Here is a 192,107-nt window from a genome sequence, read left to right on the forward strand (position 1 = left end):
TCGCTTCGTCGAACAGCGCCGTGGCATAGCTCAAAGAGCCGATGATATGGCCCTGGGCTTCGCTTAACTCCAGGGACAGATCAAACTTCGCCGATGTATTGACTTGGCCGCCGTCCTCCATGATCAAGTCGCCGACGACCGGTGCGCCGCCGCCTTCACTGCCCTGCCAGGTCAACATGGCCTGGAACACCGGGCTGTAGGCCATGCTGCGCACCGGTTTGACGATGTCGACCACTTGTTCGAACGGCAGGTCCTGATGCGCCTGCGCACCCAGCGTCCGGGCCTTGACCCGCGCCAGCAGGGTTTGCACCGTCGGTTCGCCCGAGGTATCGATGCGCAGCGCCAGCGTGTTGACGAACAGGCCGATCAGACCTTCCAGCTCCAGCTGGTTGCGGTTGGCCACCGGCGAGCCGATCACCACTTCATCCTGCCCGGACAAACGCGCCAACAAGACACCCCATGCCGCCAGCAGGCTCATGTACAACGAGGTGCCATGTCGTTGACTCAGGTCCTTGAGGCCCTGAGTCAGTGCCTTATCCAGTTGCAACGCCAGCACCGCGCCGGAGAAATCCTGTTGCGCCGGGCGTGGCCGGTCGGTCGGCAGGGTCAGTATGGCCGGCGCGCCGGCCAGGGTTTGCTGCCAATACAGGTTCTGCCTGTGCAACACCTCGCCACTCAACCAGCGGCGTTGCCAGACGGCGAAGTCGGCATATTGCAGCGTCAGCGGTGGCAATGGATCGGCGAGGCCCTGGCTGAAGGCGCCATACAACAGCACCATTTCGCGGCTCAGCACGCCCATCGACCAGCCGTCAGAGGCAATGTGGTGCAGGGTCAGCAACAACACCGAGTGCTCGTCGCCCATGCGTACCAGGCGTGCGCGCAGCAGCGGCCCGTTGACCAGGTCGAACGGTGTCGACGCTTCATATTCGGTCAACACCTGCAAGCGCTGCGCGGCATCGGCCTGCCCGCGCAGGTCATCCTGCTCCAGTACAAATGAACCTTCGACAGGTGTGATCCGCAGTTGCGGCTCATCGTTATCCATCACGAAGACACTGCGCAGCACCTCATGGCGACTGACAATCCGCGCCAGTGCACGCTCCAGCGCCAGGATATCCAGCGCGCCGCGCAGGCCCAGGCCGACCGGCATGTTGTAAGCCGCCCCGGCATTCTCCATTTGCGCCAGGAACCACAGGCGCTGCTGGGCAAAGGACAGCGGCAAGGACTCTTCTCGGGACACCGGTACAATCGGCGGCAGGCTGCTGCGCCCGGCCTTGGCCACCACCTGCGCCAGCGCGGTCAGTTGCGGATGGGCGAACAGGTCCGCGAGGTCCAGCTCCACCCCGAGGTGCAGGCGCACCTGGGAGATCAAGCGCATCGCCAGCAGCGAGTGCCCGCCCAGCTCAAAGAAATGATCCTCACGCCCGACCTGCTCGACCTTGAGCACTTGGCTCCAGATCTGCGCCAGGGCAATTTCCACTTCGCCCTGGGGCGCTTCGTAACCGCGACTGAGCACTGCATCCTGATCGGGAACCGGCAGGGCCTTGCGGTCGAGCTTGCCGTTGGCGGTCAGCGGCAGGCTGTCCAGGCGCACATACGCCGCCGGCACCATGTACTCCGGCAATTGCGCCTGCAACCAACTGCGCAGGGCCTGGCGGTCAAGGGCCTGGTGTTCGGTGAAATACGCCACCAGGCGCCCGTCACGGGCCAGCACCACGGTTTCGCTGACGTCCGGGTGCTCGGCCAGGCAGGTTTCGATTTCACCCAGTTCAATCCGCACACCGCGGATCTTCACCTGGTCGTCATTGCGCCCCAGGTAGTCCAGCGTGCCGTCTTCCAGCCAGCGCGCCAGGTCGCCGGTGCGATACAGGCGAGCCTGCGGGTCCTGGCTGAACGGGTCCTGCACAAAGCGTTCGGCGGTCAGTTCCGCACGGTTCAGGTAACCGCGCGCCACACCGGCCCCCCCGACGTACAGCTCACCGGCGACACCCTGCGGCACCGGTTTGAGGTGCTCGTCGAGCAGATAGACCTGGGTGTTGGCGATGGGTTTGCCAATGTGCAGGGCCTTGCCGGCCTCAATCAGGCCGCAGGTCGCGACCACCGTGGCTTCGGTCGGACCATAATTGTTGACCACATCGAAGCGCTGCGGCGTGCTGAACTGACGCAGGCGGTCGCCGCCGATCAGCAAGGTTTTCAGGGTCGGGTGTTGCAACTGCTGACTGAACGCGTACTCCGCCACCGGAGTCGGCAGGAAGCTCACGTGCAGCGGTTGCGCCAGCCACCAGCGCAACAGCGCGTCGATGTCTTCGCTGCCCTGCTTGGCGGGTGGCAGGTGCAACGTCGCCCCCACACACAGGGCCGGCCAGACTTCCCAGGCCATGGCATCGAAACCGAACCCGGCGACACTGGAAGTGTGCCCACCCGCGTGCAGGTCGAACGCCTGGCAATGCCAGTGCACCAGGTTCTCCAGGGTGCGGTGCTCGACCATCACGCCCTTGGGCAAGCCGGTGGAACCGGAGGTGTAGATCACATAAGCCAGGTTCGCCGGCGTCAGGCCCGCCACGCTCGGGTTGAGCGTCGGACGACGGTGCCACTGGTCGCTGTCCAGTTCGATCACCGGCCGTTCGGTGTGGCTCAGCAGCGAGCGCGTGCTCGATTGCGCCAGCACCAGCACCGGGTCGCAATCCTGCAACAGGTAGTTGATGCGCTCCTGCGGGTGCGCCGGATCGATCGGCACATACGCCGCACCGGCCTTGAGGATCGCCACCAGGCCGACCAGGGTTTCCAGGCTGCGGCGCGCGCAGATGGCCACCCGGTCATCCGGACGCACACCCTCTTCGAGCAGGCGGTGGGCCAACTGATTGGCGCGCTGATTAAGCTGGCGATAAGTGATGTGCTGGTCGTCCTGGCGCACGGCCGTGGCATCCGGCTGGCATTCGACCTGAGCCTCGAACAGGCGGTGGATAGTCTGCGCCTCGGGGTAATCGACGGCAGTGGCGTTGACGTCAACCAGCACGGCATCCCGTTCGGCGGCCGACAGCACCGAGAACTGACTCAACGGCTGGTGTGGCGTGTGCTCCAACGCGCTGACCAGGTGTGCCAGGGCCACCTGCATAAAGCCGCAAATCCGTTGCGCACCGATTTTCACCAGCGCCTGGGCGTTGAGCTGGAAGCCGGCGCCAAAATCATCGACGTTCAACACCAGCGGATAGTTGGTGCGCTCTTCCATGCTCACCGCCTGGATACCGTCCCACGCGGCGATATCCGCGCTAGAGGCCTCGACCGGCGCGCTGTGCCGGTAGTTGAGCAATGTATTGAACAGCGCCTGCGTCGCCGGCAGGCCGCTGCACTGTTGGGCCAGGGACAATGACGCGTGTTCATGGGCGAGCAATTGCGACAGCCGCTCATGCGTGACACGCACGGCCTCGCGGGCACCCTGCCCGCCGATGCTCACACGCAGCGGCAAGGTATTGATGAACAGGCCCAAGGCACGGCCGGCGCCTTCACCGCCTTGCAGGCGGCCGAGCAACACCGTGCCGAAGACCACATCGTCACGCCCCGCGACCTGCGCCAACACCTGGCCCCAGGCCAGGTGCACCAGGCTGGCGGCGCTGACGCCAAGCAAGCGCGCCTGCTCGCGCAAGCGCCCGCTCAGTTGGCTGTCGAGCATCAGGTGGGCTTCTTCGACACCGCTGCCATCGCCCTGCACATCGCGCAGGCCGAAGGCCAGGGTCGGTTCATCGATGTCGCCGAGCATGCCTTCGAAAAAGCGTTCGTGGGCCTGTCGATCCGCGCCCAGGCGCGACTGCGCCACATGGTTGCGATAAGGAATCGACGGCGCCAAGTTTTCGGTGTGGCCTTTCAGGCTGGCCTGGACTTCTTCGATCAGCACCTCAAGCGCGGTGTGGTCGAGCACCATGTGATGGAACAACAGGATGCCGACCCAGCGCTGATGGGCGCTGTCCTGCGCGTAGGCCAGGTGCATCAGCGGCGCACGGCTCAGGTCAAGACGGTAATGGCGTGGGTCGAACTGCTCGTGCAACTGCGTCAGCACGTCACCGTCCGCCGGGTCGATCACCACCTCTTCCAGCCCCAGGGTTGCCTGACGCCAAACCACCTGTACCGGATCCTCGAGCCCTTCCCAGGCGATGCTGCTGCGCAGGATGTCGTGCCGCTCGATCACGCTTTGCAGCGCTTTGGCGAACAGGTTCACCGGCTCAGGCCCGGTGAAGGTGAACAACATATGCAGCAGGTAGGCATCGCCTTGCGGCGCCGCCAGATGGTGGTAGAGCATGCCGTCCTGCAGCGGCGCCAGGCCGTAGATATCCTGCACATTGCGCACGCCGCCCGGCACGCTCGCGACGATGCGGTCGATAGCGGCCTGGTCTAGGTCGGCCAGGGGCAACAGGTCCGGGGTGATGCGCTGGCAGTCCGGCTCAATGCGGTTGGCCGGCACCTCCAGTGCCTGATGCCCGCCGACCGCCGCCGCCAGCGCCGCCAGGGTCGGCTGGCCGAACAGCACGCGCACATCGGCGCTCAAGTCCATCTGGCGCATGCGTTCGATCAATTTGACCGCCAGCAGCGAATGACCACCCAGTTCAAAGAAGTTGTCGTGGCGACCCACCCGCTCCACATCGAGCAACTCTTGCCAGAGCGCGGCAAGGGTCAGTTCCATCTCGCCTTCAGGGCACTCGTATTCGCGACGGGCCAGGGCATCGCCATCGGGGGCCGGCAAGGCCTTGCGGTCGAGTTTGCCGTTGGTGGTCAGCGGCAAGCGCTCAAGCAGGACGAACGCACTGGGCACCATGTAATCGGCCAGGGACACCAGCAACTGCGTACGCAGCTCGGCGGCCGACGGCTCAGCGCCCTCGGCGGCGATCACATAAGCCACCAGGCGCTTGTTACCGGGGGCGTCTTCACGGGCAATCACCACGGCTTCGCGCACGCCCTCACAGGCGGCCAGGCGGGCTTCGATCTCGCCCAGCTCGATACGGAAGCCACGGATTTTCACCTGGTCGTCGTTGCGGCCCAGGTAGTCAATGCTGCCGTCCGCCAGCCAGCGTCCCAGGTCACCGGTCTTGTACAGACGCGCCTGCGCACGACCGCTGAACGGGTCGGCGATAAACCGTTCGGCATTCAACTGCGGCCGGTTCAAGTAGCCACGGGCAACCCCCGCGCCCCCCACGTACAACTCGCCGACGACACCGACCGGCACCGGTTCGCGCTGGTCGTCGAGAATATACAGTTGCAAGTCCGGAATGCGCCCGCCAATCGGGCTGACGCCGACCCGCTGCGCATCCGCCGCTTCAAGGGCGCGATACGTCACATGCACGGTGGTTTCGGTGATGCCGTACATGTTCACCAGTTGCGTACCGGCGTTGCCTGGGCGTGCGTACCACGGCTTGAGAATCCCCGGTTCCAGGGCCTCACCACCGAATATCACCTGGCGCAGGGAATGCTTCAGCGCACTCTGGCCCTGGGCCGCAATCAACGAACGGAAGGCACTCGGCGTCTGGTTGAGGATGGTCACCCCGGCGCTGCACAACAGTGCATAACAGGCGTCCGGCGAACGGCTGGTGAGCTGCGGTACCACCAGCAACTGCCCACCGTGGATGAGCGCGCCCCAGATTTCCCAGACCGAAAAGTCAAACGCAAACGAGTGGAACAGTGCCCAGACATCCTGATCGTTGAAGTTGAACCAGCCCTCGGTGGCGCTGAACAGGCGTGCCACGTTGTGGTGCTCGACCATCACCCCCTTGGGCAGGCCGGTGGAGCCGGAGGTGTAGATCACGTACGCCAGGTTGGCCGAAGTCAGGCCCGGGACGTGGGGATTCTGAGTGGACTCCCCCTGGCAATCGCCGCCGTCCAGTTCGAGAACCGGCACCGACACCTCGGCCACCCGGGCACGGGTCGCCTGCTGCACCAGCACCGCCATCGGTGTGCTGTCTTGCAGGGTGTAGCTGATGCGTTCCTGCGGGTACGCAGGGTCAATCGGCACATAACCGGCGCCGGCCTTGAGGATGCCGAGCAGGCCGATGATCATGTCCAGCCCGCGCTCGACGCAGATCGCCACCCGATCATCCGGGCGCACGCCCAGGCTCAACAAGCGATGCGCCACCTGGTTGGCGCGGCGATTCAAGTCGCCGTAGCTCAGGCGCAGGTCTTCAAACAGCACCGCCGTAGCGTCAGGTCGTAAAGCCGCCTGCAGCTCGGCCTGGTGATGCAGCAATGCGGTATCGGCGAACAGGCTGTCGGTGGCGTTCCAGTGTTGCAACAATTGTTCGCGCTCGCCCGCCGGCAACATCGCCAACCCTTGCAGCGAAGCCTGCGGGGTCTGCTCCAGGGCTTGGACCAGGTTCTCCAGGACGCATTGCATGTAGCCGCACACTCGCCCCGCGCCAATCGAACCGTCGGCCATGACCGACAGGCTGAACGCCTCTCCCATGTCGTTGACCGACAGGGTCAGCGGGTAGTTGGTGCGCTCCTTGCTGTCGACCACGGCAATGCCTTCCCAGGCCGTCTGCGCTTGTGCCGAAACGTCCGCGCCGCCGAGCTGGCGATAGTTGAGCAGCGAACTGAACAACGGCGTCGACGCCGCCACTTGGCTGCAGCGTTGCGCAAGCACCAGCGAGGCGTGCTCATGACCGAGCAAGCCGGTCAGGCGCGCATGGGTACTCTTGACCATGGCGCGTACGCCGGCTTCAGCGAGGCTGACCCGCAGCGGCAAGGTGTTGATGAACATCCCCAGGGCACGGTCTGAGCCTTCACCGCCCTGCAAGCGCCCCAGCAACACGGTGCCGAACACCACATCCGTGCGCCCCGACACACCACCCAGCACCCGTGCCCACGCCAGGTGATACAGGCTGGCCGGCGTCACCCCCAACTGGCGGGACTGCGCGCGCAGGCGCTGGCTGAGGCGGTCATCGAGCATCAGGACGACCTCTTCGACACCGTGGCCCTCACCCTGCACGTCCTGCAGACCGAAAGGCAGGGTCGGTTCATCGATGTCCCCGAGCATCTCGCTGAAGAACGCCTCATGCTCTTCGCGACTCACGCCCTGGCGCGCCTGAGCCACATAATGACGGTACGGCACCGACGGTGGCAGCAGGGCCTCTTCGCCACGGGTATGGGCTTCGATTTCCGAGATGAGCATACGCAGCGACGTGGCGTCATCCACCAGATGGTGCAGCAGCAACACCGCGACCCAGCGCTGGTTGGGCGCATCCTCGCTGTAACCGATGCGCATCATGGGCGCCTGGCGAATATCCAGGCGGTGGTGACGCGGGTTGAGGCACTCGGTCAATTGCGTGGCGATATCCCCGGCGGCCGGGTCCAGGTGAATCTCATCCATCCCCAGTTGCGCCTCGCGCCAGACCACCTGTACCGGCTCGTCGAGGCGCTCCCAGACCACGGCGGTGCGCAGGATGTCATGTCGCGAAATCACGCCTTGCAGAGCCGCGGCAAAGCGTTGCAGGCGCTCGCGGCTGTCAAAGCTGAAGGTGATGTATTGCAGGTACGGATCGCCTTGGGCCGCCGCGAGGTGGTGGTACAAAATCCCCTCTTGCAGCGGCGCCAGGCTGTAGATTTCCTGGACGTTACACGCGCCGCCCGGCACGGTTGCGACGATGCGGTCGATAGCGACCTGATCCAGCGTGGCCAGGGGCAGCATTTCCGGGGTGATGTGCGCGCAGCCTTCTGGGACACGATTGGCGGGCACCACCACGTCCTTGCTCGCATCGGCCACGGCGGCCGCCAATGCGGCCAGCGTCGGCTGGCCGAACAGCACGCGCACATCGGCGCCCAGCCCGACCTGGCGCATGCGCTCAATCAGCTTGACCGCCAACAGCGAATGGCCGCCCAACTCGAAGAAGTGATCCTGGCGGCCCACGTGTTCAACACCGAGCAAATCCTGCCAGATCGCGGCAATCGTGGTTTCCACCTCGCCCTCGGGGGCTTCGAACTGGCGACGCGCCAAGGCGTCGGCATCCGGCGCCGGCAACGCCTTGCGGTCCAGCTTGCCGTTGGTGGTCAACGGGAACTGCGCCACCCGCACAAACGCAGCGGGCACCATGTAGTCAGCCAGGGACACCAGCAACTGCGCACGCAGCTCGGCGGCCGACGGATCGGCCCCCTCGGAGGCGATCACATAGGCCACCAGGCGCTTGTCTCCCGGCTCATCTTCGCGGGCGATCACCACCGCTTCGCGCACGCCTTCACAGGCGGCCAGGCGGGCTTCGATCTCGCCCAGCTCGATACGGAAACCACGGATCTTCACCTGGTCGTCGTTGCGCCCCAGGTAGTCAAGGCTGCCGTCCGCCTGCCAACGCGCCAGGTCACCGGTCTTGTACAGGCGCGCCTGCGCACGACCGCTGAACGGGTCGGCAATGAACCGCTCGGCATTCAACTGCGGCCGGTTCAAGTAGCCACGGGCAACCCCTGCGCCACCCACGTACAACTCGCCGACCACGCCCACCGGCACGGGTTCGTTCTGGTCGTCGAGCACATACAGTTGCAAGTCCGGAATGCGCCCGCCAATCGGACTGACGCCGACCAACTGCGCATCCGCCGCTTCGAGCGCACGATACGTAACATGCACGGTGGTTTCAGTGATGCCGTACATGTTCACCAGTTGCGTACCGGCGTTGCCTGGGCGTGCGTACCACGGCTTGAGAATCCCCGGTTCCAGGGCCTCGCCGCCGAAGATCACCTGGCGCAGGGAGTGCTTGAGTTCGCTCTGGCCCTGGGCCGCGATCAACGAACGGAAGGCACTCGGCGTCTGGTTGAGGATGGTCACCCCAGCGCTGCACAACAACGCATAACAGGCGTCCGGCGAACGGCTGGTCAATTGCGGCACCACCAGCAACTGCCCGCCATGCATCAGCGCGCCCCAGATTTCCCAGACCGAGAAGTCAAACGCAAACGAGTGGAACAATGCCCACACGTCTTGCTCATTGAAGTGGAACCAGCCCTCGGTGGCGCTGAACAGGCGCGCCACGTTGCGGTGTTCGATCATCACACCCTTGGGCAAACCGGTGGAACCGGAGGTGTAGATCACGTAGGCCAGGTGGGCCGAAGTCAGGCCCGGTACATCAGGATTCCGGGTGGATTCGGCCTGGCAATCGCCACCGTCCAGTTCGAGCACCGGCACCGACACCTCGGCCACCCGAGCACGGGTCGCCTGCTGCACCAGCACCGCTACCGGCGTGCTGTCCTGCAGGGTGTAACTGATACGTTCCTGAGGATACGCCGGATCGATCGGCACATAACCGGCCCCGGCCTTGAGGATGCCGAGCAGGCCGATGATCATGTCCAGCCCGCGCTCGACGCAGATCGCCACCCGGTCATCCGGGCGCACGCCCAGGCTCAGCAAGCGATGCGCCACCTGGTTGGCGCGGCGGTTCAAGTCGCCGTAGCTCAGGCGCCGGTCTTCAAACAGCACCGCCGTAGCGTCGGGTTCGGCCGCTGCCCGGGCTTCGACCTGCTGGTGGATCAAGGCGCTGTCGGTAAATACGCCATCGCCGCTGTTCCAGTGGTGCAACAAGTGCTGGCGCTCGGCTGTCGGCAGGATGCCCAGGGTTTGCAACGCCGCCTGCGGCGTGTGTTCCAGCGCGGCCACCTGGCTTTCCAGGGCGGCATGCAGATAATCCGCGATCCGCGCCGCGCCGATTCCGGCATCCGCAAGCACCGTGATATGAAAATCTTCACCCAGGTCGTCGAGGTTGACGGTCAGCGGGTAGTTGGTACGCTCTTCAGCGCCCAGCGCCTGGATGCCGGCCCACGCCGTCTGCGCCTCGGCACTGCCGCCGGTTGCACTGTGGCGGTAGTTGAGCATGGCACTGAACAGCGGCGTCGGCGTCGCCACGGCGCTGCAACGCTGAGCCAGGGCCAGCGAGGCGTGTTCATGCTGGAGCAATGCGGTCAACCGCTGGTGGGTCAGTTTCAGGCCGCTGCGCACGCTTTGCTCGCCCACGCTCACACGCAGCGGCAGGGTGTTGATGAACATCCCCAGGGCACGGTCAGAGCCCTCGCCCGCGTGCATCCGGCCCAGCAATACGGTGCCGAACACCACCTCCTGGCGGCCGGAGACTTTACCCAGTACCTGGGCCAGTGCCAGGTGCATCACGCTGGCCGCACTCACCCCCAACTGCCGGGCCTGCACGCGTAGCCGTTGGCTCAAGGCGTTATCCAGCATGCGATGGCTTTCTTCGATGCCATGACCGTCACCCTGCACGTCCTGCAGACCGAACGGCAGCGTAGGCTCATCGATGTCACTGAGCATCTCGCGAAAGAACGCTTCATGCTGCTGTTCACTGACGCCCAGGCGAGCCTGCGCCACATAGTTGCGATACGGTACCGGCTCGCCCAGGTGCTCGGTCTGCCCCAGCAGGAAGGCTTGCATTTCGTGCTGCACCACCTCCATTGCCGTATGGTCCAGGGCCATATGGTGAAACAACAGCACCGCCACCCAGCGCTGGTTCGGCGAGTCCAGCGCGAAGGCCACCCGCATCATCGGCGCCTGGCGGATATCCAGGCGGTAGTGACGCGCATCGAAGCGGCTGCGCAACTGGCCCAGCACATCGCCGTCGCGCGGGTCCAGATGCAGTTCTTCACTGATCAACGTGGCCTTGCGCAGTACCACTTGCATCGGTTCATCGAGGCTTTCCCAGACCACCGTGGTGCGCAGGATGTCGTGGCGCTTGATCACGTACTGCAACGCCTGGGTGAAGTGCTCCAGCCGCGCACGGCTGTCGAAGGCATACAGCGATTGCAGCAAATAGGGGTCGCCCTGCTCCGCCGTCAAATGGTGGTACAACATGCCTTCCTGCAGCGGCGCCAGCGGGTAGATGTCCTTGACGTTGGCCAGGCCGCCCGGCACGGCGTCGACAATCCGGTCAATGGTCGCCTGGTCCAGGGTCGTCAACGGCAGCATCTGCGGCGTAATGCGGTAGGCCGGGCTCAACCAGTCCCCCCCATTGCGCGCGATCAACTCCAGCAATTGCGCTTTGTGTCCGCGCAAGTGGTCGATCAACCCATCGTCGAGCCCCTCATCGTCGCCCAGGATGACGAGGTCATCCTCTTCACGTTGCAGGTGGATCGCGTGAGTCGAAAGAACTGCCATCAATTCGCTGAAGTGCATGGTGTGACCTGCTTAAGATTCGAAAACAGTGACGAGAAAGTCCGGTTTCAATTGCAACCTGAGCACCCGGCGTCAAACAGCAGCGTGCGGCCCGGCATGGGCTCGACGCTGTCGCCGTCAGGTTCAAAAAGTGATGGGTTGAATGCGTGCCCCAGGGCTTCCCACAGGGCTGGAAAACTAAAACATCCACGCAAAGGTGTATGTCATAGGAAGCAGGGACAACGTAGGGGTGACACGTGACTGTCAAAAACGCGCACGCCCGACAGACCGGCGCGGTTCACCCGCGTCGGTCTGCCAGGCGTGTGTCGATCAGATCCGACGTTTGCGCTCGAACGTGGGCACGCTCGATTGCGGCACGACCACATGCTCGACCTGCCCCACCGCCGCGGCCATTGCAGCCAGCGTCGGTTGAGCGAGCAACACGCGCAAGTCAGCGTCCATCCCTTGCTTGCGCATCTGCTCGACCAGGCTCACCGCCAACAATGAATGCCCACCCAACTCGAAGAAGTGGTCATGGCGCCCCACCTGCCCGACGTTGAGTACCTTCTCCCACAGTTGCGCCAGGGCCACTTCCGTCGGCCCCTGGGGTGCCTCGTAAACGCGGCTGAGCAACGCCTCCTGGTCCGGTGCCGGCAAGGCCTTGCGGTCGACCTTGCCGTTGCTGGTCAGCGGCAGGCTGTCCAGGCGCACATAGGCCGCCGGCACCATGTACTCCGGCAACTGCGCTTGCAGATAGGCGCGCAGCACTTCGATATCCAGCGCTTCACGTTCGGTGAAGTAGGCAACCAGACGCTTGTGCCCAGGCTCGTCCTGACGGGCGAGTACTACCGCGTCCCTGACCTGCGGGTGCTCACTCAGGCGCGTTTCGATCTCGCCCAGTTCAATGCGGAAACCGCGGATCTTCACCTGCTGGTCGTTACGCCCCTGATACTGCAAGGTACCGTCGGCACGCCAGGCTACCAGGTCGCCGGTGCGGTACATCAGCGCCCCGTCGCTGAACGGGTCGGCGAGGAATTTCTCCGCCGTCAGGTCAGCCCGGTTCAGGTAGCCCAGGGCAACCCCCTGGCCACCGATATACAACTCGCCGGTTACACCAACCGGCACCGGGTGTTGGCGAGCGTCGAGCACATAGGCACGGCTGTTGCCCACCGGACGACCAATCGGAATACTGCCCTCGTCTGCCCGCGTAATCTCATGGGTAGTCGAGAACGTCGTTGCCTCGGTCGGGCCGTAGCCGTTAAGCAGATGTTGCGGTGCTCCGTCCTTGAGGACCCGGGCAATCACGCTCGGATCGAGTACATCGCCACCGACAATCAAGTAACGCAGTTGCGGGAAGACCGGCAACAATCCTTCGGCGTACTGGTGGAACAAGCCGGCGGTCATCCACAACACGCTGACTGCTTGCTCCTGCAACAGCGCAGCAAAATCGGCTTGGGACAGCAGCGTGTCCTGATCGACCACCACTACTGCCCCACCATTGAGCAAAGGCGCCCAGACATCCAGGGTACTGGCGTCAAACGCCGGGTTCGAAGCAAATGCCACGCGGTCATGCTGATTGAAATCGGCATAGCCGTTATTGATCACCAGGCGTGTGATCGCCCGGTGCGGCACCAGCACGCCCTTCGGCGTACCCGTTGAGCCGGAGGTGTACATGATGTACGCCGCCGTCTCGGCGGATTGCTCCAGTGCCGGGTTGTGATCCGGCTCGATACTCAGATCCAGGCTGTCCAGGTCCAAGCGACGAGCCCCCTCCGGCACCTTGATCGAGGCCGCCGTCAGCAGCAGAGCCGCCCCGCTGTCCGAGATCATGAAGCCTTGACGGTCCAACGGCGCGTTGACGTCCAGCGGCACATACACCGCCGCACACTTGCTGATTGCCAGCTGGCTGATCAGCAGGTCCACCGAGCGTTCCAGCAGGATCGCCACGCGGTCACCGGGGGCTACCCCCAGGCCGATCAGATGATGGGCCAGGCGGTTGGCCCGTGCGTTCAGCCCGGCATAGCTGACCTGTTGCTGGCCGTGCGACGCCGCCAGGGCGTGCGGATGCGCTTGTACCCATGCCTCAAACACCTGATGCAGCGGTTGCAATTGCGGGTAGCCCCGCGCCGTATCGTTGAACGTCTGCAACAACTGCCGGCGCTCATCGCTGCTCAAGATCGACAGGCGATTGGCTGCCGAATGCGGCGCCTGTTCCAACTGCTCGACCAGCCCGGCCAACGTCGTGCACACGTAGCCCAAGACCCGCTGCGCACCCACTGAGCGCGGCGCCAGGACACTGACCCGGAAGTCCTCGCCCACGTCATCCACCGAGAGAATCAGCGGATAACTGTTGACCCCTTCGTTGGCGAGCATCTCGATGCCGTCCCAAGCGACGCGGCTGGCCTCACTGACGCTGGCCGAGGCATGACGGTAGTTGAGCAAGGCACTGAACAACGGTGCCGGCGCGGCCACGCCACTGCAACGTTGCGCCAACGTCAGCGACGCATGCTCGTGAGCCATCAACTGACTCAAGGCCGCATGGGTGTTCTTGACCGCCGCCGTCAGGCTTTCATCCTTCAGGCGCACGCGCAGCGGCAAGGTGTTGATGAACATCCCCAGCGAACGCTCGGCGCCGTCACCGGCCTGCAGGCGGCCGAGCAATACGGTGCCGAACACCACGTCATCACGGGCTGACACCGCGCCGATGACCTGGGCCCAGACCCAGTGATACAGCGTGGCGGCACTCACCCCCAACTGCCGTGCCTGGCGCCGCAGACGCTGGCTGAAGGCAGCGCCCAGCCAGTGATCGACCTCATCGGTGGCATCTCGCTCACTGTCGATGCGCTGCACGCCGAACGGCAGCGTCGGTTCGTCGACGTCGCCGAGCATCTCGCGGAAAAACGCTTCATGGGCGGCGCGGTCCTTGCCCTGGCGGGTCTGCGCCACATAGTTGCGGTACGGCACCGAAGCGCCCAGTTGCTGCTCGCGCCCGCTCATGTGCGCTTCGATTTCCGCCACCAGCACGCCCATGGAGGTCGCATCGTTGACCAGGTGGTGGAAGGACAGCATGCCGATCCAACGCTGATGCTGCGGGTCATGGGCAAACCCCAGGTGCATCATCGGTGCCTGGCGGATATCCATGCGGTGGCGGCCGAGGCTGAAGTGCTCACGCAACTGCGCCAGCACCTCACCCGCTTGTGGGACGAGTTCGTCCATCGCCAGCGGAGCCTCGCGCCAGACCACCTGCACCGGCACCTCCAGTTGCTCCCAGAACAGCCCGGTACGCAGGATGTCATGACGGCCGATCACGTGTTGCAGCGCCTGGGCGAACCGGTCCAGCCGCTGGCGGCTGTCGAACGCGAACAGCGCATGTTGCTGGTACGGGTCACCCTGTTCGGCGCTGATGTGGTGATACAACAGGCCCTCCTGCAACGGCGCCAAAGCATAGATGTCCTGCACGTTGGCCACTCCGCCCGGGACACTGGCGACAATCCGGTCAATGCTTGCCTGATCCAGCGTGGCCAGGGGCAGCAGGTCCGGAGTGATCCGGGTGCAACCGATGTCGATGCGATTGGCCGGTACCGCCACTTCGTTGCCGGCGCCCACCGCCGCCGCGAGGGCGGCCAGGGTCGGCTGGCTGAACAGCACGCGCACATCCGCCTGCAAGCCCGCCTGGCGCATACGTTCCACCAGGCCCACGGCCAGCAACGAGTGCCCGCCCAGCTCGAAGAAGTTGTCGTGGCGACCCACCTGTTCCAGTTTGAGCACCTCGGCCCAGATCTGCGCCAGGGTGGTTTCCACCTCGCCCTGCGGAGCTTCATAGCCGCGGCTGAGCATCGCGTCCTGATCCGGCTCCGGCAGTGCCTTGCGGTCCAGCTTGCCGTTGGCGGTCAGCGGCAGGTGGTCCAGGCGCACATAGGCGACCGGCACCATGTACTCCGGCAAGCACGCTTGCAAACCGCTGCGCAGGGTGTCGATATCCAGCGCCGCCTGTTCGGTGAAATACGCCACCAGGCGTCCGTCACGGGCCAGCACCACGGCTTCGCGGACGCCGGCCTGTTCGCTCAGGCGGGTTTCGATTTCACCCAGCTCGATACGCACGCCGCGGATTTTCACCTGATCATCGTTACGGCCCAGGTAATCGAGCGTACCGTCTTCCAACCAACGCGCAAGGTCGCCGGTGCGGTACATGCGCGCCTGCGGATCCGCACTGAAAGGATCCTTGAGGAAGCGCTCGGCGGTCATCTCTGGGCGGTTCAGGTAACCCCGGGCCACCCCGGCACCCGCCACGTACAACTCACCCGCGACTCCCAGGGGGACCGGCTGCTGGTATTCATCGAGCAGATACACCTGGGCATTGCTCACCGGCTTGCCGATATGCAGCACCTGCCCGGCGTCAACGCGCCCGGAGGTCGCCACCACCGTGGCTTCGGTCGGGCCGTAGTTGTTGATCAGGTTGAAACGCTGCGGCTTGTTGAACTGCCGCAAGCGGTCGCCACCGATCAACAGGGTCTTGAGCGTCGGGTGTTGCAGGTCCTGACTGATGGCATATTCGGCCACTGGGGTGGGCAGGAAGCTCACATCCAGCGGTTGCGCCAACCACCACTGCAGCAGCGCATCGATGTCTTCACCGCCCTCATGGGCCGGCGGCATATACAGGGTCGCCCCTACGCACAAGGCCGGCCAGACTTCCCAGGCCATGGCGTCGAAACCAAAACCGGCGACGCTCGACGTCTTGCCGCCGTGCCCCAGTTCAAACGTATCGCAGTGCCAGCTCACCAGGTTTTCCAAAGTGCGATGCTCCACCATCACGCCTTTGGGCAGGCCGGTAGAACCGGAGGTATAGATCACGTACGCCAGGTGTGCCTGGGTCAGGCCGGCAATCTGTGGGTTGCCTTTGGACGGGCCTTGCCACAGACGGCTGTCGAGTTCCAATACCGGCACGGTCAGGGTCGGCAGACGCTGCGCCAGCGCCGGCTGGATCAGCACGGCCACCGGTGCGCTGTCGCCGAGCAGGTAACTGAGGCGCTCGGCCGGGTGCGCCGCATCAATCGGCACATAGCACGCACCGGCCTTGAGAATGGCGACCAGGCCCACCAGCATTTCCAGGCTGCGCTGCGCACAGATCGCCACGCGATCGTCGGGTTGCACCCCGAGTTCGATCAACTGGTGCGCAAGTTGGTTGGCTTGGCGGTTCAGTTCGACGTAAGTCAGGCTTTGGCCCTGATACACCGCCGCCAGCGTATGCGGGTACAACTCGACCTGCTGCTCGAAGCGTTGGTGAATGGTCAGGCCGTGGGGATAGTCGACACGGGTGGCGTTGAAGCCTTCGAGCAACTGCCGACGCGCCTCGGCGGGCAGCACCGACAGGCTGTTCATCGCGGTGTGCGGGGCGTGTTCCAGCGCCTCGACCAGTTGCTCGACGACCCGGTTCACGTACTCGCAGAGGCGTTGCGCGCCAATCGATGCCAGCGCCAGTGCGCTCAGGCTGAAAGCCTCGCCCAAATCGTTGACGCTCAAGGTCAGTGGGTAGTTGGAACGCTCCCGCGCCTGTAACAACTCCATGCCTTGCCACGCACGACGCGACGCCTCGGTGATTTCAGCAGCATTGTCCGGCGTATGGCGGTAGTTGAACAACGCACTGAACAACGGCATGGACTGCGGCACAGCACTGCAACGCTGGACCTGGGCCAGTGAGGCCAGCTCATGGGCGAGCAAGCCCGACAGACGCGCATGGGTGGCCTTGACGGCCTCCTGCACGCCTTGGCCGCTGATATCGACGCGCAGCGGCAAGGTATTGATAAACATGCCCACCGCCCGGTCGGCGCCCTCACCGCCTTGCAAGCGGCCCATCATCACCGTGCCGAACACCACCCGCTCAGTGCTGGAAACCACCCCCAGCACACGTGCCCAGGCCAGGTGGAACAGGCTGGCCGGGCTGACGCCATTCTGGCGGGTCAGCGCGCGCAGGCGTCGGCTCAAGCCGGCGTCCAGGGTCAGGTCGACCTCTTCGATATCGTAGCCGTCATCGCGCACGTCCTGCTGTGCGAACGGCAGGGTCGGCTCCTCGATATCGCCGAGCATGTCGCGAAAGAACGCCTCGTGTTCCTGCTCGCGACTGGCCAGGCGCGTCTGCACCACGTAGTTGCGGTAAGGCACCGAGGCGATCAATTCATCGCCCTTGCCGAGCAGGAACGCTTCCATTTCCCGCCACACCACGTCCATCGCCATGTGGTCCATGATTGTGTGGTGGAACAGCAGCGTGGCGACAATGCGCTGGCCGGCCTCATCGTCGGCGTACACCAGTTGCATCAGTGGCGCCTGGGTCACGTTCAGACGATGGCGGCGCGGGTCAACGTGCGCCGCCAGTTGCGCGGCGATATCGCCGCCGCGCGGATCGAACTGCACCGCCCGGGTGACCATCCGTGCCTGGCGCCAGACCACCTGCACCGGCTGCTCCAGGCCCTCCCAGACAAACCCGGTACGCAGCACATCGTGGCGGTCGATAACCCGTTGCAAGGCTTCGGCAAACTGCTGCAGGCGCGCAAGATCGGCAAACGCGAACTGCCCCTGCTGCACGTACAGATCGCCCTGCTCGGCGCTGATGTGGTGGTAAAGAATGCCTTCCTGCAGTGGCGCCAGCGGGTAGATATCCTGCACGTTGGCCGCGCCGCCGACGACGGTGGCGACGATACGGTCGATGCTCGGCTGATCCAGGGTCAGCAGCGGCAGCAAGTCCGGCGTAATGTGCGTGCACCCGGCCGGGATGATGTTGGCCGGCACCTGGATCTCGCGCCCGCTGCCCACGGCCGCGGCGAGCGCCGCCAGGGTCGGTTGGTTGAACAGGACGCGCACATCGGCGTTGAGGCCGGCCTGGCGCATGCGTCCGATCAGGCTAACGGCGAGCAACGAGTGCCCGCCCAGTTCGAAGAAGTGGTCGTGGCGACCGACCTTGTCCACCTTCAGCACATCGGCCCAGAGCTGTGCCAGCAGGGTCTCGACCGCACCGCTGGGTGCTTCATAACCCCGTGCAATCACCGCTTCCATGCCCGGCTCCGGCAGCGCCCTGCGGTCCAGCTTGCCGTTGGGGCTCAGCGGCAGCGCCTCCAGCACCACATAGGCCTGCGGCACCATGTAGGTCGGCACAGACTGCTGCACATGCTCACGCAAGGCTTCGATATCGATCTGCGACTGCGCATCGCGCCGCGTGCAGTACGCCACCAGGCGCTCATCACGCACCAACACCACGGCCTCCTGCACAGAACTATGCGCCGCCAGGTGCGCTTCGATTTCACCCAATTCGATACGCAAACCACGCAACTTGACCTGATCGTCATTGCGTCGCACGTACTCCAGCGTGCCATCGGCCAGGTAACGCACCAGGTCGCCGGTCTTGTACAGGCGCCCGTTGCCGGTGAAGGGGTCCGCCAGGAAGCGCTCGGCCGTCAAGTCATCGCGGCCCAGATACCCACGCGCCACACCGGCACCGCCGATGTACAACTCGCCCACCACACCCAGCGCCACCGGTTCAAGGCGTGCGTCGAGCACATAGGCCCGGGCATTGGCGATGGGCTTGCCAATCGGCACCGACTCGACCGGCGCACTGCCGTCGCAGGTCCACGACGTGCTGTCGATGGTGGCTTCGGTCGGCCCATACAGGTTGACGATCCCGTGGCGGGTCAGCGCCCGGGCCTGCATTGCCAGTTGCGGCTCCAGCACTTCACCACCGCTGAACAGGTAACGGCAGCGCACGCCGCTGTCCGGCAGTTGCACCAGCAGGCGCAGCAGGCTTGGCACAAATTGCGCAACGCTGACCTGGTGTTCCACCAGGGTCTGCGCCATTTGCTCGACGTCCCTCGAGGCTTGCGCCGGCAACAGCACCAGGCGCGCGCCAATCGCCAACGGCGTCCAGATCTCCCAGACGGAGGCGTCGAAGGCCACCGAGGTACGTTGCAAGATCCGCTCGTTGGCATCAAAACCAAACGTGCGGGTCTGCCAGGTGATGTGGTTGACCAGCGAACCATGCTCCACCATCACCCCTTTCGGGCGGCCGGTGGAGCCGGAGGTAAAGATCACATAGGCCAGGTCATTCGGCCCGGCCACCGCGACCGGGTTGTGGCGTGGCTGTGCGGTCAACGACAGTGCGTCCAGGTCGACCTGTGCCACACCCGAATCCTCCAGCACCGTGCGGGTGGCTGCGTGGACCAGCACCGCCAGCGGCTGGCTGTCTTGCAGCGCCAGCGCCAGGCGTTGCGCGGGGTACTCGGGGTCGAGCGGCACATAGGCGGCACCCGACTTGAGGATGCCCAGCAGCCCGACAATCATCGCCAGGCTGCGCTCCATGCACAGGGCGACGCGTGCATCAGCCTGCACACCCAGGCTGCGCAAGTGATGCGCGACCTGGTTGGCCTGTTCGTTCAGTTCGCGATAGCTCAACGCCTGGTCGCCCAGCACCACCGCGACGGCATGTGGCGTGTGCAAGGCATGCGCCTCGATCATCTGCACCACGGTCAGATCCCGTGGGTAATCCGCATCGGTGGCGTTGAAATCCGAGAGCAACTGACGGGTCTGTGCTGGCGAGAGGATCGACAGTTGCTCCAACGCCCGTTGTGGCGCGTGCTCCAGAGCATCGACCAGCTGTTCAAGCAGGGTCACGAGGTAACCGCAGATCAGTTGCGGATCGACCGATGCAACCGTCAGTGCATCCAGGCTGAAGTCTTCGCCCAGGTCGTTGACGCTCAGGCTGACCGGGTAGTTGGTGCGCTCCTCGGACGTCAGGAAGCGCATGCCGCGCCATGCCTGCTCCATCTCGGCCGTCAGGCCGGCATGGGCGGCCGGGCTATGGCGATAGTTGAGCAGCGCACTGAACAGTGGGGTCGACTGCGCAACCCCACTGCAACGTTGTACCAGGGCCAGCGAGGCATGTTCATGCCCCAACAGGCCAGTCAGGCGTGCATGGGTCGCCTTGACGGCGGCCTGCACTCCCAAACCTTCGATATCGACCCGCAATGGCAGGGTGTTGATAAACATGCCCAGCGACCGGTCAGCGCCGTCCCCGCCCTGCATGCGGCCCATCAGGACGGTGCCGAACACCACCTGCCGCGAGTCGGACACGCTGCTCAGCACCTTCGCCCACGCCAGATGGAACACGCTCGCGGCGCTGACCCCCAGCAGCCGCGCCCGCGCCCTCAGGCGCCGGCTCAAATCGGCGTCCAGAGCCAGCGAGGCTTCACGGATGGCATGGCCTTCGCCTTGTACGTCCTGCAAACCGAACGGCAAGGTCGGCTCCTCGATATCGCCGAGCATGTCGCGGAAAAACGCTTCGTGCTCCTGCTCACTGAGCCCCAGGCGCGCCTGAGCCACATAGTTGCGATACGGGATCGGCGCCGCCAATGGCTCGGACAGCCCCAGCAGGCTGGCCTGCATTTCCTGGCTGACGACCTCCAGGGCCGTATGGTCCAGCGCCAGGTGATGGAACAACAGGATCGCCACGATCCGCTGGTTGGCGCGGTCTTCGGCGTACACCAGACGAACCAGCGGCGCCTGGCTGACCTCCAGGCGGTAATGCCGGGCATCAAAACGCTCATGCAGTTGGCTGAGAATATCGCCATCGGCCGGGTCCAGGTCCACTGCCTGTACCGGCAACTCGGCTTTGCGCCAGACGACCTGGGCGGGAATGGCCAGGTCTTCCCAGACCACGCCGGTGCGCAGGATGTCATGGCGCTCGATCACCGCCTGCAAGGCCTGGGCAAACGCCTGCAGACGCTCGATATCGTCGAATTCCAGCTGCGACTGCAGCAAGTACGGATCGCCCTGCTCCGCTGCGATGTGGTGGTACAGGATACCTTCCTGCAACGGTGCCAGGGCGTAGATATCCTGCACGTTGGCCACGCCGCCCGGCACGCTGGCGACGATGCGGTCTATCGCCGCCTGGTCCAGGTCCGCCAGGGGCAGCAGGTCCGGGGTGATGCGTACGCAATCGGGCGTGATCAGGTTGGCCGGTACGGCTACCTCACGCCCACTGCCCACCGCAGCCGCCAGCGCGGCCAGGGTCGGCTGGCTGAACAGCACGCGCACGTCGGCGCTGAGGTCGGCGCGGCGCATGCGTTCGATCAGGTTGACCGCCATCAGCGAATGGCCGCCCAGTTCAAAGAAGTTGTCGTGACGACCGACTTGCTCGATCTTGAGCACATCAGCCCAGATCTGCGCCAGTACGGTTTCCACCTCACCTTGTGGCGCTTCGTAGCCACGGCTGAGCAGTGCATCCTGGTCCGGTGCAGGCAGGGCCTTACGGTCGACCTTGCCATTGTTGGTCAGCGGCAGGCTGTCCAGGCGCACATAGGCGGCCGGCACCATGTAGTCAGGCAAATGGGCCAACAGGTAGTCACGCAGTGCTGTGATGTCGAGGTTTTCACGCTCGGTGAAATACGCTACCAGACGCTTGTGTCCCGGCTCGTCCTGACGAGCGAGTACAACCGCGTCCCTGACCTGCGGGTGCTCACTCAGGCGGGTTTCGATCTCGCCCAGTTCGATGCGGAAGCCACGGATCTTCACCTGCTGGTCATTACGGCCCTGATACTGCAAGGTGCCGTCGGCACGCCAGGCCACCAGGTCGCCGGTACGGTACATCAGCGCCCCGTCGCTAAACGGGTCGGCGAGGAATTTCTCCGCCGTCAGGTCAGCCCGGTTCAGGTAGCCCAGGGCAACGCCCTGGCCACCGATGTACAACTCGCCGGTCACACCAACCGGCACCGGTTGCTGGCGCGCATCGAGCACGTAGGCGCGGCTGTTGCCCACCGGACGACCAATCGGAATGCTGCCCTCGTCTGCCCGCGTAATCTCATGGGTGGTCGAGAAGGTAGTGGCTTCAGTCGGGCCGTAGCCGTTAAGCAGATGCTGGGGTGCACCGTCCTTGAGGACCCGAGCGATCACGTTCGGATCGAGCACATCGCCACCGACAATCAGGTAACGCAGTTGCGGGAAGACCGGCAACAATCCTTCGGCGTACTGGTGGAACAAGCCGGCGGTCATCCACAACACGCTGACTGCTTGTTCCTGCAACAGCGCGGCAAAGCCGGCCTGGGATAGCAATGTGTCCTGATCGACCACCACCACCGCGCCGCCATTGAGCAATGGCGCCCAGACATCCAGGGTACTGGCGTCAAACGCCGGGTTCGAAGCAAACGCCACCCGATCATGCTGATTGAAATCGGCATAGCCGTTGTTGATCACCAGGCGCGTGATGGCGCGGTGCGGCACCAGCACGCCTTTTGGCGTCCCCGTGGAGCCGGAGGTGTACATGATGTACGCCACCGTCTCGGCGGATTGCTCCAGTGCCGGGTTGTGATCAGGCTCAAGACTCAGATCCAGAGTATCCAGGTCCAGGCGACGAGCAACCTGCGGCGTCTCGATCGAGGCCGCCGTCAGCAGCAGAGCCGCCCCGCTGTCCGAGATCATGAAACCTTGACGGTCCAACGGCGCGTTGACATCCAGCGGCACATACACCGCCGCACATTTGCTGATTGCCAACTGGCTGACCAGCAGGTCCACGGAGCGTTCCAGCAAGATCGCCACGCGGTCGCCGGGCGCCACGCCTTGGCCGAGCAGGTGATGGGCCAACTGGTTGGCCCGTCGGTTCAATTGCGCATAACTCACGGCTTGCTCGCCATGCACCGCCGCCAGCGCCTGGGGAGCCGCCGCCGCATGGGCTTCGAACAGCGCGTGCAAGGTCAGCGTTTCGGGGTAGGCACGAGGAGCCGGGTTGAACTCGACCAGCACCTGGTGTACTTCGCTCGCCGGCAATACCGACAATTGCTCGAACGGCAGATCGGGGGATTGCTCCAGTGCCTGCACCAACTGCTCCACAACGGTGAGCAGGTAGTCACAGAGACGGCGCGCCTCCAGCGGCGAAACCACCAGTGCATTGAGATTGAATTGCTCGCCCAGGTCATCGACGCTCAAGGTGATCGGGTAGTTGGTGCGCTCTTCGGCGTGCAGGAAGTACATACCGTGCCATACCTGTTCGAGCGCGGCCATGTCCTCGACCACGCCAGTGTGCCGGTAGTTGAGCAAGGCGCTGAACAACGGCACGCTCGCCGGCACCCCGCTGCAACGCTGGGACAGCGCCAGTGAAGCATGCTCGTGCCCCAGTAACGCCGTCAGTCGCGCATGGGTTGCCTTGACGGCCGAGCGCACGCCCACTGCGTCGACATCGACTCGCAGCGGCAAGGTATTGATAAACATCCCCAGCCCACGGTCCGCCCCTTCACCGCCTTGCATGCGGCCGAGCAACACGGTGCCGAACACGACCTCGCGACGGCCCGACACGCTGCCCAACACCCGTGCCCAGGCCAGGTGAAACAGGCTGGCGGCGCTGACGCCGGTCTGGCGTGCCTGTTCGCGCAGGCGCAGGCTCAAGCCTTTATCAAGCAGGTGTGTGGCTTCGCCCACGCCATGCCCATCGCCCTGCACATCCTGCAGACCGAACGGCAAGGTCGGCTCATCGATATCGCTGAGCATCTCGCGGAAAAACCGCTCGTGCTCCGCATCAGTGCTGCCCAGACGTGCCTGCGCCACATAATTGCGGTAAGGCACCGCGTGCTTCAGCTGTTCGGCCTGACCCTGCAGCAACAGGTGCATTTCCTGTTGCACCACATCAAGGGCGGTATGGTCCATGATCAAGTGATGGAACATCAGCAACGCGACGATCCGCTGATTGGCCTCGTCACGGGCATAGACGATGCGCATCAACGGTGCCTGGGTCAGTTCCAGGCGATAGTGACGGGCATCGAAACGCTCACGCAGCTGGTTCACGACGTCATCGCCGTGCGGGTCGGCGGGCATTTCCTGCACCGCCAGCGCGGCCTTGCGCCACACCACTTGCACCGGGTTTTCCAGGCCTTGCCAGACGAGGCTGGTGCGCAGGATGTCATGGCGATCGATGACCGCCTGCAGCACCTCGATAAACACCTGGAAACGCTCCAGGCTGTCAAACCCATAACTCGATTGCAGCAAGTAGGGATCGCCGGTTTCGGCACGGATATGGTGGTACAACACGCCTTCCTGCAATGGCGCCAACGGGTAAATATCCTGCACATTCGCCGTGCCGCCCGGGATCTGGGCGACGATATGGTCGATGCTCGCCTGGTCCAGGGTCATCAGGGGTAGCAGGTCGGGAGTGATGCGTGCGCAGTCAGGCGTAATCCGGTTGGCTGGTACAACCACCTCACGCCCGGAGCCGACGGCAGCCGCCAACGCCGCAAGGGTGGGCTGGCGAAACAACACGCGTACATCGGCGCTGAGGTCGGCCTGGCGCATGCGTTCAATCAAATTGACCGCCAGCAGCGAATGGCCGCCCAGTTCAAAGAAGTTATCGTGACGCCCGACTTGCTCGACCTTGAGCACCTCCGCCCAGATCTGCGCCAACACGGTTTCCACTTCACCTTGTGGCGCTTCGTAGCCACGGCTCAGCAGGGCCTCCTGGTCCGGTGCAGGCAGGGACTTGCGGTCGACCTTGCCGTTGTTGGTCAGCGGCAGGCTGTCCAGGCGCACGTAGGCGGCCGGCACCATGTAGTCCGGCAACTGCGCTTGCAGATGCTCACGCAAGGATTGGATATCGACGTTTTCACGCTCGGTGAAGTACGCCACCAGGCGCTTGTGCCTCGGTTCGTCTTCACGAGCGAGTACCACCGCGTCCTTGACCTGCGGGTGCTCACTCAGGCGCGTTTCGATCTCGCCCAGTTCAATGCGGAAACCACGGATCTTCACCTGCTGGTCGTTACGCCCTTGATACTGCAAGGTGCCGTCGGCACGCCAGGCCACCAAGTCGCCGGTGCGGTACATCAGCGCCCCGTCGCTGAACGGGTCGGCGAGGAATTTCTCCGCCGTCAGGTCAGCCCGGTTCAGGTAGCCCAGGGCAACCCCCTGGCCACCGATGTACAACTCGCCGGTGACACCGACCGGCACCGGTTGTTGGCGAGCGTCGAGCACGTAGGCACGGCTGTTGCCCACCGGACGGCCAATCGGAATGCTGCCCTCGTCTGCACGAGTGATCTCATAGGTAGTCGAGAACGTCGTGGCTTCGGTCGGGCCGTAGCCGTTAAGCAGATGCTGGGGCGCGCCGTCCTTGAGGACCCGGGCAATCACGCTCGGATCGAGTACATCGCCACCGACAATCAGGTAACGCAGTTGCGGGAAAACCGGCAACAACCCTTCGGCGTACTGGTGGAACAAGCCGGCGGTCATCCACAACACGCTGACTGCTTGTTCCTGCAACAACGCCGCGAAATCAGTTTGGGACAACAATGTGTCCTGATCGACCACCACCACTGCCCCGCCATTGAGCAAAGGTGCCCAGACATCGAGGGTACTGGCGTCAAACGCCGGGTTCGAAGCAAACGCCACCCGATCCTGCTGATTGAAATCGGCATAGCCGTTGTTGATCACCAGGCGTGTGATCGCCCGATGCGGCACCAGCACGCCCTTCGGCGTACCGGTGGAGCCGGAGGTGTACATGATGTACGCCGCAGTCTCGGCGGATTGCTCCAGCGCCGGGTTGTGATCCGGCTCGAGAATCAGATCCAGGGTGTCCAGGTCCAGACGACGAGCCCCCTCCGGCACCTTGATCGAGGCTGCCGTCAGCAACAGAGCCGCCCCGCTGTCCGCAATCATGAAGCCTTGACGGTCCAACGGCGCGTTGACGTCCAACGGCACATACACCGCCGCACACTTGCTGATTGCCAGCTGGCTGACCAGCAGGTCCACGGAGCGTTCCAGCAGGATCGCCACGCTGGCACCCGGCGCCACACCCAGACCGATCAGGTGATGCGCCAGGCGGTTGGCCCGCAGATTCAGTTCGGCGTAGGTCGCCCGTTGCTCGGCATGCACGGCCGCCAATGCCGTCGGTTGTACGGCGGCAAGCGCTTCGAAAACCTCATGGACGGTGTGTGCCGCCGGGTATTCCCGTGCCGTGGTATTGAAGGTACTCAACACTTGCTCGCGTTCAGCCGCCGGCAGGATTGCCAGTGCCTGCAGCGCAGTCGTGGGGGCATGCTCCAGCGCGTGTACCAAGTGTTCCAGCGCCTGGTGCACAAAAGCGCACAGGCGTTGCGCACCGACTTGTGGCAGGGTCAACACCGTGAGACTGAAACCGTCGCCCCATTCATCAACGTTCAAAGTCAGCGGGTAGTTGGTGCGCTCCTCGCCGCCGAGCCCTACCATCCCTTGCCAGGCCTGGGCCTGCGCCACCCCGTCGCCGACACTGCTATGGCGATAGTTGAGCAGCGCACTGAACAACGGCAACGGCGCCAGCACCTGGCTGCAACGTTGCGCCAGGGCCAGCGCGGCATGTTCATGCCCCAACAGCGCGCTCAGGCGCGAGTGCGCCTGGCGCACACCGGCGCGAACGTCGCGACCATCCACATCGATGCGCAGCGGCAAGGTGTTGATGAAAATGCCCAGCGCCCGCTCCGCCCCTTCGCCACCGAGCATGCGCCCCATCAGCACCGTGCCGAAGACTACGTCTTGCTTACCGGTCACCCCGGCCAGCACTTGGGCCCAGGCCAAGTGAAACACGCTGGCGGCGCTGACCCCGAGGTGGCGCAACTGGCTACGCAGGCGCTGGTTCAACTCGGGGTCGATACGCAGGCTGGCCTCTTCGATCGCCTGGGCATCGCCTTGCACATCCTGCAAGCCAAAGGGCAACGTCGGCTCTTCGATGTCGCCCAACAGCTCGCGAAAGAACGCCTCATGCTCTTGTTCGCTGACACCCAGGCGGGCCTGGGCCACGTAATTGCGATACGGCACCGGCACCGGCAGCTCGGCTGTCGGGTCCAGCAAGTAGGCCTGCATTTCCTGGCTGACGACCTCCAGCGCGGTATGGTCCAGGGCAATGTGGTGGAACAGCAAAATCGCCGCCACCCGCTGATTGAGCGGGTCTTGGGCATACACCAGTTGCATCAGTGGCGCGCGAGCCAGGTCCACGCGGTGGTGACGGGCGCCAAAACGCTGCTCCAGCTGGGCCAGCACGTCCCCGTGGGCGGCGTCCACCGATACGCCTTGCACATCAAGCTCGGCCTTGCGCCAGACCACTTGCACCGGCGCTTGCAAACCCTCCAGCACGATGGCGGTACGCAGGATGTCATGACGATCGATCACCGCCTGCAGGGCCTGGACAAACGCTTGCAAACGCTGCGCGTCGGCAAAGCTGAAACGCGCCTGCAGCAAGTACGGGTCGCCCTGTTCGGCGCTGAGGTGATGGTAAAGGATGCCTTCCTGCAACGGTGCCAGCGGGTAGATATCCTGCACGTTGCCGACACCGCCCGGTACGCTGTCGACAATCCGATCAATGCTGCTCTGGTCCAACGTGATCAGCGGCAACAGGTCCGGGGTGATGCGTTGGCAATCCGCTTGAATACGGTTGGGCTCGACCGTCACTTCACGCCCCTGGCCGACGGCGGCGGCCAATGCCGCCAGGGTCGGCTGGCTGAACAGTACGCGTACATCGGCATTCAAACCGGCCTGGCGCATGCGACTGACCAACCCCACCGCGAGCAAAGAATGCCCGCCCAACTCGAAGAAGTGGTCATGCCGCCCCACGCGCTCGACCTTGAGCACCTCGGCCCAGATCTGCGCCAGGGTGCGTTCCACCTCGCCCTGCGGTGCCACATAGCTGCGGCTGAGCAGCGCGTCCTGGTCCGGTTCCGGCAGGGCCTTGCGGTCCAGCTTGCCGTTGGCGGTCAGCGGCATATGCTCCAGACGTACGTAGGCGGCCGGCACCATGTACTCCGGCAACTGCGCCTGCACAAAGCCGCGCAGGCTCTCGACATCCAACGCGTCATGCGCGGTGAAATAAGCGACCAGCCGTCCGTCACGGGCCAGCACCACCGCTTCACGCACCTGAGGATGGGCGGCCAGGCAGCTGTCGATCTCGCCCAGTTCGATACGTACACCGCGAATCTTCACCTGGTCGTCGTTACGCCCCAGGTATTCCAACGTGCCGTCCGCCAGCCAACGCACCAGGTCGCCGGTGCGGTACATCCGCGCCTGCGGGTCGGCACTGAACGGGTCCTTGAGGAAGCGTTCGGCGGTCATTTGTGCACGGTTCAAGTAACCCCGCGCCACCCCGGCACCCCCCACGTACAGCTCACCGGTCACGCCCAGCGGCACCGGCTTGAGTTGTGCATCCAGCACGTACGCCTGGGCATTGGCCACCGGCTTGCCGATGTGCAATGCCTGCCCTGCCGTGATCACGCCGGAGGTCGCCACTACGGTGGCCTCGGTCGGGCCATAGTTGTTGACCAGGGTAAAGCGTTGCGCCTGACTGAACTGGCGCAGACGGTCACCGCCGATCAGCAGGGTCTTGAGGGTCGGGTGTTGCAGGTTCTGGCTGAAGGCGTATTCGGCCACCGGCGTCGGCAGGAAGCTGACATCCAGCGGTTGCGCCTGCCACCAGGCCAGCAAGGCGTCGATGTCTTCGTTGCCCTGCGCCGCCGGCGGCAGATGCAGGGTCGCCCCTACGCACAGGGCCGGCCAGACTTCCCAGGCCATCGCATCGAAACCAAACCCGGCGACGCTGGAGGTATGGCTGCCGGCGTGCAGGTCGAACGCATCGCAATGCCAGTTGACCAGGTTTTCCACGGTCTGATGTTCGACCATTACGCCCTTGGGCAGACCGGTGGAACCGGAGGTATAAATCACATAGGCCAAGTGTGCCGGGGTCAGGCCGGCGACCTGTGGGTTGCCGCAGGCAGCACCGTGCAGCAGGCGGCTGTCGAGTTCCAGCACCGGCACCTGCAACGTCGGTAAACGCTGGGCCAGGTCCGGCTGCACCAGCACGGCAACCGGGGCACTGTCTTCGAGCAAGTAGCCGATGCGGTCCAGCGGGTGCGCCGGGTCGACGGGGACATACGCCGCACCGGCCTTGAGGATCGCCACCAGCCCGACCAGGGTGTCCAGGCTGCGCCGCGCGCAGATGGCCACGCGGTCGTCAGGCTGCACGCCCAGCTCGATCAGTTGAAAAGCCAGGTGGTTGGCCTGCTGGTTCAGCTCGGCATAAGACAGCGCCTGTCCGTCATACACCGCGGCGACCGCCTGCGGGTTGCGCTGCACGTGCTGTTCAATACGCTGGTGGAGCGTCAACCCACGTGGGTAGTCGATCTGGGTCTGGTTGAAGTCTTCAAGCACCTGTCGACGCTCAGCACTCGGCAGCACCGGCAGTTGATTGACCGCGAGCGTCGAGCCCTGCTCCAGCGCCTGCACCAGGTGTTCCAGGGCAACGTGCATGCGCTCGCAGAAACGTTGCGCGCCCAGCACCGGCAGCGCCTGCACGGTGAAAGAGAAGCCGTCCGCCAGTTCATCGACACTGAGCGTCAGCGGGTAATTGGTGCGCTTGCGCTCTTCCGTGTGGAAGAACTCGATGCCGCGCCAGGCCGTTTGGGCCTGTTCGGACGCGAGGTCATGCGCTTTATGACGATAGTTGAGCAAGGCACTGAACAACGGTTGCGGCGCGGCCACGCCGCTGCAGCGTTGGGCCAGCACCAGCGGCGCGTGCTCATGGCCAAGCAACGCCGTCAGCCGTGCATGGGTCGCCTTGAGCGCGGCCGGTGCGTCCTGCTCGCCGATGTCCACTCGCAGCGGCAAGGTATTGATCAGCATACCCAGCGCATGCTCGGCGCCTTCGCCGCTGTCCATACGCCCGAGAAATACCGTGCCGAAGACCACCCGCTCATTGCCGGTAACGGCCGCCAGCACCTGGCCCCACGCCAGATGACACAGGCTGGCCGTGCTGACCCCCTGCTGCCGCGCCTGGGCCCGCAGGCGCTGGCTCAACGTCGTCGGGATCGTCAGCGCGGCCTCTTGCAGCAAATGCCCATCACCTTGCACATCCGCCAGACCCAACGGCAGTGTCGGCGTGTCGACGTCGCCGAGCATCTCGTGGAAAAACGCTTCGTGCTGCTGCTCACTGACGCCCAGGCGCGCCTGCGCTACATAGTTGCGGTACGGCACCGGTTTGCCCAGTTGCGCAGCCTGGCCCAGCAAATAGTGCTGGATTTCATGCTGCACCACCGCCAACGCGGCGTGGTCGGACACGATGTGATGCAACATCATCAGGGCGAGCCAGCGCCCCGTCGCCGGGTCCTCGGCACACGCGATACGGATCAGCGGCGCCTGACTGAGATCCAGCCGGTAATGCTGATTGTCAAAACGCTGCTCCAGTTGCTGGCGGATATCGCCGACGGTCGGGTCCAGGGCGACTTCTTCGACCTGCAGGCGCGCCTGGCGCAAGACCACTTGCACAGGTTCGTCGAGCCCTTCCCACAACACCGCCGTGCGGAAGCTGTCGTGCCGGTCGACCACGTGCTGCAGGGCCTGGTTGAAATCGTCCAGGCATTGGCGGTTGTCCAGGCCGATCAGGCATTGCAAGACGTAAGGATCGCCCTGTGGCTCGGACAGGTGATGGAACAGCAGGCCCGATTGCAGCGGTGCCAGCGGGTAGATGTCCTGGATGTTGGGCGCGCCGCCGGGGATGCACGCGACGATGTGCTCGATAGTCGCCTGATCCAGCGTCATGAGCGTCAGCATGTCCGGGGTAATGCGCGTGCATTCGGCGGGGATGCGATTGGCCGGAATGGTGACTTGCCCGGCACGCTCTGCGCGGTACTCGCCGGCGTTGATCAAGGCGATCAACGCGGCCTTGTGTTCACGCAGCGCAGCCAGCACGCTGGGTTCCTTCAGCGCTTGCTTGTTGCCCTGCACCACGAGTTGCTCACCCTTGACTGCAAGTTGAACGTCTTTTTCTTTTAATGTCGCCAACAGTTCGAGAACACTCACAGGACCATCTCCATTCTTTCTGTAATTTCGGCGTATTCCCAGAGCGTGGGTTGCTCGAACAGCGCCTTGACGTTCGCATCGATGCCTTCCTGGCGGAGTCGCCCAATGAGGCTGACGGCCAATAACGAATGGCCGCCCAGTTCAAAAAAGTGGTCATGCCGACCGACTTGCTCAACGTTCAACAATTCGCCCCAGAGCCGGGCCAGGGCCATTTCCGTGTCGCTCACCGGCGCTTCATAGGCACGCACCCGCAGCGTCGCCAGGTCCGGCGCCGGCAGGGCCTTGCGGTCCAACTTGCCGTTGGGGCTCAGCGGCAATGCATCCAGATGCACGAACAGTTGCGGCACCATGTAGTCCGGCAATTGCGCCAGCAAATGCGTACGCAACGCCTCGGTCTCGGCCGGCGCGCCGGTGTAATAGGCCACCAGGCGCTTGTCGCCCGGCACGTCCTCACGGGCCAGCACCGTGGCTTCCTGGATATTCGGGAACTCGCCGAGGCGCGCCTGGATTTCCCCCAGTTCGATACGCAGGCCACGGATCTTCACCTGATCATCGTTACGCCCCAGGTACTCGATGTTGCCATCGGGCAGGAAGCGTCCAACGTCACCGGTGCGGTACATGCGTCCGGCGTTGAACGGGTCGTCGAGGAAGCGTTCGGCGGTCAGCTCCGGGCGGTTCAGGTAGCCACGGGCAACCTGCACGCCACCGATGAACAGCTCGCCACTGACACCCAGCGGCACCGGTTGCAGATGTTCGTCCAGCAGGTACATGCGCGTATTGGCGATCGGTTTGCCGATTGGCGTGTTATCCGGGGTGACCGGCCCTGCGCAATCCCACGCGGTGACGTCCACCGCCGCTTCGGTCGGCCCATAGAGGTTGAAGAGCGAGCTGGCCGGCAGTTGCTGCTTGAAGCGACGCACCACACTGCCAGGCAGTGCCTCACCGCTGCACATCACCCGCACCAGCCCGGCCGCCTGGCTGACATCGCCATGGGCGAGGAACACATCGAGCATGGAGGGCACGAAGTGCAGCGTGGTGACGCGCTCGGCCTGGATGATTTCGCATAGGTACTGCGGGTCCTTGTGCCCACCCGGGCGGGCCATGACCAGGCGAGCGCCGGTGAACAATGGCCAGAAGAATTCCCACACCGACACATCGAAGCTGAACGGGGTTTTCTGCAGCACCGTGTCGCTGGCGTCGAGGCCGTACTCTTCCTGCATCCACAACAGGCGGTTGACCACCGCGCTGTGCTCGTTGATCACCCCCTTGGGTTTACCGGTGGAGCCCGAGGTATAGATCACGTAAGCCTGGTGTTGCGGGGTCAACCCGGCAATCAGCGGATTGCTCGCCGACGCCTGTTGCCAGGTCTCCTGCTCCAGGTCCACCACCGGTACGCTGATTTCACCGAGCAGACCACGAGTCGCCTCTTGCACCAGCACCACGGCCGGCGCGCTGTCTTCGAGCATGTAGGTCAGGCGCTCCTGCGGATAAGCCGGGTCCAGCGGCACATAACCGCCACCGGCCTTGAGGATCGCCAGCAGGCCGATGACCATTTCGAGGCTGCGCTCGACGCAGATCGCCACGCGCGAATCCGGCTGTACACCCAGCTCGCGCAGGTGATGGGCCAGACGGTTGGCGCGCTCATTCAGCGCGCGATAGCTCAGCTGCCGGGTGTCAGACAACAGTGCAATGGCATCCGGCGTGCGTTGCACCTGGGCTTCAAACAGGCCGTGCAGGGTTTGTTGCAACGGGTAGTCGCGGGCCGTGTCGTTGAACGCCACCAGCAGCGTTTCGCGCTCCTCGGCCGGCAGCACCGACAATTGCTGCAAGGCCGTATGCGGTGCGGTCTCTAACGCTTGCACCAGGTTCTGCAAGGTGGTCTGCACATAATCCAGCACACGTTGGGCATCCACCGCGATGGCCTGTACGTTCAAGCGGAAACTGTCGCCTTGGTCATCGACGTTCAACGCCAACGGGTAGTTGGTGCGCTCCTCGCTGGCCAGGGTTTCGATGCCGACCCAGGCGTCACGGGTCTGGTGCATCACCCCATCGCTGGCGCTATGGCGATAGTTGAGCATCGCGCTGAACAACGGCGCCGGCGCGGCCACGCCACTGCAACGCTGGGCCAGGGACAGCGAGGCATGCTCGTGCCCCAGCAGCGCCGACAGCCGTGCATGGGTTGCACGCACGCCGTCTTGTGCGCTGTGCTGACCGAGGTCGACGCGCAGCGGCAAGGTGTTGATGAACATGCCCAATGCGCGGTCGGCGCCTTGGCCGCCCTGCATGCGCCCAACCAGTACCGTGCCGAACACCACATCCTGCTTGCCCGAAACCGCACCCAGCACCTGGGCGTAGGCCAGGTGGAACAGGCTGGCGACACTGACGCCCAGGGTACGCGCCGCCGCCCGCAGGCGCTGGCTGACATCTGCCGGCAGCACCTGCGTGACCTCGGCCACGGTGTTGCCGTCGCCCTGCACGTCCTGCATGCCGAAGGGCAAGGTCGGTTCGTCAACGTCACCGAGCATCTCGCGGAAGAAGCTTTCATGTTCCTGTTCAACGCCGCCCAAACGTGTCTGGGCCACGTAGTTGCGGTACGGCACCGGCGCGGCCAGCGGTTCGGTGGAACCCAACAGGCTGGCCGCCATTTCCCAACTGACCACCTCCAGCGCGGTGTGGTCCAATGCCGTGTGGTGGAACAACAGCACCGCCACTATCCGTTCGTTGAGTTCATCACGGGCATAGGCCAGGCGCATCAACGGCGCCTGGCTGACATCCAGGCGGTAATGCCGGGCATCAAAGCGTGCATGCAGCTGGCTCAGGATGTCGCCCTCGGCCGGGTCGAGCACCAGTTCCTGCACCGCCAGATCGGCCTTGCGCCACACCACTTGCGCGGGGGTGCTCAGGCCCTCCCAGACAATCCCGGTGCGCAGGATGTCGTGACGGTCAATCACGCCTTGCAAGGCGTGGGCAAAGCGCTGCAGACGCTCCACGCTGTCGAACGCCATTTGCGACTGCAACAGGTACGGGTCGCCCTGCTCCGCCGTGATGTGGTGGTACAGGATGCCTTCCTGCAACGGTGCCAGGGCGTAGATATCCTGCACGTTGGCCACGCCGCCCGGCACACTGGCGACGATGCGGTCGATCGCCACCTGGTCCAGGTTCGCCAGGGGCAGCAGGTCCGGGGTGATACGCACGCAATCGGGCGTGATCAGGTTGGCCGGTACGGCTACCTCACGCCCACTGCCCACCGCAGCGGCCAGCGCTGCCAAAGTCGGCTGGCTGAACAGCACGCGCACGTCGGCGCTGAGGTCGGCGCGGCGCATGCGTTCGATCAGGTTGACCGCCATCAGCGAGTGGCCGCCCAGTTCAAAGAAGTTATCGTGACGCCCGACTTGCTCGACCTTGAGCAGGTCGGCCCAGATCTGCGCCAGTGCGGTTTCCACTTCTCCTTGTGGCGCTTCGTAGCCACGGCTCAGCAGGGCTTCCTGGTCCGGTGCAGGCAGGGCCTTGCGGTCGACCTTGCCGTTGTTGGTCAGCGGCAGATGGTCCAGGCGCACGTAGGCGGCCGGCACCATGTAGTCCGGCAACTGCGCGTGCAGATGCTCACGCAAGGCTTGGATATCGACGTTTTCACGCTCGGTGAAATACGCCACCAGGCGCTTTTTCCCCGGTTCGTCCTCACGCGCGAGTACCACCGCGTCCTTGACCTGGGGGTGTTCACTCAGGCGCGTTTCGATCTCGCCCAGTTCGATACGGAAACCGCGGATCTTCACCTGCTGGTCGTTACGCCCCTGATACTGCAAGGTACCGTCGGCACGCCAGGCCACCAGGTCGCCGGTGCGGTACATCAGCGCCCCGTCGCTGAACGGGTCGGCGAGGAATTTCTCCGCCGTCAGGTCAGCCCGGTTCAGGTAGCCCAGGGCAACCCCCTGGCCACCGATGTACAACTCGCCGGTGACACCGACCGGCACCGGTTGTTGGCGAGCGTCGAGCACGTAGGCACGGCTGTTGCCCACCGGACGGCCAATCGGAATGCTGCCCTCGTCTGCACGAGTGATCTCATAGGTAGTCGAGAACGTCGTGGCTTCGGTCGGGCCGTAGCCGTTGAGCAGATGCTGGGGGGCGCCGTCCTTGAGGACCCGGGCAATCACGCTCGGATCGAGTACATCACCGCCGACGATCAGGTAACGCAACTGCGGGAAAACCGGCAACAACCCTTCGGCGTACTGGTGGAACAAGCCGGCGGTCATCCACAACACGCTTACCGCTTGCTCTTGCAACAGCGCAGCAAAATCAGCTTGGGACAGCAGCGTGTCCTGATCGACCACCACCACTGCCCCGCCATTGAGCAACGGCGCCCACACGTCCAGAGTACTGGCGTCAAACGCCGGGTTCGAAGCAAACGCCACGCGGTCCTGCTGATTGAAATCGGCATAGCCGTTATTGATCACCAGACGCGTGATCGCCCGGTGCGGCACCAGCACGCCCTTCGGCGTACCGGTGGAGCCGGAGGTGTACATGATGTACGCCGCCGTCTCGGCCGATTGCTCCAACGCCGGGTTGTGATCCGGCTCGTGACTCAGATCCAGAGTGTCCAGGTCCAAGCGACGAACGCTTTCCGGCCCCTTGATCGAGGCCGCCGTCAACACCAGCGCCGCACCGCTGTCCTCAATCATGAAGCCTTGACGGTCCAACGGCGCGTTGACATCCAGCGGCACATACACCGCCGCACACTTGCTGATTGCCAGCTGGCTGACCAGCAGGTCCACGGAGCGTTCCAGCAGGATCGCCACGCTGGCACCCGGCGCCACACCCAGACCGATCAGGTGATGCGCCAGGCGGTTGGCCCGTCCGTTCAGTTCGGTATAGCTGAGCTGTTGCTCGCCATGCACCGCCGCCACCGCCTGGGGAGCCGCCACCGCATGGGCTTCGAACAGCGCGTGCAAGGTGCAGGTGTGCGGGTAATCCCTGGCGGTGCCATTGAACGCCTGCAGCACCTGATGACGCTCAGCCGGCGGCAGTATCGACACACCGTTGAGGGGCGCCGATGGCGTATGGTCCAGCGCATCGATCAACTGTTCGATGACGGTATTGAAGTAAACACCGATTTTTTCCGCGTCCAGCGTGGCAACCGCCAATATGCTCAGGCTGAACTGCTCGCCCAGGTCGTTGACACTCACGCTCAGCGGGTAGTTGGTGCGCTCATGCACATCCATCACCGCAATGCCGCGCCAGGCATGCTGGTACTCGGCCTGCTCGGCCGCCGACGGCAGCGCACTGTGCCGGTAGTTGAGCAAGGCACTGAACAACGGCACGCTCGCCGGCACCGCGCTGCAACGTTGCGCCAGCGCCAGTGCGGCGTGCTCATGGCCGAGCAAGCCGCTCAGGCGGGCATGGGTGGCCTTGACCGCCGCCTGCACCGGCTGGTCATCGATATCGACGCGCAGCGGCAAGGTGTTGATAAACATGCCCAGCGCCCGGTCGGCGCCGTCTCCGCCCTGCATGCGGCCCATCATCACCGTGCCGAACACCACGCGGTCGGTCTGCGCGATAACACTCAGCACCCGCGCCCAGGCCAGGTGAAACACGCTCGCCGGGCTGACGCCCAGTTGCCGGGCATGTACACGCAGCCGGCGGCTCAGGCACGCGTCGAGGGTCAGTTCGGCTTCGTCGATGTCCGCCCCGTCATCCTCGACGCTCTGCAGGCCAAACGGCAGGGTCGGTTCCTCGATGTCCGCCAACATTTCGCGAAAGAACGCTTCATGCTGCTGCTCACTGACGCCCAGACGCGCCTGGGCGACGTAGTTGCGATAGGGCACCGTCGCTCCCAGGCGGTCGGCGTGATCCAGCAGATACGCCTGCATTTCATGCTGCACCACCTCGACAGCGGTGTGATCGAGCACCAAGTGATGGAAGACAAAGAACGCGACGATTGTCCCGCGTGCCGCATCATGGGCGTAGACCAGGCGCATCAGCGGTGCCTGGTTCAGGTCGAGACGGGCGTAGCGCGCCCGTACTTCGGCACGCAGTTGCTCGGCGACTGGCGTTGCGCCAGGGGCCGGCGTGAACGGCTCCACCGGCAATGGCGCATGGCGCAACACCACTTGCATCGGCTGCTCCAACCCTTCCCAGAGCACGGCGGTGCGCAGGATGTCGTGGCGTTCGACCACCTGTTGCAGGGCTTGGCAAAACGCCTGAAACCGCGCGCTATCCGCCAATTCGAATTGCGACGTGAGGACGTACGGGTCACGGTGCTCGGCCGACAAATGCAGGTAGAGAATGCCCTCCTGCAACGGCGCCAAGGGATAGATGTCTTGCACATTGGCCGCACCACCGGGCACCGCGGCGACGATCCGGTCGATGCTCGCCTGATCCAGTGTGGCCAGGGGAAGCAGGTCCGGGGTGATCCGGGTGCAGCCGGCCTCGATGCGATTGGCCGGTACCGCCACTTCGTGGCCGGCGCCCACCGCCGCCGCCAGGGCCGCCAGGGTCGGCTGGCTGAACAGCACGCGCACATCGGCGCTCAGGCCCGCCTGACGCATGCGTTCCACCAGGTTGACGGCCAGCAACGAATGCCCGCCCAGCTCGAAGAAGTGGTCATGCCGCCCCACCCGCTCGACCTTGAGCACATCGGCCCAGAGCTGCGCGAGGGTGGTTTCCACCTCGCCCTCCGGGGCTTCATAGCCTCGGCTGAGCAATGCTTCCAGCCCGGGCTCCGGCAGGGCCTTGCGGTCGAGCTTGCCGTTGGCGGTCAGCGGCAGGCTATCGAGCTGCACGTAGGCCACCGGTACCATGTATTCCGGCAACTGCACCTGGACAAAGCCACGCAGGCTCTCGGCGTCCAGCGCATCGTCGGCGGTGAAATAGGCGACCAGCCGCCCGTCACGGACCAACACCACCGCTTCACGGACCTGGGGATGGGCGGCCAGGCAACTGTCGATTTCGCCCAGTTCGATGCGTACGCCACGGATTTTCACCTGGTCATCGTTACGCCCCAGGTACTCCAGTGTGCCGTCCTCACGCCAGCGCACCAGGTCTCCCGTGCGGTACATGCGCGCTTGCGGGTCGCGGCTGAACGGGTCCTGAAGGAAGCGTTCGGCGCTCATCTCAGGGCGGTTCAGGTAACCCCGCGCTACCCCGGCACCGGCCACATACAGCTCGCCGGCCACTCCTTGCGGCAACAGTTGCCGTTGCGCATCGAGTACGTACACCTGCGCGTTGGCCACCGGTTTGCCGATGTGCAGGGGCTTGCCCGCTTCGATCAAGCCGGAGGTGGCGACGACCGTAGCTTCAGTCGGGCCGTAGTTGTTGACCAGCTTGAAGCGCCGAGGCGTGTGGAACTGACGCAGACGGTCACCGCCAATCAGCAAGGTCTTGAGCGTCGGGTGTTCCAGGTGCTGGCTGAAGGCGTACTCGGCCACCGGCGTCGGCAGGAAGCTCACATCCAGCGGCTGGGCGACCCACCATTGCAGCAGTGCGTCGATGTCTTCATGGGCTTGCTGCGCAGGCGGCAGGTGCAGGGTCGCCCCCGCGCACAAGGCCGGCCAGACTTCCCAGGCCATGGCATCAAAACCGAAACCGGCAACGCTGGACGTCTGGCTGCCAGCGTGCAGGTCGAAGGCATCGCAATGCCAGTTCACCAGGTTCTCCAGGGTCTGGTGTTCGACCATCACCCCTTTGGGCTGGCCGGTGGAACCGGAGGTGTAGATCACATAGGCCAGGTGCGTCGGGGTCAGGCCGGCCACGTGCGGGTTGTCGGCCGGCGTGGTGTGCCAGGCAGCCGAACTCAGATCGATGACCGCAACCGGCAGCCCGGTGACCAGGCCGGCGGTCGCCGCCTGCACCAGAACGGCCACGGGTGCGCTGTCTTGCAACAGGTAGGCAATACGCTCCTGGGGGTGCGCCGGGTCGACCGGCACGTAGGCCGCGCCAGCCTTGAGGATCGCCACCAGGCCCACCAGGGTTTCGACGCTGCGTCGAGCGCAGATCGCGACGCGATCGTCAGGGCCCACGCCCCGTTCGATCAAATGGCGGGCCAGTTGGTTGGCCTGCTCGTTGAGCTGTTGATAGCTCAGTTGCTGCGCGCCCTGGCGCACGGCCACCGCCTGGGGCAACGCCCGTACACGCGCCTCGAACCTGGCGTGAAGGGTCTGCCCACGCGGGTAATCCCTGGCCGTGTGATTAAAACCGACCAACTGAAGGCGCCGCTCTTCGGCGGGCACGATCGGCAAAGCCTGCATCGGCGTGGCGTGGCCCTGCTCCAGCGCCTCGACCAGGCTGTGCAGCGCGGTGAGCAGATAACCGAGGATGCGCGCCAACGGCATGCTGGCGACGCCTTGCAGTGTCAGGTTGAAATCTTCACCGACATCATCCACCGACAGCACCAGCGGATAGTTGCTGCGCCCCTCGCCGCCCAGCAGCTCGATACCGTCCCATTGCGGCCCGCTCGATGCCGACGCGTGGCTCTGGCGATAGTTGATCAAGGCACTGAACAACGGCGTAGGAGCGGCCACGCCGCTGCAACGCTGAGCCAGCGCCAGCGGCGCGTGCTCATGCCCCAACAGGCGCGTCAGGCGCACATGGGCGGCCTTGGCCGCGGCCTGTACGTCCAGTGCGCCCACATCCAGACGCAGCGGCAAGGTATTGATAAACAGCCCCAGCCCGCGCTCACTGCCCTCGGCACCGCCCATGCGCCCCATCAGCACGGTGCCGAACACGACATCGTCACGCCCGGAAATACGCCCCAGCACCTGGGCCCAGGCCAAATGATGCAGGCTGGCGACGCTCACCACCTGCTGCCGGGCATGGGTGCGCAGGCGTCGACTCAACTCGGCGTCGAGTCGATGCACCTGTTCGCCGACCTGCTCGTCGCCCTGCACATCCTGATGACCGAAAGGCAGGGTCGGCTCATCCAGATCGCCAAGCATGTCGCGAAAGAACCCTTCATGCTCCTGCTCGGTCGTGCCCAGGCGTGCCTGGGCCACATAGTTGCGGTATGGCACCGCCGCGCCGAGCTGTTCGGCATTGCCGTACAGACAGGCATGGATCTCCTGATACACCACCTGCATGGCCACATGGTCAATGGCGATGTGATGGAACAGCAACATCGCCACCCACCGCTGGTTGGCCGGGTCTTCGGCGAACACCACACGCAACAGCGGCGCCTGGCCCAGAGGCATATGCATCGAGCGGGTGTCGAAGCGTCGGTACAACTGCTCGGTGATCGGCCCTTCAGCCGGGTCGAGCAGCACCTCGTCGATCATCAGTTGCGACTCGCGCCAGACCACCTGCACCGGCTCATCCAGCCCCTCCCAGACAATGCTGGTGCGCAGGATGTCGTGACGGTTGACCACCTGCTGCAGGGCCTGGGCAAAAGCCTCCAGGCGCGGCCGCGTGGTGATCGCGAACTGTGAACGCATCAGGTAGAGGTCGCCTTGGCGCGCCGTGACGTGGTGGTAGAAAATCCCCTGCTGAAGCGCCGCCAGCGGGTAAATGTCCTGCACATTTGCGGTGCCGCCGGGCACCGTGGCGACGATACGGTCAATCGCCGGCTGGCTCAGGTTGACTAGCGGCAGCAGCGCCGGGGTGATCCGGGTGCAGTCGGGGCGGATGGCATTGGCCGGAACCTCGAGTTGCCCAGCGCGCTGCGCCGAGTAATCGCCGGCCTTGATCAAGGCGATCAGCGCGGCTTTATGCTCGCGCAGCGATGCCAGCACGCCCGGCTCGCTCAAGGCCAGCTTGTTGCCCTGCAACACGAGTTGATCGCCCTTGACGGACAGCTGCACATCCTTTTGCTTCAGTGTCGCCAACAGTTCGATAACACTCACAAGACCATCTCCATTCTTTCCGTAATTGCCGCGTACTCCCACAGCGTGGAGTGTTCGAACAGCGCCTTGACGTTGGCCTCGATGCCTTCCTGGCGTAAGCGCCCGATCAAGCTGACCGCCAGTAACGAATGCCCACCCAGCTCCAGGAAGTTGTCGTGGCGACCCACGCGCTCGACCTTCAACAACTCCGTCCAGAGCCGCGCCATGGCGGTTTCAATTTCGCCCTGAGGGGCTTCGTAGGCATGGGTGCGCAGCGCTCCCACGTCTGGCGCCGGCAGGGCCTTGCGATCAAGCTTGCCGTTGGGGCTCAGCGGCAGCGCGTCAAGGTGCACGAAGAGTTGCGGCACCATGTAGTCCGGCAATTGCTCCAACAGATGCGCACGCAGCGCCTCGGTGGCGGCCGGCACGCCGGTGTAATAGGCCACCAGGCGTTTGTCGCCCGGCACGTCCTCACGGGCCAGCACCGTGGCTTCCTGGAGATGCGGGAACTCGCCGAGGCGTGCCTGGATTTCCCCCAGTTCGATGCGTACGCCACGGATTTTCACCTGGTCATCGTTGCGGCCCAGGTACTCGATGTTGCCATCGGGCAAATACCGAGCAACGTCACCGGTACGGTAGATTCGCCCAGCACTGTAAGGGTCCTTGAGGAAACGCTCGGCGTTCAACTCGGGACGGTTCAGGTAGCCTCGGGCAACCTGCACGCCACCGATGAACAGCTCGCCACTGACACCCAGCGGCACCGGCTGCAAGTGCGCGTCGAGCACGTACATACGCACGTTGCCAATCGGCTTGCCGATCGGGGTGTTGTCCGGGGTAACGGCGCCGTTGCAATCCCACGCCGTGACCTCTACCGCCGCTTCGGTGGGGCCATAGTGGTTGAACAAGGCGCTGCCCGGCAGTTGCGCCTTGAAACGGCGCACCAGGCTGCCCGGCAAGGCCTCGCCGCTGCACATCACCCGTACCAGCCCGGCCGCCTGGCTGACATCGCCATGGGCCAGGAACACATCGAGCATCGAGGGCACAAAATGCACCGTGGTGATCCGTTCGGCCTGGATCACCTCACACAGGTAGGCCGGGTCTTTGTGCCCACCGGGGCGAGCCATGACCAGGCGCGCGCCGGTGAACAGCGGCCAGAAGAATTCCCACACCGACACGTCGAAGCTGAACGGGGTTTTCTGCAGGAGCGCATCCGAGCCGTCCAGGCGATAGGTGTCCTGCATGCACAGCAGGCGGTTGACCACCGGGCTGTGTTCGTTGATCACGCCCTTGGGCTTGCCGGTAGAACCTGAGGTGTAGATCACGTAGGCCTGATGCTGCGGGGACAATTGGGCAATCAGCGGGTCGTTTGCCGGTTGGTGCTGCCAAGTGACGTGCTCCAGGTCGACCACCGGCACGCCGACGTCACCGAGCAAGGCGCGGGTAGAGCCTTGTACCAGGACCACCGACGGCGCGCTGTCTTCCAGCATGTAGGCCAGGCGGTCCAGCGGATACGCCGGGTCCAGCGGCACGTACCCGCCGCCGGCCTTGAGGATCGCCAGCAGCCCGATGACCATCTCGACGCTGCGCTCAACACAGATGCCGACCCGCGACTCCAGTTCTACGCCCTGTTCGAGCAGATGATGGGCGAGACGGTTGGCATGTTGGTTCAGCTCACGATAGCTCAGGCGCCGGCCGTCCGCCTGCAGCGCAATCGCGTCCGGCGTGCGTTGCACCTGGGCTTCGAACAAGCCGTGAATCGTCTGTTGTACCGCCTGGTCCCGGGCGGTGTCGTTGAAGCGCTCCAGCAGGGTCTCACGCTCGGTTGCCGGGATCACCGAGAGGTGCCGCACGGCAGTGTGCGGCGCCGTCTCCAGCGCCTCCACCAATTGCTGCAAAGCAGTCTGCATGTAGGCTGCTACGCGCTGGGCATCCACGCCGCTGGTCTGTACGCCGAGCAGGAAGCCTTCGCCTTGGTCATCCACCGACAGCATGCACGGGTAGTTGGTGCGTTCACGAACTTCCAGCACCTGCGCGCCGGACCAATACTGCGGCCCTTCGCGCTCCAGCAACGGGCTGTGTCGGTAGTTGAGAATTGAACTGAACAGCGGCGACGAAGCCGGCACGGCGCTGCAGCGCTGCGCCACCACCAACGGTGCATGTTCATGCCCCAAGAGTGCCGAGAGCCGGGCGTGTACAGCGCGCACCGCGGCACGCACGCCTTGCTCATCGATGCTGACCCGCAGCGGCAAGGTGTTGATGAACATGCCCAGCGCCCGGTCAGCGCCGTCGCCACTTTGCATGCGCCCCAGCAACACGGTGCCGAACACCACATCATCCCGCCCGCTGACGCTGGCCAGCACCCGCGCCCAGGCCAGGTGGTGCAGGCTGGCCGCGCTGACACCCAAGTGGCGCGCCTGCGCCCGCAGGCGCCGGCACAGCCCAGCTTCGAGCTGGATCTTGGCTTCTTCAGCCGCGAGCCCGTCACCCTGCACTTCCTGCAGGCCGAACGGCAGCGTCGGCTCGTCGATGTCGCCAAGCATTTCGCGGAAGAACTGTTCGTGGTCGGCCTGACTGACGCCCAACAGCGCCTGCGCCACGTAATTGCGGTACGGCATTGCCGCGTCCAACTGCGCAAAACCGTCACTGCGGTAGGCAAGGACCTCCTCGCTGATCACATCCAACGCCGTGTGGTCCATGGCAATGTGGTGGAACAGCAACATCGCCAGCCAGCGCTGGTTGGCCTCATCGTGCACGTAGGCCAGGTGCAGCAGCGGCGCCTGGCTCAACTCCAGCCGCACCCGGCGCGGGTCGAAGTGCGCGTGCAATTGCTCCAGCATGGCGCCCCGGGCCGGATCGAAATGCAATTCTTCGAGGGGCAGCTCGGCGTGGCGCAGCACCACTTGCACCGGCTGTTGCAGGTCCTCCCAGTAGATCGCGGTACGCGTCATGTCATGCCGGTCAATCACGGCCTGCAGCGCCTGGATGAAGGTCTCGAGCTGCGCGCGACTGTCCAGGCTGAAGGTCGCCTGCAACAGGTAGGGGTCGCCCTGCTCGCTGGTGATGTGGTGGTACAAAATGCCCTGCTGCAACGGTGCCAGCGGGTAGATGTCCTGTACATTGCGCGCCCCGCCCGGCACCCGCGCGACGATACGGTCGAGGGTGTCCTGCCCGAGGTCGATCAGGCTCAGCATGTCGGCGCGGATGTGTGCGCAATCCGCCGGGATACCGTTGGCCGGCACCTGGATTTCACTGCCGCCCCCCACCGCTGCCGCGAGGGCCGCCAGTGTCGGCTGGCCGAACAGCACGCGCACGTCGGCGCTCAGGCCCTGTTGGCGCATGCGTTCGATGAGCTTGACCGCCAGCAGCGAGTGGCCACCCAGTTCGAAGAAGTTGTCTTGGCGCCCCACGCGGGTCACACCCAGCAGCTGGCTCCACAGTTCCGCCAGGGTGGTCTCGATGGCGGTGTGCGGGGCTTCATAATCACGGCTGGCGAACGCCTCGACATCCGGCACCGGCAAGGCGCGGCGGTCGAGCTTGCCGTTGGGCGACAGCGGCAGCGCGTCCAGATGCACATAGGCCGCAGGGATCATGTAGTCGGGCAGCAGCGCCTGCAGATGCTCGCGCAGCACGTCGACACCCGCAGGCTGCGCCTCGGCATGGGCGGTGAAATAGGCCACCAGGCGCTTGTCGCCGGGGCTGTCTTCGCGCACCAGCACCGCCGCATCGCGGATGCCCGGATGCTGGGCCAGGCGCGCTTCGATCTCGCCCAGTTCCACACGGAAACCGCGGATCTTGATCTGACCGTCGTTACGCCCCAGATAATCGATTTGACCGTCGGCCTGGTAGCGCCCCAAGTCACCGGTTTTATACAGGCGGCCGTGGGGCATGAAGGGGTCGGCCAGGAAGCGTTCGGCGGTCAGGTCATCGCGGTGCAAATAACCACGGGCCACGCAGGCGCCGCCAATGTAGATTTCACCGGCAACTCCCAACGGCACCGGTTGCAGGTGTTCGTCGAGCAGGTAGATCCGCGTATTGGCCACGGGCACGCCAATCGATGGCAGCACCGGCCAGGACCGCGCATCCCCCTCCAGGGTCAGGGCCGTGGTGACGTGGGATTCGGTCGGCCCATAGTGGTTGTGCAAGCGGCAGCCAGGCAGGCGCTGGAACAGCTCGCGCATCGGTTCGCTGATACGCAGTTGTTCACCGGCGGTGATCACATCCTGCAGCGCACAGGGCAAGCGCCCCAACTCGGGCGTCTCGGCCACGGCTTCGGCCAACGCCTGCAGGGCAATGCACGGCAGGTACAGGCGTTGCACGCGCTGCTCGCAGAGATGTCGGAACAGTGCGCGGAAATCCAGGCGCAAGTCACCCGGGATCAACGACAGCTCACCGCCTGCGCACAGGGTGCTGAAGACCTCCTGGAAGGCCACGTCAAAGCCCAATGCGGCAAACTGCAGGGTGCGCTGGGCCGGACGGCCATCGGCCAGGGTTTGCGCAATCTGCCACTGCATCAGGTTGACCAGCGGCCCGTGTGGCATGGCGACGCCCTTGGGCTGGCCGGTGGAGCCGGAGGTGTAGATCACGTAGGCCAGGGCCTCGGCATTCAGGCCCGCTACTTGCGGGTTGTGCGCGGGCTGCGCAGCGAGGCCGTCAACCGCATCCAGCAACAAGGTCGGCACGCTGCACGGGTGGAAACGTTGCGCCAGGCGCTGCTGGGTCAGCAAGGCCCTGGGTGCGCTGTCTTGCAGCATGTACCCCAGGCGTTCGTCCGGGTACGCCGGGTCCAAGGGCACATAACCCGCGCCGGCCTTGAGAATCGCCAGCAGGCCGGCGACCATTTCCAGGCTGCGCTCGGCGCAGATCGCCACACGGTCATTGGCGCCGATGCCGTCGGCGATCAGGCGGTGGGCAAGCCGGTTGGCCAGGGCGTTCAAATCGCCATAGCTGAGCGACTCGCCGGCATAGGTCACGGCGATCGCCTCCGGCTGGCGCTGCGCCTGTGCTTCGAACAGCGCGTGCACGGTTGCCGTGAGCGGATATTGGATATCGACGGCGTTGAAGTCGGCCAGCAGTACCTGACGCTCAGCGTCCGGCAGGATCGCGAGGCTATGCAACGCTTGATCCGGCTGGTGCTCCAGGGCGTCGGCGATGGCTTCGAGTACGCGGTGCATGTAGCCGCAGATGCGCTGCGGGTCGACGCCGGCCACGGCCTGCACGCTCAGGCCGAAGTCATCGCCGAGGTCGTCCACCGACAACATCAGCGGGAAGTTGGTGCGTTCTTCGCCGCCGACCATTTCCACCCCGCCCCAGACCAGGGCCTTGCCGGCATCTTCCGCCGATTGTGCGCCGACGGCGGCATGCCGGTAGTTGAGCAAGGCGCTGAACAGCGGTGTCGGTGCCGCCACGCCACTGCAACGTTGTGCCAGGGACAGCGGCGCATGTTCATGGCCAAGCAAGGCGGCCAGGCGCGCATGGGTGGTTTTCAGCGCACGTTCGACACCCTGGTCGCCCGCCTCAACGCGCAATGGCAAGGTATTGATGAACATACCGAAGGCACGGTCGGCGTCTTCGCCGCTGCTCAGGCGGCCCATCAACACGGTGCCGAACACCACGTCGCGGCGTGCGGCCAGATGCCCGACTACCTGACCCCAGGCCAAGTGGTACAGGCTGGCATTGCTCACGCCCAGGCGCCGGGCCTGGGTGCGCAAGCGCTGCCCGAGCAGCTTGGCCACCGGCACGCTGGCTTGGGTCACGCCCTGGCCATCGCCCTGCACATCCTGCAAGCCGAACGGCAAGCTCGGCTCGTCGACGTCGCCCAGCATCTCGCGGAAAAACGCCTCGTGGGCGGCCTGGCTGGTGCCCAGGCGGGTCTGCGCCACATAGTTGCGATACGGCACCGACGGCGCCAACCGATCACCGCGACCTTGCATCACGGCCTCGATTTCCTGGCCCAGCAGCGCCAGCGAGGTCGCGTCATCGATCAGGTGATGGAATTGCAGGACCGCAACACAGCCGCTACCCGGCAGGTCTTGGGCGATATGCAGGGCCATCATCGGCGCGCGGGTCAGGTCCATGCGCGTGTGACGTGGGTCAAAGCGCTCAGACAGTTGCGTGGCCACCGCTCCCTCTGCCGGATCGAACTGTACTTCCTGCACGGGCAGGCGTGCCTCGCGCCAGACCACTTGCACCGGCTCGTCGAGACCTTGCCAGGCCACCGAGGTGCGCAGGATATCGTGGCGATCGATGACCTGTTGCAGGGCCTCGACAAAGCTCTGCACCTGCTCGCGACTGGACATGCGCAACACCGCCTGCAACAGGTAGGGGTCGCCCTCGGTGCTGGCCTGGTGGTGGAACAGGATGCCTTCCTGCAACGGCACCAGCGCATAGATATCCTGTACGTTGGCGACACCGCCGGGGATGCCGGCGACCACGCGGTCGATCTGCTCCTGGGGCAAACGCGTCAGGGGCAACATGGCCGGAGTGATCCGCGTGCAATCGGCCGGGATCGCATTGGCAGGCACCTGTACCTGGTGTCGGCTGCCGGCGGCAGCGGCCAGCGCGACCAGGGTCGGCTGGCCGAACAGCACGCCCACATCCGCGTTCAGGCCAACCTGGCGCATGCGCTCGATCAGCTTGACCGCCAACAGCGAGTGGCCGCCCAACTCAAAGAACTGATCATGCCGCCCTACCTGCTCGACGCCCAAGAGTTCGCTCCAGAGGCGCGCCAGGGTGGTTTCAAGCTCACCTTGCGGCGGCGCGTACTCGCGTCGCGCAAAGGCTTCGGTATCCGGCGCCGGCAAAGCCTTGCGATCCAGCTTGCCATTGGTGGTCAGCGGCAAACTCTTCAACAGCACAAAGGCGCTGGGCACCATGTACTCGGCCAGGGACACGCGCAGCTGCGTGCGCAACTCGGCGGCCGATGGTTCAGCGCCGTCGGTGGCGATCACATAGGCCACCAGGCGCTGGTCTCCCGGCTCATCCTCGCGGGCGATCACCACCGCTTCGCGCACGCCTTCACAGGCGGCCAAGCGGGCCTCGATCTCACCCAGCTCGATACGGAAACCACGGATCTTCACCTGGTCGTCGTTACGCCCCAGGTAGTCGATGCTGCCGTCCGCCAGCCAACGACCCAGGTCGCCGGTACGGTACATACGTGCGCCCGCAGTGGTGGCAAACGGATCGTCAAGGAAGCGTTCGGCGTTCAATTGCGGCCGGTTCAAGTAACCACGGGCCACGCCCGCGCCACCCACGTACAACTCACCTTCCACGCCGTGCGGGACGGGCTGGCCCTGTGCATCGAGGATGTACAGGCGCAGGTCCGGTATGCGCCTGCCAATCGGGCTCGTGCCGACGCGCTCGGCGTCAGCGGCGGTCAGTGCGCGATAGGTCACATGCACGGTGGTTTCGGTGATGCCGTACATGTTCACCAGTTGCGTACCGGCGTTGCCTGGGCGTGCGTACCAGGGCTTGAGAATCCCCGGCTCCAGGGCTTCGCCGCCGAAGATCACCTGGCGCAGGGAGTGCTTGAGTTCGCTCTGGCCCTGGGCCGCAATCAATGAACGGAAGGCACTCGGCGTCTGGTTGAGGATGGTCACCCCGGCGTTGCACAACAGCGCATAGCAGGCGTCCGGCGAACGGCTGGTCAGCTGCGGCACCACCAGCAACTGCCCGCCATGCATCAGCGCGCCCCAGATTTCCCAGACCGAGAAGTCAAACGCAAACGAGTGGAACAGTGCCCACACGTCTTGCTCGTTGAAGCGGAACCAGCCCTCGGTGGCGCTGAACAGGCGCGCCACGTTGCAGTGTTCGATCATCACCCCCTTGGGCAAGCCGGTGGAGCCGGAGGTGTAGATCACGTACGCCAGGTTGGCCGAAGTCAGGCCCGGGACGTGGGGATTCTGAGTGGACTCACCCTGGCAATCGCCGCCGTCCAGTTCGAGCACCGGCACCGACACCTCGGCCACCCGGGCACGGGTCGCCTGCTGCACCAGCACCGCTACCGGCGTACTGTCTTGCAGGGTGTAGCTGATGCGTTCCTGCGGGTACGCCGGGTCAATCGGCACGTAACCGGCCCCGGCCTTGAGGATGCCGAGCAGGCCGACGATCATGTCCAGCCCGCGCTCGACGCAGATCGCCACCCGATCATCCGGGCGCACGCCCAGGCTCAGCAAGCGATGCGCCACCTGGTTGGCGCGGCGGTTCAAGTCGCCATAGCTCAAGTGTTGGCCGTCGAAAATCAGCGCTGTCGAATGGGGCCGCGCTGCCGCCTGCGCCTCAAACTGCCCATGGAGAGTGGCATGGCTGGGGTACGTGCCGACGTCGGCATTCCAATGCTGCATCAGCGCACGGTCGGCTTCGGTGGTCAACGAAAACTCAGCCACGGCCAGATCGGCATTCTCCAGGGCCTGCTCGAGCACGCGGGTAAAGCGCTCGGCCAGGGTCTCGATATCATCGGCGTTGAAATACGCTTCGTTATAAACGTAGTGCGCCCACGCCTTGTCCTTGTGATTACTCGCCCGCAGGTGAAACGCCAGAGGCATCTGCTCGTGGTTGTTGGTGACTTTGAGCAGGTGCCCGCCCTGCTCGGCGAACTGGTACAGGTGGTCGTCCTGTTCGTAAGACAGAGTCAGGTCGAACAGTTGGCCACCTTCGGTCCGAAGGTTCATGCCGCTCAAAGGGAAGCGTTGGTGGCGATAATCCTGCTTGAGTGCATCGCGTACCGCGCCGACCAGGGCGCTGAAGGTCAGCTCGCGACCGAGGCTGAAGCGCACGGCGCTGACCTGGGTAAACAGACCCAAGGTGGTTTTGAACTTGGCCGAGCGGTTGAGCAACGGCAAGCCCACCACCCATTCATCGCGCTGGCTCACACGCGTGAAGTAGACATACATGGCCGCCAGCAACACGTGGTAGGTCGAGGCCTGGCAGGCTTTCGCCAGCTCTCCCATACGATCGTGCAACACCACCGGGAACGGCCGCACATAGTGCCGGCCAGGGGCTTTGCCCTTGGCATGCTGGTTCTGATAACGCGGGGCAAACAGCGCTTCGGGCAGGGTCTGATACTTGTGCTGCCAGTATTCGCGATCCTTTGCATAACGTGCCGACTCGCGGTAACGCAGGTCGTCATCAATGAAGTCGACATAGGAGCTGGCCTGCATGTCAGGCTGTCGCGCCTCGGCCAGGTCGCTGTAGATGCCGCCCAGCGATTGCAGCATTTCACCGAAGGCCCAGCCGTCGAGAATGATGTGGTGGGCCTGGCTGGCGAAGTAGTAGTGCGCCTCCCCCAACTTGATCAGGAAAAAGCGAAACAGCGGCGCCTGGGTCAGCGAAAACGGACGGGCCATATGCTCGCCCATCCATACCAACGCGGCGCTGACAGGATCGGCGTGTTCAGAGAGGTCTAGCAGCGGAACCTCCACCGGCACAGTTGACGCGATACATTGCAGCGGCACGCCATCGGCATCGGTGGCTTCCAGCAGCGTGAGGCGCAGGGCGTCGTGCTTGGCCACCAGCAACTCGGCGGCGCGTTGCATCCGCTCGGCGTTGATCGGGCCGTTGAGCTCCAGGTAAGAGCCGATGTTGTACAGCGGCGATTCAGCCTGCGTGATCTGGTCCAGCCAGATGGCTTTCTGCGCGGCGGTCAGCGGGAATGTCTGCGGCAACTGCACGGGCGAATTCATGCGATCACCTGCGCGGTAAACCCTGCCACGGCAAGGTTGCTTGATAGGACTTTTTTCGCGACAAGGTCGCCCATGGCCACTGCAGAAAAACGTTTCATAAAAGCCTTCTCAGAGTTTTGTCAGTGCCACCTGGGTCACAGCGCAGCAGCGAGGGAAATTGAGGCAAAAATCGTTAAAAACGTCAGACCAATGGGCAACTCAATATGCCTATACGGCCTCGTACGCCGGATAAAAAAGCCGCCCACAGCGTGACCTGATAAGCGCATTGGCAAATTTAATCATCGGCGTTTTTGGCTGTATGTCACCCGAATCCCGGACAATCACGGGACACGGAAATATTTCGAAATTTCTCAATTATCTTTTTGATATTTAAGAATTTTTAAAAACAAAAAAGCACGACACCGCTAGTTATTAAAACTATAGGTGTCGTGCTTGGGGAAAGGCGTCGGCATCGCCTGGATCAGGCGCGACGGTCCTCGGCGACAAGGCTTACATCGGAGACGATATGGCCGTCGACCAACTTGACGATGCGGTCAGCCAATTGGAAGTATTGATCATCATGCGTAATGATCAGCACGGTCTTTCCGCGACGCTTGAGCTCCGGCAGCAACTCTTCATAGAAGAAGCGCTTGAACGGAGGATCCTGGTCCGCCGCCCACTCATCAAGGACATACACCGGGCGATCTTCCAGGTAGGCACACACCAGGGCCAGGCGTTTTTGCTGGCCGTAGGACAGCTCTTTGGTGGTGGAATACCCCAGCCCTTCGATCTTGATTTTTTCCGCCAGGCCCAGTGCGGCCAGGTACTTCTGCGCCTGGGCCGGATTGACCTCCTCGCCTTCAGGACCGATCAGGCGGTTGAACAGATGGAAGTCGCTGAATACCGCGGAAAACAGGTCACGGTAGTCACTGCGGGTTTCATCGTTGACGGCGACGCCGTCGAGCAATATCTGCCCGGCCTGGGGCACGTACAACCCGCATAGCGCCTTGACCAGGGTACTTTTGCCGCAACCGTTGCCGCCGATGATGTAGATCAACTCACCGCTGTTGATGGTCAGGTCGACCGGCCCCAGCGCGAAACCGTTCTCCGCGTCGGCGCCACGATAGTTCATCACCACCCCCTTGAGCGTGATCTGGCGCCAGTGCTTCTTGTGCTCCAGGCGCAGGACATTGGTGTTATCCGGCTCGTCCTGTTCGGCGTGGTGTTCGTTGATCAGGAAACCAAATTCGGCGAGACGGCTGACCGCAATCCGCCCTTGCGCCACGACCGGCATTGCACCGATCAGCAACCCCAGCGGTCCCAGGATATACATCACCGTCAACACGCTGCCGGTCATCACTTGACTGTCAGCCACCATCAGCAACGGCAACGCGAACACCAGGCTGCCGATCAGCAGTGACTGGGTGACCAGCCCCATGTTTTCCGCACCGAGGTACCACATATGCTCGATGAAATTGAAGCGCGCCACCCGCGTGGACGACTCCTTGATGGCAGAGCGGCCAAACCAGCGACGGCGAATGCCGTTGAGCTTCAACTCCTTGAGGCCGAAGACCAGCCCGTGCGTGTGTTCGTTGAAAGCGGTGAACTCATCACGCACGCGGCCGGTGAACTTTACGCCGCCGAGAAACAGGAAGACGTACAGAATCGCACCCACTGCCAACAACGCCAGGGTTAACGCAAACACCGTCCACGACAGGTAAGCCAGGTAAGCCAGGCCGCACATGAACACCGTGCATTCCACCAGGACCACGGGCATCACCAGCAGCGTCGCATTGAGCTGCGGAATATCGGTGGTCAGCAGCGTCAGCACATTGGGCGGGCCGCGCCGATCCACTTCTTCGAGGGGCGAAGAAAGGATTTTCTGGCACAACGCTATGCGCAGGCGCGTCATCAATTTCATGTTGGCGTACGCGGGAAACAAGGTCGCGCCGTTGCGAAACGCCAGCGCCACCACACTCAAACCGACAAACCAGTACAGCAAGTGCAACCGCGATCCCTGCTCGTAGATCGCCTGGTTGATCACGTTCACCACCGCGATCGCCGCCACGCCGCTGACGATGCCGGTGACCACTGAAAAGAAGGCCAGCCAGGGATGATTTTGCCAAAGCAGGCGCAAGACCGAGCCCGGCTTGGGCGGCTTCTCATGCTCTTTATTCATGGATTAACTCCTCAAATACACTCAAGACCGGGCAAGGCCCGTCAGGCAAACCGCTGCGACTGGCCAGGGTGCCGGAGCCGCAAGTGTACGGATTGCCCGGAATTCGGCTGTCCCCGAAAGCCTGTACAAAGCGTTGAGTGAGGCAAATCCATGAGGGGCAAGCGGCTGAGACCTGAATGTCCCCGCTTTCTATTACAGACCGTCGCGCAATGAGTGGGCCTAATACGGACCCGAGTTGAACCCTTCAGGAGTGAACGATGGCTGCACTGCTCGCTCACCAACAACTTATAAAAACGGCGCCATCAAGGATGATTGGACTATGGATCTGACCAGCAGTATTCGAAATGCGGACAGCCCACACTTCTATTTCATACTCGGCGAGTTGATCTCCAGTACTGACCAGGATCACTTCGCACTCAACATGCTCAAGCTGATCGACAAACTCTTGCCGGTCACGGCGTTGACGCTCAGCGAATGGACACTCGATAAGTCAAACGCTCAACTGACCGACATCAAGCCCTTGGGCAATGCCGGCGACCCCGCCGACTTCCCTGCGCCCGACGCAAGCCTTCCTGCCCATAACCCTCAATTGCTCAAGGAGGTGCTGGAGATGGAAGGCTCGCTGTTGATCCGTATGAACACGCGCGCCAAAGGTGCAGCCGGCAAGGGCACGCGCCGTGCGGCGCACCAGTGCACGCTGGCGTCACGCGACGGCAACCGGCGCTGCGTGGTGACCTTGTATCGGTCGCCCACGCACAAGGATTTTTCCTTGAGCGAATTGTCGCTGCTCAAGAACCTCTCCGAAGCCCTGCTGCCGCTGATTGAAAATTATGCCCAGTTCAGCCGCCAGAGCTCACTGCGAAAAATGGGCAGCTGGATGGCGACCCTGGTCACCCATCAGGAACCCACGCACATTCATCGCGAATTTCAAAAGCGCCTGACGTTGTGCGACATCACCCTATCGACCCGCGAACAGGAAGTTTGCCTGGGTTTGCTCAACGGCAAGACGGTGCCGGAAATAGCAGAAACGCTGCAGCTGAAAAATAGCTCTATCGAAACCTACCTCAAGCGTGCAACCGCAAAGCTTGGGGTCAGCGGCCGACATGGATTGACCCGATGGATGGTCGGCGCCTAGCGCAACTCAAGCAACGGGCGGCTACGCAGCCACCCGTGCCCCTTTTCAAATGAGGCTGGCTCATGAACAAGTTTGCTTTTTCTCTGGTAACGGTTGCAGTGGCACTGGGCGGCTGCTCGCTCATCCCCGATTACCAGCAACCGGCCGCGCCCGTGGCGCCACAGTATCCCCAAGGCCCGGCGTATGCCGCTGCCGCTGGGACGGTCAGCGAAGAAGCGGCCAGCCAGGGATGGCGCACACTGTTTCGCGACCCGGCCCTGCAGCAACTGATTCAGACCGCCCTGACCCAGAACCGCGACCTGCGTGTGGCCGCCCTGAATGTCGAAGCCTACCGCGCGCAGTACCAGATACAGCGCGCCGACCTGTTCCCGGCGATTTCCGCGGGCGTCGGCGGTACCCGCCAGCGTGTGCCGGCGAGCATTACCCGCACCGGCAAAGCGGCAATCACCTCCACCTATTCGGCGACGCTGGGGATGAGTGCGTACGAACTGGATTTCTTCGGTCGCGTACGCAGCCTCAGCGAGCAGGCGATGCAGGCTTACCTGGCCACCGAGCAAGCGCGCCGCAGCGCGGAACTGAGCCTGGTCGCCAGCGTCGCCAACGCCTACCTGACTTGGCGCGCCGACCAGGAGTTACTGGTGCTGACCCGCCAGACCCTGGCCTCCTACGAGGAAAGCCTGCGCCTGACCACCCGCAGCCTGGCGGTGGGGACCGCGTCGTCACTGGACGCCGCACAGGCGCAAACCAGTGTCGAGAACGCCCGCGCCAACCTGGCCCGCTACGAGCGTCAAGTGGCGCAGGACCGCAACAGCCTGACGCTGTTGATCGGCGGCGCACTGCCGCCATCCTTGCCGGCTCGACCGCTGGCCAGTGACTTGATCGCCCAGGTGCCTTCCGGCCTGCCGTCGGACCTGCTGCAGCGCCGGCCCGATATCCTGCAGGCCGAATACCAGCTCAAGTCCGCCAACGCCAATATCGGCGCGGCCCGTGCCGCTTTCTTCCCCAGCGTCAGCCTGACGGCGAATGCGGGCGCCTCCAGCTCCCAACTGTCCAGCCTGTTCAAGGGTGGCTCGGGCAGTTGGACGTTCCAGCCCCAGATCAACCTGCCGATCTTCAATGCCGGCAGCCTGCGCGCAAGCCTCGACTATTCCAAGCTGCAGAAAGACATCGGTATCGCACGGTATGAAAAAGCCATTCAGACGGCGTTCCAGGAAGTCTCCGATGGCTTGGCGGCCCGCCAGACCTATGACGATCAACTGAGCGCGCAACGCGACCTGGTGCGGGCGAACCAGACCTATTACGACCTCGCGCAACGTCGCTATAAAATCGGCGTGGACAGCAACCTGGTCTTTCTCGATGCACAGCGCTCGCTGTTTTCCTCGCAACAGACGCTGATCACCGACCGGTTGGCGCAACTGGTCGCCGAGGTCAACCTGTACACCGCCCTGGGCGGCGCCTGGGGAGAACCGACCCGCCTGGCCGTTGCCGAGACGCGCCCATGAGCACCTTCGAGCCCGGGCAATATGTACGCCTGCGCTCGGGGGGCAAGAGAATGCTGGTCAAACCAGCCCAGGACAGCACGCACCTGCCCAACACCACGCTGGTGCCCTGTGAATATCAAGAGAAAAAACGCACGGTCGTAGGGTTTTACATCGCCGCCAACCTCAAGTTGGCGGACGCGCCGCCGAAGGCGTCACGCGAGTGAGCACGTCGGCGCTCTGCATCAGCCCCAAGCTTGAGCTGACTTCAAATCACAACCGGACAGTTGTTGATTCATTCAAATTCTAAAGGATTGGAATATGAGCAAGATTGATTTTTCCTCAGTAAAGAAACTGGCGAACGATGCAGCGTCGTTGATGCCGTCAATCGCCGGCAAGAAAATCCTCATGGGGTTCTGGCACAACTGGCCGGCGGGTTCCAGTGACGGTTACCAGCAGGGGCAGTTCGCCAACCTCAACCTGGTGGACATCCCCAAGGAATACAACGTGGTGGCTGTGGCCTTCATGAAAGGCAACGGCATTCCCACGTTCAAGCCTTACAACCTGTCGGACGAAGAGTTTCGTCGCCAGGTCGGGGTGCTCAACAGTCAGGGCCGCGCCGTATTGATCTCCCTCGGCGGTGCCGATGCGCATATCGAGTTGCATGACGGTGACGAGCGACCGCTGGCCAGGGAAATCATCCGCCTGGTGGAAACTTATGGTTTTGATGGACTGGACATCGACCTTGAGCAGAAAGCCATTCACACCGCCAACAACAAGACCGTTTTGCCGGCTGCGCTGAAACTGGTGAAGGATCACTACGCGGGCGAAGGCAAACATTTCATTATCAGCATGGCACCGGAGTTCCCGTATCTCGTCACGACCGGGGCGTACGTCGCCTACATCCAGGCACTGGAGGGTTACTACGATTTCATCGCGCCGCAGTACTACAACCAAGGGGGCGACGGTGTGTGGGTCCAGGAAGTCAACGGCGGAAAGGGTGAGTGGATTGCCCAGAACAATGATGCGCTGAAAGAAGACTTCCTGTTTTATCTGACTGAAAGCCTGCTCACAGGCACTCGTGAATACATCAAGATTGCCGCCGACAAGTTCGTGATCGGCTTGCCTAGTAATGTCGATGCGGCGGCGACCGGGTACGTCATTGACCCCGCGGCGGTGAGCAATGCCTTCAAGCGCCTGGATGCGGCAGGGTTGTCGGTCAAGGGGCTGATGACCTGGTCGGTGAACTGGGATGACGGCCTCAACAAGCAGGGAACCCACTACAACTGGGAGTTCCGCAACCGTTACGCATCATTGATCCACGGCGACAGTGGCAATGAGCGGCCGTCGGCGCCGGGGAGCTTGTCTTCCCCAGCCCAGACGGAAGTCAGCGTGTCTTTGAACTGGAGCGCTGCCAGCGGTGTGCGCCCGATCGAGTTTTATACCTTGTATCGCAATGGCAGCCCGGTAGGCCAGACCGCCGCGTTGACCTTTACGGACAATGGCCTGACAGCGGATACCCAGTACAGCTATTTCGTCACCGCCACCGATAGCCAAGGCAACCAGTCGTTGCCGAGTGTCAGCCTGAACGTCAAGACCGCAGGTGGAATGACTGACCCGCAATACCCGGAGTGGCAACTGAATCATCACTATCGCAAGGACGATGGGGTGACGTATGAAGGCAATCGCTACGCGTGTATTCAGGAGCACACCTCCAATAGCGGTTGGGCCCCGAATGTTGCCTTTACCCTTTGGTCCAGGGTGGCGATTCAACGGCGGGCGTGATCCGCCGCAGACGATAACCAAGAGGACGCATTGCCGGCCGCATAAACAAAATGCCCGTACCTTTCGATACGGGCATTTTTGTTTATGTGCCTGGGCTGATTATCACGTGTGAAGCAATAAACCCTTCGTGGCTTTTTCCACGGCTTTTTTGGGCCCTCGAATACCGATCCCAACCAGGTTCAGATGCTGGGGGTCTTCTGCCAGAAATGCCTCACGGTTCGCCTGATCGTGGCCGGTTGAAAACATCGCAAAGACGTAGGGCACTATCGTGATATCCCGTGCCAGAGCTACGCGATGGGCAGTCTGGAGGCCCGCCAGATCGGCTTCGAATATCAGCATCGGCTGGCCCAGCATTTTTGCATAAAGGTGGCCATTCGCATCGGCATAGGCGTCGCCCATGGCTTCGGGAGCCGCCGACGCGATACCGGTTGCAAGAAATGCGACGACGTTCAAACGCTGCCAGATCTTCAAGTCGTTGCGCACGATGATCGCGACTTTGGTGTCGAACATTAGCGGCTCCAATACCGTTTTCATTGGGGGCGGGATTAGCCGGTATTATTCGCAGCAATGACGTCAGCGGCTAGAACGTTTGTGCATGCCCGCTGCGCGGCGCGCACCTCATAGGAGAAACCTGACGGTTGTTAGCTGAAACAACGTTCTTGCAACACGCTTTTCACCAGCGTGCGCGTCACCGACAAAACCTCTTCTACCTGCCTATCAAGCGCTGCTGGGGAGGCTGCGTCTTCCAGTTTGAGGACGCGCAGCGGGTGACCGCAGACTGATCCCAGCCAGGTGAGACGGGGTATCGGGCTGACTTCGACATCCAGTAAAAAGCAGCCCTTGGATACACCGCGCAGCAGTTGGCTGGCCTGACAGGGGGTTGCCGGCGCCGAGGCTGTCGGGTTGGAGCCCGATTGCAGCCAGTCGAGCATAAATGCCCTCGATTGCCGGACCGCCAGGTAGGCGACCTGATCCCAGTCGTCAATCGCCATGTGCAACGCGTCAATCAGGTATTTGGGCAAAGCGGCGCTGGTCACGATGACCACCCCGGTATCCGCCAGGGGTTCTTTCACCCAGATTGCAGACTGTGATATCGCATGCATGGTGGTACTCCCGGCAGGATTCTGGACGACTCCAGGCAGCGTTACGTTTAACCGTTACGGAACAGGAAGCTGTAGGCGTTCAGCGCCGGCACCCCGCCCAGGTGTGCGTAAAGCACTTTCGAGCCTTCGGGGAATTCACCGCGACGCACCATTTCAATCATGCCGTGCATCGATTTACCTTCGTACACCGGGTCTGTCAGCACCCCTTCAAGGCGGCCGCACAGGCGGATGGCCTCCAATGTGCCTTCGTTGGGCAAGCCATATTCGGGGTAGGCAAAACGCGTATCGAGCACCACATCCGCCTCGGTAATCTCTTGACCCAGCTCCACCAGCTCAGCGGTGTGTCGAGCGATACGCAGGATCTGTGCCTTGGTCTGTTCCGGCTTGGCCGAAGCATCAATACCAATCACTTTCCTGGAACGACCGTCGGCAGCGAAACCGACAACCATGCCCGCCTGCGTACTGCCGGTCACCGAGCAGACCACGATGTAGTCAAACTGGAAGCCCAGTTCTTTTTCCTGCTGCCGCACTTCTTCGGCAAAACCGACGAAGCCCAGGCCGCCGTAGGGGTGCTCGGAACAACCCGCCGGAATCGGAAAGGGTTTGCCACCCTGCTCCACGACATCACTCATGGCCTTTTCCCAACTTGGCCGAATGCCAATATCGAAGCCTGCTGCGTCAAGCCGCACGTCAGCGCCCATGATGCGCGACATCTCGATGTTGCCTACGCGGTCATACACTGCGTCGGAATAGTTCACCCAGTTTTCCTGCACCAGTACGCACTTCATGCCCAAGTGAGCTGCGACCGCAGCGACCTGGCGGGTCTGGTTCGACTGAATGCCACCGATGGACACCAGCGTATCGCAGCCTTGCTCGATCGCTTCGGGAATGAGGTATTCGAGCTTGCGCGTCTTGTTCCCACCAAAGGCCAGGCCGCTATTGCAGTCTTCACGTTTGGCATACAGCTCGACCTTGCCCCCCAGATGTTCACTCAGGCGCTTCAAGGGCGTGATGGGAGAAGGACCGAAGGTCAACGGATAACGTTTAAAACGATTCAGGTTCATGACTGTGCTCCTTGATAGTGGATATCCAAGCGCCAGGCCGAGAGAAAGAGGCCACATTCCGGGCTCTTTCAGGAGGGCTTCGATGAGTTAAATACTAAGAAGAATTCAGAAAATATGTGTTGCAAGTTTTTGCCATTTGGAAAAACATAATTTCCAGAAATTCACATCACACACACTTTTAATGTGTAAAACACGATATGAAAGCAACAAATAATCGCAACAAGCCGGGCGCTACAGCCCCAGAGCCGCAGCCACTGGATCGAACCGACCGCGCGATTCTCAAGGCCCTGCAACGAGATGCCTCCATCTCCAATGTGGCGCTTGCAGAGAAGGTGAAATTGAGTGCCCCGGCCTGCCTCAGGCGTGTCGAGCGGCTCAAGCAGGTCGGCCTGATCAAAGGCATCGTCGCACTGCTGGACAATGACGCGCTGGACGCGGGGATGGTGGTCTTGATCGGTGTCGTGCTGGACCGCTCCACACCGGAATCTTTCGCCGCCTTCGAGGCGGCCGCACAAAAAGTCTCCGGCTGCATGGAATGCCATGTGGTGACGGGAGAGTTCGACTACTTCATGTTGATACGGACCAAGGACAGCAACAGTTTCAACCGGCTCCACGCGGAGCAATTGCTTTACCTGCCCGGCGTTCGCCAGATTCGGTCATTCATGGGGCTGCGCCAGGTCCTGTCGACGACCCAGATTCCGTTTTGAGGCTTGAACCAGATTCGAAAGGCTGCGCGTTTTTCGTTGATCGGCGAGTTCCCGCCAGAGCCTGCCTGGAATCTGAGCAAAAAAAAGCCACTCGATTGAGTGGCTTTTTCTTTGTGTCTGGAGCGGGAAACGAGACTCGAACTCGCGACCCCGACCTTGGCAAGGTCGTGCTCTACCAACTGAGCTATTCCCGCTTGGTGTTGCGCATTCTATAGATTTATCAGAACCCGTCAACCTCTTGATTCAAAAAAGTTTATTTCTTTTCAACGGTAGTGCGCAGATGAGGCCAGGCAGCGCGCAAGTATTGGAGCATGGACCACAGGGTCAGGCCGGCCGCAATCAGCAGCAAGGCGTAGCCAATGAATACCCAGAACGAAAAGTCCGAAGGGTTGGCCAGCAGGATCACCAGGGCGAGCATTTGCGCGGCGGTTTTCCATTTACCCAGGTTCGATACGGCAACATGGGCGCGGGCGCCGATTTCGGCCATCCATTCGCGCAGGGCCGAAACGACGATCTCGCGACCGATGATCACCGCGGCCGGCAAGGTCAGCCACAGGTTACCGTGCTCCTGCACCAGCAGGACCAGGGCCACCGCGACCATGAGCTTGTCTGCCACCGGGTCGAGGAACGCGCCAAACGGCGTGCTCTGTTCCAGGCGGCGGGCCAGGTAGCCATCGAGCCAGTCGGTGGCGGCGGCAAAGGCAAATACCGAACTGGAGGCCGCATAGCTCCATTCGTAAGGTAAATAGAACAGCAAAATAAAAATTGGAATAAGCAGGACGCGTAGAACGGTGATCAGATTAGGGATATTCATCGGCACAACTGGCTACGAGGTGAGAAGGCATTCTATTCGCTGTGCAGATTCGCATAAATCAACTCAGCGAGCTTTTTACTGATACCGGGTGCTTTGGCTATTTCGTCAATGCTGGCACGGGACAGCTCCTGCAAGCCACCAAAATGTTTAAGCAGGTCGCGACGCCGTGTCGGGCCAACCCCCGCCACCCCTTCCAGGGTTGAGGTGCGCCGGGTTTTGCCACGCCGGGCGCGGTGACCGGTAATGGCAAAACGGTGGGCTTCGTCGCGAATCTGTTGAATCAGGTGCAATGCAGGTGAGTCGCCCTTCAAAGTGAACTCATGGGCGGCATCATTCAAGTACAACGTTTCGAAACCGGCCTTTCGCGTGGTGCCCTTGGCCACACCGAGCAGGATCAGATCGGGCACCGCCAGTTCGTTGAGCACGTCACGCGCCATGGACAACTGGCCCTTGCCGCCGTCCACCAGCAGAATGTCGGGCAGCTTGCCCTCGCCGTCCTTCAATTTGCTGAAGCGTCGTGTGAGCGCCTGATGCATCGCGGCGTAGTCATCGCCGGCGGTAACGCCTTCGATGTTGTAGCGCCGGTAATCGGATTTGATCGGGCCTTCCGGCCCGAACACCACACAGGAGGCCACGGTGGCCTCGCCGCTGGAGTGGCTGATGTCGTAGCACTCCAGGCGCTGCGGTGGCTCGTCCAGGTGCAGGACCTCTGCCAGGGCGTCAAAGCGTGCGGCAACGTGCTGTCGATTCGCCAGGCGTGCGCCCAGGGCCTGCTCGGCATTGGTCACGGCCAATTGCTGCCAGCGCGCCCGGGTGCCGCGTACCCGATGGCTGATATCCAGCTCACGACCACGCAGCTCGTGGATGGCCTCGATCAGCGTGGGAAAGTCTTCATGCACCACGTTGACGATCAGCTCCGACGGCAAGTCGCGCTCCGGACTGCTGACATAGTACTGGCCCAGGAACGCGGCCATGACTTCGGCGACGTCTTCGTCGATGCCGGTCTGCGGGAAGAAATTCTTGCTGCCCAGCACCCGCCCGCCCCGCACGCTGATCAGGTGCACACAAGCACCGCCCGGGTTGACGAAAGCGGCGATCACATCGACGTCACCGCTGCCACCTTCCATGCTTTGCTGGTCCTGGACGCGACGCAGCAGGGAGATCTGGTCACGCAGCTCAGCGGCGCGTTCGAAATCCAGGGTATTGGCGGCTTGCTCCATGGAAACCGAGAGCTCATCGGTGAGTGCATTACTGCGCCCCTCAAGGAACATGACGGAATGGCGAACATCCTCGGCATACTCCGCCGGCTCCACCAGGCCCACGCAGGGCGCCTTGCAGCGCTTGATCTGGTATTGCAGGCACGGCCGCGTGCGGTTCTTGTAGAAACTGTCTTCGCACTGACGCACAAAAAAGGTCTTTTGCAGCAAGCTCAGGCTTTCACGAATCGCACCGGCACTCGGGTACGGGCCGAAATACTTGCCCTTCTGCTTCTTCGCGCCCCGGTGAATACTCAGACGTGGGAAGGCGCCGTCAGATAAAAACACGTAGGGGTAGGATTTGTCGTCACGCAGCAGGATGTTATAGGGCGGACGCCATTCCTTGATCAGCGTCTGCTCAAGCAGCAGCGCTTCAGTCTCGTTGGCGGTAATGGTGGTTTCGACCTGGGCGATACGCGCCACCAGCGCAGCGGTTTTCGTCGCGAGACCGGTCTTGCGAAAGTAGCTCGCCAGGCGGTTCTTCAGGTTCTTGGCTTTACCGACATACAGCAGCCGCGCCTCGCTGTCGAACATGCGGTACACGCCGGGGCGGCCACTGCAGGTGGAGAGAAAGGCGCTCGGATCAAACGGTGTGGTCATGTCAGGCGCTGGCGTCCACCATGCCGTGGCGCACCGCGAGCAAGGTCAATTCAACATCACTGCTGATGGCAAGCTTCTCGAAGATACGATAGCGGTAGGTGTTGACGGTTTTTGGCGACAGGCACAGCTTATCGGAGATGGTCTGCACCTTCTGGCAACCCACGATCATCAAGGCGATCTGGATTTCCCGTTCCGAAAGTGCATCAAACGGCGAGTCACTGGTGGGCTGAAACGATTTGATCGCCAACTGCTGGGCGATCTGCGGGCTGATATACCGCTGGCCGGCAAACACCAGGCGAATGGCTTGCACCATCTCCGCCAGGCCCGCGCCCTTGGTCAGGTAGCCCGCCGCGCCTGCTTGAAGCAGGCGTGTTGGAAACGGGTCTTCCTCGCACACGGTCACCACCACGACTTTGATGTCCGGATGGCTGCGCAACAATTTGGTAGTGGCACCAAGACCGCCGATCCCGGGCATCTTGACGTCCATCAAAACCACATCGGGTTTCAACTCCCGGGCCTTGATCAGGGATTCCTCCCCCGATTCGGCCTGGCCGACTACTTGCAGGCCATCGATGTCAGCCAGCATTCGTGTAATGCCTGTACGAACGAGATCATGGTCATCGACTACTAGCACCCTAATCAAGCAGACACCTCGCGATATGGTCTTATAGGTTGCTGAACACCTTAGCAAAAAACCAAGGCGCAGACCTAGCTGCAAGCGTCATATATATAGAGTTTGGATACATAGCGGCCACACAGCGCGACGCGATTAGCGCAGTTTGCTGTGAGAACGGTCAGGATTTACGGGGGTGCGACCTGTTTTTTTCCTGTTCAACCCAACGCAGCGGTCAGGAAGGTGAGCGACAGACCCTTTCCATCCGCCAGAAGCAGCCTTCGTCACCGACGATACTCAAACCCATGCGCTGATAAAGCCGCCTGGCCGGGTTTGTCTTGAACACGGTCAGGCGCAGCAGACCCTGCTCGCGAGCCTTCAGCGCCATCTGCGCCAACACCCAACTGCCAGCACCTTGCCCGCGCGCACCGTCGAGCATATGCAACTCGCGGATGTACAACGCCGCGCTGTCACAACTCACGCTGATAAAACCCATGACACGCTCATCGCGGCAAACCAGCCAGTTTTCCCGACAGGCCCAGGCGGTATCAAAGCCATTATCCGACCATGACAAACCATACTGCAGGTAATAGTGGTTCATCGCCTCGTAGGTCAGGGTCCGGGCAAACAAGCGGTCCTGAGAGGTCGCTTCGCGCAGGTGAAACCCCATGAGGTTGCGCTCCTTCAACTCAAAGGTCGACTGCGTAGCCACTCCAGCCGCCGTCGGTGCGTTGGGCAACCAGGAGTGCATCGCCAACCCCCGGCGCGGCAGCCACCAGGCGCCCCTCGGCGTCCCAAATGGCACTGCGACCGGCGCAAGCCCAGCCGCCAGACGGGCCACCGTGGTTGGCCATTAACACCAGCAGGCCATGTTCAACAGCATAGCCCTGGAGCAAGGCACTGTCCGTCGCATAGCCGCCTTCGCTGATCAGCACGCCGGCGGCGTACACACTGGCGCCGGTTTGCGCGGCCTGGCGTGGATGGCTGGCGTGGGAGAAGTCAGCGCAAACCGCCAACGCAATCCGCTCGCTCCCGAACTCAAGCGCCCGGCCACCCTGCCCCGCGACAAATGCCACCTCTTCGCCTGGGTGCAGATGTTGCTTGGTGTAGACCGCCAATGAACCGTCTGCCGCCAAAACCAGTGCACCAATCGATACGCCCGCCTCTGGCGCCAGCCGGATCGGCATCCCGACCACCACCGTCAAGCGCAGTTCACGTGCGCTGTCGCGTAGCGGTGCCAGCACCCGATCGTGTGGATCAATCGCCAATGCCGCGGCCAAGGACGGCTCATACCCGGTCAACGACAACTCCGGAAATACCAGGCATTGCACACCACGCTCGGCTGCCGCCTGCATGAAGACCAGGTGCCGTTCGATATTGGCCGCGACATCACCCGCGATGGAAATCGATTGAGCCGCAGCAAGGGTCAAGGCATTCATGGTTACATCCAGGCAGTCATCAAGGTTCTGTGAGCATATCTCGGCCCATAGTCGTCAGTCCTCTCAGGCAATAGAAATTACTGATTGAATCCACCCGTGCGCCTCTAGTAAGCTCCTCCCATCTTTCGGAGACACACCATGTTGCAACTCACCCACACTCAGGTTTGCCCTGCTGCCAGCGCCCAGCGCTCGGTATCGGCTGCCCGTGTGAGCGGTTCGAGCGCAGCTGTAAGCTTTTATTTTGGGTATTGGTTTAGCCACTGGCGCGCCTGATACCTGAAATCGGCGCCCACTACTCAAGGGGTCGCCTACCAGAGAAATCTAAACCCCCGGTCGGCTCCCCGACCGGGGGTTTTGTTTTTTCAGGCCCCACTTATTTTCGGAACACTCAAGGAAATCACGACATGAACTACGCCACCTATTACCGCTACGACACCTGCACTGCCTGGCGATTTAGCAAGCTCCGTTCGGGACAGCCTGCCGCCTCCGATCGGTCACCTATTGGTGGCAAGCCAACACACGCAGCCAATACGGCCAATTGTCGAACACCCCAGTAGGGCAGAGCGCGCGGGAACAACCCGCCGCTTGCCCAGGAAGCCTTGAATATGAACTCCTCCGTCGCCGCTCTGCCCGTTTCGAACCTCAACAGCGCCAATGAAGCCCTGACTCAGCGTCTGCCCAGTTCCCTGGATTTAAAGCACCAGTTGCCTCTCAGCCCGTTCCTCGTTGAACAGATCCACGCCCATCGCCAAGCCGTGCGCGCCATTCTCAATGGCGAAGATTCACGCTTGCTGGTGATTGTCGGCCCGTGTTCGATCCACGACCCGGAATCGGCCATGGAGTACGCACGCAATCTGCAAAAGCTCGCCCGGGACGTCAGCGACCAGATGCTGCTGGTGATCCGCGCCTACGTCGAAAAACCGCGCACCACCATCGGCTGGAAAGGCCTGGCCTACGACCCACACCTGGACGGCAGCGATGACATGGCCACCGGCCTCAGTCTGTCCCGCGAACTGATGCGCGAAATGCTGCGCCTGGGCCTGCCGGTCGCTACCGAACTGCTGCAACCCATGGCTGCGGGCTACTTCGATGACCTGCTCAGCTGGGTCGCCATCGGTGCACGTACCACTGAATCGCAGATCCACCGCGAAATGGCCAGCGGCCTGGGTATGCCCGTGGGCTTCAAGAACGGCACCGACGGCGGCGTCGCGATTGCCTGTGATGCAATGCGCTCGGCGTCTCACCCACACCGCCATTTCGGCGTCGACAGCCAGGGCCATCCGGCGATCATCCAGACCCCCGGCAACCCCGACACGCACCTGGTGCTGCGCGGCGGTCATCGTGGGCCGAACTACGATGCGCAAAGCGTGGCGCAGGTGAAGCACGACCTGGCCAAATCCAAGGTGGCGGCGCGGATCATGGTTGACTGCAGCCATGCCAACAGTGGCAAAGACCCGCTGCGTCAACCCGCCGTATTCAACGACGTGCTGGAGCAGCGCTTGCAGGGCGATACCTCGCTGATCGGCATGATGCTCGAGAGCCATTTGTTCGAAGGCTGCCAACCGCTGAGCCCGGCCATGAAATACGGTGTGTCGGTGACGGATGGTTGCCTGGGTTGGGACGGCACCGAGCAGTTGTTGCGCAGCGCCGCCGAACGTCTGCGCCTGCATCGCAACGCCAGCTGACGCCTGCAGGAGCGAGCAAGTCTCAGCCCCTTTCACTCCCCCTGGACTCGGGCTGAGGCTGCGATTCGTGATTTGCAGTCAAGAGTCCTTTTCGGAGCAGGCGGTTTTTCCGAAGGAACGACGGGCGGATACTCGGCTTCGTTGTTTATCGCCCTTCAGGAGTTACCGATGTCTATTCCCCAACAACCTGTTCCGGCCTTCGGCCTCGGCACTTTCCGCCTGCAAGGCCAAGTGGTCATCGACTCCGTCAGCACCGGCCTGGAACTGGGTTACCGCGTCATCGATACCGCGCAGATCTACGAGAACGAAGCACAAGTCGGTCAAGCCATCACCGACAGTGGCGTGCCGCGTGATGAGCTGTTCATCACCAGCAAGATCTGGATCGCCAACTTCGCCGAAAGCCAGTTGATTCCAAGCCTCAAGGAAAGCCTGCGCAAACTGCAGACCGACTATCTGGACCTGACCCTGATTCATTGGCCATCGCCGGAAGACCAGGTGCCCGTCGCCCAATTCATGGAGCAGTTGCTGGAAGCCAAGCGCCTGGGCCTGACACGCCAGATCGGCATTTCCAATTTCACCATCGACCTGATGAAGCAGGCCATTGCCGCAGTGGGCGCAGAGAACATCGCGACCAACCAGATCGAACTCCACCCTTACCTGCAAAACCGCAAGGTGGTGGACTTCGCCACCGACCATGGCATCCAGATCACCTCGTACATGACCCTGGCCTACGGCGAAGTGTTGAACGACCCGGTAATCCAACAGATTGCCGAACGCCATCAGGCCACCCCGGCGCAAGTCACCCTGGCCTGGGCCATGCAGCTGGGCTACGCAGTGATCCCGTCGTCGACCAAGCGGGCCAACCTGGCAAGCAACCTCAAGGCCCTGCAACTGACCTTGAGCCCGGCCGATATGGCGCAGATTGCCGGCCTCGAACGTGGCCACCGCTTGACCAGCCCCAAGGGCATCGCACCGAAGTGGGACTAAACCCCGGCCACGGGGCGGCGGGATAACTCCCGCAGCCATGGCAACACCCGCAGCCCCTGGGGGGACGCGGGTGGATCGATGATGTCCATGAAGTGTTCAAGATTGACGTTGTCCGGCACACCCGGCAGGCGTACCAGCACCGTCGGCGTTGCACCGGCGAGCGCTCCCATGTCGAGCTGGTCGTAGACCAGCACATGGCGCACCTGTGGGTTTGGCCCGTCAGCACAGGCCGCCAGCCCCGCATTGATGATCAGCACATCGAAGGGCTCGGCCGGGATGGCCGTCAGGATCTGGACCTCTTCGAAGGTTTGCACCGGCACAATCCGGTGATACCCCAACTGGTTGAGCATTTTTTCGATGTACAGCCGTTGCAGGTGCTGTTCATCAGCAATCAGGATAGTCAGTGCTTTGTTCGGCATGGCAAGCCCCTGGGCTGGCAGTACTCGTCAGTGAGTGCCGACTATTTTCCAGACATACCTCGACGACAAAATCAGGCATGTTCCCCCTTCGCGTAGGAGTTCTCCCAAATCCACCGAATGGCCATCAACTGCGGTCAAGGCCGCTTGCAATACATGCTCAGGCCACGCTGCAAATCATCGATCGCGTCATCCAGCGCTTCAACCACTGGCCCCAACGCTTCGCGGTCGCGGCGCTCACAGACGGTCGCCAACGCTTCACACCCCTGGATCAGCGTGTGTGCCTTGACCATCCGCGCCCCACCCTTGGCACGATGGGCCAGGTCGTGCAGCCCGGCGAAATCGGCTTTGCGTTGCAGCGTCGACAACAGCGTGCGATCCGCCGCCAGACTGTCGAGCAGTGGCATCAGTAATTCTTCAAGGACATAGGGATCTCCACCCGTCAATGCGGCCAAGGTGCTCAAATCGAACGCGGCCACTTCTGGTTCGCAAAGGCTGGCAGTGAGGGGAGCCAACGCGCTCCGCAGATCCTCGAGCCCCGTGGGCTTGAACAGGCACCCGTCCATGCCGGCCTGCCGACAGCGCTCGGTTTCTTCGGGTTGCGCATTGGCGGTGAAACCCAGCAGCAGGCACGGCGTCAGGCCCTGTGCGCGCTCCTGTGCACGAATGTCCTGCGCCAACTGGTAGCCGTTCTTGAGCGGCATATTGCAGTCCGTGATAACCCCGTCGAAGTGCCCGGCCTGCCACTGCGCCAGCCCTTGAATTCCGTCTTCGGCCGTGGTGATTTGATGCCCCAGGAAATTCAACTGCCGGGCCAGCAGCAGGCGATTGGCCGGGTAGTCGTCCACCACCAGAATGCGCAGCGCCCGGGCCGACGGGGTCTGTACGCCCGCCGGCAGCGCCTGGGCCGGCAATGCAGCGGCCCGCGCCAGCCTCAACGTCACATCGACTCGAGTGCCCTGCCCCAGCACACTGCTCAGGTGCAACTGCCCCCCCATCATTTCACAGAGGCTGCGGCTGATGACCAGCCCGAGGCCAGACCCGCTGCGGGCCGACTGCTCACTGTTGCCGCCCTGGACAAAAGGGTTGAACAGCCGTTGTTGATCCTGGGCACTGATACCGACGCCCGTGTCCTGCACCCACAACTGCACGCTCAAATACTCGCCTTCATCAAGCACCTGGGCACCCAGCTTGACCTGGCCCTGCGGGGTGAACTTGATCGCGTTGCTCAGCAAATTGGAGATCACCTGTTTGAAGCGCAGCGGGTCGAGCATTACGATGCGCCCCTTCAGCGGGTCCAACTCAACCTGCAGCACCAACTCCTTGACCCGTGCCAGCCCCTCGAACACCCGCACCACCGAGGCCAGCAACTCATGCAGATTGGCCGGCTGCAATGCCAGTGACAAATGCCCCGACTCGATCCGCGCGATATCGAGGATATCGCCGATCAGCTCCAACATGCCGCGCGAAGCCACCGAGGCCACTTCCAGCGCATCACGGTCGGCCCGGCCCTGCTCGGCATTTTTCAGGGCCAGCTCGATCATGCCGATCACCGCGTTCATCGGCGTGCGGATTTCGTGGCTCATCGTCGCCAGAAATGTGGTCTTGGCCCGGTTGGCGGCGTCGGCATCATCCTTGGCCTCCTGCAATTGGCCCAGCAGCCGCTGACGCTCGCTCACATCCAGCCAGCCGGCGATCATGCCCACCACCTTCTCATCACGATCACGGTACGGCAGCATCCACTGGTAGATCGTCAGCACCTCTCCCGTGGGCACCTTGAGTATGCGGTCCTGAATCTGCGGCTCGCCGTCAGCCATCAACCGCAAGTAATCCTCATGGAAGGACCGGGCCTGCGGGGGATTGCCCGTGTCGGTTTCCACCACGGTCTTGCCGATCACGTCTTCGAGCTTGAAGCCAAACACATCCAGATAGGCGCTGTTGCAAGCCATCAAGCGCCCCTGCCGGTCACGCACATAAATCGGGTGCGGCGTACCGTCGATCAAGGCGCGCATGAAGATCATCTGATCACTCAACGCCCGCTCGGCCTGCACCCGCTTGCGGATCAAGCTGCGCAGATAAATGGCCCAGCCCAATGTGACCAGCAGCAACAGTGCCGCCAACCCGAAGCCTTGAATGATCGCGTTGCGGTGACGCAACCAGTAACTGTCCTCGATGATGATGTCGTTGCGCCAACGACCTATCAATTCATCCATTTCCTGAGGTGTGATACTCAGCAACGCCTTATCGAGGATCGAGTACAGCTCCAGCTGACTGCGATTGACGCCAAACGTGACGCGAGCCGGCTCGGAGCCAACCGTGCTGGATACCCGCAATCGGTCGCGGTAGTACCGTGCTATGAGGTAGCGCGCACTGATCAGCGAATTGACCGCGCCGTCCACTCCCCCATTGGCTACCAGCGCCATGGCTTGCTCCGGGTTCTCAACGTCGACAAATTCAACCCCCGGGAAATTCTGGGTGATCGCATCACGCAGGCCATTGCCGGGGATCAGCGCCAGGCGTTTGCCCACCATGTCTTCCAGGGTGAGCGGGCTGCGTTCGTCACTGCGCGTGACCAGCACAAAGGGATTGGTGAGATAGGGCCGACTGAACCGTATCTTCTCGGCACGCTCGACGCTGGGGGTGACCACCGCCAGCATGTCCGCCGCGCCCGTACTGACTTGATCGATCTGCTGCGGCATTGAAGTGCCCGAGACCACATCGAACTTCAAGCCGGTACGCAGGCTGATGCGCGACAACACTTCGGCGCTCAACCCTTCGAATTGCCCGTGCTCATCGAAAAACGACAATGGTACGAATTTGTCGAGCGTCGCGACCTTGACCCGCGGATGTTTCTGCAACCAGCGCTGTTCGCTGGCACTCAGGTGCAAGCGGCCGGTACCGACGATCCCGAGGTTGCCGGCGCTCCAACGACGCAGGATTTCCATCTGCTCGCTCGCCGGAATGACCGCCAGGGCGGTGTCCAGTATGGGCAGCAAACGGGTATTTTCACGGGTGACGGCAAAGGCAAAAGGGTTGACTTCCAGGGCAGAGAAGTCGGCCATGCGCACGTTATTCAGATGGTTGTGGTTGATCAGGTAACTGGTGCTGATGGCATCGCCCAGGTACACATCGGCGTTACCAAACGCCACCGCGCCGAGAGCTTCGACGGTCGAGGGAAACAGCTCCAACCGGGCACGGGGATAGAAGGCCTGCACCGCGGCGGGCTGCATATAGTGATAGAGCATCGCCACGCGTTTGCCGGCCAGGTCGTCACTCAGCGCCTGGCTGTCACCGGTGCGGGTCACCAACGTGGGCTGATCATTGGCATAGGAGCGGGACAGGCGCAACTGCGGGTCGGCCGCTTCATAACCATTGGCTGAGCCGAGGAAATCCACGCTGCCTTGTTTGAGCGCCTCAATGACCTCATCACGGGTATCGTAGCGCCGCACCTCAATGGGCATATTCAGGATCTGCCCGATCAAGGCGGCGTAATCGGCAGTGACCCCTTCAAGTTCGTCGTTGTTATTGGTCAAGTCAAAAGGCGCGTAATCCGGGGCGGACACGCCCATCACCAGGGTTCGCCGCTCGCGCAGCCAGCGCAGTTGAGCTTCATCCAGCACCACACTGGCTTGCTCCACCCGCGAATGCCCCAACAGCCGCAGCGTGCGCGGCTCATCGAGAGCGGCCGCGCACAGAGGCAACAGGCTCACCAGCCAGATCGCGGTAAACCTCAAAAACGTGGCGCGGGTCATTTCAGATCAGATGATTGCGTTGGGCAAACTTGGACAGATGCACCACCGATGACATATGCAACTTCTCTTTGAGTCGAGTCTTGTAGGTACTGACGGTCTTGTGGCTCAGCAACAGGTCTTCGGCGATATCCTTGTTGCCCAGGCCCTGGGCGAGTTTTTGCAGCACCATCAATTCGCGGTCTGACAGTGCCTCCACCATGGCCGCCTCCGTCACTTGCAAATCATCGCGACGCACCGAGCTGGTGGCGATACTGGGGAAGCAACTGTAACCGGACATGATCGCCTTGATCGCCTTTTGCAGTTCGTCCAGTTCACCGGTCTTGGCGACAAACCCCATGGCCCCGGCACGCATGCAGCGGGTGGAAAAAAACACCGCCAGGTACGACGTGAGCACCAGGATCTTGCACGGCAAGCCCAGCGACTTGATCCGGCTGATCACTTCCAGCCCACCCATCTTGGGCATTGCCAGGTCCATGATGATCAGGCTGGGACACTTCTCCCGCGCCAGTTGCATGGCATCCGCACCGTTGCCCGCCTCGTAGATCTCATCGAAACCTTCCAGCTTCAATAGATGCCTGACCGTGGCACGGATAAACGGGTGGTCTTCCGCGATTAACGCTGTGGCCATAAAACTCCCCTAAGTAGACACCCTTTCACATTACGTAGGGCCTCGGCACCTGTGAGAAATGACAGTCCCGACCGACGGTACTGCGCACATTCCAGGCAATCACCAGGCGCTGCCGGCCCCTTCAATTGAAAACACCACGAGCACGCGAAGCCGGACCAAAGGGCCCGTCAGCCGCAAGTGCGCAACCTTAACAACGTAATAACGCCCCATCTGAAAGGATAATCCTAATTGAGTGTAGGACTTTTCCGCGCACAACCCTGCCAATCCTTGGACCCGCCGGGTTTTCATAGGAGGCTCAGTCGGTGGTACTCGGGCTCCAAAAGGCCTGCACCACCAGAGTTGACATGGAAATACGCGTCACCAGCGCATCCAGTTCATCCCCATCGACCGACGTCGCGACCAGGGTTGCCTCGATTTCCACTTCCTCACTGCCGAACGGCCGCACGTCGACATCACTGGCTGGGTAATTGCAGCGCGCCAACTCGGCTTCCAGCAACACCATCACCGCCTGTTGCTGGCTGCGCCGCGCAATCACATAGAGAATATTGGTGACCTCTGCCGACACCACATCCAACGGCTGGCGGTTGATGTTATTGACGATCGGCCGCAGCAGCGTGTTGGCCGCCAGTATAAACAGGGTACCCAGCAGCGCTTCGAGAATCAGGTCGGCGCCGGCACAGGCCCCCACCGCCGCCGAGGCCCAGAGGGTAGCGGCGGTGTTGAGCCCACGCACATTGCCCTCTTCCCGCATGATCACGCCCGCCCCCAAAAAACCGATGCCCGACACCACGTACGCAACCACGCGCACCGCGCCTTCCGCACCTCCGAGGCGGTTGGCCATGTCGACGAAAATCGCCGCCCCCACGGCGACCAGCACGTTGGTACGCAGGCCTGCCGTACGCTGACGGTACTGGCGCTCAAAACCGATCAGGCCGCCCAGAATAAACGCCGCGGTGAGGCTGACCACAGTATCCACGAGGGAGTTGAGGTTGATGTTGTTGATTGCTTGCATAAGGATTCTTCCCTGCTCATTACCCGCCAGAATTACGGATGTGGAAACCCTTCACTACCGGGGCACGGCGTGTCGGCATCAACCCCATACCACAGGTGTGGCAACGGGGTGATGTCAAGGATCGAGCAGTACGCAGCGCCCATCATAAAAGGCAGGCGCATGCGTGGCATCCCGGCGTGAGCCAGGTGCTGATCAGCGTCATGAGAGGGATTCGGGCAGGTGCCAGGACTGGCCGCTGCCGGGATGCCGCTTCTCGCAATCCAAGGCGAGACAACGGCATTGCAAGAACGCGCGTTATCTTGCCAAGTAGGTGCCGATTACCGAAACCGGCCGACAACTGTCACTCGAACAAGTACCCACTGAGGGTCTCCGCTATTGATGAAAACGCGCGAAGCTTACGCCCCGTTTGCGCGGGAGTAAACCGTAGGAAAGTATCCGCATGGTGAATGAGACAATTCTTCAGGGTAAGTTCAGGCAGGCGATTTTCAGGGCGCGCCCGGACGATCCCTCGCCACCACCGCCAAGTAATCATCAACCTGCCCATTGGCCAACGCCTTGATCTGTATCGACACCCGGTTCACCCGGCGCCCCATCGCGATGCCCTCCCGGGTACGCACCTGCACATAACCCAGCCTGGGCCAGAAACGCTCGGCCTTGGTATTGCCGATGACTACCGTCAGCCGAAGCCATCGGGCCCCGCGCTTCACCGCCCATGCTTCAAGGTCTTCATGCAAGCGATGAGCGAAACCGGTGCCATGCATACGCTTATCGACCAACAGCAACCCGATATGCCACACACCGGCTGCCAGCAAGTCTGCGGCGATATTCACCACAGCGACCAGTTGGTCATCACTCCCCCGGTAACCCAGCCAGTACATCCGGCTGCAGCTCCAACCTGCGGGCAGACAGTCCTGCAACTCCTCGTGCGCCTCGGTCGGCGTCGCCGGTTCGCCATTCACGGCAATGAAGTAATCCGGCGCCCGCTCAAACAAGCGTTGCAACTGGGCTTCATCGCAACTGCCCAACTCACTTACCCGAACACCCTCGATAGAGCAGTCCGGTATCGCTTGAGCATCAACGTCCATGTCCATCCTCGTTCAATCATCCCGCGTGAGCACTTCCAGCAATTCAATTTCAAAGCGCAGATTGCTGTTGGGCTTGATATGCGCACCCATTGATCGCTCGCCATACGCCAAGTGCGCCGGCACGAACAACGTGCGCACACCGCCCACCTGCATGCCCATCAGGCCCTGGTCCCAGCCCTTGATCACCCGGCCCGTGCCGATCACACACTGGAACGGTTTGCCGCGCTCCCAGGACGAATCGAACACCGTGCCATCCTCCAGGGTGCCGGTGTATTGGGTGGTGATCAACGCGCCCTTGACGACGGCCTTGCCGGTGCCGGGGCGGATGTCGGTGATCTGAAGTTCGTCAGTGCTCATGGGAGGTCTCGTTGTCGGTGCAAAGGTTGGGGGTTTTCCCAGAATTGGTGGGGTTTGGCAAGTGGGCGGAACGGCCGGCTCAACGAGCGGCTCGTGACCAGGAAACCTCAAAAAGGCGCTGGGTCACGTTGGCGGTTTGCGGTTTCCCTACTAAAGAACACGATTTTCCCCAGCCAAAAATCACTCCCTGCTTATTCTCTTGTCCCAGTGACTGAAGACAACCTATGAACAGACAATCATCTGATCAGCGAACCTCACAATGACAATAGGCTCAAGCTTCAACTATCCGGCCGACATCGCCCACAAGCATCATCGAAAAAAGCGCTCTCCTAATGATAAATGGAGAGCCAGATTCCCTAACCCGCCAGACTTGTGCTTTGACTATCGCGCATTGGTAGAGCAAAAAAACGGTATCGCACAGGTCACGCAAAACCATCATAAAATCTGCATTGTTGGGGCAGGCATTACAGGTTTAACAACCGCGCGAGAACTACATCGGTGCGGCTTCACAAACATTACGCTCATTGAAAAGTCCCAGCGCATCGGCGGCAGGCATCTCACAGTCCTTGGGAGCAACAATAGCAATACCCTCGGCCGCCCGCCTTTTGAAATGGGCGCCATGAGAATGCCTTTTTTCAATACGTCCGATGAGCCCCCAAAAGACGGGCGCTCACTCATGGCTTATTATGCGAGCGTATTTGAATTGGTTCATTCAGACTTCCCTAACCCAGGCAGTCCTGCCGTTCGGTCAACTGGAATATACCTACGAGAAGGGAGCATAGATGGCCACATCGAGCCCACCCTGCTTATATGGAAAAACACCGATGGAAAAACAGTACCACCGGGTGAAACCCTAGGTGCTGTCTTCGCAAAATGGAAGATTTTCGCTGAACGCATGACCCTGCATGTATCGGAGCATTACGGCTGCGAACACTGGGATGATATGTGGGCTTCCATCGTCAAAAAATACGAAGGTATTTCATTTCGCGACCTGGTGAAAATGCCCGCTATTGATAGATGGCAGGCCAGCGATCCAGGCAATTTCGGCGGGCTGGGCATGACCGCGCAGGAGTCAGCTGTTTTCTACTCTATTGGAATCGGTGATGGCAGTTGGGGAGCCTTCTATGACGTTTGCTCAATTTACCCCCTACGCACTGCGATATTTGGGTTCAGCAGCCATCTGCAATTGATCCATGGACGCGTAAGCGCAGATGGAACCCCGGTAGCCTCGCCTTATTTGGACGCTACAGAAACTGTGGACTCCAGCGGACTTCACTTTAACAAACCCAAGTACGTAGGATTAGGCGCTCTCGCAGAATCTCTCTTATTCATAAAATCAGACGAGACCCAGGAATCATTGTATGAGCACCTGATGAAAAGTTCTTCCGGCTTGCTGACCAGCAGTTCAGTGACAAAACTGAAAAAACTTAAAAATGGTCAAATACGCGTTTACTATGACTGGAACGCCGCACATCCAGATGAGATGGAGAAGAAATTCATCGACGCTGACTCGGTTGTCATGACGCTCCCTTCGTGGCTGATAGAGACACAAATTCTTCTCGAAAACTTCGATCAGACAATGCTCCCATTCGAGATAGTGGCGGCCTACAAAGCCGCTCACTGGGAAACCAGTTGCAAAGTGTACGCTCCGCTTAAAAAGTCTTTTCTCTCACATAACAAAACCATTCCCCAAACCATTGTTACCGATAGCTTGGTCCACGACGTTTATACCTACCGCTACAACAAAAACAACACCTATAACTGCATACTGCTCAGCTACACATGGGAAGATGACGCTACAAAACTTTCGATATTCAGCGACAAGGAGCTTGTGAACAAATGCATAGAGGAACTGGACAGGATCCTTTTAAAATCAAGCAATATAAAACAAAAAATATCACCTTATATCGGCCGCGAACAAGCGGTAGTCCAACGCTGGATGAATAATAAAAACTCACTCGGTTGTGCAAAACTTTATCGTGCGGGCGCCTATTACGAGGCGGTGACCTTGATGAAATACAACAGAGAGTTTTCTTACACATCGGACCTTTATCTCTGCGGTGAATCCTTTTCTGTCGATGCCGGCTGGACTGAACCCTGTTTCAGAGGTGCGATTGATACGGTGATCCACATCTGCAACAAAACACAAGCGCTTTTTAATGGAGGTTTTAGCATTCAAGACTATCCAGCGTATAAAACGTAACTCAATCAACAGAAATAGACTACTACGCAGTAGGAACCATCCGACTTTCATTTAAACAAGTTGTCACCTCTTATAAACGCCCAACCATTTCCTGGTTGTATAACAATAAGAGGTCATCTTCATGAGCGAACCAATAAGCCCCGCCCGCGTAGCGGTCATCCAGCTTGACCCTCAAGTCGGTATCGACAACCGCGCCAACAACCTGCACCAAAGTCTTGCATTGGCAACCGAAGCCGTGAACGGCGGCGCCAACTTGATCGTACTGCCCGAACTTTCCAATTGTGGGTACTTCTTCAGCAGTCGCCAGGATGCCTTTGATCATGCCGAAACGGTACCGGACGGCGCCAGTGTACGGGCGTGGATTGATTTTGCCTGCAGGCACCAGGTGTATCTGGTTGCGGGCTTGAGCGAAATTGACGACACGCGTTTGTTCAATACAGCCGTCCTGTTAGGGCCCGACGGGTTTATCGGAAAATATCGCAAAGCTCATTTGTGGAACCTTGAAAAGCTCTGGTTTTCCCCCGGAGATACAGGTTTTCCGGTGTTTGAAACGCCCATCGGCCGCATCGGTTTGCTGATCTGCTGGGACATCTGGTTTCCAGAAGTACCGCGCATTCTCAGCCAGCAAGGCGCCGATATCATTTGCAGTCTGAATAATTGGGTTTGGACACCACCGCCATTATTCGACGACGCAGGCAAATGCATGGCCTCGTACCTGACGATGACCGCGGCCCATGTGAACAACGTATTTATCGCGGCTGCCAGCCGCATTGGTGAAGAGCGCGATGCCCGTTATCTCGGTTGCTCGCTGATTGCAGGAACCAATGGCTGGCCTATCGGCGCTGTCGCTTCGCCCAATCGCCAGGAAATCCTGTTCGCAGACATCGATATCACCAGTGCCCGAAGCGCGCCAATCTGGAACAGCCTCAATGACCTGCAACGCGACCGACGCACTGACCTCTACGATCAAATGCTCGGGTATTGCCAACACCCTGCCCTGCCACGCTGATCGGAGGGGCACCCATGGAAACGTTATTTACCAAGGCAACACTCGTCCGATCGAGAGCCGATACCACGGTCTTCATCCTGGGTTTGATAAGCGTATTGCTGGTGTTCTGGGTCACCCTGAGTCATCAAGGGTCTTGGCCGGGCTATGCCGAAATGACCGAAAGCCTGCCCCATCCCGCTGCCTGGCTGCGCTGGATACTCGGGGACATCAGTGAAGTTGCCTTCTACAAGCACGAGCTTGCTTCGCTCGGTTTGCTGAGTGGCGCCTACCTGGCTTGGTGGGCAAGCAAGCGCGGGAAAACCTGGCAAGGTTTTTCCATTTCCTATGGTACCGGGCTGTGGCCTTGGCTAGTCACCAGCTCACTGCTGGGGCTACTGCTGAGCAACTTGTTATGGGGGTGGAGCGTCAGTTCCGAGACATGGCAACCGACGTTTGCAGCATTCGTCTCATTGCCGGCGGCGATGGTGCTGATGTTCGGTGGAGGCTGGAAGGTTACGTTCAATGGTGCGTTATCAGGGGCACTGCTGGTTACGCCGATGTGTCTCTTGATCGTGAACTTTGTATGCACGCCACTGGGCTTACCGGTGGTGATCGGCAATGTGCTGGGCATGGCGACTGGGAGTGTCATCGCGTTCCTGCTTTGCCATCGTCTGCCTGCACTGGTGCGGTCGGACTACATCGCGCCCATCAGACCCATGCCGGCCAAGCCACCCACCTATGGCGTAGTGTGGAGCCTGCGCCGGGTGTTGGCGGACTTCTCTGAAGCCCCCTTTTTCGGAAATGAGCTGGCCAGCCTTGGGCTGCTGGCCGGGGTGCTACTGGCATACGCCCTTAACCCGCTCAGTCCGGCTTATGGGTCGGGCCTGGTGTTGCACATGATCGGCGCGCAGGCCCTGACATCCGCGCTGGGTGTGGTGATCTGGCGGCAACAATGGATCAAACGGGGCTGGTATCCAACCTACGTTCCGCTGGTATCGGTGGTGCCTGCGGCAGTATTGGCACACGGTGGCAGTTGGACGGTGATCGGCTCAAGTGCCTTACTGGGCGCACTGATTGCACCGCCCCTGGCCTGCGCAATGGCTGGGCGAATGCCCCCGCACTTTCATCCGTATATCGGCAATGTAATAGCGATGGCGCTAAGCACGCTGCTGGTGGTGCCGCTGGTGGGCTGGTTAGCCTGAGTCACTGAGGTTTTCCCACGCTGTACATTGAACAGCGTGGGAGCAGCCAAACATTTCGACCTCACAACCACCGCCAAAACCGACTCCAGAACCCCCGCCCCAAATCATCCTTGCACCCGGCATATTGCGCCGCATACATCTGCGAGCGTGCCTGCACCTTGCTCGCCACCGGTGGCAGCCAGGCTTTGGCGGCGTAGGTGCGTTGGCGGTAGCCGCCCCACCCTTCGTGGTAGTTCAGGTATTGGCCATAGGCGTCGTATTTGTAGACGCCATTGATGGTGTAGGTCTTGTCCATGTACCAGCCGACAAAGTCGATCGCGTCGTCGAAGTCCTGGCGGCTGGCGCCGCTGCGGCCGGTGCTTTTGCGGTAATCGTTCCACACCTCATCTTTGGCCTGCGCGTAGCCGGCGGCCGTGGAGACGCGGCCCCAGGGGATGATCCAGAGCAGATATTTACGCGGGGCCAAGGCGTCCTGCCGGAAGCCGGACTCCTGGTACATGATGGCGAACGGTACCTGGATCGGCACGCCCCAGCGCTTTTGCGTGACTTTGGCGGCGTCGTACCAGTCGTCCTTTTCGCGGAAGATGCCGCAGATATCATTGGGTGTGCGTGGCGGCGAGGTGCCGCAGGCCGCCAGCAGTGAGGTGAGTAACAACAGTCCGACGGCTTTGCCTGCGCTCAAGGGGCACCTTTGCGTGATACGCGTAAAAAGCCGGCATTTTACGCGTTCAGCGAAGCGGCGTCCTTGCCGCAAACAGCTTTACGCCAAAGGTACACGACGCGTTGTCAGTGCCAGGCGCCCTACCAGGAAACTCAAGGCAGCACCCAGCAACAGCATCGCCAGGGTGCTCCACGCTGCGCGGGACACTTGCTTGGCCGCCACTTCACCGGCCTCACGAGCCTTTTGCTCGGCCTGTTGCTTGAGCTCATCGACCTTCTGCACGGCTTGTTGATACGCCTGAGCATAATTGTCGACGATCTGGGTGGCCTCAGCCTTGCTCTTGCCGGTACGGGCCGCGACGATGTTGATCAGCGCGTCTTTATCCGCGGCATTCAAGGCAGGCTCGCCGGAGGCTTTGACCCGATCGAACCACTGCTTCAACGCATCGCCGGCCTGGGTCGGGTCCGTAGCGGCAGCCGTCGCCGATTGCTTGCCATCGGCCGTCGCCTGATCGGCTTTCTGCTCAACGTTGGCCGGGTCCAGTTCAGGTTTACCGCTTTGCTTGAGCAAAGTGTCGAGCTGACTTTGCAGGCTGTTCCAATCCAGGTGGATGCCCTGCTCGTCCAACTGCTGCTTGACGCTATCACTGATACCCGGCGCCACAGCGGCGATGCCACTGCCGGCAGCGGACAGGCCCTTGCCCACCACATTGCCCGCCGTACCCACAACGCCGGAGGCCAATGCCGCCAACAGCCAAGTGGTGAACAAGGTGGTCAAGGTCCAGGTGAGTACGCCATGCAAGCCACCGCGATCCGGTGCGGTACGCCCCGCCACAAACGCGCCAGCGGCAATTGCCAGCAGCGTGGAGACAAACAACCAGATACCTGCGCCCGTACCAAAACCCCGCAACGGGTTACCGGCCTCCATCGGGTCGATGGCACTGGCGCCGATGGCGGTGCCCAACACACTGAGCACCAGGTAACTCACCAGGGCAATTGCACTACCGGCCAGCACAGAGCTCCAGGACACGCGAAATGCAGAACGATGGGTTTCATAGACAGTGGTCATGTTCGATCCTTTGACAGTGATTGACCGTTTCAGTCTGGCGAGCGCGCTGTCCGGCGTCCTCGTTCAAATGCACCATGCCACCTGGTGCATTCGCACCCCCGCACGGGGAATTGCTCTGCACTATCCTGATGCCCGGATGTCGTACTTCCATGCGCCCAAAACCCAAGGAGATTCTATGACCCGGGACGTTCTTGCCAAAGAAACCAACCGTCGCCAACTGCAGCAGATCATTTCCGGGTTGTCCGACGGTGTGATTCTGGCCGAAGTCGACCAGACCATTCTCTGGGCCAACGAAGCCGCACTGCGCATGCACGGTGTGGAGTCAGTCGTAGCATTGGGCGCCAACACGCAGGAGTACGCGCAGCGCTTCGCCCTGCGTTATCGCAACAACCACCCCGTGCAACTGGAAAACTACCCCCTCGCTCGTGCAGCGGCGGGCGAAGAGTTCAGCGATGTGATGGTCGAAGTCACCCCCTGCGCAGAGGAGGAGAAAACCTGGGTACACCGCCTGCGCAGCCTGGTCATCACCGACTCACACGACGAACCCGAACTGCTGGTGCTGATCCTCAGCGACGCCACCGAATGGGCCAGCGCCGAGCAGCGCTTCGAAAAAACCTTCAATGCCAACCCGGCACCGGCGGTGATCTGCCGCTTGAGCGACCTGCGCTACATCAAGGTCAACCAGGGCTTTTTGGAGATGACCGGCTACAACCGCGATCAGGTCATCGGCAAATCCGTCTATGAACTGGACGTACTGGAGCAGGCCGAGCGCAAGGACCTGGCCATCCAGCGTCTGGGTGAAGGCTCGACCATCCCGCAGATGCAGGCCGAATTGCGGCTGCCTGAAGGGGGTAGCAAACTGGTGATCGTCGCCGGCCAGCCGCTGGACATGAACGAAGAAGACTGCATGCTCTTTTCGTTCATGGACCTGGAGCCACGACGCAAGGCGGAAATTGCCTTGCGCCAGAGTGAAGAGCGCTTCGCCAAGTCGTTCCGACTGACGCCCGTACCCACCCTGATGTGCAGCGCGGACAACCGCCAGGTCGTGGATATCAATGAAGCCTTCATGGATATCACCGGCTATACCAGTGAGGAATTGATCGGCAAAGCCATTGAGGAAATCGACTTTATCGACAACCCTCAGGCGAGTGAGCAACTGTTTGCCAACCTGGAAAAAGCCGGTCGGCTGGAAGGCCAGGACATCAAGGTGCGCAAGAAAGGCAATGAAGTGATCGACTGCGTGGCCTCCGCCGACACCGTGATCATCCAGGACGTGCCCTGCTACCTGCTGGTGCTGATGAACATTACCGAACGCAAGCGCACCGAGCTTGAACTCGTCGCGGCGATCGAGGAAGTGATGCAGGACGCGTCCTGGTTCAGCCAGACCCTGATCGAGAAACTTGCGAACGCCAAGAGCGTCAAGAGCCCCAATTCACCGAACGTGGCCTTTACCGACCTCACCGCTCGAGAGCGCGATGTGCTGGGTTTGATTTGCGAGGGGCTGGCCGACAAGGAGATCGCCTCACGCCTGAAACTGGCGCCCAATACCGTGCGTAACCATGTCGCCACGGTGTATTCCAAACTGGGGGTGCACAGCCGCAGTGGAGCCATCGTCTGGGCCCGTGAACGCGGGCTGTTCGCCGGTGAATTGCGCCTGAAAAACAAGCCATGAAAGTGCAAATGCACTAGTGCGACTAGTGCGAACTCACCTTATTGCGGCCCAGGCTAAGCCATAACCTTCAAGGCATCGTATTGATGCCATGAAGGAACCCGCATGTTTACCGTCTCTCAATTGCGAAACTGCATCGAAGAAGGCCTGTCGCCACTGACCTGCGAATTCACCCTGTGCCGGGACGCATCCCTGACTCTCAAGGTCTTCGACGCCGCAACGGGCCGGGTCGATCTGGTGGTCACCGGGATCAGCACCAACCGCCTACAGACCCCGCAAGAAGTCGCCAAGATGGTCGAAGAGCTGCGCTACGAGCTGGAAAGCAACAACGTGGGCAAGCTTACGCTGGATGATTTGCCTTCAACGACGCCCCAATGAAATAGAACACTCCACCGCCGACAATGAACGCCCCCAGCATGTAGAACAGGGTGTGGGCCGGCAGGTTGGCCAATACCAGCCCGCACAACACCGGCCCCAGCGCGGCGCCCAGGTTGGACAGGTTCTGCGCCCCGTAATACATGCCACGCAAGTGGTCCGGGGCGATCCGGTCGATAAACATGTACTCGGCCGGGAACACAATGATTTCCCCCACGGTAAATACCGCCATCGCCACTACCCACCACACCACGCTGGTGGCCAGCGCAAAGCCGATCAAGCCCAACATGAACATGCCCAAGCCGGCGACCAGCCACTGGCCCAGGTAGCGGTGCGAGATGCGCCGGCCGATCACGTACTGCAAGGCGATAACCCCCACGGCATTGGTGGTGAGCACGGCGCTGATCACGGTGTAGGTGTATTGCGCCGTCGTGGTGGTGACCAGGTACTGCGACAGCCAGGCGGTGAATTGGCCGAACACAACGGCGCTGAGTACGCCGCCCAGGGTAAAGCACACCAGGCGATGATCTCGCAGCAGCACACGGCCTACGGCCATGAACGGCACGGGTTTTTGCGTGGCATCGACGCTGGTCAGCGTGCGATCGCCCCAGCGCCAGTACAGCAGGAAAAACCCGACGCCCAACAGCGCCGACAGCAGAAACGGCAGGCTGATATCCAGCTTGGCCACTACCGCCCCGAACACCGGCTCGATCGCATAACCGATATTGGTCAGGGTGTACTTGATGGAAAACACTTCACTGCGCGCGTCTTCCGGCAACAGGCTGGCGAAGCCGGCTTTCACCGCAATATCGATCACGGCGTAGGCCAGGTTGATCAGGATCAGGCAGCTGTAGAACGCCCAGATATTCCCCGCGAGCACCGTGCCGATAAAGCCCAGTACAAACAGCGCGCTCAAGCCGAGCAGCAGGCGATAACTGTTGATGCGGTCGACCAGAAAGCCGCCGTAGACACTGAGCAGCGAGCCGACAATCAACGAACTGCCGATCACCAGGCCAACCTGGGAGATATCGAGGCCAAAGCGGCTGGTGAGGTAAATGACCAGGTAGGGAAAGGTGATTGCCTTGGCCAACGTCAGCATCAATGTGGCGGACAGCAACAGGTTAACCGTGCGGGGGTAGTTTCTTATTGTGGCAAGCATCCTGCTCTCTTTCTTTGAAGGTAACGCGGTCCGTCGGGCCGGTTACCTTAACGCAAGAGCAGGGTGTTACGGGAGGTCATTTTTTAACGGGCGTGATCTCGAGAATGGTGCCGTTGGTGGTCTTGAGCAACACGAATTTATCGCCGACCCGCGCCCACTGGCTGTCGGCTTCAGGCTGCTTGAGACCGTGTTTTTTCCAGTTGCTGATCGCCGATTCCTTGCGCATCAGGATATCCGGGGCACGGTCGCCTTCCTTCAAGTCACGGGCGTTGATGCTTGAAGGTTGCACGGTTTCCTGCGGAGTATCATTGGCTTGCACGACGAAGCTGGCAGTGGACAGGCCGGCGGTGAGCAGCAGGCAGGCAACGAGGGCTTTGGACTTCATGGGTACTCCTTCAATGAATGATGCGTACCCAGGTTACGACCGCCTACCGGTCTGAACATTCAACCGGCAATCGGCGATTATAGGTCCGCAGCGGGTGTGCCCTGATGAAACACCATCCGCCACTGCCCTTCCTCCTCCCGCCACACCGAACTGCGTAGCGAATCGCCCACGCCCTCCCGGTGGCAGCGATAGGTCACCAGCGCAACGCCCTTGCTCAGCAGGTTGAGCGCAAACTCAGTCATCCGGCGTTCGCAAAACACTTCATCCTGCAACCCGGCAATCACCTGAGCCTTGCTACCCCACACATGGCCGCTGGCACCAAATTCAACGAAATCATCCGCCAGCAACTGCGACAGCCGCGCCGCATTCAAACGGGTGGCACCGCCTTGCAGCTCCCGCTCCAACTGGAACAAAAGCGCTTCCAACGTCGTCCTCATTGCTCGCATGAAATAAATCCTGTAATTTTTCATGAAATTATTCGACATAAATTTCATGAACCAACAAGAAGAACTTGCCGCCCTGGCCGTCCTCATCCACGACCTGCGCAAGCACAAGAAACTTACCCTGGCCCAACTTGCGCAAAAAATCGAGCGTTCGGTGGGTTTTCTGTCCCAGGTCGAACGTGGCCTGTCGCGACCGACGGTGGCTGACCTGACCGCCATCAGCCATGCCCTCGACGTGCCCACCACCTACTTCTACAGCCTGCCCAAACCCAAGGCGGTGGACTGGGTCACCCGTCCCAACGAGCGGCGTACGGTGTATTACGCCAATGGCATCACCGACATTCTGGTTTCGCCCAGCATGAACGGCGCCTTCTCGATGCTCGACAGCCTGCTGGCACCCGGTGCCAACAGCGGCGAACAAACCATGAGCGACCGCGCCGAGCAGGCCGGCTTCGTGCTGGAGGGTGAATTGACGCTGTGGGTGGAGGGCGAAGCCGAGTCGGTCACCCTGGGCCCCGGCGACAGCTTCCACCTGGCCAGTTTCGCCCACTGTCGCTACGCCAACCTGACCGATCTGCCCGCCCGCGTACTGTGGGTTTACAACTAGGAGCTGCACCCGTGAAAAGCCATTGCTCGACGTTGCTGGCCGAAGTCCGGACCTTTCGCCAGAACCACCCCGACGTACGTTATGTCGACCTGATCGCCCTGGATATTCCCGGGCACTTCTACGGCAAACGCTACCCCGTGGAGATGCTGGAAAAGGTCGCCGCCGGCAGCCCCTTGAAGCTGCCGCAAAACGCCGTGCTGCTGGGGGTTCAGGGTGGGTTGTTCAAGATTGGTGATTACTGCTTCAACGACGGCGACCCGGATGCCAACCGCCGCCTGGTGCCGGGTACGCTCAAACCCGTGACCTGGGAAAAACAGCCACTGGGCCAAATGCTGATCACCTCCGACGGCACCGAAGCGCCCATCGAATTCGAACCCCGTGAAGTGCTGGCCAAAGTGCTGGAACGCCTGCAACACAAGGGCATCCACCCGGTAGTGGCGTTCGAACTGGAGTTCTATCTGTTCGACAAGCAACTCGACAACGGCCTGCCGCAATTTGCCCGCGACGCGCTGAGCGACGACGCCGATGACCAGCCCAACCTGCATATCGAACGCCTGTCGCGCTTCAGCGAGGTACTGGACGACATGGCACAGACCGCCAAGGACCAAGGCATCGACATCACAGTGATCACCGCCGAGCTCGGCCCCGGCCAGTTCGAGATCAACTTCGGCCATCTGGACGACGGCCTGCGCGCCGCCGACTGGGCCGCCCTGTTCTGCCGCAGCACCCGTGGCGTGGCGCTCAAGCACGGTTACCGCGCCAGTTTCATGGCCAAGCCCTATCTGCAATATCCCGGCAGTGGCATGCACGTCCATGTGAGCCTGTATGACGCGGCGGGCAACAACCTGCTGGCGGCGCACCAGCAACAACCGCTGCGCCATGCCGTGGCCGGTTGCCTGGAGTTGTTGCCGCACTGCATGCCGATTTTCTCGCCCAACCACAACGCCTTCCGCCGCCTGGGCGGTACGGTCAACGCGGCGACCCGCGCCAGTTGGGGTTTTGAGGACCGTGACGCCTGTGTGCGCATCCCCGAGTCCGACCCACGCAACCTGCGCATCGAACACCGCCTGGCCAGTGCCGATGCCAACCCGTATCTGGCGCTGGCCGCCATCCTCGCCGGTTTGGAGCATGGCCTTGAAACCAAACGCGAACCCATCGCACCGCTGAACGAAGACCGCACCAGCGGCGCCGACTTCCCCCTGGAAATGCTCGACGCCGTGCGTGCCATGCAGCACCAACCGGTATTGCGCGATAAGCTGGGCGGCGAATTCGTCGACGTGTATTGCGAAAACAAACGCCAGGATCACTTGGCCTTCCACCAAGAGATCGCGGCACGGGAATACCGCTGGTTTCTCTGAACCGCCCCTACCCTGCATGGACTCACCGATGACCGAACAAAGCGCCCCGGCCCTCAAGGAAATCTTCAACCTCGAACGCCTGCAACACATCGCCACCGAGATGACGGCGGTGTACCCGGATTTCGACGCCAAGGGCTTCCTCAAGCGCGCCAAGGCGGGGCTTGCCGAGTTGTCGGTGATGCAGCGCATGGCGCGGGTCAGTGAAAGCCTGCATGCGGTCATCCCACTGGATTACCCGCACACCCTCAAGCTGCTTTATGCGCTGGCCCCGCGCCTGAACAGCGGGTTCGTCAGCCTGTTCCTGCCGCACTACGTGGCCAGTTACGGGCGTGACGACTTCGAGCGCTCCATGGCCGCGCTCAAATACTTCACCACTTTTGGTTCGGCCGAATTCGCTATCCGCCAGTTCCTGCTGGACGACTTCGAACGCACCCTGGCGGTGATGCGAACCTGGTCGCTGGATGCCAATGAACACGTGCGTCGCCTCGCCAGCGAAGGTTCGCGCCCTCGCCTGCCCTGGTCCTTTCGCCTGGGTCAAGTACAAGCCAACCCCGAGCTGTGCGCGGTGATCCTCGACAACCTCAAGGCCGACAGCAGCCTGTACGTGCGCAAATCGGTGGCCAACCACCTCAACGACATCACCAAGGACCACCCGGACTGGGTGCTCACCCTGATCGAAGGCTGGTCCCTGGATAACCCGCACACCGCCTGGATCGCCCGTCACGCACTGCGCAGCCTGATCAAGCAAGGTAACAGCCGCGCGCTGACGATCATGGGCGCGGGCGCCAAAGCCGAGGTGAAGATTCATCACCTTTGCGTCACGCCGGCCGTGATCCGCCTGGGTGAACGCATCAACCTGTCTTTCAGCCTGGAATCCACCGCCGCCGCTGCGCAAAAGCTGGTGGTGGACTACGCCATCGATTACGTCAAAAGCGCCGGTCACAGCGCGGCCAAGGTGTTCAAGCTCAAGGCATTTACCCTCGGCGCAGGCGAGCATCACAACATCTGTCGTGAACAACATATCCGCGAGCTGACCACGCGCAAGCACTACCCCGGCAAACACGCGGTACATGTCTTGATCAATGGCGAAAAGCTTGCGAGCGCCGAATTCGAACTGCTGAAACCCTGACATAAATCATAGAAAAGGCTCTATCTCGGGCCTTACAGCCAATATATTGTCGAACAATCCTGGCCTTTATTGTTGCGATCCATTATCATTCGCCGCCTTCTCACTACCCATCGGGTAGTTGTTTCAATGTGTCACCCGAGGCGCCAATGTCCCGTTTGTACCGTTTTCCGTTTCACCGCCCGTTGCTTGCCCTCAGCCTGGGCCTCGCTGCCCAGTCCACCTACGCTGCGTTGCAACCCATGGCCGAAGCCCCGCTGGCCAGCGACACCGAACTGCACTGCCACTTCAACCGCGACGCCAGCACCGACTGCACCACCACCTACCACTACACCATCCTCAAGCCCAACGGCCGCGAAATGCTTTCGCGCATCGACTTCGATTACTCCGAAGGCGACACCTTTGAAGTGATCAGCGCGCAATCCACCCAACCCGGCGCGAAGCCGGTAGCACTGGGTGCCGCACAGATCGACACACGCACCGCGCCCAACCCGGACCAGGGTTTCAGCCGCGACAAGCAGACCTCCCTGGCCTTCCCCAACTTGCGCGTCGGTACACAGATCCGCCTGACCGTGCGCGAACACAACCCCGCGAAACCGCTGATGACCCAGTTTCACTACGCGCTCAAGTTCGGTCCCAGCGCCACACGGCGCGACCACTTCAAGGCACGCTTTACCGCCGAACGGCCGATCGAGTGGCGCAGCGAATTGTTCGAGGGTTTCAAGGTGACGCCCTCGGCCAACGGCAAGACTCTGGACGTAGTGCAAACAGCCCCCGCCTACCTGAACTACATCAACGAATCCGCCAACGCCGCCCTGTTGCGCATCCCGCGCCTGGAGGTGGGCAGCGCCCTGGATCGCCAGGCGTATTTCGGCGATTTCGCCCAACGCTACAATCAGATCCTTGGCGCCAGCCTGCCCACGCAAAGTGCCGCCGCCGTAGTCGCCGCACGCGGCCTGGCACCGGCCGAACAAGTCGCCGCACTGATGCAACACATCAACGACCACTACCGCTACCTGGGCGACTGGCGCGCCACCGAACGCGGCTACGTGCCGTTCAACCTGGCGGAAATCGAGCAGCATGGTTATGGCGACTGCAAAGACCTGGCGATTCTGCTGACCGCCATGCTCAAGGCCAGTGGCATCAAGGCCGAGACGGCCTGGGTCAGCCGTGGCGATGTGGTCGAGTCCTTGCTGATCCCCGGCACCCTCGCCCCGAACCACGCCATCGTGCGTGCCGAAGTGGATGACCAGGTGTGGTGGCTCGACCCGACCAACCCGGTGTTTGCGCCCGGCCAGGTGATGCCGGACATCCAGGACCGCTGGGTACTGGTCAACGATGCCCAGGGCCAGGTACGCGAAGAACACATCCCGCTGGAACGCCCCGAAACCACCCTGCTTCTGGATAAAAAAGTCCACTTCGACAAACAGGGCAACGGCGCGACCCAGGCCACCATCACCTTCAGCCGCCTGCCGCTGATGCAACTGAGCGTCGCCGACCGCCAGCAAGGCGCCACTGCCACCGACCAGAACATCTGCGCCAACTTCGGCAACGAGATCAGCGACTGCCACATCACCCGCGAGCCCACCGCCTTCGTCATGCACGATGGCTATACCGTCAAAGCCACCTTGAACGACCAGCATGCCCTGGAAAAACTGGCGAACGATTACGTCTACAGCGATGCATCCTTGAAAGAGCGCTGGGACAGCTTCATCAACTATCGCCGCCACGGACAACAGGCTGAACTGTACCTGGGCAACCCCGAAACCAATGACTACACCATCACCCTCAGCGGCGGGCAGATGGAAAAAGCCATCCCCGGATGCCAAGTGCGCTCGCCCTGGTACGACCTGGACCTCGACGGAACCCTCAAGGATGGCGAACTGCGCTACCACTACCGCTTGAGCCAGAAAAAGCGCTGGCTGACCCACGATGAGATTGCCAGCGAGGCGTTTGGCACGATGATTGAGAATGCGCGGGCGTGTGCCGAGCAGGTGCATCAGGTGGTGAAGCTTTAAGGTCACCCTGACGCAACACAGTCCAATTGTGGGAGGGGGCTTGCTCCCGATAGCAGCCGGTCAGTCAATACATCTGTGACTGAGCCACCGCTATCGGGAGCAAGCCCCCTCCCACATTTTTAATCCGGTTTATTCAGTCAGGCTCGTTGAGCAGCAACGCTTGCTCCCGTGCGCACAACTCCACGACGTAATCCCACAACACCCGCAACCGCACGGACTTGTGCAACTCCCGTCTTGAGCTGATCCAGTAACTGCGCTGAATACTCTCCCCCGGCAACAACGCCACCAGATCCGCATCCCCCGCCGCCATGAAGCACGGCAGTACCGCGATGCCCAACCCCGAACGCGCAGCCTGGTGCTGCGCAATCACGCTGGTGCTGTGGAAGACCACTTTAGGGTTTCGGCAGAAGCTGCTGAGGAATTTCAGTTCCTGGCTGAACAGCAGGTCATCCACGTAATCGATCCAGGAATGGGTGGCGAGGTCTTCACGCTTTTCGATCGGCGGGTGACGCTCCAGGTAGGCGCGGCTGGCGTAGACCGCGAGGCGGTAATCGGTGAGTTTGCGCGTGACGAGTTGGTCGACGCTGGGGCGTTCGAGGTGAATGCTGATTTCCGCTTCACGGTTGAGGATGCTGACGAAGCGCGGCACTGCCACCAATTCCACTTCCAGCCCTGGATACCGCTCGAATAACCCACCCATGCGGCCGGCGAGGAACATCACCCCCAATCCTTCGGCCACCCCCAGGCGGATCTTGCCCAGGGGCGCGGCTGAATGAGTGAGCTCGTCTTCGGCCAGCAATGCGACGTTTTCCATGGCCTCGGCATGCTTGAGCAACGCTTCGCCCGCGGGCGTCAGTTCGTAGCCCTGGGCGTGCTGCACGAACAGCGCCGTGCCGAGGCTTTTCTCGATGGCTTCGATATGCCGGGCGACGGTGGCGTGGGTGGTTTTCAAGCGTTGCGCGGCGGTGAGCAGGCGGCCACTGCGCTGCAACTCCAGAAAATACCGCAGGTCGTTCCAGTCGAACATATCGCCTCCGTTGCGCAAGTCCCATGCACGCTGTTTAAAAACGCACAGCAGCTGGGTAAAAACTAACATTTTTAAGACGAAAACTAACAACTAGGATGAAGCCAATAAGAAAAACAAGCGAGACCCGAGATGCCCAGTGCAACTGCTCAATACGATTACGTGATAGTGGGCGCCGGCCCGGCCGGCTGCCTGCTGGCCAATCGACTGTCGGCCAACCCCGCCCACCGTGTGCTGCTGCTCGAAGCCGGCGGCCGCGACAACTACCCCTGGATCCATATCCCCGTCGGCTACCTGTTCTGCATCGGTAACCCGCGCACCGACTGGTGCTTCAAGACCGAAGCCCAGGAGGGCCTGCAGGGCCGTGCGCTGAGCTATCCACGGGGCAAGGTGCTGGGCGGTTGCTCGTCCATCAACGGCATGATCTACATGCGCGGCCAGGCCAAGGACTACGACGGCTGGGCGGCGGCGGGCAATCCGGGTTGGGCCTGGAAAGATGTACTGCCGCTGTTCAAGCAGAGCGAAAACCATTTTGCCGGCAGCTCTGCATTTCACGGCGATGGCGGCGAGTGGCGCGTCGAACAACAGCGTCTGCACTGGCCGATCCTCGACGCATTCCGCGACGCGGCCGCGCAAAGCGGCATCGCAGCGCTCAACGATTTCAACCAGGGCGATAACGAAGGCTGCGGTTACTTCCAGGTCAACCAGAAGGCCGGCGTACGCTGGAACGCAGCGAAGGCGTTTCTCAAGCCGATTCGCCAGCGGCCCAACCTCACCGTGTTGACCGAGGTGGAAGTCGACCGCGTGTTGCTGGAAAACGGCCGGGCAACCACCGTCCTAGGCCGTCAGCATGGCCAGCAGGTCGGCTGGAAGGCGCGCCAGGAGATCGTGCTGTGCGCCGGTTCCGTGGGCTCCCCGGGCATTCTGCAGCGCTCTGGGATAGGTCCTTCCAACGTGCTCAAGCCATTGGGCATCAATGTGCTGCATGACCTGCCGGGGGTGGGCGGCAACCTGCAGGACCACCTGCAGTTGCGCCTGATCTACAAACTGGAAAACGCACGCACCCTGAACCAGATCGCAGGCTCGGTGTGGGGCAAGATGGGCATGGGCCTGCGCTACCTGTATGACCGCAGTGGCCCGTTGTCGATGGCGCCCAGCCAGCTCGGCGCGTTTGCCCGCTCCGGCCCCGAGCAGACTTCGGCCAACCTTGAATACCATGTGCAGCCGCTGTCCCTGGAGCGTTTTGGCGAGCCGTTGCACGGGTTCCCGGCCTTTACCGCCTCGGTCTGCGACCTGCGCCCACACAGCCGTGGCCGCATCGATATCCGTTCGGCCAACCCGGCAGATGCCCCATTGATCCGGCCCAACTACCTCAGCCATCCGGAAGACCTGCGAGTGGCCGCCGACGCGATCCGCCTGACTCGGCGGATTGTTGCAGCGCCGGCGCTGAGCCAGTTCAAGCCGGTGGAATACCTGCCTGGTGACGCACTGCAAACCGAAGAGCAACTGCACGAAGCCGCCGCGCGGATCGGCACCACGATCTTCCATCCAGTGGGCACCTGCCGCATGGGCGATGACAAGGACGCGGTGGTCGACGCGCAACTGCGGGTGCATGGCGTACCCGGCCTGCGCATCGCCGATGCGTCGATCATGCCGCGCATCACTTCCGGCAACACCTGCTCACCGACCTTGATGATCGCTGAGAAAGCGGCGCAGCTCATCTTGTCGCCCAATACTGTAGAAGCGAGCTTGCTCGCGAAGAACGTCAACGAAAACGCAGCGCATCCGGCTTAAAGAGGCAATGAATGAAGCAATAGCGGCGCCGCCCCCGGCGCCGACAGTGGAACAACAATAAATAATCACTGTGAGGGCTACCCGATGTCAGAACATGCTCAACCCCTGGGCTCGGTAATCGACGCGAGCACCAGCAACGACTCAAAGAAAGTCATCTTCGCCTCATCCCTGGGCACGGTGTTCGAGTGGTATGACTTTTTTCTCTACGGCGCCCTGGCGGCGGTAATCAGCAAACAGTTCTTTGCCGGGGTCAACGACACCACCGCGTTTATCTTCGCGTTGATGGCCTTTGCTGCCGGCTTTGTGGTGCGGCCGTTCGGCGCCCTGGTATTCGGCCGCCTGGGGGACATGATCGGGCGCAAATACACGTTCCTGGTCACCATCATCCTGATGGGCGTGGCGACCTTTTGCGTCGGCTTATTGCCCAACTACGCCAGCATCGGCATCGCCGCGCCGATCATCCTGATCGTACTGCGCATGCTGCAGGGCCTGGCACTGGGCGGTGAGTACGGCGGCGCGGCCACCTACGTGGCCGAACATGCCCCCACGGGCAAACGCGGTTTGCACACCAGCTGGATTCAGTCCACCGCCACCATTGGCCTGTTGTTGTCACTGCTGGTGGTGCTGGCCTGCCGTTACTTCACCGGCGACCAGTTTGAGGTGTGGGGCTGGCGCATCCCGTTCCTGTTCTCCATCGTGCTGCTGGGCATTTCCACCTGGATTCGCATGAGCCTGCATGAGTCGCCCGCGTTCCTCAAAATGAAAGAGGAAGGCAAGGCCAGCCGATCGCCGATCCGCGAATCCTTCGGCAAATGGGAAAACCTCAAGGTGGTGCTGATCGCCCTGTTCAGCATCAACGGCGGCCAGGCAGTGACCTTTTACGCGGCACAATTCTATGTCTTGTTCTTCCTCACCCAATTTTTGAAGATGGACCCGGCCCTGGCCAATATGCTGCTGATCATCAGTGTGGTGATTGGCGCGCCGTTCTTTATCCTGTTCGGCTGGCTGTCGGACAAGCTGGGCCGCAAACCGGTGTTGATGCTCGGCCTGCTGCTGGCGACCGTGCTGTACTTCCCGATCTTCAAGGGATTGGCCCATTACACCAACCCGGCGATGGACCAGGCCAGCCGCCAGGCACCGATCACCGTCTTGGCAGACCCTACCACCTGCACCTTCCAGTTCGATCCAGTGGGCAAGGCGCGTTTTGACAGCCCGTGCGACAAGGTCAAGACCTTCCTGGTCAAACAGGGCCTGCCTTACCACAGCGCCGCCGCCCCGACAGGCAGCCCGGTGCAGGTCAGCGTGGGCGATGTGCGCATCGACGGCTTCGACGAAGCCGCCCTGCGTGGCGCGGTGACCTTGGCCGGTTACCCGACATCGGCGGATGTGGCGCAGGTCAACAAGGTGATGGTGGTGGTGTTGATCGTGGCGCTGATCCTGATTGCCGCCATGTGCTACGGGCCGCTGGCGGCGTTGATGGTCGAGCTGTTCCCGACGCGGATCCGCTATACCTCGATGTCGCTGCCCTACCATATCGGTAACGGCTGGTTCGGTGGGTTCCTGCCGACAGTGTCGTTTGCACTGGTGGTGTACACCGGCGATATCTTCTACGGCTTGTGGTACCCGGTAGTGGTCACCGGGGTGAGCTTGATCGTGGGGTTGTTCTGCCTCAAGGAAACGCGGCATGTGGATATCGATAACAACTGATCCGCTCTGCTGATCCCTTGTGGGAGGGGGCTTGCTCCCGATAGCGGTCGCTCAGTCAATGCACTTGTGACTGAAGCACCTCCATCGCAAACAAGCCCCCCTCACATTTTGCTGTACATCCATACAGATAACAGTTGATCAAAACCCTCCAACTGCGCATCCTGCAAGGCATCAACCCGATCTGATGTGATGACCATGCGGCTGTACCTCTGTGAAAAACCCTCCCAGGCCAAAGATATCGCGGCCGTGCTCGGCGCCAGCCGGCGCGGCGACGGGTGCTGGCTGGGCAATGGGGTCACAGTCACCTGGTGCATCGGCCACCTGCTGGAAACCGCCCCGCCGGATGCCTACGACGCCAAATACAAACGCTGGGTACTGGCCGACCTGCCGATCGTCCCGCAGAAGTGGAAAATGCTGGTCAAGCCCAAGACCGCCAGCCAGTTCAAGGCGGTCAAGCGTCTGCTGGGGGAAGCCCAGGAGTTGGTGATTGCCACCGACGCCGACCGCGAGGGTGAAATGATCGCCCGTGAACTGGTAGAGCATTGCCGCTATCGCGGGCCCATCCAGCGGTTGTGGCTGTCGGCGCTGGATGACGCCTCCATTCGAAAGGCCCTGGCCGCACTCAAGCCTGGCGCTGAAACCTTCAGCCTGTATCACTCGGCCCTCGGCCGTTCACGCGCCGACTGGCTGATCGGTATGAACATGAGTCGCTTGTTCACCCTGCTCGGGCGCCAATCCGGCTATCAGGGCGTATTGCCGGTAGGCCGGGTACAGACGCCAACCTTGCGCCTGGTGGTGGACCGCGACCGCAGCATCGCCGACTTCGTGCCGGTGGCCTACTGGGCCATCGATGTCGACCTGCGCCACGAGCGCATGACCTTCACCGCCCAATGGCGTGCAGCCGAAGATGCCTGCGACGACCAGGGTCGTTGCCTCAACCCACAGCTGGCTCGGGAGGCGGCCGACGCCATGAGCCACGCCGCCACCGCGCGATTGATGAAGTTGCGTACCGAGCGCATGCGCGAGGTGGCCCCCCTGCCCTTCGACCTGGGCACCCTGCAGGAAATCTGCTCGAAGAAGCTCGGCCTCGGCGCCCAGGAAACCCTGGACATCGCCCAGTCGCTGTACGAAACCCACAAGGTCATCACCTACCCGCGCAGTGATTGCGGCTACCTGCCGCTGAGCCAGCATCACGAAGCGTCGAACATTCTTGCGGCACTGGCGCGGGCGGACGCGACGCTGAATGAACTGATGCCCCATGTCGATCCGCAGCGCCGCTCACGGGCCTGGAACGACGCCAAGGTCAGCGCGCACCACGGCATCATTCCCACGGGGGCCGGCAAGGATGTCACGCAACTGACCGGCAAACACCGCGCCGTTTACACCCTGGTTCGCGCGCGCTACCTGGCGCAGTTCCTGCCCAACCACGAGTACGATCGCACCCAGGCGGACTTTGACTGTGCAGGCCAGGCGTTGCGCGCCGTCGGTAAAGTGATCATCGAGCCGGGATGGAAGCGCGCCTTGCCCGAAGCGCTGGCGCCCGCCAAAGGCCGCGAGGCGCCGGCCCCGCAGGCTTTGCCGACATTGGTGCAAGGTCAGGACTGCAGCGTAGCCAAGGTCAACCTGAAAGACCTGTGGACCCAGCCCCCCAAACCCTTCACCGAAGGCGACCTGATCAAGGCGATGAAAAACGTCGCCAAGCTGGTGGAAGACCCGCTGCTCAAGCAAAAGCTCAAGGACACTACCGGTATCGGCACCGAAGCCACTCGCGCCGGGATCATCCAGGGGTTGTTGGACCGTGGGTACCTGGTGAAAAACGGCAAGGCGCTCTGCGCTACCCCGGCGGCATTCAGCCTGATCGACGCAGTGCCCCGCGCCATCGCCGACCCCGGCACTACCGCCATTTGGGAACAGGCGCTGGACATGGTGCAAAGCGGAGAAATGAGCCTGGAAGAATTCGTCGCCAAACAAGCGGCCTGGATGAGCAAGCAAGTGGCTCGCTGCAACGGCATGCGCATGACCATCACTGGCCCGGCAAGCCCTGGCGGCAAAAGTGCTCCCCCTTGGAAAAAGAAACGAAAAAGCGCACCCCGCAAGGCCGCTGCCGCCCCAAGGCGGGGGAAAAAGCCTGCAAACAGCGGGTAACCGTCAAAAAAATCCAGCGAATGACGCTTTTCGACAGGTTTAACGCCGCTTTGGACCTTGCGGCCCAGTGGCCCGTCTAGGATTCTGTAGGAGGACCCTGACTTCCTAACAACAACACCGGAGTGGCCGCCATGAAAACCGTTGCAGAAGTGCTTAAAGCCAAGGACCAGAAAAACCAGGACGTCCATACCATCCAACATGACCACACCGTATTTGAAGCCCTGGTTCGTATGTCGGAGAAAAACGTCGGGGCCTTGCCGGTGGTCAAGGAAGGCGTAGTGGTAGGGATCATCAGCGAACGGGATTACGCACGCAAAATCATGCTCAAGGGGCTATCGTCAGTCACGACTAAGGTCAGTGAGGTGATGAGTTCTCCGGTGATAACCGTCGACACTCACAAAAAGGTCGATGAGTGCATGAACATCATGACCGACGGCCACCTTCGTCACCTGCCCGTGGTCGAAAACGGCAAACTGCTGGGCCTGCTGTCCATCGGAGACCTGGTGAAGGAAGCCATCGCCAGCCAGGCTGACCTTATCAAGCAATTGGAGCAGTACATCCGCGGCGAATAGGGGAACCCATGCTGGATACGCTGGAACATCAGGAAGACCACCTCGACACCCTGCACCAGGCCATGACCGAACGGCGCTTTCTGGTACTGACCGGTGCAGGGATCAGCACGTCGTCGGGCATTCCCGATTATCGCGACAGCGAGGGCGTGCGCCGGGGCAAGGCGCCCATGATGTATCAGGAGTTCCTGGCCACCCCGCAGGCGCGGCGTCGTTACTGGGCTCGCGCCATGTTGGGCTGGCCACGGGTACGCATTGCGCAACCAAACAAGGCGCATCTGGCACTGGCCGCGTTGCAACGCCGCGAACAAATCAGCGGCTTGATCACGCAAAACGTCGACACGCTGCATGATCAGGCCGGCAGTCATGATGTGATCGAACTGCACGGCAGCCTGCACCGGGTGCTGTGCCTGGACTGCCAGCAGCGCAGCGAGCGCGATCTGATCCAACGGGTGATGGAAAGCCAGAACCCGTACCTGGCGGATGTCGATGCCGTACAAGCGCCCGACGGCGATACATTGCTCGACCCCGCCTTTGAAGAACGCTTCCAGGTCCCCCACTGCCCCCATTGCAAGGGGCAACGGTTGAAACCGGACGTGGTGTTTTTTGGCGAGAATGTCGCCCAAGCCACGGCAGCCAAGGCAATGGCTGCCGTGGCGCACGCCGAAGGCTTGCTGGTGGTGGGTTCCTCACTGATGGCCTATTCAGCGTTTCGCCTGTGCAAAGCGATGATCGAGCAAGGCAAGCCGGTGATTGCCATCAACCTGGGCAAGACCCGCGCAGACGACCTTTTACAGATGAAGATCGAAGCATCCTGCGAGCGGCTGCTACCCCTGCTGGCCGAACGACTGAAATGCCTGTAGTGAGCGGGCTTGCCCCGCGCTGGGTGGCGCAGCCGCCCCAAACCCAGTTACCTCGGCCTTTCTGAAACACCGCAGCATCCTTGTTGGGGTGGCTGCGCCACCCAGCGCGGGGCAAGCCCTAATGCCAGTCAGTTAAGGATTAACGCGGTCACTGTGGGAGGGGGCTTGCTCCCGATAGGCCGCGCAGCGGCCTCAAAAATGGGCCTGCTACGCAGTCCATCGGGAGCAAGCCCCCTCCCACAATTTATTCATCGCCCGCTTTATCGCTTAACTGACTGGCATTAGGGCAAGCCCGCTCACTACATAGCCACTTTTGACCTCGACCTGTCTTCCAATAAATGACGCTCAAGTCACGTTTTACGGCAGGCCCCCGTCCCTACAGCACTTTATGTAGTGCTTTAAAATAATCACTACATAACCGTTGACGTAACGTTTTTGTCCTTGCATGATCTAGACGTCTCCCGGATCGGGAGCGTCGGTAACCCGTGTTTTGAACAAGCTCGTCTGACCGCCGAGCTGTTTTTTCCGGATGTGCACTGCCCACAAGGCAGATTGATGAAGCTGACCGGCCCGCAAGGTTCGGTACAAGGAGCTCAAACGCTGCTTGTCTTCGTTATGAAACCATTGCGTAGCAGTTCATCAGCAAGACTACATGCATCAGGTTCAAGACCCTGCCCGTATTCGGCAGACAGTCGCTGACGCCCGGTTTTCGGAACCGGAGACAACTAACGTGAATCAACTGATAGATCGCCAACTGGTCAAGGGGCTTACACATGAATCTGAACAACCAACCAACTATCAATGAATTGGCTGAAATGTTCGCAGCGCAGAAAGACACACTCGACGACCATATCCTGTGGGTAGGTAAATCGGGCGAAGTGAAAATCGACTGCCTGGCGCCCCACACCGAAGAAGCCGAGTTCGACCGCAATAACCGTGAACTGGCGGCGCGCCTGAAGATGTACCGCCGCGGCCAGGGTTATGTCGGCAAGAAGGCTGCAGCTGATCGCAACTTTATCGAGCAGGTGTTCGACACACTTAACAATGCGTGGGCGTCTTTCAAAGACAACTCACAAGTTAAAGTGATCGACCGCTACTACTAACTGGCAAGTAGTACTCACCCTTGTATGGGAGCTGGCCAGCCAGCTCCCATATTTATAGTGGCCGTACTTAGAAAGTTGGAAACCTGCCCTTCCCCGCTTCATCCCTGAAGATATCAAACAATACCTGCGCCGCCGCCGAAAGTTCATGCCCCGGCTTGGTCAGCACGCCAATGGGCCTTTCGATCACCGGATCACTCAAGGTGATGCAGTGAGCGCCTGCCTCCTCCATCTGCCGCGCACATAACGCGGGGACCGCGCTGACGCCCAATCCACTGGCAACCATCTTGCCCACCGTGGCTAACTGATGGCTTTCCAGAGCCACCGGCAGCTTCATCTGCAGGGCGCCGAGGTGCTCCTCCAGCATGACCCGCACCGTGGATGGCCGTTGCAAGGTAATGAACGGTTGCGCCAACAGGGTTTTCCAGTCGATTTCGACGCGCTCGGCCAAGGGTGAATCGCCCGGCACCACCGCGATGAACCGGTCCAGGTACAGCGGCGTAAATGCCAGCGAAGAAGCCTCGGAGGGCTCGAACGCCACTCCCAATTCCACCTGCCGGTCGCGCACCATCTCCAGTACCTGCTCGTTGATCAGGTCGTGCACCGTCACGTTCACTTGAGGGTAACGTTCGCGGAATATCTTGAGAATCGGCGGTAACAGGTTGCCCGCGAACGATGGCATCGCCGCCACCGTCACGCGCCCGCGCTGCAAAGTGAAGCGCTGGCGTAGTTCATCCTCGGCATTGTCCCAGTCGGCGATCAGCCGACGCGCCAGCGGCAACAGCGATTCACCTTCAGGGGTGAGCGCGACGTTACGGGTATTGCGGCTGAACAAGCGTCCGCCCAATCCCTCTTCCAGGCCCTTGATGGTCAGGCTCAGCGCCGATTGGGAAAGGTGCAGACGCTCGCAGGCCGCGGCAAAACTCAGGCTCTGGGCCACGGCGAGAAAGGCACGCATCTGTTTAACGGTCATGAGGCGACTCCGAACGGCCAGGCGACTATGCTGTTTTTTAAATCAATCAACCTTAAAAAACAACTTAACAAATCAATGCTTCGGCGCAACACTCGGTTCATTGGCTGGCCCACAAACAATAAAAGAGGTGCGTATGGCAGGTTTCGATAAACGCGTGGCGTCCTATGAAGAAGCCCTGGCAGGCCTGGAAGACGGCATGACCGTGTTGTCCGGTGGTTTTGGCCTGTGTGGCATTCCGGAAAACCTGATTGCCGAGATCAAGCGCAAAGGCACCCGCAACCTGACCGTGGTTTCCAATAACTGCGGCGTGGATGGTTTTGGCCTGGGGGTGCTGTTGGAAGAAAAGCAGATCAGCAAGGTGATCGCCTCGTACGTCGGTGAAAACGCGCTGTTCGAGAAGCAGCTGCTAAGCGGCGAAATCGAAGTGATATTGACCCCCCAAGGCACCCTGGCGGAAAAAATGCGCGCCGGCGGCGCCGGCATTCCGGCCTTCTTCACCGCAACCGGTGTCGGCACTCCGGTTGCAGAAGGCAAGGAAACCCGCGAATTCAATGGTCGCCCCTACCTGATGGAAGAGTCCATCACCGGCGACTTCGCCATCGTCAAAGGCTGGAAAGCCGACCACTTCGGCAACGTCATTTATCGCCACACCGCTCAGAACTTCAACCCGCTGGCCGCTACTGCGGGCAAGATCACCGTGGTCGAAGTCGAGGAAATCGTCGAACCGGGCGAGCTGGACCCGGCGCAGATCCACACCCCTGGCATCTACGTCGACCGGATCATCTGCGGCACCTTCGAGAAGCGCATCGAACAGCGCACCGTCCGCAAATAATCCGCCTCCAGCCCAGACAATAAGAGGAAAAAAACATGGCTCTTACCCGCGAACAAATGGCTCAACGCGTCGCCCGCGAAATGCAGGACGGTTTCTACGTCAACCTCGGCATCGGCATTCCGACCCTGGTGGCCAACTACATTCCCGAAGGCATGGAAGTGATGCTGCAGTCGGAAAACGGTCTGCTGGGCATGGGCCCGTTTCCGACCGAAGACACCATCGATGCCGACATGATCAATGCCGGCAAGCAGACCGTGACCGCGCGTATCGGCGCCTCGATCTTCTCCTCCGCCGAGTCTTTCGCGATGATTCGCGGCGGCCATGTCGACCTGACCGTGCTCGGTGCGTTTGAAGTGGACGTGCAAGGCAACATCGCCTCGTGGATGATCCCCGGCAAGCTGGTCAAAGGCATGGGCGGCGCCATGGACCTGGTGGCCGGAGCGGAAAACATCATCGTGATCATGACCCACGCGTCCAAGGACGGTGAGTCCAAGCTGCTCAGCCAATGCAGCCTGCCGCTGACCGGCGCGAACTGCATCAAGCGTGTACTGACGGACCTGGCCTACCTGGAAATCGAAAATGGCGCTTTTGTCCTCAAGGAACGCGCACCTGGCGTCAGCGTCGAGGAGATTGTGAGCAAGACCGCCGGTAAACTGATTGTCCCGGACCACGTTCCAGAAATGCACTTCCAGTGAGGACAGATTCCATGCAAGACGTCGTGATTGTTGCTGCCACCCGCACCGCCGTGGGCAGCTTCCAGGGTTCACTGGCCAGCATTCCGGCACCGGAACTGGGCGCTGCCGTGATCCGCCGCCTGCTGGAGCAGACCGGCCTGGACCCGGCCCAGGTGGATGAAGTGATCCTCGGCCAGGTACTGACCGCAGGCTCCGGCCAGAACCCGGCGCGCCAGGCCTCGATCCTGGCCGGCTTGCCCCACGCGGTGCCCAGCCTGACGTTGAACAAGGTCTGCGGTTCGGGCCTCAAGGCCCTGCACCTGGGCGCCCAAGCCATCCGTTGCGGTGACGCCGAGGTGATCATTGCCGGTGGCATGGAGAACATGAGCCTGGCGCCGTACGTCTTGCCTGGCGCACGCACCGGTTTGCGCATGGGCCACGCCAAGATGATCGATAGCATGATCACCGATGGCCTGTGGGATGCGTTCAACGACTACCACATGGGTATCACCGCCGAAAACCTGGTGGACAAGTACGGCATCAGCCGTGAGGCCCAGGATAGCTTCGCCGCCGCCTCGCAACAAAAGGCCGTCGCCGCCATTGAGGCCGGGCGCTTTGTCGATGAGATCACCCCAGTCCTGATCCCCCAGCGCAAAGGCGACCCCGTCGCCTTCGCCGTGGATGAACAACCCCGCGCCGGCACCACCGCCGAATCCCTGGCCAAGCTCAAACCTGCGTTCAAGAAAGACGGCAGCGTCACCGCCGGCAACGCTTCCAGCCTCAATGACGGCGCCGCTGCCGTGCTGCTGATGAGCGCCGATAAAGCCCGCGCCCTCGGCCTGCCCGTATTGGCGCGCATTGCCAGCTACGCCAATGCCGGCGTCGACCCGGCCATCATGGGCATCGGCCCGGTCTCGGCGACACGCCGCTGCCTGGACAAAGCCGGTTGGAAACTGGGTGACCTGGACCTGATCGAAGCCAACGAGGCTTTCGCCGCGCAGTCTTTGGCGGTGGGTAAAGAGTTGGAGTGGGACGCTGACAAGGTCAACGTCAACGGCGGTGCCATTGCCATCGGCCATCCGATCGGTGCGTCCGGCTGCCGCGTGCTGGTCACCCTGCTGCATGAAATGATCAAGCGTGATGCCAAGAAAGGCTTGGCGACGCTGTGCATCGGTGGCGGCCAAGGCGTAGCCCTCGCCCTCGAACGCAACTGATTCAACGCGCACTACGGAAAAGGCCCGGTTCCACGCAAACCGGGCCTTTTCTTTTTTGCGGCCGCGTCAGAAAAACACCATCAACCTGTGGGAGGGTCGCATCACTATCAACCACACCATCCCCTCTGACGCTTTGCGTTAATCCGCCAGACCCGGTTTAATCGCCGTCCAATTCCCCTGTACACCCCAAGGAACTGCAATGCGCCATCTGGACGGCAAATCTCGCCCGTTTTTCATGCTGTTACTGGCCGGGCTGGTCTTGACCGGCTGTTCGCCCAAGGACCACCCCCGCGCCACGGTAATCAACGGCGAACAGGGTCGGGCCGGTGCGCAGTTGGCCTACGAACACGAGCTGACCCTGGCCCTGCCCGGCGCTCTGCTCGCACCACGCATGCAAGCCACCCGCGAAGCCTGTGAAACCGCGCGCTTTGGTGCCTGCAACATCCTGGGCATCACCGAAGATGGCGACGGCGGCGAGATCATCTTGCGCATAGCGCCTACCGGCGTGGAACCGATGGTCGCGATGGCGGCCGAAGGCGGCAAACTCGGCCAGCGCATCACCACCGCCGAGGACCTGGCCGACGCCGTCAATGACGTAAAGCGTCGCCAACAGCGTCTGCAAGCCCAGCAGCAGCGCCTGGATGATCTGGCCAAACGCAAGGACATCACCGTCAGCGACCTGATTGCACTGAGCAAGGAACAGGCGTCCATTGAGAACGAACTTCAGGAACTGGCCCAGCTCGCGGCCGGCCAACAGCGTCGCCTCGATACCAACCGCGTCACCCTCAACTTCCGCTCCAGCGACGGTGCGAACCAGCAATCGCGCTTCAGCCGAATGTTCAGCAACCTGGGCGACAACCTGGTGAACGGCACGGCGGACGCCATGGAGCGCGCCAGCTATGTATTGCCGTTTGTGATCCTGGCGTTCCCGGTGGTATGGCTGTGGGTGGGGTTGTGGCGTCGGTTTGTCAAACGACGCACTTGATCAACGCTTCATACAGCGCTGATATCGCTCGTCCACTCGCTGGGCGAACCACGCCGTGGTCAGGTTGCGCGTGATCTTCGGGCTTTTCAGTACGATGCCCGGCAGGATCGAGCGCGGCATCGGCTTGCCGGCAGCCTTGTCGGCCAGGGCGAACACGCGTTTGTAGAGCGTGGTGTCTTCAAAATCCAGCTGCTCGCCCTGCTCGAGCTGGCTGCGGATACTCGGGTTACGCATATCCAGTTTCGAACCCAGCGAACGCACCGCCAGCTCGGTGGAGCCCGGCAGTAATGAGCCGTAACGAATCAAGTCGCCATCCAACACCAGCTCGGTGCCGGTGACGCGGCTGACGGCAGCCTGGAATGCGGCGTTGCGGCTGGCATACCAACCGGCATTGAAGTCGGCAAAACGGTACAGCGGCTGGTCGTAGTTCACCGGGTAACCCAGCAAATGGGTAATGCCGAAATACATGCCGCCGCGTCGGGTGAAGACTTCCCGGCGAATCGTGCCATCCACCGCGTAGGGATAACCCCGCGCATGTTGCTGCGCAAAGTCGATGCTCACCTGCATCGGGCCGGCGGTGTGTACCGGGTTGAAGCCGCCGAACAGCGTATTTCCCAGCGGCACCATGCTGATGAAGTCGTCGAAGATCCCGCTCAGGTCCTTCTCCGTGCGTGCGGCGCTCAGGCGTTCGGCGTAGGACTTGCCGGTGGGCGAGCGCAACTGCAGCGTGGTGCGTATCACGAACGCCGGCACATGGACCTTGCCGGCCCGCCGCAGGATCTCATCCTGAGCGATCTTGCCCATGTTCGGCACCGCAGGGTCGACCTGGTAAGTGGACTCCTGCTCGGTGACCGCCAGCACCGCGCAGATGTTTTCGGTGCTGGGGTAGATCTTCTGGGTGTCGAAGGCGGTGTAGATATCCTGAGCCCAACCGCCGCGGTCCGGCACCGACGCCGGCAGCAGCCGCACAATCTGGGCCTTCACATCGGCCTCGCTGCGCTGCGGCTGTTGCGGGTTGCGCGTGGTGGAACAACCGGCCAGTACCAACGAGGTAGTGAGGCACAGGATCAGACGGCTTGAATACATGGGGCTTCCTTGAACGACGACGGGCCGGGCACTGCGGATATCGACAGGTAAGTCTAACTGGGGTTCGCCGACTTGTTGTACTCGCCAGTCACGACCGAACGTGACAGGATCGTTCATCGACCATTTGTACAAGGAGTTTGAATGCCATGCTCAGCGTGAACTTCCTCGTCACCTGCCTGATCGTCGTGCTGATCCCCGGTACCGGTGTGATCTTTACCGTCTCCACCGGCCTGACCTCGGGCAAACGTGCCAGTATCCTCGCCGCACTGGGATGTACCTGCGGGATCATTCCTCACTTGTTGGCGTCTATCCTTGGCTTATCCGCGCTGTTGCACACCAGTGCCTTGGCCTTCGAGGCGCTGAAGTTTGCCGGAGCGGCCTATCTGCTGTACCTGGCGTATGTCACGTGGCGCGACCGCTCGGCCTTCGCCATGAATGACACGCCAATTGTTTCAACGGCCAGTAGCTTGATGCTGCGCGGATTCTTGCTGAATATTCTCAATCCGAAACTGACGATTTTCTTCCTGGCCTTCCTGCCCCAGTTCGTGACGCCAGGCAGCACGGCACCGGCCTTGCAGATGATCGTGCTGAGCGGCGTATTCATGGCGATGACATTGGCGGTTTTTATCCTGTATGGCCTGTTGGCGAACCTATTTCGCCGCGCGGTGATCGAGTCCCCACAAGTGCAGAACTGGCTGCGTCGCAGTTTTGCAGCGGCCTTTGCGGGCTTGGGGTTGAACTTGGCGTTTGCGCAGCGTTAAAGGGCCACACGATCATGGAGGACAAAAACTACTGAAACGCCCTACTTCTGTTGACGAATAGGTCCGGCTTCTTTTCCTTACAAACCTCTCCAAAGTCCTTCGCCTGATCATTCAGTGCGAGGGACCGCCGATGTACTTCTCCGTAACCACCTTGCCCGATAGGGCTGCCTTTTGATCCCGGTGATTGCCAGGTTTGTCCTGGCCCCCATGGACGCCAAAACGCCGGACGTTGAACACGTCTTGCGTGATTTCAGAACCTGCCTGAATACCTTCGACGACTGGGCTGAAAGCTTTTGGAGCGGTTCGGCACTGGATCTTGAGCAGGTCTTCAAGGTCGGCGACGACGTCGCACTGACCGCTCCGGGTTCGTCCAAGGCGCCCAGCGCCACCGTTGCCATGTGCAAAGCCCAGGGTTCACTGACCCTGGTGCATATGTTCGAAAGCACGCAGTTCGTGCCCATCGGCAATACACCCGTGGCGCTGCAAGCCATTGCAGCAGATGGCAGCCCGGTGGGGCCGCCCATCCATGACACCATCGGCCCCAGCGGCATCCTTGAAGTCCAGGGCTGCACGCGTGATCAGCGTTATCAAGTCACATTCTATCCCGACGTATCCAAGGATCACGTCAAGGCGCTGTATGCGTCTTATCAATCGGTGATCGCGGGGCTCGAGACCCGCCTGCGCGAGGAATGGACGCAGACCTTCAACGCCCGGTGGAGCGACTTTTCAAAGGCCGCGCCTTTGGAACGCAGTGTGATGCAAAGTGTGGCGCTCTCAAGCGGAATCGCCCAAGCCCTCTACAACCTTTGGGACAACATCACGCAACTCTGTGACCTGCTGGCGGACATCAAGCCCAACAGCCAGAAACTGCTGCAGTACCTCTCCCAAACTGAACTTGATCAACTACTGAAACTGAGCAGCGAGGCCGTTGCACAGGGCTTGCTCGTGCTCAGCGACGAGCCACTGCTGTTCATTTACCTATCAGCCATGGTCGCCTGGATACGCATGCTGCCGCCGCCAGACATGTATGAGCTGCTGGGTGAAATCACGGGTGAAGTACTGATCAACCTGTTTCTGATCTGGGCCACCCGGGGCATGGGCGTGCAACTTCGGCTGGGAGCCCAGGTATTTGGGCATATCAAATCCGGGCGGGTGCGTGGCTGGCTGGAAACGCTGGCGAATCAGTTGGTGGGGCCACCTCTGGAGCCCCATGCCGAAGCGCTGAAACCGCTGTTGCTGAGCAGTGTGCCGACGCCGATCAAGACGGTGCCGGTTGGGCCGTTGAAAGCTGGCGATCATTTAGTTTCCAACCCCGTGACGGCAGTGCGAGACAAGGCGACGCAACGTACGGTACTGGTCAGGCAGGAGCCTGTCGACGATGTGCCGGCCTCGGGGAAAAACCTCAATGGGGAGGCTTCGGCATCGGCGGACAAGACCGCCTCCCATGGCTGCCCGGTGTCGATGGTCACTGGCGAGGAATTGCTGACGCTGACCGATGGCACGCTGGATGGCGTGTTGCCGTTTGAGTGGACGCGGCTGTATCGCACCAGTGCCGTGGAGGTGGATTGTGGGTTGGGGTTTGGCTGGAGTCATGCGCTGGCGCATCGGCTTTCGGTGTCAGGTGATTCGGTGGTGTGGACCGATCATGAAAACCGCTCTACTGAATTTCCACTGCCCACTGCGTCGCGACCCGCAATCACCAACAGTCTGGCCGAAGCGGCGATCTACCTGGGCGCTCTGCCCGATGAATTAGTGCTGGCCCAGGCGACGCGCTTCTACCACTTTTGCGACGGTGTGCTCACCGCCATCAGCGATGCGTACGACAACCGGCTGCGCATTGTGCGGGATCGTTCGGGGCGCATTGAACGCTTGGATAACGGCGTCGGCCGCTCGCTGTTCTTGCGCTATGAGCTTGGGCGCATTGTGGCGGTGGACTATCAGGTTCAACGCGCCAAAGGTCATGAAGCCTTCACCTGGATGACCGAACACAACGTTGTGTCCTACGCCTATGACGACGCAGGCCGACTGGTGTGTGCGACCAATGCCGTGGGTGAACGCGAGGTTTATCGCTACGACGATCAGCACGTCATCCTTGAACGGCAGTTGGCCGGTGGCGCGAGTTTCTACTGGGAATGGGAACGGTCCGGCAAGGCGGCGCGCTGTGTCCGGCACTGGGCCAGCTTTTCGCAGATGGACGCGCGTTATACCTGGGGTGACGACGGCCAGGTCACGGTGTTTAACGCCGACGGCAGCCAGGAAATCTACGTGCATGACCAGCGCGCACGGCTGGTACAGCGTATCGATCCGGACGGCGCCGAGCATTTCAAGTCCTACGACGACAAGGGCCGGCTGACGGTCGAGCAAGACCCGCTGGGCGCGGTGACGGCCTATCAGTACGACGATGCCGGACGCTTGGTGGCGGTGTTTCCGGGGGACGACGAACCAACCTCCTACGAGCATGACAACGGCTTCGTACGCGTGGTGCGACGGGGTCAGGCGGTCTGGAAATATGAGCGCAATGACCAGGGCGACGTGACGCGTCGGACGGATCCCGCCGGGCACATCACCGACTACAGCTACAACCCATCCGGGCAACTGACGGGCGTCTGGTATCCCGATCACAGCTGTCATCGGCTGGTCTGGAATGAGCGCGGCCAGTTGCTGGAGGAGCAACTGCCCAATGGCGCTCTCAAGCGTTATCGCTATGACGACGTTGGGCGGCAGGTGGCGCGTGAGGATGAGCACGGTGCGCTGACCCAGTACCAGTGGGACAGCGTGGGCCGCCTGGTTCGCGTGGTCTTGCCGGGCGGTGCGTGTCGGGAATACAGCTACAACCCCTACGGAAAAATCACCGCCGAACGCGACGAACTCGGCCACGTCACCCGTTACGAATACGCCGACGGCCTGCACCTGATCAGCCGCCGCCTCAATGCCGACGGCACCCAGGTCAAGTACCGCTACGACAACGTACGGTTGTTGCTCACCGCGATTGAAAACGAAGCCGGCGAAACCTATCAGCTTGATTACCACCCCAACGGCCTGATCCAGCAAGAAATCGGCTTTGACGGCCAGCGCACGGCGTATGCCTACGACCTCAACGGCAATCTGCTGGAAAAGACCGAACACGGTGACGATGGTAGTCAGCTGGTTACGCGGTATGAGCGCGACCACGCCGGGCGCCTCGTACGAAAAACCCTTGCCGATGGCGAAGTCGTTGAATACGCCTACGATCGCCAGGGCAACCTGCTCAGTGTCGACGACGGTCATTGGGCGCTGGCCTACGAATACGACGTCCAGAATCGCCTCACCGCCGAACACCAGGGCTGGGGCACCCTGCGCTACGGCTATGACGCCTGTGGTCAGTTAAAGCACCTGCGCCTGCCAGACAACAACCGTCTGGTGTTCAACCATGACAAAGGCGGTCACCTTTCCACGGTTGAACTCAACGGTGCGCTGCTCACCTCACACCTGTTTAAAAACGGTCGCGAACACCAACGCCAACAAGGCCAGTTGCTCAGCCACTACCACTACGACGACCAGCACCGCCTGCACGCCCACGCCATCACCCAGCAGGAACACATTCTTTACCAACGCCAATACGACTACGACAAAACCGGCAACCTCACCCGCCTGCTCGACACGCGCAAGGGCCAGCACGACTACCACTACGACCCCCTCGCCCGCCTGACCCGCGCCAACCACTCGCAAGACGTACAGGAACGCTTCGGCCACGACCCGGCGGGCAACCTGCTGATGCAGAACCGCCCTGGTCCGGACATCGTTGCGGGCAATCGCCTGATGATCCAGGGCGATCATCACTATGACTACGACGCCTTCGGCAACCTCATCCGCGAACGACGCGGCAAAGGCCAGCAACTCGTCACCGAATACCGCTACGACTGCCAACACCGTTTGATTGGCCTCACCACACCCAACGGGCAAACCGCCCACTATCGCTACGACCCATTTGGGCGGCGCATCAGCAAAACCGTGGATGACACAACCACGGAGTTTTTCTGGCAAGGCGACAAGCTGATTGCCGAGCATCATGCGGAGCGCCATCGCAGTTACCTCTACGAACCCGACAGCTTCCGCCCATTGGTTTTACTGGAAGGTTTTGGGCCAAAAGAAACAAAACCCTACTACTACCAACTCGACCACCTCGGCACCCCGCAGGAACTGACCGATAGCGAAGGCGAAATCGTCTGGTCCGCGCACTACCGCGCCTACGGCGAAATCGCCCGCCTTGATGTCGGCAAAATCGACAATCCGTTGCGGTTTCAAGGCCAGTATTTCGACGCGGAAAGCGGGCTGCACTACAACCGTCATCGCTACTACAATCCGGATATTGGTCGCTACCTGACGCCGGATCCGGTGAAGCTGGCGGGTGGGATCAATGCGTACCAGTACGTGCCGAATCCTACGGGGTGGGTGGATCCGCTGGGGTTGAGCACATGTCCTGGTGGGGATGGGTGCAAACCGAGAGGGGCTGTTGAAGACGCTGCAAGTAGCGCTAAGGTACATATAGGTGAACCTGGAGCACCATCTGCAAGCAAGCGGCCGACAGAATTCGCCAGCAAGCAAAAACTCAACGAGCATTACGAGAAACATGGACCTGAATTCGGTGTCGAGAACAGCCATGAATATCTACTCACTGCGCAACATGTTATAAACCAAGGCATACCGGTTCAATATTCGTACAAGGGTAAGCCAACGATCGGCTATGTTTTACTTATGGGAACAAATAGAAGAGGACAGGCTAAATTTGCATTTGCCGGAACGAATACAAATGGGGACATAACCACCCTGCATAGTAAAAGCGGAAAAGACTTCTGGAAAATGATAAATGGAGATGCCAATGACAAAACAATCAGACCCTACAACCAATAACTATAAAAAAGCCAAAGTATTGGCACTTAACGACCATGTGGAAGAAGATGTAACACTACTTATTGAGGGCACAGTTATAAATTGCTTTATCAGTTACAGCCCATATCAAATAATGATTGGAAATACTTATGACGTAGAGTTAACAATAAATCTCGCCGATGACTACCATATTGAAAGGGCCCAACCGAGGAATACCCTTGCCGAGTGGGCGGGGTGCGGATACTCATACTTTCTATATGGAGAGCTATGCAATGATTCACTCCATACCTTCACGACCCTAAATGACGAAGATTTGCACTATGACCACCCTGAGTGTAACGACCACTTTATCAAACTGAAAGTTGAGAGAATTGACGTTACCTTTCACTAGCATAGGCATATAAATCATAGATCTTCTAAGAGAAGAAATGATTTATTTAGGCTCACCTAAATTAGAACATCGCAGGTGTTCGGAGTTAAGCAAAACAAACAAACCAAACCTGTGTAGAGCAACTCCCCGCCACAGGCTTGCTGCTAAGCCAAGACTTTGAAAGCGTTTGTAAAACTTGGTGCGCAATCGCGTCTCTGTTAATAAATAATTGGCCAACCATAGCAATGTGATACTCCACGAGCTACTCCATACAATAAGACTCAACAGCACCTTACATTAAAACATTTCACAAAAAACTTGGAGCGCACGGAAATTATATTTTGATAGAAACAACCCAACTCGACCTTTCACCGCATTCCCCAAGTGAGCAGACAATGCTGAAATGTCCATTCATGAATACCCCTTACACCCCTAACATCTCTCATATATTAGGGGCATTGTCGATATATGACATCGAGAAAACAGTTGGAAGAGAACTACGAAAATACAACCCTAACAATGAGAAGGATAGGAAAAAAATTATAATTTCTTATATCTTGAAAGACCTCATGTACCTGTCATACAGACATCGTTTCTTATTGATGTCTGCTCTCAGGGATGCACTAGACAACACCGAATTCGACTTTTCGAAAGAGTTCGAAAATGACTACGACGAATACATAACGATGGCCTGGGACGAGACGGAAATAGCTGACCCTCGAGGCTTCTTCGCAGACATATATCGACTAGCCAACGAAGTCTGGAAAGACGACCTCCAAAAAGCCAGCCTCGAAGACCCATCAACTTGGTAAACAAAACAAACCAAACCTGTGCGGAGCATCCTCCCCCGTCACAGGCTCGCGCAGTCCCCTTAGATCCCCGCCAACGCCAGGTCCATCGCAAAATACGTAAAAATCAAATCCGCCCCGGCACGCTTGATCGACCCCAGCGTCTCCCGTACCACTCGCGCCTCATCGATCGCTCCGGCTTGTGCGCCGAACTTGATCATCGCGTACTCGCCACTTACCTGGTACGCCGCCACCGGCAGGCGCGAGGCTTCGCGGATGTCGCGGATGATGTCGAGGTAAGCGCCGGCTGGCTTGACCATCAGGGCGTCCGCGCCTTCCTGTTCGTCCAGCAGGGATTCGCGTACCGCTTCGCGGCGGTTCATCGGGTTCATCTGGTAGCTTTTGCGATCGCCTTTGAGCGCGCTGCCGCCCGCTTCGCGGAACGGGCCGTAAAGGGCCGAGGCAAATTTGGTGGAGTAGGCCATGATCGGGATGTGGGTGAAGCCTGCGTCATCCAGGGCGCGGCGGATGGCCTGGACCTGGCCGTCCATCGCCGCCGACGGTGCGATGACGTCGGCACCGGCACGGGCGGCGGCCACGGCTTGCTTGCCGAGGTTGGCCAGGGTAGCGTCGTTATCGACGTGGGCACCGTGCATCACGCCGCAGTGGCCGTGGTCGGTGTATTCACAGAAGCAGGTGTCGGACATCACGATCATTTCCGGCACGGCGTCCTTGATGATCGAGGACATGCGCGAAACCAGGCCACGCTCCTTCCAGGTATCGCTGCCATCGGCATCCAAGTGATGAGACACGCCGAAGGTCATCACCGACTTGATCCCGGCACGCGCAAAGCGCTCGATTTCACCGGCCAGTTTCTTCTCGGGGATCCGCATGACACCCGGCATGCTGGTGATCGGCACGAACTCGTCGATTTCTTCTTCGACGAAAATGGGCAATACCAAGTCGTTAAGGGTGAATTCGGTTTCCTGGAACAATCCGCGTAACTGCTCAGAGCGGCGCAGGCGGCGTGGACGGGCTTGTGGGAACTGGCTGGTCATGGTTTTCCTGGCTGAAGGCTAAAAACAGTAGAAGCGAAATCTTTGGGGCCAAAGCTTATGCCCCGAGGCCCCGGCAGCACAAACGCCAAGGGGCCAACAGTGTATTGCGTGGCGCGTAACAATTTATTGATCTAGAGCTGTACGCGTCCTTCGATACAGCCTGTCACCGCGCCACCGATCCAGATTTCAGCGCCTTGGCGCTCAACGTAAATGCGCCCCGCTCGCCCGATAGCCGTGCCTTGGCTGACCACGTAGCGCTCGGGCGCCAGGCCCTCACCCAGTAACCACTGAGCCACGCCGGCATTCAAACTGCCGGTGGCGGGATCTTCCGGAGCGCCGTCACCGGCGATGAAAGCGCGCACTTCAAATTGCGTGTCTACCGGATCACGTTCAGGGTCACAGGGAGCAATCACACCCACGGCCAGACCCTGCAGTTGCGCATAGTCCGGTTGCAAGGCCAGTACCTGGTCACGCTCAGCCAGCATCACTGCCATCCATCCCGCCCCATTGTCGACCCACTGACTGCGCACAATCGCCTCCGGGGCCAAACCGAGCCCCAGGCGCACGCGCTCCAACAGAGCGGCTTCAACCAAACCGGAACGCAACAATGGCGGTGCGATAAACGCCAACTCATTGCCTCGACGTCGGATCCGCACCAGGCCGATTTCGCACTCCTGGATGATCTCTTCGCCCTTCGGAAGGCCCCCCGCTTGCAACCATGCATGGCAGCTCCCCAGCGTGGGATGCCCGGCAAACGGCAGCTCAGTGAGGGTGGTGAAAATCCGCACCCGGTAATCGGCCCGCGCATCACGCGGCTCCAGCAAAAAGGTGGTTTCGCTGAGGTTGGTCCAGTTGGCAAAGTCAGCCATCTGCCGATCGGTAAGGCTGTCGGCGCCCAGCACTACCGCCAGTGGGTTACCTTTGAGCGGCACGCCGCTGAATACATCCAATTGCTTGAAATCGAAAGTCCGCATATTCAACTCTTCAGGGCTCAGCCAGGAATGCTCAGGCCACGGATCACCGCCGGACGCGCCACAAACCCGTCCAGCACACGCAACACGTTGGGGAAATCGGCGATCCCCACCAGATCACCCGCCTCGTAGAACCCAATCAGGTTACGAATCCACGGGAAGGTGGCGATGTCGGCAATGCTGTAGTCATCGCCCATGATCCAGGTGCGGCCCAGCAGGCGTTTTTCCAGTACCTCCAGCAACCGCCGAGACTCCGCGACGTAACGGTCACGCGGGCGCTTGTCTTCATAAGCCTGGCCGGCAAACTTGTTGAAAAAGCCCACCTGGCCGAACATCGGGCCGATACCGGCCATCTGGAACATCAGCCATTGGATCGTTTCATAGCGCGTGGCCGGGTCCTCAGACAGCAGTTGGCTGGTCTTTTCCGCAAGGTAGATCAGGATCGCGCCGGACTCGAACAACGCCAACGGCTGACCGCTCGGACCATTAGGGTCGATGATCGCAGGAATCTTGTTGTTGGGGTTCAGGGACAGGAACTCGGGGGACAGTTGGTCCTGCGTCTCGAAGCTGACCTTGTGCGCTTCATACGGCAAAGCCAGCTCTTCCAGCATGATCGACACTTTGACGCCGTTGGGCGTCGGCAACGAATACAGTTGCAGGCGCTCCGGATGCTGGGCGGGCCATTTGCTGTTGATCGGGAAAGCGGCAAGTGCATTCATCGGAAAATTCCCAGGCTGAAAACCCCCATCATAGTCATCCGGGCCTCGCCCTGCATGGGTCATCATTACGCAACATAGCCAAGCTAGGCTGCCGCGCAGGCGAACCAACGCGCCAAAATGCACTCTTACGTGCGCCAAAACGTTGAAAGCAGACTCGAACTGACAATGACCATTTCACCTTTGCGCCTTGTGCAACGATTCAAACGCTACACCTACCTACTGCCATCATTGCTGTTACTCGGCGGAGCAATCGGCTTGGTCCTCGAATCCCCGCTCATCAATGCCGGGCCGGTGGATGGCGTGCAAACGCTGGTGTTCCTGCGCCACGGTGAAAAGCCTGCCGGCGGCCTGGGCCAGCTCAACTGCCAGGGCCTCAACCGTGCGATGAACCTGGCCAGCGTGTTGCCGGAAAAGTTCGGCAAGGCCAACTATGTGTTTGCCTCCAACCCGACGCGCAATGTCGAGGAAGGTGAGCATGACAATTCCTACAGCTACATTCGTCCATTGATGACCATCGGCCCCAGCGCCATCAAGCTCGGCCTGCCGGTGAATATCAAGTTCTCCGCCAACGACACCAGCGCCCTCGCCGACGAACTGGTGGAAGACAAGTACCACAACTCGATCATCTACACCGCCTGGTCCCATGGCTACCTGCCGGAACTGATCAACAAGGTCGCCAGCGAAGCGGTGGGCTCGAAGTACACCATCGCCCACGACTGGTCCGGCAACGACTACGACACGTTGTATGTGCTGACGCTGACCTGGCACAACGGCAAAGCGTCGTTGCTGAGCCGCAACTACCAACAGGGCTTGAACAATGGCCAGCAGACCTGCCCGGATGCCACCCAGGTGAGCGCTGACATCTGAGGGCGTATGATGCACCGCTATTGACTCAGCTTCGGATCATCAGCATGCCCAACCTCACGTCTACCCAGCCCGCCCGGGGCTGGTCTTTCTGGTGGAAACCCGCCTTGTTTCTCCTGGTTGCCTGCGTCGGCCTGTACTACGTGAAGTGGTCGCCCTACTACTTCAAGGCATTCGTGGCAGCGGATAACCACAGCATTGGTGCGTCAATCCTCAACGATCAACAAACCGCGCCGCTGATGGCCGCGCTGGCGTATGCGCAGGTGTATTTCCTGGCCATCTGGAAAGCGGCGGTGCTGGCGGTGATTCTCGGCTCGCTTCTGCAAGTGTTGATTCCCCGCGACTGGCTGCTGCGCCTGTTTGGCAAGGCCGGGCTGGGATCGACTGTGCGCGGCGGGCTGTTCGCACTGCCGGGGATGATGTGCAGTTGCTGCGCGGCGCCGGTGGCGGCAGGCATGCGCCGTCAGCAAGTATCGGTGGGAGCGGCGTTGGCGTTCTGGATTGCCAACCCGGTGCTGAACCCGGCCACCCTGGTATTCATGGGCTTTGTGTTGGGCTGGGGTTTTACGGCCTTACGCCTGGTGGCGGGGATTGTGCTGGTGGTGGGCGTGTCGCTGGTGGCCCAACGCATTGCGCGACCGGAGCAGGTGCCCGATGCCGCATTGGAGGCGGTTTCAGAGGTCAGCGTCGTCGAATCGCAGCCGTTCCTGAGCCGTTGGCTGCGCACCCTGTGGCAATTGTTCTGGAGCACCATCCCGGTCTATATCCTGGCCGTACTGATCCTGGGCGCAGCGCGAGTGTGGTTGTTCCCCCATGTGGATGGCGCCATGGCCAACAGCCTGCTCTGGCTGGTGCCATTGGCGATTGTCGGCACCTTGTTCGTGATTCCGACCGCCGCCGAGATCCCTATCGTACAAACCATGATGACCCTCGGCATGGGCACCGGCCCGGCAGTGGCCTTGCTGATGACCTTGCCGAGCGTGAGCCTGCCGTCACTGCTGATGCTGCGCAAAGACTTCGATGCACGGGTGCTGGTGACGGTGGCCGGGTTGACCATGTTGGTGGGTGTGGTGTGTGGGTTGATCGGGGCCGTCATTCTCTAGTGACTCTCAGAGGCTGGTGGCACTGCGACAACCGGGGTATCTGTGCCAGGTTGAAACCTGTGGCGAGGGAGCTTGCTCCCGTGGCGACCTATTGGCCATCCCTGGCCCAGGACGGCTAACCCGGCGTCCTGCCGGGTTACCCACGGATTCAAGCCTGCGTTCGGCCAGCGTGGTTTGACGGGGCGCCTAAGATCAAGATCAAAAACAAGATCAAAAGCACGGCAAGCAGCGAATCTCAGCCGTCATGCGGGCAAGACCGGATAGATTTGATCAGATGCGGATTGTCTGTATCGGCTCAGAAAGATCGACCCAGCCTTTCACGCAGATACTCCACCACTGCGCCCTGCTCTCCCGAAAACTCGATCCGGGCGCCTTTGCTTTGCTTTTGAAAGGCGTACATCGGGTCGTAGTACTCGCGCAGCAACCCTTCGATCCACTCCCGGTGCAGGTCGACTGCACCACTGCGCGCCTGTTCCGCCAAGGCGTCCTGCAGGATCGCCTGTAGCCGTTGGAAGCGTTCACCGCCCAGGCGCTTGTGAATGTTGGCCAGGCTCTGGGTCAGGCGCTCGGCAAAGCGGGCCTGGCCGGTTTCGCCATGCACCCCGATGAATTCTGCGCAGAGTTCGACCACGTAATCACGCAGGATTCGCTCAACACGCCCCTCCACGCTGTCTTCGAGCCAGACCATCGGAAACGTCTGCATGCCTTTATGCAACGGCAGGGGAAGCGCGCAACTGCCGATCATGCGGCTCTCGTCCTCGACCACAAACTGTTCGATACCGACCGCGCGTTTTTTCAGCAGGTCCACCGCCAGGCGATTTTCGAAATCGATGTTGGATGGCTGCGCCGTAGCGCGCTTGCCGAAGCTGGAACCGCGGTGGTTGGCGTGCCCCTCCAGGTCCAGGGCATTGCGCAACTGACCGAGCACTTCGGTTTTGCCGGTGCCCGTCATGCCGCCCAGCAATACAAAATCACATGCGTTCGTTGCCTGTTCCAGGGTGTCCAGCAGGAAGGTGCGCATGGCCTTGTAGCCACCGCCGACGCGTGGATATTCAATACCCGCCTCGGTCTTCAACCACTGCTGCACAATCTGCGAACGCAGCCCACCACGAAAGCAGTACAAGTACCCGTCGGGGTTGGCCTTGGCGAACTGTGCCCACTGCTCGATGCGCTCTGCCTTGATCGCCCCGGACACCAGTTCATGCCCCAGCACAATGGCAGCCTGCTGGCCTTGCTGCTTGTAACAGGTGCCGACCCGTTGACGTTCGTCATCGGTCATCAGCGGCAGGTTGATCACCCCGGGGAACGCGCCCTTAGTGAACTCGATCGGCGCACGGGTATCCATCATTGGCCGGTCATTGAGGAAGATGTCGCGGTAGTCGGTGAAATCAGTCGCCATCAAAACACCTCTACCGCGTGGGTCTGTCGCTCACCCAACGCGCCAATCGGCTCAAGGCTCAAGCCCATTTCGGCGGCCACTGCATGAAATTCGGCGTCACCCTCCGGCGTCACGGCAATCAACAGGCCACCACTGGTCTGCGGGTCACACAACACACGCTTGTGCAATTCTTGAAGACGCCCCAGCTTGCTTGCATAACTGTCGAAGTTGCGCAACGTGCCACCGGGCATGCAGCCTTGATCCAGGTAATGCTCGACGCCCGGCAGCAGCGGCACTTTGGCGTATTCGATGCGCGCCGTCAGGCCACTGCCGTCGGCCATTTCCACCAAGTGGCCGAGCAGGCCGAATCCGGTGACGTCCGTCATGGCCGTCACGCCGGCCAACTTGCCGAAACGGCTGCCCGGCTTGTTCAGGGTGCACATCCAGTCGCGGGCCACACCCACATCGACCTCGCGTAATTTGCTCTTCTTTTCCGCAGTCGTCAGAACGCCGATGCCCAGCGGCTTGGTCAGATACAACTTGCACCCGGCCGTGGCGGTGTCGTTGCGCTTCATATGGCGCTTTTGCACGATCCCGGTCACGGCCAGGCCAAAGATCGGTTCCGGCGCGTCGATGGAGTGGCCACCGGCCAGCGGGATGCCCGCCGCGTCACATACCGAACGGCCACCGCGGATGACCTCCCGGGCAATCTCCGGTGCCAATACGTTCACCGGCCAGCCGAGAATGGCAATGGCCATCAGCGGGTCGCCGCCCATGGCGTAGATGTCGCTGATGGCATTGGTCGCGGCAATGCGGCCGAAGTCGAAGGGGTCATCGACAATCGGCATGAAGAAATCAGTGGTGGAGACCACGCCCCGCTCGTCGTCGATGGCGTAGACCGCCGCGTCATCGCGCGAAGCATTCCCCACCCACAGGTTGGGGTCGAGATTCTGCGCGCCACTGCCGGCCAGGATCACTTCCAGTACCTGGGGCGAAATCTTGCAGCCGCAACCCGCGCCGTGGCTGTATTGGGTGAGGCGAATAGGCTCGTTCATGGAGGACCTCAAGCTATCAAGTGGGTGGAGTCTACCAGACAGCAAAAGGCCAACTGGGCTCACGGAGCGCAGTTGGCCTTTGCCTATCGAGCCTTACTGCTTGGCAGCCAGCAGGCGTTTGTGGCGATTGCGTCGCGCCATGTTCAGCAACTCGATCACCGCCGAGAACGCCATGGCCGCGTATACATAGCCTTTTGGCACATGGGCGCCGAAGCCTTCGGCGATCAAGGTCATACCGATCATGATGAGGAAGCCCAGGGCCAGCATCACCACCGTCGGGTTGTCGTTGATGAACTTGGCCAACGGCTCGGCCGCCACCAGCATCACAATCACCGACACCACCACGGCAATGATCATAATCGGCAGGTGCTCGGTCATACCCACCGCAGTGATGATGCTGTCGATGGAAAAGACCAAGTCGAGCATCAGGATCTGGCCAATGGCCGCCGCAAAGCCGATGGACACGCCGTTACCGGCGCTGACCTTCTCTTCCGGCTCCGGGTCCATGCTGTGGTGGATTTCAGTGGTCGCCTTCCACACCAGGAACAAGCCACCGGCGATCAGGATCATGTCTTTCCACGAAAATGCCTGGCCGAAGATTTCGATCACCGGCGCCGTCAACTGCACGATGAACGCGATGGTGCTCAACAGGCCCAGGCGCAGGATCAACGCCATGCTGATGCCGATACGACGTGCTTTCGCCCGGTGTTTCTCCGGCAATTTGTTGGTGAGGATCGAGATAAAGATCAGGTTATCGATGCCCAGCACGATTTCCATCACGATCAAGGTAGCCAACGCCACCCAGGCGGTAGGGCTTGCAGCCAGTTGTAAAAGGTAATCCATAGGTCAGTCCTGACGTGGTGAGGCTCGGGAATTAGGTTTCTTTGCGATCGGACTCGGAAGCCTTTTCAGCGTCCTTGTCTTTCTTCTCAGGGCTGATCAAACCCTGGGTTGCCTCACTCAGGGCCTGCTCGGCGGCCTTGTGAGTTTCATCGATGGCTTGCTTGGCCGACTCGGTAGCCTTGCCCATCACTTGCTGCGCACTCTTTTCCACTTGATCACAGCCAACCATTACCAATGAAAGCGCAAGCAACGAGGCCGCGCCCAGATAATTGAGTTTCATGATGTATTCCTCTCTTAGAACCAGAGGGACCAAATAGTGGCCCTGCGATAGCGAGGCATTCTATGCAGGCGAACAGTTCAGTAAAATTCGTATTTTTATGACATATACTTCGAATTTAACGAACTGTAGACCCCTATGCTCAATTACCGGCAATTGCATTACTTCTGGGTGGTGGCCAAGACCGGCAGCATTGTGCGCGCCTGTGAGCAGTTGAACCTCACACCCCAGACCATCAGCGGGCAAATCAGCCTGCTCGAGCAAACGTTCGGTGTAGCGCTGTTTCAGCGCGTCGGGCGCCAGTTGGAGTTGACCGAAGCCGGGCGCCGGGCACTGCCGTACGCCGAACAGATGTTCCAGACCGGCAATGAACTGGAGGCGATGCTGCGCGCCCAACCGAATGAGCAGCAGATCCTGTTTCGGGTCGGCGTGGCGGATGTGGTGCCCAAATCGATCGTCTATCGGCTGATCGCGCCGACCATGGAGTTGAGCGAGCCGATTCGGATCACCTGCCGCGAGGATAAACTCGAACGCTTATTGGCTGACCTTGCGATCCAGCGCCTCGACCTGGTGATTTCTGACAGCCCGATGCCTACGCACCTGGATATCAAAGGCTACAGCCAGAAGTTGGGCGAATGCGGCATCAGTTTTTTCGCCACCCAGGCATTAGCTGACGAATACGGTGGCGACTTCCCACAGTGCTTGCAGGGCGCACCGCTGTTGATTCCGGGAGCGGAAACCGTGGTGCGCAGCCGGTTGCAGCGCTGGTTTGCCGAGCAGCAGATCCAACCGAAGATCATCGGCGAGTTCGACGACAGCGCCTTGATGCAGGCGTTTGGCCAATCCGGCAGCGGGGTCTTCATCGCGCCAAGCGTGATCGCCGACGAGGTGGTGCGCCAGTACGGCGTGGCGCTGATCGGCCAGACCGTCGCGGTGACCGAGTCGTTTTACGCGATCTCGGTAGAACGCAAGGTCAAGCACCCCGGCATCGTGGCCATTACCGAAGGTGCTCGAAGGGAACTGTTTACCGCCCTGCCCTGAGGCGTCAGGCGCTGGCCGCGTGCGTTTGTCGGACGCTCATCAGCCACAACGCCAGCAGGATCGACACCAGAATGAACCCGGACGCCGCAAAGCCCAGGCTGCCCAGGCCCAGGGTGTCGATCACATGCCCGCCGACCATCGCCCCCAGGCCGATCCCCAGGTTGGCCCCGGCGATATTCAACGACGCGGCAAACGCGGGAGCATGGGGCGCGGCCTTCATCAAGCGCACATGGCTGACCAGGAACATCGCCGCCTGGGTCACGCCCCACACCGCCATCGCCGCCGCCAGGCCGATCGTGGAGTGAATCGCCGGCACCAGCGCCACCATGCCCGCGATCATGAAACCGCAGAACACCATGGACGCAATCAACGGGTGCCGATCCACCGCACGTCCACCCAGGGAATTGCCGATCAAGCCGACCGCACCAAAGCCCATCAGGCACCAACCCACCAGCGTGCCGTCAAACCCGGCCAGGCGCTCAAGGATGTCCGCCAGATAGGTGTAGGCGGTGAACATGCCGCTGAACACCAGGATCGACAACAGGATATGGCCCTGCATCAGCGGGTTGCGCAGGATCTTGAACTGCGAGCGCAGCGTCACTTGATCGTTCTTCGGCGCGGTCACCGGCAAATAGAGAAACAGCAGCAGCGCCTTGGCCAACGCCACCACCGCCAGGATGGCAAACGCGGTGCGCCAGCCGAACATGTCCGAAATCAACGTCCCCACGGGAATACCAAATACCGTGGCGCAGACGATACCGAAGCCGATTTTCTCGATCGCGCGTCCGGCGTATTCCGGGCCGACGATATCGACCGCGGTCTCACTGGCCAAGGCCCAGAACACCGGCAAACCCAGGGCCGGGATCAAGCGTGCCAGCGCCATCATCCAGATATTCGGCGCAAGGGCCGCCACGGTGTTGGCCACGCCGAACATGACCAGGATAGTGATAAACAGGCGCTTGCGTGGGAAGCGGGCGAAGTACGCCGTCAGAAACGGGCCAAAGGCTGCCACGGTAAAAGCGAACAGCGTCACCAGCAGCCCCGCCTGGGACACACTGACGTTCAGGTCGCGGGCAATGGACGGCAACAAACCGACGATGACGAATTCTGTGGTCAGCACGGTAAAACCGGCAGCCGACAGCAGCAGGATGGGAAACAGCATGAAAACTCCAGAAACAACGACATCAACGACAGCCCGAAGGCCTCGCTGACGGAGAGGAAAGATGAGAGGCAAGAATCTTAACAGAGTGTGTCCTGGTTTGGCGAAAGCCCTGAAGTGTGGGCGACGCGATGTCGCAGCGTCCGGGGTACCGATGACGACATGCTAGACTTCGCGCCCTCGCGTCCTACAGCCTTTTCTGCGTGCGCCGCTGTACCTTCAAAAAATTAGAGACAAGTGTTTATGACTGCTGCCCCTTCCCTTCTGCAACGACTAGCCCGCGTCAGCCTGGTCACGCAAATCCTCCTCGGCCTGATAGCCGGCATCCTCCTGGCACTCGTTGCGCCTGAGGCGGCCAAGGCCACCGGTTTTATCGGCAAGGTATTTGTCGCCGCGCTCAAAGGCGTAGCGCCGATCCTGGTGTTTGTATTGGTGATGGCGTCGATAGCCAATCATAAACAGGGCCAGCAAACCCATATCAAGCCGATCCTGTTCCTGTACCTGCTCGGCACCTTTGCCGCCGCCGTGGTGGCGGTGATCGGCAGCACGCTGTTCCCCTCGACGCTCGTACTGGCCACTCACGACGCCACGGTCAGCGCTCCGGGCGGAATCGGCGAAGTGTTGCAAAGCCTGCTGCTCAGCGTGGTGGATAACCCGATCAATGCCCTGGCGAACGCCAACTTTATCGGCATCCTGGCCTGGGCCATCGGCCTGGGGGTCGCCATTCGCCATGCCGGTGAGACGACCCGCACGGTGATCGACGACCTGTCCAACGGCGTGACATTGATGGTGCGCGTGGTGATTCGCTTCGCACCTCTGGGCATCTTCGGTCTCGTGGCATCGACGCTGGCCACCTCCGGCTTCGGCGCCCTGCTCGGCTACGCCCATCTGCTGGGCGTGCTGATCGGCTGCATGCTGTTCGTGGCATTGGTGATGAACCCGGCCATCGTGTACTGGAAACTGCGCCGTAATCCTTACCCGCTGGTGTTGATGTGCCTGCGCGAAAGTGGCATCACCGCCTTCTTCACCCGCAGCTCGGCGGCGAACATTCCGGTGAACCTGGCGTTGAGCAAGCGCCTGGGCCTGCACGAAGACACCTACTCGGTGTCGATTCCGCTGGGCGCCACCATCAATATGGCCGGTGCCGCGATCACCATCACGGTGTTGACCCTGGCAGCCGTACACACCCTCGGGATTTCGGTCGACCTGCCTACCGCCGTGCTGCTCAGCGTAGTGGCAGCCGTTTGCGCCTGCGGAGCCTCGGGTGTGGCCGGTGGTTCGCTGTTGCTGATTCCCCTGGCGTGCAGCCTGTTCGGCATTCCCAGCGAGATCGCCATGCAGGTGGTTGCCGTCGGCTTCATCATCGGTGTCCTTCAGGACTCGGCGGAAACCGCGCTGAACTCGTCCACCGATGTGCTGTTTACCGCTGCCGCTTGCTTGGGCAAGGAAGAGCAATCGGCCTGACCCCCTCCAGGCCGGCTCACTCAGGAACCGGCCTGGCGTTTTCATGCGGCTATCGACGTATCGACGGAAGGTTCAAGGCGATCAGGACGAAACGCTGTCAGCGGTTGCCCGTACATCCGCTGGTTTTTCACATCGTATCGGTACCAATTCCCAGTGGTTTCATCCAGCAGCGCCTGGACCTTCGTGGTTTCGGCCCCGGCATGAGTGCCTTCCACCACTCCTTTGGGTTTATGTTGGAACACCCGGTCCACACTGCGGTTGGCCGAAACGGCCTTCCAGGAAAGCAACCCTCGACCGAGGGCTGACGTATGAAGTGGTAATCCTTTGCTCACCAGCGCTTTCCCTCCAGCAAACGGATTGGCCGCACTGACCAGTGCGCGAGTGAAAGTACCGGCCTTGCTCAACACGCTGCCGCCAGACTTCAAGACCTTCGTCGCGGCCCCGGCCCCACCTAACGCAAAACCAAAGATATCGACGGCCAGGAACGCCAGGCCTTCACCAACCCTGCCCTCTTTGAAGCTGTGCACGGCCGCCGCGACCGGTATCAGCGCACGCGTGACCGCCTGGATTTTCTCGAACTCGGTGACTTCCGTGTCAAAGGTGGTGGCGCCCCTGGCGGCTGCGAACAGCTCGTCACGCTGGGCTGACTTGAAGTAATAACGCGTAGCGGTTTCGGCAATGAACTGTGACCTTGGCGAGGTGAAGGTTTGAACAGGCGAATCGGACTGTGCTCGTGCTGTTCGTTGAGCGTCATAACCCGAGACCTCAGTCAGCTGGGTGTTGGTTTTCACCCAGGGTATTGATCCTTCTCCCGCGACGCGCTGCCATTGGCCCTGCAGCCCACCCTTGAGCCCCTCCGCCAAGTCCTTTCGATGACGCAATACACCGTTTGTGGGGTCAACTTCGTAAACGCGCTTTTTGCCGTTGTACGTGGACTCTACGAACAACGGGCCATCCTTGGGCTTGTCGAACTTTTCGAAATCCTTGTTGAACAGATAGGAGGGCAGTTCATACGGGCCTGGCGAATGGAGTGGTCGGGTGACTGTCTGCTCGGTGAAAAATTTCAATTCACCCCATTCCAAAGCATCCTTATCTGCCTGTGGCAGCAGTGAAATCTGGTGTTTGACTGTCACTTCTGAGGCCGCTTTGAGAGCGTCGTAATAAGCGCGGATTTGCTCTTCGAACGCCGCGTTGATTTCGTCGGGAAGAAAACGGATATAGCGTGCTACATCGCTGGGGATGGCCGGGTCGGTAGAGTCCCAACTGACAGGTGTATTCGTGAGCGCGATATCGAGTAGTGAATACGGCCCCTTGTAATCCCGCCACTTCTCGGACGGTTCCAGGACCTTTTTTTCGAGATCCACATCCGCGTATTTTTCGGGCAGCCGCTCTTTCATCAACTTGAGCGCAACCGATCGACGGGTCGGTACGGGTGCACGGAAGGCCTCTGAAGCCTGGGCCAAGGTTTCCAGGCGTTCGTTGGCCATCACGCCGGCGCGCTCGACTTCGGCTGGCAAATAATTGTTATCGTCCCGCTTGGCAATCGCACCATCTGCCACGGCCCAATGAATCACCCCTTCCCAGCCGGCCAACGCCTCTACCGTTTTTTCATCGGCGCTGATCGGACTGAGATCCTCCTTGATCAATTGCTCATAGGTTTTAGTCGCTGCCAGCCCCGGCGCACGCATATCAGCCTTGGCGACGATGGCCTTCAAACTGACCCAGGCGGGCGAGCCATAAGTCACGTTGTCGGGAACCCCCTTGACCAGCAGTTCAGGGGCGTGGTGGGACAGCAGCACGTACGCAGCGATCGCAGCGTTGCGCCCATAGGAACGACTCAGATGGCGGGTCAACCCTTCCACCACAAAAGAGAGCGGCATCCCCCAGTTTTCCCGCCGCGATAAATCGTACCCTCCCACCCGGTTCTTCTTATCCGGGTACAACAGCGCATCCCAGTCAAGACCTATCTGCAAAGCCGAAAGCGTCCACTCTTCAGCCGTACCTGCGCCTTTGAACTTGTCACGCAACGCAATTCCCAGCGCCTGCGCGGAGGGGCTCTGCAACAGCTTTAGCAGCGTTTCACGCGGCTTTTCCAGCTCGGCGGCTGTCCAATCGACCGTTTGTGTCAAGAAACCAAAGGCGTTCTGGCTCAGCTTCAGCTTATGGAACTCGGGCAACTCCAATGCATTGAACGCCACAGCGTCGTAGATAGCCTGACGCTGCTCCTGATCCAATGCCGTGGGCCATGACAGTCCGCCCCCCAGGTCCCCATGGGGCGGTGAATGTTCCACTGGACGACTCAACTCTTTGATCATATTCAACAGTTCACTTTCATTGACTGGCTGGTCCCAACCCTTGCCAGCCATAAACTGCAACAGATTGACGGTCTGCCCCGCCTTCGCCTCATGATTCAGATGGAAATTGGAATCCGGGTCCAACTTGATCTGCTGGCTACCCAAGTACTGAGTAAAAGCCTCTTCACGGTTAAACCGCGCAGGGTGGCCGGTAGGCGATGTACGCCATCGTTCCTGCTGCTGCAAATGTGAAGTTACCCGTACATAAGCATTGAACAACGCGTCGCGAAAATTCGCCAGGTCATTTCTGTTGGCCGTCTGCCGAGTAGACGAAGTACCGGGGGCGGCCGCGCCCTGCGCAGGCTTGGTCGTCGGCGGAGCACTGATGGGGGTCACAGCGCCAAGTTCAAAGGAAGCACTCACCCCGGCCGGGGAGTTGTGGGTGGTCACGATCATTAGGGAGCCTCAAGGTCTCGTTACGCCTGATTGACGTCCTTGAGTAGCCTATTGGCTAAGCTCGGTTGCATGGGGATATGTAACAAGCTGGAGCATGAAAAAGCCCGGTGTGGCGCGTCAATGAACCACCCGGGCTTGAGGCTGCGTCACGCGTTTAGAAAGCGCCCATGTAGTCACGCTTGCCCACTTCAACACCGTTGTGGCGCAGCAAGGCGTAAGCGGTAGTGACGTGGAAGAAGAACTGCGGCAGGCCGTAGGTCAACAGGTAGGACTGGCCGCTGAAGCGCTTCTCTTTCGGCGTGCCTGGACGGGTGATGATCTCGATGCCTTCCTTGCCGTCGATCTGCTCGGACTTGAGGGTGTCGAGGAAGGCCAGCACCTTGGCGATCAGTGCTTGCAGGTCGGCGAAGGTGGTTTCTTGATCGTCATATTTGGGCACTTCGATCTCGGCCAGGCGGGCGGATACGCCTTTGGCGAAGTCGACGGCGATCTGTACCTGGCGCACCAGCTGGAACATGTCAGGGAACAGACGCGCTTGCAGCAAGGCATTGGGTTCGATGTTCTTGGCGGTTGCGTGGGCTTCGGCTTTGTTCAGCACATCGCTCAGGGCGTTGAGCATTTGCTTGAAGACAGGGACGGAAGCGGCGTACAGGGAAATAGTCATGACAGTCTCACGGTGATGGCAGGGTTTGGAACCAGCAGCGATTATAGACCTGCCCGCCGCTTGTCTTTTATTTTTTCCGGCATAGGCTAGTGGGCTCACTGCATAGGGAAACGCGCGATGACCGCCGAGCATGACACCCAGACCCCTGAGCCGCGCCTCAATAGCACGGAAATCCGCATCCTGGGCTGCCTGATCGAAAAACAGGCGACCAATCCGGAAACCTACCCCCTGACCCTCAACGCCCTGGTACTGGCCTGCAACCAGAAGACCAGCCGGGAGCCGGTGACCAACCTCAGCCAAGGCCAGGTCGGCCAAAGCCTGCGTGCACTGGAAGGCCAAGGTTATACCCGGCTGGTCATGGGCAGCCGCGCCGATCGCTGGGAACACCGGGTAGACAAGGCACTGGAGCTGGTGCCGGCCCAGGTGATCCTGATCGGGCTGCTGTTTTTGCGCGGGCCACAGACGGTCAATGAACTGCTGACCCGCAGCGGGCGCATGCACGATTTCGAAGATGCCGAGCAGGTCGTGCACCAGCTGGAACGTCTGATCGCGCGCGGGCTGGCAGTGCTGGTGCCGCGCCAGGCGGGACAGCGGGAAGATCGGTATACCCATGCGCTGGGCGATCCGGCGGATATCGAGGCGATTATCGCAGCCCGAGGCAATCCGGTGGAGCGTGGCGCCGGGGTTGGCGTGGAGCGGATTGAAGAGCTGGAAGCGCGGATCGCAGCGCTGGAAGAACGACTGGCGCAGTTGGAACAGGCGTAACACCATCAAAATGTGGGAGCGGGCTTGCTCTCGAATGCGGTGTGTCAGTCACAGTTGAGTTAACTGAACCACCGCATTCGCGAGCAAGCCCGCTCCCACATTGGATTTTCGTGGGTTTCAGCCTCGGGCAAAGGCCACTGCCGCCTCAAATTGCGCCTGCGTCGGCCGCACGCCGGTATACAGCACGAACTGCTCCAGCGCCTGGATCGCGATCACTTCCAGCCCGGTGATCATCCGCTTGCCCTTGGCGCGTCCACGCACGATCAGCGGCGTTTCGGCGGGGATCGCTACCACATCGAACACAGTTTCCGCAGCATCCACGGCGTCAGCCGCAAAGGCCAACTGATCGGCCTCGGCGCCACCGGTCATGCCGATCGGCGTCACATTGACCAGCATCTGCGGGCGCAAGTCACCCAGCTCGGCCTGCCACGCATACCCGAGGTTTTGCGCCAGCGCGCGGCCTGCCGCTTCGTTGCGCGCCACAATCACGCCATTGGCATAGCCACCGTCACGCAGGGCACTGGCCACGGCCTTGGCCATGCCGCCGCTGCCGCGTAAAGCAAAGGTCGAGTCCTTGGGCACGGCATGCTTTTTCAGCAGCTGTTCGATGGCGATATAGTCGGTGTTGTAGGCTTTGAGACGGCCGTCGGTGTTGACGATGGTGTTCAGGGAGTCGATGGCCTGCACCGAATCGTCCAGCTCATCCACCAGGGCGATCGCGGCCTCCTTGAACGGCATGGAAACACCGCAACCGCGAATGCCCAGCGCCCGGATACCACCTATCGCGCCGGGCAAATCCTGGCTGCTGAACGCTTTATAGTAGAAATTCAACCCCAACTGTTCATACAGGTGGTTGTGGAACCGCAGGCCAAAATTCCCGGGACGCGCCGACAATGACATACACAGTTGGGTGTCTTTGTTGGGGTGCATCTGCATGGATAACTCCTTTGAGTAAGCAAATCGGTACAGACCTTACACAACCTTTACCTATCGGCCGTGCTGTTTTTCAGAAATACGTTGTCTTAAAAGTATCCCCGCGACAATCCTTGAGTCTATTGATTGCAGACCACAAGCGCAGGGGCTAACCGAGGAATGACCATGATTCGTAAAATCCCCAAAATCGCCTTGCTTGTCGGCGCACTCGCTATGGCAGGCCAAGCCTCCGCCCACGGTGGTGGTTGGGGTGGCCCGGCCGTTCTGGGTGCTTTGGTCGGCGCCGCTGTAGTGGGTTCGGTGGTTGCCAGCCAATCCCAGCCGGTCTACGTGCAGCAGCCGGTTTATGTCCAGCCGCAACCGGTGTATGCCGCTCCGCCGCCGGTCTACTACGCACCGCCACCACCGGTGTATGTGCAAGAACGGGTCTACTACCGCCCGGCGCCGGTCTACTACGGCCCTCCACGTGGCTACTACGGCCCGCCTCACGGTTATTACGGCCGCGGCTGGTAACTTGAACAGGTTCGTCTAAACAGGCCTCGCCCACACGCGAGGCCTTTTTTTGCCTTTGAGGTCTGGATTTATCCTGCCAAGGTCGCAGTGAGGACAATGCTCGGGGCTCAATCCCACATCATGAGGGTTGAATGTCTTCTTGCTCGATCAAGGTCCGCCCTGTCATGTTTACGTCACGAAACGGACTCACTATCGACCTGTCCAGCCAAGAACAATTAAGGACGACTGACCATGCCCACACAAAACCCGCACCATACCGCCGGCCTCTGCACCTCCAGCAAGGTCTACAGCGCACTGACCGAACTCAAGCACCTGGAAGGCCACCGCACGGCGAAATTCCTGGCGTTGCTGGCGGAAAACCTGGTGCGCAAGGGCCTGCTCAATGAGCAGGAAGTGGTGCTCATGCTGGACCAGGTGGTGGATTGACGCCTGGCGTTGATGTCGACTATCGAGCCAGGTGATTTTTGCTGAGCACCCAGCCATCGTAAGGTGACCTCCATAGCGATTGGAGGTACTTATGCCCACTGTTCAAATCATGTCCGTCATTGGTAGCGCCGTTCCCACCCCACTCCGGGAGCTGGGCCTGCTCGCCTGCTGGTACGTAGTCAGCGATGGCGAGCCCATCAGCGGCCCGCTTATGTCGTTAAAGGCAGCGGAAAAGCAGTTGCAAGCTACAAGCTACAAGCTTGAAGCTTGAAGCTGCCCCCCTACGGCAACGGCAGCTTGACCCGAGGTTTGGTTTCCACAAACAGTGCCCAACTGGACATGAACAACGCCGCCACCAACGGGCCGATCACGAACCCGTTCAGGCCGAATACCGACAGGCCGCCCAGGGTCGAGATCAGGATCAGGTAGTCAGGCATTTTCGTGTCCTTGCCCACCAGCACCGGGCGCAGCACATTGTCCACCATGCCGATGACCAGAACGCCGAACGCAGTCAGCACCACGCCCTGCCAGATCGAACCGCTCAACAGGAAGTAAGCGGCCACCGGGCCCCATACAATCCCCGCGCCCACCGCCGGTAGCAGGGAAAGAAACGCCATCAAGACCGCCCACAGCAACGCGCTGGGAATGTCCAGGAACCAGAAGATCAAACCGCCCAGTGCGCCTTGGGTCACGGCTACCAGCACGTTGCCCTTGACCGTGGCGCGCACCACCCGATTGAACTTGAGTTGCAGGCGACGTTTCTGGGGCTCCGCCAGGGGCACTGCCGTGCGGACTTTACGCACCAGTTCCGGGCCGTCGCGCAGCAGGAAAAACAGCAGATACAGCATGATGAAAAAGCTCACCAGGAAATCAAACGTCCCCTGACCAAAACTGAACGCCTGGGAGGCAAAAAACTGGCTACCCTGCATCGCGCTCTTGACGATTTTCTCGCGCAAGCCTTCCAGGTTGCCCATGCCGAACCGATCCAGCAGGTGCTGGAAATACGGCGGCAGCACGTTCTTGAACTGCTCGATATACCCGGCGACGTCCAGCTTGCCGCTTTCGACGTTTTTGTAGAGCGTCGCCCCTTCCTGCACCAGCAATACGCTGGTGATGATGACCGGCAAAATGGCGATCACCAGGCACACCGCCAAGGTGGTCAGGGAGGTCAGGTTGCGGTTCCAGCCAAAGCGTTGCTGCAGGCGGCGCTGCATCGGGGCAAAGATGATGCCGAGGATGACCGCCCAGAACACTGCGCCGTAAAACGGCAGCAATATCCAGATAAAGGCGACGGTCACCAGGGCCAGCAACAACAACAGGGTTTTGAATTGCAGGTTGGTCGAGTTCATGTCCGGTCCATGTCGAAAAAGCAGTAGGCCTTCAGCGGCCCTTTTGCTTAGTCCGCAGGCGAACCCGGGAGTGCCATCCCGTCACTCGATAGCCTTGGCCTCACGCAAAAGCGCCTGGATCACTTGTTCCTGGGCCTCATAGTCACCTTCGCCAAAGTGGCTATAGCGCACCTTCCCCTTGGCATCGATCAGGTAATGGGCCGGCCAGAACTGGTTATCGAAACTGCGCCAGATTGCATAGCTGTTATCCAGGGCTACCGGGTAGGTGATGCCCAGCTTGCGCACCTGGTCCCTGACGTTGCCGCTGACCTGTTCATAGGCATATTCCGGAGTGTGTACGCCAACGACCACCAAGCCATCGGGTTCGTAGCGTTTCGCCCACTCTTTTACGTACGGCAGCGCGCGCCGGCAGTTGATGCAGTCGTAAGTCCAGAAATCCACCAGCACGACTTTGCCCTCGAGCGCCTGCAGATCGAGCGGTGGGGAGTTGAGCCATTCGGCCGCCCCCGCCAGCGATGGCATGGCGCCTGGTGGGTCAGCGGGAGTTTCACGGCTGGCCATCACGCTGGAAATCAGCGCAAGCGTCAGCAGCAGGCCGGCGAGCAGAAAGGTGATAGGTCGCATGATCATTACCTCTTGGGTATTCAGAGCTTCCATTGGAACGCCCTGGAGTATCGCGCCTGTGTCGAACCCCCACTGCCGATACACAGCGATACAAAATCAGCAAAGGGCGACCTGGATCAATAAACCCCGGCCTCGGATCCTTTACCTTCGCGACCTTTTGCGACTTGAGCCCATGCCCCCTGTGATCGCCCCCGAACTGCTCGCCCCCGCCGGCACCCTGAAAAACATGCGTTATGCCTTCGCCTACGGTGCCGATGCGGTCTACGCCGGCCAGCCGCGCTACAGCCTGCGGGTGCGCAACAACGAGTTCGACCACGCCAACCTGGCGCTGGGCATTCAGGAAGCGCATGTGCTGGGCAAACGCTTCTACGTCGTGGTCAACATCGCGCCGCACAACGCCAAGCTGAAAACCTTCCTCAAAGACCTGGCACCGGTGATCGCCATGGGCCCGGATGCGCTGATCATGTCCGACCCAGGCTTGATCATGCTGGTGCGCCGCCATTTCCCGTCGATGCCGATTCATCTGTCGGTGCAGGCCAATACGGTGAACTGGGCCAGCGTCGAATTCTGGCAACAACAAGGCATCTGCCGCGTGATTCTGTCGCGGGAGTTGTCCTTGGAAGAGATCGGCGAAATCCGCCAGCAAGTGCCGGCCATGGAGCTGGAAGTGTTTGTGCACGGCGCCTTGTGCATGGCCTATTCCGGGCGCTGCCTGCTCTCGGGCTACATGAACAAGCGCGATGCCAACCAGGGCACCTGCACCAACGCCTGCCGCTGGAAATACCAGGCCACCCCGGCGATGGAAAACGCCACGGGCGAGATCGTCCAGCAGTATCAGCCGGAGCCGACCCTGGGGGTTGGCGCGCCGACCGACCAGGTCTTCCTGCTGCAAGAAGCCAACCGCCCCGATGAGCAGATGCCCGCCTTCGAGGACGAGCACGGCACGTACATCATGAACGCCAAGGACCTGCGCGCCGTGCAGCATGTGGAGCGCCTGACGCAGATGGGCGTGCACTCGCTGAAGATCGAAGGCCGCACCAAGTCCCACTTCTACTGCGCACGCACCACCCAGGTGTATCGCCAGGCCATCGATGATGCGGTGGCCGGGCGCGCCTTCGACCGCAACCTGATGACCGACCTCGAATCCCTGGCCCAGCGCGGTTACACCGAAGGCTTCCTGCGCCGCCATGTGCATGACGAATACCAGAACTACCAGAACGGCAGTTCAGTATCCGAACGCCAGCAGTTTGTCGGCGAACTGACCGGCGAGCGCCGTAGCGGCTGGGCCGAGGTCAAGGTCAAGAACCGCTTTGCCGTGGGCGATCACCTGGAGTTGATGACCCCCGCCGGCAACTTCCACTTTGACCTGAGCACTTTGCACAATGCCAAAGGCGAAGCCCTTGAGGTGGCGCCGGGCGACGGGCACACGGTGTATGTGCCACTGCCGGCCGACATGGACGTGCGCTTTGGCTTGTTGATGCGCGATATCTAGATCCTGAACTGCCCCACCAATTGCCCCAGGCGTTGCCCCAGGTCCGCCAGACTGCGCGAGGTCTGGGCGCCCTGCTGGGTTTCATCGGCCACAGTGTCCACCGCCACGGCAATCTGATGCACGCTGCGGTTGATTTCCTCGGCCACGGCGGTCTGCTCCTCGGCGGCGCTGGCGATCTGGGCGTTCATCGAATTGATGGTGCCGATCAGTTGCGCCATGGTGTCCAGTGAGGCTCCGGCTTCGTTGGCCTGGGCCGAGGTGCCGTCACCCGCGTCGCTGGACCGGCGCATGGCGTCCACGGCGGCGACGGTGCCTTTTTGCAGGCGGTCGATCATGCCCTGGATTTCCTGAGTGCTGGTCTGGGTGCGGCTGGCCAGGGCACGCACTTCGTCGGCCACCACCGCAAACCCTCGCCCGGCCTCCCCGGCCCGCGCGGCTTCGATCGCCGCGTTGAGGGCCAGCAGGTTGGTTTGTTCGGCAATCGAGCGGATCACACTCAGCACACTGACAATCGACGACACATCCTGCTGCAGGCTGTCGAGGGACACGCCACTGCTGCGGATATCGTTCACCAGCGCGTGGATCTGCGCGATGCTGCCGTCGACCACACGCTTGGCCGCGTGCCCTTCGGCGTCGGTCTGTTGCGCAGCAACGGCAGCCCCTTGAGCACTGCGCGCAACTTCCTGGGCCGCAGAGGACATCTGGTTGATGGCAGTGGCGACCTGATCGGTCTCATGGCGTTGGCGCTCCATGGCTTGTTCGGAGCGCTGCGCTTGATCGGATACCTGGCTGACCAGGCCGGTCAGTTGGCTGGTCATTTCGGTGATCTGGCGCACCAGGCTGTGGATTTTGTCGACAAAACGATTGAACGCGACGGCAAGATCACCCAACTCATCCTGGCTGGTGATCGCCAGGCGGCGGGTCAAATCGCCTTCGCCGGCGGCGATGTCGTCCAGGTTGGCTTTCATCAGGCCCAGCGGACGCAGGATGGTATTGGCCACTATCATGCCCACGGCGGCAATCACCAGCAGCACCACCACGGCCACACCGAGGATGCTCAGCAGCACGCCCTCCATGCGTTTCTCGACCTTGGCCTCGACCACTGCCACTTGGGCTTCAATGCCATCGAGGTTGACCGAGGTACCAATCACCATGTCCCATTTCGGCAAGTACTCGGTATAGCCGAGCTTGGGCACCAACTCGGTCTGGCCGGGCTGGGTCGAGCTGTATTGCAGGTAGTGGGTGCCGTCCTTGCCGACCTTGACCAGGTCGCGGTTGACGTAGACGCCGTTGGGGTCGCGGTTGTCCTTGAAGCTCTTGCCTACGCCATCGGGGCTATTGCCCTTGAACAGGCGGATGGTCTCGGAGTCGTAGCCGAAGAAGTAGCCATCCTTGCCGTAGCTGGTACTGGACAGCAGCTTGACCACCTCGGCCCGCGCCGCCATGTCGCCGGGGGCGGCCGCGTCGTAGAGCGGCTTGATGGTGGTCATGGCCACTTCCACGTAACTGCGCAGCGTCGTCTTGGCGTCGTTGAGCAGGCGCTGGCGGGTTTCGTCCACCTCGTTGCGCGCCTGCCCCTGCAGGATCCACACCGTGGTCAGGCTGATGACCACGGCAAACAGCAATACCGGCACGACGGCCAGGGCCAGGACTTTGGCCTTCAAACTCAGACGCATGGCTTTTTCTCTCTTATTCGTGGCGACTTGAGAAGTTAACGGCCAATTGTCCGATTTCTGTAGGACAACCCTGTCAGAGGGTCATCGCGGCAATCCAGCCAAACGCCAACAACGGAATATTGTAGTGCAGGAACGTGGGCACCACGGTGTCCCAGATATGGTGATGCTGGCCGTCAATGTTCAGGCCGGAGGTCGGGCCGAGGGTGGAGTCCGACGCCGGCGACCCGGCATCACCCAAGGCCCCCGCCGTACCGACGATGCACACGATAGCCAACGGGCTGAAGCCCAGTTGCACGCACAGCGGCACGAAAATCGCGGCGAGGATCGGCACCGTGGAGAACGACGAACCGATCCCCATGGTCACCAGCAGGCCCACCAGCAACATCAGCAACGCGCCCACACCCCGGCTATGGCCGATGAACGCCGCCGACGCTTCCACCAGCGAGCGCACGTCGCCGGTGGCCTTGAGCACTTCGGCAAAACCCGACGAGGCAATCATGATGAAGCCAATCATCGCCATCATCTTCATGCCTTCTGTGAACAGGTCGTCGGTCTCGCGCCAGCGCACGATGCCGGACACCGAGAAGATCAGGAACCCGGCCAGGGCGCCGATGATCATCGAGTCCAGCCACAATTGGATGATGAATGCCGCAGCGATCGCCAGCCCGGCCACCAGCAGGGTCAACGGGTTGTATTGCACCGCCACTTGCTCGACCCGCTCGATTTTCTCCAGGTCATACACACGCTTTTTGCGGTAGCTGATGAACACCGCCACCAACAGGCCGACTACCATGCCCAGCGCCGGCAAGCCCATGGCGTGGGTAACGTTGACCTGACTGATGTCTACGCCGCTCTTGGCGACGTTGGCCAGCAGGATCTGGTTGAGGAAGATGTTGCCGAAGCCTACCGGCAGGAACATGTAGGGGGTGATCAGGCCGAAGGTCATCACGCAGGCGATCAGGCGGCGGTCCAGTTGCAATTTGGTCAGCACGTACAACAGCGGCGGGACCAACAGCGGGATAAAGGCAATATGAATGGGCAGGATATTCTGCGAGGCAATCGCGACGCTCCACAGCAGGCCGATCAACAACCATTTGACGTGATTGCCGCCCGTCGCTTCCTGGCGATCCACCAGCAGCAACGCTTTGTCCGCCAGGGCGTGGGCCAGACCGGATTTGGCAATCGCCACAGCGAAAGCGCCGAGCAAAGCGTAAGACAAAGCCACGGTTGCACCGCCGCCCAAACCACCGTTAAACGCTTTGAGCGTGGCTTCGATACCCAGGCCACCGGTCAAGCCGCCCACCAGCGCACCGACAATAATGGCGATGACCACATGCACGCGGGACAGGCTGAGCACCAGCATGGTGCCGACCGCGGCGATTACTGCGTTAATCATGGTTACCTCAAGACAGAAAACAAAAGAACAGGCATACGTCGCCCAGGCGGCCATGGAACAGGGTGGCCGGCGTGCAGGCTGAGGAGGTCTTATTAGAGGGCGGGCACTTTGCAGCAGGTGGGCGGGCATGTCAAAAAACCCGGGCAAGTCCTAATGCCAGTCAGTTAAAAGAACCTGCCGCGACCAAACGCTGTGTTCTACATCCACCATTTAACTGACTGGCATTACGGCAAGCCCGGGCCCCGCAAATAAAGAAATCAGACGTGCCGCCGATAACGGGTCTCTATGTGTTTTCAGGTAAGGATGTCCCGATGTCGCTCAGACAGCTCTCCATTCAATGGAAAATCACCCTGCTCGCCGGCCTTTGCCTGCTGGGGATCGTGACCCTTCTGGTGGGTTTGTCGCTGTATCGCATGGCGCAGAGTTCCGAGCAGGTCAAAGCGTCCAGCATGCAGATGCTTGATGCAGCCGCCCAGACGCGCATCGAAGCGCAGGGTGAAGGGCAGGCATTGGGCATTCGCCAGCAGTTCATGGACGCCTACCAGTACGGCCATGGCTTTTCCCGCCAAGTGCTGTTTCTGCGCGAACAGGCTGAAAAGCGCTTTCTCGATGCCTTCGACACCCGCGAAGACCTGACTCGCCAGGTCAAGGCCGCGTTGCAGGCCAACCCGGACCTGCTCGGTTTGTCCCTGGTGTTCGAAGCGAATGCGCTGGACGGCAAGGACGAGCTGTTCGCCAATCAGAAAGAACTGGGCAGTAACGAAAAAGGCCGCTTTGCCCTGTACTGGTCGCAACCCACGCCGGGCAAACTGACCTCGATGTCACTGCCCGAAAGCGACATGGCCGATACCAGCGTCGGCCCCAGCGGCGAAAAAGCCAACGCCTGGTTCACCTGCCCACGCACAACCCTCAAACCCTGCGTGATCGAACCGTATTTTTATGTGATCGACGGGCAGAACGTGCTGATGACCAGTATCGTGTTCCCGTTGATCGTCAACGGCAAAGTCATCGCCTCGCTGTCGGTGGACATCAACCTCAACAGCTTGCAGGCCGTCAGCCAACAGGCGAGCCAGAAGCTGTATGACGGCCAGACCCAGGTCAGCATCCTCAGCCCGACCGGCTTGCTTGCCGGTTACAGCCCGGACGCGAGCAAACTCAGCCAGCGCCTGGACCAGGTCGACACTGCCAGCGGCGCGCAGTTGATCAGCGCCCTCGCCGGCAGCACGCAAACCCGCAGCCTGCGCACCGGCCAGCAACTCAAGGTATTGGCGCCGTTTACACCGATCCCGGGGGGCAAGCCTTGGGGCGTGTTGCTCGACGTGCCGGAGAAAGTCCTGGTCGCGCCTGCCGAAGCCCTGAAAGCGCAACTGGACGCCGACAATGCCAAGGGCACCCTGCTGGAACTGAGCCTGGGCCTATTGGCTGCGGTGGTGGGCCTGGCGCTGGTGTGGCTGATGGCGCGCAGCGTGACCCGTCCGATTCTCGGCGTGGCGCACATGCTTGAAGACATCGCCAGTGGCGAAGGCGACCTGACCCGCCGCCTGGCCTACGACAAAAAAGATGAGCTGGGCCAACTGGCCGGCTGGTTCAACCGCTTCCTCGACAAGCTGCAGCCGATCATTGCCGAAGTGAAACGCTCAGTGCAGGACGCCCGTGGCACCGCCGACCAATCCGCCGCGATCGCCACTGAAACCAGCGCCGGTATGGAACAGCAATACCGCCAGGTCGATCAGGTCGCCACCGCCTCCCATGAAATGAGCGCCACCGCCCAGGATGTCGCCCGCAGCGCGGCCCAAGCCGCCCAGGCCGCACGCGATGCCGACCAGGCTACGCGTGAAGGCTTGACGGTAATCGACCGTACCACCAGCAACATCGGTGCGCTGGCCGCCGACATGAGTACCGCCATGGCCCAAGTCGAGGGCCTGGCAGCCAACAGCGAACAAATCGGTTCGGTGCTGGAAGTGATCCGTGGCATCGCCGAGCAGACCAACCTGCTGGCACTCAACGCCGCCATCGAAGCGGCCCGGGCCGGTGAAGCTGGGCGTGGATTTGCCGTGGTTGCCGACGAGGTGCGTAACCTGGCGCGACGCACCCAGGAGTCGGTGGAGGAAACCCGCCTGGTGATCGAGCAATTGCAAAGCGGCACCACCGAGGTGGTCGGCGCCATGGGCAACAGCCATCGCCAGGCTCAGGGCAGTGTCGAACAGGTCGGCCAGGCGGTGACGGCCTTGCGCCAGATTGGCGAGGCGGTCACCGTGATCAGCGACATGAACCTGCAAATCGCCAGCGCTGCCGAGGAACAAAGCGCGGTGGCGGAAGAGATCAACAGTAATGTGGCGACGATTCGGGATGTGACCGAGTCGTTGTCGGAACAGGCCAATGAGTCGGCGCGGGTCAGCCAGGCGTTGAACAGCCTGGCGAATCAACAGCAGGGGCTGATGGATCAATTCAGGGTCTGAACACCGCAGAAGATTCAATATGGAGGGCGCTGTGTCAGCTCTGGCGTTTGGGGAGTTCGACCAGCACCTTCAGGCCTCCCAGCCGGCTCTCCTGCAACTGCAAGACCCCGCCCCACACCTCGACGATATCGCGCACGATCCCCAACCCAAGGCCATGGCCGTCGATCTGCTCATCCAGGCGCGTGCCGCGGCTGAGCACCTTGTCGCGGTCGGTCTCGGGAATACCGGGGCCGTCGTCTTCCACGGCCAACCGATAGGTCTGCGTCGTTTCGCCGATGCTCAGGCAGACTTCGGCGTCTGCCCATTTACAGGCGTTGTCCAACAGGTTGCCGAGCAGTTCCAGCAGGTCTTCGCGGTCCCAGGGTAATTGCAGCCCGGGCGACACCTGATAGCTCAAGTCCAGATGTTCACCGTGGATCATGTTGAGCGTGGCCAACAGGCTGGGCAGTTCTTTTTCACAGTCAAACAATGCGCCGGGCAGGGTTTCACCGGCCAGGCGTGCGCGGTTGAGTTCACGATTGAGGCGTTGCTGCACTTGCTCAAGCTGCTCACGCAACAACTTGCTCAGGTGCGGATGGTCCTTGAGCGGCTCGCTGGACGCTGCGCTCAATAACACGGCCAGCGGGGTTTTCAAGGCATGACCGAGGTTGCCCAGGGCGTTGCGTGAACGCTTGAGGCTGTCTTCAGTGTGGGCCAGCAGGTGGTTGATCTGCGCCACCAGCGGCTCCAGCTCCAGCGGCACCTGGGTATCGAGCTGCGAGCGTTGGCCTTGTTGTAACTGGGCGATCTGTTCGCGGGCGGTCTCCAACGGGCGCAACGCACGACGTACGGTCACCCGTTGCAGGATCAACACCAGCAACAACGCCGCCAACCCCAGCACCAGGCCGATCTGCCGCATCAGGCGAAAGCTTTCCCGCACAGGTGTGTAGTCCTGGGCCACGCTGATGGAAATCGACTGCCCAAAACGTTTGTAGTCCGAACGCAATACCAGCAGTTGCTGGCCCTCCGGCCCCAATTGCAGGTTACCTTTGAGACCGGTCTGCGGCAGGCGCGGCAGCTCCTGGTCCCACAGCGAGCGGGAACGCCAGTGAACATCGGCAAAATCAATCCGAAAGTAATGCCCGGAAAACGGTCGCTGATAAGCCGGTGACAAACGGTGCTCATCGAGTTGCACGCCATCGGCCCCCCGCACCAGCGCAACCAGCAGGTTCTCGCTATCGTTGCGCAGCCCAGCCTCCAGGTAGCGTTGCAACCCGGCTTCGAACAACCACAGGCTGGTCTGCGCCAGCACCACGCCGACGACCACCATCACACTGACCAGGCCCAGGCTCAGGCGCCGCTGAATGGACTTCATGCAGGGCTGGCGCCAAACCGGTAACCCTGGCCGCGCCGGGTTTCGATCACACTGCGGCCCAACTTGCGGCGCAGATGGTTGACGTGGACTTCCAGCACATTGGAATCGCGCTCGCTCTCGCCGTCGTATAAATGTTCAGCCAAGTGGCTTTTCGACAGGATCTGCTGGGGGTGCAGCATGAAGTAGCGCAGCAGGCGAAACTCGGCGGCGGTCAGCTGGATCTCGTCACCATCGCGCAGCACACACTGGCGCCCCTCATCCAGGTGCAGTCCGGCGGCCTGCAAGGTCGGCTGGTTGGCCTGGCCGTGGGAACGGCGCAACAGTGACTGAATGCGCAGGAACAACTCTTCAGGATGAAAGGGTTTGGCGAGGTAATCATCCGCGCCGGCCTTGAGCCCTTCGATGCGCTCGGCCCAGGAATCGCGAGCGGTCAGAATCAGCACCGGCGTGACCAGTGACGCCGCACGCCATTGCGCCAGGACTTCAAGCCCGGGCAGGCCGGGCAAGCCAAGATCCAGAATGATCAGGTCATAGGGCTCGCTGCTGCCCTGATAGGCTGCATCACGGCCATCGGCCAGCCAGTCGACGGCGTAGCCCTGGCGTTGCAGGCCGGCCAGCAGCTCATCGGCGAGGGGAACGTTGTCTTCCACCAGAAGCAGGCGCATCAGTCGTCTTCCTTATCTTTGAGCAGCGCGCCGGTGCTCGCGTCGAGCTCGATTTCGCGCACGACTCCCTCCACCGTCAACAACTCGATTTCGTAGATATAGGGCACCGGGCGGTCCTTGTGCTCTTCAAGCTCGGCATCGAGCAACTTGGCACCGGGGTAGCGTTCCAGCGCCGGGCCCAGCAAGTGCTCCAGAGGGGCGATGACGCCCTTCTGACGCAGACGCAAGGCTTCGTCCGGGCCGAGGTCGTGGGCCGTCAGGTGGGAGCTAGTCAATAGCAACACCAATGCCATTGGACCGCCCCCCCGTAGATTTACCTTCATTGCGTATCCTGCTGTTCCTTGAGGTCACCACGTTAACCGTCGCAACTTAACTGAAACTGAATTGCCACCATGGCAATTTTCATCGATCAGCGGCCCCATCGCCAGGCGAGATTTCCTATACTGCCCGCTCGCTTCAAAAGAGACCGGTATGACAGCCATCCACATCAAGTTTCCCGCCTTGACCCTCAAGGCCGGCCAGCGCGCCCTGACGCGTATTCGCGAACAGGGCCTCAAGCCCGCCGATGTCGGCATCCTACCCGGTGCGGCCGGTGGCCCCAAGGCCTTGGGGATTCAGGGCCTGGATCTGGCGCTGTTCGGCGACTGGCTGCCTCGCGCGCCCCGTGAGCGCGCGCTGATCGGCGCCTCCATCGGTTCCTGGCGATTTGCCAGCGCCTGCCTGCCCGACCCGGTACAAGGCCTGCTCGACCTCGGTCGCCTGTACAACGAACAGAGCTTCGCTAAAGGCGTGACCATGGCCGAGGTCACCCAAAGCTGCCGGCGCATGCTCGATGACTTGCTGGCCGGCCGTGATGCACAGGTGCTGGCCACTCCCCACTATCGCCTGAACATCATGGTGGTCAAGAGCCATGGCCTGCTCGCCGATGACCATCGCGGGCGCCTGGGCCTGGGCCTGACTTCGGTGATTGCCGATAACTTGCGCGGTCGTGCACGGTTATCGCGGCATTTTGAACGGTTGATCATCCACGACCCACGCCAGGCGCCACCGTTGCATCCGTTGACAGATTTCCCATCGCGTTTCCTGCAACTGGAGCTGGGCAACCTGCGCCAGGCCTTGCTGGCCTCAGGCTCCATTCCCATGGTGATGCAAGGCATACGCGACCTGCCCGGCGCCGGCCACGGCACCTACCGCGACGGCGGCTTGCTGGACTACCACCTCGACCTGCCCTACCACGGCGACGACATCGTGCTGTATCCGCACTTTACCGACCGGGTCATCCCTGGCTGGTTTGACAAGGGCCTGCCGTGGCGGCGCAGCAATCAGCAGGGTTTGCAGGATGTGTTGCTGCTGGCACCGTCCAAGGACTACCTGGCCCGCCTGCCCCACGGCAAGCTGCCGGACCGCAGCGACTTCAAGCGCTTCATGGGCGATGACCCGAGCCGCAACAAGTACTGGCAAACGGCAATGAGCGAAAGCCGGCGGTTGGGCGATGAGTTCCTGGAACTGGTCGATAAGGGCGGCCTGGGCGAACGCTTGCAGGCGCTTTGACCGAGCGGTATGCGCGGCGAGGGATCAAACTGTTAAACTCGCCGCCTGCCAGATACCTGACCGAGCTGAAAACACTGTGGAAATCTTCAAAGAGTTTACTTTCGAATCCGCCCACCGCCTGCCCCACGTACCGGAAGGCCATAAATGCGGGCGCCTGCATGGGCATTCGTTCAAGGTGGCCATCCACCTGAGCGGCGACCTCGACCCTCATACCGGCTGGATTCGCGACTTTTCGGAGATCAAGGCGATTTTCAAGCCGCTCTACGAACGTCTCGATCATAACTACCTCAATGACATTCCCGGCCTGGAAAACCCCACCAGTGAAGTGCTGGCCAAGTGGATCTGGAACGAGTTGAAACCGCTGTTGCCGGAACTCAGCGCGATCCGCATCCACGAGACGTGCACCAGCGGCTGCATCTATCGCGGCGAATAGACCGGCGATGTAAAGAAACCACCCTTGCGGTGGTTTTTTTATACCCCGCGTAGCACCCTTCAACCGGCAAGCCTGTGCAGAACAAAGGAGACCCCATGGAAAACACTTGGCTGGCCCAGGCCAAACGCTTGCAAGCGTTGGCGTCCACCGGGCTGCATTTTTGCACCGACGACTTCGAGCGTGAGCGCCTGGAGGAAATCGCCGAGATTGCCCACAGCATGCTCGCGCAATTGGGCAGTGTGCCGCTGGAACGCATCACTGGGCTGGTGCCGGACTTTGCGAAGCGCTACTCCACGCCGATGATCGATGTGCGGGGTGCGGTGATCGAGGGCGAACGGATTCTGCTGGTGAAAGAGCTGACCGATGGCTGTTGGGCGCTGCCTGGGGGTTATGCCGATATCGGCTTGTCGGCGGCCGAGAATATCGTCAAGGAAATTCGCGAAGAGGCCGGTCTGAGCGTCACCGCACGGGCCCTGTACAGCGTCACCCACAAGGCCAAGGGTTTGTATCGACCGGACGTGCGGGACTTCTACAAGCTGTATTTCCTTTGCGAACGGGTGGATCAGCTCGCGCCCGCGGCGGGGTTCGAAACCACGGACGTGGGATTTTTCAGCCTGGATGACCTGCCGCCCCTGTCCCGTGGGCGCACCATCGAAAGTGATCTTGAGGCGGCTTTTGCGTTTCATCGTGGCGAGACCACACACACGCTGTTCGACTGATCCAATTTGTATCATCGCTGCACTGCTTTCGTGCCCGACAAGGCACCGCACGCCCCTCCCAGTGTTTTGCTGCTATTTGACGACACAGACCGTTTGCGGTCGTTCGCCGGTCACCACTACTGATTTGGCACGCACGGTGCAACAGACCTGCGTCATTCATTCAGGGAGCAAGGCACATGACGCAGCAAGAACCGGGCAACGATTACCCCCTCAGCGAAGTCCCCTTGCATGCGCGCAAGGGCCTGGCTTCCACCGCCATGGTGCTGCTGGGCTTTACCTTTTTTACTGCGACCATGTTCGCCGGCGGCAAGCTGGGCGTGGCGTTCAGCTTTATCGACATGCTCGGCGTCGTGGCATTGGGTAACTTGCTGTTGGGCATTTACGCTGCGGGGCTGGGTTACATCGCCTTCAAGAGTGGCCTGAATTCGGTACTGATGGGACGCTTCTGCTTCGGCGAAGTGGGCAGCAAACTCAGCGACCTGATCCTCGGTTTTACCCAGATCGGCTGGTACGCCTGGGGGACAGCCACCGCCGCCGTGGTGCTGGGTAAATATCTCGAGTTGAGCCAAGGCAGCGTATTGGCCTTGATGGTGTTGTTCGGCCTGGTATTTTGCGCCACCGCCTATGTGGGTTATCGCGGGTTGGAGATTCTGTCCTACATCGCGGTGCCGGCCATGGGCATTCTATTGTTTCTATCCATGTGGGTCGCCACCGTGAAAGTGGGTGGCTTGAATGGCCTGCTGGCGGTGGTGCCGACCGCACAACTGGACCTGTCCACGGCCGTCACCCTGGTGTTCGGCACCTTTGTCAGCGGCGCAACCCAGGCCACCAACTGGACCCGGTTCTCGCGTTCGGCCAAGGTTGCGGTGCTGGCCAGCCTGATCGGATTTTTTATCGGGAATGGCTTGATGGTATTGATCGGCGCTTACGGCGCCATCGTTTATCAACAGCCCGATGTGGTGGAAGTGTTGCTGTTGCAAGGTTTCGCCATGGCCGCGATGGCAATGTTGCTGCTCAACATCTGGAGCACCCAGGACAACACCATCTACAACTTTGCCGTGGCCGGTTGCAACTTGCTGCGCACCCGGCGTCGCAAGAGCGTCACCCTTGCAGGCGCGGTGATCGGCACCCTGCTGGCGTTGCTCGGCATGTACGACATGCTGGTGCCTTACCTGATCCTGCTGGGCACGGTGATACCGCCGATTGGCGGGGTGATCATGGCGGACTTCTTTTACCGTTATCGCGGGCAATACCCGCGCCTGGCCGAGGTACAGCTGCCGGCTTTCAACTGGCCGGGCTTGATCGCCTATGCCATCGGTACCGTGCTGGCGTTCAACTCCCCCTGGGTCGCGCCACTGGTGGGCATCGTCGCGGCATCGCTGACTTACATCGCGCTCACTGCCGCACTGCGCGCACGAGTCCCCTTGGCTGACGCTCCGGCATGAATCCGGCCGGGAATGCTAACCTTGGAGCCGCCCAGCGCTGTCTGCCTGATTGTTTTTAGCCAAGAGGAACTTGCCCATGCATATCATCAATGCCCGCCTGCGCAACCGTGAAGGCCTGCACGATCTGCACCTGGAACACGGCCGGATCGCCAGCATCACCGCGCAAACGGCGGCGCCCATTTTATCGCCCGGCGACTTGGATGCCGCCGGTAACCTGGTGACCCCCCCATTCGTCGAACCGCACATTCATCTGGACGCAACCCTTACCGCCGGTGAGCCGCGCTGGAACATGAGCGGTACCTTGTTCGAAGGTATCGAGTGCTGGGGCGAACGCAAAGCCACCATCACTCATGAAGACACCAAGGCCCGCGCCACAAAAACCATCGAGGCCCTCGCGGCCCATGGCATTCAGCATGTGCGCACGCACGTCGATGTCACCGACCCCGACCTCACCGCGTTGAAAGCCATGCTGGAGGTGCGCGAAGCAACCACGCACCTGATTGATCTGCAGATCGTCGCGTTTCCCCAGGAAGGCATCGAGTCGTTCCGCAATGGCCGGGCCTTGATGGAGGAAGCCATTCGCCTGGGCGCCGATGTCATCGGTGGCATCCCCCACTTTGAATACACTCGCGACCAAGGCGTCAGTTCGGTGAAGTTCCTCATGGACCTGGCCGAACGCACCGGTTGCCTGGTGGACGTACACTGCGACGAAACCGACGACCCGCATTCACGCTTCCTCGAAGTACTCGCCGAAGAAGCCCGCAGCCGCGACATGGGCGCCCGTGTCACCGCCAGCCACACCACGGCCATGGGCTCCTACGACAACGCTTACTGCGCCAAACTGTTTCGCCTGCTGGGACACTCCGGTATCAGCTTTGTGTCGTGCCCGACCGAAAGTATCCACCTGCAGGGCCGCTTCGACAGCTTTCCGAAACGGCGCGGCGTCACGCGCGTCAACGAATTGCTCGAAGCCGGTATGAACGTCTGTTTTGGCCAGGACTCCATCGTCGACCCCTGGTACCCATTGGGTAATGGCAACATCCTGCGTGTACTCGAAGCCGGTTTGCACATCTGCCATATGCTCGGTTACCGCAACCTGCAATCGGCCCTCGACCTGGTGACCGACAACAGCGCCAAGGCCATGGCCCTCGGGGACCGCTACGGGCTGGAGCCCGGTCGACCAGCGAATCTGTTGATCCTCTCGGCCAACAGTGACTATGAGGTGATCCGCAGTCAGGGCCTGCCGTTGTACTCGATCCGCAACGGTAAAGTGCTGATGAAGCGGCAACCGGCACAGGTGGAGTTTGCGCACACGCCAGGCTAGACGATCGAGTCGATGTCCAGTATTTGCGCCCTCACCCGATCATTGAGCGTCGGTGGCGGAATACTGGCGAGCTGGGTCACTTCCTGGTTTTCCCGATGGGTGAACCAGCGCTTGAGACTGGGTTGCAGGTTAGCGCCATACGCCTGGCTGCCGTAGACATCACGCGCCTCAAGGCGGCGCCAGCGCAGGGTTGCCAGGCGCTCGCGGCTGGTATGCAAACGGTCGATCTCGGCATTCAAGGCATCGTTGCGTTCATAGTCGCGATCATTGGCCGGGCGCCGTCGGGCAAGCTCGCGTCGCTTGGCGCGCAGTTGCTCACGCATGTCTTCGAAGGCGCGATCCAACAGCTCGAACTCCCTCTGCGTAACCAGAGGGCCCTGGCTATCCAGTGTCTGCTGCCAGCGCCGCAAGGTGGCCCATGCCGCCGGGATGTAGCTGGCGGTCATGAAGTGCTGATGCGCCTGGAACAGCTGCTTGAGCAGGTTGTCGCGCTGCGGCATGTCGCCATGCAATTGCAACGCACGATTGCAGCCTGCTTCCTGGAGCGACTCACAACCTGGCTTCCATAGCACCGAGGAATGCCTGCCGCCTGGGAGTTCGATCGGCATGAAGTGTTGCTGTTCGCCGTGATGCCGGTAAGGGTTGCCCCCCACCCGCACCAGCCCGGCAGCGAAGAGCAGGCCCCCATGGGCAGGCGCGCTGAACAAGGTTATGGCGCCCGGAATCCAGAGTTTGGCGGTGGTATTCATCCAGGTAGCCGGAACACTGGGAACGGGGTCGTTGTGGTTGACGATACGGTGGTGGACCAAGGCTGAAGCGCCGTCGACGAACTCGCTGTCGGCCGCTCGGGGGGCGCCGTAGGTGTAGAGGAGGATGTTGTAGCTGGGATTAGGTACACGACGCAGCCCCTCGGCCAACAACAAGGCAATCGCGCCGCCCAGGCTGTGTCCGCAAATGACTATTCGTTGGCCTTCATAAAACTGGCTGAGGTAGCGCAGCACGAAGTTTCGCATGGCCCGGTAAGCCTCATAAAAACCCAGATGCACCTTGCCGCCCCCTTCGGCGAAGGCCACCTGATGGGCGTTCGCGTCGCGCAGGGCATCGGCGGCGCTGACGGTACCGCGCACAGAGATCAGGACGACTTCATCGTGATGGCAGATAAACGCCTGAGTGTCGGTACCAAATTTTTCATCGTCGAAAAAGTGCAGGTTCGAGGGATGCTCCTGCTCCTCTTCGCGAGCCGGATGATTTTGCGGATACAACTCGGGATCGAAGGGCAGGATCTCGAAACGCCGGGAGTAAGGAACATCTTCATAGACGGGAAAAAAGCGTTGCGTTTGCTCGAGATCCACTCGCCAGGCTTCGTGGTACCCCGATAACGTTTCGGCAAACAGATTGCCAACGGTAGGGTTGAACGGGAACGTCACTTTGTCGATAGGTTTCTTCGGCGGTTGCTGACCAAAATCGCAGTAGCTCAAGGCGGACATCAGCGCCAATTGGTACAAGTTCAAGGCACAGAAATGATCTGCGGTGGAAAGCATCGGCCGTAGCGCACGTAAGGGCCGTACTTCCAACACACTGAACTGATTGGGAAACAAGACCACTCCCGAGGACAGAGGCGGGCCGAATCCAAGGTCGTTCACCATTTTCAACGCATGCCGATGAGGGCTGAACATCGCAGGAGCGATCGACGGCAAGTGCGCGACATGGTTGACCAGATCGCTGACTTCAACATGATAAAACCGGTCTGCCCGCTGCATGGCGGGATTCCCCTGAATACGCTGCCCCTTTGCATCAGAAAACCGTGTTTGTTCGGCGCGGACTTGAATCTCGGTAATCGGCAGCTTGTACGTCAGGCGCGCACTCAATCGGTAATACGGCTCTTGTGCCCCGGCATACGGGTCATCGAACTTGAGAACGACAGGACCGCGGTAAACCCCCTGTATATTTGCGAACCCCTCTCCATTCAATTTACCGTTGTACTCGCACCCCATACTGTCGTGAACCGTATAGGCAAGCCCGCCGTACGCCGTCCCACTCCCCGTTTCATCCACCAGGCAAAAGCTCACCCAGTGCCCTTTCATTGCACATGCCGGCATCTTGCCGCTGAAAAAAGCCTGCTTCCATGCATCCTGTTTCATCAATTCGCTCCTTGTTGATGGCATGTCGGGTAGACGTCACAGATACGCCCATCCGGCATCTTTACAGGCTTGAACTCCGAGTCATTGCCGGTGCAGTACGCGGCCATATCCTCAAAGCTTTTACCTCGGCAGCGCTTCCACCCGCCCGGTACGGCTATCCATCTGTGATCAAAAGCAGGTAACTCTTCATCAAGAACCTTCAATACCATTCTTAACTTTTTCCCTCGCAACTGGTCTCGTTGGGCAACGCCGCCAGCCTGCATCTTTTGCGGCTGACCGGCTGCATCCAACGAATGGCATTGCAGAATCTTGATGATCGCGTGCATAGGTCCTATCGTGCGGAAATACCAGCGGCATTGCCCTTTCAACTCCTGAACACCGTCCTCGGGCATTCCAGGCAGATCACCCGCCAAACGGTCTCGAATACCAATCCCGGCAAGATCCCCTCCCACATCCCAATCCTGCTTTCCCCATTTTGCATAAACATCAAATTGCACGCTGCTTATTACCGAAGGACACCCCTCAATGGTTTCGCTGAGTGGCAATTCATAGCTCACCCGATTGGCCACGGGATTGAACTCGGTAAAAAACACCTTGCGCTCGGGCCTTTTGCCTCGGCGCATCGGCAGGGAACAGGCTGCGCCGGTGGCGGGACGATAATTGGCAGCCGTCTTGAGTTCAAAATCCGCCGGCAGATCCACCTCCAGCGTAAAGCTGTCCGCGCTTTTCCCCGCGCACCCCGATAACGCCACCACCCCCAGCACAATCACCACGTTTTTCATCCAGCTAGACATGCTCCGCCCCTTCCCTTCGCCACTGCTCCACCAACCGTTCGTAATGTTCCGCCGGGGCCTCGCCTTGCATCGGCTGCCACCGGATCACACTGCTTCGTGTGGCCTCCTCCAGCCGTCGCACCACCAGGAATTCCAGCTGTTGCGGGCCGCACCATTGCCAGGCATGGGCCTGCTCCAACACTTGGCTCAGCCAGATCCTCGGGTCTTGAAACTCCACCAGCGTCACCAGGTCCTCACTGTGCTCCGCCAGCAGGTAGCGCAGAATATTGGCGTGCAGGATGGCCGCAGCCTGGGGGTTGGGGACCTGCGACCAGGGTGTGGGATCCGGTACCGGGTATTCACCCGGTGCCGGGTTGTCGCAGCAGCACCATCGGTCGTCATGCCAGTAGCACACGCTGGCCAGTGGCCCCAGGTACACCGGCCACTGTTCGGCAGGCAGGTAGGCCAAGGCGCGCGCCAGGCTGCGGTTGTCTTGAAACCGGTAGAGGGCCTGGCGCCCCGGTGCGCCGACCAGCATCCGCTCGCGCCAATGCCGGGTCACGCCGGTCAGATCGTCGTTGAGCAAGCTGCCCAGCCACCCGCAGTTCGTTTCGGGCTGTTGCAGCAAGCGGGTCAAAGCCGGTTCTCCCACCTGCTCCAGCAACAGGATCACCGGGCCGGTATGCGCCAATTCCGCTAACACTGTCTGGCTATAGAGGGTGCAATATCGCGAGGTGTCGCGAGCCGCCGACAGTGCCTGACATGCTTCTGCGTCCCCATCGATAATCAAGCACAAATGGCGTCCCGCCTGTTGCTGTCGGGCCATCCATGGATAAGGCATGCCTTGCATCACGCTGCCCTCCCGCCGAGATCGCACAGGCCTTCACCACAGCGCTCGCAGACGGGGCAATAGTCCGCGCCCAGTTGCCGGGCCATGTCCATGAGGGTGCCTTGAACGGCAGACAGGCTCGGCCGATCATCCGAAGGTAAAGTGCCGGCCACCGCCGCCCCTGCGACAGTGATGGGCCGGCTGCTGAAAATGCCGCCCGCTTGAATCACGAGGTGTTCACCCCCGGCCTTGAAACTCAACTGCGTCCCCCCGTCGATCACCAGGCTGGCACCCGCCGTCAGGTGAACCTGTTGCCCGGCTCCGATCACCAGGGTCTGACCGACCTGCATGTAACTGTCGCCTTGTACCTCCAGGCGGCTGTCATGCCCCACTTGCTGCTCCAGGTCACGCTGGGCGCGCAGATAGACAAGTTCTGCACCCTGGCGGTCTTCGAGGTGCAATTCGTTGCCGCCCGTGCCTCCCTGGGTGCTGCGGCTGCGCAAGACGCTGCGTGTCTTGTGCTGCGGCAAGGGGTAGGACGGCAGGAGCGAAGCATTGGGCAGGCAACCATTGATCAACGGCCGGTCCGGGTCGCCCTCCAAAAAGCTCACCAGCACCTCCATACCGACTCTGGGAATCATCGTTGTGCCGAACCCGTCACCAGCCCAACCGGACGCCACGCGCACCCAGCAACTGCTTGTGTCATCCGTCGGGTCCCGACGGTCCCAATGAAAACGTACCTTCACTCGGCCATAGGCATCGCAATGCACATCCTCCCCGGCCGGCCCGGTGACAGTGGCCGTCTGACTGCCATTGATGGTTGGCTTGGGGTGTTTCAGCGGTGGCCTGTGCACCGCACGCCAAGGTGTCGCGGTGAAACGGTTGCGATAACCCTGGAAGGTATTCGCCTCACCCGCCGCCTCCTCCAGCACCTGTGGCTGGTAGCCTTCATGACGCGCTGAGGTGATCAACCACAGGTCGTTACAGGCGGGATCGGGATGTTCCTGCAGTTCGAGAAAATGGCCGCTGCGCAGCAGCGGTTGGTCGCTCGTGCCCGAGGCCCGACAGCGATCGGCCAGATGACGCTCAAGACCGCGACAGGCCAACTGCCTGCCGCGTACAGGACCGGAAAAACCCCCAGGGTAGTTGTAGTCTTCAAGAGGAGACGGTGTCGCAGAGCCGGCCACACCTTGCAACAGCAAGGACGGATGTTCGAAATCGTGATCACGGCACACCGTTTTTCGGCTGCGGGTTTCCAGGCGCACATCGAAACGCTGGATACCCGCCGCTTCCGCCAGCGGATCGTTGGCCGAGTGATATCGCTGCACGGGCAAGCGCTGGAACACCGTCTGGTCATCACCAAACACCAGCAGATGATTGTTCGCGCTGTGGCGGAAGTGGTAGTGAATCCCCTCCTCTTCGCACAACCGCTGGATGAAGTGCAGGTCGGTCTCCGCGTACTGCACACAAAAAACGCGCGGCGGATAAACCACGGGGCCCAGTTCGAACACGTACGCATCGGCCAGGATGCCGTGTTGCTCAAGCACGGCCGCGATGATCTGCGGCACGCTGCGCTGCTGGAAAACCCGCTGATCACGGCGGTGGGCGAGACTCGCCAGGCGCGGCGCCAGCGTCAGATGATAACGGGTGAGCCGGACACCGGGGTCGCCACGCCCTACCGCGTAGACTTGACCGTGCAGACCTTGATCCACTTCCCCCAGATGCAGGTACGCCGGTTGGTGGATCAGTGCTTCCAGATCCACACAGGGGTTTTCGCTGACCAACTGCATATGAATGAAATACGGTTGGTCAATAAACTCGCAGCCGTTGAAGGCAAGCACCTGAAAGTCGGAAGTCACTTCCGGAATAATCAATTTGAAACGTGACGAAACAAACGCGTCAACCATCCGTTGTTACCCGTCGCTGATAAACCCACTCGCTGATTTAAAGCTCTCCCCGGAAAGTACTGATTGCCAGCCGAGAAAAAGCGCCTGAACGCCTTGAAGCTTAGCGATTTCAGGGAAAATTCGGCTCTTCAAAAATAAAAAAGAAGTTTCGTACGTCAGAAATGGAAATGACTTTTACAAAACAATTAATACAACCAATAAGCACGCTTTATAAAACAAGAAAGTTCTTACATCTAAACTTACCAATACAACTAATCAATTACGAAACAGCAGACAACACTCCAAGCTATCTACTGTTACTCCCTGCTTACCGCTGCCGGTGTGCGGCCCCGAACAGACTGACGCTCACCAGTGTTTGCGCCTCTGCGTGCAAACGGACAGGCGCTGTGCCACCCGGCATCACCACGGCCACTTCAGCGGCGTCAATCCAACCTGCGCGCCACGCTGCGCAGGCCACCGCGCTGGCGCTGGTCCCCGAAGACGCCGTTGGCCCCTCGCCCCGCTCGAACACCCGTGCGATTACCCGGTTGCCCGAGGCTCGCGCAGCCCATTGCAGGTTGACGCCAGCCACGCAGGGTTGGCCCTTGCCGACGGGCGGCGCGAAGGCTATCGCTTGCAAGCGCTCAAACAGTACGGGTTGGTGCATCGCGGGGTTTTCCGGCAAAGCCGAGACCTGCTCGACCAAGGTCACGCAATGGGGGTTGCCCACTCGCACAAACTGGCTGCATGCCCATTGCGGGTCGATGGTGGCCAAGGCCGCTACGCGACTGAACTCACGGTGCCGCACCGAGACGGCTTGAATGTCGTTGGCGCCGACCGCCGCAGGTCCGAACGCAGGCTGCCCCAGGGCCAGCCAAAAGCCCTCGACCTGTTCGTAGATCGCCGGCTCGACAGCAGTGGTCACGGGGGACGCGGCATCCGATTGATCGTGATGCACCCGCAGTTCACACGCTTGAGCCATCAGGCCCTGATCGGTCAGCGCCTGGGCAAAAATGGTCAACCCATTGCCACTGCGCTCTGCCAGTGTGCCGTCAGTGTTGACGATCAACAGGTCAAACGGTGGCGCAGCCTGAAACGGTCCGACCAGCAAACCATCACAGCGATGCGCCTTGGTACCCGCCGGACGCGGCGTCGTCCCCCAGCCACATTCAGACGCGATGGCCGACGCGGCCCATGCCAGCCGGGTGTTCGCCGCCAACTCGGCGCTGCCTGGCACGTCGATGCCCTGGCTGCGCAAGTCAGCCGGGCTGACCACCCCATAGATATTGCCGCGTGCGTCGTAGAACTGGGTCATGAGGCGAGCTGCCTGGAAGTTTTCATCGGTTCGTCCATACGGTTACCTACTGATTGGGCGGCAGCGTATTACAGAACACCCCAGGTGTGGGAAGTGGCCTGGAAGGTGGTAACCCGCGGCAAGAAGCCTGGGGTTCATCAGTCCTCACAGGGATTACACACCTTCCAGACCACCTCCTACACACTGGATAGCCTGTATGTGGTCGCCGTCGTCCAAGGCGTTCCATCGTTGTAAAAATATCCCATGGGCTAATGCGAACGAGCCCGGCTCGCTCGACCGGGCTTGATGTGCAAGGATGTGTCGCCGGACATCGTTCATTGAACGCAAAACCAAGGATTTCTTCATGACTGCCATCCCCACCCCAGCGCCCGTGGTTCCCGGGCGGCTGGAGCAAATGTCGACCCGTATCGCTTTTTTCATTGCCGGCTTCGGCATCGCCGCCTGGGCGCCACTGGTGCCGTACGCCAAGGAACGTGCGCAACTCAATGAAGGCACGCTTGGCCTGCTGTTGTTGTGCCTGGGGGTGGGTTCGATTCTCGCCATGCCGGTGGCGGGCGTACTGGCGTCACGCTTTGGCTGCCGTCGGGTGCTCAGCGCCGGCACGCTCATGATCTGCCTGGCCCTGCCGATACTGGCCACGGTCAGTTCGATTCCGTTGCTGATGGCCGGGCTGTTTCTGTTTGGCGCAGGCTTGGGCACCGTGGACTCAACCGTCAACCTTCAAGCGGTCATCGTAGAGCGCGCCAGCGGCAAAACCATGATGTCGGGCTTCCATGGCTTGTTCAGCCTGGGCGGTATCGTTGGCGCAGCGGGGGTTTCCGGCCTGCTGGGGTTGGGCTTGTCGCCGCTGCAGGCAACCCTGGTGGTGATCGTCATCATGGGGCTGGCCTTGCTCAAGGCCGGGCCGCATTTGCTGCCTTATGGCAGTGAAAGCTCGGGGCCGGCGTTTGCCGTTCCCCATGGGGTGGTGCTGTTCATTGGCGGTTTGTGCTTTATCGTTTTTCTCGCCGAAGGCGCCGTACTCGACTGGAGCGCCGTGTTTCTCAGTGCCGAGCGCGGCCTGGACGAAGCCTACGCGGGCCTTGGCTATGCGGCATTTGCCCTGACAATGACGGCCGGACGCTTGACCGGCGACGCGATCGTGCGTCGTCTGGGGCCCACCCGGGTGATCGTGATCGGTGGCTCGCTGGCTGCCGCCGGCGTGTTCCTCGCAACACTGTCCCCGGCGTGGGAAATGGCCCTGTTGGGTTATGCACTGGTGGGCGCCGGCTGCTCGAATATCGTCCCGGTGCTCTATACCGCCGTCGGCAAGCAAAACGTCATGCCCGAACACATTGCCGTGCCCGCGATTACCACGCTGGGTTACGCGGGGATTTTGGCAGGGCCCGCCGTGATCGGCTTCATTGCCCATGGCAGCAGCCTGGCGACCGCCTTTCTGTTGATCGGTGGGTTGCTGGCGGCGGTGGCGGTCAGCGGCAAAATACTGCGGGTGTAACGCGAAAACCGGCAGGAATGGGGGGACGTTGAAGGCGCTGATCAGCGCCCTTCAGTTGCCCTTCTCCTTCCTGTCATTTTCCAGCCACCGATCGATGCTGTAGTTCTTCAGCCATCCCTCAGTGTTGTGGCTACCAAAAAAACGCGTGCCGTTGGCCTTGCTGCTCTCCAGCGACGCCAGCAAGCCCGAGCGCTCAACCAGATTCCTGGCCAGGTACACCTGTTGCTCGCTGTATCTTTTTTTGGGAAACCCGGTGGCCGCATCCCGCACAACGTCACCCTTTTTATCGGTTTCGTCAGGGTCCTGGCTCATCTCGATCAGCTTGTCGGTCTTCACATATCGGTGTTTCTCAAAAAAGAAACTGTAGTCCTCGGCTGTGTCGCGCAGCTCATCGAACATTGCCCTGAATGCCCTGACGACCTCTGCGTCGGTCTTGGAATGAAAGGGGTCTGCGCTATGCCTGTCCGGGTGGGTGTTACCGACCCTTGAATCGGCTGCCTTGGAAAGGCTGTCTGTGGTGATAAAACCGCCATTGGCGACAATCGCCTCGTTCAGCCTGGGGCGGTTGAGTATCTCTCGGGCCAACAGGATGATGCGCTCGGCTACTGCGCTCTGGTTCGGCTCTTCACCCGCAATCTGCTGCAATGCACGTTGGCTCAGCTTTCCGTCCTTCTTGAACGTGTCCAACATGGAAAATTCGTTTTTCAGGGCCGTTGCCAACATATGATCGTCGCAGCTGGCGTAGGGGTTTGCAGCAGGGGTCATACGCCCAAAGGCAGATGGGCCGTCAACCTGCGGATCGGCCCCGTTCATGCCGCCGATGAAAAAATGATTGGAGGACAGACCTGGCGCAGAAGATTTTCCCAGCGACGGGGCACCCGCGCCCGTAGCGGGCGCACTCCATGAAAAAGGCAGCCGGCGGCCTGGATTGTTGATCCCGTCAGTCATGCTTCATACCCACCCTATTTAGATTCCGTAACCTGAGCCCGAGTGCTTGACCGTCTCAAACGCCTTGAGAGCCAACGCTGCATAAGCCTGGGTTGTGTGGTTGCCGAAAAATAATGGTTCCGGAAAATCGCCGCTCCCGGTGAGGAATATCCCTGGTAAAACTTGAGCATTTGTAACCGCCCAAGCCGTCCAGGCTGACTCTCGATAACGTCTGCGCATCAAAAACAACTAGCGCTCATGGCGTAACAATTTGCTCCAGAACATCGCGAAGATTGACCCCGCGGGACGGGATACCGGCTCATCTGCAAACGGCCTGGCCCCTCTGTCGAAGTCTTCGGCGGTGGGCGCCTTGAAGCTGCTCTTTGGTGAGGAACTGAGATTGACCGCAAGCGCTTTCAAGTTCTTTTGAGCGGTGGCCTTCTGGGCTGACGCGGGCAGTGTCGAAACACTGTGCTGGGAATGGCGAGGTTCAAGTGATGTCGAGTTCATGTGCCAGGGCCTGACTCAATAGATGAGGACATCCACCGATGACCAACCACCGTTGGATGTACTCTTCGTGGTAAATCTGGGTGAAGGGTTACTGTGTAATTGAACGGTGTGTCCTGCACAGGTCTAGTCAAGCAACTTCAGCAACTTCTTCAACTCCCTGCGGGAGATCGCACCGTCACGCTGTGACTGGAAAAGGTTATCCATCGCCGCCTTGAGTTCAGGACGCACACTCAGTTCCTTAGCCAAATGGATGAGTTTGTCCTGGGATGGCTTGCCCGTCAGCGGTTGCTTCGCCAAACGATCAAGCTCGCTGAGCTTGATCGAACGGGAAAAATAGCCGGTCGCCAACTTATCGAAATGACCGAGCAATTCCTGGACAAGTTGCTTGTCACTGTGAAGCTTCAAGGGATTACTGGAACTGATGAAGCTATTAATATCAGCTTTAGTCAAATGACCATTCACAATGCCAGTCTTGCCATTTCGATCAAGGGCCTCCAACAGGCCAGGATGGCTCAGCAAGTCTCGCGCCAGGCGAATATTCGCGTCTTTGACCGGATCCCCCGTCAACGCCTGCTTGGCCATTTCCCGCACGCCGTTGGCCGTTACGCGCTGCAACGGCGGCATTTTGAACGCGCTGTAATTATCCAACAGCTGTTGCGCCAGGGCCGAGGGTTGAGCCGGATTGGGACGCGGCGGTGGCCCCGGGTTTGGTTGTACGCCCACAGGCAGCGGGCGCTGAGGTGGACCGGGCTCTGGTTGCGGTCGCTGGGGCGGGCATGAAGAGTGGCAATGACCAGGGAAAGGTCGTTGCACAGGCGTATCGAATACCGGCCCGTGATGCTTGCCCGCTTGCGCGTAGTTCATGCCACCTGGACGGCGCGCACTGGATGGCGTGCGGGAACCGGCAGTTTCGTGCTCAGCCTGAGCGGGTGAACGAGCGACTGTCTGATTGAATGCGGATATCGACATAAGGTTCTCCAGTGCTGTGTATTGGGCGTCTTGCCTCACTGCAATCGTCAATCGCAAGCAGGCCAATCTTGTGTGGCATGCGTACAGATATCGGTTCCTCACAGCGTTGAAGAATTCCAGGCAGCGGTAGGAAGAACCTCTCAGGAGATAAGGAGCAAAACGCAAATCGCCGCCGTCCCAGTGCGGGGCGGCGGCGATTTTCCACTCAATGCAGCTCTAGAACCCGACGCTGGCCTGTACGAAGAAGGTTCGAGGTTCGCCCAGGTACAACCCGGCATTGTTGTCGCTGGAGCGCGTGTAGTGCTGCTGGTCGAAGACGTTTTTCACGCCGACGCCAAGCTTGAGGTTGGACAATTGCTCACCAAAGTCATACCCGCTGCGCAGGTTGACCGAGACATACCCCGGGATATCGCCGTATTGGCCATCGGCCGTGCCCTGGGTGATGTAAGTGGTGCCAGTACCGGGTGCACGTTGGCCGGACTGCGCGTAGACATCCAGGTTATGGGTCCAGTGATTGATGTCGTAGCGCAGGCCCAGGGTAGCCACTTCACGGGAGTACAGCGGCAAATCACGCCCCTTGAAGGGCACGTCGCCTTCGGAGGTGGCCTTGGTGTAAGTGAAGCCGGCATTGGCGGTCAGGCCGTCCAGGCGCGAGTCGAGGTTGGACAGATCGTAGTGGGCCGAGGCTTCGATGCCGGTGTGCTTGGTGGCGCCGAGGTTGGTCCAGCCTACGTCATTGCTGACGTACTGCAACTCATCCGAGAAGTCGATGTAGAACAACGTCACTTCGCCGCCCCACACGCTGTCGTTGTAGCGCGTGCCGACCTCGTAGGTCTTGGCTTTTTCCGGGTTCAGGCCGTTGGCGGTCTGGTTGCCGGTGCCACCCTGGCCCAGTTGAAAGTACTGCAGGCTGCCAAAAGAGGTTTCGTAGTTGGCGAACAGTTTCCAGGCATCGGAAAGGTGGTACATCACGCTCAGGGCCGGCAACGGTTCGTTGTTATGCACCTCGCGGCGTTTTTCCTCGGTACGCTTGCCGTTGAGGGCGACAACCGGACGGTCGTGCCATTCGGTGCGGATGTCTTCGAAGCGGATGCCCGGAGTGATGGTCCACTTGCCGATATCGATTTTGTTATCGATATAAAACGCATTGGCTTCGGTGCCGCCCGTGCGGTCCTGATAGACATGGCCATCACTTTGACCGCCTGGCGTGGGCACATTGTTGACCAGGTTGAGACTGGTCGCCTGCTCGTGCATGCCTTCCTTGAGGTAGCGATAACCCAGGCTGACTTCCTGGGTGCTCGGGCCTACGTCGAAAACATGCGAAACCCGGGGTTCGATGCCGAAAGTGTAGTAAGTGCGCGGATAGGAGCCGAGTGTCTTCAGGTCGCGGTTGGCGATGTTGCTGCCACGGAAACTGTCGGAGTAGTAGGTCAACACTTCCGCCTGGGTACGGTCATCGATCTGACGGATGTATTTGAAGGAAACATCCTTGCGGCGCCCGCTGAAATTGTCCCAGTCACGTACCGATTGATAGGGGTTGGCGTCGAACTGCTTTTGGGTCAGGCCGCCGGGCATATCGGCGCTGGCGTCGTAATAATGGAAGTTCAGCGAGAAGTCGTCTTGGTCGGTCGGCGCCCAGTGGGTCTTGAAGATCACGTCGTCGATATCGTTGGAGTTGTTACTGCTGCGATAGCCGTTGCCTTTGACGCCGGAGTACAACAATGCTGCGCCGATGCCGTTGTCTGCGGTGCCGCCGACGAAGGCATTCTCGATGTGTTTCCAGCCACCATGTGCCGAGGTTTCCAGGGTGGTGCCGACATCACCGGAGAACTTCTCGGGGATGGCGCGGGTTACGAAGTTGATCACACCACCGACGTTCTGCGGCCCATAACGCACGGAGCCGGCGCCGCGCACCACGTCGATGCTATCGAGGTTACCCGAGGAAATCGGGGCCATCGACAACTGTGGCTGACCGTATGGGGCGAAAGCCGCCGGTACGCCATCGATCAGTACGGTGGAGCGTGGCGACAGGCGCGATGTGAGTCCGCGCACGCCAACGTTGAGGGAAATATCGCTACCGCCCGTGCCGTTGGCTTCCTGCACCTGCACGCCGGGAATGCGGCGCAGCACGTCACCGACGTTCATGGCGCCCTGCTCCACCATGGCTTCGCGACGCACGACCGTGCGCGCGCCTGGATGGTTCTGCACCACTTCGGCATTGGCATCACCCAGCCAGTCGCCGACCACCTTGATATCAGTAATACCCAGTTCAACCGGTGAACCGGCTTCCCCCGTGCCGCTGCTCACTGGGCGCAAGGTCACGGAACCGGCGTCGATCTGGTAATCCAGGCCGCTGCCTTGCAGCAATTGGCGCAGGGCCTGTTCCGGTGAAAGGTTGCCGTCAACGGCGGGTGCTTGCTTGCCCGCGACCATGTCAGGGCTGAAGAACACTTGCAGGGAAGTCTGCTGGCCCAGTTGACTCAGCGCCGCGCCCAGCGATTGGGCGCGGATGTGGATACCATCGCCAGCGTAGGCTGCCGGCAACGCGGCGCTGACCGCCAGTGCCAGGGCGAGAGGCGCCCAGCAGGAAATTTTATTGTTGTTCACGGCAAGTTTTTTCACGTCGAACCTAGTCCTGTGATCGCAAGAGTGCGCATCCGTTAATGCAAACCAGTTGCAGTTGCAGGAGAAGACGAAGAACTCGAAAAAAACCTGAATGTCAGCGTGAAATAATTTCCTGGCTGCCGTCCGGCAAAGCGCGCACCGCCACCGGCAATATGTGCGGCAAGGCTTTGAGCAAGGCATCGGTATCGCTGGACTTGAACACGCTGGTCAAGCGCAGGTTACCCACCGCAGTCGAGCTGACCCGCAACGGCCGCTCGCGGTAACGCGATACCTCGCGCGCCACATCGCCCAATGTGGCGTTGTTGAACACCAGCTTCCCGCTGCGCCAGGCCGTCAGTTCATCGGCATTCACAGCGTAGGCAGTGGCGACTTGCCCTTGGGCATCGACATGAGTGGCGCGGCCCGCCGTCAGCGTCACGAGTTGATCCGACGCACGCCCTGTGACGTTGACCGTACCGGCCTCGACCACCACGCGGGTTTGGTCATCATCTCGGCGCACATCGAAACGCGTACCGGTGACTGTCACCTGCCCTGCCCCGGCTGCCACCACAAACGGACGGCTGGTGTCATGCTCCACGCTGAACATCGCTTCGCCCTGCTTCAACTCCACTGCGCGGCGGCCCTTTTCATAATGCACCGCAACCACGCTGCGGCTGTTCAGGTCCATTATCGAACCATCGGGCAAGGCGACCTGGCGATGCTCGCCTACACGCGTGCTGAACTCGGCGCTGTAAGGCTTTGGATGATCGAGCCCGCTGAACAGGCCCAACCCCAAGGCGACCGCCACCACACTCGCGGCCACCGCATAACGCCAGGCAGCGTGCCCTTTGGGCCGCGCCACCGGGGCGTCGCACAGCGCCTGCAAACGCGCCTTGGGTAACAGGTCCGCAGCGCTCCACACCCCTTGCAACACATCGAATTCGTATTGGTGCTCGGGCCGCTGTGCTCGCCATGCATCGAAACGTTGACGCTCTTCGTGGCTCAGCCCGGCGTCCTGCAAGCGTACAAACCATTGCGCGGCCTCGTCGCGAGCACGGCTATCCATCGTTGAAGGTCCTGTTTCAAAACGAGTCATGGGGCCAACGCATCCAGGCGATCACGCAGATGCCGCAGGGTGCGGATCATATACTTTTCCACCATGTTTTTAGACAAATCCAGGCGATCGGCGATTTCCTGCTGGGTCAGGCCTTCGATTTTCTGCCAGATGAAAATCTTGCGACAGTTGAGCGGCAGCTCGGCCAAGGCCCGCTCGACGGACTCCGCCAGCTGGATGGCATGCATGTAATGCTCCGGATCGCCCTGATGAGGCGAAGGCTGGTCAAAGGCATCCAGGACCATAGCCTCCCGGCGGTCTTCCCGGCGATACGCGTCCACCGCGATATTGCGCGCCGTTTGATGCAGATAGGCACGCGGCTGCTCAACCTCGGCGGAACTTGACTCGAGCACGCGCACAAAGGTGTCGTGGGCCAGGTCTTCGGCATGCTGACGGTTTCTCAGGCGACGTGTCCAAGTGCCGACCAATTCTTCGTAGTGCTCGAAAAAGCCTGTTCTGCGGGGCGGCTGGGGAATCATCGCGTGAGCACTGGGAAGACGGGGGTGTAAATAGTAATGTTTCCCATTAAACAGGGCAAATGGCTTGCTTCGGCCAGTGGTGGCTTTCAGAAAAAACGACAAAAATGGCATGTTCGTCCTTTTCTGTAATCTCTTGGGTCTAATTTTTCGAAAGAAACCGCACATTCAATAGGTCCACTATGCACATCCCCGTCACCATCATCGGCGCAGGCCTGGGCGGTCTCACTTTGGCCCGTGTCCTGCACATCCACGGCATTCCCGCCACCGTCTATGAAGCTGAGCCATCGGCAAACGCTCGCGCGCAAGGCGGGATGCTCGACATCCACGACTACAACGGCCAACTGGCCTTGCAGGCTGCGGGTTTGGCTGACGATTTCCGCGCCCTGATCCTGGAGGGGCACGAGGCGACTCGCGTACTTGATTACACAGGCACAATTCTGTTCGACCAACCCGACGACGGCAGCGGCGGTCGCCCAGAGGTCATGCGCGGCGAGCTGCGCAAGATGCTTCTCCACTCACTTGCGGCCGGTACCGTGCGTTGGGGCCACAAGGTCAATAGCGTGCGTCCCCTCGGCGAAGGCCGGCATGAGGTGACATTCGCCGACGGCTCTCACATTGTCACCAACCTGCTGATAGGTGCGGACGGTGCCTGGTCAAAGGTCAGGCCGCTGCTCAGCAAGGCTATCCCCGAGTACATGGGCCGCTCGCTCATTGAAACCTACCTCTATGACTGCGACGCCCGGCATCCCGCCACAGCCAACGCGGTCGGTGCCGGTGCGCTGTTCGCACTTCAACCAGGAAAAGGGATCCAGGCACACCGCGAGCCTGACGCCACGCTTCACACCTACATAATGCTCACCAAACCGCAAAGCTGGTTTGCCGCCATCGACTTCACCGACCGAGCAGGCGCGGCCGCGCGGATCGCACAGGAGTTTGCAGGCTGGTGCCCTGCCCTCACTGCACTGATCACAGAAAGCGATACCGAATGGGTATGGCGCCCGCTTTTTAGTCTGCCGGTTGAGCACCGTTGGAATCGAGTGCCTGGAGTCACACTGATTGGCGATGCCGCACACCTTGCGGCCCCGAATGGCGAAGGCGCCAACCTGGCCTTATACGACGGGGCCGAACTCGGCAAAGCTATTGCTTCACACCCTGATGACGTCGAAACAGCCCTGCATGAATACGAACAGGCCATGTTCCAGCGCAGCGCACGAGTGGCGGCTGAAAGCAATGAACTGCACGAGTTGATCTTTGGTAACGAAACACCGCATAGCCTGGTCAGCCTGTTTGAGTCACCCCGGGCTTCGTAGACGCTGCGAGCGCTTTCTTCTCCTGGAAGCTGAACTTGTACGTCGCAGAGCCTGTCCTCAAAAAGGACTCTCTTCGAACGTGGGTGCGCAATGCAGATTTCCTTGCAGCAACAAGTGGCGCTGGTCACCGGCGCCAGTTCCGGCATCGGCGCCGGTGCGGCCAAGGCGCTGGCCGAGGCCGGCGCGGCGGTGGTGCTCAACTACAACTCCCAGGCCGCGCCCGCTGAGGCCCTGGCGGCGCAGATCAACGCCAGCGGCGGCCGAGCGATTGCCATCGCTGGCGACGTGTCCAAGGAGGCCGACGTCGAACACCTGTTCGCCCAGACCCTGGACGCCTTCGGCCACCTCGACATTCTGGTGGCGAACTCCGGCCTGCAAAAAGACGCCAACCTGGTGGACATGAGCCTCGACGACTGGAACACCGTGATCGGCGTCAACCTCACCGGCCAGTTCCTGTGCGCGCGTGCGGCCGTGCGGATTTTCAATCGCCAGGGCGTGCGTGAGGGCGTGTCGCGAGCCGCCGGTAAAATCATCCACATGAGCTCGGTGCATCAGGTCATTCCGTGGGCCGGCCATGTGAATTACGCAGCGTCCAAGGGCGGCGTGGAGATGCTGATGCGCACCCTCGCCCAGGAAGTCAGTGAGCAACGCATCCGCATCAATGGAATCGCGCCGGGGGCGATTCGTACGGCGATCAATCGTGCGGCCACCGAAGGCGCGGCCGAGAAAGAATTGCTCAAGCTGATTCCCTACGGTCGGGTCGGCGACGTGGAAGATGTAGCCAACGCGGTGGTCTGGCTGGCCAGTGATACGTCGGACTATGTGGTCGGCAGCACCCTGTTCATCGATGGCGGCATGAGCCTTTATCCGGAGTTCCGTGGCAATGGTTGATTTCCAGAACGAACCTCAAAGTGCGATCGATGCCCACGGCATCATTGGCGATATGCGCAGCGCCGCCTTGGTCAACGACCAGGGCAGCATCGATTTTTTCTGCTGGCCGGAGTTCGACAGCCCGTCGATCTTCTGCGCGCTGCTGGGTACGCCTGAAGCGGGTGTTTTCCAACTCACCCCCGACTTGCCCAACGCCCGCCGCGAACAGATCTACCTGCCCGACACCAACGTGCTGCAAACCCGTTGGCTGAGCGACGAAGCCGTGGTGGAGATCACCGACCTGTTGACCGTCAGTGAAGACGTCGACGACTTGCCGCTGCTGATTCGCCGGGTGCGGGTGGTCAGCGGCACGGCGACGATTCACCTGCGCTGCGCCGTGCGCCATGACTATGCCCGGGCGCCGACACGCGCCCGCGCCGAAGCGGGCGGCGTGCTGTTCGCTGCCGACGGCCAGCCCGACCTGCGCCTGGTCGGCAGCCACCCGTTGACTCTCGAAGAGAATTCGGCGGTCGCCCGCTTCAGCCTCAGTCAGGAACAAGGCGCCGAATTCGTGCTGGGCGGCGCAGACGATCCACGCGTGACCAATGGCTGTACCGACCTGTACCTGGAACGCACCTTGAAGTTCTGGCGCGGCTGGATTGCCCAATCCAACTACCGCGGGCGCTGGCGCGAAATGGTCAATCGCTCGGCCCTGGCGTTGAAACTGCTGACCTCGCGCAAACACGGCGCAATCATCGCCGCCGCCACCTTCGGCCTGCCGGAAACCCCAGGAGGCGAACGTAACTGGGACTATCGCTACACCTGGATCCGGGATGCCTCGTTCACCGTCTACGCCTTTATGCGCCTGGGCTTCGTCGAGGAGGCCAACGCCTACATGCGCTGGCTCAAGGGCCGCGTCAGTGATTGCTGCAGCCAACCGACCAAAATCAATATCCTCTATGGCATTGACGGGCGCCAGGAGTTGCCCGAGGTCGAACTGGACCACCTCAGCGGCCATGGCGGCGCCAGGCCGGTGCGAGTCGGCAACGAAGCGTTCGATCAGATCCAGCTGGATATCTACGGCGAGCTGATGGATGCGGTGTATCTGGTCAACAAATACGGTGAAGCCATTTCCCACGAAGGTTGGAAACACACGGTGGAAGTCGTCGATCAGGTCTGTGAGATCTGGAACCAGAAGGATGTCGGCATCTGGGAGATGCGCGGAGAGCAACATCACTTTCTGCATTCACGGCTGATGTGCTGGGTCGCCCTGGACCGCGCGATCCGCCTGGCCTCCAAACGCTCGCTGCCCGCTCCCTTCGCACGCTGGGACCAGACCCGCCAGGCGATCTACGCCGACATCTGGAGCAACTTCTGGAACGAAGAACGCGGGCATTTTGTGCAGCACATCGGCAGCACGGCGCTGGACGGTTCGATGCTGTTGATGCCGCTGGTGCGCTTTGTCGCCGCCACCGACCCACGTTGGTTGTCGACCCTGGAAGCGATCCAGAAAAGCCTGGTCCGCGATGGCATGGTATACCGCTATCGCAACGACGACAGCCAGATCGACGGCCTGCAAGGGACCGAAGGCGCGTTTGTGGCGTGCTCGTTCTGGTATGTCGAATGTTTGGCTCGCGCAGGGCAAGTGGAAAAGGCCCACCTGGAGTTCGAACAATTGCTGCGCTACGCCAACCCGTTGGGCTTGTATGCCGAGGAGTTCGACGGCCAGGCCCGGCATTTGGGTAACACGCCGCAGGCATTGAGCCATTTGGCGCTGATCAGTGCGGCGACGTTTCTGGATCGCAAGCTCAGCGGGGTGAAAACCGTCTGGCAGCCCTGACGTTTCGTCTAGAGTCTGAAAACCTTCGGCCCACTCATCGGAGCCCCCCATGACCTCGACCGCTGCGCTGTTCTATGTCCGTACGTCCATGCTCGATGTGGCCTATGAAGCCCAGGGCCCGCTTGATGGCGAGCCCGTGATCCTGCTGCATGGCTTCCCCTATGATCCTCGCGGCTACGATGAAATTGCGCCGGTACTGGCCGAGCGCGGCTATCGGGTGCTGGTGCCCTACCTGCGCGGTTATGGTCCGACGCGGTTTATCCACGATCAGGTTATGCGCTCCGGGCAGCAGGCGGCGCTGGCCAAGGATCTGCTGGACTTCATGGATGCATTGTCTATCCCGCGAGCGTCATTGGCCGGTTACGACTGGGGCGGGCGGGCGGCGTGTATTGTCGCGGCGCTGTGGCCCGAACGCGTGCGCGGGCTGGTGACGGGGGATGGCTACAACATCCAGGATATCGCCCGCTCGCTTACGCCGCGAGCACCGCAGACGGAGCATCGGTTGTGGTACCAGTACTATTTTCACACCCCGCGTGGCGTGGAGGGGCTGACGGCCAATCGCCGCGAGCTGTGCGAACTGCTGTGGCGGCTGTGGTCACCGACCTGGGCCGAGGGTCCGGGCCTCTACGGCCAGACCGCGCCATCGTTTGATAACCCGGACTTTGTCGAGGTGGTGATTCATTCCTACCGCCACCGTTTCATGTACGCACCCGGCGATCCGGCGCTGGAAACCATCGAGCAGGCGCTGGCGCTGCAACCGCCGATTTCGGTGCCGAGTATTTCGCTGTGCGGTGCCGATGATGGTGTGGGGCCTCCTGCGGTGGACGATGACGATGTGGCGCACTTCAGCGGTTTTTACCGGCGTGAAGTCTTGCCCGGCGTGGGCCACAACATCCCACAGGAAGCGCCGCAGGCGACCCTGGCGGCGTTACTGGAATTGCTCGCTTACGACACCGGTGAAAAGCGCTCACGGTAAGCCTGGGGCGTCACCGCCAGCGCCCGTAAAAAGCTGCGACGCAGGGTTTCTTCACTACCGAACCCGCATTGCACGGCGATGCGTTTGATCGGCAACGTGCTGTCGGCCAACTGCCGGCGAGCGGCTTCCACACGGATCAGTTCGACCGCTCGCGCCGGGGTCTGGCCGGTTTCAGCACGGTAGTGGCGGACAAAACTGCGTTCACTCATGCACGCCCTGGCGGCGAGGGTTGAGAGGTTGAGGTCCAGGTTCAGGTTATCCGCGATCCAGGCGTGCAACTCGGCAAAACGACTATCGCCTCTTTGCAGGGACAGTGCCACGCTGAACTGCGATTGCCCACCCGGACGCTTGAGGAAAACCACCAGATGCCGCGCGACCTCCATGGCAACGGCGCGCCCCAGGTCCTCCTCCACCAGCGCCAGGCACAGGTCGATACCGGCGGTCACACCGGCAGAGGTCCATACCGAGCCCTGCTGGATGAAAATCGGATTGGACTCCACCGTCAGCGCAGGAAACTTGCGCGCCAGTTCTTCGCAGCGGGTCCAGTGGGTGGCCACGCGGCGGCCGTCGAGCACGCCACTGGCGGCCAGCAGGAAAGCCCCGGTACACACCGAGGCCATGCGTCGGGTGTGTCGGGCTTTTTCGCGTACCCAGTCGACCAGCACCGGATCCTCGGCGGCCCCGTAAACGCCCCAGCCACCGGCGATCACCAGGGTATCGACGGGCGTATCGGCCGGTGGCAGCGGTTCGGCCACCAGCGCCAGGCCGGCGGAGGTCACGACCGGCGCGGCCTGGGCAGCGATCACCGACACCGCGTAGGGCAACGGTAGCCCGCGCTGCCGGGCAAGATCGTTGGTCGAGGCGAACACCTGCAACGGCCCGGTGACATCGAGCACCTGTGCATTTTCGAAAGCGAGGACGTGGATGATTCTGGGCATGATTGGCGTGATCTGTGGGCTCAATGGCGTATGCGCCAAAGCCTAGGCCTCTAGAGTGAAGCCGTCCACCCCTCTTCTGGAGCTTTATCCATGACTTTGCAGATCGGCTTTCTGTTGTTCCCCGGCGTCCAGCAACTGGACCTGACCGGCCCCTACGACGTGTTGGGCGCACTGCCGGATGTGCAACTGCACCTTGTGTGGAAAGACCTGGCGCCGGTCACCTCCAGCACCGGCATGGTCTTCACACCGACCATGAGCTATGCCGATTGTCCGCGCCTGGATGTGATTTGCGTGCCCGGTGGCACCGGCGTGGGCGCATTGATGGAAGACCCACAGACCCTGGATTTTCTCAAGGAGCAGGCCCACACGGCGCGCTATGTGACATCGGTGTGCACCGGCTCCCTGGTGCTCGGTGCGGCGGGTCTGCTGCGCGGTCGCAAGGCCACCACCCATTGGGCCTATCACCACCTGCTTGCGCCGTTGGGGGCAATCCCGGTGCAGGCACGTGTAGTGCGTGACGGCAACGTGTTCACCGGAGGCGGCATCACCGCCGGGATCGACTTTGCCTTGACCCTGGCTGCGGAGTTGTACGGCGAGGACGTCGCCCAGTTGGTCCAGCTGCAGATTGAATACGCGCCGGCGCCGCCGTTCGACGCCGGCAGCCCGGACACCGCGCCCGAGGCAGTGCTGGAGGAAGCCCGAAAACGCACGGCCGAGCCGCGTCGGGTGCGGGGTGAAATTGTCGCCCGGGCAGCCGCACGGTTGCGCTGACAGCGGTGCTCAGGCCGGACGTGACATTAACGCCAAGCGCGCAGCCAATAGCATCAGCACCGTCGCCAGGCCCCATTGCTGGAGCCTGGCGCTCTGGCCGGCTCCAGCAAACAAGCGGCTGAGCGCACCGCCAAACACCCCCAGCAATCCATGAAACACGCCGGCAATCACGGTCAGAACACACCCCAGCACCAACAGTTGTATCGCAATGGAGCCGGCCTCGGGCCTGACGAACTGGGGCAGGAACACCATGAAAAACAGCAGCGCCTTCGGATTGAGCAAACTGTTGAGCATGGCCTGCAGGAACACCTGGCCCAAGCGCACATGACGAACCTGGGCCAAGTCCAGGCTGGCCTTTTTTTGCAACGTCTTGTACGCCAGCCACAACAGATAGATCACCCCGGCATAGCGAATCAAATCAAACGCAGGCGGCCAACTGGCGACCAGTGCGGTCAAGCCGGTGGCGGTCAAAACCGTCAGGAGTAAATCCGCGACGCAGATCCCCAGGCTCGAAGCCACGCCACCGCGCCAGCCATAACTCACCCCGTGACTGATCACAAAAGCCATGTTCGGCCCCGGAGACAACAGCAACAGTAAGACCGCGCCTGAAAAAACCGCCAGGGTTGCCAAATCGATCATGCTCACGCCGTCCAGTCAGGAAAGATCACAGACTAAGTGGCTGATCTTGCGCCTACAAAAAATTGTGCTGGATACATTCTTCCCAGCCAGTCATGCCCGCAGAATACGCAACGCGCTCCGCCCCCCAATTCCCCCCTGCCCCCTTTTCCTACCTCTAGTTAGAAAAAGGTTTCCGATTTGTACAGGAAAACTCCCACATTTGTTTCTACACTCCAAATCACACCCGACATCAGACGGAATCGGACAAGGAGCGCCAATAAAATGACAGATAAAAATTATTTAGAATGCCTAACTTTTGAAAAATGCAAAATGGTCAAGTTATTGACTAATGCTCAAAAATAAAACATCCTTCAGCGACTGCCCCCACCGATCTCCTTCATTTGGCTGTCTCCACGTGAATGGAATGGTTGCGTTTGACACAGAGTAGCCGTCGTTCGACTTGCCCCTGATAGCAGCACGCTGCCTATCGGACCAACTCTCGAACATTGAGCTTGGAGTGCGATGAGGGATGTTTTTATGCGCGAGAAGTCATCGGTCGACAGCCTGTTTTTGACCCGTGCCGGTTTTGTTGAGTTTTTTGTTGTTTTCGTCAAATTGGTTCATGGCCTGACTGCGATCTTGCCGCCTCTGGTCCTGGTATTGTTCCTCGACCCGATGGCCCATGAATTGCGTTCCCACTTCCTCGGCCTGCTGCTGTTTTTTGCGGTGCTGACCATCATTCTGTTTCAAGCCCTGGGCATTTATTCCGAGGAGCTTTTCAGTAATCGCCTGCGCCTGCGCAGCAACATCGTGGCGTGGTCTGCGGCGTTCTGCATCTTGCTGTTCATGTATCAGATCCTGCAGTTCTTCCCGCAACTGACCCCACGCAACCTGGTGGTCTGGTACATCGCCAGCCTCGGTTTGTTCTGTGTGGAGCGTTTGGGGGTGCTGCGCCTGTATCGCAACCTGATGCGCAAGGGCAAATACCTGCAACGCACGGTGATCCTGGGCTTCACCGACACCGCCGTACATGTGGCCGACCACCTGCAACGCAACGGCGATATCCGCTCCGGCCTGATCGGCTTTATCGACGATCGCACCGAGCGCATTCCCAAGGAACTCAGCAGACTGCCGTTGCTGGGCAACACCCGCGACCTGGAAAAACTGATCCGCGCCGAACAGGTCAACCAAGTGATGATCTGCCTGCCCTGGGCCGCCGAGCAACGTATCCACGGGCTGGTCAATCGCCTGCGGCAGATGTCGGTGAATGTGATGCTGGTGCCTGACATGGCCGCCCTGCGCTACGGCCACAGCCGCATCACCGACGTCGGCGGCATCCTGATGTTCAACACCTCGCAATTGCCGCTGCGCGGGTGGTCACCGTTTATCAAGCGCTGTGAAGACTTGCTGCTGGCCAGCCTGGCACTGGTGGTGTTTTCGCCGGTGATGCTGGTGACGGCCATTGCGATCAAGCTCGACTCCAAAGGCCCGGTGCTGTTCCGTCAGAACCGCTATGGCTACAACGACAACGAGATTCGCGTGTTCAAGTTCCGTTCGATGTTTACCGAACAGAGCGACTTCACCGCCGAACAGCAGACCACCCGCGAAGACCCACGCATCACCCGCGTCGGCCGCATCATCCGCAAAACCAGCATCGACGAGCTGCCGCAACTGTTCAATGTGCTGCTGGGCAATATGTCTATGGTCGGCCCGCGCCCACATGCCACGGCGACTAAAGCGGCAGGTATCCCGTTTGAAGTGGCGGTGAGCGAATACAGCTCAAGGCATCGGGTCAAGCCGGGCATCACCGGCTGGGCGCAGATCAATGGCTACCGGGGTGAGACCGATACCCTGGTCAAAATCCAGAAGCGTGTCGAATACGACCTGGAGTACATCTCCAAGTGGTCGGTGTGGTTTGACTTGTACATCGTTTGCATGACGATCCCGGCCGTCCTCTCCACCAAGGAAGTGTATTGATGAATACCCTCAACGGATTAATTCCCTGCATTATCTCCGGTGGTTCAGGCACTCGGCTGTGGCCGGTGTCGCGGCAGAACATGCCCAAGCCCTTCATGCGCATGCGTGATGGCCAGAGCCTTTTGCAAAAGACTTTCCAGCGCGCCGCCAAACTGCCCGGCGTGGAAAGCGTGCTCACGGTGACCAATCGCGACCTGCTGTTCCGTACCCTGGATGACTACCGTGGGGTCAACAAGGCCCACCTGCCCCTGGACCTGCTGCTGGAACCATTCGGCCGCAACACGGCGGCGGCCATCGCCGTCGCCGCGTTGCATGTGCAGGAACACTTCGGCGGCGATGCGCAATTGCTGGTGATGCCCGCCGACCATTTGATCTTGAATGAAGTCGCGTTCGCCCAGGCCGTGACCCAGGCCCGCGACCTGGCCGAAGCCGGCTACCTGGTGACCTTCGGCATTCAGCCCGACCACCCGGAAACCGGCTTCGGCTACATCGAAAAAGGCGAAGCCTTGAGCACCGGCAACCGGGTCAAACGCTTTGTCGAAAAACCGGACCTGGCCACCGCCCAAGGCTATCTCGACGGCGGCAAGCACCTGTGGAACGCCGGTATGTTCTGCTTCAAGGCCAGCACCCTGGTGGATGAGCTGGCGACCCACGCCCCCGACGTACTGGCGGCCGCGAAAGCGGCGCTGGAGCACAGCCAGCACCTGCAGAACAAAACCTCGCGCCAGCGTGAACTGGACGCTGAAGCGTTCGGCAGCGCACCGGATATTTCCATCGACGTGGCCTTGATGGAAAAGTCCAGCCAAGTGGCCGTGGTGCCCTGCGACATCGGTTGGAGCGACATCGGTTCCTGGGAAGCCCTGCGCCAACTCACCCCGAGTGATGCCCATGGCAACCAGGTCAACGGCGAAGCGATCCTGCATGACGTGCACAACTGCTACATCGATTCGCCCAAGCGCGTGCTCGGCGCCGTGGGCGTGAAAGACCTGATCATCGTCGACACCCCCGATGCCCTGCTGATCGCCGATGCCCACCGCAGCCAGGACGTGCGCTACATCGTGGCCGAACTCAAGCGCCAGAACCACCCGGCGTTCAGCCTGCACCGCACGGTCACCCGGCCCTGGGGCACCTACACCGTGCTGGAGGAAAGCAGCCGGTTCAAGATCAAGCGCATCGTGGTCAAGCCGCAAGCATCGTTGTCGTTGCAGATGCACCACCATCGCAGCGAACACTGGGTGGTGGTCAGCGGCGCCGCACAGATCACCAATGGCGACCGTGAATTCCTGATCAACGCCAACGAGTCCACCTATATCCCGGCCGGGCACAAACACCGCCTGACCAACCCCGGCATCATCGACCTGGTGATGATCGAAGTGCAGAGCGGCGAGTACCTGGGCGAAGACGACATCGTGCGCTTCGACGACATCTATGGGCGTGCCCCGGCCGAGGTGAAAAAGTGACATGCGGACCTCGTTGATCATCCCGACCCGCAACGCCTCCAGCCACCTGGCACGACTGCTGCCGGCGCTGAAAATGCAGACGCTGCAACCGGACGACATGCTGGTGGTCGACAGCGCCTCCAGCGACGACACCGTGGCGCGGTTTCGCGAATTCGGCGCGCGGGTCGAGGTCATCGACGCGCGGGACTTCAACCATGGCGGCACCCGGCGCTGGGCCAGCGAGCAAGTGGACGGCGATGCGTTGATCGTGATGACCCAGGACGCAATCCCGGCAACCCCCGAGACCTTCGCCAACCTGTTGCGCGAATTGCAGGAAGACCCGCTCAACGGCGTTGCGTATGGCCGCCAACTGCCGCACCCGGACGCCGGGGTACTGGGCGCGCAATCGCGGCACTTCAACTACCCGGACCAGAGCCGCAGCAAGAGCCTGGCCGATGCTCCGCAGCTGGGGATCAAGACCTGCTTCAGCTCCGATTCGTTTTCTGTGTACCGACGCAGCGCATTGCAGGCCGTCGGCGGTTTTCCCGCCGACGTGATCGGCAGCGAAGACGCCTATGTGGCCGCACGCATGCTGCTTGAAGGCTACAAGGTGCGCTACGCCGCGTCCGCGCAGGTGTATCACTCCCACGATTACCGCCTCATGGATGAGTTCCACCGCTACTTCGACATTGGCGTGTTCTACGGTCGCGAGCCGTGGATACGCGAGGCATTCGGCGATGCCGGCGGAGAAGGTAAACGCTATGTACTGGCGGAGCTCGCAGCATTGCGCGCTGCCGGTGCATTGCATCGCGTACCCGAAGTACTGGTGCGCAGCGCGTTCAAGTTGCTCGGCTATCGGCTGGGCCATCAGGAACGCCGGCTACCCATCGCCCTCAAGCGGCGCATCAGCATGTTCCCCGGTTATTGGAGGTGAGCACATGACCCACAGGAAGTCCCCCTTGATGAAACGAACCTTGCTCGTCCTGGCCATGATGGCATTGGCCGCCTGCAATACGCCCGCACGCATCGTCCCACCGGACGACAAGACGGTCGAGGAAGGCAAACGCGCCCTCGACCAACTGGCCCAACTGCCGCCGGCCGTGGAACGTATCCGCGTCGGCGACCAGTTGCGCATCGTGCGCGATGCCGGAGAAATGCCGACGCTGTCAGCGTTCAACGTCAGCACCATCTATGAGCTGACGCTGTACACGGTGCAGGCCGACGGCAAGATCAACTACCCCTTCCTGGGGCCGATCCAGGTCGCCGGGCGCCAGCCCTCGGAGCTGGCCACCGAGCTGAGCAACAAGCTGGCGCCGGTGTATCGCGAGCCGCGGGTGACGGTGAACATCAACCAGGCACCGGGTAACTCGGTGATCGTCGGCGGCGCGGTGAACAACCCGACGGCCGTGCAAATCGGCACGGCCAACACGCTGGAACAGGCGATTGTCGGCGCCGGCGGGGTGAACCCGTCCGGCAACGCAAGCATGGTCGCGCTGCTGCGCGAAGATGCCCAGGGCGCCTACCGTGCCTACTTCCTGGACTTCAGCCAATACCTCAAAACCGGGCCTAACGGGCGCAAACAAGTGCGCCTGCAACGCGGCGATGTGGTGTTCGTGCCCAAATCCAACGTGGGCGAACGCATCCAAGGGGTGGATACCTACTTGAACCAGTTGATTCCGTTCACCAAGTCGATCGGGGTTGGCTACAACTACACCCGAACCAGCGGCAGCAACAACTAAAGGAGCGACATCCCATGATCGAGATCCGTTCTTTTCGGGATCTTCTGCGCCTGTTCTTCATCTTCAGACATGAGTTCAAGCTGGCGGCCATCGCGGCGCTGGTCATCATGTTGCTGGGGGCCTTCCTGCTGCCGGCCAAGTACGAGTCCACCGCACGCCTGCTGGTCAAGCCTGGGCGTGACTCGACCTTGCCGATCGAGATCAGCAACCGCCAGGCACTGGTGATGCCCAGCACCCAGCGCGACCCGATTGTCGACGAGGAGCGCCTGCTGACCGGCCGCCCGATCGTGCGCGCGGTGGCCGAGCACTACCTGGAAGTGATTGAAAATGCACCGCCGCCGGAAGGTTTCTGGAAGCGCACCAAGTACTACGTCAAGAGCGGCATCGGTGCCGTGTTCGACGGCGTGCGCGTAGTGCTGGAAACCGTCGGTATCATCGAAAAAACCACCCCGGTGGAACGGCTGGCCGCCAGCCTGGAGAAAAACTTCGAGGTGAGCCACGCCGCGGGGTCCACGGTGATGGATATCAGCTTCAAATGGGGCGACCCGGAAATTGCCCAGATGGTGGTCAAGAACTGGATCGAGACCTACATCAACGAACGCACCCAGGCCCTGGGCCGCAAGAGCCTGTACGCGTTCTACGAGGGCCAGGTCAACACCAGCGCCAACGAGATCAAGAGCTATAAGCAACAGATCCTCACGCACCTCAACGAGATCGGCGCGGCGAGCATTACCGACCGCCTGGAGGACTTGTCCGAGCGCATCAACGTGCTGCGCGGCGAGACCTTCAACACCACCCGCCTGATCGCCTCTTCCGACAGCGCCCTGGAGAGCACTCGCAACCAGCTCAAGACCCAGCCCAAGGAAGTGACCACGGTTCGCCAGATCGCCCTGAACCCGCAGCAGCAGGATTTGCGTCGCCTGCTCAACCAGAAGCTGCTGGAAAAGGCCGATATGATGCGCACCTACACCGACAACGCACCGCCGGTCAAAGCGCTGGACGCCTCGATCCTTGCCATGCAGGCCCAGGTCGCCAGTGAAAGCAACACGGTGCAGAGCTCGGAAAACCGTGCGCCGAACACCCTGGAAATCCACTTGCAACGCGTGCTGCTGGATGAGTCGAGCAACAACCTGGCGCTGCGTACTCAGTTGGTTCAGCAGCAGAAACAACTGGTCAACCTCGAAGCCCAGCGCAAGCAGGCCCTGGAGATTGAGCCGGAGCTGGCGCGCCTTTCCCGCGAGTTGAGCGCCACCGAGCGTAACTACGCGCTGTATGTGGACAACCTGGAAAAGTCGCGCATCGACCGTGAACTGGATAACAGCCAGATCAGCAACATCGCGGTGATCGAAGAAGCCACCCTGAACCCGGGCCGCGTCTTCCCGAAAACCCTGGTAATGCTGATGTTGGCGATCCCGTTTGCCATCGTCGTCGGCCTGTTGGTGATCTACCTATGCTACCTGCTGGACCAGCGCATTCACGATGGCGGCCTGGTGGAGCGCAAATTCGGCTTGCCGCTGTGGACCACCCTGCCGGAGCTGGACACCAGTACCGCCCAAGGCACCAACGCGTTCAATGCGAGCATTTACCGGCTGTACGGTTTGCTGCAACTGGAGCGCATTGCCGAACAGGGCATGACGCTGGGGCTGACCTCGGCGCGCCACGGTGAAGGCGTGACCTTTGTGGTGGAACAATTGCGCCAACTGCTGCAAGAGAACGGCATCAACGTGCGCGTTGGCGGCGCTTCACCGGCGGCACAGGGGGAAGTGGTTCTGCTGGATGCTTCGGCCCTGCTGGATAACCGCGATGCGTTCGTCACGTTGCGCCGCGCCGACCTGATCGCGCTGGTGGTGGAAGCGCAAAAAAGCACGGTGCCGGTGGTGGAACATGCCCTGTCGATCCTCAACACGGCGTTTGGCAAAGTCGACGGCATCATCATCAACCGGCGTAAGTTCGAAGTGCCGGCCAAGGTGCTGCAAAACATCGCCAAGTACCGGGGGGCGTTCTGATGCGCATCGCCCTGCTTGCGCCCTTGCCGCCGGAAAAGAACGGGATCGCCGACTACGCGAACCATTTCAAGACGGCTTTGGAGCAACTGGGGGTGACGGTGGTGACACCGTTGAGCGGCGTGGCAGGCAACAGCGTTGCCATCGGCCAAGCCATCGCCGCATTCGACTGGCAAGGTGTGGACCTGGTCCACGCCGAACTGGGCGGCGGCCGGTTGGGAGAATTCCTGGCCTTGCGCGAGTTGCGCAAGGCGCTCCCCAAGCTGCCGCTGACCGCAACCGTGCATGACCCGGAGCGCATGGTCTGGCGCCGGGAGCGTTTGCCCTTCCCGCTGAACCTGTTGGAACGTTTGCCCAGCCCACTGCCCCAGGCAGCGGTGGTGCTGGCAGACCCGCTGACCTTGAGCGAAGAACGCCGCGTCGCCCAGGACCTGACCCGGCTGGTCACCCTCACCCGCCTGGGCGCCGACTGCCTGAGCGAGCGCATGCGCTTACCTGCGGGCAAAGTGGCCGTGATCAACCACGCCAACCTGGCGATTGCGCCGGCTGCCTTGCCGTCGCTGGACACGCTGCGCCTGCTGTATTTCGGTTTTATCTACCGTGGCAAAGGCATTGAAGACTTGTTGCAGGCCCTGGCCGCCGTCTTCAAGCAAGCCCCCCAATTGCATGACCGTGTGCGCCTGACCCTGGCCGGTGGCACTGCCGCCGAAATGGCGTTCGGCGCAGGCGGCAATTACCTGGAGCAGTTGAACAGCCAGATCGCCGACCTCGGCCTGGCGGGCTCCATCGACTGGCGGCTGAACCTGCCGGCCAGCGAGATTGCCCAGACGATCCAGGCACACCATGTGATGGTGCTGCCGTATCGCGAATCGAAAAAACTCGGCCTGCTGGGCCGCCAGCGCGGCACCAGTGGCGCGCTGTCCTGGGCCGCCGCGTGTGGGCGCGGGGCGATCACTTCGGATGCGCGCGCGTTTGCCGAGGAGGTCGCCAGCGGCAATGGCTTGATCTTTCCCCAGGGCGATGTGGCCGCATTGAGCGAGCAACTGTTGCGCCTGGCGAATACGCCGACACTGGCGCAGGACTGGGCTGAACGCGCCGCGCAAATCGGCCGCGAACGCCTGTGGCCGTTGACCGCGCAGAAGTTCAAGGACCTTTTTGAGCAAGCCATTGCAGGAGCACCCTATGGCGCATAAACGGACTTGGTTCGCCTCACTGCTCGTGATCGTCGCGCTCGGCCTGAGCGTTTTTCTGTGGGGGCGCCAGGCCGATGCCGAGAGCCATGTGCTCAAAGGCAACAAAGTGCTGGTGTGGAAGGATTTCCTGGGAGTGAACGCGCAATTCCTGTGGTTCAGCCCCACGCTGTATCAACAGCAGATCGACAAACTCAAAGCGCTGGGCTTGCAGTGGGTGCGCCTGGACCTGCACTGGGACCAGTTGGAGCCTGCCGAAGGTCAGTATCAGGTTGCGACGCTGGACCAACTGGTCGGCAACCTGCAGACCAACCAGCTCAAATCGGTGTTCTACCTGGTGGGCTCGGCGCCCTTTGCCACCACGGCGCCGCCCGGTGCGCCGTACCAGGACCAGTACCCGCCGAAAAACCCGGATGTATTCGCCAACCGCATGGCGCTGTTGTCCCAACGCTACCCCAGCGTCGACGCCTGGCAAGTCTGGAACGAACCCAACTTGCTCGGCTTCTGGCGCCCGGTAGCCGACCCCGCAGGCTATTTCAACCTGTTGACGGCGACCACCAATGCCTTGCGCTCGGTCAACCCGGACAAACCCGTGGTTGCGGCCGGCATGGCCTTCCTCAGCGAAATGCCCAACGGCAATACCATGCTCAGCGCCCTCAGCGCCCTGGGCGTAAACCGCCTGAATACGGTAGTGTCCTATCACCCCTACAACCAGCTGCCCGAGGGCAATGATCCGGCCAACCTGGACTTTGTCGCCAAGACCCAGGCACTCAACCAGTCCCTGCGCGCAGAGGGCGTGAAAACCCTGTGGAGCACCGAGTGGGGCTGGTCGAATTATCCGGGGCCCAAAGAGGCGCAAGACCTCATCACCCGACAGCAGCAGGCTGACTACGTGGTACGCCGGGTGGCGCTGATGAGCGCGATGGATTTTGACAAGATCTTCCTGTTCACCCTCAGCGACCTTGACCAGCGGGCCAGCGTGCGCGACCAGTCCTACGGTTTGCTCGACATCAACGCCAACCCCAAGCCGTCCTACACAGCGCTGAAGAACTTCCTCGATGTGAGCGGGCCGCAACTGACGCCCGGCGATCCGCCCACCGCCGACCAGTTACCCGACGGCCTGTTCAGCATCGGCTGGACCCGCGCCGACGGCCATAAGCTGTGGTACTTCTGGTCGGCACAGGGCGGTAACGCTCACCTGCCGAACCTGACCAGCGCGACCCTGTACGACCCGCTGCGCGGCACACAAACCCCGGTGAGCGGCGCCAATGGGTTGACCGTGCCGGTCAAGTCGAACCTGCAAATTCTGTTATGGGATTGAAGCCCGCCATGCGCATTCTATGGATACTGCCCTACTCGCCCTGGCCCGCCACCAGCGGCGGCAAGACGCGCCAGTTCCACTTGCTGCGCAGCCTGGCCGCGCGTGGGCACAGGATCACGTTGTTGCTGCATGACAAGCACCCCGTCTCGCTGACCGATCGCCAGGTGCTGGAAGCCTTCCTGGAACAGTTGATCATCCTGCCGCGCCGCCCACTGCGCAGCGTGAAAACCCTGGTGGCCGGGCTGTTTGCGCCCTACCCGCTGCTGGCCAGTGTCAATGGCTTGTCAGGTGCACTGCAGGACACCTTCGACCCGTTGCTCAATGAGCATTGGGATGTGGTGCAGATCGAGCACTCCTACACCTTCCAACCCTATGAAGATGCCCTGGCGCGCAAATCCCAACCCTTTGTGCTGACCGAGCACAACGTGGAATCGGCGCTCGGCGCAGCGACGTACGACCGCCTGCCGCGCTGGGCGCTGCCCTTCATTCACTACGACCAATGGCGATACCGCCGCTGGGAGCGTCGCGTCATGCGCCAAGCCACGCAGGTGGTGGCGGTCACCGCCGGCGACGCGCAGGTGCTGGAGAACATCGCCGGCAAGCCCGTGCCCGTGGTGGTCAACGGCGTGGATTGCGCGCATTTCGCCGGTGCCCGTCCTGATCCCGCGGCGCGCCGTGTGCTGTTCCTCGGCAATTATGAATACGCTCCCAATGTGGACGCGATCGAATGGGCATTGGATGAAATCCTGCCCAAGGTCTGGGAGCAATGCCCTGATGCGCGCATGAGCGTGTGCGGCTTCGGCATGCCCGGCAGCTGGCGCGAACGCTGGCAGGACCCGCGTATCGAGTGGCAAGGTTTTGTACCGAACCTGTTGGCGCTGCAATCGAGTTGCTCGGTGTTCCTGGCCCCGTTGCGTCATGGTGGCGGTTCCAAGCTCAAAGTACTCGAAGCCCTGGCTGCGGGGTTGCCGTTGGCCAGCACCGAACAAGGGGTATCGGGCCTGGACCTGGTCGAAGGGGTGGATTACCTGGGCGGGCAGACCGCCAGCGGCCTGGCGGATTCAGTGGTGCGCCTGCTGCAATATCCCGCAGCGGCACTGCCCATGGGCGAGGCTGGCCGCGCCTATGCACGCCGGGCCCATGACTGGAGTGTCGCCGCCGGCCAGCTGGAGCAGGTGTACGCGACGCTCTCGCCGCTCAATCAAAAGGAGCCCACATGCGTGTAGGTCTGGATTACCGCACCGTCGGCACCTCGCCGCAATCGGGCATCAGCCGTCAGGTGTATGCGCTGGAAAATGCGCTGTGCAGCCTGCCGGGTATCGAGCTGGAGCGCTTCACGGTGGCCCCGCTGGGCGATGAAACTCGCTTGCGGGCCCACTGCCCGGCCTGGGGCTGCGCGAAAACCGCGATGCATCAGCCGCAGAACCGCCTGCGTTTCGAAGCCGGGTTCCTGCCGCGTGCCTTGCGTGAGCAACACATCGATGTGTACATCAGCACCTTCAATATGGGCCTGCCATTGCCCCCCAAGCCCAAGGGCATGCGTACCGTGGTGCTGTTGCATGACCTGTTCCAGATTACCTTGAACAACTACCACGCCAACCGCCTGAAGGCCTTGATCTACAAAACCAGTGATCGCGTGTCGATTGCCTACGCGGTGCACAGCGCCGACCGCGTGTGGACGCCCTCACAGTACAGCGCGGATGAAACCGTACGCCTGTTCCCCAAGGCGGCGGGCAAGATTCGTGTGCTGCCCAATCAGGTCGACGGTTTTGGCGAACCGCCGGCAGACCTCAGCGCCTATCAACTGCCGCAGCGCTACTGGCTGCTGGTCGGGACTCGCGAGCTGCGCAAGAACGTACCGTTCCTGGTGGAGGCCTGGCAGAAAGCCCGCCAGCAATCGCCCAACGTGCCGGAGTTGGTGCTGGTGGGCAGCCTTGAGCACCTGCCCGAGGCCCAGCGTACGCTGCCGGGCATTCGTGCACTGAGCGGCGTGTCGGATGCCCAGTTACATGGGTTGTACCGGCAGGCATCGCGCCTGTGGCAACCGTCCTATGCCGAAGGTTTTGGTTTACCGGTCATCGAAGCGCTCAGTGTCGGCACCCCGGTGGCCGTGGCCAGCGGTACGTCGCTGGATGAAATCACGCCACCGTCGGCGGCGCGTTTTTCGCCCACCGACAGCGCAGCGCTGACCGCCTTGATGGTGAACCTGAGCCAACAGCCCGATGAAGACTCATCCGAACAACATCGCCATTGGGCGCAGCGTTTCAACCACCATGCCTATCGCCGGCGCGTGGCCGAACTGATCGAGGAACTCACGTGAGAATAACCCTGGCAAGCCTCGTTGCGATTCTGTTCGGCCTGCTGTTCGGCGGGCTGGCCCTGGCACTTTCACCCGCCAAAGCTTTCCTGGCCGTGGTCGGCCTCGCGGCGGCCGTGACCATTCTGCGATTTCCGTTCTGGGGCTTGTTGCTCTTCGCGCTGGTGGCGACGTTCATGCCCTATTCGACCATCAACCTGGGGATCCGCAGCACGGTGAGCGAAGCGATCCTGGCGCTGACCTGGGGCGCCGTGATGTGGCACAGCTTCCTGGCCCGCCTGCCGGACACGCCGAGCCTGTCACGCCGGCCGACGGACCAGATGCTGCTGTGGCTGATGCTGTTCAGCGTGTTCCCGTTCATCGTCGGCCAGGTCAGCATCCAGGCCGAGAGCAGCGGCGTGGCCAACTGGTTGCGCTGGTTGCTGAACCTCTCGGGCGTGTTCCTCACCGCCAAGTTGCTGGTGGATCAAAAACGCCGCGAAGCCTTGGTGATGGCCTTGCTGCTGGGCACCCTGGCAATGCTGGTGATGTCCATCGCCGTATTCGTACGCACCCGTACAGGGGCCGGGATTGCGCCGATCCTGGCGCTGCTCAATTACGGCAACTTCGACATGTTGAAATTCGGCCTGGAGGCGATGTCGTCACGCATGGGTTCGCCGTGGATGCACCCCAATGCCATCGGCGGGATCATGGCCTTGCTGTTGCCGCTGGCATTTTGCTTCGGCATGACCGAGCGCGGCTGGAAGCGTGCGCTGGGCCTGGGCGTGGCATGCCTGGGGGCGGCGGCGTTGCTGCTGGCCAGTAGCCGTGGGGCAATGGTCAGTCTGGCGTTGGTGTTGATCTGGATGGCCACGCGCCGCGTGCCATACACCGGGCGCTTGCTGATGGTCGGCGCGGTACTGACCGTGGCGCTGGTGATGGCCTACCCGCCATTGCAGGACCGCCTGGCGACGATCTTCTCGTCGAGCAACGCCAGTACCGAGGTCCGTGTCGATGAATACCGCATGTTCCCTCAAGCGGTGGCGGCCTATCCGTTCGGTATTGGTTTCAAGGTCGATCCGCCCGTGCCGGGCACGCACCTGCTGGGGATTTCCAACCTGTGGCTTAACTTCATCTACAAGACGGGCATCGTCGGTATGCTGCTGTTTGTGGCGGTCACCGTGCGCTGGTGGCGTGAAGCACGCCCGGAAGCCGGCCCGATCCACCTGACCAAGGACAACGCGCTGTGGCTGGGTAGCACGGCGGGGATTCTGTCAGCGTTGGTCAGCGGTTTGTTTGACCACTACTTCAGTTTTGCCGTGGTGATGGTGGCGCTGTTCTGGCTGATGGTGGGCATCAACGTGCTGGAAGCACGCCGCCTGTTTCCGGCACGCCTGCCGCAGGACAAGACCGTGGCGTATCGCAAACCGTTGCTTGACGGCGTGCGGCCTTAAGCATGCTCGGTTCCGCCGTCTGGCTGACCCTGGCGACCCTGCTGGGCCTGTGCCTGGGGTTCGCGCGCGAGTGGCTGCTGGTGGCGGCCTGGGGCGCCGGGGAGCGCAGTGACGCCTTCCTGATCGCGCTGTTCTTGCCTGAGGCGTTGCGTATGTCGTTGGCCGGCGGTGTGTTGAGCGCCGCTGCCTTGCCGCTGTACCTGCAACGCAAGGACGGCGAACGCCTGGATTGGCTGGCGGTGTTGTTTCCCGCGTTGCTGCTGATTGCGCTGATGACCAGCCTGTTGTTGACGCTGTTGGCCCCCTGGCTGGTGCAGCTACTCGGCCCGGGGCTGGCGGCCAGCGCGACGGCCCTGGCGGCGAGTAATTTACAGGTCGTGGCCTGGTGCGTGCCGGGCTTGATGCTGCATGCGCTATTCAGTATTCCGTTGCAGGCAAGCGAGCGTTTTGTGCTGGCGGGCTTGGGCTCGCTGTTGTTCAACTTGCCGCCGGTGACTTACCTCGCGCTGGCAGGCACCGCGACTGAACCTCGCGCACTGGCCTTGGCCTGCCTGGCCGGTAGCCTGTTGATGCCACTGGCCTTGCTGCCGTCGATCTGGCGCCAAGGGTGGCGGCCATGGCGCTGGCAGTTGAGCATCACGCCGTTGCAGGAGCTGGGGCAACGCATCGGGCCACTGCTGCTGAGCAACGGTGCCAGCCAAGGTTTGGCGTTGATCGAGCGGCTGGTGGCCTCGCTGCTGGGTGAAGGCGCGGTGACGTGGGTCAACCTGGCGCGCAAGTTGATGAACCTGCCGCTGATTGCACTGATGAGCCTCAACCAGGTGCTGCTGGGCATGATGAGCCGCCGCCAGGGCGATGAGCGCCTGGCTTTGCTCAAGCGCGGCCTGGAGACCGCCAGCGTGTTGACCTTGCCGGCCGGCGTCGGCCTGGTCGCGGCGGCGCCCAGCCTGGTCGCCTTGCTGCTGCCCAAGCAATCGGCGGATTCACCGTTGCCATTGCTGCTGGCCTGGTTCGCCGTACCGCTGGTGTTCGGCGCCTGGAACGCCCTGCTTGCGCGCTATGCCTACGCCGCCGGCGACACGCGACAGCCGCTGCGGTGCGAGTTGCTCGGTAGCCTGGTCAATGTGCTGTTGCTCGCGGCCTTGCCCTTTGTGTTTGGCCTGGCGGGCATTCCGCTGGCCGCATTGGCCGGGGTGATGTGCACGGCACTGTTGCTGATGCAGCGCCAGGCATTGCTCGCCGCCCTGCCCTGGGCGCGGCAGTGGCTGCTGAGTGCGTTGGTCATGGGCGCGGCCGCGCTGGGGCTGTTTTCAATTGAAGGCGTGTGGCTGCAACTGGGGCTGAGTACCCTGGCAGGCACCGTGGTGTTGCTGGGCATGGGGCTGTGGCTGAAGCCGTGGCGCAAGGCATGAATGATCGATCAGGAGTCGTTACGTGAAACAACGCTGGATTCAAATGGATATCGCCAAAGGCATCGGCATCCTGGTGATCGTGTATGGCCATAGTTGGTTTGTCGCCAACTCCCTGGACCTGCTCTATCCAATACTCGCCTCGTTTGTGTTGCCATTGTTCTTCTTCCTGTCCGGCGTGTTTTTCAAGCCCGAACAGCCGTTTGTGGAGATGGCGGTGCGCAAGGCCGATGGCCTGCTCAAGCCGTTTTTCTTCACCATGCTGATGTATGTGCTCGTACGTGATTTGCTGCGCGGGCAGCCCCTGTTGCCGGATGTGGGCGGTGTGCTGTACGCCTCGGTGGACACTATTCCGTGGCAAGCGCTGTGGTTTTTACCGCACTTCTGGGTGGCGATTCTGTTCAGTTGGTTAATGCTGCGCCTGATCCAGCATCTGAAGTTGCCGTTGCTGGCGAGTTGCCTGCTGATGGTCGCGCAACTGTTGCTCGGCATCTGGGTACTGCCGTGGTTCTGGCAAGTACCGGTGACCATAGGCGGGCAAACCTGGACGATGCCTGGCCTGCCCTTCAGCCTCGAAGTCACCCTGATCAGCAGCACCTATTTTATCTACGGTTACCTGCTGCGCGACTGGCTACGCAGGCATGAGGGCTCGCTGCTGACCCTGGTGATTTCCATCGCCCTGTTCGCCGCCGTGTTTGTTTACAGCCGCGACACCATGGACCTGGCGCAACGACGCTATGACCACTGGTTGTGGACCAGTCTGCTGGCGGTGATCGGCGTGTATATGTGCTGGGCGCTGGCACGGGTGCTGATGGTATCGCCTCTATTGACCCGCATGATGACGTATATCGGCCAGTCAACGCTGATCGTGTTGATCTTCCACGGGGAAATCCAGCACAAGGCTGTGGACCTCATGGAGCGCCTGGGCCTGCATCCGTTCATGTCGGCCTGTCTGGGCCTGGTGATCGCGGTGGTGGTACCGCTGATGATTGGGGAAGTGATCAAGCGTGTGGCGGTCTTGCGGTTCTTCTACTTTCCGTTTCCGGTGCGCAAAGCCCCGAAAAGTTGAAAATACCACTCATACGATGTGGGAGCGGGCTTGCTCGCTCCCACACTTGTCATGCATGTTCAGTCATCAAGTTGTGACGCGGCGGGCTTACTGCCGGGCTTGGCCGATTTGGCGCCCTTGGCTGGAGGAGCTGCGGCAGGTTCCGGTTCAGCCGGTGCCGCAAGGTCTTTTTCGGCCTGGGGCATCTGGTCGATGGCGCTGAAGAACTCCTTCAAATCGAGGGTATCCGGTGGCACGGTCTTCTCGATTTTTTTCTCGCCGTCCTTGCCGATCAGGATCACCTTGGTGCCGCTGCCGGCACCCAGCTTGAGGGCCCGGATCAACGCATTGGTTTCCGGCGGCGTCAGCTTCTTGTTGTCCTTGGCTTCCTTGGCAAACTTTTCCCCTTCAGCGCCGATGCTGCCGAACTTCACGGTGTAGAACACCATATTGCGTTCTTCAAAGGATTGTTTGGTGGCGGGCTCGCTCAGTTGTTTCTGAAGAGTCGCCAAGGTGGAGTTTCCGGAATCAAGCTCCACAACCACCAGCGGACGGGACTTGCCCATGTCTTGCTTGAGCGGGTTGATATCCTCAGCGGCCAACAGCGGCCCCGTTAAAGCCATCAAGGTAGCCAGGGTCAGCGACCGGATGAGCATGCGCACCTCCTTTGAATTCCATGCAGGGTTCTTGAGTTTCATGTGTGCGACAGTCAAATTCAAGGATGATTCCTACACCGCTTTACGAAAGAGTAGGACAGGACGCCCACGACGCAAGGGCTTGGATGGGGTCAGGCACCATTGTTTCTTCTGATTGCGGAAACATTATGAGACTTCCCACAGAGGCCAATGCCGGGCGAACACCGGTGCCACGATGGGGTCAGCATCCACGTGCGCCAGGCTCTGGGCGAAGCTTGGCGCCAAGGCGGTCAATACCTCACGCGCCTCATCCCAGTGCGAAACCGCGGCCGCCATGATGCCCAGGGCGTTCGGCACATTGCCGGGGGCGAACAACTGTTCGGCAAATTGATCGGCGAACACCACCCAGGCTTGATGCAGATAGCGTCGCGTACCACTGACCAGTTGCGCCTGCAGCGCCTCATCCGCATTACCCAGCCAGCGCTGCGGATAATCGATGATGCCGATCGCCGAATAGCAATTGGCGGTGATGTAGAGCAGGCCGCGCAGGATCTGCGCGCGGTTGCCGGCCAATAGATCCGACGCGGGAAACGCCATGCCCAGGTAGATCAGGATGGCAGCGCTTTCGGTCAGCACCTGCCCATCGGGGGTGACCAGCGTGGGAATCTGCTTGAGTGGGTTGATACGGGCCAAGGCTTCGGTGCCCTCGCCCTCCTGCCAGGAGCTGGCCTCTACCCGGTGCCACGGCACCGCGCAACGTTGCAGGGCAATTTCGATCATGCATGAGCCGGAATCGTCGGTACCGTAGAGCGTATACATGGGCGTTCCCTCTGGTTTATCGCACTAGTCTGGCCTGCAAGTTCGCCTTCACCTGCGGCCACTCCGAGTCGATGATGCTGAAGCGCACCGAGTTGCGCTTGCGCCCGTCCGGCATGATGCGTTCGTGACGCACGATGCCTTCCTGCACCGCGCCCAGACGCAGGATGGCTGCGCGAGAGTTTTCGTTGAGTTCGTCGGTGGTGAATTGCACGCGCACGCAGTCGAGCACATCGAAGGCGTAGCTGAGCAACAACAGCTTGGCCTCGGTATTGATTGCCGATTTCTGAGTGGATTGCGCCAGCCAGGTGTGGCCGATCTCCAGCTTGCGGTTGACCCGATCGATCTTCCAGAAGCGCGTACTGCCCACGACCTCGCCAGTGCTCTTGCGCACGATGGTGAAGGGCATGACCGTACCGGCATGACGCCCGGCCAAGGCGGTCGCCATGTACGCGTCGATGGTGTCCGGGCCGGGGACGTTGGTAACCTTGAGGTTCCACAACTCACCGTCGGCGGCGGCCTGGAGCAAGGCCGCTGTGTGTTCGAGCTGCAAGGGTTGGAGTTCGACGATAGTGCCGGTCAAGGTGATCTGGGTCATGGAGAGCTGCGCCGTCTGCGAGTGGTCGTCAGAGGGCAAGAGTGCAGGCTTGCGCGGCGCTTCGGCAAGTGTTTTAGAACAGGCCCATTTGCCCGCCGACCAGGGTGCCGAAATCGTCGTTGACGAACGGCAGGATCGCATCGGCCACCGGCTGCAATTGCCGTGTGACGTAATGGTCGTAGTCGATCGCCGCCTGCCGCACCTCCAGCGGTTCCGGGCCGTTGAGCGTGATCACATAGCTGATCCAGCCACCGCGTTGGTACTGGCGCGGGCGGCCCAGGCGGTCGTTGTAGTCATCGGCCAGGCGTGCAGCGCGTACATGCGGTGGCACGTTGCGTTCGTAGTCATCCAATTGACGACGCAGGCGCTTGCGGTAGATCAGCAGTTCATCGAACTCACCGCTCAAGGTGCGCCGCACGTAGTCGCGCACGTAGTCCTGATGGGGCTGGCGATGGAAGATGCGCCGGTAGAGTTCCTGCTGGAACTGCCGCGCCAGGGGCGACCAGTCGCTGCGCACGGTTTCCAGGCCCTTGTAGACCATTTCCTCACTGCCATCCTCGCGCACGACCAAGCCCGCGTAGCGCTTTTTGCTGCCCTCCTCCGCGCCGCGAATGGTCGGCATGAGGAAACGGCTGAAGTGCGTTTCGTATTGCAGCTCCAAAGCACTTTGCAGGCCGAATTCGCGCTGTAAATGCTCACGCCACCAAGCGTTGACGTGCTGGACCAGCGCCTGGCCGATGCGGCCGGCATCGGCTTGGGAATGGGCTTTGCCCAGCCAGACAAAGGTGGAATCCGTGTCACCGTAAATCACTTCGTAACCCTGGGCTTCGACCAGCTTGCGCGTCTGGCGCATGATCTGGTGCCCACGCATCGTGATCGACGAAGCCAGCCGCGTATCGAAGAACCGGCAGCCGCTGGAACCGAGCACTCCGTAGAAGGCGTTCATGATGATTTTCAGGGCTTGGGACAACGGAGCGTTGTGTTCGCGCTTGGCCACTTCACGGCCTTCGGAAACACGAGCGACGATGGACGGCAGGCAATGGCGGGTGCGAGAGAACCGCGCACCGCGAAAGCCTTCCACTGACGCACTGTCTTCGGGGTGCTTGAGGCCTTCGATCAAGCCCACCGGGTCGATCAGGAAGCTGCGGATGATCGACGGATAGAGGCTTTTGTAATCCAGCACCAATACCGACTCGTACAGGCCGGGACGCGAGTCCATGACAAACCCGCCGGGGCTGGCCTGGGGTGGTTTGTCGCCCAGGTTCGGCGCGACAAAGCCCTGGCGGTGCATCAGCGGCATGTACAAATGGGTGAAGGCGGCGACGGAGCCGCCGCTACGATCGGCCGGCAACCCAGTGACGCTGGCCCGCTCCAGCAGGAACTTGAGCAAGTCGGTCTTGGCGAAAATCCGTGTGACCAATTCGCAGTCCTTGAGGTTGTAGCGTGCCAGGGCGGGCTTGTCCTCGGCAAACATGCGGTTGATTTCGTCCATGCGCTGATAGGGTGTGGAGATGTCCTTGCCTTCGCCGAGCAGGGTTTGCGCGACGTTTTCCAGGCTGAAGGACTCGAAACTCCAAGTGGCCGAACGCAGTGCCTCGATGCCGTCGATGATCAACCGCCCCGCTGCCGCCGCGAAGTAGTGATTGCGGCTGCCGTGTTCGCGCCACGTCATGGTTTCACCGCCGCGCCCCAGCAACAACGGTACATTGAGACGCTGGGCGTGCTCATGCAGCACGCGCAGGTCGAACTGCACCAGGTTCCAGCCGATGATCGCATCGGGGTCATGGGTGGCAAGCCACAGGTTGAGGCGTTCGAGCAGTTGGGCGCGGGTCTCGCAGTAGTCGAGCTTGAAATCTACCGCAGCGGTTTTGTTGGGTGGGCCGAGCATGTACACCTGACGCTCGCCGCAGCCTTCCAGAGCAATGGAATAGAGATCGCCCTGGGCGGTGGTCTCGATGTCGAGGGACACCAGCTTGAGCGGCGGGCGGTAGTCGGGCGCGGGTTTCATCTGCGCATCGCCCAGCACGCCCATTGCATCAGGCGTGCCACCGAACCACACGGGCGCGGTGATGAAGCGCTCCATCATGTAGCGCTCCGGTGGGCGTACATCGCCTTCGTAGACATCGACACCGGCGGCACGCAGGCGCTTTTCCAAGTCCATCAATTGGCGATGCTGGCGAGTGTAGAGGCCCAGCACCGGACGATGATGAAAGTCGCACAACTGCAACGGGCGCAATTCGATATCACGCTCGCCCTTGAGCAGCCAATCCAGCGGCTTGCGATGGGCCTGAGGAATGAACATCACCGAGGTCTGCACGGGCAGCCGAATACACCGCGGGCCGTGGTCCGTGGCCAGCCAGAAACTGACCTCCGTGCCCGCCGGAGTGTCGCGCCAATGCCGGGTCAGGACAAAACCCTGCTGTAAATCCAACGTACCGCACCTCAGGAATCGCTTTCAGAGCGTGATTCTACTCGGCATTCGTCTCTACACGGCACGTTTACGTGCGATTCAGGCATCGCCGGCGGCAGCCCGCCGCAACCCGTGCGGTTCACGCCCGATGGGCTTGGCTCAGATAAGTCTCTATGTTGTTCATTTGCTCGTCCCAGCCACGGGAGTTCATCTTGAAGGCTTTTTGGCGGCGGGCGGCAGGGATAGCATCAAACCCGGACTCGACAACTCGCAGCAGAATGCCCGGCGCACGGTCCTCAAGGGTGAACTCCACCAGTGTCGGGGACTCCTTGTCGTAGTCGATGTCCTGCTCGACCGCGTAAGGATGCCACCAGAAGGAAAACAGGGTTTGCGGCAGGATGCGTTCGATCCTGGCCTTCCACATCACATGTTCGTAACCAGGGTAAGTAATCGGGGCTTCGATGGTTTCACCCGCAGCGAAGCTCTTGCCTTTGAGGGCGATGCCGAACCAACTGCCAAACTTTTCGGCGTCGGTCAGGGCCTCCCAGATCTGTTTACGTGAAGCGTTGAGCAGGACTTTCCGTTCGATGCGATCTAACACAAGCATAAGTCACCTCCTCCATTGACAGTAGGCGACATTGATCAATGCGCAACCTTGAGTTATGCGCGATGATGGTGCCCCTACCCTCGCCACGGCCGCCGTACTTTATGACTAACCCGTTGAACGGAAGTTGCTTCTGCAAAGCTGTGCGCTATCAAGTGGACAGCCTCGACATGCCTATCAGCCATTGCCACTGTGACAGTTGCCGCAAAACCCATGCAGCTGCGTTCGTCGCCACTGCCGGGGTGATGCGTGAGCACTTTCGCTGGATACAGGGTAAGGAACTGCTGTCGGCGTTTGAATCGTCGCCGGGCAAGCTAAGACATTTCTGCTCACGTTGCGGATCACATCTGATGGCGGAACGCGGGCATCAGCCCCATGTGATCGTGCGAGTGGCGACGCTGGATGATGACCCGGGCGTCAGGCCCACTTCGCATATCTGGACGAGCCACGATGTGCCGTGGCTGGCTCATGAGGGTTTGGAGTGCGTGGCGCGACCAGCCTGATCCTGTCCTGTCCTGGCCCGGCTTAGACGTGCGGGTCGCCCGGGGCTTTGGCCGGCGCGGCATATTGGGGTTTCAAGTGCCCCTCTTGATCGAGTAGCCAGGCGTCCATGATCTGACGTACCACGGGGCCGGCGACTCGGCCACCGGCCTCACCGTTCTCGATCATGACCGAAATGACGATCTCCGGATGTTCCGCCGGGGCAAACCCGACGAACAAGGCGTTGTCGCGATGGCGCTCCAGGGTTTTGTTACGGTCGTAACGTTCGCCTTGTTTGATCGCGACCACCTGCGCCGTACCACTCTTGCCGGCGATGCGGTATTGCGCACCTTGCGCCGCGGCCCGTGCGATACCACGCGGGTCGTGCATCACAAGCTGCATGCCGTGGTTGACCTGTTCCCAATCACGCGGGTCCTTGAGGACTACGTTGGGCATCGGATGTTCATCCACTGGCGGCACACCGTTGATGGTCTTGGCCAGGTGCGGCCGGTTCCACACACCTTTGTTGGCGATCAACGCGGTGGCTTGGGCCAATTGCAGTGGCGTGACTTGCATATAACCCTGGCCGATACCCAGGATCACGGTTTCCCCCGGGAACCAGGGTTGGCGACGTGTGGCGCGCTTCCAGGCTTGAGACGGCATCAGGCCAGCAGACTCTTCGAACATATCCAGGGAGACTTTCTGACCAAGACCGAATTCCGCCAGGTAGTCATGCAACCGATCAATCCCGAGTTTGTGGGCCAGGTCGTAAAAATAGGTGTCGTTGGAACGCATGATTGCCGCGTCCATATCCACCCAGCCGTCGCCACTGTGATTCCAGTTTCGGTATTTGTGGTCAAAGTCGGGCAACTGATAGTAACCAGGGTCGAACACTCGGGTTTGAGCGGTGACGACACCACTGTCGAGACCGGCGATGGCCACTTCCGGCTTGATGGTCGAGCCGGGCGCGTAGAGACCGCGCAACACGCGGTTGAACAGCGGACGGTCGATGGAATCGTGCAGCGCGGCGTATTCCTTGAAGCTGATACCAGTGACGAACAGGTTCGGGTCGAAGCTCGGCTTGCTGACCATGGCGAGCACTTCGCCCGTACGTGGATCAAGTGCCACAACCGAGCCGCGACGGTCGCCCAGGGCCTCTTCGGCGGCCTCCTGGAGTTTGACGTCGAGGCTCAGCACGATGTTTTTGCCGGGGATCGGGTCGGTGTGCTTGAGAACGCGTAATACACGACCCTGGGCGTTTGTCTCGACCTCCTCATAGCCGACATGGCCATGCAGCTCAGACTCATAGAACCGCTCGATGCCGGTCTTGCCGATGGACTGGGTACCGCGGTATTCCACAGAATCGAGGGACTTGGATTCTTTTTCGTTGATGCGGCCGACGTAGCCGATCGAATGAGCGAAATGCGGGCCCAACGGATAGTGCCGCACGAACTGCGGCTCAACGTCCACGCCTGGCAGACGAAATTCGTTGACGGCCAAAACGGCAATCTGTTCTTCAGTCAGTTCATAAAATAGCGTAACGGGCACAAACGGATGGCGCGCTTGTTTCAGCGCCTTGTCGAACACTGCACGGTCTTCGGCGGGTAGGTGCAGCAGATTGACGATGGCATCCAACTCGCCCTTGAGGTCGGTCGTACGCTCACGGGTGATCGTCAGGTTGTAGCTGGGGCGGTTATCAGCTAGCACGACGCCGTTGCGGTCATAGATCAAACCGCGGGTCGGCGTGATCGGCAGTACGTGGACCCGGTTGTTTTCTGAAATCGTGGAGTGGTAGTCGTATTGCACCACTTGCAGAAAATACAGGCGGCCCACCAGAGCACAGGTGATACCAATCACCAGCAGCGCGCAGGCGAACAGACGCTTGTTGACCAAACGGTTTTCTTTTTCGTGATCCTTGATCGGTATCGCTTCAGGCATTTCTACAGCATCTCGTTGAAGAGGGTCGACGCCGCATCCTGCGGATAAAGATCAATCCTTGTGAAAATGTGCTGCACCATACCAAAAATGCAGAAACACTTTGCATCGATTTCCCCAACGGCATGTGTTTTGTCAGGTGAACACGGACTTTGGCTCTAGAAAGGCTTCAAGCCATAGGGGACATGTTTGCGACCGATGCCCGATAGGTTAGGCGCGCGGGGCTCGTGGGATGAGTAATTGCGCTGACACACGCGGCTCAAGACAATTGGCTTGAACCCACTGGGCGCCGCGCCGCAGCCAGCTTGCCACTTTTCGACCGCCCAAAACAAAACCCCATCTGCTTTCGCAAATGGGGTTTCGGAATTTAATCTTGACGATGACCTACTCTCACATGGGGAA

At 61.2% G+C, this 192,107-nt stretch carries 127 protein-coding genes, 1 tRNA gene and 2 pseudogenes (1 of these 130 cut by a window edge); 63 read left to right on the top strand and 67 right to left on the bottom strand.

What is annotated here, in order from left to right; all coding sequences use genetic code 11:
• The 5 genes from ACQRBV_RS25265 to ACQRBV_RS25285 form a co-directional block, all read right to left on the bottom strand.
• Positions 1-11,134, bottom strand: partial view of a non-ribosomal peptide synthase/polyketide synthase gene (locus tag ACQRBV_RS25265; protein WP_411984689.1) — the 5' portion only. Its footprint begins 10,025 nt before the window's first position; only the first 11,134 of its 21,159 coding nucleotides appear in the window; its start codon is at positions 11,132-11,134; its stop codon lies off the left edge, out of view.
• A 309-nt stretch (positions 11,135-11,443) separates the two neighbouring features.
• A complete protein-coding gene (locus ACQRBV_RS25270; RefSeq protein WP_411984690.1) occupies positions 11,444-30,943 on the bottom strand; it encodes an amino acid adenylation domain-containing protein in 19,500 nt (6,499 codons plus the stop codon).
• The gene (locus ACQRBV_RS25275) at positions 30,940-40,698 is read right to left on the bottom strand and encodes an amino acid adenylation domain-containing protein (protein WP_427877931.1); all 9,759 of its coding nucleotides are present in this window, start codon (positions 40,696-40,698) and stop codon (positions 30,940-30,942) included. Before ACQRBV_RS25275 ends, ACQRBV_RS25270 begins: the two co-directional genes overlap by 4 nt.
• 68 nt (positions 40,699-40,766) lie before the next feature.
• Positions 40,767-50,426 (bottom strand): non-ribosomal peptide synthetase, encoded by a 9,660-nt coding sequence (locus ACQRBV_RS25280; RefSeq protein WP_411984692.1) that lies wholly within the window; start codon positions 50,424-50,426, stop codon positions 40,767-40,769.
• A gap of 460 nt (positions 50,427-50,886) precedes the next feature.
• Positions 50,887-52,584: a cyclic peptide export ABC transporter gene (locus ACQRBV_RS25285; protein WP_060756411.1), complete on the bottom strand. Its 1,698-nt coding sequence runs from the start codon at positions 52,582-52,584 to the stop codon at positions 50,887-50,889.
• Positions 52,585-52,903: 319 nt separating this feature from the next.
• On the opposite strand from ACQRBV_RS25285, the gene ACQRBV_RS25290 reads away from it, so the two are divergent.
• From ACQRBV_RS25290 to ACQRBV_RS25305, 4 genes are all read left to right on the top strand, one after another.
• Positions 52,904-53,719 carry a helix-turn-helix transcriptional regulator gene (locus tag ACQRBV_RS25290; protein ID WP_411984693.1) on the top strand — a complete coding sequence of 272 codons (816 nt, stop codon included), beginning with the start codon at positions 52,904-52,906 and terminating at the stop codon, positions 53,717-53,719.
• 62 nt (positions 53,720-53,781) lie between these two features.
• Positions 53,782-55,221 (top strand): efflux transporter outer membrane subunit, encoded by a 1,440-nt coding sequence (locus ACQRBV_RS25295; RefSeq protein WP_411984694.1) that lies wholly within the window; start codon positions 53,782-53,784, stop codon positions 55,219-55,221.
• Entirely contained in the window at positions 55,218-55,424 is a 207-nt protein-coding gene (locus ACQRBV_RS25300; protein ID WP_060756414.1) for a hypothetical protein, read from the top strand. Before ACQRBV_RS25295 ends, ACQRBV_RS25300 begins: the two co-directional genes overlap by 4 nt.
• A gap of 94 nt (positions 55,425-55,518) precedes the next feature.
• The gene (locus tag ACQRBV_RS25305; RefSeq protein WP_411984695.1) at positions 55,519-56,982 is read left to right on the top strand and encodes a carbohydrate-binding protein; all 1,464 of its coding nucleotides are present in this window, start codon (positions 55,519-55,521) and stop codon (positions 56,980-56,982) included.
• Positions 56,983-57,084: 102 nt separating this feature from the next.
• Here the strand turns inward: ACQRBV_RS25305 and ACQRBV_RS25310 are convergent, their stop codons facing one another.
• From ACQRBV_RS25310 to ACQRBV_RS25320, 3 genes are all read right to left on the bottom strand, one after another.
• Positions 57,085-57,492 carry a DUF2000 domain-containing protein gene (locus ACQRBV_RS25310; RefSeq protein ID WP_205345282.1) on the bottom strand — a complete coding sequence of 136 codons (408 nt, stop codon included), beginning with the start codon at positions 57,490-57,492 and terminating at the stop codon, positions 57,085-57,087.
• Positions 57,493-57,623: 131 nt separating this feature from the next.
• A complete protein-coding gene (locus tag ACQRBV_RS25315) occupies positions 57,624-58,085 on the bottom strand; it encodes a transketolase (protein ID WP_104993274.1) in 462 nt (153 codons plus the stop codon).
• Between the two features lie 47 nt (positions 58,086-58,132).
• Positions 58,133-59,149 carry a 1-aminocyclopropane-1-carboxylate deaminase gene (locus ACQRBV_RS25320; RefSeq protein ID WP_090372028.1) on the bottom strand — a complete coding sequence of 339 codons (1,017 nt, stop codon included), beginning with the start codon at positions 59,147-59,149 and terminating at the stop codon, positions 58,133-58,135.
• Positions 59,150-59,346: 197 nt separating this feature from the next.
• On the opposite strand from ACQRBV_RS25320, the gene ACQRBV_RS25325 reads away from it, so the two are divergent.
• A complete protein-coding gene (locus tag ACQRBV_RS25325; protein WP_244383881.1) occupies positions 59,347-59,856 on the top strand; it encodes an Lrp/AsnC family transcriptional regulator in 510 nt (169 codons plus the stop codon).
• 118 nt (positions 59,857-59,974) lie between these two features.
• On the opposite strand, the gene ACQRBV_RS25330 is transcribed toward ACQRBV_RS25325, so the two are convergent.
• The 6 genes from ACQRBV_RS25330 to ACQRBV_RS25355 form a co-directional block, all read right to left on the bottom strand.
• A tRNA-Gly gene (locus tag ACQRBV_RS25330) sits at positions 59,975-60,050 on the bottom strand.
• 59 nt (positions 60,051-60,109) lie between these two features.
• On the bottom strand, positions 60,110-60,670 hold the full coding sequence (pgsA, locus tag ACQRBV_RS25335; protein WP_060756420.1) for a CDP-diacylglycerol--glycerol-3-phosphate 3-phosphatidyltransferase: 561 nt from the start codon (positions 60,668-60,670) through the stop codon (positions 60,110-60,112).
• A gap of 32 nt (positions 60,671-60,702) precedes the next feature.
• On the bottom strand, positions 60,703-62,526 hold the full coding sequence (uvrC, locus tag ACQRBV_RS25340) for an excinuclease ABC subunit UvrC (RefSeq protein ID WP_161550157.1): 1,824 nt from the start codon (positions 62,524-62,526) through the stop codon (positions 60,703-60,705).
• A gap of 1 nt (position 62,527) precedes the next feature.
• Positions 62,528-63,169, bottom strand: a complete 642-nt coding sequence (gene gacA / locus ACQRBV_RS25345) for a response regulator transcription factor GacA (protein WP_003190387.1) — start codon at positions 63,167-63,169, stop codon at positions 62,528-62,530.
• A gap of 205 nt (positions 63,170-63,374) precedes the next feature.
• The gene (locus tag ACQRBV_RS25350) at positions 63,375-63,809 is read right to left on the bottom strand and encodes a GNAT family N-acetyltransferase (protein WP_205345285.1); all 435 of its coding nucleotides are present in this window, start codon (positions 63,807-63,809) and stop codon (positions 63,375-63,377) included.
• A 19-nt stretch (positions 63,810-63,828) separates the two neighbouring features.
• Positions 63,829-64,578 (bottom strand): carbon-nitrogen hydrolase family protein, encoded by a 750-nt coding sequence (locus ACQRBV_RS25355; protein ID WP_244698212.1) that lies wholly within the window; start codon positions 64,576-64,578, stop codon positions 63,829-63,831.
• 605 nt (positions 64,579-65,183) lie between these two features.
• Here ACQRBV_RS25355 and ACQRBV_RS25360 point away from each other — a divergent pair.
• Complete coding sequence (locus tag ACQRBV_RS25360) at positions 65,184-66,263, top strand: 3-deoxy-7-phosphoheptulonate synthase (RefSeq protein ID WP_060756424.1); 1,080 nt, start codon at positions 65,184-65,186, stop codon at positions 66,261-66,263.
• A gap of 168 nt (positions 66,264-66,431) precedes the next feature.
• Positions 66,432-67,250 carry a 2,5-didehydrogluconate reductase DkgB gene (gene dkgB, locus ACQRBV_RS25365; RefSeq protein ID WP_411984696.1) on the top strand — a complete coding sequence of 273 codons (819 nt, stop codon included), beginning with the start codon at positions 66,432-66,434 and terminating at the stop codon, positions 67,248-67,250.
• Here dkgB and ACQRBV_RS25370 read toward each other — a convergent pair.
• The 7 genes from ACQRBV_RS25370 to ACQRBV_RS25400 form a co-directional block, all read right to left on the bottom strand.
• Entirely contained in the window at positions 67,247-67,669 is a 423-nt protein-coding gene (locus ACQRBV_RS25370) for a hypothetical protein (RefSeq protein ID WP_060756426.1), read from the bottom strand. The genes dkgB and ACQRBV_RS25370 overlap by 4 nt on opposite strands.
• Before the next feature lie 134 nt (positions 67,670-67,803).
• Complete coding sequence (locus ACQRBV_RS25375; RefSeq protein WP_411984697.1) at positions 67,804-71,418, bottom strand: transporter substrate-binding domain-containing protein; 3,615 nt, start codon at positions 71,416-71,418, stop codon at positions 67,804-67,806.
• Position 71,419: 1 nt separating this feature from the next.
• Complete coding sequence (locus tag ACQRBV_RS25380) at positions 71,420-72,046, bottom strand: response regulator transcription factor (protein WP_060756428.1); 627 nt, start codon at positions 72,044-72,046, stop codon at positions 71,420-71,422.
• Between the two features lie 295 nt (positions 72,047-72,341).
• The gene (locus ACQRBV_RS25385; protein ID WP_060756430.1) at positions 72,342-73,058 is read right to left on the bottom strand and encodes an MgtC/SapB family protein; all 717 of its coding nucleotides are present in this window, start codon (positions 73,056-73,058) and stop codon (positions 72,342-72,344) included.
• 32 nt (positions 73,059-73,090) lie between these two features.
• Positions 73,091-73,219 (bottom strand): hypothetical protein, encoded by a 129-nt coding sequence (locus ACQRBV_RS25390; RefSeq protein WP_275113256.1) that lies wholly within the window; start codon positions 73,217-73,219, stop codon positions 73,091-73,093.
• Positions 73,220-73,543: 324 nt separating this feature from the next.
• Positions 73,544-74,143 carry a GNAT family N-acetyltransferase gene (locus ACQRBV_RS25395; RefSeq protein WP_104993267.1) on the bottom strand — a complete coding sequence of 200 codons (600 nt, stop codon included), beginning with the start codon at positions 74,141-74,143 and terminating at the stop codon, positions 73,544-73,546.
• Positions 74,144-74,155: 12 nt separating this feature from the next.
• A complete protein-coding gene (locus tag ACQRBV_RS25400; protein ID WP_104993266.1) occupies positions 74,156-74,500 on the bottom strand; it encodes an FKBP-type peptidyl-prolyl cis-trans isomerase in 345 nt (114 codons plus the stop codon).
• A 259-nt stretch (positions 74,501-74,759) separates the two neighbouring features.
• Here ACQRBV_RS25400 and ACQRBV_RS25405 point away from each other — a divergent pair, with 259 nt between their 5' ends.
• Positions 74,760-76,703, top strand: a complete 1,944-nt coding sequence (locus tag ACQRBV_RS25405; RefSeq protein ID WP_411984698.1) for a flavin monoamine oxidase family protein — start codon at positions 74,760-74,762, stop codon at positions 76,701-76,703.
• A gap of 70 nt (positions 76,704-76,773) precedes the next feature.
• Here the strand turns inward: ACQRBV_RS25405 and ACQRBV_RS25410 are convergent, their stop codons facing one another.
• Positions 76,774-77,025, bottom strand: coding sequence for a hypothetical protein (locus tag ACQRBV_RS25410; RefSeq protein WP_411984744.1), 252 nt, complete (start codon positions 77,023-77,025; stop codon positions 76,774-76,776).
• On the opposite strand from ACQRBV_RS25410, the gene ACQRBV_RS25415 reads away from it, so the two are divergent.
• A complete protein-coding gene (locus tag ACQRBV_RS25415; protein WP_411984740.1) occupies positions 76,906-77,712 on the top strand; it encodes a nitrilase family protein in 807 nt (268 codons plus the stop codon). The genes ACQRBV_RS25410 and ACQRBV_RS25415 overlap by 120 nt on opposite strands.
• A 14-nt stretch (positions 77,713-77,726) precedes the next feature.
• On the top strand, positions 77,727-78,893 hold the full coding sequence (locus ACQRBV_RS25420; protein ID WP_411984699.1) for a hypothetical protein: 1,167 nt from the start codon (positions 77,727-77,729) through the stop codon (positions 78,891-78,893).
• 61 nt (positions 78,894-78,954) lie between these two features.
• Here ACQRBV_RS25420 and ACQRBV_RS25425 read toward each other — a convergent pair whose 3' ends face one another.
• Together ACQRBV_RS25425 and ACQRBV_RS25430 are read right to left on the bottom strand one after the other, a co-directional pair.
• Complete coding sequence (locus ACQRBV_RS25425; protein WP_060756436.1) at positions 78,955-79,575, bottom strand: hypothetical protein; 621 nt, start codon at positions 79,573-79,575, stop codon at positions 78,955-78,957.
• A 78-nt stretch (positions 79,576-79,653) separates the two neighbouring features.
• Positions 79,654-80,622, bottom strand: coding sequence for a hypothetical protein (locus tag ACQRBV_RS25430; RefSeq protein ID WP_161550153.1), 969 nt, complete (start codon positions 80,620-80,622; stop codon positions 79,654-79,656).
• Between the two features lie 175 nt (positions 80,623-80,797).
• Here ACQRBV_RS25430 and ACQRBV_RS25435 point away from each other — a divergent pair, with 175 nt between their 5' ends.
• Together ACQRBV_RS25435 and ACQRBV_RS25440 are read left to right on the top strand one after the other, a co-directional pair.
• Positions 80,798-82,294, top strand: coding sequence for a PAS domain S-box protein (locus ACQRBV_RS25435; RefSeq protein ID WP_411984700.1), 1,497 nt, complete (start codon positions 80,798-80,800; stop codon positions 82,292-82,294).
• Between the two features lie 102 nt (positions 82,295-82,396).
• Complete coding sequence (locus tag ACQRBV_RS25440) at positions 82,397-82,669, top strand: DUF1652 domain-containing protein (protein WP_090372055.1); 273 nt, start codon at positions 82,397-82,399, stop codon at positions 82,667-82,669.
• On the opposite strand, the gene ACQRBV_RS25445 is transcribed toward ACQRBV_RS25440, so the two are convergent.
• The 3 genes from ACQRBV_RS25445 to ACQRBV_RS25455 all read right to left on the bottom strand — a co-directional run bounded on the left by ACQRBV_RS25445 (position 82,632) and on the right by ACQRBV_RS25455 (position 84,656).
• Positions 82,632-83,825 carry an MFS transporter gene (locus ACQRBV_RS25445; protein ID WP_411984701.1) on the bottom strand — a complete coding sequence of 398 codons (1,194 nt, stop codon included), beginning with the start codon at positions 83,823-83,825 and terminating at the stop codon, positions 82,632-82,634. The genes ACQRBV_RS25440 and ACQRBV_RS25445 overlap by 38 nt on opposite strands.
• Before the next feature lie 76 nt (positions 83,826-83,901).
• The gene (locus ACQRBV_RS25450) at positions 83,902-84,210 is read right to left on the bottom strand and encodes an RcnB family protein (RefSeq protein ID WP_060756441.1); all 309 of its coding nucleotides are present in this window, start codon (positions 84,208-84,210) and stop codon (positions 83,902-83,904) included.
• Between the two features lie 77 nt (positions 84,211-84,287).
• Positions 84,288-84,656 (bottom strand): DUF4440 domain-containing protein, encoded by a 369-nt coding sequence (locus tag ACQRBV_RS25455; RefSeq protein ID WP_244383894.1) that lies wholly within the window; start codon positions 84,654-84,656, stop codon positions 84,288-84,290.
• A 46-nt stretch (positions 84,657-84,702) separates the two neighbouring features.
• Between ACQRBV_RS25455 and ACQRBV_RS25460 the strand changes: the two genes are divergently transcribed.
• From ACQRBV_RS25460 to ACQRBV_RS25475, 4 genes are all read left to right on the top strand, one after another.
• A complete protein-coding gene (locus ACQRBV_RS25460; RefSeq protein ID WP_411984702.1) occupies positions 84,703-85,260 on the top strand; it encodes a helix-turn-helix domain-containing protein in 558 nt (185 codons plus the stop codon).
• 11 nt (positions 85,261-85,271) lie between these two features.
• Positions 85,272-86,618: a glutamine synthetase family protein gene (locus ACQRBV_RS25465; protein WP_411984703.1), complete on the top strand. Its 1,347-nt coding sequence runs from the start codon at positions 85,272-85,274 to the stop codon at positions 86,616-86,618.
• Positions 86,619-86,646: 28 nt separating this feature from the next.
• On the top strand, positions 86,647-87,747 hold the full coding sequence (locus ACQRBV_RS25470; protein ID WP_205345295.1) for a DNA alkylation repair protein: 1,101 nt from the start codon (positions 86,647-86,649) through the stop codon (positions 87,745-87,747).
• Between the two features lie 155 nt (positions 87,748-87,902).
• Complete coding sequence (locus ACQRBV_RS25475) at positions 87,903-89,762, top strand: DUF3857 domain-containing transglutaminase family protein (RefSeq protein WP_411984741.1); 1,860 nt, start codon at positions 87,903-87,905, stop codon at positions 89,760-89,762.
• A 133-nt stretch (positions 89,763-89,895) separates the two neighbouring features.
• On the opposite strand, the gene ACQRBV_RS25480 is transcribed toward ACQRBV_RS25475, so the two are convergent.
• The gene (locus ACQRBV_RS25480; protein WP_411984704.1) at positions 89,896-90,789 is read right to left on the bottom strand and encodes a LysR family transcriptional regulator; all 894 of its coding nucleotides are present in this window, start codon (positions 90,787-90,789) and stop codon (positions 89,896-89,898) included.
• 129 nt (positions 90,790-90,918) lie between these two features.
• Here ACQRBV_RS25480 and ACQRBV_RS25485 point away from each other — a divergent pair, with 129 nt between their 5' ends.
• From ACQRBV_RS25485 to ACQRBV_RS25510, 6 genes are all read left to right on the top strand, one after another.
• Entirely contained in the window at positions 90,919-92,580 is a 1,662-nt protein-coding gene (locus ACQRBV_RS25485) for a GMC family oxidoreductase (protein WP_090372071.1), read from the top strand.
• 84 nt (positions 92,581-92,664) lie between these two features.
• On the top strand, positions 92,665-94,287 hold the full coding sequence (locus ACQRBV_RS25490) for an MFS transporter (RefSeq protein ID WP_411984705.1): 1,623 nt from the start codon (positions 92,665-92,667) through the stop codon (positions 94,285-94,287).
• Positions 94,288-94,482: 195 nt separating this feature from the next.
• Positions 94,483-96,432, top strand: coding sequence for a DNA topoisomerase III (locus tag ACQRBV_RS25495; protein WP_411984706.1), 1,950 nt, complete (start codon positions 94,483-94,485; stop codon positions 96,430-96,432).
• A gap of 131 nt (positions 96,433-96,563) precedes the next feature.
• On the top strand, positions 96,564-97,004 hold the full coding sequence (locus ACQRBV_RS25500) for a CBS domain-containing protein (protein WP_060756449.1): 441 nt from the start codon (positions 96,564-96,566) through the stop codon (positions 97,002-97,004).
• Between the two features lie 8 nt (positions 97,005-97,012).
• Positions 97,013-97,864 (top strand): NAD-dependent protein deacetylase, encoded by an 852-nt coding sequence (locus ACQRBV_RS25505; protein WP_411984707.1) that lies wholly within the window; start codon positions 97,013-97,015, stop codon positions 97,862-97,864.
• A gap of 773 nt (positions 97,865-98,637) precedes the next feature.
• A complete protein-coding gene (locus ACQRBV_RS25510; RefSeq protein WP_060756451.1) occupies positions 98,638-98,967 on the top strand; it encodes a hypothetical protein in 330 nt (109 codons plus the stop codon).
• A 67-nt stretch (positions 98,968-99,034) separates the two neighbouring features.
• On the opposite strand, the gene ACQRBV_RS25515 is transcribed toward ACQRBV_RS25510, so the two are convergent.
• Positions 99,035-99,937 (bottom strand): LysR family transcriptional regulator, encoded by a 903-nt coding sequence (locus ACQRBV_RS25515; protein WP_090372079.1) that lies wholly within the window; start codon positions 99,935-99,937, stop codon positions 99,035-99,037.
• 133 nt (positions 99,938-100,070) lie between these two features.
• Here ACQRBV_RS25515 and ACQRBV_RS25520 point away from each other — a divergent pair, with 133 nt between their 5' ends.
• From ACQRBV_RS25520 to ACQRBV_RS25535, 4 genes are all read left to right on the top strand, one after another.
• Positions 100,071-100,769 (top strand): CoA transferase subunit A, encoded by a 699-nt coding sequence (locus ACQRBV_RS25520; protein WP_090372081.1) that lies wholly within the window; start codon positions 100,071-100,073, stop codon positions 100,767-100,769.
• Between the two features lie 35 nt (positions 100,770-100,804).
• Positions 100,805-101,464, top strand: coding sequence for a CoA transferase subunit B (locus ACQRBV_RS25525; protein ID WP_065872325.1), 660 nt, complete (start codon positions 100,805-100,807; stop codon positions 101,462-101,464).
• Positions 101,465-101,475: 11 nt separating this feature from the next.
• On the top strand, positions 101,476-102,657 hold the full coding sequence (locus tag ACQRBV_RS25530; protein ID WP_090372083.1) for an acetyl-CoA C-acetyltransferase: 1,182 nt from the start codon (positions 101,476-101,478) through the stop codon (positions 102,655-102,657).
• A gap of 199 nt (positions 102,658-102,856) precedes the next feature.
• A complete protein-coding gene (locus ACQRBV_RS25535; protein ID WP_060756456.1) occupies positions 102,857-103,642 on the top strand; it encodes a DUF4349 domain-containing protein in 786 nt (261 codons plus the stop codon).
• On the opposite strand, the gene ACQRBV_RS25540 is transcribed toward ACQRBV_RS25535, so the two are convergent.
• The gene (locus tag ACQRBV_RS25540; RefSeq protein ID WP_411984708.1) at positions 103,643-104,728 is read right to left on the bottom strand and encodes a DUF1615 domain-containing protein; all 1,086 of its coding nucleotides are present in this window, start codon (positions 104,726-104,728) and stop codon (positions 103,643-103,645) included.
• 146 nt (positions 104,729-104,874) lie between these two features.
• Here ACQRBV_RS25540 and ACQRBV_RS25545 point away from each other — a divergent pair, with 146 nt between their 5' ends.
• The 3 genes from ACQRBV_RS25545 to ACQRBV_RS25555 all read left to right on the top strand — a co-directional run bounded on the left by ACQRBV_RS25545 (position 104,875) and on the right by ACQRBV_RS25555 (position 111,540).
• On the top strand, positions 104,875-105,489 hold the full coding sequence (locus ACQRBV_RS25545) for a LysE family translocator (protein WP_104993251.1): 615 nt from the start codon (positions 104,875-104,877) through the stop codon (positions 105,487-105,489).
• Between the two features lie 171 nt (positions 105,490-105,660).
• On the top strand, positions 105,661-110,379 hold the full coding sequence (locus ACQRBV_RS25550) for an RHS repeat-associated core domain-containing protein (protein ID WP_411984709.1): 4,719 nt from the start codon (positions 105,661-105,663) through the stop codon (positions 110,377-110,379).
• A gap of 762 nt (positions 110,380-111,141) precedes the next feature.
• Positions 111,142-111,540, top strand: a complete 399-nt coding sequence (locus ACQRBV_RS25555; RefSeq protein ID WP_411984710.1) for a hypothetical protein — start codon at positions 111,142-111,144, stop codon at positions 111,538-111,540.
• Positions 111,541-111,599: 59 nt separating this feature from the next.
• Here ACQRBV_RS25555 and hemB read toward each other — a convergent pair whose 3' ends face one another.
• From hemB to ACQRBV_RS25570, 3 genes are all read right to left on the bottom strand, one after another.
• A complete protein-coding gene (gene hemB, locus ACQRBV_RS25560) occupies positions 111,600-112,574 on the bottom strand; it encodes a porphobilinogen synthase (RefSeq protein ID WP_060752444.1) in 975 nt (324 codons plus the stop codon).
• Between the two features lie 131 nt (positions 112,575-112,705).
• A complete protein-coding gene (locus ACQRBV_RS25565) occupies positions 112,706-113,548 on the bottom strand; it encodes a PhzF family phenazine biosynthesis protein (protein ID WP_104993247.1) in 843 nt (280 codons plus the stop codon).
• A 17-nt stretch (positions 113,549-113,565) separates the two neighbouring features.
• Positions 113,566-114,264 (bottom strand): glutathione S-transferase N-terminal domain-containing protein, encoded by a 699-nt coding sequence (locus ACQRBV_RS25570; protein WP_060752442.1) that lies wholly within the window; start codon positions 114,262-114,264, stop codon positions 113,566-113,568.
• 165 nt (positions 114,265-114,429) lie between these two features.
• Here ACQRBV_RS25570 and ACQRBV_RS25575 point away from each other — a divergent pair, with 165 nt between their 5' ends.
• A complete protein-coding gene (locus ACQRBV_RS25575; protein ID WP_104993246.1) occupies positions 114,430-115,131 on the top strand; it encodes a histidine phosphatase family protein in 702 nt (233 codons plus the stop codon).
• Between the two features lie 44 nt (positions 115,132-115,175).
• Entirely contained in the window at positions 115,176-116,231 is a 1,056-nt protein-coding gene (locus tag ACQRBV_RS25580; RefSeq protein WP_090372095.1) for a permease, read from the top strand.
• Positions 116,232-116,526: 295 nt separating this feature from the next.
• On the opposite strand, the gene mnmH is transcribed toward ACQRBV_RS25580, so the two are convergent.
• From mnmH to ACQRBV_RS25600, 4 genes are all read right to left on the bottom strand, one after another.
• Positions 116,527-117,630 (bottom strand): tRNA 2-selenouridine(34) synthase MnmH, encoded by a 1,104-nt coding sequence (gene mnmH / locus ACQRBV_RS25585; protein WP_411984711.1) that lies wholly within the window; start codon positions 117,628-117,630, stop codon positions 116,527-116,529.
• Complete coding sequence (selD, locus tag ACQRBV_RS25590; protein ID WP_060752438.1) at positions 117,630-118,664, bottom strand: selenide, water dikinase SelD; 1,035 nt, start codon at positions 118,662-118,664, stop codon at positions 117,630-117,632. The genes mnmH and selD overlap by 1 nt, the downstream gene beginning before the upstream one ends.
• Positions 118,665-118,757: 93 nt before the next feature.
• Complete coding sequence (locus ACQRBV_RS25595; protein WP_090372100.1) at positions 118,758-119,507, bottom strand: TerC family protein; 750 nt, start codon at positions 119,505-119,507, stop codon at positions 118,758-118,760.
• A 31-nt stretch (positions 119,508-119,538) separates the two neighbouring features.
• Positions 119,539-119,787 (bottom strand): hypothetical protein, encoded by a 249-nt coding sequence (locus tag ACQRBV_RS25600; RefSeq protein WP_060752436.1) that lies wholly within the window; start codon positions 119,785-119,787, stop codon positions 119,539-119,541.
• Positions 119,788-119,922: 135 nt separating this feature from the next.
• On the opposite strand from ACQRBV_RS25600, the gene nhaR reads away from it, so the two are divergent.
• Positions 119,923-120,825: a transcriptional activator NhaR gene (gene nhaR, locus ACQRBV_RS25605; RefSeq protein WP_060752435.1), complete on the top strand. Its 903-nt coding sequence runs from the start codon at positions 119,923-119,925 to the stop codon at positions 120,823-120,825.
• 4 nt (positions 120,826-120,829) lie between these two features.
• Here nhaR and ACQRBV_RS25610 read toward each other — a convergent pair whose 3' ends face one another.
• Positions 120,830-121,987, bottom strand: coding sequence for an MFS transporter (locus tag ACQRBV_RS25610; protein WP_411984712.1), 1,158 nt, complete (start codon positions 121,985-121,987; stop codon positions 120,830-120,832).
• 240 nt (positions 121,988-122,227) lie between these two features.
• Here ACQRBV_RS25610 and sstT point away from each other — a divergent pair, with 240 nt between their 5' ends.
• Positions 122,228-123,448, top strand: a complete 1,221-nt coding sequence (gene sstT, locus ACQRBV_RS25615; RefSeq protein ID WP_060752433.1) for a serine/threonine transporter SstT — start codon at positions 122,228-122,230, stop codon at positions 123,446-123,448.
• A 41-nt stretch (positions 123,449-123,489) separates the two neighbouring features.
• On the opposite strand, the gene ACQRBV_RS25620 is transcribed toward sstT, so the two are convergent.
• The gene (locus ACQRBV_RS25620; RefSeq protein WP_411984713.1) at positions 123,490-126,198 is read right to left on the bottom strand and encodes a hypothetical protein; all 2,709 of its coding nucleotides are present in this window, start codon (positions 126,196-126,198) and stop codon (positions 123,490-123,492) included.
• A 154-nt stretch (positions 126,199-126,352) separates the two neighbouring features.
• The gene (locus tag ACQRBV_RS25625) at positions 126,353-126,862 is read right to left on the bottom strand and encodes a DUF1993 domain-containing protein (protein WP_411984714.1); all 510 of its coding nucleotides are present in this window, start codon (positions 126,860-126,862) and stop codon (positions 126,353-126,355) included.
• A 117-nt stretch (positions 126,863-126,979) separates the two neighbouring features.
• On the opposite strand from ACQRBV_RS25625, the gene ACQRBV_RS25630 reads away from it, so the two are divergent.
• Entirely contained in the window at positions 126,980-127,627 is a 648-nt protein-coding gene (locus tag ACQRBV_RS25630; RefSeq protein WP_161550174.1) for a YceH family protein, read from the top strand.
• A gap of 117 nt (positions 127,628-127,744) precedes the next feature.
• Here ACQRBV_RS25630 and ACQRBV_RS25635 read toward each other — a convergent pair whose 3' ends face one another.
• Positions 127,745-128,563 (bottom strand): shikimate 5-dehydrogenase, encoded by an 819-nt coding sequence (locus ACQRBV_RS25635; RefSeq protein ID WP_411984715.1) that lies wholly within the window; start codon positions 128,561-128,563, stop codon positions 127,745-127,747.
• Between the two features lie 156 nt (positions 128,564-128,719).
• Here ACQRBV_RS25635 and ACQRBV_RS25640 point away from each other — a divergent pair, with 156 nt between their 5' ends.
• The 3 genes from ACQRBV_RS25640 (at position 128,720) to ACQRBV_RS25650 (ending at position 129,770) form a co-directional block, all read left to right on the top strand.
• A complete protein-coding gene (locus tag ACQRBV_RS25640) occupies positions 128,720-129,073 on the top strand; it encodes a hypothetical protein (protein WP_060752428.1) in 354 nt (117 codons plus the stop codon).
• A gap of 231 nt (positions 129,074-129,304) precedes the next feature.
• The gene (locus ACQRBV_RS25645) at positions 129,305-129,499 is read left to right on the top strand and encodes a hypothetical protein (protein WP_205345580.1); all 195 of its coding nucleotides are present in this window, start codon (positions 129,305-129,307) and stop codon (positions 129,497-129,499) included.
• A 91-nt stretch (positions 129,500-129,590) separates the two neighbouring features.
• Complete coding sequence (locus ACQRBV_RS25650; RefSeq protein WP_161550175.1) at positions 129,591-129,770, top strand: hypothetical protein; 180 nt, start codon at positions 129,591-129,593, stop codon at positions 129,768-129,770.
• Positions 129,771-129,780: 10 nt separating this feature from the next.
• Here ACQRBV_RS25650 and ACQRBV_RS25655 read toward each other — a convergent pair whose 3' ends face one another.
• Both ACQRBV_RS25655 and ACQRBV_RS25660 read right to left on the bottom strand, forming a co-directional pair.
• Entirely contained in the window at positions 129,781-130,848 is a 1,068-nt protein-coding gene (locus ACQRBV_RS25655) for an AI-2E family transporter (protein WP_090372119.1), read from the bottom strand.
• A gap of 81 nt (positions 130,849-130,929) precedes the next feature.
• Positions 130,930-131,379: pseudogene (locus tag ACQRBV_RS25660) on the bottom strand (thioredoxin family protein); the annotation flags it as partial.
• 265 nt (positions 131,380-131,644) lie between these two features.
• On the opposite strand from ACQRBV_RS25660, the gene yegQ reads away from it, so the two are divergent.
• Positions 131,645-132,964, top strand: a complete 1,320-nt coding sequence (gene yegQ, locus ACQRBV_RS25665; protein ID WP_411984716.1) for a tRNA 5-hydroxyuridine modification protein YegQ — start codon at positions 131,645-131,647, stop codon at positions 132,962-132,964.
• On the opposite strand, the gene ACQRBV_RS25670 is transcribed toward yegQ, so the two are convergent.
• From ACQRBV_RS25670 to ACQRBV_RS25680, 3 genes and pseudogenes are all read right to left on the bottom strand, one after another.
• Positions 132,961-133,782: a methyl-accepting chemotaxis protein gene (locus ACQRBV_RS25670; RefSeq protein ID WP_372241728.1), complete on the bottom strand. Its 822-nt coding sequence runs from the start codon at positions 133,780-133,782 to the stop codon at positions 132,961-132,963. The genes yegQ and ACQRBV_RS25670 overlap by 4 nt on opposite strands.
• Positions 133,783-133,818: 36 nt before the next feature.
• Positions 133,819-134,640 (bottom strand): annotated as a pseudogene (locus tag ACQRBV_RS25675) (cache domain-containing protein); the annotation flags it as partial.
• Between the two features lie 73 nt (positions 134,641-134,713).
• Positions 134,714-136,033, bottom strand: coding sequence for a Na+/H+ antiporter family protein (locus ACQRBV_RS25680; protein WP_162492698.1), 1,320 nt, complete (start codon positions 136,031-136,033; stop codon positions 134,714-134,716).
• A 314-nt stretch (positions 136,034-136,347) separates the two neighbouring features.
• On the opposite strand from ACQRBV_RS25680, the gene ACQRBV_RS25685 reads away from it, so the two are divergent.
• On the top strand, positions 136,348-138,495 hold the full coding sequence (locus ACQRBV_RS25685) for a methyl-accepting chemotaxis protein (RefSeq protein ID WP_060752421.1): 2,148 nt from the start codon (positions 136,348-136,350) through the stop codon (positions 138,493-138,495).
• A gap of 34 nt (positions 138,496-138,529) precedes the next feature.
• Here the strand turns inward: ACQRBV_RS25685 and ACQRBV_RS25690 are convergent, their stop codons facing one another.
• From ACQRBV_RS25690 to ACQRBV_RS25700, 3 genes are read right to left on the bottom strand one after another with little or no spacing between them, the layout of a single operon-like run.
• A complete protein-coding gene (locus ACQRBV_RS25690; RefSeq protein WP_161550180.1) occupies positions 138,530-139,849 on the bottom strand; it encodes a sensor histidine kinase in 1,320 nt (439 codons plus the stop codon).
• Positions 139,846-140,514 carry a response regulator transcription factor gene (locus ACQRBV_RS25695; RefSeq protein ID WP_060752419.1) on the bottom strand — a complete coding sequence of 223 codons (669 nt, stop codon included), beginning with the start codon at positions 140,512-140,514 and terminating at the stop codon, positions 139,846-139,848. The genes ACQRBV_RS25690 and ACQRBV_RS25695 overlap by 4 nt, the downstream gene beginning before the upstream one ends.
• The gene (locus tag ACQRBV_RS25700) at positions 140,514-140,837 is read right to left on the bottom strand and encodes a PepSY domain-containing protein (protein WP_060752418.1); all 324 of its coding nucleotides are present in this window, start codon (positions 140,835-140,837) and stop codon (positions 140,514-140,516) included. The genes ACQRBV_RS25695 and ACQRBV_RS25700 overlap by 1 nt, the downstream gene beginning before the upstream one ends.
• 148 nt (positions 140,838-140,985) lie before the next feature.
• On the opposite strand from ACQRBV_RS25700, the gene ACQRBV_RS25705 reads away from it, so the two are divergent.
• The 5 genes from ACQRBV_RS25705 (at position 140,986) to codA (ending at position 145,986) form a co-directional block, all read left to right on the top strand.
• A complete protein-coding gene (locus ACQRBV_RS25705) occupies positions 140,986-142,065 on the top strand; it encodes a hypothetical protein (protein WP_090372129.1) in 1,080 nt (359 codons plus the stop codon).
• A 76-nt stretch (positions 142,066-142,141) separates the two neighbouring features.
• On the top strand, positions 142,142-142,498 hold the full coding sequence (gene queD, locus ACQRBV_RS25710) for a 6-carboxytetrahydropterin synthase QueD (protein ID WP_003190259.1): 357 nt from the start codon (positions 142,142-142,144) through the stop codon (positions 142,496-142,498).
• A 95-nt stretch (positions 142,499-142,593) separates the two neighbouring features.
• Positions 142,594-143,217, top strand: coding sequence for an NUDIX hydrolase (locus ACQRBV_RS25715; protein ID WP_060752416.1), 624 nt, complete (start codon positions 142,594-142,596; stop codon positions 143,215-143,217).
• A 176-nt stretch (positions 143,218-143,393) separates the two neighbouring features.
• Complete coding sequence (gene codB, locus ACQRBV_RS25720; RefSeq protein WP_411984717.1) at positions 143,394-144,662, top strand: cytosine permease; 1,269 nt, start codon at positions 143,394-143,396, stop codon at positions 144,660-144,662.
• Positions 144,663-144,738: 76 nt separating this feature from the next.
• Entirely contained in the window at positions 144,739-145,986 is a 1,248-nt protein-coding gene (gene codA / locus ACQRBV_RS25725; RefSeq protein ID WP_161550181.1) for a cytosine deaminase, read from the top strand.
• On the opposite strand, the gene ACQRBV_RS25730 is transcribed toward codA, so the two are convergent.
• From ACQRBV_RS25730 to ACQRBV_RS25750, 5 genes are all read right to left on the bottom strand, one after another.
• Complete coding sequence (locus ACQRBV_RS25730; protein ID WP_411984718.1) at positions 145,983-148,127, bottom strand: lipase family protein; 2,145 nt, start codon at positions 148,125-148,127, stop codon at positions 145,983-145,985. The genes codA and ACQRBV_RS25730 overlap by 4 nt on opposite strands.
• Positions 148,127-148,921, bottom strand: a complete 795-nt coding sequence (locus tag ACQRBV_RS25735) for a hypothetical protein (RefSeq protein WP_244698150.1) — start codon at positions 148,919-148,921, stop codon at positions 148,127-148,129. Before ACQRBV_RS25735 ends, ACQRBV_RS25730 begins: the two co-directional genes overlap by 1 nt.
• Positions 148,914-149,750 carry a DUF4123 domain-containing protein gene (locus tag ACQRBV_RS25740; protein WP_411984719.1) on the bottom strand — a complete coding sequence of 279 codons (837 nt, stop codon included), beginning with the start codon at positions 149,748-149,750 and terminating at the stop codon, positions 148,914-148,916. The genes ACQRBV_RS25735 and ACQRBV_RS25740 overlap by 8 nt, the downstream gene beginning before the upstream one ends.
• The gene (gene tssI / locus ACQRBV_RS25745) at positions 149,750-151,636 is read right to left on the bottom strand and encodes a type VI secretion system tip protein TssI/VgrG (RefSeq protein WP_411984720.1); all 1,887 of its coding nucleotides are present in this window, start codon (positions 151,634-151,636) and stop codon (positions 149,750-149,752) included. Before tssI ends, ACQRBV_RS25740 begins: the two co-directional genes overlap by 1 nt.
• 307 nt (positions 151,637-151,943) lie before the next feature.
• Positions 151,944-152,930 (bottom strand): diaminopimelate epimerase, encoded by a 987-nt coding sequence (locus tag ACQRBV_RS25750; RefSeq protein WP_411984721.1) that lies wholly within the window; start codon positions 152,928-152,930, stop codon positions 151,944-151,946.
• Between the two features lie 343 nt (positions 152,931-153,273).
• Between ACQRBV_RS25750 and ACQRBV_RS25755 the strand changes: the two genes are divergently transcribed.
• Positions 153,274-154,425 carry an MFS transporter gene (locus tag ACQRBV_RS25755; RefSeq protein ID WP_411984722.1) on the top strand — a complete coding sequence of 384 codons (1,152 nt, stop codon included), beginning with the start codon at positions 153,274-153,276 and terminating at the stop codon, positions 154,423-154,425.
• 51 nt (positions 154,426-154,476) lie between these two features.
• Here ACQRBV_RS25755 and ACQRBV_RS25760 read toward each other — a convergent pair whose 3' ends face one another.
• From ACQRBV_RS25760 to ACQRBV_RS25780, 5 genes are all read right to left on the bottom strand, one after another.
• Complete coding sequence (locus tag ACQRBV_RS25760) at positions 154,477-155,373, bottom strand: hypothetical protein (protein ID WP_411984723.1); 897 nt, start codon at positions 155,371-155,373, stop codon at positions 154,477-154,479.
• Between the two features lie 612 nt (positions 155,374-155,985).
• A complete protein-coding gene (locus ACQRBV_RS25765) occupies positions 155,986-156,831 on the bottom strand; it encodes a hypothetical protein (protein WP_240202622.1) in 846 nt (281 codons plus the stop codon).
• A 216-nt stretch (positions 156,832-157,047) separates the two neighbouring features.
• Positions 157,048-159,453: a TonB-dependent siderophore receptor gene (locus ACQRBV_RS25770; protein ID WP_205345568.1), complete on the bottom strand. Its 2,406-nt coding sequence runs from the start codon at positions 159,451-159,453 to the stop codon at positions 157,048-157,050.
• A gap of 97 nt (positions 159,454-159,550) precedes the next feature.
• Entirely contained in the window at positions 159,551-160,501 is a 951-nt protein-coding gene (locus ACQRBV_RS25775; protein ID WP_411984724.1) for a FecR family protein, read from the bottom strand.
• Between the two features lie 26 nt (positions 160,502-160,527).
• Positions 160,528-161,028 (bottom strand): sigma-70 family RNA polymerase sigma factor, encoded by a 501-nt coding sequence (locus tag ACQRBV_RS25780; protein WP_411984742.1) that lies wholly within the window; start codon positions 161,026-161,028, stop codon positions 160,528-160,530.
• Between the two features lie 179 nt (positions 161,029-161,207).
• On the opposite strand from ACQRBV_RS25780, the gene ACQRBV_RS25785 reads away from it, so the two are divergent.
• The 4 genes from ACQRBV_RS25785 to ACQRBV_RS25800 all read left to right on the top strand — a co-directional run bounded on the left by ACQRBV_RS25785 (position 161,208) and on the right by ACQRBV_RS25800 (position 166,024).
• Positions 161,208-162,338 carry an FAD-dependent oxidoreductase gene (locus ACQRBV_RS25785; RefSeq protein ID WP_411984725.1) on the top strand — a complete coding sequence of 377 codons (1,131 nt, stop codon included), beginning with the start codon at positions 161,208-161,210 and terminating at the stop codon, positions 162,336-162,338.
• Positions 162,339-162,428: 90 nt separating this feature from the next.
• Entirely contained in the window at positions 162,429-163,229 is an 801-nt protein-coding gene (locus ACQRBV_RS25790) for a glucose 1-dehydrogenase (RefSeq protein WP_411984726.1), read from the top strand.
• On the top strand, positions 163,222-165,048 hold the full coding sequence (locus ACQRBV_RS25795; RefSeq protein WP_411984727.1) for a glycoside hydrolase family 15 protein: 1,827 nt from the start codon (positions 163,222-163,224) through the stop codon (positions 165,046-165,048). Before ACQRBV_RS25790 ends, ACQRBV_RS25795 begins: the two co-directional genes overlap by 8 nt.
• A gap of 49 nt (positions 165,049-165,097) precedes the next feature.
• Entirely contained in the window at positions 165,098-166,024 is a 927-nt protein-coding gene (locus ACQRBV_RS25800; RefSeq protein WP_411984728.1) for an alpha/beta fold hydrolase, read from the top strand.
• On the opposite strand, the gene ACQRBV_RS25805 is transcribed toward ACQRBV_RS25800, so the two are convergent.
• Positions 165,994-166,962: a GlxA family transcriptional regulator gene (locus tag ACQRBV_RS25805; protein ID WP_411984729.1), complete on the bottom strand. Its 969-nt coding sequence runs from the start codon at positions 166,960-166,962 to the stop codon at positions 165,994-165,996. The two genes, ACQRBV_RS25800 and ACQRBV_RS25805, sit on opposite strands and share 31 nt — an antisense overlap.
• Before the next feature lie 90 nt (positions 166,963-167,052).
• Between ACQRBV_RS25805 and inhA the strand changes: the two genes are divergently transcribed.
• The gene (inhA, locus tag ACQRBV_RS25810) at positions 167,053-167,733 is read left to right on the top strand and encodes an isonitrile hydratase (RefSeq protein ID WP_411984730.1); all 681 of its coding nucleotides are present in this window, start codon (positions 167,053-167,055) and stop codon (positions 167,731-167,733) included.
• Positions 167,734-167,742: 9 nt separating this feature from the next.
• On the opposite strand, the gene ACQRBV_RS25815 is transcribed toward inhA, so the two are convergent.
• Positions 167,743-168,372 (bottom strand): LysE family translocator, encoded by a 630-nt coding sequence (locus tag ACQRBV_RS25815; protein WP_090372173.1) that lies wholly within the window; start codon positions 168,370-168,372, stop codon positions 167,743-167,745.
• 516 nt (positions 168,373-168,888) lie between these two features.
• On the opposite strand from ACQRBV_RS25815, the gene ACQRBV_RS25820 reads away from it, so the two are divergent.
• Genes ACQRBV_RS25820 through ACQRBV_RS25875 form a run of 12 tightly spaced genes read left to right on the top strand, consistent with a single transcriptional unit; the run spans position 168,889 to position 184,248 of the window.
• Positions 168,889-170,328, top strand: coding sequence for an undecaprenyl-phosphate glucose phosphotransferase (locus ACQRBV_RS25820; protein ID WP_060752370.1), 1,440 nt, complete (start codon positions 168,889-168,891; stop codon positions 170,326-170,328).
• On the top strand, positions 170,328-171,788 hold the full coding sequence (locus ACQRBV_RS25825; protein WP_060752369.1) for a mannose-1-phosphate guanylyltransferase/mannose-6-phosphate isomerase: 1,461 nt from the start codon (positions 170,328-170,330) through the stop codon (positions 171,786-171,788). Before ACQRBV_RS25820 ends, ACQRBV_RS25825 begins: the two co-directional genes overlap by 1 nt.
• 1 nt (position 171,789) lies before the next feature.
• Positions 171,790-172,701, top strand: coding sequence for a glycosyltransferase family 2 protein (locus ACQRBV_RS25830; RefSeq protein ID WP_104993225.1), 912 nt, complete (start codon positions 171,790-171,792; stop codon positions 172,699-172,701).
• A 28-nt stretch (positions 172,702-172,729) separates the two neighbouring features.
• Positions 172,730-173,506, top strand: coding sequence for a polysaccharide biosynthesis/export family protein (locus ACQRBV_RS25835; RefSeq protein ID WP_090372180.1), 777 nt, complete (start codon positions 172,730-172,732; stop codon positions 173,504-173,506).
• A gap of 14 nt (positions 173,507-173,520) precedes the next feature.
• A complete protein-coding gene (locus ACQRBV_RS25840) occupies positions 173,521-175,512 on the top strand; it encodes a GumC family protein (RefSeq protein ID WP_411984731.1) in 1,992 nt (663 codons plus the stop codon).
• The gene (locus tag ACQRBV_RS25845; RefSeq protein ID WP_411984732.1) at positions 175,512-176,702 is read left to right on the top strand and encodes a glycosyltransferase; all 1,191 of its coding nucleotides are present in this window, start codon (positions 175,512-175,514) and stop codon (positions 176,700-176,702) included. The genes ACQRBV_RS25840 and ACQRBV_RS25845 overlap by 1 nt, the downstream gene beginning before the upstream one ends.
• On the top strand, positions 176,692-178,020 hold the full coding sequence (locus ACQRBV_RS25850) for a cellulase family glycosylhydrolase (RefSeq protein ID WP_411984733.1): 1,329 nt from the start codon (positions 176,692-176,694) through the stop codon (positions 178,018-178,020). The genes ACQRBV_RS25845 and ACQRBV_RS25850 overlap by 11 nt, the downstream gene beginning before the upstream one ends.
• An 8-nt stretch (positions 178,021-178,028) precedes the next feature.
• Positions 178,029-179,246, top strand: a complete 1,218-nt coding sequence (locus ACQRBV_RS25855; protein WP_104993221.1) for a glycosyltransferase family 4 protein — start codon at positions 178,029-178,031, stop codon at positions 179,244-179,246.
• Positions 179,237-180,340: a glycosyltransferase family 4 protein gene (locus tag ACQRBV_RS25860; RefSeq protein WP_244383933.1), complete on the top strand. Its 1,104-nt coding sequence runs from the start codon at positions 179,237-179,239 to the stop codon at positions 180,338-180,340. Before ACQRBV_RS25855 ends, ACQRBV_RS25860 begins: the two co-directional genes overlap by 10 nt.
• Positions 180,341-180,342: 2 nt before the next feature.
• On the top strand, positions 180,343-181,770 hold the full coding sequence (locus tag ACQRBV_RS25865) for an O-antigen ligase family protein (RefSeq protein ID WP_411984743.1): 1,428 nt from the start codon (positions 180,343-180,345) through the stop codon (positions 181,768-181,770).
• Positions 181,771-181,772: 2 nt separating this feature from the next.
• The gene (murJ, locus tag ACQRBV_RS25870; protein WP_411984734.1) at positions 181,773-183,182 is read left to right on the top strand and encodes a murein biosynthesis integral membrane protein MurJ; all 1,410 of its coding nucleotides are present in this window, start codon (positions 181,773-181,775) and stop codon (positions 183,180-183,182) included.
• 22 nt (positions 183,183-183,204) lie between these two features.
• Positions 183,205-184,248, top strand: a complete 1,044-nt coding sequence (locus tag ACQRBV_RS25875; protein ID WP_162843541.1) for an acyltransferase family protein — start codon at positions 183,205-183,207, stop codon at positions 184,246-184,248.
• A 59-nt stretch (positions 184,249-184,307) separates the two neighbouring features.
• Here the strand turns inward: ACQRBV_RS25875 and ACQRBV_RS25880 are convergent, their stop codons facing one another.
• The 5 genes from ACQRBV_RS25880 to ACQRBV_RS25900 form a co-directional block, all read right to left on the bottom strand.
• Positions 184,308-184,883, bottom strand: coding sequence for a DUF4174 domain-containing protein (locus ACQRBV_RS25880; RefSeq protein WP_090372196.1), 576 nt, complete (start codon positions 184,881-184,883; stop codon positions 184,308-184,310).
• Positions 184,884-185,048: 165 nt separating this feature from the next.
• Positions 185,049-185,681 carry a glutathione S-transferase family protein gene (locus ACQRBV_RS25885; protein WP_060752357.1) on the bottom strand — a complete coding sequence of 211 codons (633 nt, stop codon included), beginning with the start codon at positions 185,679-185,681 and terminating at the stop codon, positions 185,049-185,051.
• Positions 185,682-185,697: 16 nt separating this feature from the next.
• Entirely contained in the window at positions 185,698-186,276 is a 579-nt protein-coding gene (locus ACQRBV_RS25890; RefSeq protein WP_161550200.1) for a GNAT family N-acetyltransferase, read from the bottom strand.
• 73 nt (positions 186,277-186,349) lie between these two features.
• Positions 186,350-188,707 carry a DNA polymerase II gene (locus tag ACQRBV_RS25895; protein ID WP_411984735.1) on the bottom strand — a complete coding sequence of 786 codons (2,358 nt, stop codon included), beginning with the start codon at positions 188,705-188,707 and terminating at the stop codon, positions 186,350-186,352.
• A gap of 118 nt (positions 188,708-188,825) precedes the next feature.
• Positions 188,826-189,293, bottom strand: coding sequence for an SRPBCC family protein (locus ACQRBV_RS25900; protein WP_411984736.1), 468 nt, complete (start codon positions 189,291-189,293; stop codon positions 188,826-188,828).
• Positions 189,294-189,394: 101 nt separating this feature from the next.
• On the opposite strand from ACQRBV_RS25900, the gene ACQRBV_RS25905 reads away from it, so the two are divergent.
• Positions 189,395-189,793, top strand: a complete 399-nt coding sequence (locus ACQRBV_RS25905) for a GFA family protein (protein ID WP_411984737.1) — start codon at positions 189,395-189,397, stop codon at positions 189,791-189,793.
• Between the two features lie 22 nt (positions 189,794-189,815).
• On the opposite strand, the gene mrdA is transcribed toward ACQRBV_RS25905, so the two are convergent.
• Positions 189,816-191,708: a penicillin-binding protein 2 gene (mrdA, locus tag ACQRBV_RS25910; protein WP_060752352.1), complete on the bottom strand. Its 1,893-nt coding sequence runs from the start codon at positions 191,706-191,708 to the stop codon at positions 189,816-189,818.
• Between the last annotated feature and the right edge of the window lie 399 nt (positions 191,709-192,107).

The organism is Pseudomonas sp. R11F (genome assembly GCF_050312575.1).
GTDB classification, from domain to species: Bacteria; Pseudomonadota; Gammaproteobacteria; order Pseudomonadales; family Pseudomonadaceae; genus Aquipseudomonas; species Aquipseudomonas palleroniana.

Excerpts from the sequence above, each read along its gene's own strand:
- ACQRBV_RS25280 (WP_411984692.1), bottom strand. The coding sequence starts at position 50,426 with ATGAATTCGCCCGTGCAGTTGCCGCAGACATTCCCGCTGACCGCCGCG.
- ACQRBV_RS25285 (WP_060756411.1), bottom strand. The coding sequence starts at position 52,584 with ATGAATAAAGAGCATGAGAAGCCGCCCAAGCCGGGCTCGGTCTTGCGC.
- ACQRBV_RS25290 (WP_411984693.1), top strand. The coding sequence starts at position 52,904 with ATGGATCTGACCAGCAGTATTCGAAATGCGGACAGCCCACACTTCTAT.
- ACQRBV_RS25295 (WP_411984694.1), top strand. The coding sequence starts at position 53,782 with ATGAACAAGTTTGCTTTTTCTCTGGTAACGGTTGCAGTGGCACTGGGC.
- ACQRBV_RS25300 (WP_060756414.1), top strand. The coding sequence starts at position 55,218 with ATGAGCACCTTCGAGCCCGGGCAATATGTACGCCTGCGCTCGGGGGGC.
- ACQRBV_RS25305 (WP_411984695.1), top strand. The coding sequence starts at position 55,519 with ATGAGCAAGATTGATTTTTCCTCAGTAAAGAAACTGGCGAACGATGCA.
- ACQRBV_RS25310 (WP_205345282.1), bottom strand. The coding sequence starts at position 57,492 with ATGTTCGACACCAAAGTCGCGATCATCGTGCGCAACGACTTGAAGATC.
- ACQRBV_RS25315 (WP_104993274.1), bottom strand. The coding sequence starts at position 58,085 with ATGCATGCGATATCACAGTCTGCAATCTGGGTGAAAGAACCCCTGGCG.
- ACQRBV_RS25320 (WP_090372028.1), bottom strand. The coding sequence starts at position 59,149 with ATGAACCTGAATCGTTTTAAACGTTATCCGTTGACCTTCGGTCCTTCT.
- ACQRBV_RS25325 (WP_244383881.1), top strand. The coding sequence starts at position 59,347 with ATGAAAGCAACAAATAATCGCAACAAGCCGGGCGCTACAGCCCCAGAG.
- pgsA (WP_060756420.1), bottom strand. The coding sequence starts at position 60,670 with ATGAATATCCCTAATCTGATCACCGTTCTACGCGTCCTGCTTATTCCA.
- uvrC (WP_161550157.1), bottom strand. The coding sequence starts at position 62,526 with ATGACCACACCGTTTGATCCGAGCGCCTTTCTCTCCACCTGCAGTGGC.
- ACQRBV_RS25350 (WP_205345285.1), bottom strand. The coding sequence starts at position 63,809 with ATGGGGTTTCACCTGCGCGAAGCGACCTCTCAGGACCGCTTGTTTGCC.
- ACQRBV_RS25355 (WP_244698212.1), bottom strand. The coding sequence starts at position 64,578 with ATGAATGCCTTGACCCTTGCTGCGGCTCAATCGATTTCCATCGCGGGT.
- ACQRBV_RS25360 (WP_060756424.1), top strand. The coding sequence starts at position 65,184 with ATGAACTCCTCCGTCGCCGCTCTGCCCGTTTCGAACCTCAACAGCGCC.
- dkgB (WP_411984696.1), top strand. The coding sequence starts at position 66,432 with ATGTCTATTCCCCAACAACCTGTTCCGGCCTTCGGCCTCGGCACTTTC.
- ACQRBV_RS25370 (WP_060756426.1), bottom strand. The coding sequence starts at position 67,669 with ATGCCGAACAAAGCACTGACTATCCTGATTGCTGATGAACAGCACCTG.
- ACQRBV_RS25375 (WP_411984697.1), bottom strand. The coding sequence starts at position 71,418 with ATGACCCGCGCCACGTTTTTGAGGTTTACCGCGATCTGGCTGGTGAGC.
- ACQRBV_RS25380 (WP_060756428.1), bottom strand. The coding sequence starts at position 72,046 with ATGGCCACAGCGTTAATCGCGGAAGACCACCCGTTTATCCGTGCCACG.
- ACQRBV_RS25385 (WP_060756430.1), bottom strand. The coding sequence starts at position 73,058 with ATGCAAGCAATCAACAACATCAACCTCAACTCCCTCGTGGATACTGTG.
- ACQRBV_RS25390 (WP_275113256.1), bottom strand. The coding sequence starts at position 73,219 with ATGCGCCTGCCTTTTATGATGGGCGCTGCGTACTGCTCGATCCTTGAC.
- ACQRBV_RS25395 (WP_104993267.1), bottom strand. The coding sequence starts at position 74,143 with ATGGACGTTGATGCTCAAGCGATACCGGACTGCTCTATCGAGGGTGTT.
- ACQRBV_RS25400 (WP_104993266.1), bottom strand. The coding sequence starts at position 74,500 with ATGAGCACTGACGAACTTCAGATCACCGACATCCGCCCCGGCACCGGC.
- ACQRBV_RS25405 (WP_411984698.1), top strand. The coding sequence starts at position 74,760 with ATGACAATAGGCTCAAGCTTCAACTATCCGGCCGACATCGCCCACAAG.
- ACQRBV_RS25410 (WP_411984744.1), bottom strand. The coding sequence starts at position 77,025 with ATGATCAAAGGCATCCTGGCGACTGCTGAAGAAGTACCCACAATTGGA.
- ACQRBV_RS25420 (WP_411984699.1), top strand. The coding sequence starts at position 77,727 with ATGGAAACGTTATTTACCAAGGCAACACTCGTCCGATCGAGAGCCGAT.
- ACQRBV_RS25430 (WP_161550153.1), bottom strand. The coding sequence starts at position 80,622 with ATGACCACTGTCTATGAAACCCATCGTTCTGCATTTCGCGTGTCCTGG.
- ACQRBV_RS25435 (WP_411984700.1), top strand. The coding sequence starts at position 80,798 with ATGACCCGGGACGTTCTTGCCAAAGAAACCAACCGTCGCCAACTGCAG.
- ACQRBV_RS25440 (WP_090372055.1), top strand. The coding sequence starts at position 82,397 with ATGTTTACCGTCTCTCAATTGCGAAACTGCATCGAAGAAGGCCTGTCG.
- ACQRBV_RS25445 (WP_411984701.1), bottom strand. The coding sequence starts at position 83,825 with ATGCTTGCCACAATAAGAAACTACCCCCGCACGGTTAACCTGTTGCTG.
- ACQRBV_RS25450 (WP_060756441.1), bottom strand. The coding sequence starts at position 84,210 with ATGAAGTCCAAAGCCCTCGTTGCCTGCCTGCTGCTCACCGCCGGCCTG.
- ACQRBV_RS25455 (WP_244383894.1), bottom strand. The coding sequence starts at position 84,656 with ATGCGAGCAATGAGGACGACGTTGGAAGCGCTTTTGTTCCAGTTGGAG.
- ACQRBV_RS25460 (WP_411984702.1), top strand. The coding sequence starts at position 84,703 with ATGAACCAACAAGAAGAACTTGCCGCCCTGGCCGTCCTCATCCACGAC.
- ACQRBV_RS25470 (WP_205345295.1), top strand. The coding sequence starts at position 86,647 with ATGACCGAACAAAGCGCCCCGGCCCTCAAGGAAATCTTCAACCTCGAA.
- ACQRBV_RS25480 (WP_411984704.1), bottom strand. The coding sequence starts at position 90,789 with ATGTTCGACTGGAACGACCTGCGGTATTTTCTGGAGTTGCAGCGCAGT.
- ACQRBV_RS25485 (WP_090372071.1), top strand. The coding sequence starts at position 90,919 with ATGCCCAGTGCAACTGCTCAATACGATTACGTGATAGTGGGCGCCGGC.
- ACQRBV_RS25490 (WP_411984705.1), top strand. The coding sequence starts at position 92,665 with ATGTCAGAACATGCTCAACCCCTGGGCTCGGTAATCGACGCGAGCACC.
- ACQRBV_RS25495 (WP_411984706.1), top strand. The coding sequence starts at position 94,483 with ATGCGGCTGTACCTCTGTGAAAAACCCTCCCAGGCCAAAGATATCGCG.
- ACQRBV_RS25500 (WP_060756449.1), top strand. The coding sequence starts at position 96,564 with ATGAAAACCGTTGCAGAAGTGCTTAAAGCCAAGGACCAGAAAAACCAG.
- ACQRBV_RS25505 (WP_411984707.1), top strand. The coding sequence starts at position 97,013 with ATGCTGGATACGCTGGAACATCAGGAAGACCACCTCGACACCCTGCAC.
- ACQRBV_RS25510 (WP_060756451.1), top strand. The coding sequence starts at position 98,638 with ATGAATCTGAACAACCAACCAACTATCAATGAATTGGCTGAAATGTTC.
- ACQRBV_RS25515 (WP_090372079.1), bottom strand. The coding sequence starts at position 99,937 with ATGACCGTTAAACAGATGCGTGCCTTTCTCGCCGTGGCCCAGAGCCTG.
- ACQRBV_RS25520 (WP_090372081.1), top strand. The coding sequence starts at position 100,071 with ATGGCAGGTTTCGATAAACGCGTGGCGTCCTATGAAGAAGCCCTGGCA.
- ACQRBV_RS25525 (WP_065872325.1), top strand. The coding sequence starts at position 100,805 with ATGGCTCTTACCCGCGAACAAATGGCTCAACGCGTCGCCCGCGAAATG.
- ACQRBV_RS25530 (WP_090372083.1), top strand. The coding sequence starts at position 101,476 with ATGCAAGACGTCGTGATTGTTGCTGCCACCCGCACCGCCGTGGGCAGC.
- ACQRBV_RS25535 (WP_060756456.1), top strand. The coding sequence starts at position 102,857 with ATGCGCCATCTGGACGGCAAATCTCGCCCGTTTTTCATGCTGTTACTG.
- ACQRBV_RS25540 (WP_411984708.1), bottom strand. The coding sequence starts at position 104,728 with ATGTATTCAAGCCGTCTGATCCTGTGCCTCACTACCTCGTTGGTACTG.
- ACQRBV_RS25545 (WP_104993251.1), top strand. The coding sequence starts at position 104,875 with ATGCTCAGCGTGAACTTCCTCGTCACCTGCCTGATCGTCGTGCTGATC.
- ACQRBV_RS25555 (WP_411984710.1), top strand. The coding sequence starts at position 111,142 with ATGAATACCCCTTACACCCCTAACATCTCTCATATATTAGGGGCATTG.
- hemB (WP_060752444.1), bottom strand. The coding sequence starts at position 112,574 with ATGACCAGCCAGTTCCCACAAGCCCGTCCACGCCGCCTGCGCCGCTCT.
- ACQRBV_RS25565 (WP_104993247.1), bottom strand. The coding sequence starts at position 113,548 with ATGCGGACTTTCGATTTCAAGCAATTGGATGTATTCAGCGGCGTGCCG.
- ACQRBV_RS25570 (WP_060752442.1), bottom strand. The coding sequence starts at position 114,264 with ATGAATGCACTTGCCGCTTTCCCGATCAACAGCAAATGGCCCGCCCAG.
- ACQRBV_RS25575 (WP_104993246.1), top strand. The coding sequence starts at position 114,430 with ATGACCATTTCACCTTTGCGCCTTGTGCAACGATTCAAACGCTACACC.
- ACQRBV_RS25580 (WP_090372095.1), top strand. The coding sequence starts at position 115,176 with ATGCCCAACCTCACGTCTACCCAGCCCGCCCGGGGCTGGTCTTTCTGG.
- mnmH (WP_411984711.1), bottom strand. The coding sequence starts at position 117,630 with ATGGCGACTGATTTCACCGACTACCGCGACATCTTCCTCAATGACCGG.
- selD (WP_060752438.1), bottom strand. The coding sequence starts at position 118,664 with ATGAACGAGCCTATTCGCCTCACCCAATACAGCCACGGCGCGGGTTGC.
- ACQRBV_RS25595 (WP_090372100.1), bottom strand. The coding sequence starts at position 119,507 with ATGGATTACCTTTTACAACTGGCTGCAAGCCCTACCGCCTGGGTGGCG.
- ACQRBV_RS25600 (WP_060752436.1), bottom strand. The coding sequence starts at position 119,787 with ATGAAACTCAATTATCTGGGCGCGGCCTCGTTGCTTGCGCTTTCATTG.
- nhaR (WP_060752435.1), top strand. The coding sequence starts at position 119,923 with ATGCTCAATTACCGGCAATTGCATTACTTCTGGGTGGTGGCCAAGACC.
- ACQRBV_RS25610 (WP_411984712.1), bottom strand. The coding sequence starts at position 121,987 with ATGCTGTTTCCCATCCTGCTGCTGTCGGCTGCCGGTTTTACCGTGCTG.
- sstT (WP_060752433.1), top strand. The coding sequence starts at position 122,228 with ATGACTGCTGCCCCTTCCCTTCTGCAACGACTAGCCCGCGTCAGCCTG.
- ACQRBV_RS25620 (WP_411984713.1), bottom strand. The coding sequence starts at position 126,198 with ATGATCGTGACCACCCACAACTCCCCGGCCGGGGTGAGTGCTTCCTTT.
- ACQRBV_RS25625 (WP_411984714.1), bottom strand. The coding sequence starts at position 126,862 with ATGACTATTTCCCTGTACGCCGCTTCCGTCCCTGTCTTCAAGCAAATG.
- ACQRBV_RS25630 (WP_161550174.1), top strand. The coding sequence starts at position 126,980 with ATGACCGCCGAGCATGACACCCAGACCCCTGAGCCGCGCCTCAATAGC.
- ACQRBV_RS25635 (WP_411984715.1), bottom strand. The coding sequence starts at position 128,563 with ATGCAGATGCACCCCAACAAAGACACCCAACTGTGTATGTCATTGTCG.
- ACQRBV_RS25640 (WP_060752428.1), top strand. The coding sequence starts at position 128,720 with ATGACCATGATTCGTAAAATCCCCAAAATCGCCTTGCTTGTCGGCGCA.
- ACQRBV_RS25645 (WP_205345580.1), top strand. The coding sequence starts at position 129,305 with ATGCCCACACAAAACCCGCACCATACCGCCGGCCTCTGCACCTCCAGC.
- ACQRBV_RS25650 (WP_161550175.1), top strand. The coding sequence starts at position 129,591 with ATGCCCACTGTTCAAATCATGTCCGTCATTGGTAGCGCCGTTCCCACC.
- ACQRBV_RS25655 (WP_090372119.1), bottom strand. The coding sequence starts at position 130,848 with ATGAACTCGACCAACCTGCAATTCAAAACCCTGTTGTTGTTGCTGGCC.
- yegQ (WP_411984716.1), top strand. The coding sequence starts at position 131,645 with ATGCCCCCTGTGATCGCCCCCGAACTGCTCGCCCCCGCCGGCACCCTG.
- ACQRBV_RS25670 (WP_372241728.1), bottom strand. The coding sequence starts at position 133,782 with ATGACCAGCCAACTGACCGGCCTGGTCAGCCAGGTATCCGATCAAGCG.
- ACQRBV_RS25685 (WP_060752421.1), top strand. The coding sequence starts at position 136,348 with ATGTCGCTCAGACAGCTCTCCATTCAATGGAAAATCACCCTGCTCGCC.
- ACQRBV_RS25690 (WP_161550180.1), bottom strand. The coding sequence starts at position 139,849 with ATGAAGTCCATTCAGCGGCGCCTGAGCCTGGGCCTGGTCAGTGTGATG.
- ACQRBV_RS25695 (WP_060752419.1), bottom strand. The coding sequence starts at position 140,514 with ATGCGCCTGCTTCTGGTGGAAGACAACGTTCCCCTCGCCGATGAGCTG.
- ACQRBV_RS25700 (WP_060752418.1), bottom strand. The coding sequence starts at position 140,837 with ATGAAGGTAAATCTACGGGGGGGCGGTCCAATGGCATTGGTGTTGCTA.
- ACQRBV_RS25705 (WP_090372129.1), top strand. The coding sequence starts at position 140,986 with ATGACAGCCATCCACATCAAGTTTCCCGCCTTGACCCTCAAGGCCGGC.
- ACQRBV_RS25715 (WP_060752416.1), top strand. The coding sequence starts at position 142,594 with ATGGAAAACACTTGGCTGGCCCAGGCCAAACGCTTGCAAGCGTTGGCG.
- codB (WP_411984717.1), top strand. The coding sequence starts at position 143,394 with ATGACGCAGCAAGAACCGGGCAACGATTACCCCCTCAGCGAAGTCCCC.
- codA (WP_161550181.1), top strand. The coding sequence starts at position 144,739 with ATGCATATCATCAATGCCCGCCTGCGCAACCGTGAAGGCCTGCACGAT.
- ACQRBV_RS25730 (WP_411984718.1), bottom strand. The coding sequence starts at position 148,127 with ATGAAACAGGATGCATGGAAGCAGGCTTTTTTCAGCGGCAAGATGCCG.
- ACQRBV_RS25735 (WP_244698150.1), bottom strand. The coding sequence starts at position 148,921 with ATGTCTAGCTGGATGAAAAACGTGGTGATTGTGCTGGGGGTGGTGGCG.
- ACQRBV_RS25740 (WP_411984719.1), bottom strand. The coding sequence starts at position 149,750 with ATGCAAGGCATGCCTTATCCATGGATGGCCCGACAGCAACAGGCGGGA.
- tssI (WP_411984720.1), bottom strand. The coding sequence starts at position 151,636 with ATGGTTGACGCGTTTGTTTCGTCACGTTTCAAATTGATTATTCCGGAA.
- ACQRBV_RS25750 (WP_411984721.1), bottom strand. The coding sequence starts at position 152,930 with ATGACCCAGTTCTACGACGCACGCGGCAATATCTATGGGGTGGTCAGC.
- ACQRBV_RS25755 (WP_411984722.1), top strand. The coding sequence starts at position 153,274 with ATGACTGCCATCCCCACCCCAGCGCCCGTGGTTCCCGGGCGGCTGGAG.
- ACQRBV_RS25760 (WP_411984723.1), bottom strand. The coding sequence starts at position 155,373 with ATGACTGACGGGATCAACAATCCAGGCCGCCGGCTGCCTTTTTCATGG.
- ACQRBV_RS25765 (WP_240202622.1), bottom strand. The coding sequence starts at position 156,831 with ATGTCGATATCCGCATTCAATCAGACAGTCGCTCGTTCACCCGCTCAG.
- ACQRBV_RS25775 (WP_411984724.1), bottom strand. The coding sequence starts at position 160,501 with ATGGATAGCCGTGCTCGCGACGAGGCCGCGCAATGGTTTGTACGCTTG.
- ACQRBV_RS25780 (WP_411984742.1), bottom strand. The coding sequence starts at position 161,028 with ATGATTCCCCAGCCGCCCCGCAGAACAGGCTTTTTCGAGCACTACGAA.
- ACQRBV_RS25785 (WP_411984725.1), top strand. The coding sequence starts at position 161,208 with ATGCACATCCCCGTCACCATCATCGGCGCAGGCCTGGGCGGTCTCACT.
- ACQRBV_RS25790 (WP_411984726.1), top strand. The coding sequence starts at position 162,429 with ATGCAGATTTCCTTGCAGCAACAAGTGGCGCTGGTCACCGGCGCCAGT.
- ACQRBV_RS25795 (WP_411984727.1), top strand. The coding sequence starts at position 163,222 with ATGGTTGATTTCCAGAACGAACCTCAAAGTGCGATCGATGCCCACGGC.
- ACQRBV_RS25800 (WP_411984728.1), top strand. The coding sequence starts at position 165,098 with ATGACCTCGACCGCTGCGCTGTTCTATGTCCGTACGTCCATGCTCGAT.
- ACQRBV_RS25805 (WP_411984729.1), bottom strand. The coding sequence starts at position 166,962 with ATGCCCAGAATCATCCACGTCCTCGCTTTCGAAAATGCACAGGTGCTC.
- inhA (WP_411984730.1), top strand. The coding sequence starts at position 167,053 with ATGACTTTGCAGATCGGCTTTCTGTTGTTCCCCGGCGTCCAGCAACTG.
- ACQRBV_RS25815 (WP_090372173.1), bottom strand. The coding sequence starts at position 168,372 with ATGATCGATTTGGCAACCCTGGCGGTTTTTTCAGGCGCGGTCTTACTG.
- ACQRBV_RS25820 (WP_060752370.1), top strand. The coding sequence starts at position 168,889 with ATGCGCGAGAAGTCATCGGTCGACAGCCTGTTTTTGACCCGTGCCGGT.
- ACQRBV_RS25825 (WP_060752369.1), top strand. The coding sequence starts at position 170,328 with ATGAATACCCTCAACGGATTAATTCCCTGCATTATCTCCGGTGGTTCA.
- ACQRBV_RS25830 (WP_104993225.1), top strand. The coding sequence starts at position 171,790 with ATGCGGACCTCGTTGATCATCCCGACCCGCAACGCCTCCAGCCACCTG.
- ACQRBV_RS25835 (WP_090372180.1), top strand. The coding sequence starts at position 172,730 with ATGAAACGAACCTTGCTCGTCCTGGCCATGATGGCATTGGCCGCCTGC.
- ACQRBV_RS25840 (WP_411984731.1), top strand. The coding sequence starts at position 173,521 with ATGATCGAGATCCGTTCTTTTCGGGATCTTCTGCGCCTGTTCTTCATC.
- ACQRBV_RS25845 (WP_411984732.1), top strand. The coding sequence starts at position 175,512 with ATGCGCATCGCCCTGCTTGCGCCCTTGCCGCCGGAAAAGAACGGGATC.
- ACQRBV_RS25850 (WP_411984733.1), top strand. The coding sequence starts at position 176,692 with ATGGCGCATAAACGGACTTGGTTCGCCTCACTGCTCGTGATCGTCGCG.
- ACQRBV_RS25855 (WP_104993221.1), top strand. The coding sequence starts at position 178,029 with ATGCGCATTCTATGGATACTGCCCTACTCGCCCTGGCCCGCCACCAGC.
- ACQRBV_RS25860 (WP_244383933.1), top strand. The coding sequence starts at position 179,237 with ATGCGTGTAGGTCTGGATTACCGCACCGTCGGCACCTCGCCGCAATCG.
- murJ (WP_411984734.1), top strand. The coding sequence starts at position 181,773 with ATGCTCGGTTCCGCCGTCTGGCTGACCCTGGCGACCCTGCTGGGCCTG.
- ACQRBV_RS25880 (WP_090372196.1), bottom strand. The coding sequence starts at position 184,883 with ATGCTCATCCGGTCGCTGACCCTGGCTACCTTGATGGCTTTAACGGGG.
- ACQRBV_RS25885 (WP_060752357.1), bottom strand. The coding sequence starts at position 185,681 with ATGTATACGCTCTACGGTACCGACGATTCCGGCTCATGCATGATCGAA.
- ACQRBV_RS25890 (WP_161550200.1), bottom strand. The coding sequence starts at position 186,276 with ATGACCCAGATCACCTTGACCGGCACTATCGTCGAACTCCAACCCTTG.
- ACQRBV_RS25900 (WP_411984736.1), bottom strand. The coding sequence starts at position 189,293 with ATGCTTGTGTTAGATCGCATCGAACGGAAAGTCCTGCTCAACGCTTCA.
- ACQRBV_RS25905 (WP_411984737.1), top strand. The coding sequence starts at position 189,395 with ATGACTAACCCGTTGAACGGAAGTTGCTTCTGCAAAGCTGTGCGCTAT.
- mrdA (WP_060752352.1), bottom strand. The coding sequence starts at position 191,708 with ATGCCTGAAGCGATACCGATCAAGGATCACGAAAAAGAAAACCGTTTG.